The sequence below is a fragment of the Neptunitalea lumnitzerae genome, assembly GCF_027924185.1.
GTDB classification, from domain to species: Bacteria; Bacteroidota; Bacteroidia; order Flavobacteriales; family Flavobacteriaceae; genus Neptunitalea; species Neptunitalea lumnitzerae.
In genome coordinates, this window is record NZ_BRVO01000001.1 from 403,701 (window position 1) to 634,386 (window position 230,686).

A 230,686-nucleotide genomic window follows, 5' to 3' on the forward strand; every position below is an offset into this window, starting at 1 on the left:
GTACTTACTGAAAGTGCTTTTGATTTTGAAACCTACCCTACTATTAATGCTACTGTTTTAGTTGAAAACGGAACTGTTTCCGCTACGGGCACAGTTACCATTCACCTTAATGACATAGTAGAGCTTACCTTGCAAGAACGTTTGGATGCCGGCGAAACTCCTTGTGATATATACCAAAGCGATAACAGCTTACTAGAACAGTTATATGGTTTAACCTATGAGGGTGGATTGATATTTTATTTAGACACAACTACTTGTAACGGACTTGTTGCTGCCCCTAATGATCTTGAAAATGCTATTTGGGGTTGCTACCAAACCTACATTACAGGCGCTACTGATGCTAGTATTGGTACAGGCCTAGCCAATACCAATGCCATTATAGCTACATGCAATACCCCAGACACTGCAGCACAACTTTGTAGTGGGGCTACCATAAATAATTATACCGATTGGTACTTACCAAGCAAAGACGAACTAAATGCCATGTACACCAATTTACATTTAAATGGTTTTGGGAATTTTGTAGACGAGCCAACAAACTGTTGTAATGGTTGGTACTGGAGCTCTACCGATGGTGAAACCAATGGAGAAGCCGCTTGGGTGCAATCTTTCAAAACTGGATACAATGGATCTCAAGGCACATATGACACTGGTATTAAACACTTTGAAAACCACGTAAGAGCCATTAGAACCTTTTAAAAACAGCACGTGTATAACCAAACTTTACGCCTAAGTATTTAGGCGCAAAGTGTTATATTTTAAATTAAAGAATTCCTTACAAAAAATTGAAATACAGTAAATACATAGTATCACTTGTTATTACAGTTACCTGTATAGGTATACTAATAATAGTAAGTAAACAAACACCCTTGCTTAATGCTTCAAAAAATGAAGTTTCTCAGGTTATCATAGATACTATTTTAGAAAAGAACACCCCTGCAAACCTAGACCTCACTAAACATCAATTGTATATTGATACTACTCGAACATCTGAAAACTTTCAAAAACTGATAAACTGGAACCAGAGGTAGATTTAATAGCTAGCGTAGATAGCGTATCAAAAAATCAAATTTCATTAAACTTATATACATTAACAGCAAAAGGAACCTCTGACAAAGCTTATGTGACTATACAACCAACAGCCTATAAAAATGTTTACGTACTAGATTATAATTCCAGAAAATGGTTTGCAACTCCAACAGAAAAAGTGAGTAAATTTAATATGGTTATAAATCATTGCCCAACTGTAAAAATAGTTGAATTTACAGGCTTTGATAAAAATTAAAACACATGCATCAACACACTAAAGAACAATTAGCAGCCACCATAGCTAAACTTAGAATATTACTTATTGTATTAACTACACTAAAGGCAGCATATTTAACCATATTTTTTACCAATGTAAAACTATCTAACACTTTAGATATTAATTATCATGCCAATAAAATAATATGGTTATTAAACGTATTTACAGCTGCCACTTTTATTTGGTTTAACTGGAAAAAATTACCCATAGAAAAAAATAAAAAAACCAATAATACCTTAATGATTATATTTCTTGATGTTATAGGAATGTGGTTATTTCTACCCAATAAACGTGAGCTAGATAAAATGTAATTGTCTTATTTATTGAATTAAAACCTTTTGCTTTAGAAAAAGAATACAAAGTAGCCGCTAGAAACTATATTATTGAAGGTTGGATGCGGTAAGAACCTTTTGTTAAAAAAGGTGTATTCTTCAATATAAATAAGAATTATAGCCTATTTTAGAAGCATGATTCAATCAAATAACATGATGTACCGTATATTTTTCAGTTTACTACTCCTACTAGTAACCCACAGTTTATCTGCGCAACAAATAACCCTACCAGATACCATACCCTTAACCCTAAACCAACAAAATACCATGTATGTTAAGGCGGTTTTTAACCATAAAGACACCCTTAACCTAAACTTTGATACGGGTACTACAGAACTCATTTTAACCACCGAAACATTAGAGCATAAATTAAGTACACCACCAGCACTTTACAATACCTTTTACAACGTAAAAATTGGTAATACTACGTATAGGAGTAAAGTATATGATGCCGCACTGTCTGGGCACGATACCGATGGCAGGTTTGGATGGGACTTTTTTAAAAATAAGGTGGTAGAACTTAATTACAACACTAATATACTAGTGGTAAGTCCTAGCATACCCAAATATGTACAAGAAGATAATAGCTACACAACACTGAACATGATGCCTTTTAAAGATTTGTTGATGATAAAGGGCACTATAGCACAAAACAATATAAAGGTTAAAGACTCCTTTTTGTTTGATACCGGTTACCAAAGAACCGCCATGTTAGACCGCGAAGTGATGGATACTAAAGACTTCCCTTACCAAGAAATGGAAACCATTAAAAAAGTAATTATGAAAGGGGCTCAGGGAAACCAAATTCCGGTAATTACAGCCAATTTACAAAGTCTTACTTTGGGGGATTATGAACTAAACAATGTTCCAATTCAGCTATTAACTGCAAACAAACCAATGAAAGGCGTTGCTATACATATTTTGGGGAATGAAGTATTAAAGCGGTTTCATTTATTTCTTGATTTTAAAAACTACTTGGTGTACCTAAAGCCAAATAAGCTTTTTGAAGCACCCTATGCCGACCAAAAATCGTGAGATAAAACAATCTCTTAGGTGATACTTTTATTTTTTTTATAGGTAGCCGTACAATTTAAATGTGCCATAAAACGTTTTATTACTGTCTGTTATAAAACGGACAACTCATCAATTAAAACGCTGTTATGAAAAAATTCATTTTACTTGTTGTTATGGTTGTTCTGTATCAGGTAACCCAAGCACATACGTGCGACCCACGTATTGTTAGATGCCCTATAGATAATAAAAAGGTAGAGTTTTGTGTTACCATGAGCATGAGCACTTTTGGAAGTTATTACGATTTTCAAAAAACTGGTGCTATAGGAAATCATTATGAGCAATTGATAAACAGTTGCCCTAAATGCCATTTTTCAGGCTTTTTAAGTGACTTTGAAAAAGATTACTCCAATGCCGAGATGCATAAACTAACCACTTTTCTAGAAAAATACAAAAACATTGCTATTACCGATGCTAAGGAATGTGAAATAGCAGCCGAAATAAAAGCTTTTTTAAACGAGCCAAACGATGCTATTTCTAACTGCTACTTATTAGGCTCATACTTAGTAAGATCAGAGACCACTAAAACCGAGTATAGAATACTACTACAACAAAACACATGTACCTATTTACTAAAAGCCATAGATGCCAAAGAGTACGAAGATAAAAAAGTAGCTACCATTTACTATTTGATTGGGGAAATGTACCGAAGAACTGCCGATTTTGACAATGCTATTAACTATTACAACCAAGCCATTGCCAATGAAAATAAGCAAGAATGGATTGAACAAGTAGCCAACCAAATGAAGGATTTAGCACTTAAAAAAGATGCTGACAATAATATATAAATTACCTAAATGTAGGTTAACCATACAATAGAGTCCCCTATAGCTAGTTGAAATAAAAAACAAGATTATATAAGTTACAAAATGAAACCATAGGCAAACTCCCTACCATTAGCACTAATTAACAGTAAATAATACAGAAAGGGTGGTTTGGGATTCTGAGAGAGCTTATTAATCTTATACAAACCATAAACTTTTTGTGGTTATCCGTAAAAATATATATGCGTAAAGTGTTATATTTGGCAGAAGCAAATTTGCTCACAAAAGTTATATATACTTCATGATATATACGAGTTGGCAGCAATAAAAAAAACAGAATAATGGATAAAGACCAAAATCCAGACGAAGAACCTATAGATGGTCAAGAAGAGGAAACCTCCTCTGAAAAAGTCCATAATAGAAGAAAAGGAGCTTATCAAAAATTGAGAAGGGATTTAAGTGAGGAAGAGTTAAATAGCTCAGGAACACAGAAAATGCTTTTAAGCGACCTAGACAGACTTGAAGAAGAAGTAGTCAATCTCAGAAAGTTTAAAGATAAATTTCATGAAAAAGATAAAAATGAAGCTGTATTAGAAGAAAAGCTGAGTTCTTCTTTATCTAAGGAGATTTTATATTCAGTTGCCATATCACTAGGCGCAACTTTAATAGGTCTATCCAATTCCATTTGGGCAGCCGAAAATATTAACGGAGAAATAATTCTTGCTTGCGGAATTGTTCTAGTAATAGGTGGTTTAATATCTAAATTTTTCTGGAAATGAATATAGAAGTTGTAGATATTAAAGACCGAGGAAATAAAGTAAAAGAAAGAATTGTCCTAAAGGCTTTATCAAATTTAGACATAGGCTACTACATTGTATTTCTAACGACTAAGACAGGAGAAAATTCTTTTTCAAGTACACCTAAAAATATTTTTTGGTTTCCTGACAAAGACATTAATGAAGGCGACCTTGTTGTATTATACACCAAGTCTGGTAAGAACTCAATAAAGGATAATAAGTCTGGAAATAGGACTCACTTTTTCTATTGGGGCTTGACACCTCCGGTTTTCGAAAATAAGAACAAAATTGCAGTAGTAATTGAGTCAAGCGGGTGGACATAAAAAATACTGCTGCCAATCGAGTAGACGGCCGTGAACGATAAGTCTACGGTGCGCCTCTCACACCACCGTACGTAGGGGTCGTGTATACTTGCGGTTCATAAATTAAGATTAGGACAAGGCCATAGAGATTCCCATACCATAATCATTATGAGGAATTTCGACTCATATTATGGAAGGGTGAAGAAAAAGAGCTTTGGAGGTAACCAGATAGTTTTGAAGTCAGCTCAGAATAAGTAGCCATTTTGTTTCCTAAAAAGTACACCAATCGTTCCGAACGCCTTCTGCAGTTTATTCCTTTTTAAGGTACGAAATGCAACCATAGGCAAAGTAGTTACAATTAACGGTAACTCATACTAGAAAGGTTTGTTTGGGGTTCTGGAAACGTTTTATAATCTCATATAAAATACAAACTTTTTATGGTTATCCGTAAAAATATATATGCGTAAAGTGTTATATTTGGGAGGAATTGATTTGCTTACAAAAGTGATATATACGAGTTGGTGGTAATTATAAAAAAAACCGGAAAATTGACCTAAAAATGAAAAATTAATGAATGAGAAAAATTTACTTGCTTCCCTAGCAGTTTTTAGAGAATTATACGACAAAGAAACCGATATTTACAATATAATAGCTTCATTTGTGAATGATTTGATATTACAGGATAAAACTATCTCATTTACAATATCTGAAATATCAAAATCATTTAACAATAAGTATGAGTTCAATATTCCTTCGTCAGTTATAAAAACTTCATTGAAAAGACTAGATTATTTGACGAAAAGTGGAAATTCATACATTGTAAACATTAATCAATTAAACAATACCGATGTAATAGATAACAAAAAACTAATTGAAAACTCACATAATGAAATTTTCAATAAACTTACAGAATATGTTGAAGACAAGAAAAAATTAAAATTAAGTGAAAATGAAATAAACAAACTCCATCATAACTTTTGCAATTATTTATTAGATGAAAATAATGGAGACGATTATTTAGAATTTATTTCATCTTTTATTATTTCACATCAAAACGATAATGACATCCAAAAGAAAATCAATGTTATTCGTGAGGGTGTGATTTTATATTCCGGAATTAAATATACAAATGACTCTTATAATTATAACGACTTTGGTAATTGGAGGCATGAATTGAATATATTTTTAGATACGGAAATTATATTTCATTTACAAGGTTACAACGGTGAAGTGTATAAAGAAATAGCAGAAGATTTTTTAAAATTCACCAAAGAAATTAATTCAAAAAGTAAAAAAAACAAACTTATAAAACTTTATTATTTCCCCGAAGTTAAAAACGAAATTGATAAATTCTTCCATAAAGCAAAGTTTATCCTTGAAGGTAAAGTAAATCTAAACCCTAAAGTTACAGCAATGGTTGAAATTCTAAATGGATGCTCAACTAACAGTGATTTACAAAACAAAAAATCTGACTTGTATACTTTTCTATATCGAAATGGAATTGAAGAATTCACAAAGAATATTGATGTGACAGATTCTCAAAATCGCGAATTTAATATTATTAGCCAAGATGTTATAACCGAGGTTAATAGTTATTTAGGCATAGATAATTGTGAAAACTTATTAGATTTATTTAACAAAATTTCAATACTCAGACGGAATAACAATGAAGAAAACTTTGAAAACATAAGATACATTTTGCTATCAGGAAATAATAAAACGTTAAGTGCAGCATTCAATACTTCTGTTTACGAAAGGTTTAGGGTACCGTTAGCAACAAATTTAAACTTCATCATCAACAGATTTTGGTTCAAATTAAATAAGGGATTTTCTCAAAAAGACTTTCCTTCTTCGTTTAGTATTTTAACAAAATCTCAAATTGTTTTATCTAAAGTTCTTAATGATAATATTGGCGAAAAATTTGATGATTTAGAGCTAAAATATAATAAGGGAGAGATAACAAGAGACCAAGCTGTAAATAGACTTAAGGATTTAAGAGTTTCTACAAAAAAACCAGAAGAGATTAAACAAGAAATCACTGATGAAGTTTTGGATTTTATTACAGTAGATAGTCTTGAAGACTACATTGAAAAGCAAAACCATTTTAAAGCAAAAGCGAAAGATTACGAATTTGTGTCAAAAGAGTTAAAAAATGAAACAAATAAATCAATAGTTCTAAAAGAACAATTATTACAAAGTAAAAAAGCTAGGATTAATGAAAAGCAATTGATAATAGATGATTTTGACCTAAAATACAATGAGGCCAAACAATTCGCAAATACATCAGTTACTAAATTGAGAATACTAATTTTTGTATTCATTTTATTATTTTATGGTATAATTCTAGGTCTAATATTTTACAAAGGTTGGGATACTATGGAAAAATACACATATATAATAGGTGTTCCATTAACTATTTTTCTTTTAGGTACAATAATTTTTCAAAAACAAATAAAACTTGAAAATATCCTTAATTCGATTAAAACTTCTATTACAAACAAAAGAATCAAAAGAATTTCAAAATATTCATTAAATGAAATCGAAAACTTAAAATCTGAAATTAACAATCTTGAAACTGAAATAGAAGAAATAAAATAACTACCGCCAGCTGTAGTGTCCGTTGAACAACTCCTTAACAAACATAATACATAAACTAATTGATTCATCTTAGAGCTGCTCTATATATATTATAAAACAAAACACCATTTAGAAAAAACTAACCCTTAGACTTTCTCCCTTCCAAAAACTTTTTTAAGTTTTTGAACATCACCACTAAGTTTACAATACCCCCATAAAATAGTATATTTGGTAAAACGATTTTGCAATAAAAGTTTTTTTAAACATCAACACCAAATACATTGAATTATGGCAGAAGTAACGGCAGAAAAGAATGAGAAAATTGCGCAAATGAACTTCGGCTCCATTTATCCGCACTACTTAGCTAGAATAGAAAAGCACAACAGAACCAAAGAAGAGCTAGACAGGGTTATTTTATGGCTAACAGGGTACAACCAAAATACATTAGATTCGTTTATTGCGGGTAACGGAACTTTTGGTGATTTTTTTAATGGCGCCAAAATTCATCAAAACGCACACCTGATAAAAGGGGTAGTATGTGGCTACCGTATTGAAGAAATCCCAGAAGAGTTTTCTTTGTATAGAGATTGCAGACGAATGGAAAAACTAATTGACGAATTGGCTAAGGGTCGTAAAATGGAAAAAATACTACGAGAAGAAAAGAAATAAAGCTTATTACTACTCTCACTAGCATTATGCCAATACCCAGTTTAATTACAAATAGAGTTCCTTGTAAATATTCAAGAAAATGAAAATAAGATTTAAAAAAAAGCATTTAAAAACCTATATGATATTTGGTATACTATGGTTATCACTTGGCATAATAGCACTTTTTTTTTCATCAGGAACTATTTTAAAATATGGATATTTAGTTATGGGGGTACTCTACATAGCACTGTGCCTATTCCATTATAAAAAGCAGTATCTAAGTATAGAAAACGGAACCATCACAAAGCATGATTTAATATCGCAGAAAATGAATTTGAACGAAATAAAACACATGAAAAAATTTGCTGGAGATTACATTCTAAAATCAGACACAGCCGAATTAACCATTAACACCGAAGTAATTGAAGAAGATTCTCTTAAAGACTTAAGAGCACTACTTGACAATTTAGCTATAGAAGAGGTTTAGCGCCCTATAGTTAAATTATAAATGCAATAAAGTAATTCAATTCCTATGAAATGTTATGCCATACAAACCAATGAAGACACTGTAGGACGCATTCTGCACCATGGTAGACCTGGTGATGTATTAGATTCTAAGAATCTATATACAAAATTAAACCTTTAAGCTCTATGAGTTAAATATTATTGAAATGAAACACAAAGCAAACATTTGATGCAGCGCTTTCGCCAAAACCTCGGCAAAAAAGGAAATAAAAAATCCGTAATAGTTTACTTATAAACCAATTACGGATTTCTTTTGTACTCGAGGTGGGAATCGAACCCACACTCCCGAAAGAACTGGATTTTGAATCCAGCGCGTCTACCAATTCCGCCACTCGAGCGTTTTAGGACGGCAAAGATACTAATTTTTTAATATCCAAACCTAAAAATAAACACCTTACTCCTTCTTTTTTTGTAATCAGATAAATTTCTAGACGTTAAATTATCATTAGCTTAAAATCATTATAAAATAAATTCAACTTTTGTATTACTTATAGAAATTAATTTCTACCTTTGCACCTCATTTTGAAAAGCTATTTTAAGTAACTATTAAACAACATTTTAGCCATGGCATATGTAGCCCCAGAACCAAAAATTTTCGCTTGTAGACAAAGTGAAGCCCTGGCAGCAGACATTGCAAAAGCGTTTGGTGCAGAAATGGGTAAAGTTTCTTTCTCTACCTATAGCGACGGTGAATTTCAACCTTCTTTTGAAGAGTCAATTCGTGGAGCGCGTATTTTCATTATCGGTTCTACCCACCCAGGACCAGAACACTTAATGGAAATGTTACTTATGCTAGATGCGGCTAAAAGAGCATCGGCACGCCACATTACTGCTGTTATGCCGTATTTTGGTTGGGCACGTCAAGACAGAAAAGACAAACCTCGTGTGCCTATTGCTGCTAAAATGGTTGCTAAAATGCTTGAAACTGCAGGTGCTACCCGTATTATTACTATGGACTTGCACGCAGATCAAATTCAAGGGTTCTTTGAAAAACCAGTAGATCATTTATTTGCTTCTACTATATTTTTACCATATCTAAGAGACTTAGGGTTAGACAATCTAACCATGGCTTCGCCAGATATGGGTGGTTCTAAAAGAGCTTATGCATACTCTAAATACTTAAACAGTGATGTTGTTGTTTGTTACAAACAACGTAAACAAGCTAATGTTATTGAGTATATGGAGCTTATTGGAGATGTAAAAGGTAAAAACGTAATTTTAGTAGATGATATGGTAGATACTGCCGGTACTCTTACTAAAGCTGCAGACCTAATGATGGAAAGAGGAGCTATTAGTGTGCGCGCTATTGCTACACACGCTATATTAAGCGGAAATGCTTTTGAGCGTATTGAAAACTCTGCCTTATCAGAATTAATTATTACCGATTCTATTCCATTAAAACAAGAGAGCAGTAAAATTAAAGTATTGAGCAGCGCAAAATTATTTGCCGATGTAATGCACAGAGTACATCACAATACTTCTATCAGCTCTAAATTTTTAATGTAAAATTTATTATTTAATATTTATATAAAATGAAGTCAATTACAATTAAAGGATCAGAAAGAGAAAGCGTGGGTAAAGTAGCTACTAGAACCTTACGTAATGCTGGAAAGGTTCCTTGCGTATTATACGGAGGAGACAAACCTGTTCACTTTTCAGCAGATGCAATTGCATTTAAAGATTTAGTTTACACTCCGGATGCACATACGGCAGTGATTGATCTAGGTGGTACTACGTACAACGCTATCTTACAAGATATCCAATTTCACCCAGTAAGTGATGAGATTCTTCACATCGATTTCTATCAGTTACATGATGATAAAGAAGTAACTATTGAAATTCCAGTAAAAGTTACAGGAAAATCTCCAGGTGTTATGGCCGGTGGTGTTTTACGTTTAGTTAACCGTAAAATTAAAGTTAAAGCGCTTCCTGCTAACTTACCAGATTATATCTATGCTGATATTTCAGGTTTAGAAATGGGTAACAAATTATATGTTACTGCAGTTGCGTCTGAAGATTACAAAATTATGCACCCAGACAACACAGTTGTTTGCCAGGTAAGAATTTCTCGTGCGGCTATGAAAGCGGCTCAAGAAGCTGCCAAAGCAGAAAAAGCTGCTGGGAAGAAAAAATAAGGTTTTATAAACCTCATTTCCAAAAAGCACTCTATATAGAGTGCTTTTTTTATTTTTGTACCCCAAACAAGTACATACAAACCGCTACAACAGCGTAAAGTTATTTGAACAATGAAAAAGTTTTTAATTGCCGGCCTTGGTAATATTGGTGCAGAATACGATGAAACACGCCATAACATTGGTTTTAAAATATTAGATGCGTACGCCGCTAAGCACGAGCTTACTTTTGAAACCGCTAAACTTGGTAGCATAGCTACTCATAAGGTTAAAGGAAGAACTCTTATTTTACTTAAACCTAGTACATACATGAACCTTAGTGGTAAAGCCATACGCTATTGGATGGAAAAGGAAAAGATTGCTGTAGAGAATATTTTGGTAATTACAGACGACCTTAACTTGCCATTCGGTTCTATTAGATTAAAAGGCAAAGGAAGTGATGGTGGGCATAACGGACTTAAAGACATACAAGCTCAATTACAAACCACCAACTACCCTAGGTTTAGGTTTGGCATTAGCGATACTTTTAAAAAAGGTCAGCAGATTGATTATGTATTAGGCAAATGGAGTACAGAAGAGAATGACCAATTAAAAGAGCGTTTAGAAAAATCCATAGAGATCATTCCATCCTTTGCCCTTTCAGGATTAAATAACACCATGAATACCTTTAACGGCAAATAGGCATACTTTTTGTACTTTTAAGAAAAACAATGGTATGAAAAAGCTAATTTATATATTCGTTCTAGCAGGTGTACTTTCATGTGGAACTCACAAAAATGTAGGCTCTACTCAAAAAGCAGTTACCCAATGTAAAGAATGTACGGTAGAAGTATTACATAACAAAAATATAACTATTTTAGGCGACGCCAATACCGGAACTTACTATAACATAACGGACGATACCCAGAAAACGGTTATAAAGTACATATACGGCCAAAATACCAACACTCCCTATCAAGATTCAGGCTACACCGAAACATTACTGCTAACCCTTCCTAATGAGCTTAGCGAAGGTACCTTTAAAAACAAAGAGCTAAGTAAACTAAATGCTGCGTTAGATGTGCAGTGTTATTGCAAGGGCAAAGCAGGCGTTTATAAAATAAACGAGGGGGTTGTTTCTTTAGTAGACAAGGTTGTAACCGTAACTATACCATCTGTAGTAGACAACCAAAAACTTACCAGCTTTAGTTTTCAGTTAAAATAACTAAGCCAAGAGGTGTACGTGTAACGCTTAAATTCATTTATTTACAAAAAAAGAGGCCGCCCATAATAGGCAGCCCCTTTGCTTATATTAACTAAACTTAAATGAAACTCACGTTGGTTGCATCGCAATACACTTGTAGGGTGAGCATATATAAACTCAGTTGTAAGTATTATATTAGATGGTTTAACAAACATAACCATTTTATAACAATTCTTAAAAAAAATATTATTGTTTAATATTTTAACAGTGTTTCGTTATATAATTTAAAAATATTCCTATTTGTAGAACAAATTATCATCTATATAATTCCACACTTCAGCAGGTAATAATGGCTTTATATTTTTACCAATCTTTATTTCATCTCTTATAAAAGATGAAGATATTTCAATAATAGGCGCATGCACCATATGCACATTGCCATTTTCTGCCAAATCAGTACTTAACTGGCTATCTAATAAACGAGGGTACACGTAAATATGATGTCTACCCAAAATAACGTCACTATTTTTCCACTTATGAAAGGTATTTAAATTATCCTCTCCCATAATTAAAGAAAACTCATAATCAGGATATTTCTCCTGCAAGTAAACTAACGTATCCGAAGTATAGTTGGGTTGTGGTAAGCCAAACTCAATATCACTTGGCTTTAGGTTTTCATATCCTTCAGTGGCACGGTACACCATCTCTAACCGTTGGTAATTATCTAACAGTGTACTTTTTTTCTTAAACGGATTATGCGGTGTAACCACCATCCAAATTTCTTCTAAATCAGTATGTTCTGCAAAATGATTTGCAATAACCAAATGACCTATATGAATGGGATTAAAGGTACCAAAATACAACCCTATCTTTTTCATTACCCGCGGTACTTAAGAGTTTATAAAATTGGTTACCAATTCTTCTGCTTCTTTTAGCGCTACTTCTAACTCATAATTTTTGATAATAGTATCAAATTGAGGTGCTGTAGCCAACTCTACAGAAGCCTTGGCAATACGCATATTTATTTTGTCTTCACTCTCCGTTTTACGTTGCTTTAAACGTATTTTAAGCTCGTCTATACTAGGTGGTTTTACAAAAACCGCTAATGTTTGCTCAGGGAATTTTTTCTTTATACGCAACCCTCCGGCTACATCAATATCAAAAATAACATGTTTTCCTAACGCCCAAATGCGCTCTACCTCAGCCTTAAGCGTTCCGTAAAAATTATCACGGTATACCTCTTCCCACTCTAAGAAGTCGCCATCTTTAATATGTTGTTTAAAATCATGTAACGATAAAAAATAATAATCTTTACCATTTACCTCTTCCCCCCTAGGGGCTCTAGACGTACATGAGATAGAAAACTCTAAATTTAATTCTTCTTTACTTAATAAATGACGTACAATGGTAGTTTTACCACTACCAGAAGGTGCCGAAAACACAATTAACTTCCCCTGCTTCACGAATTAAAATACCTTTAAAATTATAAAACGTTTAAAATTTGTTCTTTTATTTTCTCTAGCTCATCTTTCATTTGCACCACAATTTTTTGCATAGGTGCGTAATTACTTTTAGAGCCCATAGTGTTTATTTCTCTACCAATTTCTTGGCAAATAAACCCAAGTTTACGTCCGTTAGAATCGGCTGTATTCAAGGTTTCAGTAAAGTAAGCCAAGTGGTTAGCTAAACGCACTTTTTCCTCGGTAATATCATACTTTTCTAGGTAGTAAATAAGCTCTTGCTCAAACCTATCTGGGTCTACTTTCTCTTTAATTTCAGAAACCGCTTTTTCCAATTTTTCACGTATCATAGTAGTGCGTTCTGGGTCAATAACCTTAACCTCTTCTAAAAGCTTTGCTATGTTGCTAATACGCAATTCAAACTCTTTTGTTAATGCCTTTCCTTCTTCAATTCTAAATTCCATTAAAGCTTTAATAGCTTCATCTAAAGCTAAGGCAACTTGGTCAAACTCTTCCTCGTTAATCTCTTCGCGCTCTGTTTTAAGTGCATCTGGCATACGCACAGCCATCTTTAACAACTCAACCGGCTCACCGTCTACAACATTTTTAAGTTGCTGTATATATTGTTTTACAATAGCCTCATTAACTTGCGTAGATGTCTCTTCGCCCGTAACCTCAACATACAAACCAAAATCTACTTTACCCCTATTTAAAGCATTTGCAATAGTGGCTCTCATACTTAATTCCTTTTCACGATACGCGCCTGGTATACGTGCATTAAGGTCAATACTTTTACTGTTAAGAGATTTTAATTCAACCGTAATCTTTTTGGTAGGAAGCTGTATAATATGCTTCCCAAAACCTGTCATAGATTGTATCATAAGAACATTTATAAGAACAGCAAAGGTAATAAAAACAAACTAGATGTACTGTACTGAAACACAGAAACAAAAAGTGCTCTGAAACACCTACCGCTGCATATTTTTAATTATATAAAAATTGTTTTAACTACAAACCTAATAAACATAAAAATCGCATATAGTTTAGATAGGTCGGTTAGGAATTTCAAACTATATGCGATTTTATAATTAAAACACGGGGGATATACTATAACGTACGTAAATACTCTGCAAGTGCTCTTGCATCTTCTTCACCAATACGTTGGTCAATCATTACTGCATTATTATATTGTTTTTGTAAAGCTTGCGCTATACTATCTTTTTTAAGCATTTCAATAGGGTTCATAATCATATTCATTACCCACTCTGGGCTTCTTTGTTTATACACTCCCTGCATTGGTGGCCCTACCAATTTTTTATTAGGTAAATGGCATGCCGTACATTTTTCCATAAACAGCACTTTCCCTTTATCTGCTAAATCAGTATCAATAGTTTCAGGGAAACTTAATTCCTTAATAGGCCCTACCCCTTTATTGTTTAAATCTACAGGAACCTCAATGGTCTCCTCTTTCTTTTCTTCTTTCTTTTTAGTACGCTCGTAACTAAACCCTTTCTTCTCTTCTTTTTTGTTTTCTCCACATCCTACAAAAACAAATACAAGTGCTAGTATCCAAACGTATTTCATAAAAAATTGCTTTTTCAATTTCATGGCTAAAGTATATTAAATGAATTATTTATAATATGATATTTTTCATAAAATGAACCGATCGTTTCTCACTGTAAGAAACCGATCCTGGTAAATAAAAACCAACATGCCCACCATACGCTGGCATTTCCAGGTATAACTGCTTATGCTCTGTTGCTACAGCAACCGGAAAACAAGTAGCTGATAAAAACGAATCGTTCTTAGCATTTAAAATTAAGGTTGGGTGCTGTATAGCCTGCAGATTAGGCAAAGCACTTGACTTTGCATAATAATCTAAAGCATCTTTAAAATCATGTGCCTTGGCTGTATAAATATCGTCAAAGTCTTTAAGTGTTTTTACAGCCTTAACCTCTTCTATAGTTAACATATCAGGAAACAAAGCTTGCTTTTGCTTTAACTTTAACAACAGGTCTTTCTTAAATTTTGTATGGTAAATAATATTCTCTTTTTTGTGCAGTTGCAGCATAGTACCATACAAATCACATGGAGCAGATACAGCTATAGCTCCTTTTATTTCTTTAGGAATATGAGTATGTGTACCAAGGTATTTAAGTATTACATTGGCTCCTAAGCTAAACCCTTTTAAAACAATAGAGTTATAAATTCCTTTAGCCAATACATATGCAATCACAGTGGCTAAATCTTCCGTTTTACCGCTATGGTAAGAGCTGAACAACTTATTAGTTTCACCACTACAGCTTCTAAAGTTTACTGCACAAGCATCTACATGGTTCTCATTAAAAATTTTAGCCGCTCCTTTAATATATGGGCGCTGAGCACTCCCCTCTAAACCGTGTAAAACTATTACTAGTGTATTGGTTTTCTCTTTAGCATAGCTCCAATCTAAATCTATAAAATCGCCATCGTCTAAGGTAATACGCTCCCTTGTTTGTGGGCAGGTTACCTTTCTAAAAACACTACAATAAATAGTAGAGAAATGTCCGTTTTTAAATATCCCAGGAGGGTTATATACAGCAGATATAAGCGGCATATGCACTAAAAATTTGTATAAAGATACCACTAGTTTTAAAAAAACAGTCTATTTTTATAATTATTATGCATGCATAGAAAAAATTAAAATACCTTATGTACTTAAAAGAATTTGAAATACGTTGGAGCGATACCGACGCCAACCGCCACTTGGCAAACTCTGCCTATATAAACTTTATGAGCCATACCAGAATGGCCTTTTTAATGGAGAATGGGTTTACTCAAAAAGAACTAGCAAAACACAATATTGGTCCTGTAGTTTTTTACGAACACATGTATTATTTTAAAGAAGCCTTTGCCGGAAAACCCGTAAAAGTATCTTTAGAAATTGCAGGGATGAGTGAAGACGCTATGTTTTTTGAATTTCATCATAACTTTTATGATCATTCAGGATTTAACTTTGCCCATTGCGAAATGATGGGTGCCTGGATTGATTTAAAAACAAGAAAACTGATTCCACTACCAGAAGCGTTAAAAAGCCTCCTAGGCGCCGAGTACAGAAGCGATACGTTTAAAATTTTAACAAAAGAAGATACCAGAAAATACAATAAGAAACCAAAACATTTATAAGATAAAAAATCCCTGATGTAACCTCCACATCAGGGATTTTTACTATTTACAACTAAATTAACTCAAAATTTTTACAACAATTCAAAGTCTACTTTTATATCAGTGTCCAATAATTTAGATATCGGACAGTTCTCTTCTGCGTGTTTTACTAACTCGGCAAATTTTTCTTCTGTCACACCGTCTACTTCAGCTTTAAGCGTAATATGAGAAGAGGTTATGGTTCCATCTTCCAAAGTAACTGTACAGTCAGAAGTTAAGCTTTTTGCAATAAAATTAGCCTCCGATAAATTTGCTGTCAACTGCATGGTAAAACAGCCTGCATGTGCTGCTGCAATTAACTCTTCAGGGTTAGTACCTTTTCCTTCTTCAAAACGTGATTTAAACGAGTACTGTGTTTTATCTAAAATAGTACTTTGAGTAGTTAAGTGTCCGTCTCCTTCTTTAATAGTACCGTTCCATACGGCTGTGGCTTTTCTTTTCATAGCTTTTTTTATTTTCTTTTTATAAAAGTACTAAGTACTGTATAGACAGCAGGTTAAAGGAATCTAAAAATAATGATAAAGTTTACGAGTATATTTACATACGTATAAACAGTCGTCCGAGAGTTAATTAAAAACCTTTTGACACTAACGTATTCATTGCAAGAGTTTAATGAAAAAGGTATAGTTTATAAATAATCATAAAACTATTCAGACAATGAAATAATTAAAATAAAGACATGATTAATAAAGAAAAAAGACTTGAAGAGCTTTTAATTAAGCTAAAAGATTATAACTATATTAAAGAAAAACTTTATGATGACCCCACGCTATTATCAAGTGAAGAGCAAGATGTTTTTATTGAAGAAAATAAGACACAAGTATTAGAAATGACAAAAATCATCAAAGAAATTAATAAATTAGAATGGGATATGATGACAAAAGAACAACAACAAAATTATTTAGATAAATATGCTGATGATTAATCCTGTATCTTCCTGATTTTTTTAAGCCCAATAAAGATAGCCCTTTTATATAACGTATATTTCCTGTGAAACTTCTACAAATGCTATTCTTTATTTACTGGGTGCTTCTTTTTTTGCGTTACCAAATACACCCCTGAAAATACTAATGCAGCTCCGGTAATTTTATCTAAAGATAAAGTGCCATATCCGGTAGATACCGCGTATACAATAGCTATTAAGGGCTGTAAGTATATAAATGCCCCAATAGTAGATGCAGCTAGCTGGCGCATTGCATACACATTTAACAGGTAAGTAAAGAATGTAGTACCAATAACCACAAAACAAATTTTCCACCAGCCTTCAAATGGCATGTTTTGCCAATCAATTTCTAGAAATTCGCCATAGGTAACAGGTAAATTAATAACAAACCCAATTAAAAACAGATACTTCATTAGAGTTATTGTACTATATTTTTGCGTAAGTGGTTTTACCAAAATCAAGTATACTCCAAAAATACAGGCATTAAAAATAAACAAAAGGTTTCCTAAAAAAATATTGGGTGCATCAGCTCTGGTCTCGTTCCCCATTAGTACAAGTACCAAGGCACCACCAAAGCCTAATAAAATGCCCAAGCCCTTTCGCAAGGTCATCTTCTCATCTATTAAAAACGAAGAAAGTATAAACACTAAAATAGGTGTAATGGTAGATAATACAGAACTATAAACTGGTGTAGAATAACTTAGCCCTTTAAAAAAGGCTAACATATTTAAACTCATACCGCCCACAGCACACCCGAGTAAACGCCACCAATCTGAACGCTGAATGCGCTCTTTTGGAGTAAACAAACTTACCAACCAAAACAAAATCATGGCGCCAGTAACCCTCAAAAATATAAATCCAAAAGGTTGCACATATTTAGGCATTACCCCTTTGGCTATAGTATGGTTAAGCCCATATATAACTGCTGCACCAGTTGCAGCAAGTATGGCAAGGGTTCTTTTATTCATGTAATGCTGCTTTGGCATTGGCTACTGTTGCTTTACTATTCCCCACAAATATACGATTCTCCAACACCAAAACGGGTCTTTTTAAAAAAGTATAATGTTCTAATAGCAAATCCTTTATATCGGTTTCAGTTAAATTTTGCTCTTTTAAATTACGTTGTTTATACAGTTGAGAACGCTTATTAAACAAAGCCTCATAAGAGCCTGAAAGCGCATACATAGCAGTAACATCTTCTTCATTCAGCGCCTCCTTTTTAATATCCTGTAACGTAACATCTTCTGGTATTGGCTCCCATTCTTTTAAAATTCGCTTACAAGTATCGCAAGTGCTTAAATAATAAATCTTTCTCATAGTAACGTTTATAGAGTTTTGTTGGGGATAAAGATAATTTTTAGAACTCATTACACAACCCTTAAATGTTAAAAAAACCTTAGAATTGATAAAAACCCTTGGGTTTAAATATTGATACCACTACATTCGAGTGTTAATTTTTTCATAAAATGAAATATCTATATATCGCATTCATTTGCACGTTGCTTCCTATGCTAACGCTGAATGCCCAACAATGCAATGGAAGTTTTGGAGACCCCGTGTTTGAAGAAACCTTTGGTAACAACGCCGCTACCGGAGCCACTTTTGCAGGAGCCTTACCTACGGGTACTACCAATTATATTTATAATAGTAACGGAAATACGCAAGATGGTTATTACACCGTAACTACCAACCCTAACGCAGCGCTAAACTCTTTATTTTCAACCACAGACCATACGGAAGATGAAAGCGGGCAGGGATATATGTTGGTAGTAAATGCTGATGAAAACACTACCGGTGAATTTTACAGGAAATCGGTAACCGGACTTTGTAACTCGTTAGTATATCAGTTCTCTGCTTATTTTCTAAATGCGTTGCCAGACAATGGTACCTGTAGCACCCCAATACCTTGCAACGTTAAATTTGTTATAGAAGACGATAATGGGAATGAACTAGGTAGTATTGAAACTGGCGACATACAATCTACCACTACTGTTCAGTGGGTTAATTATTCGTTTGAATTTGAAATGCCAGCAGGAAGTAATAGTGTTTCGGTAGTACTTATAAATAATGCCTTAGGCGGTTGCGGAAACGATTTAGCCATTGACGATATTACCTTTAGAGCCTGTGGTAGCCTAGCTACAGTGACTACTGATTTTGCAGATTTTGCAGATGGTGTATGCCCTAACGACCAAGTAACTTTTGAAGCTGATATAGATGAAACCGCCTATACTGATGTTGCTTACCAATGGCAAGTAAGTTATGATGATGGCACTACTTGGACAGATATTGCAGGAGCGACTACTAATAGCTACACAGCTACCAATTTTGATGAAGACCAACAATACCGATTTTTAGTTTTTGAGTCTCAAAACAGTAATAGTCCTAATTGCCAAATTGCCTCAGAAGCTATTGAAATTGATTTATTTGCTACACCAGCAGAAACCCCTAATAACTTGTTAGGATGTGACATTGATGGAACAGGAACCGGAACGTTTGACCTTGATCAGGTAATTACCACCGTACTGGATGGTGCAGATGCAACCGACTACACCGTTACCTTTTACAACTCACAAGCAAATGCAGATGCACCAACCAACCCTATTACAAATACCACATCGTATACGGGTACTGAAGGGGAAGAAATATTTATTAGGGTAGACGATCTTAACAGGGGATGTGCTAATACCACTTCCTTTTTCTTAACTATAGAAGACGCCCCTATTGTTAACACTCCAGTCACTTTACAACAGTGTGATACAGATACTGATGGTATTGCCGCTTTTAACCTAGAAGAGGCCATTGATCTCATTTCTACCGAAAACTATACATTCACATTTTACAGAACCTTGAGTGGAGCAGAAAACGAAGATATCTACGACAAAATAATAGATCCTACCTCTTTTACCAATGCGGTCTACAACCCTATTTATGTAACTGCTACCAATAGTGCAGGGTGTTCTTCCATTGCAGCGGTTAACTTAGTAGTTTCTACATCTCAAATACCTACCGACTTTACAACAACACTAGAAACCTGCGATACAGATGCCGATGGTGACAATACAAATGGTATAGCCACTTTTAATTTAGGAAGTGCTACTACCGAAATTTTAGATTTGTTTACCAATGCTTCTGATTTACAGATAACCTATTATACCTCTGAGGCCGATGCACTTTTAGAAACCAACCCTCTAACCAATAATTACACCAATACAGATGCTCCGCATGAGGACTGGTTGTATGTTAGAATAGATGACACTAGTAACAACTCCTGTTTTGGCATTTCAAAATGTGTTCATTTGGTGGTGAACAGTATTCCGCAGTTTTCTGTTAATACACCTCAAAATATATGTTTAAATGAGGTGCCTGTTACTCTAGAAGTACAAAACCCAACAGGCTTGTACAGCTATGAGTGGTATGATACTGATGGGCTACTAATTAGTACCACTTCTTCTGCAGAAGCCCTTACAGACGGTATATTTACCGTTACCGCTACTAACGCATCTGGCTGTAGTGTAACGCAAACCATTACGCTAATTGGATCGGACGTGGCTACTATCACAAACATAAATGTTTCAGATACACAACGCTATAATACAGTAACTATATTAGCAGAAGGCGTAGGCAATTATGAATATAGTATAGATGGTGTTACCTACCAAACTTCACCCCTATTTGAAAATTTAGAAGGTGGTTATTATACCGTTTATGTGAGAGACACCAACGGGTGTGGTGTAGTATCAGACAGTGTTTGTGTAATAGCTTTCCCAAATTACTTTACACCCAATGGAGACGGAGTTAATGATACTTGGAAAGCATTAGATGTACCTAACGACTGTGTTGCCGGTGCCTATATTACCATTTTTGACAGACAAGGTAAACTACTTACCCGCATTGCACTAGAAGATGGTTGGGATGGCAACTACAATGGTCACCTGATGCCATCATCTGATTATTGGTACACGGTATTTTTACCACAGCGCAACAATAAAACAATAAACGGACATTTTTCTTTAATTAGATAAATAGCTTACTTACTTTATAGCTAAGAGAGGTAATTGTATATTACAATAACCTCTCTTTCTATGCTTATACTATCAATTATCAGTAATTTCAAGCACTATATTTAGTACCTTTATAAAAAATATACATGTATGGAATTTACTTTTAAAAACACTGAAAATAACCGTATCATTTTTATAAAATTCTTAGAAGAGTTAAGCCTTAAAGAATTAAACACCATCCCTTCGGGATACAACAACAACGTTTTTTGGAACATAGCGCACGCCATGGTAACCTCACAATTATTATGCTATAAACTTTCAGGTTTACCATTTACTATAGATGCTGCTTGGGTAGAAGCATATAAAAAAGGTACTAAACCTGAAAAAGAAGTAACTAAAGAAGATGTTGATACTTTAAAAGAATTACTTACCAGCACGCTTAAGCAACTTAAAGCTGATTACGATGCGGGTAAATTTAACGGTTTTCAAACCTATACCGTAAGCACTAATAATAGCACCTTAAACAGTGTAGAAGATGCTTTAGAGTTTAATGAATACCATGAAGGTATGCACCTAGGTTATATATTAGCGCAACGCAAGGCACTATAAATACTGAAGCTTATCTTTCATAGTACTAAGAGGTAGCTTTATTTCAATAGGACCTTCAGAATAAGGCGTAATCTCATAAGGGTTATAAAACAAAATAATATCTGTTTTTGAAATACCTATATTTTCAGGTAATTGAAAAACATCATTTTCAAACCAATAGCCGGCATCTTTCAAAAGAACATTGTCGGCTAATTTTTCATGCTTTCTAAAAGCTTTCTCTGCATGTTTCTTAAAAGAAGCCACATCTTTAAACAGTGCTTCGTTTGCAATTACCGCCCCAGTGTTGCTATTAATATTAATATACTTGGTAGCCGTATACCCGTGTGCACCACCAGTATACATAAAGCTATTTAGCTTTACACTAATTAATGAATCAGACTGATACGAGATAATTCCTTTTACCTTTGCCTCAAAGCCAGCATCAGAATCCGGAAAATCTTTTCTAAGTGTTTCAAACTCCTTTTTAAAAGAAGCCACAGCATCATCTACAGACACACCTACCACCTCATCTTCAGGTGCCGATTTAATAATGGCTACTACCGCTTGCTCTATATGCTTATTAATTTCCTCTAAAGGAAAATCTGCCGTAGTTATTTGAGGGTACGAAATGTCTATTAAAGGACAATTAACTCCTTTACACTCCTTATTACTTTCTTTAGTGATATAATCAAAAGCTACTTCTTGCTTTTTCTCGGTTTCGCAGCTCAAAAACAGAGCCACCATTGCAGTTAGGGCTAGTATTTTTTTCATAACAAATTTTAAAGGAAGGTTAAAGATAGCAGGTTTATTGATATTGCCTTTAATATAAAGTACTTTTGCATAGATTTAACAGCAATTATAAATTCGTTTATATGAAATTCAATACAAAAACAATACACGGTGGTCAAGAGCATGATAAAGCTTATGGTGCCGTTATGCCTCCTATATACCAAACTTCTACCTATGCGCAAAGCACACCGGGCGGACATAAAGGTTTTGAATACTCTCGTTCTCAAAACCCTACCAGAACTGCTTTAGAAAATGCTTTTGCAAGTATAGAAAACGGAAACTACGGGTTAGCTTTTGGCAGCGGATTAGCAGCTATTGATGCCGTTATGAAATTGTTCCAACCAGGGGATGAAATTATTGCTACCAATGATTTATATGGTGGTACCTACCGTTTGTTTACCAAAATTTTTCAAAAACTTGGTATTACATTCCACTTTGTAGGTTTTCAGGAAGCCGATACTATTGCACAATATATTAATGATAATACCAAACTAATTTGGGTTGAAACACCAACCAACCCTATGATGAATATTATTGATATTGAAGCAGTAGCTAACATTGCAAAGGCTCATAACTTACTATTAGCCGTAGACAATACATTTGCTACACCTTACCTACAACAACCTTTAGATTTAGGTGCTGATATTGTAATGCACTCCGCTACCAAATACCTTGGTGGGCATAGTGATGTGGTAATGGGTGCTTTGGTTGTAAAAGACAAAGAATTAGCAGACCAATTATACTTTATACAAAATGCCAGTGGTGCTGTTTGTGGCCCTATGGATAGCTTTTTAGTGGTTAGAGGAATTAAAACATTGCACGTACGTATGCAACGCCATTGCGAAAATGGAAAAGCTGTGGCAGAATTCTTAGCGGCCCACCCTAAAGTAGAAAAGGTATATTGGCCAGGGTTTGAAACCCACCCAAACCATGCTGTTGCTAAAAAGCAAATGAAAGACTTTGGTGGTATGATTTCTTTTGTAACTAAAGGAAACAACTATGAAGAAGCTATTAAAATTGTAGAAAACTTAAAAGTATTTACATTGGCAGAATCATTAGGTGGTGTAGAAAGCTTAGCTGGGCACCCTGCTAGTATGACGCACGCTAGTATACCAAAAGAACAACGTGAAAAAAATGGTATTGTAGATAGCTTAATACGTTTAAGTGTAGGTATAGAAGACGCAGAAGATCTTATTGCCGATTTAAAACAAGCAATTGAAAAATAAACATAACAAAAGAGGTGCTTTATGCACCTCTTTTTTATTTTCCGTACCCTTCAAGAATACCATATATTTCCATAGCACTACCATCTGTAAGTAGTGATACAAATTGACATATTGAGAGCAATCCAGAATAAGTATCTTCTTTAATGCTTTTAAATTTTTCAGGTAACATTTCAAGCACCAACTTATCATAATTAGAGGCAGTGCCTTTTACATTATTCATATAAGCAGTACAAAACTTCCCTAATAAGGTTTGTAATACCCTATACCCCATTAATTCTTTTTCAATAACATCTCTACTGCGGTAAATACGCTCTACAGATATTTTAATAATATCGCTAATCTGAGCTTTAAACTTACTTTTCTCGGTTAACGCATAATGAAATTCACCTTGTAAAATAGCCTCCTCATTAGCTAAAAATACCGCTACAGCATCTTGTATCAATTGCCCTATTGCCAAAGCTCTTAGGTAACTAATACGTTCTTCTTTAGTAGTAAGTTCATAATACTTTTGGGTATTAATAGTATCTTTTACAATAGCTATTAAAAACTCCAATGCATAATCTTCGTCTATCAATCCTTTGTTTATACCATCTTCAAAATCAATAATAGTATAACATATATCATCTGCAGCTTCTACCAAAAATGCCAACGGATGGCGGTGATACGCCACGTCATCTCCTGGTTTTTTAATAAGACCTAACTCTTGTGCTACATCTTCAAACAAAAATGTATCGTGCTGAAAAAAACCATATTTCTTATCTGCAATTTGTGAGGTTGGCTTTTTAGGTAACGACTCCTTTGGGTACTTTGTAAAAGCCCCAAGCGTAGCATACGATATACGTAAACCCTCTTCTACTTTAAACAATGCATTGTTTAACACCGAAAATCCATTGGCATTTCCTTCAAAATCAATCAGGTCTTGCCATTGCTTATCGGTTAATTGGTTTTTGTACTGTTGCCCTTCTCCATTACTAAAAAACTCTCCAATAGCTTTTTCCCCACTATGTCCAAATGGTGGGTTTCCTATATCATGGGCTAAACAAGCCGCCGCTACAATAGCACCAAAATCAGTTATTTGATATCCTAAATCAGTTTTTAAGTGCGGGTATTTTTCTAAAATAGCCTTCCCTACTGTACGCCCCAAACTTCTACCTACTACCGATACTTCTAAGCTGTGCGTAAGTCTGGTATGTATAAAATCGGTTTTACTTAAGGGTACTACTTGTGTTTTATCTTGTAAACTTCTAAAAGCAGAAGAAAAAATTATTCTATCGTAATCTACTTCAAAACCTAGTCTGGTTTCATCTTGTTCTAAACGTACTCTTTTTTTTGTATCTCCGTATTTTTTCAGAGACAAAAGCTGTTCCCAATGCATATTATATGATCTTAAGTGCTGCAATATACAGCATAATTTTTTTGGAAAAATCTCAATACATTGAAAAACAAGCACCCTACAAAATTGCACTTTATTTTAGTTACAATTATTTAACACTCGATTAACCTGAACTTTACAGCAGGTCATGTTCTTTGCGGAAAATTCAACAACACTAGAATGAAGTATTTCTTAACAACTATTTTACTCATGTTCATTACCTTAGGTTTTGCACAAGAGAATGGTTCCATCGTAGGTACAATTACCGACAAAGACATGAACGATGAACCGCTTCCGTTTGCGAATGTTCAAATTAAAGGAACAGCTAAAGGAACAACAACAGATATGGACGGTTTATTTCAAATTCAGGATGTAACTCCTGGTACATATACCGTTGTAATTAGTTTTATTGGATATAAAACATTAGAAGTTCCTGATGTAAAAGTTGAAGCAGGAAAAGTTGCTAACTTAAATGCAAGTTTAAGTGCTGATAGTCAAATGCTAGAAGCAGTAACAGTAGAAACAACAACTAAAAAAGATTCTCAAGTAGCGCTGTTAATAGAACAGAAAAAAGCGGTTGAGATTAAAACTTCTATTGGAGCACAAGAACTTTCAAGAAAAGGTATTAGCGATGCTAGCCAAGGTGTAGTAGCTGCTGCTGGTATTACTAAAGTAGCCTCTAGAGGTATATTTATTAGAGGTCTTGATGACCGTTACAACTCATTATTAGTAAATGAGCTTCCTGTATCTGTAGTAGACTGGGAACAAAAAATTGTTCCACTTGAGTTATTTACCTCAGACATTTTAAGAAACATTGATATTAACAAAGTATACTACCCAAATCTATATGGAGATTTTGCAGGTGCTACTATTGATATTCACACAAAAGACATTCCTAACAGCCAAGTGGTAGAGGTAAGTTTTGGTGCTGGTGTTAACAGTAATGCTTTTAAAAGTGGTAACACATTTTTAATTGACAAAGAATCTTCTACTGAATATTTTGGTTTTGGTGGAGCAGATGCTAGAGAAATTCCAGCTGTTTTTAGTGAAAACACAATCTCTACAAACATCTCATTAACTCCATCTGAATCTGCTAACCTTTTTGAATCTGATTACAACTACGAAGAAGCAGGTACTCCTGTAAGTTTTGATTTTGGAGTTGTAGTAGGTGATAAAATAGATTTAAAAAATAGTGATGCAAGATTAGGTTACTATATTGGGTTAAGTTATTCTAACGACTATAACTGGCAATATGGTTCTGATTTACAATACGGAGGTAGTGGTACTGAAGTAAGAGGGTTCTCTAAAGATAACAGCTTTGAGTTTAGTACAACTTCTAACTTATTAATGTCTTTATTATACCAAAACCCTAGAACTAAGTTAGCATTAAACTACTTACAACCTAGAACTTCTAGCAACAACTTCCAAGATGCTCAAGGTTTTACCAGAGACGTTGATAACAAATTTGCTAGAAACAACAGATACAAAAACTCTGTTTTACACCAAATTCAGTTTATTGGTAGTTCTTACTTAGATGAGTCTAACACAAGCGGTGTTCGTTACCTTGGTACATATGGTATTGGTAAATTTAGCCAACCAGACCAAAAAGTATGGTCTTATGAAGATAACAACGAGGACGGCATTTACACTACTGAGTTTAGTAATGCAGATGACCTTATCTATAATAGATACTTTTTAAGCTCTGACAACTACAATATTGCTGGTAAATTAGAGTATTTCAGAAAAATGGGAGAAGTTTCAGATGAAAATGGAGATTTCTTTAAGCACACTGTAAAAGTAGGTGCCGATGCTAATATTGAAGAAGTAGATTTCTTCAACAGATTCCTTTTGGTTTCTAGATACACTACTACTGCAAATGCATTTATTGTAAACCCTGACAGACCAAATGATGTTATTGAAAATGGTTTTGCTAGTGGAGATTTAAGATACACTGAATCTGTAGGTGCACCAAAATCTTATGTTGGTAACAACAATATTTATGCGGGTTATGCTAGTTATGCATACAAACCTTCTCAAAAATTTGATGTTTCTGCAGGTACTCGTGTAGAATACATTAACAGAGAGTATACATTACAAAACTCTGGTATTTTAACTCAGTTTAATACTATAGAAATTGAAAGTGGAGCTAAGCTATTACCATTTGTTAATGCTAAGTATTCATTATCTGACAAAACAAACTTACGTTTTGCTGCTAGTAAAACGTATACACGTCCTAAAAACGTTGAAACGGCTCCTTTCTTAAGAATTGACTCTAAAGGAGATGAATTAGTAGGTAACCCTAATTTAGTTTTATCTGACAATTACAATGCAGATTTAAAATTTGAGTTATTCCCTAACTCAGGTGAATTACTTTCACTTAATGCTTTTGCTAAACACATAGAAAACCCAATTGAAACCATTCGTGTACAACAAGGGGGTACTTCTTTCAGAACTACTTTTGTAAACACTGAGAGCGCTTTTCTTTATGGTTTAGAACTTGAAGTAATTAAAAAGTTAGGTAACATTTTTGACAATGAAGCTTTAAACAATATTTACTTTGGTTTTAATGCTACGTACATGCAATCTAACGTAACATTAGACAGATCTGATGCTAATCAGGTAGGTTTAATTTCTGATGAAAGAAGTTTACAAGGTGCATCTGACTTCCTATTTAATGCAGACGCTAATTATGACTTTAGACTATCTGACAATTGGGAAAGTACGTTTACAGTGACATTCAATACCTTTAGCGAGAGAATATCTGCACTAGGTTCTGGTACTATCAACGACCAATACGAACAACCATTTAACGACTTAACATTTATCTGGAAAAACAAGTTAAATGAACACTTATCTGTTTCATTTAAAGCAAGTAACATATTAAATGACACTTCAGAAAGAATTGTAGATCAGTTAAACGTTCAGTCATATACAAACTATAAAAGAGGTACCGATTTTAGCGTAGGTGTTAATTATAGCTTTTAATAACAATTACTTAATAATTGGGTAATCATTACAATAAACGTATTAGGTTAATTTGCTCAAAATTCAAAAAAGCAATTTTCTAACAAAACACAATTATGAAAAAATTCATTTTAACTGGTTTCGCTCTTGCAGCATTATTTTTAACATCATGTGGTGATGACGACAACAATGGAGGCGGTTCTTCAGTTTCTTTCTTTGATGGTACAACTTTAAGAGGTACTGTTACTGAAAACTATGAGATCCCAGCTGGTAACTACATTTTACAAGGTGATGTTTATGTAGAGAGTGGTGTTACTTTAACTATAGCTCCTGGTACAACTTTTACTGCTAGTAGAGCTGATGGTATTGATACATTTATTGTAAAAAAAGACGCAACTATTATAGCAGAAGGAACAGCTGCACAACCAATTATTTTTACTGCTGACGTTCATGAAAAAGGACAATGGGGTGGAATCACTGTATGTGGTAATGCACCAGTAAACTTTGGTGTTGGTGAAGGTGCAGATTTCCAACAAATTTCTCCTGCAATTGCTGAGGTTCGTAACTTAGAATATGGTGGATCTCAATCTGGAGATTCTTCAGGAGCTTTAAAATATGTTGTTGTAGCTTACGGTGGAGCTCAGTTAACTCCAGAATCTGAATTCAACGGTTTCTCTTTCTACGGTGTAGGTAGTGGTACTGAAGTTGAAAACATTGTTTCTTACATGGGTAAAGATGACGGTATGGAGTTCTTTGGTGGTACTGTTGGTGCTACTAACTTACTTTCTTTATACTCTGGTGATGATTCAGTTGACTGGACAGAAGGATGGACAGGTACTGTATCTAACATCTACATCTCTATGGAAAGTGATGCAGATTCAGGATTTGAAGGTGACGGTAACGGTTTAAACAACGATGCTGACCCAGCTTCTAACCCACAATTATCTAACATCTCTATTATTGGTGGTGCTGGTAACGGTGAAGGTATGAACTTAAGAGAAGGTACTAACGTAAACATTAGTAATGTTTTCATGTCTGGTTTTGATGTTAGTGACGATATGAAATATATCGAAATTGATTCTGACAGATCTACTGCATTCATTACAGATGGTACATTCCAATTAACTAACATCGATTTCAATACTCCTACTGCAGGTCTTAAAATTGATTTTGATTCAGTTTATGATGATGTAGCTTTTGATGGTTCTTTATCTACTTTAGGTTTACCAGGTTTCACTGAAGGTACTTCAACTGGTGCTGGTGCTGGTGCTGATATGCCAGCTTGGGCTGATTGGTTTACTGCTTTAAGCTTATAAGAATTAGCTAAACATATATTACTAGATTTCTAGAAATCCTTAGTAATTGAAAACATAAACCCTTGTGATTTATTTCGCAAGGGTTGTTTTTATTTATACCATTGCTGTTTTGTATGCAACTACTCTGTTGTACTACATTTTAATATACCCTGCTTTTATTTTATTAGCGTTTTTATAATGCTTAATTTTACCAAAAAATTTCTGCATGCTAAACGTTGCTAACATCTCATTTTCTTATAACGAAAAACCTATTTTAAAAAATCTGTCATTTAACGTTCAGCAAGGAGAACATATAGCTGTAGTTGGCGAAAGCGGTTGTGGTAAAAGTACCTTGTTAAAGTGCTTATATGGGTTATTTGACTTAGATGCAGGGGAGATGTTCTACAATGAAACCCAAATACTAGGCCCGGCTTATCACTTAGTTCCTGGCATGGATTTCATGAAATATTTAGCACAAGATTTTGACTTAATGCCTTTTATTACGGTTGCAGAAAATATAGGTAAGTACCTTTCTAACTTTTATAAAGAGGAAAAACAGCAACGCATTAAAGAGCTTTTAGATATGGTAGAGATGACACCCTATGCCAATGTAAAAGCAAAATTGTTAAGTGGTGGGCAAATGCAACGTGTTGCGCTGGCTAGAGCTATTGCTCGTGAGCCTAAAGTATTGTTACTAGATGAGCCATTTAGCCATATAGACTCTTTTCAGAAAAACCGATTACGTAGAAATTTATTCCAACACCTAAAACAAGCTAACATAACCTGTATAGTTGCCACACACGACAAAGAAGAGTCTTTACCTTTTGCTGATAAGATTTTAGTTATGAAGGCCGGAGAGGCACTTTCTTTCAGCACACCTAAAGAAGTATACAACAACCCTAAAAATACGTATACAGCAGCGCTATTTGGCGATATCAACGTTTTAAACGGTAAAGACTTTGGTAAAACTGAGAAAGAAATTATTTGTTACCCTCATCAACTACACATAGTACCTGAAAATGGCACCCCTGCCATGGTAAAAGAATGTTACTACAGAGGCGCAGATTATCTAGTAATTGCCGAATTACAAAACGGACAACGCGTGTTTGTTGAGAGTAAAGAACCGTATACAACAGATGCTAACATAGCACTTAATTTACTAACTAAACAATAGCCTTTATAAGTATAGTTTTCCCCATAAAGGAAATCTCTTCTCCTACTCTTTTGCCGATTAAAGCAACGGCAATTGGAGACTTTAACGAAACAGCATATACAACAGCGTCCTCACATTTTACAACACCTTGCCCAACAGATAATAGATAGATACCATTACTGGTATTTACCATGCTACCCAATCTAACAACATCCTGTTGCTTAATGGTATCTGCCAATATTCTGTTTACAATTTGCAGCTCTTGTTGAATACTACCTATTTTGTGGCCCGTTTTTTCCATTTCAAGCTGAACCATGGCTCTACCGGTTTCATGTTTATCACCAGCAGTACTTTTAGTTTCTGAAAGTAATGATTCCTGTAAATCTTTAATAGTGATTTCTAATACGTGAAGTTTGTCTGTTAAGCTAACCTTACAGTGTTCTAACACCCTATTTTTTAGTTGTTGCATCCTTATCCTTGTACTTATCATAATTTAAACTACCCCCATGAAAACGCATTTGCTGTAAGGTCCAGGCAACTCTACCCTGTATATAAGGTGTAGGTGGGTTAGCTCTATATTTTCTAGGGTTAGGCAAAATAGCAGCTAGCGCTGCTGCATTGCTTTTGGTTAGTTTACTAGCAGGTTTGGTAAACCAGTATTGTGAAGCAGCCTCTACTCCAAATACGCCATTACCCATTTCAATACTATTTAGGTAAACCTCCATAATGCGCTCTTTAGGCCAAATAAGCTCTATCAAGAATGTAAAATATACTTCAAAGCCCTTACGTACCCAATTTCTTCCTTGCCACAAAAACACATTCTTAGCTGTTTGCTGACTAATGGTACTAGCACCTCTCACCTTTTTACTTTTCTTATTGTGCTCCATAGCCTTTTCTATGGCGCCAAAATCAAACCCATGATGTTTTAAAAAATTCTGATCTTCACTACACACAACAGCAAGCTCCATAGACGGTGCTATGTATTTTCGGGGTACCCAATCGTGTTTAATTTCAAACTGGTCATCGTCTTTATTTTCATAAGCCCTTATAGCCATTAAAGGCGTGTAAGGCACTGGTAAAAAACGATATGCCGTTACCCATAAAACGGTAATAACAATAAACCAAAAAATAATTTTAAGTATAAATCGGGTGAATTTTTTCATAATTTACGATGACGCTTCTAAAACTGCTAATTCTTTTCCTACCAAGGCACCTATGGCAATACCCATACCGCCCAAACGCACACCACAATACACATTGGTACTCAACGACTTTAATACGGGCCTTTTGGCTGCGCCTACTCCCATAATACCGCTCCATCTGTGTGCTATTTCAAAATCGGTATCTGGTAAAATAACCGTTTCTAATAATTCTTCTAACCGCTCTTGTATAAGTATAGTTTGTGCCATATTGGTTGTGGTTTCACCTGCAATATCTAAGTTTCTACCACCACCAAACAAAATGCGGTTATCAATATTTCTAAAATAATAATATCCTTCTTCTATATGAAATGTACCTTTTATAGCTAGATTAGGAATAGGTTCTGTTACCAAAACTTGTGCACGTGCAGGTTTAACATCGGTAATTCCTAAATCACCTGCATACCCATTGGTAGCTATAAACAAACGTTTCATTTTAAAATCAAATGCATTGGTAAACACTTCCACTCCATCGCCAAAATCATCAAACCCTTCTACAATAATGCTATTCAATATTTTAATACCTTTCATGTAGGCCAATTTTAGCAATTCAGCCATCATTTTACCAGTATCTAACTGCCCCTCTAAGGTGTTGCTAATATAGTAATCTTGTATTTTACCGAAACTAAAAATATTAGCTTCTTCCTGAAAAACATCTTGCTTAAAATAAGGCTTCAAAATTTGGTTTACCCGTTCACGCTGTTCCAAACAAGATTCATAAAACTCAGGGTCACCTTTCAAAAAAATCTCATGTCCTCCATAGTTTTTATAATCCATAGCCTTATCTCCAATAAGTGCTCTAAGCGCTTGTAAACCTTCCCATCTACTAGTAGCCAAGTGCACCATTTCCTCTTCACTATGAGTATTCATGTCATTCAGTAGTTCAGACAAACTACCAAAACAAGCAAATCCGGCATTTTTAGTACTTGCCCCCATAGGTAGCATCCCTTTCTCTAAGATAAGAATAGATGCATCAGGATATTTTTCTTGTAATGTTATAGCACAATTAAGTCCTACAATACCACTACCTACAATAGCAATATCTATGTCCTGTATCCAATTTTTTAATTCCCAATAGCTAAACATATGTATATTTTTCTATTAAAGATAACAAATAAAACAGGACGTTAACACACTTTAAATCACCTAATTAATAATTCTACGAAATTTGCTACCGAACCATTAAAGTTTAATTCACCATCAATAGTATATACAGCACCCGACGAATTCACCTGTAGTTCTAAATTCTGTAAGTCTTTCGCATAATCACTAAAAGCATTAAGTTCCTTATACTGAAACAATGTATTAAAGTTAACAAACAGATATAGTATACTATCATCTGGTAAGTTTAAATCTAAATCCCTACTTACATCAAAATTGGTGGTACACTTTAAAGAAGTAGTAGTGTTATTTACCAACAAGGTGTAAAGCGGAAATACTTCCTTATTCACTATACTATCTTTCACTATCTGCTGTGTTCTTAAATAATGCTCTAAATCTTCAACAGCATCACCTGCGTCTAATTGCATTTGAATGTTGGGAACCGTTACATTGTTATAGCTCACCACAGGTATCTTTTCGAAATCATCATTATACTCATAGGTAACAGCAGATTCTTGTTGGTTGGTAACACCTTTTACCTCTAGCCCAAAATTATTACTGTATTTTGCTATACTATCATAGGTTAATTGGTAGCCTCCTATATTAAAATTACCATTAGCCATATAAGGGGCTCCGTGCATCAAAAACTTGATAGCAACAGTAGTATCTCTTTTAAATGGCTTAATAACATCTGATTGTTTCCTCTTTCTAAATACTCCTTCCCAAACTCCATCTATTTCAATATGTGACCTACTTATATCAATTGCTATATGGTCAATAGCTGAGCTACCCAAAATGGTAACATCGTTATCAGCTTCTTTTATGCTATTAAAAAGGTATTCCTCTTCTGAAAGAAACAAATGATCTACCAATACCAAATGAAAGACATCTTGAACCTTTTCTTTACTAGCAGCATAGCAAATTACCATTTTATCATTAGTTAACGCTGCACTCCACTGGTAATCATTCTTCATTAAATAAGTATAGCCTAAAGAATCTGACATTTGTTGAAAATGGTATTTCTTTTTTAAAAAATTGCTAGCATCCAATGAGTCCCATATTGGTAATGTGGTAAAAATGGTAGTGCTTTTTTTGTTCTTAACAGTATATAACAACACATTTGCAGGCACGTAAATACCCGTATTTAAATGTTCTTTGTCTATATCATCAACACTCTCTACCTCTCCTTTTACCTTAGATAAAAAGTACTCTATAGCTAAATCATCTACCTTTACCTTTACAACCTTATCAACATTTGCTGGCAATACGTTTATATAAGATTTATACTCTCTATACCCTAATACTACATAAAAAATAAGGAGTAGCACCAATAAAATTGGTACTACTCCTTTAAAGATTTTTTTAAGTATCTTCATTTATCTTGGCATATTTTGAATCACATCAAAAAAGTATTTTAACCCATTTTCATGACCTGCAGGAATGGTCCATTTATAAGTACCCTCCATACGGTTCCCTTTAACTTTAGAAGTTTCTAAGCTAAGCTCTCCAAAATTTTCTAATAAGTACAATACCATTTTCATCTCACCAATACTCATATCTTCTACCGGTAATTCTTGCGACATTCTATCGGCGTTAAAATAGGCAGAAAACTTACTCTTAGTTAGCATATCTTTATGTGCATCTGAAACTTTTGCCACAAAATTACCAGACGTAATTTGCGACATACTCTCTGAAGAATTACCCATAAAAATAATTCCATTTTTTATAGTAAGGTATACATTAAAAGGCACATCAACTGGCGTATCAATTTCGTAATACCCACCCATATTTTCAATCACGTGCTTTTCAACACCATAAGCTATAAGTCTATTTAACAAAGAAGTATCATCTGAAGAAGCCATTACTAAAAAGTCTGGTACTTTCTCCATTTTGGTATCAGTTACCTCTACATAATTAAAGTCTTCATCATAGTCATACGTAGTATATGTTACCTCTTCTTCATATATACCATTAAATACAAATAGAGCATCTCCTTTCACAACATCTCCAATAGCCTCTTCATCTAATAATAATGAAAATAGGTCAGCAAAAATATCTACCACTTCAGTGTCTAACTGAGGTACATTTGGCATGTACTTAGTTAAAAGTTTAGGATATACTTTTAACGTTTCTTCCGTATTAATAGCAAATGCCATATAACCTATCGCTTTGTCCTCATTAATATAATTTAAAAAGTCTGAATTCAACTTTCTATCATATATCTTCTTATACATATCCGCCATTTCATCACTGAAATTAGAGGTCATTTTCACTGTAATATCCTTATCATTAATATAAAAATTGTTTGATAAAGAAAACTCCTTATACATATCGCTCATCATGGTTGCATCTAAATTAGCATACCCAGACAAACCACTAAAAAATGCCTCCATCATAGCAGACATATCTGCCATATACAATGAAAGTTCTGCTTTATCATCAATCTGCTTTCTATACTCTTTATTCTTTAAGATAGAAGATTTACCATCTGCTCTTAAATATTCCTTAGCTTTTGCAAAGCTCCAAGCAGCAGCAAGTTGTTTCTTAATTTTATCATTTTCAGAAGGCTCTGCCGGCTCATATTCATAATCGTAGTCATACTCATAATCGTACGCGGTAGAATCCTGAGGTATTGTTTCAATCACTTCTTCTTCAATTACCACTTCCTCCGCTACTTCCACGTCTTCTACACTTTCTATCTCCACCTCTTCTACTTCGGTGTCATCTGGGTAAACAGTAGTTTCCTCAGGCTCTTTTTCTGCATTCTCTGCCAACCATGCTTCGAGAGAAAACGGCTCTTCAACCTCTAATCCGTAACGTGCAGCTACTTCCTCTTTGTTCAGATAATCGTTATTTAAAACACCGTTCACAAAAGCTACATACTCCTTTGTCCATAACATTACAGGAGCCGTTTGCTCTCCTCCAAAAGTGTGAAATTCTTGTTCTTGCACAATCTCTGAACCTTCCATACCTGCAAAAAACACCTCTAACTTATCACTATTAGATACAGGTAAAATAACTACATGGTAGGTAATACTATCGGTAACCTGCATAAAGTACTGGGTAGAAGCATTTAAATTAATACCAGCATCTGCTAACGAGGTTGATGTTTCAGAAAAACGTTGAATCATAGGTATTAATGACTTTCCTAATAACGACTCATCTAATTCTACAACAGACATGAGCTCTAATAGGTTTTCACCATTAGCCGAAACAACGGCATTTGCATTTTGCGGAACCTTCTCTATAGTGTTCTGCGATTGCATTGAAAAGGTTGCACCTAACAAGGCACATAAAAGAAACTTTTTCATAGGTATTATTTGGTTAGTTGAATTGTATTTTCAATTGATGATTCTCCGTTAATAATATGGGTTATGGGCAAACGCATCATCATCGCCTTTTTTGACTTTGATAGTTTAGCCTGTTGGTTGCTATAGGTTGAAACTTCAGTATCAAACCTGTATATAACTGTATACGTAGCATTATTAAATACCGCTTTATCAGCGGATTTTAAGGTATTAAAATCTTTTTTTAGTTTGGGCGCATATGCAAAATGCCTCTTAAATAATTTGGAAGCCAAATTAAAATCGTACGATTTAAAGGTACCTTTCATACGCTGCTTATCCCAAAGACTTTGTGAAAAGCTATTGATATTATCTACTTGTTTAAAATTACAACCGAGTGTAATAATATAACTATCATAATCTACGGTATAGGTAACATTTGAAATGCCATTGGCTTTTTTAAGCTCTTTAACCAAATATGTAACCTCTTCGGTAATAGCTGCTTTAGAGGGCACTTTATAGCCTTGTACGCTATCTAAAAGCATCACAGAAGCCAATTTAGACTTGCTTTGACTAGCATTAAAGGTGAGTAAAATTTTACCCGATCCATTTTCATGCAGGGTTACCTCTTCTATAATCTCAAAACACGAGGTAAAGACTACGGAAATTAGTAGTATTAAGAAGATGCGCACGGTAAAATTTCTCATTATTTAACAGGTAGTTGTGCCAAATATAAAAATTTACCTGCAAACCATATAAAAAAAAGCTCCCGATATTGGGAGCTTTAAAGTATCTTATTCTTTTTCTTTCATTTCGAAAGTTTCCATGAACTTAGTGGTATAATTACCCGAAACATAAGCCGGATCATCCATTAATTGTCTATGGAAAGGAATGGTAGTTTTAATACCTTCAATTACAAACTCATCTAAAGCACGCTTCATTTTATTGATAGCCTCTTCTCTAGTTTGAGCAGTTGTAATCAATTTAGCAATCATAGAATCGTAATTAGGCGGAATTACATAATCACTATACACGTGTGTATCTAAACGTACACCATGACCTCCTGGTGCGTGTAATGTAGTAATTTTACCTGGTGACGGTCTAAAATCGTTATAAGGGTCTTCCGCATTAATTCTACATTCAATAGAATGTAATTTAGGGAAGTAGTTTTTACCAGAAATTGGCACACCAGAAGCCACTAAAATTTGCTCTCTGATTAAATCGTAGTCAATAACCTGCTCTGTAATCGGGTGCTCTACCTGAATACGAGTGTTCATTTCCATAAAATAGAAATTACGGTGTTTATCAACTAAGAATTCAATAGTACCAGCACCTTCATACTTAATAAACTCTGCTGCTTTTACAGCCGCCTCACCCATTTGCTGACGTAATTCGTCTGTCATAAAAGGTGAAGGAGTTTCTTCTGTAAGTTTTTGGTGTCTTCTTTGTACTGAACAGTCTCTTTCAGATAAGTGACAAGCTTTACCGTACTGGTCTCCAATAACCTGTATTTCTATATGGCGAGGCTCTTCAATAAGCTTCTCCATATACATACCATCGTTACCAAATGAAGCAGCAGCTTCTTGTCTAGCGCTTTCCCATGCTTTTTTAAGATCCTCTTTTTTCCACACGGCGCGCATACCTTTACCACCACCACCGGCAGTAGCTTTTAGCATTACCGGATATCCCATATCCGTTGCCAGTTGCTCAGCTACCTCATAAGAAGGTATAATACCATCAGAACCAGGTACCGTAGGTACACCAGCTTCCTTCATGGTAGCTTTTGCTGTAGCCTTATCACCCATTTGGTCAATCATTTCTGCAGAAGCACCAATGAATTTGATACCATGTTCAGCACAAATTCTAGAAAAATTGGCATTCTCAGAAAGGAAACCATATCCTGGGTGAATAGCATCTGCATTGGTAATTTCTGCAGCAGCTATAATATTAGGAATTTTCAAGTATGAATCTTTACTTGGAGCGGGTCCTATACAAACCGCTTCGTCTGCAAATCTAACATGAAGACTTTCTGCATCGGCAGTTGAATAAACTGCTACGGTTTTAATCCCCATTTCTCTACAGGTTCTTATAACACGTAGGGCAATCTCTCCTCTGTTAGCTATTAATACTTTTTTAAACATCTGTCGAATTCTTAAATGTGAATGTTACTTTTATCAAACTCTTACACCGGTATGTTGGTTACCGGCAGAACACAATCAATTTAAAATTCTTAAGACGGATCTACTAAGAATAAAGGCTGATCGAACTCTACAGGACTTGAATCATCTACCAAGACCTTCACAATTTTACCTGAAACTTCAGATTCAATTTCGTTGAAAAGTTTCATTGCTTCTATTACACAAAGCACATCTCCTTTAGAAATAGTACTACCTACTTCAACAAACGAAGGTTTGTCTGGTGATGGCTTTCTGTAGAAAGTTCCAATGATAGGAGATTTCACAGTTATATATTTCGAATTTTCATCTTCTTTAGTTTCTACTGCAGCAGCAGGTGTTGAAGGTGTTACTGGCTGCGGAGCCGGTGCTTGAGGTAATGCCTGCCCCATTGGAATTTGCTGTAGTACTCTAGTCTCTGTTTTAGACTCTTCTACACCAGTTTTAATGGTAATTTTAACATCCTCCATCTCCAGTTTTACTTCACTGGCGCCAGATTTGGCTACAAATTTAATCAGATTTTGAATATCTTTAATATCCATAATTTTAGGTTTTATTTTATGAATTATAAGCCCATTTGATATAAATGGACCCCCAAGTAAATCCTCCACCGAAAGCAGCGAAGACTAGGTTATCTCCTTTATGAAGCTGCTTCTCGTAATCGTTAAGTAATAAGGGTAACGTTGCAGAGGTTGTATTTCCGTATTTGTGTATATTAATCATTACCTTATCTTCAGCAACTCCCATACGTTGGGCAGTAGCATCGATAATTCGTTTGTTAGCCTGGTGTGGTACCAACCAGTTAACATCTTCATCAGAAAGTTCATTACGCATCATAATTTTCTCGGCAACATCTGCCATGTTAGAAACCGCATGTTTAAATACGTTTCTTCCATCTTGAAAAACATAATGCTGTTTGTTTTTCACAGTTTCTTCTGAAGCTGGTAATAAAGAACCACCTGCTTCAATTTTTAAAAACTCTCTTCCTATACCATCACTTCTAAGGTATTCATCTACAAAACCTAATCCTTCATTATTAGGTTCAAATAATACAGCTCCAGCACCGTCTCCAAAAATAATACAGGTTGCACGGTCAGTGTAATCTAAAATAGACGACATTTTATCTGCACCAATAAGCAATACCTTTTTATATCTTCCAGACTCTATATAGCTGGCCGCTGATGACATTCCGTATAAGAAACTAGAACAAGCTGCTTGCAAATCAAATGCAAAAGCATTGGTAGCCCCTATTTCAGATGCCACATAAGCAGCAGTTGCTGCAACAGGCATATCAGGTGTAGCTGTAGCTACAATAATTAAGTCAATCTCTTCTGCTTTAATACCTCTTTTTTCAAGTAGGTTCTCGGCAGCCTTAATGGCCATATAAGAAGTTCCCTTGTTTGGGTCTTTTAAAATTCTTCTTTCTTTAATACCTGTTCTAGTGGTAATCCATTCATCGTTTGTATCAACCATCGTTTCCAAAATGGCATTGGTTAATACAAAATCAGGCAGGTACGCTCCTACAGCGGTTATGGCTGCTGTTATATTTTCCATAAATACGTTTTTTCAAAAAAGCAAAACAGATGCAAAATTAAGTGAAAATAGTAAAAAAACACCATTTTTTTGAAAAAAAAGGATTTTTTAACCCCAAAATGCTCATATACAAAAAACTCTCACATATGTGAGAGTTTTTTAATGCCTTTCTAAAAATTAAGCTACTTCTTCCTCAGCGTTATCAATTAACACCTGACCTCTGTAGTATAATTTTCCTTCGTGCCAGTGAGCTCTGTGATAAAGGTGAGCCTCTCCTGTAGTAGGATCAACAGCTACTTGAGGAGCAGATGCTTTGTAGTGCGTTCTTCTCTTATCTCTTCTGGTTTTTGATACCTTTCTTTTAGGATGTGCCATCGTTCAATCTTATTTATCCGTTAATAGTTTTTTTAGCGTATTCCACCGAGGATCAATATCGTCCTCGTCATTCGTCTCTTGTTTTTCTTTAGGCTGAAGTTCCTCCAGCTTTTCTATAATATCCGATGATAGTGTTCCATCTTCTACCCCCGGGTGTATTCTTTTTGCAGGTACCGAAAGCACAATCATTTCATACATATATTGCGCTACATTTACTTGGTACTCTCCATGTGGTAAAATGAGTAATTCTTCATTATCATCATTAAACTCATCTCCAAATTTAACCACCATCATTAAAGTCCCTTTTACTGGTAAATCAAAAGGTTCACTGGAAACATCACAATCAACATTTACCGTTCCTTTCGATTTAAAATGCAACTCTAACATAGAAATTTTCTTATCTAAAATCACTTCTACATTAATAGACGCACTATTAAACTCAGTAAAACCAAACAACTCAAAGAACTCATTATCAATTGAGTACTGAAACTGGTGTTTCCCTTCCTTTAAACCTACAAAAGGAATATTGTATTCCTTAAACTTGTCCATCTTAACATCAGTTTAGAGCGTGCAAAGATATAAATTTTTATTTACGCTGATAATTTTATCAACATTTTTTTATATCAATTGTTAATTGTCAGATTTAACTAACGGGTTTGCACTTAGTAATTTATAATCTTCTCTATTATTAAATATCTTTATGGCAGCAAATACAGCTTCAATAAATGACGACTGATCTGCCTCTCCTTTTCCTGCAATTCCGTACGCAGTACCATGATCTGGTGAGGTACGCACCTTACTTAAACCAGCAGTATAATTAACCCCTTTACCAAACGACAAGGTTTTGAAAGGTATCAACCCTTGGTCATGATAAGCCGCAATTACAGCATCAAATTGCTTGTAAGAATCAGACCCAAAGAAACTATCTGCCGCATACGGACCAAATACCATCTTACCTTCTTCAAACAGTTTTTTAACCGTAGGCTTCATTACCGTGTCATCCTCATTTCCTATAACTCCATTATCTCCACTATGCGGATTAATACCCAACATAGCAATTTTTGGTTTCTGTATAGAAAAGTCCTCAATCAAACATTTCTCAACCGTAGCAATTTTTCTTTCAATTACTTCCGGTGTAATAGCACCAGCTACATCTTTCACCGCAACATGATCTGTCAATAATCCAATACGTAACGTATCAGATATCATAAACATTAAGCTATCACCTTCAAGCTCTGTTGCCAAATAATCGGTATGCCCAGGAAAATTAAACTCTTCGTTCTGTATGTTATACTTATTAATAGGTGCTGTAACCAACACATCTATCTCATCTGCTTTCAAAGCAGCCACCGCTGCCTTTAAAGATTGTAATGCAACATCTCCTGCAGCTTTGGTTTCTTTACCAAATTCTACATTAGGTATATCTTTAATAACATTTACCACGTTCATTTTACCATGAACAATCTCAGAAGCGTCAGAAATACCAACAAAATTGGTACTCAATTTAAAAACCTTCTTCTGAAACGAAAAAGTTTTTGTAGCACCAAAAACAACTGGAGTACAAAATTCCATCATTCTTGGGTCTTCAAAAGTTTTTAAAATTACCTCTATTCCTATACCGTTAAGATCTCCAATAGATATACCTACTCTAATCTTATTTTCTTTTTCACTCATATAAAATTCTCATTTCTTTTAATCAGCATCCATCCAACAGCATCAATTTACTATTTTTGATTTTTTAAATCTAATACAAAATTAACTAAATATATTTAGAATATGTTTACAGGCATCGTAGAAGAATTGGGGAAAGTTATTTCTTTAGAAAAAGAACAGGATAATTTACACATCACTGTTGCAGCCCAAATGACCAAAGAACTTAAAATAGACCAAAGTGTATCCCATAATGGGGTATGCTTAACTGTTGTTAACATAGACAAAGACAATTACACTGTTACAGCTATAAAAGAAACTCTAGACAAAACTAACTTAGGTACTTTAGAAGTTGGCGAACATATAAATTTAGAGCGTGCTATGATACTTGGCGCAAGATTAGACGGACACATAGTTCAAGGACATGTAGACCAAACCGGTACTTGTACAGCAATAGAATCTCAAAACGGAAGTACGCTTTTCACTTTTGAATATGCAGACACCTACAAAAACATTACTATAGAAAAAGGAAGTATTACAGTAAACGGCACTAGCTTAACCGTTATTAACGCAAGTAAAACCCAATTTAGTGTAGCAATAATACCCTATACTTATGAGCACACTTGCTTTAAAAACTTTAAAGTAGGATCTAAAGTAAACCTAGAATTTGATGTGGTGGGTAAATATATAGCGCAACTGAATGCGTATAAATATGTTTAAGCGATAGCTTTCGCCTTTTTTATATAGCGGTAACCTCCATACAGCATCCCCAAAAATAACATAGGCATAATCCATGCATCAATTGGTAAACCAACTGGTGGTGGTGGTGCTCCATTAGGCTGCGGTGCTGGGGGGTCAACTGCAAACATTGGCGCACTTAGTAGGCTAAGTAGTATAGCTAAGATTGTTTTATTCATATTTTTATAGTAACGAACCATGACAAAAGTATAAATAATTTGAAATAAAACTTAAAAAAATCGTTCAACATCCTTAAACTTTAGGTGAAGTTTAGGTAAAGAGCCACAGAATACCAACTTATACTTATATACGGAAAAACGAAGTGTAGGGTTCAAAAAAAGTCAATATTTTTTTTAATTCATAATTTTTACCCCTGTTTTTCTCATTCCTGACAAAATTAATTTGCCATTTTTTCATTTTATCAAAAATCACTTAGGATATTCAAATAAAACTTTTATATTTGTGTAATCGATTACATAAATACTATTTAACCATGACAACACACGAATTCAGATATGCATCTCACCCTGTAGATGCAAGGTCATACGGAACCGAAGAACTTAGAAATCACTTTTTAATAGAAACCTTATTTGAAGCAGACAATATAAAGCTTACCTATTCTATGTATGATAGATACATTGTTGGAGGAGCAATGCCTACCAATGAAGCTTTAAAATTAGAAACTATTCCATATCTAAAATCAGAAAACTTTCTTGATAGAAGAGAAATGGGAGTGATTAACGTTGGAGGTAAAGGAAAAATTACTGTAGATGGTGAAGTATTTGAACTATCTAAAAAAGAGGCCTTGTATATTGGTAAAGAATGTAAAGATGTAATTTTTGAAGCTGTAGATGGCGAACAACCATTATTTTATATCAACTCAGCACCTGCACATACGAAGTTCCCTAATAAAAAAGTTGGCAAAGAAGATGCAGAAGTTATTGAGCTTGGTGATGAAAAATATGCCAACAAACGTATCTTAAATAAACTACTTGTAAATAGTATTGTTAAAACATGCCAATTACAAATGGGGCTAACAGAATTACTTCCTGGAAATGTATGGAACACCATGCCAGCGCATACACACAGTAGAAGAATGGAAGCCTATTTTTACTTTGACCTTGAAGCAGGACAAACTATTAGTCACTTCATGGGTGAGCCAGAGCATACACGCCATATATTTTTACAAAGCAACCAAGCGGTGTTATCTCCTGAATGGTCTATCCACTCTGGGTCTGGTACATCAAACTACTCTTTTATTTGGGGTATGGCTGGGGAAAACCTAGATTATGGAGATATGGATTTCTGTGCTCCAGACGAATTAAAATAACCACTACCAAAACAAAGCATACTATATGAACTTATTTAACCTACAATCCAAAAAAGCACTTATTACAGGAGGCACACACGGTTTGGGTATGGCTATGGCAGAAGGACTTGCAGCTGCAGGTGCCGAGCTTATAATTACCAGTACCACACCTGAAAAACTAGAAAATGCCTTAGCGCATTATACCTCTAAAGGTTTTAAAGCTACTGGGTTTATTTTTGATGTAACCGACGAAAAGGTGGCTGCTGAAAAGGTAGCGGAAATAGAAGATACCGTTGGTGCTATTGATATTTTGATAAACAATGCAGGAATTATAAAAAGAGTACCGGCAGAAGAAATGGAAATTTCTGAGTTTAGAAGAGTTATAGATGTAGACTTAGTAGGTGCTTTTATTATGGCGCAATTAGTTGGTAGACGCATGATAGAACGTAAAGAAGGTAAAATTATAAATATCTGTTCTATGATGAGTGAGCTTGGTAGAAATACGGTTTCTGCTTATGCTGCGGCTAAAGGTGGCTTAAAAATGTTAACTAGAAATTTAGCCACAGAATGGGCTAAACACAACATACAAGTAAACGGTATTGGTCCGGGGTACTTTGCTACCTCACAAACCGAGCCCATAAGATATGATGGGCATCCGTTTAATGATTTTATTGTTTCAAGAACTCCTACAGGCAGATGGGGCGACCCTGAAGACCTACAAGGAACCACCGTTTTTCTTGCTTCTAAAGCAAGTGATTTTGTAAACGGACAAATAATTTATGTAGATGGTGGGATATTAGCTACCATCGGAAAACCTAGTAACGAAAAATAAACTTTGTTAAAATGAGTAAACCATTTATACATGATAATTTTTTGCTAGAAAACAGCTTTGCAGAAGAGCTGTACCACAACTATGCTAGCAAAATGCCGATTATAGATTACCACTGTCATTTAACACCAAATGACATTGCTAATAATACACAATTTGAGAACATCACTAAAGTATGGATCTATGGCGATCATTATAAATGGAGAGCCATGCGTACCTTAGGGGTTAACGAAAAATACATTACTGGTAACGCTACCGATAAAGAAAAGTTTGAACAATGGGCTAAAACGGTGCCATATACCATGCGTAACCCTTTATACCATTGGACACATTTAGAGTTGGCACGCTACTTTAATGTAACCGATTTACTAACCGAAAAAACTGCCGATAGTATTTATGCCACTACTGCAGAACAACTAAACCAGCCAGATAACAGCTGTTTAGGGTTATTAAATAAAATGAATGTAGAAACGGTGTGTACTACAGAAGACCCTACAGATACGTTACAGTACCATCAACAATTTGCAGCTAGCGAAAATCCTTCGCTGTACATGAGCACTTCTTTTAGACCAGATAAATCTATTCTAATTGATGCCGATACGTATACCGATTATTTAAAAGCTTTAGGTGAAGCTGCCGATATAGAAATTACAACGTTTGAGAGCTTAAAAAATGCACTACGCGCTCGTATAGAATATTTCCACAAGAATGGTTGTAAATTATCAGACCACGGTTTAAACTTTATTCCTTTTGAAAGTTTTACAGAGAGTGAAATAGAAGCTATTTTCTCTAAACGTTTGAGTGGTAAAGCACTTTTAACTGAGGAATCTCATAAATTCCAAACCGCTATTTTACTATTTTTAGCAGAAACCTATCATGAGTTTGGTTGGGTACAACAATTTCACCTTGGTGCCTTACGTAACAACAACAAACGAATGTTAAGTTTACTAGGCCCAGATACCGGATGGGATTCTATAGGAGATTATTCGCAAGCGGAAAACCTATCTAAGTTTTTAAATACATTAGATGGTAAAGACAAGCTTACAAAAACCATACTTTACAATCTTAACCCGGCAGATAATGAAGTATTAGCTACTATGATTGGTAACTTTAATGACGGTAGCGTAAAAGGTAAAGTACAGTTTGGATCTGGATGGTGGTTCTTAGACCAAAAAGATGGCATTATTAAGCAAGTAAATGCATTATCTAATATGGGACTTTTAAGCTGCTTTATTGGTATGCTTACCGATTCTAGAAGCTTCCTATCATTCCCAAGACATGAGTATTTCAGAAGAGTTATTTGTAACTTATTTGGAGACGAAATTAAAAGAGGCGAATTGCCTAACGATATAGAGTGGATAGGAAAAATTATTCAAGACATCTGTTATAACAATGCCAAAGAGTATTTTAACTTTCCGGTAAACGCAACAAAAGAGGTAGTAATTTAATTTCTTAATACGGTGAAAAAAATTGTAGCATTAGGCGAGCTGTTGTTAAGGTTATCTACTAAAGATTACCTTAAGTTTTCGCAAGTAAATGAGTTCAATGCAGATTTTGGAGGTAGTGAATTAAACGTACTTACCAGCATTGCAAAATTTGGGTTACCTGTTGAGTTTATTACCAGACTTCCTAAAAACGACATTGGGGAAAGTGCTCTAATGGAAATGAACAAATATAAAGTAGGTACTGGCCATATACCCATGGGTGGTGACCGCTTAGGTATTTATTTTCTAGAAAAAGGAGCATCTATTAGAGGTAGTAAAATTGTTTATGACCGCGCCCACTCTTCCTTCTCTACTATTCAAAAAGGGATGATAGATTGGAAAGAAGTTTTTAAAGATGCCAACTGGTTTCACTGGTCGGGTATTACACCAGGGGTTTCTCAAGAAGCTGCCGATGTTTGTATGGAGGCCATTGAAGTTGCCAATGAAATGGGCTTAACCGTTTCTACCGATTTTAATTACCGTGCCAACCTTTGGAAATATGGCAAAACTCCGCAAGAAATTATGGAGCCTATGGTTGCCAAATGCCATGTTGTTTTAGCAGGAGATTACGCCTCTAAACAATACTTCGACATAGACCCTGAAGGAACTACTGAAAAAGAATTACTAATCTCATTATGCGAAAAGCTAAGAAACAGATTTAGCAGTATTCAAAAAATAGCTATTACCAACCGTGGTAGCATTAGCGCATCTCACAATACTTGGTCGGCTGTTTTACATGATGGCACTACCTTGCACGAATCAGAATCTTATAACATAACCCATATTGTAGACCGCATAGGTGCGGGAGATAGCTTTATGGGAGCTTTAATTTACGGATTAAATACCTACGATGACGCTACAGCACTAAACTTTGCAGTAGCCGCTTCTTGCTTAAAACACACCATTTACGGCGATGCCAATTTGGTTTCTAAAGAAGAAGTAGAAAATCTTATGGGTGGTGATCAATCTGGTAGAGTACAACGATAAAACTAACAACTGATGAAAATATATTCACGAATAGAAGTTGCCTTACAAATGGAAAAAACAGGACTGGTTCCGTTGTTTTACCATGCCGATGTAGAGGTAATGCAAAAAGTAGTAAAAGCTTGCTACGATGGTGGTGCTTGTTTATTTGAGTTCACTTCTCGCGGTGCCTTTGCTCATGAAGTATTTGCCAGCTTAATTAAATACTGTTCAAAAGAATGCCCTGAAATGATTTTAGGTGTAGGCTCTGTTACAGATGCTGCTACTGCTTCTATGTACATGCAGTTAGGCGCAAGTTTTATTGTAACACCTGTATTTAGAGAAGATATTGCCATTGTATGTAACCGAAGAAAAGTTTTATGGTCACCTGGTTGTGCTACGCTAACAGAAATTGCCACAGCAGAAGAATTAGGTTGCGAAGTAGTGAAACTATTTCCGGGAGGTACTTATGGAGCTAATTTTGTAAAAGCCATTAAAGGGCCTTGCCCTTGGACTAAGATTATGCCTACCGGAGGTGTATCCCCTACCGTTGAGAGTATTTCTGAATGGTTTAATGCAGGTGTAACCTGTGTAGGTATAGGCTCTAAACTAATTAATAGCCAGGTAATAGCCAACAACGATTATAAAGGATTGGCAGATAAAGTAGCTGAAACATTGGCTATAATTAAGCAATATAAAAAGTAACCTAAGCCAAGGCTAACCCTTGTGTAATAGTTACAAATTAAGTTCTTATTTCGAGAGAAGCCTTACGGCATATAGGCTCGATTATAAAGTAAACTAACTAACAATAGTATGCTTAACCTCTTTATAGCCAGAGGCGCATACTAACATTTAAAAACTATAACGATTTCGTAACACAACAAGCTGACTAGCATAACATTAAAACAACCAATAATAGCGCATTAATCGTATTCAAGAAGTGTAATTAATGTGCATAAAACATCATTTTACTATGAAAGCAACAGCTAAAACAACTACTAATTTCCGATGGTTTATTTGTACCATGCTCTTCTTTGCTACTACAATTAATTACATGGACAGACAGGTTCTTTCGCTTACTTGGGCAAATAACATTGCACCTGAGTTTCATTGGACTAATAATGACTATGGAAACGTAACTGCTTTATTCTCTATATTCTATGCGATAAGCATGCTTATTGCCGGACCACTTATTGACTGGTTGGGCACTAAAAAAGGATTTTTATGGGCTATTGGTATATGGTCTTTAGGAGCCTGTTTACATGCTTTTTCAGGTATTTTTACCGCAGGGTATATTACAGGAGAATGGGTATTTAGTTTTAGTGGTGCTAAAGAAATTATTGAAGGGATAGGAGAAGTAGGTACTGTAGTATCTATTAGTGTAACGTTCTTTATTTTTTCAAGATTAGTATTAGCCTTTGGTGAAGCAGGTAACTTCCCGGCGGCTATTAAAACAACAGCAGAATATTTCCCTAAAAAAGATAGAGCTTTAGCTACTAGTATTTTTAACGCTGGGGCTACCGTTGGGGCACTTGGTGCCCCACTTACCATACCCTTTATAGCCAATGCTTACGGCTGGGAAATGGCATTTATACTTATTGGTGCTTTAGGATTTATTTGGATGGGTGTATGGATTTTTGTGTATGATAAACCAGAAACCCACAAAAGAGTATCTAAAGATGAGTTAGCATACATCCAACAAGATAATGATATGGATGAGCCTACAGCAGATGGTAAAAAACGCGGGGTGAACATTTTAAAATGTTTTAACCATAAACAAACCTGGGTATTTTTAGTAGGTAAATTTATGACCGATGGGGTTTGGTGGTTTTTCCTTTTCTGGACACCAGCTTATTTAAGCGCTATTTACGATATGAATGATACCGAAACAGCATTACCACTATTTATCTTATATGCTATTACATTACTAGCTATTATAGGTGGTTGGTTACCTAGTTATTTTGTAAATAAAGGAAAAGAACCTTATGATGCGCGTATGAAATCAATGTTCATATTTGCACTCTTCCCTTTATTAACATTGTTTGCACAACCTTTAGGGCAAATAACCTATTGGATACCTATTGTAATTATAGGTATTGCAGGTGCTGCCCACCAATCTTGGTCGGCTAACATATTCTCTGTAGTAGGAGATTTATTCCCAAGAAGAGCCATTGCAACCATTACAGGTATAGGAGGATTAGCTGGTGGTATAGGTTCTTTCTTTATCAATAAAGGATCGGGTATGTTATTTGATTATTCAAAAAATACCCAAATGACCTTCTTAGGCTTTAAAGGTGAAGAAGCAGGTTACTTTATCATATTTTGTGTATGTGCAGTAGCTTACATGATTGCTTGGGTTGTAATGAAATCACTTTTACCTAAGTACGAACCAGTTACCGATTTATAAATGAAAATATACTTTTAAATTATTACAGCGTAATTTAAATAGATAAAAAGCTTTAACTAATTTAGCATTAGCTAAAGAATAGGTAGTTTAATTTAGAAAGGCGTTGGAAAATGTACGTTTTCCAACGCTTATAAAAACAAAACCCATAAAACCTAAAACGTATGTCAGTAGAAAATAATACACGCTTACTAACCAGAGCAAATGTTGGCCTGGAAGCAAAATTACCTATCAAGGTAATACAATTTGGCGAAGGTAATTTTTTAAGAGCCTTTGTAGATTATGCTATTCAACAGCTTAATACAAAAGCTGGAAAATCTTTTGGGGTTTCAGTTGTGCAACCGATTGCACAAGGAATGGTGAATATGCTAGAAGAACAAGATGGACTATATACCCTATTTATGAAAGGGGTTAAAAAAGGAGAAGAAATTCAGGAAAAAGAATTAATCTCTAATATTGTTAGCACTATTAATCCATACACTGATTATAATGCTTATTTAGCACTAGCAAAAGAAGAAGGACTTGAGTTTATCATTTCTAACACTACAGAAGCAGGAATTGCGTATGTACCTTCTGACAAACCTGATATGCAACCACCGTCTTCATTCCCTGCTAAATTAACGTATTTGCTATACAAACGATTTGAGCATTTTAATGGAGCTGAAGATAAAGGAGTTACCATTATACCTTGTGAACTAATTAACTACAATGCAGACACCTTAAAAGATTACATTTTTAAGTATATAGATGATTGGAGTCTAGATGGTGAATTTAAAGTATGGTTAAACAATACTTGTACCTTTCATAATACATTGGTAGATAGAATTGTACCTGGATATCCGAAAGACCAAATTGAAGAGTACAACGCTCAATTAGACTATAAAGATAACCTTATTGTAACAGCAGAAGTTTTCTTCTTATGGGTTATAGAAGGTGATGAAAAATTAAAAGAGAAACTGCCATTTGACAAAACTGATTTGAATGTATTGGTAGTAGAAGATATGCAACCATACCGTACCCGTAAAGTACGTATTTTGAATGGTGCACATACCAGTATGGTACCATTTGGTTTATTATACGGTAAAACAACCGTTAAAGAAACGGTAGACGACGAGTTTACAGGAGACTTTATACAAAAAGCAGTGTTTAAAGAAATTATTGAAACACTGGATATGGAAAAAGAAGCACTAGATAAATTTGCCGAAGAGGTATTTGACCGTTTTAGAAATCCGTTTATTAAACATAATTTATCCAGTATTGCACTCAACTCTATTTCAAAATTTAAAGTACGTGTATTACCAAGTTTATTAGGCTATGTTGAAAAACATGAAAAGCTACCTGTTCATTTAACGTTTGCTTTTGCTTGTCTTATCCGTTTCTACAAAGGAGATTGGAATGGTAGTACAATGCCTATTAATGATGATGCTACAATTGTAGACTTTATACAAAAAGCTTGGGCTACCAATGAGTATGCAACCGTTACAGAAAAAGTATTAGGTAATAGCCTTTTCTGGGATAAAGACCTTACCAAAGTAGACGGGTTAAGCAAGGCAATTACATTAGCACTACAAGAACTAGATGCTAATGGTGTGAAAGTAGCCTACGGAAATTTTAGTCAACTATACGCATAACACCAAAACCATGCAAAAGAGATTAATTAAAGTACATAAAGATGACAATGTAGCGGTTGCCTTAACTAACTTAAAGGCAGGCGAAACCATTGTACTAGAAGACACCGAGTATACGGTACTAACCGATACCAAAGCAAAACACAAAATTGCTACTACTGATATGGCCGTTGGAGATGAAATAATCATGTACGGAGTATTGGTGGGTAAAGCAAGTGAGTTTATTGCTAAAGGAGGGGTACTTACTACAGAAAATGTAAAGCACCAAAGTGCAAAAGTATCAGGTAAAACCGCCGATTTTAATTGGACAGCTCCAGATGTTTCTAAATGGAATGATGCCACCTTTATGGGATATCACCGTGAAGATGGCCAAGTAGGCACTGCTAATGTATGGTTATTCTTTCCGTTAGTATTTTGTGAAAACAGAAACATTGAAGTGCTAAAAGAAATTTTTGAAAAAGAATTGTTGCACCAAGATGTTAGTAAACACAGACGTTTATTACGCTCGCTTATTAACAATACAGGAGACGACACTCCAGAAGTTGAAGAAAGTACCAGAGTTTTTGAAAATGTAGATGTAAAATTTATTACCCATCAAGGAGGTTGTGGCGGTATTAGACAAGACTCTGAAACACTTGCTAGATTACTTGCTGGTTACGTAAACAACCCAAATGTAGCCGGGGCTACAGTATTAAGTTTAGGGTGTCAAAACCTACAAATACAAATATTTAAAGATGCGTTAGCAGCTATTAGTCCAGATAGCTCTAAACCTGTACTTATTTACGAACAACAACAAATGGGTACGGTAGAAGAAATGCTAAACGTAATTATACAAGACTCTTTTGAGGCTATCAAAAAGGCCAATAATATAGAGCGTAAGCCTACTCCTATCTCTAAACTAAAAATAGGTTTAGAATGTGGCGGGTCAGACGGATTCTCAGGTATTTCAGCCAACCCAACCCTAGGTCATGTATCAGATATTATGGCGGCTGTAAAAGGTACAGCTATCTTATCGGAATTCCCTGAGCTTTGTGGTGTAGAACAAGAATTGGTTAACCGCTGTGTAGATACTGAGAAAGCTGATAAATTCTTAGAATTAATGAAAGCTTTTGAAGCTTCTGTAGTAGCTGCCGGTTCTGGTTTTGATATGAACCCATCACCAGGAAATATCAAAGATGGGCTTATTACCGATGCTATGAAATCAGCCGGTGCGGCTAAAAAAGGAGGTACTTCACCAGTAGAAGATATTTTAGATTATGGAGAGTATGTTACCAAATCAGGTCTTAACTTATTGTGTACACCGGGTAACGATGTTGAAAGTACAACTGCCATGGCAGGTTCTGGTGCAAACATTATTCTCTTTACTACAGGATTAGGCACCCCTACTGGGAACCCAATTACCCCAGTAATCAAGGTATCATCTAATTCAGAAATGGCTATTAAAATGCCTGATATAATTGATTTTGACTCGGGTGCTGTAGTACGCGGTGAAAAATCTATAGAAGAAATGGGTGATGAACTTATGGAGTTTATCATAAAAGTAGCTAGTGGCGATATAGAAACCAAAGCTGCTAAACTAAACCAAAGTGATTTTATTCCTTGGAAACGAGGAGTTTCGTTATAAGAAAATATTGAGTTATCGTTCTAACTCATATTTGTTTGTTGTTTGCTGTTAACTTTGAAGAGGACTTTCTCACGATTAATTCGGGGGAAAGTTCTACTTTTTTCATAATCTTTAAGTTAGGCTCTTTCATCTGTTCTAAAAATACGCGCGCTGCAGTTTTACCCATCTCTACCGGTGACTGATCTACTGTTGACATTGATAACTCCATAAACTGTGTAAACGGTTCATTACTAAAACCTACCACAGCAAAATCATCGGGCACTTTAATTCCTAAGACATTCAGTTGTTGTATGGCACCCAAGGCTGCATAATCACTAGCAGAAAATATAGCATCTGGGGCATTCTTAAGCTTAAGCAATTTTTTTATTGCCTTTTCCCCTGCGTCTATATCACTTTTCGTGGTAATTAAATAGTCATCATTATATGCAATATCATGATCTTCTAAAGCCTGCTTATAGCCCTCAAATCGATGTTTGTAAATAGGTAAAGCCAAATCAACAGTAGCGTGGGCAATACGTGTACAGCCCACATCAATTAAGTGTTTAGTAGCCATATACCCCCCTTGAAAATCGTTTATCGTAACGGTACTCACACCATCCATTTCTTTTATTCTATCAAAAAACACAAGCGGTGTGTTACTTTTAAGTATTTTTTTAAAATGACGCACTTGTTGCGTGGTCTTAGAAACCGACATTAAAATACCATCTACCTGTGCATTCAATAAATTCTGTACGGTTTCCTCTTCCTTTTTAGCATCTTCATGTGTCTGACAAATAATTACATGATAGCCCTTAGGGTATAACTCTTCTTCTATACCTCTAATAATAGATGAGAAAAAGTTTCTATTAATAAAAGGAACAATAACCCCTACATTATGACTTTTACCACTTTTTAAAGCTAATGCAAAACGGTTTTGTTCATAATTCATCTTCTTAGCTGTTTCCATAACCAAGGTTTTGGTGGCTTCGCTAATTTTAGGATTATTATTAAGTGCTCTAGAAACTGTTGCCGCGGTAATATTTAATGCCTTGGCAATATCATATATGGTAACTTTTTCTTTCATCAGAAGAACTTTAAATGGCGAATATAGATAAGTTTTGATTAAAGTTTGTGTAATCGATAACATTTACCTGAAACACAAATTACTAAAACGTTGTAATATACTATAAATTTCCCAATAAAAACAGGAGTTTTGACAATATGAAACTTATCATTGCTAAATTTTACCTATCAGTCATTTTTTTTATGTAAAAATTTGATTTTTCATATTATTTACTTAGATTCGTGCAATCGATTACATAATTCAGGTTTTTAACAATTAAAATCTTATGTTTAGAAAGATCTCAACCAACAGATTAACCAAGGTATTTACTGTACCATTATTGGCCCTTTTTGTAGCAAGTTGTGCAACAGACACTAAAAAGGATTCAAAAGAAAATGGTTCTTCCCCTATGGATACCGCATGGAAACAAGCAGAAAACATTATTAACACCGTTAAAGCACCTACTTTTAAAGATAAGGTATATAACATTACCGATTTTGGAGGGGTTGCTGATGGTACCACTAAAAATACAGAAGCTTTTAAAAAAGCTATTGAAACCTGCCATACCGAAGGAGGTGGGACTGTTTTAGTACCAGAAGGCACTTATTTAACAGGTGCAATTCACTTAAAAAGTAATGTAAACCTACATCTTAATAAAGGTGCAGAGGTATTATTTTCTAAAGATACTTTAGATTATTTACCTATGGTGCACACTTCTTATGAAGGGGTAGAATTAATGAACTACTCCCCTCTTATTTATGCCAAAGGAGCTAAAAACATTGGCGTAACTGGTGAAGGTACATTTAACGGCCAAGCTGATAATACCAATTGGTGGCCTTGGTGTGGTGCTGGGCATTACGGTTATGCAGAAGGCACACCAGCGCAACGTGCACCTCACAATTTACCGAGATTACGCACTATGAATGAGAATAACACTCCTGTAGAAGAGCGTACTTTTGGTCCCGGACATCAACTAAGACCATTATTTTTTCAAGTACTGGAGTGCGAAAACGTTATCGTGCAAGGGGTTACTTTTACAAACGCACCATTCTGGGTAATTCATCCATTAAAATCACAAAACATATTGGTAGACGGCGTTACCGTTAACAGTCACGGGCCAAATAACGATGGTTGCGACCCTGAATATTGTAAAAATGTAGTAATTCAAAATTGTACATTTAATACCGGTGATGACTGTATAGCCATTAAATCGGGTAGAAATAACGATGGTAGACGCGTAAACATACCTAGTGAAAATATAGTAGTTCAAAACTGTACCATGGCCGATGGGCACGGAGGTGTAGTTATGGGTAGCGAAATATCTGCTGGCGTACGCAATGTATACGTTAGAGACTGTAAAATGGATAGCCCTAACCTAGATAGAGCTATACGTATTAAAACAAACACCTTAAGAGGTGGCTTTGTGGAAGGCGTTTATGTAAAAGACCTTGAGGTTGGCCAAGTAAAAGAAGCAGTACTAAAAATAAACACCTTTTATGGTATTTATGAAAACCAAGAGGGTGAGTTTATGCCAACTATTAAAGACATCTATCTACAAAATGTAGCGGTTAAAAATGGTGGTAAATATGGTATCTTAATTAAAGGTAGACCACAAGCTCCTGCTAAAAACATTACGCTAGAAAATGTAACTATTGAAAAAGCTCAAAACGTTACTTCTATAGAAAATGCAGAAAATATAACATACATCAATACTCACATAAATCAACAGTTAATGAAATAAACCTAGTCAATTTAAATAATACTAATCCAAATATAAATTTTTTACATCATGAGATTTAATTCATTCAAGCTAGTAACCACCCGTAGGTTACTAACTATAATCTGCACATTTTGCCTAGTGCTACTCACAGGCACTATGTCTGCGCAAACTTCGCGCACTATTACAGGTACCATAGTTGAAGAGGGTACTAACATACCGCTTCCTGGGGTTAATGTAATAGAAAAAGGCACAAGTAACGGTACTTCAACAGACTTTGACGGAAACTTTTCGATTACCGTTTCTAGTAATGATGCTATTCTGGAGATTAGCTACATTGGGTTTACTCCACAAGAATATAGCACCGAAGGTATAACCACATTAGACATTGTTCTAGTACCTAATACCGAAGCATTAGACGAGGTAGTTGTTGTTGGGTATGGTACACAGAAAAAATCTGATTTAACCGGTGCTATTGGTAGTGTAGATGCCGAAGCAATTACCGAAAGAAACATGACCAACCCTTTAGAGGCTTTACAAGGTAACGTTGCCGGGGTTCAAATTAGCAACTCAACTGGTAGAATTGGTGATGGTTTTAATATTTCTATTCGTGGTAACGGATCGCTAGGTAATGGTAACTCACCATTATTTGTAGTAGATGGGGTGCCTACTGATAATATTGACTTCTTGAACCCACAGGATATTGCTCAGATGGATATTCTTAAAGATGCATCTTCTACTGCAATTTACGGTTCTAGAGGGGCTAATGGGGTAGTTATGATTACTACTAAAAACGGTACTCAAGCTAAAGGTGGTTTGTCGGTGTCTGTAGATAGTTATATTGGTTTTAAAGAAACTGCCAGACTTCCTGAAATGATGGACGGGCAAACATGGTGGAGATATCACCAATCTGCTTATTTAGCTACTGCCGCTACAGACCCTAACACAGGTACTGTTACAGAACAAACTTTATATGATGCTGTTATCAATACAAACAACTCAGAACTTTTAAGAAGAGCTACTGAAAATGAGTACTATGACTGGTACGACATTATGCTTAAATCTGGTTTTCAAAGTAATAACTTCGTAAATGTATCGGGTAGAGCTGATAATGGTTTAGGATATAACATTGGTTTAGGGTACCAAACAGAAACTGGTAACATAGAAAATGAATCGTTAGATAAATATACCTTCAATTTAGGTTTAGATCATCGTATTAACGAAAAACTTACCTTAGGAGCTAGCATGAAAGTTTCTTTAACTGATAACCAAAGAGGTAGTGACCAAGCAATGCGTGATGCTTTCCGTTTAAATCCGTTTTTAAGTCCTTATGGCTTAGATGGAGAGCTATATGAACTACCTGGTAAGCTTAGAGATGCCGACGGTAATTTTATCATCAACAAAACAAGTACTTATAACCCAGTACTTACCGTACAAAATACAACAGACGAAATTAGAAGATGGAGAGCTATTGGTAACGCTTTTATACAATACAAACCAATTGAATGGTTAACCTTAAAATCTAATTTCTCTTCATCAATGTCTAACTACAGAAGAGGACGTTATTGGGGACTACGCTCAGAAAGAGGTGCTTCTTTAGGCGAAGCTTCTGCTGATATTAATAAGAATGAGAACTTTAACTATACTTGGGATAACCAAGCTACAATTGACTATACTTTTGAAGATAAGCACGCCTTTAACTTCTTAATGTTACAGAGTATTTATGTAGACAGATCTGAGAATACTTCACAGTTTGCAAATGGTTTCCCTTTTGATACAGGATTCTATAACACAGGATCAGGAGCACAGAGTTCTTATAACATTGGATCTGGATACTCCAAAACACAACTTAGCTCATATGCACTACGTTTAAACTATGTGTACGATGACAAATACCTATTAACAGTTTCTACTAGATGGGATGGTTCTTCTTTATTCCCTGAAGAATATCGTTGGGATAGCTTCCCTTCTGCTGCTATCGGTTGGAGAATTAGTCAAGAAGAGTTTTTGAAAAACAACAAAACTATTTCTAACTTAAAACTTAGACTTAGTTACGGTTACAGTGGTAACAATGTAATAGACCCATACTCTACTGTAAATACTCTTGATGGCCAAACCTATTATGATTACAATGGAACTGCTGCAAACGGATGGATTCCTACAAGTTTATCTAACAGACGTTTAGCTTGGGAAAAAACAAGAGAATATAACTTAGGACTTGATTTTGGAATTTTTAAAAGTAGAATTTCTGGATCTGTTGAATTATACGATCGTTTATCAGAAGACATCTTAATGAGTCAAGATTTACCAAGTGAATCTGGTTGGCCAAGTATCAACTCAAATGTTGGTAAAGTGAGTAATAAAGGTATTGAAGTTGCCTTAAATACAAACATTATTAACTCTGGTAAACTAAGATGGGATGTAAACTTAACGTATACCAAAAACGTTAATGAGATTAAAGAACTATATGACCAAACAGAAGATGATGATATAGGTAACGGATGGTTTATTGGTGAAAACATAAACTCTTATTATAACTATGTTTTTGATGGGGTTTGGCAAGCAGACGAAGCAGCAGAAGCAGCTTCTTACAACCAATCTGAAGGACAAGCAAAAGTGAAAGATATCAACGGTGATGGGCAAATTACACCAGATGACCGTGTGATACTAGGTAACCCAGACCCTGATTGGGCAGGTAGTTTATTTACCAAATTAAGTTATGGTCAGTGGGATTTATCTGCTTCAATTATAACTAACCAAGGTAACTTTGTATATAGTAACTTCCACTCAAACTTTACAAATGTTAGAGATAGAGGTAGACAAAAACAAGACATTTACTGGTACATTCCAGAAAACGATGCAGGGTTACCAGCACAAGCTTCAAACAGTTATCCACAACCACGTAACGAAGGTACTTACTGGATAAATGATAATGTTGGTTACTACCGTGATGCTTCTTTTGTAAAAGTTAAAAATATTTCACTAGGATATAGAGTACCAAAATCAGCACTTGAAAAAGTTGGAAACATCAAATCGTTAAGACTTTACGCAAACGTTTTAAACCCGTTTGTATTTACAGATTATGACGGATACGATCCTGAATGGGCAGGCGCTAGTTTAGGTACAGGTAGAGTAAGTTTTGTGACTTACCAGTTTGGATTTAGTTTAAAATTTTAATGTGAAAACAAGATGAAGAAAATATATATAGCTATCGCTTTTTTAGGTCTTACATTTACTTCATGTAGTGACTTTTTAGAAGAGGAAAATCTTTCTAACACCACGGCAGAAGACTTTTATACCTCTGCTGTAGGATACGAAAATTTAGTGAATGCAAATTATTCTCAACTACGAGATATATACGGTGAAGAGCCTTGGTTATTCTGCGCCGGAACCGATATGTATGCTGAAGGAAGAAATGCAGAACCGCCAGGATTAAGTAGATATACTCAGTTAAACTCAACCTCAGATGGTGTTGCTTTGTTATACGATCAATGTTACGAGGCTATTCAGCTAGCTAATATGGCCATGTTTTATAGTGAAAGAACCGAGCAAACAGATGAACTATCTTCTCAAATAGGAGAAATTAAATATCTAAGAGCTAATGCATTCTTTTTATTAGTACAAACATATGGAGATGTTAGTTTGGTAACAGATTATATTCAAGAACCTCAACTACAATTCTCTAGAACTCCGGCAGAAGAGGTATACGGCTTTATAATATCTGAACTAGAAGAAGCATTAACCTTAGTAAATGATGGTGCTTTTGACGGTCATATAAAGAAAAGAGCTGTAGAGCATTTACTTGCTAAAGTATACTTAACAAGAGGATATGAAACTTTTGGCTCTACTAATGACTTTACTACTGCAGCATCATATGCAGATGCAGCTATTGACGGACAAAGCCTTACCATACCATTTAATGATTTATGGAGCCCTGATAACGAAATGAATGCAGAAACACTATTTTCTGTTCAATACGATAATAGTTCAGTTACCGTGAATCCTAGTAGTTATGGTAATCAGCAAGCCTATTTCTTTGGATCTTACCAAGGTGGGTCTGAAATAGCTGGTGATGCTCCTTATCGTTCTTACAACTTATGCCCTACTAAATATACGATAGATTTATTTGAGCAAGGTGACGAACGTTGGGAAGGTACTTTCATGGTAGAAATTTTTGACCGTTATTTTGATTACTTTGATGAAGAAGATCATACAACATTAAATGTTCACCACTACTTTGAACCAAAATGGTATGCCAACGATGCTACGTATATGGCAGATTATATTGCCAATCACCCAGGAGTAACATACCACGAGTATGATACCTACCATGCGGCAGTGAATCCGAACTTGGATAATGAAACTATAACCGTTAAAAAGTTTGACTCTCCAGATGTTCCATTTAGTGCAAGCTCTAGTGTAAGAGACATTGTATTATCTAGATTAGGAGAAACATATTTAATAGCTGCAGAAGCTTATTTACAAGCGGGTAACGCTACTACAGGGTTAGCTAGACTAAATGAAGTACGTCAACGTGCAGGTGTTGCAGACGCTACCCTTGCGGAATTTGACATTGACTATATTTTAGATGAAAGAGGTAGAGAACTAGTAGGTGAATACCACCGTTGGTTTGATCTTAAAAGAACAGGTACTTTAGTAGAAAGAGCTGCTATGTATCATTACTTAATTGAAGAAAGTAACTTCAATGGCTCTAACGGAGTTCAGAAAATTTTAAGACCTATCCCTCAAACTGCATTAGATTTAAATCAGAATCAGGATTTCCCACAAAATCCAGCTTACGAATAGTTTTCATATTTAATTTGAGTTAAACACTAAAGAAGCCTGTACATACTGCAGGCTTCTTTTCTAAAAACATAAACACAACTAAATCATGAAAAAAATTGTCTTTACTTTAATTAGTCTTACTACACTACTTATTGCTTGCAATGAGCAACCAAAAAAAGAAACTACTACAACCGAAAAACAACAAACAAACACAAAAAATTCCCCAACCTATGCAGAGCTATCTATTAGAGCTGGTAAAGATTGGGAACCTAAAAAATTTGGTGGTGGAGCCTTTAAAAATGTAGACAGTTTACAACTACCTGAAGGACACTCAGACCATGCTTATTACATTCGTTATGAAGGGCCAGGATGGGAAAATAGTCAAGTAGGCTATAGATTATACTTAGACTGGAGAAACGCCATCGATATTTTTGGTAAAAAAGTAGATAGTATTGTACTACCATATGTAGGGCAAGATGATTATGAAAGATATCACCACGAAGCTCCTTGGGGTCAAGATATATTAAAAGCAGGGAAATCTTTAGGAATTGGAAGCTTTGGCCGTTTTATGAATGATACTGTTGCGCATTTTAAAAATGTAGACAAAACCGTTTGTTACGTAAAAAATGATACTGGAAAATCTACTGTAAGCATTTCTTATACAGGATGGCATACCGGTGAGGTATCTACAGATTTAGAAGCTAATTTAACCATCTATCCTGAAGACCGTTTTACAAAGACAGAAATAACTTCATCAGAGGCTTTTGAAGGTTTCTGTACTGGTATTGTAAAGTTCAAAGACATCCCTTTAAAAGAAAAAAAGAGTGCTAAAGGTACTTGGGGTTATATAGCCACTTATGGCACACAAACTTTGGTTAGTGATACCGATAAACTAGGAATGGCAGTATTTTACAAAACTGCTGAAGTAGCTACAACTCAAGAAGGGCCACACGACCACTTAGTGATATTTAAACCCTTTACCAATACTATTACTTACTATTTTACAGCAGCTTGGGAACAAGAACTGAATGGTATTACAACAGAAGAAGATTTCTACGCGTATTTAGATAAAAAACTAGAAACTCTGGATGTTACCGGAGCTTTAAACAAATAAGATGATGAAAGCAATAAATCATATACTTAAAATATCATTACTAAGCCTAGTAACAGCATTTGCGGTTTCCTGCGATGTAAAAGAAAAAAAAGAAACCACCGACAAGGAAGTAACAACTAAAGATACTGCGGTACCAACAGATTTGAAATGGTCTGAACGTATGATGCTATCTGAAATACATAGATTTCCGGAAGCTTCAAAATTAGACTTTGTAGATGTACCGAGATGGAGTTATACCAATGGCTTGGTGCTTACTGCTACAGAACGCGTGTACAAAAAATACCCTAAAGAGGTGTACTACAACTATATTTATGAGTATGCTGATACCATGGTTACTAAAGATGGTACCATCCGTACCTATGATTTAGACAAGCAGAACTTGGACATGCTAAAGTCTGGTGACGTTCTATTGTATTTATACAACAAAACCAAAGAAGAACGTTTCTTAACAGCGCTACATACACTAAGAAGTCAAATTGATACACAACCAAGAACATCAGATGGAGGTTTTTGGCATAAGAAAAGATATACCAACCAAATGTGGTTAGATGGCTTGTATATGGCAGAGCCTTTCTATGCGCAATACACCAAACAATTTAGCAAAGGAGAAGAAGCTACTAAAGCCTTTGATGAGATTGTACTACAATTTGATTTAATTCAACAACATACATTAGACCCTACTACCAACCTTTTATACCATGGTTGGGATGAAAGTAAAGAACAGCAATGGGCTAATAAAGAAACGGGTACATCACCAAACTTTTGGTCTAGAGCAATGGGCTGGTATGGTATGGCAATGGTAGATGTATTAGATTTCTTGCCAGAAGATCATCCTGGTAGAGAACGCATCATAGAATACTTAAACCAATATGCAGAAGCTATTACGAAGGTACAAGATAGTAAAACCGGAGTATGGTACCAGGTACTAGACAAAGGTGCTGGAAATGGTAACTATTTAGAAGCTACTGGTAGTTGTATGTTTACTTATACTTTTACCAAAGGTGTTAAAAAGGGTTATTTACCAGAAAAATATTTAGATGTAGCTAAGAAAGCCTATGACGGAATATTAGAAAACTTCATTACTGTAGAAGAAAACGGGGTAGTAAACCTTAACAAATGTTGTGCAGTAGCAGGCTTAGGAGGTAACCCTTACAGAGATGGTACTTTTGAGTATTATGTAAATGAAAAAATTAGAGCCAACGACCCTAAAGGAACTGGGCCTTTTGTAATGGCTAGTTTAGCATTAGACAAATAATCAATTTTTAAAAGTATTGAAACATATAAAAACCTCGAGAATCGAGTAATGTATGAGAAATTTTTGGCTACATACCCTTATGGTTACAACCATAGTTTCACTATGTAGTTGCAAAAATTCATATAGCCAAGATGAGCATAAGGTACTGCCACCTTACAACATAGAGAGTACGTACCAAAAACTAAAAAATAAGTATCCATCTATTAGTCCTGTACATTTGATAGATACGACCCTTACTATTAAAAAGGATATTGTGTACCATAAGACATCCACCTCGAAGCTTTTTTTTGATGTGTATTTTCCTGAGATTACAAAAAAAACAGAAGTTTTTCCTGTTGTGTTATTAGTTCATGGAGGTGGATGGATTGTGGGTAGTAAAAAAAATCAGCACCCTATGGCGCAGCAACTAGCTTTAAATGGCTATGTTGCCATTCCAGTCTCCTATACACTAAGTGAAGAAGCTACCTACCCTGCTGCTGTTATAGATTTAAAGCATGCCATACAGTATATTAGAGAGCATGCTAGCAGTTTACATGCAGACCCTAATAGAATAGCAATTTTAGGAGCTTCTGCCGGTGCACAGCTAGCAACCTTAGTTGGGGTTACACCCAACAACACCATATACCGTACGCAAAGCAACACATCAGATGCTGTGCAGGCAATTGTTAATGTAGATGGTATTGTATCGTTTACTCACCCAGAGTCTGAAGAAGGTACTATTGCTGGGCAATGGCTTGGTGGCACCAAAAGTGAAAATATAAAAAATTGGGAAGAGGCTTCCCCGCTTAATTACGTGAGCAAAAGTACACCACCAATTCTTTTTCTTAATAGTAGTCGGCCTCGTTTTCATGCGGGCAGAGACGATATGATTACCCAAATGAATGCCTACGATATTTATAGCGAAGTGCATACCTTTTCAGATGCACCGCATTCCTTTTGGTTACTAAACCCTTGGTTTACCCCTACGGTATTTTATGTAATTAAATTTCTAGACAAAACACTAAAACATTCCTCATGAAAAATATACTTACCGTAATACTTTTAATAGTTGTTACATCGCTCCAAGCACAAACAAATACTCCCTACAGAAAAATTACAGTTGCTTTAGATGGTAGCGGTGAATTTACCTCTATACAAAAAGCAATAAACTCTACCAGAGACTTAGGTCCCGGAGAAGTTGCCATCTTTATTAAAAAAGGTACCTACCATGAAAAAGTAACCATACCTACATGGAAACATCAACTGACCCTTGTTGGTGAAGACAAAGATCAAACCATCATTACTAACAACGACTATTCTGGTAAAATAGACTCTATTACGCAAAAAGAGCATAGTACTTTTACGTCTTATACCTTACTGGTACAAGGAGATGATATACACCTTAAAAACCTAACCATTAAAAACAGCTCTTGCAACCAAGGGCAAGCAGTTGCATTACATGTAGAAGGTGACCGCTTTATGGCTAAGAATTGTAATCTGTTAGGTTGCCAAGACACGCTTTACACAGCAACAGAAGGAAGCAGACAATATTATGAAAACTGTTTTATAGAAGGTACTACCGACTTTATTTTTGGAGAAGCTACCGTAGTTTTTCAAAATTGCACTATCAATAGCCTAGTAAACTCGTACATTACGGCTGCCGCTACACCACAAAACCAAGAATTTGGGTATGTATTTTTTAATGCCCACTTAGTTGCAGAAGATGGTGTAGATAAAGTATATTTAGGAAGACCATGGCGCTCGTATGCTAAAACGGTATTTATACATACCACTATGGAAGAACATATTTTAAAAGAAGGCTGGAACCCTTGGACAGGGGATAAAATGTTTCCTGAAAAAGAAAAAACTACCTACTATGCAGAATATAAGAGCACAGGGGAAGGCGCATCTTCAGAAACCAGAGTACCCTGGTCACATCAATTAACTAAAAAAGAGGCTCAGGCTTATACCATTGAAGCTATTTTTAAAGGGTGTGATTCTTGGAACCCAAAAAACATACAACTATGAAAAAAATACTCATATTAGCTACCTTACTAATTGGCAACATAGTACTAGCACAAAATAAGCCAACGCTCTATCTAATTGGCGATTCTACCATGGCCAATAAAGAAAATCCAGAGGTAAACCCTGAGCATGGGTGGGGGCAAATGCTCCCTGTTTTAATGACCTCTGATATTAAGATAGAAAACCATGCAAAAAATGGTAGAAGCTCTAAAAGTTTTATTACTGAGGGCAGATGGGATAGTATTATGAAAACCCTTAAAAAAGGAGATTTTGTATTTATACAATTTGGGCATAACGACCAAAAGTATAAAGATAGCACACGTTATACCAACCCATATACTAGGTACCGCTACAACTTAGAGAGGTATGTAAAAGAAACCAGAGAAAAAGGTGCTTATCCCATTCTTATGAGTTCTATTGTGAGAAGAAACTTTAACGAGCACGGAACCTTGGTAGATACTCATGGTGCTTACCCACTTGTAGTACGAATGGTGGCTGATGACTTAAAAGTTCCTTTTGTAGACATGCAATGGCTTACAGAGCAATTAGAAATGCAATACGGACCAGAGGCTTCTAAAGCCCTTCATTTACACATAACTGAGGGCACCAATGATTATGTACCTAAAGGGAAAGAAGACAACACACACCTTTCTAAAAAAGGTGCAACATTAGTGGCTACTTTAGCACTTCAAGAAATAGCAAAGCAAAAACTACCACTTAAAAAATACATTAAGGCAACCGTACTAACCAACAAGATACTTCACTAATATGCCATATACCACCAATGTTTTCTTTAAAGAAAAAGCTACTGATTGGGAACCTGCCGGAGAGGGTATAACCAGACAATTTGTTGGTTATAACACTCAGTTAATGGTAGTAAAAGTAAAGTTTGAAAAAGGAGCCATTGGTGCCTTACATTCACATTTTCACACCCAAGGTACATATGTAGCCTCAGGAAAGTTTAAAATTACCATTAACGGAACTTCTGAAATATTAGAAACTGGTGACGGATTTTTTGTACCACCCAACGCAGTACATGGAGCAGAATGTCTGGAAGCAGGTATGCTTATAGACTCCTTTACTCCCATTAGAGAAGATTTTTTATAAGAAATTATGCTAAAAACAACTATCAAATACCTGTTTACTACCCTCTTTATACTTCTGGGCACATTGGCTTATGCTCAATTAAGTGAAACAGAAAGGTTACAGAAAATAAACGCTATTGTTAAGAGCATACAATTACCCAATATACCAGACTATACAATTTCAATAACCAGTTTTGGAGGTAACGGAAATGGGAGTTATAACAACAAAAAAGCCTTTGATAAAGCCATTAAAAAACTAGCAAAAAAAGATGGCGGTACGTTAACAGTTCCATCAGGCACGTATGTTATTAATGGACCCATTCATCTTATAAGTAATATGAACTTGCACTTAGAAGATGGTGCCGTTTTAAAATTTGGAAGTAATCCTACAGACTACCCACTGGTATATACCAGTTGGGAAGGTACATTTTTGTACAATCATAGTCCGTTAATTTATGGTAACAACTTACATGATGTTGCTATTACCGGGAAGGGTATTATTGATGGAGAAGCTGCAGATACATGGTTGCAATGGAAACCTAAAGAAAATGAAGACAAGCTAAAGAGCAGGGATATGAACCATGCCAGTACGCCAATTGAAGAGCGCATTTTTGGTAACGGGCATTACCTAAGACCTCAACTAGTGCAATTGGTAAACTCCGAGCGTATTTTAATAGAAGACATTACTTTGGAGGATGCTCCTTTTTGGTGTTTACACTTACTTAAATGTAACTCCGTAACCATTAAGGGTATTGCCTATGACGCCTATAACAAAAACAACGATGGTATAGACTTAGAGTATACTAGTAACGTACTCATAGAAAATGTAACGTTTAGCAACGGCGATGATAACATAGCCATTAAGGCAGGTAGAGATCATGAAGGGAGAGCAAATGCTGATACCCCATCTCAAAACATTGTGGTACGCAACTGTCTGTTTAAAGGACTACATGCCCTTGTGATTGGTAGTGAAATGTCTGCCGGAGTTAAAAATGTATTTGTAGACGATTGCAAAGCACATGGCTATTTAAAAAGAGGTATCTATTTTAAAACCAACAGAGACCGAGGTGGGTATATAAAAGACATTTACATTAATAACATTACCTTTGAGGATACTGAAGATTGCTTTTACATTACTGCCAACTACCATGGAGAAGGAAATGGATACAACTCTAAAATTAGCGATATTGTTATAAACAATGTGAGTTGCAAAAAGGCTAGCGGAACCGCAGTTGTAATTCAAGGATATAAAGACAGTAAAGTAGAAAATGTATACTTAACCAATATCACAGTAGCAAAAGCTACCAATGGTACTTCGGTTACCAATACCAAAAACGTGGTTATTGATAATTTAATTATTGGAGAGGAGGCAACAGTACCTACTTCTGTAAAATAAAAGCTATGAAATACTTCTACATACTTTCGGTATTATGTTTATTAAGTATAACGGCAACAGCTCAAGAATATATTACGCTGTGGGAAAAGGGTAAAATGCCCAATAGTAAAGGGCTTATCTTAGAACATATAGAAGCCAGAGAACGGGTTACCCAAGTAGCTACCCCGGGTATGTATGCTTTTTTTCCGCCTTTAGAAGAGCGTAACGGAACCAGTGTTCTTATTCCACCAGGAGGAGGTTACCATCACCTAACCTATAACTTAGGAGGTTTTCAGTTGGCTAAATGGCTGAACACACAAGGGATTACTGCCTTTGTTTTAATGTACCGATTACCAACATCACCAGACCTTATTAACCCTGCCGACGGACCCGTGCAAGACGGACAAAGAGCATTACAAATTATTAGACAACATGCCGAAGATTGGAAGCTAGACTCTACAAAAGTAGGTGTTTTAGGTACCTCTGCCGGAGGGCACTTAGCATCTTATCTGGGTACACATGATAAAGACATTACTGGAATGACCGATACCACAAGCACCTTTGGAGTACAGCCTAACTTTATGATTTTGGTATCTCCCGTAATTTCTATGGAGTCTGATACACACCAAGGAAGTGTGACTAATTTACTAGGGGAACATGCTACCGATGCTACCAAAAAAGCATATTCAACGCAGTATAGCATTAATGCTACTACACCTCCTACGTTTTTAGCACATGCTGAAAATGACCCTGCGGTACCGCCTTCTAATAGTTTACGTTTTTATACAGCGCTATTAAAAAACAATGTAAACGCCAGCTTACATATTTTTCCTAGAGGAAAACATGCCATAGGCATTTACAATGCCTCTGAACATACCAACCAGTGGAAAGCACTATGCATACAATGGTTAAAAGAGTTAGCATTCATTACAAGTCCGAAATAATTAAAGCTTATAAAAAAGCGAACGACCTTCCATTCGGTAAGGCCGTTCTAGGGTTCGGGGTTGGAAATCAATTTGGGGAAAAAAGCTTCCTAACCATTCTATAATGGTGTTACTATTTGGTAATGTATATTACCTGTAATTGGGTTGGGGTACTGTTTTTAAACTTGCGTTTAAAAAGGGTTATATAATACTTTGGGACAAAAAAAAGTGCGTTTTTATATTTCTTTAGTTTTAAGAGTTCAAATCGAACAAAGTTTCGTAACCTGCCAACAATATTCCATTTTCCAATACCATCAAACCTATAAAGCTCTCCACTACTATTTACAATATGTTTTTTGGAAAGTATAGTATCCAAATCATTTGTAAAATCAACTACTATATAGCCATTTATAGGCATTTCCTTTTTGTTGTACAGGTAACGAACCCCTGCTCTTACAGCTCCATCTCTACTCATATTTCTTTTTATATCTACAATACTAAAATCAAGATTCTTCAATAATTGAATATTCTGTAAAATCATCAGCGTGTTATCTCTGCTTCCGTTATTTACTAAACATACATGGTACTCGGTATTTGTTGTAACAAAATCAACAAAAGCCTTTACATTCAACTCATTACCCACATTATAACAGGGTATTATAATTCCCGTTTTCATAAATTATAAGGGTCTTTTTTAATAACACTTCAAAAATACGCTCTAAAAAAGCCTTTTAGTTGAAATTTCGCTGGTTGGGAATTATGTATCGACGAATGAAATCTTTTTACACATTAGTTAAATCTCTAACAATGGTAAACTTTAGTATATTTACGTAACTTAAGCATTTATGGGAGCGTTAGAAAAGTCGAATAAATATTTAATTGCCGCATTATTGATAGGGGTAGCCTTTAATGGTGCTTCCGTTTTCTTTACTATTGAAAACACTTATGATGCGTTAATTCATCTTTTCTTTGCAGACCATTATGCAAATAGCTGGTTTGAGCCTTGGAACTACGAGTGGTATACTGGCTTTACCGTAATGAGTTATCCGCCACTAGTGCACCAGTCTATAGGATTATTCTCTTATATAGGTGGACTAAAGTTTGGACTTTTTACGGTTGCTTTTATAGCTATCATACTATTTATAACAGGGGTATATAGGTTTGCTAAACTTATGACCAGTAACCGAACTGCGGCAGGGTATGCGGCTATTCTAGCAGCACTGTCTTCCTCATTTTTAGAAACATTACACATTTTTGGTCAGCTACCTAGTATTGTAGGTATTTCGGTATTAATGCATGCCTTACCCGAAATATACCTTTGGTTAAAAACAGGGCGCTACAGATACTTTTTTACATGCTTATCGCTTATATCTGTAACGGTAACCTCTCACCATGTAACGCCAATTTTTGGAATGGTATTTTTTATATTCCCACTTATAGGAATGGTGATTATGGATGCCTCAAGAGAACAGGTAAACAGTATGAAGGAAGTAACCTTTAAGGTATTTCTAAGAACTTTCTTTAAGCTGTTTAAACGTATAGTAATGTTTGGGTTTTCGTCTCTAATCATAATAGTTACATGTATTTTACCCTATTGGATTAACAGTAAAAAGAACCCCATTACCCAGGTACCTATACCACATGGTTCCAGAGATAATTTTTTAGAAGTAACCTCATCAGGGCTTGTATTCTTCTTAATTCCGTGGGGCGTATTGCTACTTATTCTACCGTACATATTCTACAGATATTATAGCAAACGCTACTTATTTTTTGGGTTATCAATCACCATACTTACCATATTAGGTACGGGAGGTACAACACCTATACCTATTAAAGTTTTAGGAGAAACTGCTTTTAATATACTTACCCTAGACCGTTTTACGCTTTGGGCATCCATCATGTCGTTACCCCTATTAGGTGAATTTGCCTATAGGTTTGTAGAGGGCGATTATAAAACCTACTTACAAAACCGGTTTGGTGCTATTTACCACCGCTTATTAGGCGGCTTTTTAGCAGTATTGTATTTGTTTATGATAGTGTTTACTATGAGTTTAGGGTATTTTAGACCCTCGCAACCTCAAAAAATAAAAATGTTGCCTATAGTAAACTTCCTGAACCAAGATCAGCACGACCATTGGCGCTTTCTTACCTTAGGGTTTGGAGACCAAATGGCATGGCTATCGGCACAAACCAATGCCCTTACGGTAGATGGTAACTACCATTCTGCCCGTAGGTTACCAGAACTTACTACCCGAGCTATAGAACGTTTAGAAAACTCTAAGTTTAGAGGGGTGGAAGGTATAGGATCATTACAACAGTTTTTAACCACCCCAGAAAAATACAACCTAAAATATATTTTTAGTAACGATAAATTTTATGATCCCATACTCTACTTCTGTGGTTGGCAACGACTCCGACAATTGGAAAATGGGATTATGGTATGGGAAAAACTAAATGTACCACCCTTATCATCTATTCTTCCTAAAGATGATGTTGCCACTTGGCAAAAAATTTTATGGGGTATTATGCCGGTTACTACAGTGATTATAGCTTTTTTACTAAACGTACAAATGCTGTTATACCGAAGTTTAAAAATGAAACCTAGTTTTGCTAGTTATCTTAAATTTCAGAATAACTATACTAAATTCTCTAAGGGTGTTTCTATTTCCATACACCTATGGAGTTTGGTAGTAATGGCATGTGTAGCATATGGCATGTATATTTTCTACATGAAAAATGTAAGTCAGATTTCGCCCGAAAATGCTATAAAAGCATACTATGACCACTTAGATTTTAAACGGTTTGAAGATGCCCATGCCCTTATTGACCCAAAAAGTGATATTGATATTGCGCAATACATGCTAGAGGTTTCCGTAACCGATGGTTTACTTAGTTCATACGCAAAAATGGATGCTATTAAAACTGAATTTATAGCTAGAGACGATTCTACTGCTACTGCTATAGTACATACCAAATGGATTACTCCTTTAGAGCGTGTAAATAAAGATTTTCATAAGCAATTGGTAAAACGTAAAGGTAAGTGGTACCTACTACCAGACGAGGTAAATGCCGATTTGCCTCCAGACCAGCTATACTCCGATAATGTTACGAGTTATTTTAACCAAGGCCGTAGACGTATCACCACCGAGCAAACCTATCACGAAGATATTTTAAAACAACCCGTACTAGAAATTATTACTGCTAAACTAGTAAAATATGATAACCACTATGCCATTATAGGCGAAATACAAAACGTAGATGATGTACCTGCAGATGTGGTTATTAAGGGTACTTTATACAATAACGACAACCGAGAGCTAGCTACCTTTAATGCCAAAGATGTACTAAAACATAAATTAATGCCTAAGGAGGTAACCAGTTTTAGAATTAATTTTGAAGGAATAGCCTGGACCAATGTAGAAGACACCATTCCAAAATCGTTTAACCCAGATGAGTTTACTCCTATTGAATTAGAAGAGCAACCTACTAAATTTAATTTACAAGCTGCTGGAAACGTATCATCTTCAGATTTATACAAGGATATTGTATTAAGTAAATTGGCTATTAATGATAGTGTTATAACGGGTAATTTATTTAACAGTGGTTTGGAAGAAATTACCATACCGCAACTAGTTATTAGTTACTATAACAGTGAAAAAGAATTGCTTTTTGTAGACCAAAAATATATTAAGGAAGGTATTAGACAAGAACGAAAACAGCCGTTTGAATATCCAATACCCCAACCCGAAATCATGCAGATAATTAGTAGTGATATGGATAATTGCTACGTAAACGGTTTACCTAATGAAGATATTTCTAACAAAATGGTACCTAACCGTATACCAAAACATTCCTACAATATGCTACAACCGCTAGAACATCCGTATTTTAGCTTTGTGAAAATGGAATTGAATAATTACATAGGAAACCCTAATTAATGCGTAACAAACTTACATATATACTAATGAGCCTGGTTATAGCCACTGCTGTTTCAGTAACTACTATGTATACAGCTGCGCCTATTAGTGTAAGTTTATTAACTACTGAAAAAACATATACAGCAGGAGACCGTATTACATTATCGTTTTCTAAGGTACCCAATAAAAAACCAAAACTATACATAGCCTCTTCCTATGGTACTACGCTATTAGATCCCGAGGTTACCGAAACCGCGTTCTTATATCATGTACCGTCATTAATAAGTAATAAAGCTTCTACGGTAAATTGGAAACTTATGCTAAAAGATAATTTCCTAACCGGTAACTTTACCATAACTCCCATTCTAGAAGTAAAAAGTATGGAATCGTACTTAGGTCCGCCAAGTATTAATGCTGGTGGAGATGACTATACTATGCTAACGGTTTTACCCACCGACAGTCTAGACAATGTATTACCAGATAGTACCAAAGTAGCCATTAAGCGCCAATTTAAGCGTACTTTTAAAACAGACACAGTACTTACCCATAACCTATATAGTTATAAGCTTATATACAGTACAAAGCAAGCCGGTAGAATATTTACAGCATCTAATTGCTTGGGTATTGACTCTAAAGAAAAGGACGTAAATGTAATGCCAGACACCCCTGTAAATTTCAAAATTGATGTAAACAGATTGCATGACTATGCTGATGGGAACCAAATTGCTGAAATGTATACCTCGCAAATAAAAGATGGGCACAATAACATTGTAAGCGATGGTACCTATGTTACCTTTTATATTACTAATAAAAAAGGGTATGTACTTAAAACCTCCGGTAATACAATAAACGGAAAAGCAACCGCAAGAATTATACATCCTGACTATGCAGAACATTGGCAAATAAAAGCCTATGTAGAAGGTATGGCAGAAAGCAATACCATAAGTATCGATTTTGAACAGGTAGTAGCAGACTTTGAAACGCAGTTTTCTAAAAACAACCGTGAAGTAACCATAGGCCCTATAAAAAGTTATATGGATCAAATGATTCCGGATGGTTTGATAATTGAATTGAAAATATATGATAACCAAACTTTAGTAAACACCTTTACCACTGCTACCCGTGACGGATATGCAGCCTTTACTTTAAAACAAGTAGACGTACCCAATAACACATATAATATAACTGTTGAACTTGCAGGCATCAACAAAACCTACACATCTAAAACCCTATGGTAACCCTTAATAAAAACATATTACGTGGTATTCTTATTCTATCATTTGTGGCCATAAATGCACTTATTATTTTTGGTATAAGTGCTCTGTTCACCTATTTAAATACCGGGGCAGATAGAAGTAAAATGCTTCATACCGAAATACAAAAAATTGATCAGTACCTGCCTACAATGGATTGGGCTCCTATGGCAAACGAGGGCAGACCAATGGACAAGCAAACCTTAGGGGAGTTAGAAAGCAATTATTTAGATGCTTGGTATGTAAAACACGTTGCTTATAATACCAACTTGCGAGAAGGTATTGAAGATTTCTATACGGAAAGCTCTAGAGAAAACATCTTCAATTTTATAGATCTAAACAAACAACAAGGCATTACCTTAGAAGAAACAACGCTAGAACATCATCCTAAACTTAACTTTTTTAGTGAAGACGGGCAATTAATAATGCTTACCGATAACAATGTAAAAGAATACAAGCGTGTATACCAAAACAAAAAGTTGGTAGAAGAAACCATTGAAACCGCCACGTATAAGGTGCTACTTCTTCTAGAAGATGGTTTTTGGAGGGTAAGACATATGGTTAAAACCGATGCTACCCCCAACCACAAATACCATAACAAGCAACACACCAAAACTGGTACTATACACGGTATTAATTATTACCCAAAAAATACACCTTGGGATATGTTTGGTGAAAATTTTGAAATAGATACCATTCAGCAAGACTTTAAGCTAATTCATGATGCAGGACTCAATACGGTGAGAATTTTTGTTCCGTATGAAGATTTTGGCAAAGCCAAAGTAAAGGATGAAAAGCTAGTAAAATTGAAAAAAGTACTAGATGCTGCAGCAAAAGAAAACATCAAGGTGCTTATAACGCTATTTGATTTTTACGGAGATTATTCTGTTTTAGATTGGACACTGAACCAACGCCATGCAGAAACTATTGTTAAAGCATGTAAAGACCATAGTGCGCTATTAGGCTGGGATTTAAAAAACGAACCCGACCTTGATTTTAAAAGCAGAGGTAAAAGTACTGTAGAAGCATGGCTACGCACCATGTTAGAACTAGTAAAAACAACAGACCCCAACCACCCTGTTACCATTGGATGGGCAAAGCCCGTTAGTGCCCCTCTATTAAAAGATGAAGTAGACTTTGTATCGTTTCACTACTATGAAGATCTTAACCAGTTTGAAAATACCTATACCCAACTTAAAAAAGAAATACCCAACAAACAATTAGTTGTGGGCGAGTTTGGTATGTCGTCTTACAGTGGACTATGGAAACCTTTTGGAAGCTCGGAAGAAGATCAGGCTAATTATCATAAAAACATCCAGAGCACATTCGAAAAATATAATATTTCGTATATATCCTGGACGTTATATGACTTTGAGAACATCCCGAAGGAAGTGGTAGGTAGTCTTCCTTGGAGAAAAAATGTTCAGAAAAAATTTGGGTTTATCGATAAGAATGGGGCAAAAAAAGCTTCTTTCGACTATATATCATCTTCAGGTACTACTGAAGAATAGTAACCTTTTTTGATTCTTTTACTTTAGGTTTGTCTTTCTTTTTTTCAGGATTCATAATCTTATAAAAAGTATCTAAATACATATCGGCAATTTTAGGCATAGGGAATGCTGTAGCTGCTTTGTAATTCACAGCACCTAAATACTTACGGTAGGTTTCGTTTACCAAAATTTTCTCTATAGCATCTGCCATACTATCAATACTAGTAGGTTCAAAAAACTCACCTTCGTAACCTTCGTGCTTTACTAATAATGCTAAATCCCCTAAATCTGGCATTACAACAGCCTTACCATAACTACCCGCCTGGTGTAATACGCCAGAACTTCCAGTTGTAGAGGTATACGGGAACACTACTACAGCACTATTGTTAAAAATTACAGGTACTTCATACTCCTCAACATATCCGGTAAACTTCAACTGTGGTACATGAGCATACCTTTCCTTTACATTTTCCAAATATCCCGGTACGTTAGGGTTATCAGTACCTGCAATTACAATCTCTACATTTAAATTCCTTCTACTTCTTATTTTTTCAACAGCCTCTATAAGCCCTTCTACTTTTTTGTAGGTACCAAACTTACCAAAGGTCATTACCTGTAGTGGGCCATCCGGTACTTCGTAGGATGGCTCCGCAGGTATTTCAAAGGTTCCGTGGGGTATAAAGGCCAAATTAGTTGCTTTATATTTCTCTTTATAAATATCTACATACTTCTGCATGGTTAAAGCCACAACATCTGCTTGTAAAATCATTCTGGTTAATACAGTACCAATAAAGCCATACATTTTTTGCATTAATTTGTTGGTAGTAAAACCTGCTTTGCCCAAATCTACCTGCTCTAAAATATTGTGCAACAGTACAATGTTAGGTATCTTTTTTAGTTTACAAACCAAGGGCAATAACAAGCCTAATGCAGCAGCTATCTTTTTGTCTCCAAACTTCATAAACTGCAAATTGAACAAGACAGCATCAGGCTTAGTTGAATTTATTGCCTTTGTAACAGTAAATAAATTTTTATAACTATTAAAAGACCAGCATTGCTTTACCGTAACCCAGCAACCTGCTGTAGAAAACGTAAGCTCTTTAGGCTCATCAGTAATGTCAGTTAACAGAATTAACTCAGTAATTTCTTCCTTCTGAGCAAAACTCTTAACCAAATGATAGGCATACTCGTTTAATGTAACTTTACTTGGGGGGAAAGCTGTAACGACTGCTAGTTTCATAACATAAAGATTTTTAGTAGGTTAATAATTATAGTACAAATTTGGTATAAAAAAACACTTCAAGATTTATATTTAGTCGGATGACAATTAGCTGTAGACGAATGGTACACCTCAACAGTTAATCTATAATAGTGCGCTTTTCTTTTCGGTTGCTAATTACAAAGAAGATCATTTGAATTATCAGTAACATGGCCATAGCCACTATTTGCATATGCACTACCTGAGCAAGGTTCTTGTGAAATACAGCTACCAAACCTACTTGTAACATCCCAAAAATAGCCGAGATAATAACTGGTACATATTTATCTAAAGACAAATAGTAGTACGCAAATATGTTAGAGATAGCAAACATAGCAGTAGCTACTGCATACTTCCATAACAAAGGTGCCATAGACAAATACTCACTACCAAATAAGATGGTAATAACTGTTTTTGGAAAAAGCACACAACCCAATACAATTACCAGAGCTATTGCTCCAATATATCCCACATATTTAAACAATACATGTGCGGTTGGTTTTCCCTCTTTTTTAAGGGCTACCACTGTTGGTAATAATAACATTACAAACATCCAGGCTACAAAGTATACAATACGCCCTATTAAAGCCAAAGAAGCATATAATCCGGCCTCGTAAGAGGCAAAGTAATGTTTTACCAATAAGATGTCACTGTTATTAATAATAATTTGTGTAAGCTCATAAAACGCAGTAAGCAAAAAGAAGTTTCTTACCTGTTTATTTTCTGCTTTACTAATAGCAATATGTTTAGACAAACTAATATTTTTATACTTAAAGGGAACAAGCCCTACTCCAAAAGAAATTAAGATCCCTAAAGAGATTACTACTGATGACTCTAAGCCCGATAAAAACAAAAGCGTAAAAGTAATTACCAATCTACTTAACATTTCTCCTTGGTAGGTTATAGATAAACTTTTAAACTCTTTTTTACCTTGAAATACACCTCTGTTTACACTCATTAAAAAGTATAACGGTACACCTATACCAAATACTTTAAACATTATTGCGGTAGAAGTATTAAATACTTGTTGTAACTGCGGTGCAAAAATAAAAATGGCAGCCCCCATAAACACACCAAATAAGGCTCCGTGCACATAGGTTCTTCCTATAAATCTTTTCAATGTTCCATTTTCAAAAAGTACCGAAAACTTAGCCGTTACCAATTGAAATGTCATTGCTATAAAAGACAACACTAATAAAAAAGTAATTAAAATTGCTGCATCGGCAAATTTTTCTGGCCCTAGTATTCTTCCCATTAAAAGGTTATACAAATAGTTTCCTCCGTTAACAACTAAAACACTTAACATGAAAAGCTGTTCGCCAGAAATACGTTTTGGTAAAATTTTAGAAATAGCTTGCATGAGTTTCAATTTGGTTATTTTATTAGTATCTTCATTTTCACATTACAAAGATGATAGTTACTTTTTATTTTTATGAGTTAGCTTCGGTTATTGGCAAATAACTGTAGACGAATGAAAATATATAGATGATTAATTCAAATCTAAACAGCATATAATGGCCTCAAAAAAATACCTACTTATTTTTTTACTTATTTGTTTTTCATTTGGTTACTCACAAGACATGAAAGAAGGTTTCACCTATTTAGAAACCGGACAGTATGCTCAAGCAGAAACCTTTTTTAGCAACATTTTAAAAGAATACCCAGATAACAAAACTGCCAGACTATGTTATGGGCGTGCTATTGGTTTAAATGGTAAAGAAGATGCTGCTATGGTTCTTTTTACCAATTTATTAGCCGACTATCCCAACGATTTTGAAATAAAGCTTAACTATGCTGAAGCTATGCTTTGGAATAAGAACTTTACCGATGCAAAAGGCTATTACGAAGGATTAATTGAAGAAGAATCCGAGAGTTTTCCGGCACTTTTAGGATATGCCAATACACTCTCTAACCTTAAAATATACGACCAAGCACTGGCCAATGTAAACAGAGCGTTGGAAGTTTCGCCAGGAAACCCTAATGCGTTGGTTTCAAAAAAATATATCCATTTAGGTTATGCTAACCAATATGTACAAAAACAAGATTATGAACCGGCAATTAGCTACTTAAAAACCAATTTAGAACTGTTTGAAGGTGATAGAGAAACCTTACTTAATTTAGCTAATGTATACATTATAGCCAATCAGTTAAGCAATGCTCAAGACACTTATAAGCAATTGGCTACCAACCAAAAAGACAGTATAACCGCTTTAAACGGTTTATCGTTGGTATCTCACTTGGGTCATAAGGAAAAGAAAGCACTTACCATAAGCAAACAAGCAAGAACCAAGGCTACTAAAGTAGCCGATACGCTATTAAAAAATCAAACCGAAGAACGCTACGTACAAGCCCTTATCTGGAATAAGCAATTTAAAGATGCCAAAAGCACCATTGATTCTTTAATAGAGGTACACCCTAACGAGAACTGGGTGCTAGCGCTACGTGCTACCTTAAACATCTATAAAAGTAATTTTAAGGAAAGTCTGGTAGATTATAGAGCTATTTTAGAAAACGATTCTACCTCTTTTGACGGAAACTTAGGGAAAGCAAATGTTTTAAAAGCCTTAGGCTTAAATAACGATGCCTACACAGCGGCATTTAAAACTCTAGATTTTTATGACAACCAAAAGGATGCGGTTAACTTTATTAACAACCTAGGAAAAAACTTTACACCCTATGCAGACACCAAAGCTAGTTATAGCTTTGATAACGGAGACAACCAAGCCTATGCTATACAAACACATATAGAGGTGCCTTTCTCTCTAAAATTTAAGCTTATGGGGCAATATGGGTACCGCACAACCGAAAATAAAATAACAGGCAACAAAGCCAATGGGCAAAACGCTCTTATAGGTGCGGGGTATCAAATTGCGCCAAGAATATTAGCTGAGGGTATGTTTGGGGTTACTTCTACAGATACCTACACCCGTTTTGTAACCGATCTGGTATTTAAAATGAAACCTCTAAAGCTACAAGTGCTAGATGTAGGATACAAAAGAGAGTTACAAAGTTTTAATGCAGATCTTTTACAAAGAGAAATTATACAAAACCACTATTACCTAAACCATAACATAAGCACCAACTTTAATTTAGGATGGTTTACACAATATTACTATACCTCACAAAACGACGATAATAGCAGACATTTAATATTCACCTCTTTGTATTATAATTTATTAAGCAGACCCTCACTAAAAACAGGGTTAAACTACCAATACATTACCTTTAAAAATCAGGTACCTAGTATATACTTTAGTCCAGAGAAATTTAATGCTGCCGAGGTTTTTGTAAACCTTATTAAAGATGAAGCTATTAGTAAACAAAACGAGTTTTATTATGAGCTTACTGCAGCTGCAGGCTATCAGTTTATAGAAGACGATCCTAAACAAGGAACCTACAGATTACAAGGTAAGTTTGGTTATGTACTATCTAACAGATTACTAGCAAACGTTTATGGCATTCACAGTAATATAGCCTCTGCTACCGCAGCAGGTTTTACGTATACCGAGTTCGGTTTACGAGTAAAATGGTACCTTACCAAACAACCTCTATATACAAAAAAGAAAGAGCAGAATTAAATTCTGCTCTTTACTAACTAAACTACAATTCAAATTATGAGGGTAAAACTTAGGAATTTTTTCCTCAAAAAAAATACTAACTAAAAATTCTTTTTCTTCTTGTTTAAAGGAAGAAGAAGGAGGCCCTTCACCCCTCCTTCTCTTCCACAAATAACCAATAAACTTGCTATGAAAAAATTTATTACTACTCTCTTAAATTAGTCGAAAACAGAGCTTTAAACTTACACCTTTGATTTTTCCTATTTTTTAAGGAGAAGGAGAATTTGTGCATCCCCTTCCTCTTAAATAACCAACTAAATTTGCTATGAAAAATCTACTACTCTATTTTCTGTTTCTTTCGAAGTTTTCTCTTGAATAATTGAAAATAAGGGAGCCGGAGTATGACTCCCTTATACCAAAATAATAACCAACTAAACTCAATATGAAAACTCTTTTATATTTTTAATATTCATTACAAGTATCATCTGCATTTTTGAAGAGAAAGGAGATGAAGTACACCTCCTTCCATCAAAATAACCAACTAAACTTGCTATGAAAAATCTACTACTCTATTTGTTGTTTTAAAGAGTTGCTGTTTACTAGGTTAAAAAAGTAAGGGAGCCGGAGTATGACCCCCTTACAACAAAATAATAACCAACTAAACTTGCTATGAAAAACTCTTCTATATTTTTAATATTCACTACAAGTACCATCTGGATTTTTGAAGAGAAAGGAGATGAAGTACACCTCCTTCCATCAAAATAACCAACTAAACTTGCTATGAAAAATCTACTACTCTATTTGTTGTTTTAAAGAGTTGCTGTTTACTAGGTTAAAAAAGTAAGGGAGCCGGAGTATGACTCCCTTACAACAAAATAATAACCAACTAAACTTGCTATGAAAAACTCTTCTATTTCTTTTGTTATGAATAAAAGTAAGCCGCTTTTTTTTGAAGAGGAATGGAGATGAGAAGCATCTCCTTTCCTCAACATAAACCAACTAAACTTGCTTATAAAAAAAAACTAAACTACTCTTACTCTTCTATATTTTTAAACCTGAACTCAAAGAACGTTTTGGGTATTGAGCAGGAGGAGTTTCCTCCTGCCTATAAATAATAACCAACTAAATAGCTTTTGAAAAAAACCAATCACTGCTATTTTACCATGAACGTGCCAGTGTATTCGGCATTTGTATCGTCTTTTATAATGTACTTGTACATTCCTCTTTTTAAGTGGTTAGCCTTGTAGGTAACCTCTTTGTTAAATACTTGCTTAATTGTTTGTACATCTACTGTTCTACCTAACATATCTACTACTTGAATATCAACTGATGCTGCTTGATTTACCAATCTTATCGTAGTACTACCCTTAAAAGGATTCGGATAATTAATTACTGATGGAACCTCTTCTACCGCAACTTCTTCTAACGCTAAGGCTACATTGTTTCCAAAAGCAACACTTTCAATACTCATATCATATGGTACATACGTGGTATAATTACCATTTATAGAGAATACTAATGTTTTTACATCGGTTATGTTAGCACTGTTTCCATTACCATCTACAAAATCGGTAAAAGCTATACCATAATCTGTAGCACTGGTAGTTGCAGGTATGGTGTATCTGTATCTATCATTCCAATCTGTTAAGCCTTCTTGCATTAAGATAACTTCAACAGGTGTGCTAGTTGTCATTGTAAATTGTATAGCGCTATAACCGCTTACATCTAAAGTTTGATCTCCTGGTAAGGTATGTCTAAACACATTCACCGTACCCATAGCCATACCACTTACCGTAGGTTCTCTTTCAATCTCATGAATTTGCGGATTGTAAGTTAACATTGGTGCTGCTATATCAAAGTAATCTAATGTAGCATTGTCACTCAAATAATCTACTCCCCATGGCCCATCTGCTAAGTATAAAGCATCTTGTTGCGTACACTCATTTACTGCTAATGAAAATCCTATATCAAATAAGGTTCCAGTAGTTATACTTACACTATCATACCAATTACCGGTTAAAGCTACCGACTGTGTTACTTGATAACTATCTGCTAATTCTGTATCAGCAATGTTACCTGTAAAACTCATAGCTGTAGATGCCGACTTATTAATAATATTTAAGTTTACCACTCCGTTTGCATAGAACCCAGATCTTACAAATACCGTTGGTACTCTATCGGTAACAGTAGTTCCGTTTAAAGGTTTCTCTGCAGTAAATGTATCTATTACATGGTTTGCTATAGAAAACACCTGCGAAAAAGATGATCCCCAAATCTGAAAGTTAAAATAATCTCCTGCAGGGTACTGATCTATGTTCCAGTAGCTATGAATTTCATTAGCTGATTGTCCTAATTTTACAGAAAAGCTCAACGTATACTCTACTTCGCCACCCGCTCTTAAGATCTTGGCACTAATTAATTCATATCCTCTAACCATTACCGTTCTAACATCTTCTAAACTACTGCTGTTTAATCTGTCACAAATCATTTTGGTATGGTCGTACACATTACCTGTAGATTCTGTTGCTAACACAGCAGAAACTCTATCTGCACCGCTATACATATCTAAAGAGAATACATCTACTGCATTTGTAATTCCTAATAAATCTGTTGGCGAAGAAACATACGCTGTTTCAGTACCATACATACCGGTACCTGGTAAATAATCTACAATAGATACATTGAACGGATTAGCAGCTGTATTAGAAGTCTTATAACTACTTGCTTTATCTTTATTAAAAATGGTTTGCGCACTCTTTTTATTAGCTGCATTAGCAAACTTGGTTCTGTTAAAATTTCTTTTAGCTACTAACGAAGCTAAATCTCCGTTACTTTCTAACCCACCATCATTAGCGGAAGTAATGTTGGCTGCGCTACTAACATCTGCATAGTTGGCAGTTCTCATAGCCGTGTAAGGGTTTGCTGTTACATAGAACAACGCATCGTTAAAGTCATTATCACAAGAACCATAATCACGTCTAATATCTTCAAAACCTAAAATAACTCTTTGGTTGGTAGGGTCATTCAATAATACGTTGTGGTATCTTAAATTAGGATCTGCTTCTGGATTAAAGTTAGGATTAGAGTATAACTGCCAGTGCCCTTGTGTAACACTACCATTCCATCCGTTAGCTAACAACACCCACCCGATACCAGTACCTGCCGGAAAATCGCCAAGTTTTACTTTATCTCCAGGACTCAAGCCGCCACCTGAACCTACATTTGATACATTTGGAAAAATAATGGTAATATCTTCTGGCTGAGGACCTGATGTTGGAGGGTTATTAACATCATATGTATAAAAACCTAAAACATTCTTATAACCAGCCCCCTCATTAACATAAGTTACAAACACCTCAGCAAACGCATCTATAATGATATCTGTATCATAACCCGATGATATATAATGTGGATTATAATCTGGCACCGGATACCCTTCTGGTAAAGATCTACTTACCAAATTTTGAGTATCTTGTGAAACAATATCTCCAGGGTTTTCTAAATATAAAGGAGTTCCATCTGCCGTATAATTCCCCAAAAAATTGTAATTCTGAGCTTGTAATGTACATATTGACATTACCGCTATAGCTACTATTGTGTAAAATTTCTTCATGATTCCTTTGTTAGAGTTTTAATACACTTCAAAAGTATCACGAAGTCAGGGGGTTTCGTGTCAAATTTCGATGGGCGCCTATTTACTGTAGACGAATGGAAACAACCACGGGATATACATTTATAACAAGTTTAAACGTTTCATTAATTCAGGCCTGTTAGATCTACTTACAGGTATCACATCTTTTTTAATAAGCACGCTATTATCCTCAATATCAATGATTTTATGAATGTTAATAATATACGATCTGTGTACTTTTAAAAAAGTATGAGCAGGTAATTTATCCTCTATTTTCTTTAAGGTAGAATGTACCGTGTAGTTTTTATCTTCGGTTTTAATCTGAATATAGTCACCCTTAGCTTCAATAAGGTAAATACTAGGCATATCTATCTTAATAAGTCTCCTGTCTATATTTATATACAGGTCGGTAGCCGAGTCTTCAGATGTTTTCTCCTTAGCAGGAGCATCTGCTTTAGGCTTAGCAGTAGCAACTGGTGCAGGTGCACCTTCCTTTTCTATCTGAAACACCTTAGCCTTTTGTATTGCCTTTTCAAATCTAGGCAAAGCAATAGGTTTCACTAAATAATCCACTATGCAATCATATTCAAAAGCTTCAATGGCAAAATTAGCATCAGAAGTTGTTAATATAATTCTAGGGGGGTTTTTTATAGTTTGGATAAAATCAAACCCAGTAAAATCGGGCATATGAATATCCAAAAATATAAGATCAACCTCGTTCTGATTTAAATATTTAATAGCCTGAATAGCATTGGGAAAATCTCCCATAACATTCAATTCAGTAACTTTTGTACATAATTGTAATAGGATGGCTCTGGCGGTTGCCTCGTCATCAATAATAATACAATTCATACAACAAATATAGTTTTAAAGTTCTTTTAAAAAGTCAGTCATTACTTGTAAAACCTCTTGAAACTCCTTTTGCAATGCGGTTTCCCCCATTTTTAAGTTGTTTTCATAGGTGTCTGCAAGTGTATAACTTTTTTCTAACCCTAAAATACTAATTTTATGTTTAATTTTATGTACAATTTCTGCTGCATCTGAAAAATTTTTTTCTGCTACAGCTTTAAAGTAAATTTCTTTCTCTTCCGGAAACTCTGCTTTTAAGATTTTAAGCAACTGTTGTTCAAAGTCTTTATCGCCTCCTGAAAGACTATGAATGTAGCTAAAATTTGGTAGTTCCATAACTTATTTTTTTAAAGTAAAATAAAATGTTGATCCAACTCCTACGCTAGATTTTAACCATATAGACCCCTTATACAAGTCTATAATTTTTTTGACTATTGCTAGCCCTATACCTGAAGAATCAGGGTTGTTATTCAGTTTTTCGAATGTTTTAAATATCTTTTCATGGTATTGTTCCTCTATACCAATACCATTGTCTTCAACAAAAAACTCCCAAAAGTTATTTTTATTAGCGCAGCCTATAATTATTTTAGCCTGCTCTTTATCATTATATTTTATGGCATTTCCTATGAGGTTTTGAAACAGCTGACGCAACCTCACCGTATCACCCTTTACCACAGGCAAATGATTTTTAATAGTTACCTTCACATGGTTGGGTATAAACATAGAGTTGATAATATCAGGCACTAAAAAATTAAGATCAACCTCATAGTATTCGGTATCTTCTTTATCTATGGTAGAGTATTCAAGAATACCACTAATCAAGGTTTCCATCTTTTGCACGTTGGTTCTTATCAGGTTTAATTTTTCCTTCCCGTTCTCATCAAGTTGGTCAAAATAATCTTCCTTTAACCACAAGGTAAGGGCGTCTATGCTACGTAAGGGCGATTTTAAATCGTGCGAAACCATGTGTGCATAATTACTAAGCTCATCATTTTGAGTTTCTAAACTTTGCAATAAGCGTTCTCTTTGCTTGTTGACCACTAAAATTTCTTTGGCTTGATTATTTATAAAATCAAGTAATTTTGAACCATCTACTGCAATATTTTCTTCATCTGACCCCACGGGCATCGCCGCTATTTTTAGGGTATCTATAATTTTTCTAAGCTTCTTAATTACTTTTTTTTGCGCTTCACTCTCTTTACGCAACTGGGCATTCACATTAAAAAGCTCTTCAGAGCTTAATTGCATGGCACGCTGAATCATAGCAGATTGCTCATCAAAATTATCGTATGACTTACTAATGGCACTTAAAAAGGTTTCTAAGGCCGGATCATCAACATATTCCGATGGTAAAAATTTACGTATCTGTCTTTTCAGCAATGAATTCATACCTCACTCATCAACGTAATGGTCATAGTTTGGTTATGCAGCCTGCACCCTTGCTCTCCGCTAAAAGGGGCTATTTCTCCGTACGAATAAAATCCGGTAAGGGTGGTTTCTGCACCAACCACTTCTAATACTTCCTCTACCTCTTCTTCTACCCGTTGATCTAATACCAGTTTTCTACCAATACAACTTACCAACATAGCTAATTCTGGCTTGTTTTTACATTGTTCCAATGCTTGCCTTGCCGCCCTCTCAGAGGCATTTGCAATGTTATCTACATTGGTCATCATTAGTTGTACTTTAGAGTTTACTGGTATATCACCAGCCAAAATAATGGCATTGGCTTCTTCATCTATATTTAAAATAGACCTAACAATAGCATGCTTACTGCCTTCTGCCACCACATTTAAAGGATATAATAAAGCTGAAGCAGGTAAATCTTTAGACTTTTCACCCAAGTAATTTTTATAAAGTTCTAAGGCAGGTAAACTATCTAACTCATACAAAACATTGCCCTCAGATTTAGTAACAATACGTTCCGGGCCAAAAGGAGTCCACCCCCCATATATTGAGGAGGTTACCTCTAACGCGGTTCCGTAAAAACCAACCGCTACTATTTCTCCTTCCTTTGGGTTTTCGTTATAGCTAGACAAGGTACGCTCAAAACGGGTATCATCTGCGCACATACCACCGGTAACTAAAATACGCTTTTTCATAGCGTTATTTAAGCCGCGTGTTAAGTTGCTTCCGTTAATATAGCTACCATCTGTTATAAGTAACATAAACTGTAAGTCTTCCTCCGGAAATTTATTCATTAAATTAGCTCCAGTTTGGTAATCGTCTCCGTTACCATTTAAAACGTTTTCTGTTTTAATTAGAACATTGGTTTTTTCAAATTCTATAGCGGTAATGGTTACACTTTCTTCATTAACCATATTAGAAGAAATATCTCCGCTAGTAGAACCAAATACAATTTCTCCGTCTGGGAACAATCCTTTTATCTCTTCATAGATAGAAGTATCTTCCAATAAAAATCGGTTACCAAAAACCAACACCAATGGCTTTGATAACACTAAGGCTTTACCAACATATTGCCAAGCCTCATTTTTTCCTCTCTTAAGCTGAACTGTTCTCATACTATATTATGCAATAATTTTTTTGCTAATGGTAAAGTAAAAAGTGGTGCCGTTGCCTACCGCACTTTCTACCCAAACATCTCCTCCGTAGAGTTTTACAATTTTTTTTACAATTGACAACCCAATACCGGTGGAGTCTTTACTTTTATTGAGGGAATGAAAAATTTCAAAAATCTTGTCATGGTATTTGGCATCTATACCCATACCATTATCTTTAACATAAAAGGTGTACTTATCCTTTCCATTTTCCATACCCACTTGTACATGCCCCTGTTCTTTATCTATAAACTTAATGGCATTGCTTATTAAGTTTTGAAATACTTGCTGTATTTTAGTTTTCTCTGCTTGTATTACCGGCATTTCAGTTTCTATATCAACCTTTACATGCTCTGGTATATACAATAGTTGCAGAATATCTTTTATTACCAAATCGGTGTTTACCGACTCTAGTTCTATGGTAGTAGAACCTGCACTAGAATAGTTTAAAATATCGGTAATTAATTGTTCCATTTTTTCTAGGGTAGACTCAATAAGTGCAAAGTTTTGCATACTTAACTCATCTAACTTATCTTGGTTATCTTCTTTTAACCAACTTACCAAGGCATAGATACTACGTAAAGGCGACTTCAAATCATGCGATACAATATGCGCATACTCTTGTAACTCTACATTACTTTTTTCCAACTTTTGCAAGAGCGCTTCTTTCTGAAACTCTAGGTTTTTAATATCGGTAATATCTAATACTACCCCAATAGAACCTATTAACTTACCCTCTAGCGTATAGTTAGGCCCACCACTAATTAACCAATAGCGTTTAGCTCCTTTTTTAGTGTAGGCAGTTACCTCATACGAGGTTGAAATACCAGAACTTCTATTGCTTCTTACCTCATTTAGCAACTCAGTATCGCCCTCTTTAAACACTAAATCAGTGCCAATTTTACCAATAAGCTCTTTCTCGGTATACCCTGTCATTTTACACAAACTTTGGTTTACCATTAGTATTCTATTATCAAGGTCAACCTCAACCAATCCAAGGTTCATGTTAGCTATAATGTTACTATACTTTTGCCTTTCTACTTCCAGGCTCTTTCTATATTTCTTTTTAAGCGTAATATCTGTAAAACTCCATAGGTGACCTCTAAATTTTGTACCTTCTAAAACGGGCATATAGTTTCTCTCTAGCACCATTCCATTTTTAAGTACTATTTCATCACCTAATACCTCTACTCTATTGGCTATAATTTCTTCATACCTAGCTCTAAATTCATCGGCGTCTTCAAACAGGCGTTCATCTATTATAAAGCTAGATACCTTTTCGGTATCGTTAAGGTCGGTAGTTTCAGGTAAATCAAAAAACTCATACATCTTTTTGTTTACCAAAATAGTATTGTTATGCTCATCTAACATGATTACTCCACTTTCTAAGTGTTGTACCAATAACGACAATCTGTTTTGAGAAGATTTTAATTTTTGTTCAGATTCACTCTGCTTGGTAATATCGGTAAAAATACCCTGTATGGCTACCGCCTTTTTATTTTCGTTGTGCAATAAACTAGCGTTTATGTGCAGTATTTTTTCTTCTGAATTTTTAGAAATTATATGAACCCTTAAATCCTTTAACTGCTCATTTTCTAACAGCATTTTAAACGCCTTGCTCATTTTTTCAGCATCCTCTTTCACTACAAGGCTCTGAATATTAAAGCTCTCTTTTACGCTATCATACCCTAAAAGATCTACTGCAGCATCGTTCATTTTTAAAACGTTACCCGATAAATCCATCATTAGATAGGCATCTACCAAGTTGGTAAAAACCCCTGTTAGCTCTGAGCGAGTGGCAATAAATAGTTTATGAAGTTTGTTGTTAGACTCTTGAAGTTGCTGTGTAAGCTTGTAAAGCTCGGCAGATTTTTGCTCTAAAATTTGCTCAGATTGTTTTCTGGCTTCTTTTTCTCTTTTTAAAGCTCGTTCTAATATCGCAACTCTATCTTGTTCCATCAGGTTTTATGAATGACAAATTTTACTTCTGTACCGTCTTCCTTCAATTTTTCTGTTAAAATGGTTGCCTGAGTATTAAAATGAGCAAAGGTGCTTTGCATTAATCCGAGTCCGAAACAGTGCATTGCTCTGCTCGATTTGTAAATCATTACCAACGAATCGTCTGTTTTTTCTAAAACATCAAAAGTTGGTAATTCAGCATCTGGGTAAATTTTTATAACCTCTACATGAATATGATTTTCTATAGAAGAAAGCATTTCAATAGGGTCTTTGTACATATCAAAAAAGCTGCTATAACTACGCTTTAATGCAGTAAAAAAATGCTCTGCATATACAAAAAGCAAATCGTCCGTAGCAATACCAGTATGCTTGCTTAAATTACCAAGCAGTTGTAACATTTCTGAGAAATTGTATGTACCTACAGAGGTATACACCCCACCCGAAGCCAACTTAGACTCTTCAATAATGGTATCCACCATTTCCAATCCAAACTTTTGCTCTACAAGTTCTAAAAACTCGGTAAATACAATCCCTTTCATCTTATCCCTTAATTAACTCGTTAATACTCCAATACTCTAATACTCTGGTAATTTTCTCAACGTAATCTTCGTACTTTAAGGGCTTAATAACGTATCCGGCAATTCCAATTTTGTAACATTCTAACAAATCTTTCTGATTGCTAGAAGTAGTTAACACAACAGTAGGAATGTACCTCAAGGTATCATTATTTTTTAAGATTGACAAAAATTCTATTCCATTTATTTTTGGCATATTCAAATCCAAAAGAATAACATCTGGCAATCTATCCTTATGCTCTAACACTTCTAGAGCTTCCTCTCCATTCTTTGCCTCTATAATAGATAGGTTCAGTTGCAACTTACTAACAGTTCGGTTAAACTTCATAACTTCTATCATGTCGTCTTCTATAAGAAGTACTTTTAGTGAATTTGTCATTTCTAGCTAATTTTTAACGATGTAAAAATAGGTAACATTAAACAAAAACTGAGCACCCTTACGCTACTTGGAATTTACTATAGTTGAACGGTAGTTAAGTGTAGACGAACGGAAAACCGTTTTTTAACCCATAGATTAACTACACCCCTATACTCTTATAATTTAGTAAGAAATTACCAATAAATGTAAGCTTTACACCATTAGATGTAGCGTTGCGTATTACAGTTTGTAAGACAAACATACATATTTTAACGCCATCTATAATGGCAAAATTTTGTTAAAAATCCGAAATTTAAGTTATGTACTTTGAAGAAATAACACCTTATAATAGTGCTTTAGACACCCTGTTAGCTGCTATTTTAGAAGCCCCAAAACCTAGCACTGTAATGGTAAGCATTACCACCACCATATCGGTTACTTTTGGTGCTACCGGGTAAGGCAACGATGGCGATATAAACACAAATGGCGAAACCTGCTGTACATATAGCAATACATAGGCAATACCCAAACCTAACAACCCACCTATTACCGTTATAAGCGCCCCCATTAAAAAGAAGATAAGGCGTAGTTGCTTTAGGGTAACCCCCATTGCATAGAGTGTTTTTAGGTTTTCTTTTTTATCAAGAATCATCATGGTAATAGCACCGGCAAGGTTAAACAGTGCTACAATAAGTACCAAGGTAAAAATAAGGTAAATAGCAATATTCTCGGTATTTAGCATACGGTACAAAGCATCATTTAATTGCTCTCTGTTTTTTACTACCACCTTATTGCTAAACAAGGTTTCTATAGCCGTACGCACCACCTCTGGGTTGGCACCCTCGGTAAGTTTTAGTTCTATAAACGATACTTGGTTAGCAGGTATAGAAGCCAGTTCGCGCGCCATACTTATGGGTGCAAACACATATTTTTTGTCTAGCTCTTCCGTTACTTGGTAAATACCTGTGGCAATTACAAAAGCCTCGTTAAAAGGTTTAGAGGTGCTGGTAATACTACCTTCCCCTGGTTTGGGCACTATAATCTGCAGGCGGTTGTTACGGTCAAAAATACCCATACCTAAGGTATTAGATATTCCGTTACCTATTACTACCGATTGCTTAGACAATACCCAACTACCATAGCCCAAAATACTATCTATAGCATTTACGTTACCGTAGTTTTCATCTACCCCTTTAATGTACGCAATGTGGTTTTTCTGTTTAAAATTTAAAAACACCCGCTCCTCTATAACCTTGGTATACTGCGCCACCCCTTCTATAGCACTTAACTGTTTAAGTAAGCTATCGGTAACGGTAATGGTTTTACCCGTAGCAGGGGTAACTTTAAGGTCAGGATCAAAAACTGAGGCAAAGGTTACACTAAACTTTTCTAACCCGGCAAACCCAGCCAATACAATAAACAATGCAGCAGCAGCTACTACCACCACAAACGCAGAAATGCCATTGATAATATTAATGGCATTTTGTTTACTTTTAGAAACAAGGTAACGTGCGGCTATGTAAAAAGGTACATTCAACAATAACCCTGCTTAAGATTTTTTACGCTTTTCTAACAAGTCCGGATTTTCAATAGGATTGTCTCCGCCTTTTAACGATTTGTCAATTTTATCTATATACTCTAAAGAGTCGTCTATAGCAAAATCTAGCTCTGGCATTCTGCGCAATTGGTTTCGCGTACGTTGTGCCAAATTGTGTTTTATGCTATGCTTGTTAGACTGTATACCTTCTAATAATTCACTTCCTTTATCACTCGGAAATATGCTTAAATACACCTTAGCCAACGATAAATCTACCGTTACATGTACTTTAGTTACCGAAATTAGTACGCCATGTAACCCACCTTCTCTTGCAGCGCCCTGTAAAATATCTACAAGATCGCGCTGTAATACACCTGCAATTTTTTTCTGTCTGTTACTTTCCATAGGGCAAAAATACGTAATTTAGTAGAGGTTACACACTTCTTATATAAAAGTAACCATTTACCAGATAAACACAAACAACAAACAAATGAAGTTATCATGAGAAAAATTGAACACATAGGCATTGCTGTAAAAGACATAGAAGCCTCTAACAGCGTGTTTGAAGCACTTTTTGGCGAAGCCGAGTATAAGACAGAAGCCGTGGAGAGCGAGGGCGTTAAAACCTCTTTTTTTAAGGTGGGGCCTAATAAAATAGAATTGTTAGAGGCTACCAACCCCGACAGCCCCATTGCCAAGTACATTGCCAAAAAGGGCGAAGGCATACACCACATTGCTTTTGATGTAGAAGATATTACCACCGAAATAGCAAGATTAAAAGAAAAAGGATTTGTAGTTTTAAACGAAATACCTAAAAAAGGTGCTGATAATAAGCTGGTTGCTTTTTTACACCCAAAAGGCACCAACGGTGTTTTAGTAGAATTGTGCCAAGAAATATCATAAAATGCTAATTTTGTTTGGTGCATTACTAAAATAATAGTAATATTGCATCCGCAAAACGCAGGTCCTATAGCTCAGCTGGTTAGAGCACCTGACTCATAATCAGGGGGTCCATGGTTCGAGCCCATGTGGGACCACTACTTAGCGTTACAAAACCCTTACAGGAAACTGTGAGGGTTTTTTGTTTGGGATTAACAAGAATAGGGTTAATGTTTTTACATTCCATAAAACCAAAAAAAATCTTCACAAAAACATTAACTTCCCATTGATTACTAATACCATACACCAAAAAAAAATCAGCTTACCAATATTCAAAGTTACAATCAACTTTAGCGAAACTTGAGCTAAGAGACACAGCACCTTTATGAACATAAGTCTTTTGCATTAAAATAACTAGATTAGGTAAACATATTCTTGTGGGATGAAGTAAAAAAAAAGACTGTATACAAATTTTTCTTAAATTTGCAATAATTAACCATCAAAATTTTTTGTCAGTGACAAAATAACCAAAATAAGCCAATATGACATAAAAGTCATATTTGGCATAAAAAGTGTATTTAATTAATTTCGATTAATCACTAACCTATGTTATTTCTGAGACTTACAATCTAAGATATAACACTTAACCATTAATCGGATTTTTGTAACATTTAAACCTTCTTTGTGGTAAAAGCAGGTGCAAATATTATAAAAAATATAATTAAAAACAAAGTATAATTTAAATTTTAAAACTGTAGAAGCTCATAAATTATTGACTTAGTGGATAGTGACTTTAAAAAATCACTACAATACCAAATGGTAAACTTATTTTTTATAATATAAATTTTTCGCAAATGAAATTAAACATTAGCACATATTTCAAGCTGAATTGTCGACAGCCTGAACTAGAATTTATCGACATTGATTTAAACAAAGACAACTTGCTTTTCGTAGACCCTAGACTTATTGAAATGGGTAACGACATATATTCTAAAAAGATGCAAAGGAATATTGAAGTATTTTGGGCAGAAATAATAAAAGCAGTAAAAAGAAATGATAAACGTGCAATTAGCTCCACACTTGATGGCCTAAAGGAGCCCAAAGAGACAAGATTAGGATACGCATCAAACACATGTGATGGTAATTCAATAGCTAGAAAACTTAAAAAGAAACTGATAGGCGCTATCATGAAAAATAAAGCTGTGCAGAGTGGACAACTAAGTCAATTTTGTGATTTTGAATTTTTCATAGACGATGTAAGTTCGGATAGAATATCAGATATGGTCACCAAAATAGTGAAAGATGTTCTGGTTGAATTTACCCAACACCAATGTCAAATTCATAAAATTCCAATGAAACTTTTCGTTCAAGATGATTTTCTAGATATCACAAAAGGAAATGTAAGTTGGATTAAGGAAATGAATGTTGAACTACCTTTTGACGAATATGGAGAACCTATCATATTCGTGCCAAAAAACATAGTTAGACTTCAAGGAGCTGCTGGTCAAAACTTGAGATGCTTATACCGATTCGCTATTCGTGAATTTGTTCAGAATGATAAAGAAATGCTAGAAGATGTTAGCCCTACAGGTAAAGATGGAAAAATTCTACTTCGAGATGTAAAAGTTAAACATCCTATCTCTAAGGAGTCATTAACTGCTTGGTACAATAAATACGGAAAACTCATAGTTGATTTCAAAACAGATGTCTTATCTGAAAGAATTCATCCGTTAAGTGATGAACAGATTATGAATGTAATATATGAGGAAGACATTCGGAATGCAAGTTAGTCATTAATAATAAAGAGTTTATAAACTCCTTACAACAAAGCAGAGCTATATAGCTCTGCTTTGTTAGTTAAGATTTAACAATCAGTAACTCAAGACCTATATAATTCATCGAAAATTATAATTAACCATATTACTACGGAAATTTAACAAAAAAATGATACAAGGTATTTTCTTCGTAAATTTGCACTACTTTCTAAAAGATAAACACTTATAAGCCGAAGAAATAAACTGTAACAATACTATCTTATTAATTACAGCAACTTAATTTGTTTACTTAAAAATAATACCTAAAGCATTTATTTTATATACTAAACATCTAAATACCCTAACAAGAATTTTATGATTCTAGAGTCCACATACTTTTCCATAACTTCTCTAATTAATTTATCGTCAAATTCACCTACCCTTGAATCGATTATGAATTGCCCTATAGCTTTATTTTTGTCATTGTAAAAACTTAACAACTCATATTCTACATTTGAATGATGAGATATGCTAAAATTCATTTCCTCATCTTGAAATAAAAATTTAACGTTTTTTAAATTAGCTTTAATTTTAACTTCATCATTTGTAAAGTATAAATTATCAACTATCTCAAAATCAAAATTAAAATCTTGGATTTCTATTCTCATTATTATTTTATCTTTAATTACACTTATATTTTTATCATCCAACCGTTTATACAACTTCAAAGTATAAAGGCATAAATCAATCATCTTAATATTTAAGTGTAGCCATTTTAAAAAAGGTTACAGTTATTTACTATAATGCACCCCTAAAATAGCTTTTAGTTTTCCTTCGTATAACTGTTTGTGGTATTGTTGTTTTAGGTCTTGCAGGCAATTGGCACACAGGCAATCGTCGTGTAGGTTTTTAATATATTGGCGTTCTTCTGCATTTAAGGGAACGGTTGCACATTGGCACAAGGTAATAGAACCTACTTTGCATTCAAATTCCGCCTGGCAGCGGGCACAATATTTTTGTTCGTGTTTGGGCACGGTACTTGTATTTTTCTTACAACTAAGATACAGAATAAATATGAGCTACCCTACTTATGGTAGCGGTAATGCCCAATAATTTTAAAATTAAAAAGGCAATCTTCCAGCACTTGTCCGCCACCTATATTATGCACCAACATATAACGGTTGGTATGCGGTGCTTTTTTGTTTACCACAATACCAATATGGGTAATGCCACCCCCTAAATTGTAACATACAATATCGCCGGGTTTATAATCATCGGAGTTTGTAGTTTTGGGCAACACAGTACCCTTGCGTTTAAAAAAGGTCATTAAATTAGGTACGCGCCTATGGTCTATATTGGTATCGGTAGTTTTTAAACCCCAGTTTTTAGGGTACTCGTTAAAATGGGCTTTCATATCTTGGTGCACCTCCTTTTGTAAATCAATCCCCAATTTGCGGTACGCCCGTATTACTACATCGGTACACACCCCTTTGTTTGCAGGTACATCGCCATTGGGGTAGTCTATAGAAAAATAAGAAGGATCATACGCAACCTCATCTTTGGTTAACGCTAAAGCCGCCTCCGAAAGTGTTTTTTGGGCTACAACGGTAGCTACTGTGGTTAACGACAGAAAGAAAAATAATAGTGTTGTTTTCATCAAATTATCTATTTAACAAGGTGTAATAGGTAAATAATTCTTTGGCTAGTCTAGCATTAGCTCCTTTGGTAAAAGCCATTATGGGTCCGTTGGTATTATATAGCAACAACAAACCGTACTCTGGGTTAAACGCTAAAGGTCCGGCACCATCTACAGCCCCCTCTACATCATCATATAATTTAAAAGGTTTATCAGAGAGCTCCGGTAAGGAAATTTCCACTCCCTCATTAGCTTTATAAAAACTACCTAACCAACTCAAGGCATCCTTTTCTTCGTTATACGAAAAAGAGATACCTCTATCAGCAAACTCTTTACAGGTGTACTTATATTGTAGCATATCTTCCTTTTCTGTTACCGTAAAGGTGTAGTGCAACTCTTTATACGTAGTAGCCGATGAAAAAACGTAGGTGTTACGCTTATAAGTTTTGGGGGTATGGGTAAGCTGGCAGCTACTAGCTACCAAAAGCAAGAGTAGTATTTTTTTCATTCTTCATGCAGTTGATTGTAGGTTGTTGAAACACAGAAACCATACCAAACTACACCGGTTGTATTTTAAATCTACAAGCATTTGTTTATTAGGTAGTAACGGCTACCTTTGTTGCATACAAAAATAATCTGTAATAATCATGAGGAAACCCTTACTACTCGCACTTTTTTTTGCACCCTTATTACTTATTGCTCAGATGCCTACGTACTATTCGGGTATCAATTTTAACGCTAGCAGTACTTCGGTAAAATCGCAATTGGCTAATTTAATTACTACCACCCATATTAACGACTTGCCTTACACTAGTGGAAGCTTAGATACTTGGGATGTAATTAGACTAACCGACGAAAACCCCGCTAACAGCAACGAGGTTTTATTATTTTATGGTTATGATAACAATGATGGCGACACCATGACCGATTATACCAGAGATTCCTCACTTTCTTGCCATACTTCTGGTTGTACGGGGCTATGGAATAGAGAACACGTATATGCAAAGTCTATTGCTACCCCTGCCTTAGAAACTGATAACCCGGGTTCTGGTACCGATGTGCACAACTTAAGGGCTTGTGACGGAAGTATGAACAGCTCTAGAAACAACCGTATTTATACGGCTGGCACAGGGAATTCGCATATTGTAAATAGTAATTTTTGGTATCCTGGTGATGAGTGGAAAGGCGATGTTGCACGTATTATTATGTATATGTATTTACGCTACCCTAGCCAGTGTGTTGCTAATAATATTGGTAATGGCCCAAACACCATCCATGCAGATATGCCCGATATATTTTTACAATGGAATGTAGAAGACCCGGTAAATGATTACGAATTGCAACGTAATGCTGTATTAGAAGGTATACAAGGTAACCGTAACCCGTTTATAGATAACCCATATATAGCTACCCTTATTTGGGGTGGTACCGATGCCGAAGATACTTGGGGTACTTTAGAGGTAGCCGCCGTAGCTTTAGACAACATACAGGTATACCCTACCAACGTACATACGCGTTTGTATATTACCAATGCTTCACACGCAGCATACACAGCAGCAGTGTACACTATGCAGGGGCAACAAACAAACTTACAATTGGTAAACGATAGCTATATAAATGTAAGCAACCTAGAAGATGGAATTTACATTTTACAATTACAAGATGCACAAGGCACCAATAAAACCTTTAAGTTTATTAAAAACTAGGTTGCTGTAATACAATTTGTTAAGAGCTTTTTAAATATAGCTTAAGAAAAATCTAAAGATTTAACTAACATCTATTTTTAAGGTAATTTTAATCGAAATGATTGTTGAACCTTAAAATGAAGTACGATGATAGGATCTGTTTTATTAGTTACGGCTATGTTTTTTGTGTTGTACAGCTTGTTTCATTTAATAGTTCAGCTAGTAGATGGAAAGTCTGACACACGTGATATGCTTTGGTTTTGGGTAATTATATTATTACCAGTGGTAGGTTCTGTTATCTATTTCAGTTACCGTACGGTAAACGCAAAATATAAAGTATTAGTAAAAGACAGCGATTTAAGCGCTGAGTAATTTTTAAAAAAACACCCTTATATAAAAAACCACCTTTTCAGGTGGTTTTTTTCTACACTTATTGCTACTTAGTTTAATGTCACAACCGGACAATTCACTGTAGCAACCCCCGTTGCCAATATATTGGAAGATTGAGCAGTGGTTAAATTACCTACCATATCAAAATCCATATTATCATATACATTTACCAACCATAATGGCGAATAATCATCGTCTGACGGAATGGTTGCAATTACATTGTGGGTTTGGTCGGTTCCCATTTCAGTTACAAAACCAGAAGCCGCACCACTATCAGGATTCATATCATCTGGGTTGATATTAAAACTCACATAAATAGGCGATAACGGAACCATATCTGTACTTCCTCCATCTAAAATTTTCTCAAAGAAAGAGAAGTAATACACCACCTGATCTTGGTACCAACCACGGTGCAGTTCGGTATCTTCGCTATTTACTCTTTTAGAGGCTATAGAACCATCGGGCACCACAGGACAATTTACCACAGTACTGGTTTTCATAATCTCTAATCCTGCACTTAATAACTCTGCCTCACTGGTTACTGTATTGGCAACAAAACCACTAGGCACCGTTACTTGGTATACTTGCCAAAAATCGTTATACCCTGTATCTCCTGGTATTACACCAACAATATTCAATTGATCTTCTACCGCAGTACCATCTTCATTAAAAAATAAATAAATAGGTGCCGGATCGGTTGGTTGCACATCAAAATTGTAATACTGTACTACCGCACCATCTGCGGTTAACCCTTGGGTAATAAAAGGTGCACCAGAATCAAAATCTATAGGCTCATTTGCTTGTGGCAATCCGTTGGAAGCTGTACGTACCATAAGCGTCCCTGCGGCTTCACTAAAACGGTCTATACTCACCTTAGGTGCCGTATCAGGGTTTAATGCGGTGTCCATTGTAGTGGTACCGGCATCATCATCGTTACAAGACATCATTAACATCCCTAACGCTACAAAACTTAACATTGCTTTCTTCATAACAGTTACTTTAAATAATTTTTTCAAAAGTACCTGCTACCGCTATCATAAAATGTTAGCCAGCTAACATAAACTATTATTTTAGTAACCAGATTTCGTTACGTTGAAAAGAAAGGTAGTTTTCTTCTTTTAATTCGTTCATCAATTGGTTTAATGTAGGTCTTGAAGCACCTATTAAACTGGCTATATCCTTTTGTGTGTAAGGGTGTCTTATAATCTTTTTACCAGTTATTTTACAACAGAAACCATAGTCTTCGTAAAGCTCTTCCAGAAATTCTATCAGTCGGGTTCTAGTATCTTTAAACAGTAATATTTGTAACCTGCGTTCTAATTTTTTAAACCTAAAGCCAATAAACTTATACACTTTTGTACTCAGCATTTTGTTTTCTTTCATCAGCTCTTGCAGTACATCTACTGTTACGGGGCAAACCGTGGTATTGGCTACCGCCATCGCAAAATCGGTTCGGGTATCTTCTCCTAAAATGGCTTTTTCTCCAAAAATTTCACCTTTGGTAAGTATGGCTTTTACCACTTCTCTACCGTCTTCTGTATAATATCCTATTTTTACTTTGCCGCTCTCTATAAGGTAAATGGAGTCTCCCTTATCTTCTTCAAAATAAATGTAGTTGTTTTTAGGATACTTATTGAATTGATGGCACTCTTTGTAGGCTTTAAACTTATGCGGACAAAGAATACCGAACATGTCTATTTCATCAAAAAACCAAAGCGATTTCATAATAATATTAAGTAAGGTTAGTAATCAAAATGTCGGTAATACCTACCTAACCTTACGTTTGTATACTAAAAAACCCCTGAAATTTCAGGGGTTTTATTAAATATGTGTAATGCTATTACTCTACTTCTTTATCGGTAATATGCAATTTCTGGTTCATTTTCATAGGAATACTCATTTCCTCTTCGTCTGCAGGAGACATTTTCACTTTCATATCCCCCTCTAAATCTTGCTCCATAGTAGCATCTATAATCCAACCTGTTTCTTTATCTAATTTTATTACAGAAGTATAGGTACCTTCAAGATTCAAATCGCCTGGTATACTATTTAATTTTGGCGCTTCATTAAAGTCTTCTGGTGTTAAAGTAGTTTCTCCTTTTAAAACTATATAATCACCTGCAATTTCCTCTATATGATAATCGGTACTTACCGATGTATTAATTGCTTTTAATTGTGTTTCTATAGTCCAAACATCGCCTTTACCAACAGTCTTCTCAGGAAAAATAGCTGAAAGCATTTCAAAATTTCCTTTTAAAGCGTCTTCACCATAACTAGCATTCATTTGTTGTTTTAGTTGCTCCTTTTGCATTTGCGGTACATTTGGGAACTCTCCTAAAACATTCTCAAACAACACATCTAGTCCTTTTACTTCTTTTACTTTTCCTGTTTTCTCTAAGATAATGGTAAATGAATCTGACTTTAACCCTTGCAACATTTTAGTCATCAATTCTGTCATAATATTGGTAGTATCTACCGTTTCAGAATCAAAAGTCATAGTACCCTGTGGTGATTTCATTTCTAATGATAAGAACTTATAGGTTACATCTACATCATACGCATCGCCTTCCATACCATTTACATGAAAATCTACATCACCCTTATAATTTACTTCTGTAGACATTTTTTGCCCCATAAACTCTTGTTCCATATCAACAGTAGCAGAAGTAGATTGTTTATACGTTTCTCCTTCTTTTAAGTGAAGTGCTAAATCTACCTTATCGTTTCCACAAGAGGTTAATAATAGTGCCCCGGCAAAGGCAAACATCCATAATTTTCTCATATTAAAAAGTTTAATCTTACTCTAGGGTGGCTAAGGTAAGCATCCTTTTTGGGCTATACATTTTATTTCTCATAAAATTTAAGTAACCCAAAATCAAAAGGTGTCCACAAACAAGCTTCTAGTTCAGCCTGTTTCAATGCTTCATTTGCCCATGTATTACAGGTATAGAATAAACTATAAGAACCATGGGCTTTATAAAAAGCATCATTGCTACCATAGCTTGCACCTGGTATTAATACTTTTAAGTTTTTGCCTGTAGTTACAAAACTACCTGCTATAAAGGTGTTCAATTGTTGTAATTGTTGTTCAGAAACTGGTACCTTACTCCAATGGGTGCGTTTATTTGCATAGGTAGTTACATGCATTAGGCTTTCACTTTTTAAAAAAAGTGCTGTAAAGGCGGTACTAAAAGTAAGATCACTCCATTGTGGCGTATGCAAATAAAAATTGGCATCGCCCCACCCAAAAGAAACATACTTGGCTTGTGTAACTCCTTTCAAATCTTTTAAAACATCTTCAGCTAAAAGTTCCTTCGGAATAATTACATCTAGATGCACCCCGTTACTGTGTATATAAACTTCAGTTACTTTATTACTCTCTAACTGATTAGAATGAACAGGAATATAGGTAGCACATAAAGCCACCACCATATAACCCACCGTAATGGATAAAAATACCGCTATAACTTTTAGTAATCTTTTTATATACTTCATCAAACTTTTTATAAAAACTAGCAAATTCAATAGCTAATACATTAGGAAGTTAGCTTTTTTTAAATATATTTGAACATAAGGATTATAGATTTAATTAAAAAGTACAAGCGTATTTTTGTAAAAGCCACACTTTGTGGCTTTTATCATTTCTCAACACTACGCCTATAAAACTAAACTTCTCTCAATTATATCCTGAAATTTTCAGCAAATTCAAAACATTTTAGAATAAAACACTTAAAAGGTTTCATTTCATTAACATTTATTTATAATTTTTTACTTTTGCAGCTATTATCATCCATAACTAATTATCCAACAATTAAATTACATGAAAAAAAAGTACTTTAACTTTCAACTTTTGGTAGTACTGCTTTTCACTGGTTTGTTTGCCAGTGCACAAAGTAATCAGTACCTACATTTTGACGGGTCCGATGACTATATTGCATTTGACGACGCTTCTTCGTACATCTACAACTCTAACACTATTACCATGGCAGGTTGGTTTTACACCGATGCATTGGTATACGGGCAAGGTATGATGAGTCTTAGAGGTGGTGGTACCGGAGACGGACAAATGTATGTGATACAATTAAACAATGGTTCTTTAGAATGCCGTGTTATTACGCAAACAGGCTTACACCAAGTTCAAGCACCAGATGGTACTATCGTAGCTGGGCAATGGCAGCATATTGCTTGGGTGTTTGATATGTTTACCGTAAAACTTTATGTAGACGGTAACCTTGTGGGTACTGGTTCTGCTTCTGGTACATACCAATCTAACGACAGACCTTTCTCGGTTGGTAAGTGTATCTTAAATGGTTATAACTTTATTTACGGTGGGCGTGCAGACGAGGTTTCTTTATGGAACAAAGCACTTACTCAAACCGAAATTCAGAACATGATGACTAATGAACTTACAGGATCTGAATCTGATTTAGTAGTTTATTATAAATTTGACCAAGGTACCCCAGGTGGAGACAACACCTCTATTAGCCAAGTAAATGCTTATGGTAGCGATACTAGTAAAAATGCCGATTTATACAATTTTGCATTAACTGGTACTACCTCTAATTTTAACGGTACGTTAGATGCAAGTTTCCAAACTATTGCTTTTAGTACTATCCCAAACAAAACAATTTACGATGCCCCTTTTGATATTACTGCTACAGCAAGCTCTGGTTTGCCTGTAACGTATACTATTGAAAGCGGACCTGCTACTATTAGTGGTAATACTATTACATTAACTGGTACTGCCGGAGATGTAGTTGTAAAAGCTAGCCAAGCAGGTGATGCTACTTACAACGCCGCAGAAGATGTATACACCACTTTTAGCGTTTTAGACCCTGCTGCAGTATTAGTTACTTCAGATATTTTACACCCATTAGCAGGTGATGTATATGCACCTAGTTTAATGCCTATAAAAGTGGCTGTGAAAAGTGAAATTCAGTATACTGACTTGTTTTCAGTAAGTACATTAAATGCTACTATAGATGGTAACGACGTTACTTTAACAGATCACGGAAACGGATTTTTTACGGGTTGGTGGACACCAACTTCTTACGGATCTCATACTTTAGAAGTTCAAGGAACTAATAACTTCGGAAACTCTTCTCAAGAAAGTATAACCTTTAACCTTACTTCTTCAGTTTCTGACCAAAATGTATACGGAACCAATAGTCTTTGGTTAAGCTCTGATGAACCATCTTTAACCGAAACTTCTGATTTACCTAGCCATATTGGAGCGTTTACTCAAATTACAGGTACGCTACATATTGATTGTCCAACAGGAGGATGCGACCCATGGGATAGAGTTTCTACTATTGAAGTACAAGGAAAAGATGGTGAATGGTACGAAATTATTCGTTATTTAACACCTTACGGTATTAGTTGCCAAAGTACTATTGATTTAACAGATTTTAAATCGTTACTAAGCGGTAGAACTACCTTTAGAGTTAACCTTACTACTTATGACAACGGATTTGAATACTCATTAGAATTAGATTATACTGCAGGTACAGACCCTGAACCTTACGGAAATGTTCAGAAATTATGGTACCAAACCTATCAGTTTGGTGACCCAGCTGATTTACAACCTACAGAAGACTTAACTATGGATTTTCCTACTAACAGTTCTTCTGCTAAAATTAAATTAGTTTCTACAGGTCACGGATGGAGCAGTAACGCCCCATACTACGATGCCAACACAAATAACGCTGCTGAGTTTTCAAATAACACACACCATATTTGGGTAAATGGATCGCAAACTTTTACACAAAACAACTGGGTAACTTGTTTACCAAACCCAGACGGATGTAATTTCCAAGCAGGTACTTACCAATACAACCGTGCAGGTTGGTGTCCTGGTAGTATTGCACAATTCTTTGATTATGACATGACTCCTTTTGTGGGTAACTCATCTGTAGCATTAGATTACGTTTTTGATGAAAGTTACATGGATTACTGCCACCCAAACAATCCTGATTGTATTTCGGGTGTTACTTGTAATGATTGTAACGATAGTTTTAACCCGCATTTAATTGTTTCTTCTTACTTGATTTCTTTTGGTGCTTCACCACTAGTTTCACTAGCTACAGAAGATGTATTGAATGTTAATAATGTAAGTATTTATCCTAACCCATCTGCTGGATTGTTTTATGTACAATCTTCTAAAACAGCGTTGAAGGAAATTACTATTCACGATATTCAAGGTAGAGTTATTAAAACGGTTGCAGCTGCAAACGGATTACAACCAACTACTATTAATATTAGAAACCAAGCTACTGGTATCTATTTAGCTACTATTACAGATGTAAATGGTACTTCTATTACAAAACGTATTGTTGTAGAATAAACTTTTATAAACATATAGTAAGTAACCCCCATGTGAATTAGTTTACATGGGGGTTTTCTTTTCCATTATTTAAAAACTCCCTCTGAGCATATCTGCTACCTAGCCACACTAGGCAACATTAACCACTCAACAGCTCTTAAAACGTATTAAAATTAGCTTTCACACAACCTAATGCATCCCTTAACAAAGAGTATTTAAGAAATTAGTTTGCTGGATAGGTATCAAAGTGATTTTCTTTTTGGTAAGCCTTCACCATGTTCCTGTAAAACAAAAAGTCCGATTCTAAATTAGAATCGGACTTTTAAAAAAAATATCTTATACTAGAAATCGGTATCAAAACCATCATCCTTAGGCATTTCTTCCGGAGGAGTATCTCCTTCTGGTACCGTTTCATCCGGTACACGCCCACCGCAGGTAAGGTCAATATTCATTTCTTCAGGCTTTTCAAAATCTTCTTTAGAAACTCCCAATTCTTCATTAGCATAACACTTTTTCATGTAAAGCCCCCAAATAGGTAGTGCCATTGCAGCACCTTGCCCATAGGTAATACTTCTAAAGTGAATCGAACGGTTTTCTCCTCCAACCCATACTCCGGTTACTAAGTTAGGCACAATACCCATAAACCATCCATCACTTTGATTTTGTGTAGTTCCTGTTTTACCGGCTATTGGGTTAGTAAATCCATAAGGATATCCCGTCATTACTTCTTTATAATCTTGACGATATCCCATAGTTGTATGGCGTAAACGACCACCAGAACCGTGTTTTACTACACCTTTCATCATCTCTAACATCGTATAAGCCACATCCGGACTCAATACATCTCTGGTGTTAGGCTTATATTCATATAAAACGGCTCCGTTTTTATCTTCTATACGGGTTACTACTACAGGCTCTACATACACACCTTTATTTGCAAAAGTACCATATGCACCCACCATTTCATAAACCGTAACATCGGGTGTACCTAACGCAATAGAAGGATATTCTGGTATTTCAGATGTAATACCCATTCGGTGCGCCAAATCTACTACAGGTCCTGGTCCAATTTGATCCATAAGTGTTGCCGTTACCGAGTTTACAGAATTTGCAAGCGCTGCACTCAAACTCATCATCTCTCCGCTAAATTCATTATTTGAGTTATCTGGGCACCATGCTTTTAAATTACCATATTTATTAGCAGGTATACAGTGTTGTACATCTGGCACCTCATAACATGGAGCATAATGCAACTGGTCAACCGCAGAGGCGTATACAAAAGGTTTAAATGTAGAACCTACTTGACGTGTACCTTGCTTTACCATGTCAAACTTAAAGTGCTTGTAGTTAATACCACCAACCCACGCTTTAACATGTCCGGTTTGTGGCTCCATAGACATCATACCGGTACGTAAAAACTTTTTATAGTAGCGTATGCTATCATATGGTGTCATAATGGTATCTATCTCACCATCCCAAGAGAACACAGTCATTTCCTTTTCTTTATGAAAAGATGCTTTAATCTCCTCCTTAGACTTCCCTAAATCATACATCATGTGGCGCCATCTTTCAGACCGTACCATAGCAACATTTAACGTATGAGTTACCTCATCTTTAGTTAATTTAAGAAAAGGTGTTGTTTTGTTTCTCTCAGGTGTATTTTGTACGTCAAACTCATTTTGTAAATCAATCATGTGATCCCTAACCGCTTCCTCGGCATAAGTTTGCATACGAGAATCAATAGTAGTATAAATTTTTAACCCATCAAGGTATAAGTCATACTTCTCTCCATCTTCCTTTGGATTATTTTTAATCCAATCTTTCATATACTGTTGTAAGTAACCTCTAAAATAGGTAGCTATACCATAATTATGAGATTCAGGGTTGTAGTTTAGTGTTACAGGTATGGCCTGTAATGAGTCTTTAACTTCTTTTGTTATAAACTCATTTTTGTACATCTGAAACAGTACAATATTTCTTCTGTTAGTAACTCCTTCTACATTTCTTCTAGGATTATACAATGAAGAGTTTTGAAACATACCTACCAACATGGCAGACTCTTCCATAGTTAAATCCTTCGGCTCTTTACCAAAATAAATTCTAGACGCCGATCTAATACCTACTGCTAAGTTTCCAAAGTCATAGGTATTAAAATACATGGTTACTATTTCTTCTTTGGTATAATTGCGCTCTAACCTAACGGCAATAACCCATTCTTTTATTTTTTGAGTAATGGCATCAAACTTATTGTTAGATCTTACCCCAACAAACAACTGTCTTGCCAACTGTTGTGTTATAGTAGAAGCCCCACCTTTACTACCCAAAAAGGCAAACGCACGTAAGGTTCCTCTACCATCTATACCTGAATGCTCATAAAAACGTTCATCCTCAGTAGCAATTAATGCATTTACCAGATTAGCAGGTAAATCTTCAAATTTAATAGGGGTACGGTTTTCTCTTAAATAAAACTTTCCAAGTGTTTTACCATCCGATGAAACAATTTCAGAAGCCTGATTGGTATCAGGGTCTTCTAACTGTCTTAAATCGGGCATTTTCCCAAAAGCTCCCCATGAAGCTAATAGAAAAACAAGCACAACACCTAAAACACCGGTTAAAAATAAGCCCCAAAACCAAAAAATATACTTCCTGAAGCCTTTAGATTGTTTTTTAGAGGTTTTCTTTTTAATAGCCATTATTTTTTAATTCGTTTGATTCGCTTTTTCAACTGAAACTCCTACGTCTGTAATTCCTTTTAAGTCTATAACGCCATTAATGCTACCATTATTTCTCATAGCATGTGTTACTTCTACTGTATAATCTCCTGATTGAGAAAAAGTAAAAGGTTCATCATATCCTTTATACCAAAGTTTACTTTCTTTAATAGAAGAAAAACCTTTTCCTAACCACTCTCCATTTGGCTTTGCCATCTCATACAACAACGTATCAGAGTCTACTTTACCATCAGGATAATTAAGCGCTACAATTAAATACAAATTACTATAGGCATACTCCTCATTATTTCTAAGGTTTACATACATATTGTATACCTCAGTAGTATCTGGAGCAGCAAAGTCAAAGGCCAAGGTATCTTGCTTATTCCAACTACCATCTACCGATGCAAACTCGGTGTAAATAGTGTTGCTATCGCAAGACATAAATAGTGCCAAACTACTAAAAGCAATAAGTAACCTACTAGTTATCTTTAGCATTATTGTTATTGTTGTTGCTGTTTTTATTATTACCAGGTTTTCTAGAACGTTTGTTTCTGTTATTAGGTTTTCTAGAAGCTCCCTGTGTATTATTGTTAGTATTCGGTTTATTCTCAGAAGCCGGACGATTCTTTTTCTGGTTGTTATTAGAACCTCCTTTATTACCTGAGTTACCTGTGTTATTATTATTGTTATTAGACTTTCTAGGTCTATTTTTATTAGAACGTGGCTTACCATCCTTAGCTGCCAGTTTAGCCTCTGCTGATCCAGCTGCCTTGCTATTACTATTAGCACCTCTAGGGGTTTTAGCCTTGGTTTTCTTTCTTCTACGTTTCTTAGGCTGGTCGAATCTGGTTAAACTATCTTGACCAACAACGTTCTCAAAGCTTGTTTTAGTATCCTCCTCTATCATTAATTCAGACTCAAACTCCTCTAAGCTAGATACTTTTTCACGTTGCTGATTGGCCGCAATAATTTCATTTACATGATCTAATGTAAGTTTATGCCAATTCATCGGATGATCTTCATAAGCATACCACATCAAGCCTTTAAAAATATCTATTTTTTGGCAAGCAGCTCTCCCCTTTTCAGTTTCAAGTTTCACCTCTGTTTTAGGGAAATTGTTTAACGCATCTAAATAGGTATCTAACTCATAATTTAAGCAACATTTTAACTTACCACATTGTCCCGCCAATTTTTGCGGGTTTAAAGACAACTGTTGAAAACGTGCTGCTGAAGTATTTACCGATCTGAAATCTGTTAACCAAGTAGAACAACAAAGCTCTCTACCGCATGACCCAATACCACCCAATCTAGAAGCTTCTTGACGGAAACCTATCTGGCGCATTTCAATACGAATGCTAAAGGCACGTGCCATGTCTTTAATTAACTGTCTAAAATCTACTCTATCTTCTGCAGTATAGAAGAAGGTAGCCTTAGACCCATCACCTTGAAATTCTACATCTGATATTTTCATTTGTAAATTCAAAGCAATAGCCAACTCTCTCGATTTTTTTTGAACATCGGCCTCTCTATCACGAGCTGTTAGCCAAATATCAATGTCTTTCTGAGAAGCTTTTCGATAAATTTTAGGTAATGTTTCATCATCCCAAGAAACTTTTTTCCTTTTCATTTGCACCTTTACCAGCTCTCCGGTAAGGGTTACAATACCCACATCGTGCCCTGGTGATGCCTCTGTAGCCACCACATCGCCAATGCTTAAAGTTAAATTTCCTGTATTTCTAAAAAACTCTTTTCTACTATTTTTAAAACGAACCTCAACACAATCAAAGGTGCTTTGTCCGTTAGGAAGCGACATATTTGAAAGCCAGTCAAAAACTGTTAATTTATTACAACCGTCAGTTCCGCATGTCCCATTATTTTTACAACCTCTCGGTTGTCCGTCCTTTCCACTTGAACAACTGGTACAACCCATCTTTCAATTTCTATATTTATTCGGTAAGCACAAAAAAGTAACCTCCGATACCGTTCATAAATTTGTTTGCAATATGTAAAGATACTATTATTTAATTGAATTCAATTTCATAATTCAATCTGTTCGCTAAAGACTTCAACCGATTCTTAGATCTAAAAACGTTGAAAAGCAAATCTTTACTCCAACCAATTCTTTTACAATAACTTTCAAAACTTTCTTCTTTCCAGTCAAAATCCTTCTTCCAGAAAAAGTTAGGAGAAATGTAACAAAACGTATAATCGTAAATAAAACTAGAGGTATTTATTTTATCCGATTTGTTGGCTTCTCCAATAGCGTCAGGGGCCAATAACAAAATGTTATGTTCAGTACATTTACTTTTAATAACACCAATAGTATCTTGATATGCTGTTTTTAACCCTGAAACATCAAAATTATTATATTCTGTATTCCCTATTTTTTGAATAGGTCTAATCTGTAAGATATCAAAACTGTTTCCATCAAAATGGTTAAAGATATCTTTTAGTTCTTCAAAGTTATCTTGGTTAAAGGTATAGTTTACCCTAACCTTAAAATTGTATTTACTTCTTAACGCGGCAAAAGCCTGCATAGCATTACAAAACTTCTCATAATCTCCACGCCCCATAAAATCTTCGTAAGTATGCTTGGTAACACCGTGTAACGATACCGTAAACTCGTCTAACCCCGCTTTTAAAAGTTCCTCTGCCTTTTCCAAAGTTAATAAATTGGCATTGGTAGTTATAGAAATATAAGGCACTTCATATTGTTTACCCAAGGCTACTAACTCTGGCAACTTTTTATAGAGTGTAGGCTCTGTACCGCACCCTATTTGCAATTTTAAAGCACGACCAAAAATTTGAGAGGCTATACGCTGCACCTCTTCATCTGTTAATTGGCCTTTCAGTTTCTTTACATAATCTTTATCTGTAAAATAGCACATCTTACAGCGTAGATTACAAGCCATTACCGGATCTAGATTTACAGCCACATATCGTTTTTTGAATATATGAAACACATACAAACCCAAAAACTTAACTCTATGACTTTTAATCTTCTTGTTTAACTGTAATAGCTTATAAATATTCATAAAAACTTACTCCTTTTTGGAAATATAAGGTAAATAATCTGCTCTACCTTTTTTAAAGATTTTATTACTGTTATTTTTACCTTTTCGAAGCTTTTTCTGCTCTTCGTAAGGTAATGCAATAATTTCTTTACACTCTTCAGAACAACAATGATTCATTTTCTCTGCGCATTCTTCACACTGAATAAATAACAAATGGCAACCTTCGTTAGCACAATTTACATGCGTATCTGCTGGTTTACCACATTGATGACAATGTGCAATTACATCATCAGAAATTTTTTCGGCTCTGCGCTCGTCAAAAACAAAGTTTTTACCAATAAACTTATTTTCAAGTCCTTCTTTTTCAACCTGTCTAAAGTAATTGATAATACCTCCCTCTAATTGGTATACCTGTTTAAAACCTTTATGCTTGTAATATGCACTAGCCTTTTCACATCTAATACCACCAGTACAGTACATTACCAATTTTTTATCTTCTTTATGCTCTTTCAGATCATCTTCAATAATATCTAAAGAATCTCTAAAGGTATCCACATCTGGTGTTACAGCACCTTTGAAATGACCAATTTCACTTTCGTAGTGGTTACGCATATCAACCAACACCGTATCTGGATCTTCTAAAATTTCATTAAACTTAATAGCATTTAGGTGCACCCCTTTATTGGTTACATCAAATGTATCATCGTTTAAACCATCGGCTACAATTTTAGAACGCACCTTCACTTTTAGTTTTAAAAACGAAAAATTATCTTGCTCAATAGCAATATTTAAACGTACATCTTTTAAAAAAGAAATGGTATCTAAATGGTCTTTAAACTGCTGAAAGTTTTCTGCCGGAACCGATAATTGGGCATTAATACCCTCAGTGGCAATATAAATTCTACCCAACACTTCAATGCTATCCCAAAACAGGAATAACGCATCTCTAAGTTCTTGCGGGTTTTCTATTTTAGCGTATTGATAGAAAGAGATTGTAAGTCGCTCTTTGCCGGCGGCTTCAATAAGTTCTGCTCTTTCTTTAGCGCTTAATGTATTGTACAGTTGCATGCTATACTAATTTTTAAGGTTAAAGAATATTGTAATATGTTAGTGCAAAGCTACACTTTTTTTGTAGTTATAATTTTAACGGGACATGCCTTTTGGGCATTCACGCATTCCTCATAAATACTATCGTCTGGTGTTTTAAGGGTGTGAAAGCCCTTTTTATCTGTAGCATGTAACAGCACACTCTTACCGTCTTTTTTAGACATTTGAAATTCAGCAGGTGCTAATTCTACACAGTAATTACACCCTATACATTTATCACGTTGCAGTGTAACTACTACCATTATTGCGGTACTATTTTATAAAGTTTATCAGACAAACGAATTCTAAAATCTAACGGAATGGTACAAGAATCTCCTTTTTTTGCTACCTCTAATTTTTCATCGTTCACCATCATTTCGGTTAACTCTAACTCTTTTACACCCGTTGTTGGCCCCGTAATTAACAGCGTATCTCCTATTTTAATATCGTAGGCTTCTATTTTAAATTCGGCAATATTAGACTTCGGGAAATAATGCATTCCCTTACCAATATATAATTTCTTCTGGGTTGCTTGAGACCCTGGTCCATCACTCCATTCACCTAACTTTTGCCCAAGGTAGTATCCATTCCAAAAACCACGGTTGTACACCTTTTCAAGTTCTTGCATCCAGTTAGCCACTTTTTCATCGTTATAGCTACCCTCGTAATACGCGTCTATAGCTTCTCTGTAGGTTTTAATAACCGTTGCAACATACTCAGGTGCTCTACCTCTACCTTCAATTTTAAGCACCATGGCACCCGCATCTATTACTTGGTCTAAAATATCTAAGGTACATAAGTCTTTAGGAGACATCATATACTCGTTATCTATTTCAATTTCAAAACCACTTTCTTGGTCTATAACCGTATATTTTTTACGACAATTTTGCTTGCAAGCCCCACGGTTAGCCGAAGAGTTATGCGAGTGTAAGCTAAGGTAACACTTACCAGAAACCGCCATACACAATGCACCATGACCAAAAATTTCTACCTCAACTAAATTACCAGAAGGTCCTTTAATTTGTTCTTTCTCTATTTGATCACAAATTTTCTTCACTTGGCGTAAGCTTAACTCTCTACTCATTACCATGGTATCTGCAAACATGGCATAAAACTTAACCGTTTCAATATTGGTAATATTAATTTGAGTAGATATATGCACCTCCATACCAATTTGGCGAGCATAAGCAATTACTGCCTGATCCATAATTATAACCGCAGTAATATCCGCAGCTTTGGCTGCATCTAAAACCGTTTTTATAATAGACAAATCATGATCGTAAACAATAGTATTTAAAGTAAGATAGGTACGTACATTTTTCTCTTTACAGCGTCTAGAGATTTCCTCTAAATCTGCAATGGTAAAGTTAATACTTGCACGAGCTCGCATATTTAATTGCTCCACTCCAAAATAAACAGAATCCGCTCCATTATCCAACGCTGCCTGTAAACTCTCAAAGTTTCCGGCAGGCGCCATCAATTCAATTTTTCCAGTAGGTGTCATACTATTTCCAATTTCAGGGCGCAAAGATACAAATTAGAATGTTAAAATTGTATATATCTTATTTTCAAGCACTCAGCAACATAATTAAGCTAACCCACAGAGTGTTAATTTATTAGATTCATTCTCTATAAAAACCAAAAAGCGCTACCAAAAAAATTTCAGTAGCGCTTTTCGCAGCTAATTCGTTAATACTAAATTCATATATCTGAATATTATTAACGAATAGCTATCCTCCATCTAACTTACAGCTTATAACCATATAAACTGTAAGAAATCCGTTTCCGGATAACATTTTTCTTCTTAAATACCTCATACTTCTCACTCCATTTACTCTATAGATGCGTAAAATACCAAAAGGTTGCGTACCTATTATTGTATTCTGATAAAAGAAATAGTATTTTAGCCAGCATAAAAAGGACAATATGAGCTCAGAAAAAGACGCTAAATTAAAAGCATTAAAACTAACTTTAGATAAATTAGATAAAACTTACGGAAAGGGTACCGTAATGAAAATGGGCGATAGCGCTGTAGACCAAATAGAAGTGATACCTACCGGATCTATTGGTTTAGATATTGCTTTAGGTGTTGGTGGTTACCCTAAAGGTAGAGTTATTGAAATTTTTGGACCTGAATCTTCTGGTAAAACAACCCTTACCTTACATGCTATTGCAGAAGCGCAAAAAGCAGGAGGTATTGCAGCATTTATTGATGCAGAACACGCATTTGATAGATTTTATGCTCAAAAACTTGGTGTTGATATTGATAACCTGATTATTTCGCAACCAGACCATGGTGAACAAGCACTTGAAATTGCTGATAACTTAATTAGATCTGGTGCTATTGATATTGTTATTGTTGACTCGGTAGCAGCACTTACTCCTAAAAGTGAAATTGAAGGAGAAATGGGAGACTCTAAAATGGGACTTCATGCACGTTTAATGTCTCAGGCATTACGAAAACTTACGGCTTCTATTAGCAAAACACATTGTACCGTTATATTTATTAACCAGTTACGTGAAAAGATTGGAGTTATGTTTGGTAACCCAGAAACAACCACTGGTGGTAACGCATTAAAATTTTATGCTTCGGTACGTTTAGATATTAGACGATCTACACAAATTAAAAGCTCTGAAGGTGATGTGGCTGGTAACAAAACCCGTGTAAAAGTGGTTAAAAACAAAGTGGCACCACCATTTAAGTCTGCAGAGTTTGACATTATGTATGGGGAAGGTATTTCTAAAGTTGGAGAAATTCTAGACATTGGTGTAGAATATGAAATAATTAAGAAAAGTGGTTCGTGGTTTAGTTATGGCGATAGCAAACTAGGCCAAGGTAGAGATGCTGTTAAAAGTCTCTTACAAGACAATCCGGAACTATTAGAAGAACTGGAAGCAAAAATAAAAGAAGCCCTTCAAACGGTTAACTCATAATATTTTACAAATCCCGAAATAAATATTTCGGGATTTTTTTTACCTCATACGCAACCTTTCCCTAATTTGTGTATCTACAAGAAAATAGAATAATATTAATTGATAGTTTTAATGAAAAAGTTTTTTAAACCCATGAAGAAGTTTCTAGTTTTATTTGTTGCTGCGTTACTTACTTTTTCCTGTTCTTTGGATGATGATGACACGGTAGACTACCATTTTGAATTTATTGGAGCTGATTATGTTGAATTTCCAGCAGAAGACATGCACGTAAACAGTAGTTACCCTGTTACTCTTTATTACACGCTTCCGAATACATGTTATTACATTAACGGAATAGATTATAATTATACCAGTGATTTTGAAAGAGTAGTTTCTTTAGTAGCTACTGTATACAACAATAACAATTGTGAACCTACAGATGGCTCAACACTAAACGATTCTTTCACATTTAGACCACTTTACGCAGGTACATACACCTTTAATTTTATAAGCGGTATAGATGAATCTACCGGTGAATATACCTACCTAACATACGAGGTAGAAGTTTTAGAATAAACATTACACAGTAACCTGCTAACCTTAAACACCAAAACTATTGAGTTTAGAACAACTCATTACAGCTTGTAAAAAGGGCGAGAGAAAAGCCCAACACCAGCTTTACCAATTATTTGGTAGCAGGCTGTATTCGGTTTGTTTAAAGTATTCAAGAAATAAAGAGGAAGCAGAGGACAACTTACAAGACAGTTTTTTGGTGATTTTTAAAAAAATAGATCAATACAAAAGCAAAGGTGCTTTTGAAGGTTGGCTGAAAAGAATCACCATTAATACTTGCTTGCAGAAGTATAGAAATCAGGGCGTTTTTGATATTATCCCTAATAGAGATATTGAAGACGAAGATATTTCAATTGATTTTGATGACGAGTCAAGATTTAGTCTTGAATATCTATTACAACTAATTCAAGAGTTACCTAACCGTTACAGATTAGTATTTAACTTGTATGTATTAGACGGATATTCACACAAAGAAATTGCCGATACGCTTCAAATTTCTGAAGGTACTTCTAAGTCTAATTTAGCACGCGCTAGAATGGCTTTGAAACAACGTATTGAAGAAGATGAATTGGTAAAAAAAAAGAGTAATACACTGTAATGGAGAATGATGAAAAAAACATAGACAGACTCTTTCAGGAACGCTTCAAAGATTTTGAAGCCTTTCCAGAAGAAGCTGTTTGGGATAATATTCAGGCAAAGCTTGATGAAGAGGACGACTCCAAAAAAACTCCTTTGATTCCGTGGTGGCTAGGCAGATCTGCTGCAATAGCGTTGCTACTTATTGGCCTTGGATTAATGACCTACTTTTTACCCTCGGTAAATACACAGGATATTGAAGTTGTTGATACCCCTACTAATTCTAAAATGGATATCAACACTTCTACAAACAAAAATATTGATTCTACTACAGAAGATGCTGTAGTAACTTCTAACACAGAAGAAACTACTAATAATATACCAGAATCAATAAATAGTAAGGTAGGCAGTATTGAAGGCGCAACCACCAATGCAACGGTTAGTAAGCAAAATGAAGAGGTTGTTTACACAGACAAAAACACCTTTAATACTGGCAAAAATGCGAGTAGAAAATACACGTTTCAGAAGAATAATTATAGTGCTAAATACAGTGATGATAAAGCATTTAAAACAAAACAACCTTTTGACTATCCTACAAACACTAACACCGATAATGAAGAGGTAATAGCTACCATTACAACTACCGAAAACACTAAAAACAAAGAATCTCAGAAAGCCCCTATTGTAACCAACGAAGAGCTTCTGAATAATAATTTTGTGATAGACACTAATCAGGTTGTTAAAACCAATTCGGCTATTGCACTGGCTACTGTAGACTCTATCATAGCTGCCGAAGATGAAGAAGAGGCGTTAACCCTTGAGGAAGCTATTAAGTTACAAGAAGATAAATACAAAGATGAGGACGAAGAAGAGGAAGAGGATGATGTTGCTGGAATGAAAAAATGGAGTGTAAACCCTAATGTAGCGCCTGTGTATTTTAATTCATTCTCTAACGGATCGCCTATTAGTTCTGAGTTTGCCGGCAACACCAAAAATGGTAACTTAAACATGAGTTATGGTGTAAACGTAGGGCTGCAAGTAAACAAAAAATTGAAGATACGATCTGGTATTAACAAGGTAGAATACGGATACACTACTGATGATATTTATTTCACTAATAGTGTGACCAACTCAAAATCTGTAAGCTCTATTAATTACTCTAATTCTGGAGCAACAGTTTTACTTACTAACAATTCTACCAACTACAGTGCTAGTCCTAACCCAAATGGCGGACTTATAGATGTATCTGAATCAAGTGCTTCTGTAGAAAAATCTAGAGGTTCTTTAATACAAAATATGAACTACTTAGAGTTCCCAGTTGAATTAGAATATAGCATTGTAAATAAAAAATTAGGGATTAACGTTATTGGTGGAGTAAGTACCTTACTATTAAGTAACGATGAAATACTATTAGAGTCTGACGGACTTGTTACCAATATTGGAAACGCTAATAATATAAACGACCTTAATTTTAGTACAAATATTGGGCTTGGTATTGACTATAAGTTCACAGACCAGTTGCTTTTTAACATAGAGCCCATGTTTAAATATCAATTAAATACATTTTCTGATGATAACGGGTTTAACCCATATTCATTAGGATTATATACCGGTTTTAGTTTTAGGTTTTAGTTAGGTTAGGTTAGATTATTCGTAAAAAGTGATGATGACCTAAATATGCCTCTGAGTTCTTCAGGGGCATTTTTTTTGCGTCATAACCATTACAACCTAAAATAATAGCATTTACAAGCCTTCTACTATCCATTTACTTATTTTACTAGAAAGAACAGCTAGCTACTTCATTAGTTTTTCTAAGGTCTCTAAAATTACTTCATAGGTACTACGCTTTAAAGTTTCCTTATCCTCTTTAGTAGCACCGCTAGTTTCTATAAAAGGAAGCACCTGCGCTCTACAAATACCAGGAGACCCCTTAAAAAACACATAAGGAAAACGCTTTTTATTATCAGGAAAAGCAATAGGCACTATAGGTATTTGGTACTCTATAGCAAGTCTAAAAGCACCATCTTTAAAACTATCTAATACTACATCATAATCGTCGGGAACGCCTCCTTCTGGGAAAATACATATACTCAACCCACTATTTAAACGTTCTTTTGCCTTTTTATAAACAGCAGACCTGCTACCAGCGCTACTTCTGTCTACCAAAATACATACACGCTTATAAAAGAAACCAAACACAGGTATTTTAGCTAATTCTTGCTTACCCACAAATACAAAAGGACTTTTAGACACCTTCAGCATTAGCATAATATCTAACATACTGGTATGGTTAGCAACAAGCATGTAGCTTTTACCACTTTCAAGTGATTGATTATAACGTATTCTTTGGTAACAACCCATTCCATAAATAATAATATTTGCCCATATATTACGTGCAATCCAAAAGAAAGCAGGGTACCACTTTTCTTTAGAACTAAGCACCAATAATATTGGAAAAAAGATAAGAATAGGAACTGCCACTAACGTATAAAACCATATACGCCACAACAAAATACCAAAAGCTTTTATGAGTTTAACCATAAAAGCAAATGTAATAAAACCATTACAGGTAGAACTAATTTATTTGTTCTACCGTAAAATAGGTATCTTGTATGCTATTACTAATAGTTGCAGAACCACCAATACCAAGTGATAACGTGGTGCCATAATAAAAAGAAATCTCATCGCCAGGGCTAAGCTCTACCATAGTAGTAGCCACCATATATTCATTCAAACTTAAAACGGGAGAGCTTGTAGCAATTGCTACTCCATTTTTTCTAATAGCTATATAAGGTATTAAGGAAATAGAAAGTCCGCTTGTAACATATTTATATTGTAAATAAATCTTATATATACCTGCTTTATCTATATCAAAAACATGATTTACAGTGTCGTACTGACCTTTAGTATCAAAAACAATATTGGTAAACTGTAACTTTTTCCACGTAAGCACACTAGCATTTACCAAAGCTAAAGAACTAGTTAAACCACCTTTAGCAGCTGTACGCACAGAACTATAATACACATCTTCTGCACTTACTCTTTTTACAAAACCATTTCCATTAACCACTAAAATAGAATCCGCAGCAGCAGCTGTTGAACCCTGTGGTGTATCTACAATTCTTAAATCTCCATTAACATCTAAAGTTGCTAACGGATCTGTTGTGTCAATCCCTACCTGTGCTGTTACTGTTAAACAAGTAGTGATAAATAAACCTATACAAGTAATAATTTTTTTCATATCGCAATTAATAAGGGTTAAAAAACTCTAGCGGGGGAATGAAAAAATCAATAAATCAGGGGGTGTTAACATCCTTAATAAATTAAGGTACACATCTCTTATTGGTGGGAATAGGTGTTTAAGATTTTAATTGCTTGTTACAAACAATTGACCGTCTTTTTAGAGGGAAAAAACTTTAAAAGTGTAAAAACTAACATTTTTTACTTTTGAAGTCTTGTTACTAAAATAGTAAAAAAAATCATATAAAACTTACGTTTAGAAATTTTTTTGCCGTTTTTTTGTAGTTAAAATAAAAGATCTAGATTATGTCAAGGATTTTAACGGGTATTCAGAGTACAGGAGTACCTCATTTAGGAAACATTTTAGGAGCTATTTTACCGGCTATTGAAATGTCTAAAAAACCTGAGAATGACTCATTTCTGTTTATTGCAGATTTACACTCACTTACTCAGATTAAAGATGGTGAAACTTTAAGAGCAAACACTTATAGTGTTGCTGCAACTTGGCTTGCATTTGGTTTAGATGTAGAAAAAGTAGTTTTCTACCGCCAAAGCGATGTACCACAAGTAACAGAACTATCGTGGTATTTAAGTTGCTTTTTTCCTTATCAACGTTTAACATTAGCACACTCTTTTAAAGATAAGGCCGATAGATTAGCTGATGTTAATGCAGGGTTATTTACCTACCCAATGCTTATGGCTGCCGATATTTTATTATATGATGCAGAATTTGTACCTGTTGGTAAAGACCAATTACAACATATAGAAATTACCCGTGATGTAGCTTCTAGGTTTAATAACCAATTAGGAGAAACATTTGTTTTACCAGAAGGTACCGTACATAAAGAAACACAATATGTACCTGGTACTAACGGAGGTAAAATGAGTAAATCTGCCAATAACTTCATCAATATATTTTTACCAGACAAGAAGTTACGTAAGCAGGTTATGGGTATTGAAACCGATAGCACCCCTTTAGAAGAACCTAAAAACCCAGATACATGTAACGTATTTGCTATTTATAGCATTTTAGGAACCGAGGAACAAGTAGCCGCTATGCGTGCCAATTATGAAGGTGGTAACTATGGGTACGGACATGCAAAACAAGCTTTGTTTGAGTTGATTTGCGAAAAATTTAAAGAACCTAGAGAAAAGTTTGCCTACTACATGGAAAACTTAGACGAGGTAGACAGATTGCTAAAAGTAGGTGCAGAAAAAGCATCTGGAATAGCAAACGACGTTCTAAAGAGAGTTCGTGAAAAATTAGGATACTAAATCTACTATACAAAGAGGAGCCCAAAAGCTCCTCTTTTTTATAGGGCTTCAAATAATTTGCCTGGTAACGGACGTATAAGTCCCTTCATTTCTAAATTAAGTAACGTAGCAGATACTTTAAATATAGGCAAAGCACATTCTAAGGCTATAACATCTAAAAGTTGCTTCCCCTTATCTTTTAAAAAAGTATAAATAACATTCTCATCTCCTTCTAATTCAACAAAAAGTTGCTTTTGAATTGGTTTTGCCGTTTCCTTTTCTAAGCTCCATCCTAAACTATAAATTAAGTCTGCCGCACTAGTAAGCATTTGTGCCTTTTGTTGTTTAATTAGGTTGTTACACCCTACGCTATAAGTATCGCCCACCCTGCCAGGTACCGCAAAAACATCCCGATTATAAGAGTAAGCAATATCAGCAGTTACAAGGCTTCCTCCTCTATCAGCAGATTCTATTACTACCGTAGCATCTGCCAAACCTGCTATAATACGGTTCCTCCGTAAAAAGTTATTCCTATCAAACTTATCAGTACTTTTAAAATCAGTTACAAACCCACCATTAACCTCCATCTCTTTCATATACTTGGCATGTACCTTAGGATATATTTGGTTTAAACCGTGCGCTAAACAACCAATGGTTTGCAAATTATTCTTCATAGCGGCTTTGTGCGCACAAATATCTACCCCATAGGCAAAGCCACTTACAATTACAACATCTAAAGCTGCCAACTCCGCTACCAACTGTTCGCAAAACGAAGTTCCGTAAGAGGTAATACGCCTAGTACCCACAATACTTACCAAGCGTTTCCCCTGTAAATTAATATTCCCACGCTGAAACAATACAACTGGGGCATCTATACAATGTTTCAACTTCTCTGGGTACAACGCATCTTTATAATAGACTGGTGTAATACACTCTTGCTCTATAAATCGTAGTTCCGCTTCGGCACCAGAAACATAATCTTTTTCAAAAAGCTTTTTAATCATCAATTCACCAATTCCGTCAATTTTGGTTAAGTGGTGTTTCTTTTCGTTAAAAACAGCTTTTGCACTACCGCAATGATTGATTAATTTTTTGGCATTAATGTCCCCGATTTTAGGAACACTTTGCAGCGCCAAAACCCATAGCAAATCTTCTTGGTTCATTCTCAGAAATTTAGCTAAAGGTAGCTAAACTTATTAACAAACACCTATTGAATATAAAAAATTACTAGCTTTGTAATTATGAAGTTGGAACATTACATAAGCGAATTATTATACAGATACGAGTGTGTTACCGTACCTGGTTTTGGTGCATTCTTAACAAGTACACAAGGTGCCAGAATACAGGAAGCTACCGGTGCTTTTTATCCACCAACCAAGAAGTTATCTTTCAACAAACAGATTACTTCTAATGATGGGTTATTGGCCAATTACATTGCTACTGTAGAAAAGCTTACGTATGAAATTGCCATGCTTAAAATTGAAACCAGTGTTTTTGAATGGGAACATACCCTTAAAACTCACAGTGAATTAGCACTTAAAAATATTGGTGACTTATGGCTTAACAATGAAAGTTCTATTCAATTTACACCTACAGAGCAAGTAAATTATTTAGCAAGTTCTTTTGGACTTACCACCTTTGTTTCTCCTGAAATTAAAAGAGAACAACTTCATAAACAAGTACGTACTTTAGAAGAAAAAGTACCTGTTACCGTAACTCCTGAAGCTAGAAAATCTCCTGCATACTTAAAATACGCAGCAATTTTTGTATTAGGCTTATCAGTTGCCGGGTATCTTGGGTATAACTATAACAACACCCAACAACAAGAGCAATTACTAGTAGAACAAAATGCTCAGGAACAAGTATCAAAAGAAATTCAGCAAGCTACTTTCTTTGAAGAAATTCCTTTAGAACTTACACCGGTTAAAATTAACTTAACCAAAGAAACACCTAGCTACAAATACCACATTGTGGGTGGCGCTTTTAGAGAAAAAGAAAATGCCAACACCAAAGTAAACGAACTAAAAACTAACGGTTTTGAAAATGCTGTTATTTTAGGAGAAAACAAATTTGGGTTATGGCAAGTATCTTTACAAGGCTTTAATGACCATAGAGAAGCAGAGCGTTTTCTGTTTAAAAACAGAAAAAACATAGAAGGTATTTGGTTGTTTATTGCTGAATAAATTCAACTTTTCATAGTAGCCCATTCATTTTCTTGTTCTTTTAACAAGAACTAAGCTTGTATTTAAGTTTTTTTTAAACGTTTTACTTCTTTTTTTGGCAATTTGTTGAATAACAGCTCGAAAGTTGTTTTCTTATATTTGCAAAAAACCAAATACGAAGATATGCAAGCTAAAACCCCGAGTGAATCTAAAACCATTATGACCGACCTGGTGTTACCAAGTGAAACCAACCCTTTAAACAATCTTTTTGGGGGCGATTTGTTAGCACGTATGGACAGAGCAGCTAGTATTGCTGCCAGAAGACACTCGCGCCGTGTAGTGGTTACAGCTTCTGTAAACCACGTAGCTTTTAACCGTTCTATTCCGTTAGGGAGTGTGGTAACTGTTGAAGCATGTGTTTCTAGGGCTTTTAAGACCTCTATGGAGACCGTAATAGATGTTTGGATAGAAGACCGTGAAAGCGGCCATAGAACAAAGGCAAATGAGGCTATTTACACCTTTGTTGCCGTAGATGATATGGGGCGCCCTACACCCATCCCCGCACTGCAACCTGAAACCGATTTAGAAAAAGAACGTTTTGAGGCCGCTTTGCGTAGAAAACAGTTAAGTTTAGTACTTGCCGGTAAAATGAAACCTAGTGAAGCCACTGAATTAAAGGCTATCTTTACAGAAAAATAGAAACTATGAAAGCTTTCAAATTTGTACTTACTGTATGTGCCGTTTTTGTAACCACCTTGTGTGTTGCTCAAACCACGTATACGCTTGAGAAAAATATAGCTTACAAATCGGGAGACGATTTAACAGCATATGAAAAAGAACGTTGCAAACTTGACATTTACTACCCTACTAATGTAACCAATGCACCTACTATTGTATGGTTTCATGGTGGCGGATTAACGGGAGGAGAAAAATCAATACCTGAAGAACTGAAAAATCAAGGCGCCATAATAGTAGCTCCAAATTACAGACTGTCTCCTAAGGTAAAATCTACCGAATGTATTGAGGATGCTGTAGCGGCCACAGCATGGATTATGCAAAATATTGAGAAATACCATGGCGACCCAAAGAAAATAGTAATGAGCGGCCATTCTGCTGGAGGATATTTAAGCATGATGGTAATTATGAACCGAATTTATTTGGCTAAATTAGGTATTAATGCCAACCAAGTGGCAGCTTTGGTGCCGTTTAGCGGACACACCATAACCCACTTTACTACTAGACAAGAACGTGGTATACCAGGCACACAACCTGTAATTGATAAATATGCACCCTTATACTACGTACGTAAAGATACACCTCCTGTACTTTTAATTACCGGAGACAGAGAAAAGGAAATGTTAGGCCGATACGAAGAAAATGCCTACTTCTACAGAATGCTAAAAGTAACTGGCAATACCGATGTAGAGATAAAAGAACTGAAAGGAGAAGATCATGGTAGTATGGTTGCTCCGGGATGTAAAGTGCTACTAGCATATATGAAAGAAAAAGGTCTGTTATAAAACAGACCTTTTTCTTTTTACATTTTATACACCCAAAGTTCTGGGTTTAACTTATCTGTATTCTTGTAAATAAGAAACTTCAATTCGGTTTTACCAGTGTGTTTATTGGTAAATATTTTACCCAAAGGTTGCTTGGCAATTACCCTATCCCCCTTCTTCACGTATAACTCTGCAAGGTTACAATAGGTAGTTATATAATTACCGTGTTTTACATACACAATAGCCTTTCCTAAGGTAATGGTAATATTTATCACCTCTCCTTCAAATACGGCACGTGCCTCTTCCCCTTCAGGAGCAATTATGTTCACCCCACTATTATCTTGTACCAGCCCCGGATACACAGGATCTGAGTACTTACCAAAACCTATTGAAACCACACCTCGTTCAACAGGCCATATGAGTTTACCCTTGTTTGCCGAAAAGTTATTGGCTATCATTTTCTCTTCTGGAGTTAAGGCAAAAGTGTTAGAAGCACTACTAACGGTACTACCGTTTGCAGCAGCCTTTCTTCTACTCTCTGCAATAGCTTCTTTAATAAGTCGGTCTATTTCTTTCTCAAGGCGCTCTGCTTCTTTCTTCTTCTCGTTAATTTGCGCTAGGTAACCACCCTCTTTCTGCTTAATAGCAGCAATTAACTCTTGTTGCTCTGTCTTCTCAGACTCTAATTTAGCCCTAATACCACGGTTCTCCTCAATTAAATCTTGCTTCTCGGCACGTTGTGCTAACAACGATTGATTAAGCTCTTGTAGCTCCTTTGTTTTATCTTGTATGACCGCTCCTTGTTTTTTAAGATGCGACCTAAACTGGCGCATATATTCCATACGTTTATAGGCCTGAAAGAAGGTTTCAGAAGCCAATACAAACATTAAACGGTTTTGTTGTGATTTGTTCTTATAAGACTTACGAATCATTTCAGCATAATTCTCTTTCAAAACCTTAAGCTCATTTTCTAGCTCTTTTATATTCTTTTCGTTCTTTTTAATCTCAGAACTTAAAAGATTTATTTGCTGGTTGGTTACTTTATTTAGCTGCTCACGCACCAATATTTTCTTATTGACACCCTCCATTTGGGTAACCAACGATTTTCTTTGAGAACCTTGCTGACTAAGTAATTGCTGTATCTGATTTATTTCTCTTAATAGCTCCGTTCTTTTTCGCTGTAATGCTTCTTGCTCTTTAGACTGTGCAAAACCACCCCATGCGCTACAAAAGCACACAAAGAAAAACAGAACCCACTTAGCACTTACTTGCTTCATTTACTTCTCTAACGTAATTTGTTTGTAACCATTAGGCACGTTGTATGGAAAGGTTACCTTTTTATTAAACTCAATGTTTTTGTACTCAATTTCTATATCACTCTTTCCTTCTGGGCCATCTACACTTACCGCTATTTCATCTGGAAAAGCTTGTCCATCTATATTTTGATAAGATGTATAAGAAATGCTAGATACTCTATTTTCAGAAGGTTGAGACACCTCTTGTAAGCTCATTTTATAATAAATAGGCTCTAGCTGAAACAACAATTTAAAAGGCCCCATCGGATCTTCAGGTTTTAATTGATATCTGTTTTCTACTACCGAATTATTATACTTTTCTTGTTTAAGATCTACTATCGCTTGCCCTAACAATACATTCTGTAATTTTTCAAAATCAATTTCGGTACCTAGTAAATCACTTATATACGCAAAATCACCTTCAAAGTAAGTACCTTCTAATTTGTTATAAAAAGATACACCCTCAGGAGTAATATACGCTTTTACCACCCCAAAAAAGGCGCTTAACCAAATAGCCTTATCCTTTTCCATTCGAAGGTTTAACGAAAAAGAGTTAGAAGCATGCTCATCTTTATACTTTACATCTACTTTACCCTTTATGGTAGTAAACTCAAGCTCATTAATATAATGATTTTTAATGATTTTTTTTGCTGCATAACCCGTGTTAGCAGTACCTTCTCCAATCACTTTCTTAGAAGCACAAGACGCTACAACAACCGTCATTACTGCTATTAATATTCCTTTGTATAGTAACTTCATAGTAATTTTTATATACTTTTTGCTTTATGAAGGTATTCTTGCTCTTTTTGAATATTCCCCAATTGTTTATGGCAAGCCGCCAGCTCGGTATAAATTCGTTTTTCCAACACCACATCATCTATTAAAAAACTCAACGCCATGTCTAACGATTCTATTGCTACATCATACTGTTTGAGTTCCTTATTAGCTACCCCATGCATATAATAAATAAAAGGCTGTGTTGGGTAACTCGCCAAGGCCTCTTCTGCTAGCTCTAAAACTTTGGTGTATTGCTTAGCATCGTTCAACCTCATTAAGTCTAACTCTAGCTTTTCTATAGCATCAATAGCTTCCTCCTCACCGGTATCAACCTCTGTAGCTTCCAATTCTTCAACATCCTCCTCAATTTGCGTTTTGCGTTTTTGCATCGCTTTTAAATTCACACGCAATTGCTCTCTATCATCAGAATGCCCATATAACTGGTCTAGTGTATCTAACTGTGCAAGAGCCTTTTCATAGTCGCTATTTTTACTGTACAGATATACCAAACTCTCTTTAAAAGCATCCTTCGTTTTAGCTAATTTTTCAGCTGTATAAATAGCCTCATCCGTTTTATTCTGTGCTTTGTACACTTTAAAAAGCGCCTCAGAATACCATCGATTTTCCGGCTCTTTCTCTACTGCTGCCAACAAATAGTTTTCAGCATCTTCAAACAATCCGGCAGATAAGTAGTTAATACCTAACTCATAATCTACAGCTCCATTGTCTGCATCTAGCATTTTACACTCTAACAAATGATCTATAGCCTTTCCGTAATTTTCAATAGCACGCTCTTTTAAAGCTTCAAAAAAATGCTGTTGAAAATCGCTTTCAACCGTTTCAGAAGTAACCGCAGCATCATCTTCCTCTTTTTGGGCCATTACAGGTAAGAGCCCTAAAAAGAAAAATAACACCATATATGTAATACCCCTGAATATTTTCATGTATGTTTTAAATCAATTCTGAATAATCGCCAATACTAATACTGGTAAAATTACCATCAAACTTAGCATGGTTACCTATCATAGCATTATCTAAGGTAGCATTTTTAATGCTAGCATGGTTTTGCACCAAGCTATTTTTTACAACAGAATTTTCTACCACACAACCATCACCTAAAGAAACATTAGGCCCTAAGGTTACGTTGCGCAATACTACATTGTCTCCAATATAGCAAGGTGGTATAATTTCTGAGTTTTCCACAGTTACCGATTCTGCTACTAATGAATGACCATCTTCATATAAAAACTGCAACATACGCTTATTAGTATCTACAGTAATGTTTTTATTTCCGCAGTCCATCCATTCATCTACTTTACCAGGTACAAATTTCATACCCTTTTGCATCATAGCTTTAATACCATCGTTAATTTGGTACTCACCACCATGAATAATATTATTATCTAATACCTTTTGTAGTTCTTGCTTTAATACCTCTCCTTGTTTAAAGTAGTAAATACCAATAACTGCTAAATCTGAAACAAACTCGGCTGGTTTTTCTACCAATCCTGTAATGTTATGGTCATCATTTAATTCTACCACACCATATGCCTGCGGATTAGCCACCTTTTTAACCCAGATTACACTATCTGCAGAAGCATCTAAATTAAAATCGGCTTTAAACAGCGTATCAGCATACGCAATTACACAAGGCCCCTCTAAAGATTCCTTTGCACACATAATAGCGTGCCCAGTACCTAAAGGTTTATCTTGATAATAAATAGTGCCTTTAGCCCCCACACTATCCGCTACCTCTAGCAAATGATTTTCAATAGCATCACCAAAATCATCTTTAATTACAAAAGCAACCTCTTCAATGGGTTGTTTTATCACTTTTGCAATATCTTCTACCAAGCGTTGCACAATAGGCTTACCTGCAATTGGTATTAATGGTTTTGGCACTGTTAAGGTGTGCGGTCTAAGTCGGGATCCTCTCCCGGCCATAGGTACTATAATTTTCATAATTCTTTTTTGTATTAGGGGTGAGGGAAATGTTATTTTTATTTAGTTCCGGTACTACCAAAACCACCTGCTCCACGTGCTGTAGAAGAAAGTTCTTCTACACTAGCCCATTCAGCTCTTTCATGTTTGGCTATGACCATTTGTGCCACACGCTCTCCATCTTCAATTACAAAATCTTCGGTAGACAAGTTAATCAAAATAACCCCCACTTCACCTCTGTAATCTGCATCTACAGTTCCTGGTGCGTTTAAAACGGTAATTCCTTTTTTTGCAGCCAACCCACTTCTTGGTCTTACCTGTGCTTCATACCCAACAGGCAATTCTATAAAAAGACCTGTTTTTACAATGGTTCTTTCCATAGGTTTTAAGGTTATAGGAGCATCAAGATTGGCTCTTAAATCCATTCCTGCAGAGGCACCCGTTTCATAACTTGGCAATTCGTGTTTAGAGTTATTGATAACTTTAATTGTCATTTTTCTTAAGTGTTTTTTTGAGAGCTTTACCCTCTAATGAATAGATCATTAACAAAAATAAAAAAACAAATAGGGTTCCCACATATAAGTTTCTGTTAAAAACATAGAACGATAGTATGGCGTAAACAACGCACGTACCCATATACAACCCTATTTTTTTTACATTGTATGGTATTTTATAGTTTTTCTGTCCGAAATAGTAAGAGATAAACATCATACCACTATACGCCGCCAAAGTAGCTATAGCCGCCCCTTTATAACTCATAGTTGGTATTAATATAAAGTTTAAACTTAAGGTAATTACGGCACCTACCAAAGAAATAGCAGCACCATACCAAGTTTTATCGGTTACCTTGTACCAAACGGAAAGATTATGGTAAATACCTAAACATAAATTTGCCATTAAAATAAAAGGCACTACCCATAGCGCCTCCCAATAGGCTTGTTCTGGTATAAGTATTCGTTTTAAAATATCTGCATACACTACTACAAACAACACTATGAACGACCCAAAAATAGAGAAGTACAACGTAATGTTGGCGTAGGTTTGCTTAGCATCTTTTTTATTAGCATGACTAAAAAAGAAGGGTTCTACCCCTAATTTAAAAGCAGTTACAAACAACGTCATAAATACACCCAGTTTGTAACACGCTGCATAGATACCTACCACATCATCGGCAATACTTTTAGGCAGCATATAACGCAATATAAGCTTGTCAAAACCTTCGTTAATAGAATATGCAATACCAGCAATTAATACCGGAAAAGCGTAGGCAAACATTTTTTTAAATAGCACCTTATCAAAGCTAAAACCAATACGTTTATACAAAGGCAACACCATTAACAATGTAACTCCACTAGCCATTAAATTGGCTAAGAAGATATAATGCACCTTATCTGCAAAAACAAAATTTGCCATAAACCCCTGTGGCTGGTCTCCAAAAAAACGAGGAAAACCAACAAAAAACAGAATATTCAACAATAGGTTTATAAGTACATTACTAATTTTAACAAAGGAGTATTTAATAGGCATTTCTTGATTACGAAACCAAGCAAACGGTATTACTACCAAAGCATCTAGACTTAAAATACCCACAGCATACCCAATAAAGGTAGGTTGATAATCTAACCAAACAGCAATAGTGTTTCTTAATAAAAAGCCTATTACTAAAAAAAGCACTGATGAAATAGACAATGCTGTTAATGCAGTAGATTGCACTTCTGCCTTACGCTCACTTTTATTCATGAACCTAAAAAAAGCAGTTTCCATACCATAAGACAACAAAACATTACCTAATATAAGGTACACCATTAACGATGAGTACACACCATAATCTGCCTTAGCAGGTAATTCATGGATGTAGAATGGCGTAAGTATGAGTCCTAAAATACGAGGAAGTACGGTTGCCAAACCGTAAATAAATGTAGTTTTAAAAAGTTTTTGTAGTGCGCTCAAATTCTGTAACAACATTTAACCTGCGCTAATGTATTGAATTATATACAGCACTACAATTTTATTACTCTATTTTTGAAAAGAGAACGTTTTAGCTATACTAAGATGTTCTTTTATAATTTTACGTGAGCGAAGAATTGATAGCTATTACACAAAACAACCCTTTACGAAATAGCTTTTTTAAGCCCTTTACAGAGCCGAACGTTCTTTCAAGATATTCTCTAACGCATCAGGTGTATTACTAACAATACACACCCTTAATTTACCGGTAAAGGTATTAAAACATACAGCCTTCCCAGGTTTGGTGTTATAAACCAACCTACCACCTGGTGCTAACCGAATACCTAACCCAATCCATCCTGGTATTTTTTCTTGTGTTATGGTTTGTGCAGTAATATTTTTAAGAGGATATTTTACTTTAATAAGCCCTATCCCAAAACTCAGTGTTAAAAATGCCTCATCTATCTTAATCGTAAAATTAAAGAACAATGCTATAATACCCACAAATAACACTATTACACCCAACAACGAATTAAAAGAAACATAGGTACCCGTACCAAAATTAAGTAGCGCCACAAAACCAGCTAAAAAAGCCATCATAAAAATAATAAGAATATGGAAGATCTGAGTCTCTTTGTACACTAAAGGAGTATTCATAATTTAAAAGTAATTCATAAATGAATGAAATGAAAAAACCCTGTCTTAAAAAAGACAGGGTTTAACATATAAAAGAGTGTTTTGTTTATCCGTTTAAAGCTTCTGCTCCACCAACAATCTCTAAAATTTCATTGGTAATAGCTGCCTGACGTGCTTTGTTATACGTAAGTTTTAATTGGTTACGTAATTCGGTAGCATTATCAGTTGCTTTGTGCATAGCTGTCATACGTGCTCCGTGCTCTGAAGCAAAAGAGTCTCTAACAGCTTTATACAATTGTGTTTTTAAAGACTTAGGAATTAATGTCTCAACGATTTCTTTTTTAGATGGCTCAAAAATATAATCAGTTGCTGGTCCATTACTTTCAGTAGTCTCTTGTTGAACAATTGGTAAAAATTGCTCTTGTAACACAACTTGGTTTGCAGCATTTTTAAAGTGGTTGTAGATAAGTACTATCTTATCATACGTACCCTCTGCATACAACTCCATTAACTTATCTGCCAATGCAGCAACATTATCAAAGGTAAGATTATCATAAATCTCATTATGGTTTTCTACAACCTCTTGAGATTTCTTAATAATATCATTTCCCTTTTTACCAATGGTAAAAAAGTAAACCTCTTTACTGCTATAGGCTTGAGCTGCAGCTAACGAAGCTTTTATAATATTAGCGTTAAAACCACCACATAAACCTCTATTAGAAGTCATGGGTACAAATAACACCTTTTTTACTTCTCTTTCCGTAGCATAAACGCTTCCGCTATCCCCTTCTAAAGATGCACTTAAGCTTTGTAACAATTCTGTTAACTTACTAGCATAAGGCCTCATTGCGGTAATAGCATCCTGAGCCTTCTTCAATTTAGCAGCCGATACCATTTTCATGGCACTAGTAATCTGCATGGTTGAGCTCACCGAAGCAATTCTGTTACGTATTTCTTTTAAGTTAGCCATAGTTTTAATTATGGATTATGAATTCAGAGTTATGGATTAGTAAGTACTAATCCATAATTCCGTATTCTAAATTATCTAGCGTATTTAGGAGCAATTTCTTTTGCTACAGCCGTTAAAACGTCTGTTTGAGCATCTGTATATTTACCAGCTTTTAACTCGTCTAGAGTAGCTCTGTGTTTAGCATTTAAGAAATCGATATACTCTTTCTCAAATTCTTTCACTCTATCTACAGGAACTTCTTTCAATAAGTTCTTAGAACCAGCAAAAATAATAGCAATCTGATCTTCTACAGTATACGGATCGTTTTGAGCTTGTTTTAAGATCTCAACGTTACGTTGTCCTTTAGAAATTACGTTCATAGTAGCCGCATCAAGATCAGAACCAAATTTAGCAAACGCTTCTAATTCACGGTACTGAGCCTGGTCTAATTTTAAGGTACCTGCTACCTTTTTCATAGATTTAATTTGCGCTGAACCACCCACACGAGATACAGAGATACCTACGTTAATTGCAGGACGTACACCAGAGTTAAATAAATCTGACTCTAAGAATATCTGACCATCTGTAATAGAAATTACGTTGGTTGGGATATATGCAGAAACGTCACCCGCTTGTGTTTCAATAATTGGTAAAGCTGTTAATGAACCTCCACCTTTAACAACTGGTTTTAAAGATTCAGGAAGGTCGTTCATGTTCTTAGCAATCTCATCATCGGCAATTACTTTAGCAGCACGCTCTAATAAACGAGAGTGTAAGAAGAAAACGTCTCCAGGGTAAGCCTCACGTCCTGGTGGTCTTCTTAATAATAAAGACACCTCACGGTATGCCACAGCTTGCTTAGATAAATCATCATAAACAATTAAAGCCGGACGACCCGTATCACGGAAGTACTCACCAATTGCAGCTCCTGTAAAAGGAGCATATACCTGCATAGGAGCAGGATCTGATGCATTAGCCGCAACAATAGTAGTATATGCTAAAGCACCTTTTTCTTCTAAAGTTTTAGCAATACCAGCAACTGTAGAAGCTTTTTGCCCTACAGCAACATATATACAATATACAGGTTGCCCTGCATCGTAAAATTCTTTCTGATTAATAATGGTATCAATACACACTGTAGTTTTACCAGTCTGACGGTCACCAATAACCAACTCACGTTGACCACGACCTACAGGAATCATAGCATCTACAGATTTAATACCAGTTTGTAATGGCTCATTTACCGGCTGACGGTAAATTACACCAGGAGCTTTACGCTCTAATGGCATTTCGTAAGTTTTTCCTTCAATAGGACCCTTACCATCAATTGGGTTACCTAAGGTATCCACAACTCTACCAACTACACCTTCTCCAACTTTAACAGAAGCAATACGTTGTGTACGTTTTACAGTAGCGCCTTCTTTAATGTCTTTAGAAGCCCCTAAGATTACAACACCAACGTTGTCTTCTTCAAGGTTAAGTACCATTCCTTCTAGACCACTTTCAAACTCTACTAATTCACCGTATTGAGCATTTGATAAGCCGTATACACGTGCAATACCATCTCCTACTGTTAATACTGTACCTACTTCGTCTAATGAAGCCGAGGCTTCAAAACCTGATAGTTGTTTTTTTAATATTGCTGATACCTCAGCAGCTTTTACTTCAGCCATCTTACTTTAGTATTTAAAACCGTTTCGGGTTTATTTATAAATTAAAGTTGTGAAACGTATAAATTGTTATTAAACTCTCTTTCTAATTTTCTAAACTTGGCAGCCACACTTGCATCGTATTGCTTATCGCCAATTCTTAAAACAAAACCACCAATAATTGTAGGATCTACTTTGTTTTCTAAAGTAATCTTCTTGTTGGTTAATTGGTTTATTTTAGCCAATACCTTTGTTTCTAACTCAGCAGTTAAAGGAACTGCAGTAGTAACTACAGCCGTTTGTTCACCTTTGTAAGCGTGGTATTGAATTATATATTTTTCCGCTACAGCTTGCAACAAGTTAATACGCTTGTTTTCTTCTAGCACCGAAAAAAGTCCTTTAGTAACCTCAGTTACGTCCGCAAAAATTTCTTTTAACGAAGCTATTTTCACCTCTGCCTTCACAATAGGACTCTCAATCATTAATCGAAGGTCTTTACTGCCGTTAATGGTGTTTTTAATAAGCTTCATGTCAGCATCTACCTTATCTGCTATATTTTGATCTATAGCTAAAGATAGCATTGCTTTTGCGTAACGTATTGCTGCTCTAGTACTTACCATTTTTTCTTAGTTTAAAGTAACTTCATCAAGCATTTTTTCAACTTGCTTCATTTGCTTAGCATTGTCAGACAACTCGTCTTTAACAACCTTCTGTGCAATTTCTAAAGAAAGACTTGCTACTTGAGTTTTAAGTTCTGCTAAAGCAGATCTCTTTTCTGATTCAATTTCAGCTTTTGCTTGCTCTAAAATAGCAGCACCTTGAGCACTTGCAGCTTCTTTAGCATCAGCAATCATTTTATCTTTAATCTCACGAGCTTCTTTCAACATTACATCTCTTTCAGCACGTGCTTCAGCCAACATTTTTTCATTATCAGCTTGAAGATTTTCCATTTCTTCTCTAGCCTTCTTAGCAGCCTCTAATGCATCTTTAATACCTTCTTCTCTATCATCTAGAGATTTTAAGATAGGCTTCCATGCAAATTTTCCCAAAAGAAAAATAAGAATCAAAAGTATGATTGCTTGCATGAAAAACAATCCCGGTGAAAAATCATTTAATAACTGATCCATGATGTCAAATTAATTTATTCTTGTTGTATTACTGTTTCCTCTTTAAATTTTAATTATTTCCTGCAACCAACCGTTACAGGAAATAATTTTAAAAAAGCTTTTTGTTATGCACCTAAAATTAATGCACCGAAAGCCAAACCTTCTAATAAAGCCCCGATGATAATCATCGCAGTTTGGATTTTACCAGCAGCTTCTGGTTGACGAGCGATAGCTTCCATAGCGCTACCACCAATTTTACCAAGACCTAAACCGGCTCCAATTACGATAAGACCAGCACCTACTAAATTTGGAATAGTTCCCATAATACTAAATTATAAAGTTAATTAATTAAGTTCTTAATGATGATCATGTTCTTCTACAGCAGCTCCAATAAAAAGTGCTGACAACATGGTAAAAATAAACGCCTGTAAAAAGGCTACTAATATTTCGATAACAGAAATAAACAATGCCAAAATTAAAGAAATTGAAGTAGAACCTACAGCTCCAAATTGATTCTTCAATAAAATCATTAAAGCAATTAAACTCATTACAACAAAGTGTCCTGCAGTCATGTTTGCAAATAAACGAATCATTAACGAGAATGGTTTCGTAAACATACCCAATACTTCAATAGGCGCTAAAATAATTTTCATTGGCCATGGCACACCTGGCATCCAGAAAATGTGTTTCCAATAATCTTTATTACCTACAAATTGAGTAATAAAGAATGTAAACAATGCCAAACAGAAAGTAACTGCAATTTGCCCAGTAACATTAAAACCTAAAGGTGTTAAACCAACTAAATTTAAAATCCAGATAAAGAAAAACACAGTTAATAGATAAGGCATAAATCTTTTATATTTCTTTTCACCTATATTAGGACGTGCAATTTCATCTCTAACATAGATAACCAATGGCTCAAGTACTCTTGCAAAACCCGTTGGTATTGGACCTTTTTTATATCCTTTAGCTAAAGCTCCAAAGCCTAAGAAAAGTAATATTGCAGCAAGCAACATACCCACAACACTTTTGGTAATTGAAAAATCTAAAACCGTATGCGCATTATGAGGATGATGTTCTTCATTAAATTCCACCTCAGACGCACCTTCTTCAAGCTCGTAAATTTTACCATGAATCATAGCTAATTTAACATCGCCTTTTTCTACGATAACTTCTCCATTTTCGTCGTGATGAAATTCTGAAGCCATAAATGTTTTTAATCCATTACTAGTCCATATAATAACTGGCAATGCAAAACCATAATGATGATCTCCTGAACTGTAAAATGTAAAATAGTGAGAATCTTTCAAGTGATGCTTGATATACTCATTAACTTCCACAGGATCGTCAATTGCTCCATTGTCTTCTTTAGAATGATGCCCTGTTTCTTCATTTGACCAACCTAAAAAGGCTGTAGAGAACGCTATCAGCATAATAAAAAACCTGATAGTTTTTTTTACTCCTACCATAACTTGTTAAGATGAATTGTGCTTCAAAATTTTGTGCAAATTTACACTATAAATTAACATTTGCTTGTTAATCAAGGATTTTTTTTTCGGAAGTATGCAAAATTGTGATATATAGCAGGTTTGCTATATTTTTTTATCCAAAAGGAGTTTAGTAAAATACACTTCAAATGTTAAAAAAACGAAGTAAGGTATAGCAAAAAGAATCAATTCATCCTTTGAATAAGTTACTTTATGAGTGATGTGAGGAGCCAAGTAAAAACCAATGAGCACTAACTTAAAAGTTATCATCCCTAAAAAGATAAACCCCAAATGTTCAGAAAACTTAAGGTTAAATAGGTATAACTGTACTAAAATTAACACTGTAACTCCAAAATGAAACAAAAGTATACTATTAACAGTTTTATGTATAGTATCAACAAGAACGGTCTTGTTTAACCCTAAGACAACTAAAAAACAAAATAAACTTGCTATTAAAAAATGCAACAAAAACTTCCCTAAAACTCTACTCATCTTTACCTAACTTAATAGCCTCTTTAACTATTATATAAATAGACAAAAACACCCCAACCAAAGTTAGAATGTTCGTATATAATTTACCTGAATGGTATTTTCCATCTAACCATTCGCCCATTAAAAAAAAGACATAGATAATGGCACCAATCTGAAAACCAGCGCCAATAAATCTAATGTATTTACGATGCTGATTTTTTTGACTCGCCACCACCTAAAGATTTCAGGTTATTTGCACCCATGTTACAAGTTGCATTGAAGACAGCACCTGCATCTATATCTAATTTAGCAGCTACAATTTCGCCTTCTACTTTTGCCGTAGATTTTAATGAAAGTAATCCCGATACAATTAAAGTTCCTGTATAGGTTCCTTCAATATCGGCATTTTCACATTCCGACTTTCCGTCAATAACACCAGTTTTTCCAATTACAAGTTTTCCAGAGGTTTTTACGGTTCCAACTAATTTACCATCAATTCTAAAATCAGAATCAGAAGTTACATCTCCTTTAATTACTGTGTTTGGTAAAATACGGTTAGACATTCCGTTAGACTCTCCTTTGGTTTTCACTGGTTTTTTTTCGTTAAACATAATTAGTAGTGTTGTTTAAGGTAAATTTGGTTCTTTGTATTCTTTTAAATTCTTATGAATCTGCAATATAGTATAATTACCCGATGTAATGAAAAAACTATGATCAGGTATTTGTAAATCTTTGGCATCGGTAAGCAGTTTCTTGAACAACTTAATCTCTGCCTTGCTTCTTAAGCCGTGTATCACAAAAAAGCCAGTGTATTCGTCATACACATCATAAGAGAATGTGATGTTAGCATACAACTCAGGTTTCTCTGCATTCTTAATTGTTTCTTCTACCGCAGCTTTAAAAGCTTCTACATTTCCACGTCCTGCACTATCATAGGTAAACACCCATTTCCATGGAGTTACTTCCCCTTCTTTATCGGGAGTGTCCTCAGCAAACTTTTGCTGCTCTAAAGTTCTAATGATTCCTTGCAATAAGGTTAACGCTTGTTTACCTTCTTCGCTAGCAGGGTAATTTAAAGCTACATAATTAAGCGCTTCTTTATATGCTGCCAAACCTCTTAACCTACCAATGGTAGACGCCTTCATCATTTCTAATTTAGACATTATTGGCTCTCCACTAAAGGCAGCAATATCTTCATCTATTTGCTCTAAAATTAACCAATAGGCCTCATCATCAAATAACCGAACATAAAAATCCATTACCTGATCAGGGCTATTAGCATCATCTTTAATCTCTGCGTATGGGTTTTGCAATAGCAATGCATATCTAGAGTTAGGATGCTCACTAATAATTTTATTCTTTATTTGCTCTGCTTTGTAAGGTACAATCTCTAAGTAAATTTTATACAGGTTGTACTCTGCTGGTAATATTAAGTTTTCATCTGGGTTACTAGCCAACATCTCCTCTAAACGTTTAGAAGCCAATCTGTACTCTTTAAATTTAGCATAGTAAATTAACCCCAATTGGTAGTACGCATAATTTCTAGCATGTCCAATACTATCTATCACCAAGCTATCTGAAGGCACCTGATTAAAATAATAATCTAAGGTGAGTATATCTTCGGTTCCTGCAACATCTGTATCCTCTTGTTGCTTTTTAAGTTCTTCTTCAGAAATGGTATTCTTGTTAGAAAGTCGCCATTCATCTTCTAACTGGCGCTCTCCCCATTTACGTTGAAACTCATTTACCCCAAACAATACTGTAGACTCATTATAGAAATAGAAACTACTAGACTTTCCTTTAGACTTTGCATCGTTCGCTAACTTAAGAGCTTCTAATCTACGTTTTTCTTCATCTGCTGCACGTTGCGCTTCAATATCATCAATAATACGTTGGAAGTAGGTAGTTTTCTCGTCATCGTTCATGGCTACCACAGCCAAAATACTATCATTAACCCTCGCTACATCTTCAAAATAAATAACATCATCAAGATTATCGCGCTTCTTTTTTATAGAACGGTATAATTTAGTGTTTTCATTTAAGTTAATCAGGGTACTATCGTAATATTTACCGGCTTGTTTATAGGCAACATCATTAAACTGCATTTCTGCTAAGCGCATATAGTTTTGCGCATTTAAAAAACGATCGGCACCCTTATTTGCCAATGACATATTATAAAAATCGGCAGCTACGTTAATGTTATCTGTATTCAAATACCAGTTTCCAAGCTCGTGATAAATTAAATCTAGATACGGTCGGTTCTCACGGTTTTTGGCAAGTTTTTCTAACATACCAAGCAACGCATTTCTATCTCCGCGGTTCCAATCAAAATTTCGTGCTTTTTGTATATACGCATTAATCATATACACACGTGGCGATTTTCGGTTAAGCCCAATCACCTTGTCAAAAGTAGCATTAGCCTTAGCTGTTTTACCCAACTTATTGTATAGCTGACCTAAGATAAAAAGATACCTTCCTCTTTCTTCATTCTTCTTGGTAAGATCGGCTGCCATGCTTAATGCCGTAACGGCGCTATCGTAATACCTAAGGTTTATGTAAGCTTCCGCCATCATTGCACGCGCATCTGCATGCTCTTGTTCTTCTACAGTATTACGTTTAAATATTTTTTTTAAGTTGGTTAGTGCCAACTCGTTATTATCTAAACGAATATTTACTTTTTCTCTCCAAATTTTGGCATCTACAATATCACTTCCGGTAGGGTATTTTTTAAGCACGTAGTTAAACGCTTCCATAGCCGGTATCATACGTTGGTCGTAATAACGTGCTTTACCCAATAGTAAAAAAGCTTCGTCAATTTGACTATTCTTTTCCCTACCACCAATATTCATAGAGTGTTTTTGAATGGCTTTTGTAGCTTTTTCTTCAGCCTTCTCAAAATTTGCGTTTTTTTGCTGTCCAGGTAATAACACAGCATCTTTTTCTTGCATGCGCTCTACCGGCAAAATTTCCCAATAATTATCTTGGTAAGTTGTCTCAAGCTCTAATTTACCAGCCTCTAATGCCAAATACCCATTATACAAAATGTTGTATTTAGTAGTTAACGCATGAAAATTTCTGTTGATAAACTTATCCTTTTTACGAGAACAGCCAATTACTGATAACAGTACCACTAGCCCAGCAAAATATATGTATCTACCCGTATTCAAATCGTTGTATAAAAATGTACTATTAGTAACTAAAATTTATGCATTTTAGTATAAACAGCGGTAAAAATACACTTCTTTTTTTAGAAAATGAAAAAGGCTTTTATTAAACTACGGTTAGCCTTTTTATGTAATACATGTATTTAACCTGCAAAAAAGGCTTCCAACTCCTTTAATGTAGCCTCAGAAGTAGCTAAATCTTTTACAACCTGTCCTTTATTTAGCACCACAATACGTTCACAAACTTCTGTTACATGCAATAAATCATGACTAGAAACTAACACGGTAACCTCACGATTTTCGGAAAGCTCTTTAATAATTTTCTTTAAACGTATTTGAGTTGTTGGGTCTAAATTGGCAAAAGGCTCATCTAAAATAATCACTTTAGGGTCTCCTATAAAAGAAGCTACAATACCAGCCTTTTTCTGATTCCCTTTACTCATATCTCGCAAATACTTTTTCTGACCTAAAATCTCATCGTGAAAAAAGTCAGAAAACTGAGCTAACAAAGCATCTACATCTGCTTTGTTACACCCTCGTAATTCTCCTATAAAATAAAAATACTCTTCCGCAGTTAGGTACCCAATTAAAAAAGACTCATCTATAAAGGCCGATGTGAAAGGTTTCCATTCTTCACTCTCACTTACCGTAATATCATTACTTTTTATAACTCCAGTAGATGGACTAATAAGATCTAATAATAAACTGAATAATGTAGTTTTACCAGCACCGTTGTTACCAACCAGGCCGAAACTCTGACCTTTAGGAATTTCAATAGTATCAATATTTAATACTGTAGTGCCGTTATATGTTTTTGAAAGATTTTGTATAGAAATCATAGCATTTCAATAAGTTAGTTTTTAGTATTATAGGCTGCAATTGTTTTGTATTTTTCCTTTTGGTACATTTTTTCAATAAATTTAAAAATCTGATTTCTAAAAATGACACCTAGTAAACCGGCAACACCAAGGCTTACCACTCCAATATTTACACTACCAGATATAACATAAGGAATGTAGAATATAATAATTGGCAAGAGCATTTTAGGCAATGCAATTATTAACATGGTTGCACTAAAGGCTTGGGTATTGCTAAATGCTTTAGCTTTATCGTTTAATTTAATAGGAGTTTTATTAAATACCCCCCCTAACAAAACTACAAAAGCATTAAGCCCCATATTAAACAACCCGGCACCAAGCACAATCAAAAGAATCTCTTTACCAAAATATATATAAGGTAAACTTAACAACATTGCTATGGCCGTTGCTACCACCATAAGTAACCATTTACTTTCTAAATAGGTACGGTACTTAATATTCTGACTCATCATTAGTTTATAATACTCACTATCCCATGATGGAACATTTTGACCAAACGTCATTAAAAAACCACCCGTAATAAACATCCCCACAAAAGGTTTTATCCAATACTGCTCTTCGTAAACACTGTTTGTAAAAAAGAACAAGCCATAGCCTACAAAAAACAATGAAAAAAACACCACTTGCTTTGGTCGCTTGTTTCTCCAAATCATTTTAAGATCGTTTTTAAGAAACGGTGCCATTGCCCCAAAACGATTTAAAAATGATAAATCTGTGCTCTGCACTTCCTTCACTTTTTTGCTAATGGCTCCATCTAAATAAAAATTAGCCATTAAATACTTGTAGTTTAAATAGTAGAACAACCCAAACAACAGCAACGGAATTAATGCATAGTAATACGTAGTATAAATACCATACAAAAAAGACCCAACATACGGACTTACATCAAAAACCCTAAAATATGCCAGCAACACAAATGTTGCCAACACCCCAAGTATAAGAGCAAAATAGGTATTATTTTTATTTATAAGGAAGTTCACAAAATTAGTACTACACGTTATTAATAACATGGCTACAAACCAAAGTAATGTACCAGAAACATCATATCCATTAATTAACAACACTATGGTAAAAGGAACATAGAAAAATAAAGGCAACACATTGAAAAACGAAAACAACCCTTTTGCCAATAAAAAGTTTACAGATATTCTTTTCTTTATAGGCAAAATAAGCAAAGGCTTAATATCTAACACAGGTAATTGTTGCATAAAAAACCGAAGCACCAAATCTACCAATACCCAATACACTAAAACATTGTTTACACTTATAAACGGATCCATGTCTGGGCTAACTTTTTTTATTCCATAAAATGCACCAATGCCCATTAGCGTAAATACACCAATAAAATATAATGCGATTAACCCAATAAAAATTTTAGCAATTAATTTTTGCTGAAAAGCAGCAGACCTTGAAAATTGCCGCCACTGCAAAGACAAGAATTTTTTTACCATACGGTTATGTCTTTAACGTTAGATTTAAAAAGTTAGTAGTCTTTTTGTATAAAAGTTACAAAAGATAATTTTATTCTATCACAAACTACTGATATACAAAATATTAAATTTTAAAAAACCTACTATACTGTAGTACAATTCTATTAAAATAGATGTATTTTCTGTTTTTTAGAAACAGATTCATCTTAAAAAAAGCAATAAAACCTATGTTATCAACAGTAAAATGTTAAAAACTTCGGTTCTAAACCCTTCAAATTTTGTTATTTATATAAAATTAGAGATTCTTTATTATTATTTTATTATTTCTTTAACTGCTTCAGTAAGAAAACTTGTAAGCCTTAATGTTTATATGTAATATTACAACCGTAATGCCTACAAACAACCATTAACAATTAATTGATCAATTTTTTTTCATGAAAACAAAAAAAGTCCTCAATCTTTTACTTATGATGTTTCTATTTACCGGCGTTATGTTTGGACAGAAATCAAAACTATCTAAATTCGCCCCAGAAAATAGTACTGCAGCAGTAATGCCAGGCGGCAATGGCTATTCTAAATTTCAATATGAAAGTGTTGAAATTGGTGCTCAATTTGGCTTACCCCTTGATGTATACGACTATGCCTTAGGAGGTGATGTTAAACTTAATTTTAGCATAGGTGAAGAAATGCTTTTAACAGCTGATCTTCAGTATACAAATTTCTCACAAAAGAATGGCAGCGATGGTAGCTTTCTACCCATAAGATTAGGTGCTAAACATTTCTTTTTAGACGATTTTTATGGTGGCGCCCAATTAGGTTCTGTAATTGCTTTTTCAGGTGGAGAAGGCGCTCAGCTTGCTTACGGTTTAGGAGCCGGAGTTAGAGTTGATGAGTTTGATATTAGTATTAACTACGACAACTTTACAGGGTTTACCGGAAGTCAATTGGCTTTCAGATTTGCTTACGTTATCAAGTAAAATAAATCTCATGTTTTAATCTAGCAGCTTTATTGCTACTTTTACAAAAAAAAGTAAATGAGCAATTTTTATAAGCTAACAGTTAAAACTATACAACATAATACTCCCAATTCGGTAGTAATAACTTTTGATTTGCCCCGAGAACTTAAAAACACCTTTAAGTTTTTACCGGGGCAATATCTTACTATAGAAAAACAACTTAATGGAGTTACCCTAAGAAGAGCTTACTCCATTTGCTCCGACCCAACATCTAGAGAACTTTCCATTGGTGTAAAGCGTATGGATGAAGGCAGTTTTTCTAAATATGCCAACGAAGTTTTACAAGAAGGTGACGAACTTATGGTGCATCCACCACAAGGACGCTTTGTATACAAACCTGTAAATACAGGCGATACCATAATGGCATTTGCTGCAGGTAGTGGTATTACACCAATTATGAGTATTTTAAAAGCTGTTATTTACAAAACAAACAACCCTTTTGTTTTGGTATATGGCAACAAGTCTATCGAAGAAACCATGTTCTATGATGAATTAATGGATTTGGCAACTAAATTCGCAAACCGCATTAAAATTCACTTTGTATTTTCTAAACAGCAAGAAGCCAATGCTCTTTACGGACGCATAGAAAGTAGCACCGTAGCAACATTACTTAGTGAATCTTACCAGAAAGATGATTTGGAAGGCTTCTATATATGTGGACCAGAGGCCATGACAGAGACTATTCATGGTGCTTTAGAAGAAAATGGAATAGATACCCATAAAATACACAAAGAACTCTTTACAACGGATCCTATGACCCCAGTTTCAGAAACATCTGTACAAGAAGGCGATTGTAAAGTAACCGTAACGGTTGATGACGATACTAGTACCTTAATTATGCAGAAAAAAGAAAGGGTTTTAACTGCGGTACTAAAAAACGGTATAGATGCACCATACTCTTGCCAAGGTGGTATATGCAGTAGTTGTATTGCACGCGTTACCGAAGGTAAAGTAACCATGGTTAAAAATCAGATTTTAACCGATGAAGAAATTGAAGAAGGATTAGTGTTAACCTGCCAATCTATACCCGAAACAGATACTTTAGTAATAGATTATGATGATGTATAGTTGTCATGTGTCACTTTTTCTAATAACAACAACTTACTAAGTTTTTTAATTACCTCTTTGGGTTTTATGGTTCGCATAGCATCTGCACATTCTGGCACATCTTTGTTACCATAAACCGAAGTAGGTAACTGTGGGTATTTTTCTCTATCAGATAAAATAGCATTTTCCATAGGCTGATTAAACGGCATAAACCCAGCATACGGATGTGTTGCACCCCATAAAGTAACTACTTTTACTCCAAACATTGCCGCTATATGAGCATTCCCACTATCCATTGACATCAATACATCTAAATGGCCTATAAGCAGTAGTTCTTCTTGAAAACTCATAGTTCCAGGAATAATTTTAACATTACCAAAGCCTTGTTGTAAAACTTCTAGCTTGGATTTTTCAGATTTAGAACCGAATAAGAATACGGTAACATCTTGTTTAGCAGCTATACCCTTAATCACTTCCTTCATTAAATCTTCTGGGTATATTTTACTATCGTACTGAGCATAAGGAGCAATACCTAACCACTTTCCTTGCTTACTACCTACAACTTGCTTTACATGCGCTGATAACGGCTGTATGGCAGGAAAATCTATCTGAGATAAATCGATAGGATAACCAAGTTCAGCAAAAGTATCTGCATGCCTCTGAAACATGGTTTCTAACTGTTTAAAGTCTTTATTAAAAGGTCTGGTAAGTGCTTTTTTTCCGTCTCTACCTTTGTCTGTATGTGCCACCTTTTTACCCCAAAGTCTAAACAAATTTCTAATAATTTTAGACCTTAAAACATTATGTAAATCGGCTACAACATCTACATTGAGCTTTTTAAGATCGGTAAAAATCTTAAAAATACCATCAAACCCCTTATGTCTGTTACCCAAATCTACCCCATAGAAATTTACATCGGGTATGGTATCAAACAAAGGCTTAAAAAACTGATGGGAAACGGCCGTTATCTTTACTTCCGGGTGTTGCTGCCTAAATGCCCTTAAAACAGGGATTGTCATAGCCACATCACCCATAGCAGATAAACGTATTACCAAAATGTGTTTAGGTGCAACCATCAAAAGAGGTGCTTTAGTTCTTGTTCTGGTATAACACTGGGTTTAATTCCTCATCGTTATACATCTTCATTTGCTTGTATACTTTCATATACTTATCTCCGTTCTCAATATCTGTTAGCAAAGTATCTATTGCTGAAGACAAATCTTCCTTCTGCTCTAGTAAAACCGCTAGTTTTTCAGCACATTTTGCTTTGTGCTCTGCAGAAGCACCTTCTCTTTCAACCTCTTCACGCATATGGTAAATCTTAAGCGCAAGAATAGAAAGTCTATCAATAGCCCAAGCTGGACTTTCAGAATTAATGGTAGCACCACTCTTAGGGGTTACCTCATTATATTTCTGAAGAAAATAACTATCAATATATTCTACAGTATCTGTTCTGTCTTGGTTAGAAGCATCAATTTTACGTTTTAAATCTAATGCATCTACAGGCGCAATATTTGGGTCTCTTACAATATCTTCATAATGCCACTGAACCGTGTCAATCCAATTTTTTCTATACAACAAATGCTCTAAACTATCTGATGGATATGGATTTTCGAAAGGTTGATATACATCATCTATAACATGATATTTCTGAATACTTTCTTCAAATATCTTAAAAGCTGCCTCACTAAACATAAACAATATCTTAAATTTACAATTAAGAAAAAGTTCCTTTTTCTAATGCTGCAAATATACTTTAAATAATTACTTTTGAGTAATAATACGTTAGAGAAATGAAAGTACATCATCTATCATCAGAAAATTCAATCATTCATAAATTTGTAAATCAATTAAGAGATAGCTCGGTTCAAACTGACGCTATGCGATTTAGAAAAAACATTTACCGTATAGGGGAAGTTTTGGCTTATGAGATAAGCAAAAACTTATCGTTTAAAGAAGTTACACTGCAAACGCCTTTAGCACCTTACAACGGACAAGAAATTGAAGATGATGTGGTAATTTGTTCTATTTTAAGAGCCGGATTACCATTGCATGAAGGGTTACTTTCGTTTTTTGATGACGCCGAAAACACTTTTATTTCTGCTTACAGACACCACACAGGTTCTGAAAACGATTTTGAAATTGTAGTGGAATATTTAGCATCCCCATCTTTAGAAGGGAAAACGGTAATTTTAGCAGACCCTATGTTGGCAACAGGCCAATCTCTAGTAGCGGTAAAAAAAGCTTTAGAAAAGATGGGAACTCCTAAACAAATACATATTGCTGCAGTAATTGGCGCTACTGAGGGTATCAATTTTATAAACAATCACTTTAGCGAAGACACCCACTTATGGATTGCAGCTGTTGATGAAAAACTTAATGAAAAGGGGTACATTGTACCTGGTTTAGGTGATGCTGGTGATTTGGCTTATGGTAGCAAACTACAACACTAACATAACTACCCCAAGAATTAGAAAAAGGCCTATTACTATTTCTTTCATATATTGTTTAGAAAGTTTTTCTAAAAACACTGAAATAAAAACAGATAACGGAAAAAAAGAAAATATAACTACCGTTGAACGCTCATGTGAAAACAATAGCATTGCCAACGTAGCCACTAGTATAAGCATTAATAACCAATATGGTTTTTGTAACGATATAGATTTACTTTGAAACGACCCTAAAAAGTTCATTACCGCAAACAGACCTACTAAGAATAAATACCCGAAAGGAATATAGAATGTAGCACTGGTTAAATCGGTAATTCCAAAATGCTCAAGTGATAAATCGTCTGGTAACGCAAGTGCAATACAATTTTTGTCTATATACAACATATACAGTACATAACCTACCCACAATACCCCAGCTGAAACAAAAGGCACTAACCAGTTTCTAACATCTCTATGCTCAAAAAATAGGATAGCTGCCAATGCAACTGGTATTAATAATACCACCCAACTGTACAAAAAGCAGGCAATTCCTATAAACAGAAAACTATCAAACAATTTTGCTTTTACCGCTCGTTGTGTTTGCAAAGAAAGTAACCTTCTCATTGCCAATACAGCAAGTAGATTGGCTAAAATCATAGTACGGTCTGTAAAAATTACCGGAAAACAAGCTAAAAAGAGCACATATAGCGCTACAGCATAAGTGTTAAGCGTACTAATTTTATTTTTATAAACTATAAATGCAACCAACAATATGGTAACTAATAACAACCCAAAATTAATGGCTACATCTAGAAAAGTAACCGAATTAAAGGCTGTATTAGCACTAAAGCCTTTGTTTAGAAAAACGCTTAACAGTAATAAAAATATTACCGCAATGTAATTTATTGGTTTTGTTTTCCTAAAAATGCTTGAAATCATTGGATCTTTTTATATTTTTGTGTAGTAAATATAATTCAACTTTTACTCATGAAAGATTTATTCGAAGGAATTGCGAACTTATTCACAGATGTTTTATTCATCCCATTAGATTACTTAAGAAGTCTTGAGTTAGAAAACTGGTGGGCAGCTAGTACATTAAGCTGGATTTTCATCATTATCGGCTTTGTTGCATTTGTATATTGGATGCGTGAGCTATCTAAATACAACAAAACCGAACCTGAAGACAAATCTGTATCTGCGCATTCTTTCATCTAATTAAAGATCGAATCCGATATCTTTACGATAATAAATCTTATCAAAATCTAGCAACGCTATATTTTGATAAGATTTTTTTAGCGCTTCTTTAAAATCATTACCAAAAGCGGTTACAGCAATAACTCTACCTCCGCTTGTTACAGTTTTACCATCTTTTATAGTAGTTCCTGCATGAAACACTATAGCATCTGTATCTGTAATATTTTCTTCTCCTGTAATTTCTTTACCTTTTTCATAGGCTTCCGGATATCCTCCTGAAACCGCCATAACTGTAGTAGCAGTTCTTTCATCTAACTCTAAAGTAACTTCGTTTAACGTTTGAGAACCAACCGCCTCTAGTAAAGTTACCATATCTGTTTTAATTCTTGGCAGTACAACCTCTGTTTCAGGGTCTCCCATACGCACATTATATTCAATTACATACGGATCGTTAGCCACCTTAATTAAACCAATAAATATAAAGCCTTTATAAGGTATGTTATCTTTTTGAAGTCCTTCTACTGTAGGTTTTACAATACGGTCTTCTATTTTCTGCATAAATTCGTCATCTGCAAATGGCACCGGAGAAACAGCTCCCATTCCACCTGTATTTAAACCAGCATCTCCTTCTCCAATTCTCTTATAATCTTTAGCAGTAGGCAATACTTTGTAGTTTTTACCATCGGTAAGTACAAAAACACTTAGCTCAATACCACTTAAAAACTCTTCAATAACCACTTTTGTACTAGCATCACCAAACTTAGCATCTACTAGCATATTCTCTAATTCAGCTTTCGCCTCATCAATATTTTCAATAATTAGCACACCTTTACCAGCCGCTAAACCATCTGCCTTTAGTACGTAAGGAGGCAACAATGTTTCTAAAAACTCACATCCCTCTTTAACGGTATCTTTCGTAAAACTTTTATAAGCTGCTGTTGGTATGTTATGACGGTCCATAAACTCTTTAGCAAACTCTTTACTACCTTCCAACGTTGCTCCTAACTTTTCTGGCCCTATCACAGGTATGTCTTTTAAAGCCTCGTCTTGTAAAAAGAAATCGTGTACACCTCTCACTAACGGATCTTCTGGCCCAACAACTACCAAGGTTATGTTTTCGTCTATTACCAATTGTTTTACGGCTTCAAAATCTGTTGCGCTAATAGCAACATTAGTAGCTATTTTATGAGTACCGGCATTTCCCGGTGCTACAAATAGCTTATTCACCTTACTACTTTGTGCAATTTTCCATGCAAAAGTGTGTTCTCTACCTCCTGATCCTAAAATAAGAATGTTCATGAATGTTTTTTAGTTTGCTTAGATTTTACAAAAAAATGCTCTATTAAAAACCGCGATAAATATGTTCCCGACTTTAAAATGCCAAAGTTAAGTGCCTTTCGGTAAAAAATATAATTATGTTTTAATAAATTGAATTTATTTGAAGAAATTGAGTTTTTTCTGATTCTGTAATAAGCCAAAACCTCTGGTATTCCATATGCTTTTCCGCTTTTTTTGATACACGACAACCATAACCCCCAATCTTGGCGTTTTCTAATAAGTGGCATGTATATTTTCCCTAACTCCTTGGCATTGTACATACCCGTTAAATTACCTACGTAATTACTCTTTAGCATTTTACCTAAACTAACCTCTGGTAATGCCTCTATAGTAACCCCCATCAATTCACCTTGCTCATCCATTAGTTGGTAGCTAGAAAAAGATACTAGCGCATCTTTATGAGATTCCATAAACTTTACCTGTACCTTCAGTTTTTCTGGTAACCATATATCATCTGCATCTAGAAAAGCTATATAATGTCCTTTTGCCATATTTATAGCCTTGTTACGGGCATAACCGGCACCTTTGTTAGTTGGCAACGCTACAAACTTAATTCGAGCGTCCTGACGCTTATAATTACTTATAATTGCAGTGGTAGTATCTGTAGATGCATCATCTACAATTAGCATTTCCCAATAGGGATAGGTTTGCTTTTGAACTGATGCAATAGTAGCCTCTATAAATTGCTCAGAGTTGTAGGTTGGTGTTATGATGGAAACTAATGGTTTTGCCAAAATTACTAGCTTAAAGGTTGATATTCGGTTAAAGCATTCATTAATGCTTCTTTAATCTTCTGGGGTGAATGAATATGCGTTATTAAATCTTCTAGTTGTTCGTAAATCTGATGTATATTATGGGTTAATTTAAATTCGTTTAAAGCTATAATTTTATCATGAGAAGTGGTTTTTACCTCAGCATTTCTTTCGTGTAAAGCTTCCTTCAACTTTTCGCCAGATTGTAACCCGGTTTCAATAATACTCACAGGAGTAACCCCCAATTGAGTAATTAACTTCTGCAAAATGCTTTCTATTTTTAAAGGAGCTCCCATGTTAAAAGTATACAACACCTCATCTTCAGAAAAACACAAACATTGTAAAATTAAATTACAAGCGTTTGATATGGTTAAAAAATAGCGTTCTACCTCTTTATGAGTTAATGTAACTGGCTTCTGATGTAATAATTGATTGGTAAACTTTTCTATAACCGAACCATTAGAATTAAATACATTACCAAACCTAACAATACTTAAAGATGTATTTTTAGCATGTTTATGCCTTTCTAATACGTATTGTTCTGCTAGCTGTTTTGTAGCTCCCAAAACACTTACAGGACTTACTGCCTTATCAGTAGAAATAAGCATACACTTTTCACAGTTTTTCTCAATGGAAAGGTCTACCACATTTTTAGTACCAATAGCATTTACACTAATAGCCTCAGCCGGATTTTCCTCTGTAAGCCATACGTGTTTATAGGCTGCTACATGAATTACAATTGCTGGTTGTGCTGTTTCAAAAATATACGTTAACCTATTGGTATTTCTTATATCTGCTAAGTAAGCACTATGGGTAATATTATGCTCTTTTAAGTATAAACTAATTGTGTGCAGTGGTGTTTCTGCAATGTCAACTAAAATTATAGCACTAGGTGAAAAAGATGCAATTTTTTTTACCAAATGGCTTCCTATACTACCTCCTGCCCCTGTAACCAAAATATTTTTACCTGATACAATAGCCTCTATAGCCTCATTATCAACATTGTAATTCACATCAGGTATAATATCTGATTCTTTCATTCTAAATTTTTTACCTAAAATACAAAAAAGAAATTTTGCCTATTGCTCTAAATAGGTTTTAATACAATTTTCAAGATATGCTAAATCTTGTTCTTCTAATACGGGAGAAGACGGTAAACACAAGCCCATATTAAAAACAGTTTCAGAAACACCGGTACTAAAAAATTTACAATGCTGGTATACTGGTTGCAAATGCATTGGTTTCCAAAGGTACCTTGTTTCTATATTCTTTTTCTCTAAAAAAGCCTTTAACCCATGATTAGATTTATTGAAATTGTTTGGTTTTATAATCACGCACGTTAACCAATAATTGGTACTATAAACCTCATCTGGCGCTTGCATAACCTCAACAAAATCATACGTTTTAAAAAGATTACTATAAAAAGTATGTATTACAGCTCTTTTAGAAAGAAACGCTGGCAATTTAGTTAGTTGAGCACGACCAATAGCAGCAAGTATATTACTTTGTGCATAATTATACCCTACATTCTTATGCTCGTAATACGGTGTAGCCTCTTTCGCTTGGTTGGCTAAATACCGTACTTGTGTGGCTTGTTCTTCCGTTTTACACAACACCAATCCTCCGCTAGTCATGGTAATCATTTTATTACCATTAAAAGAAAAGATACCCATATCTGCTAACGTACCACAATAAGCCCCTTTATAGCTACTTCCTAAAGCCTCTGCACTATCTTCTACAACAGGTATATGATACGCTTTACTAATCTCTAATATACGCTTGTAGTTACAAGGCATACCATATAAATCTACGGTAATAATTGCTTTAGGCGTTTGGTTCTTGCTAACAAAATATTTAATAGCTTTTTCAAGCTGATCCGGGCACATATTCCAAGTAGAATTTTCAGAATCTATAAGTACTGGAATGGCCCCTACATAAGTAATAGGATTTACCGAAGCCGCAAATGTAAAATTTTGTACTAAAACAATATCACCTGCACCCACCCCTAAGGTTTTTAAAGCTAAGTGTATGGCGGCTGTTCCAGAAGATACTAAAACCGGTATATAACTTGTTTTTAAATACTGCTGAAGTTCTGCCTCAAACTTAGTACATTGAGGCCCTTGCGGTGCCATCCAATGGTCTAAAAGACTTTCAGAAATATATTGTTGCTCCAGCTCGTTAGTACAAGCAGGAGATAATAATATTTTCTTACGCTCTGTCAAATAGAAAGTTTTAGAACAATTAATATGCTTTTTCTTCACCCTTTACAGCATTGTAAACAGTAAGAAATATAATTTTTAAATCTAGAAGTATAGACCAGTTTTCAATATAGAAAATATCGTATTTAACTCTATTAATAATATCGTTATCAGTTTCTACCTCTCCTCTATACCCACGTACTTGAGCCAAACCGGTAATACCAGGCTTTATAAAGTGGCGTACCATAAACTTATCAATACGCTTTGCAAAATTCTCTGTATGTGATATCATGTGAGGTCTTGGCCCAACAACCGACATATCTCCTAACAATACATTATAAAACTGAGGAAGTTCATCGATACTGGTTTTACGCAATATTCTACCCACTTTTGTAATTCTAGCATCTCCTTTAGTAGCCTGCTGCTTATTGGCATTTTTATTAGGCGTCATAGATCTGAATTTAAAACATTCAAATTCATGGTACCCTACACCGCTCCTTTTTTGTTTAAAGAAAACAGGACCTCTAGACTCTAACTTTATCAATAACGCCACTAACGGTGTTAACCATGATAAAACCAAAATAATAACCAAAGAAGAAAACAAAATATCAAATCCTCTTTTCACTATTTTATTAATTGGTTCATCTACCAAAATACTTCTTAAAGATAATATTGGGGTATAACCGTAATACTCATATTTAAGCTGCTTACTAAAAATAGCCTTATTATCTGGCATAAACTTAATAAGCTTTAAATTGTTATCTGCAAAGGCTATAAACTCAGCTATATCATCATCATTCATTTCCGCTAAAGAGCAGTATATTTCATCAATGTTATTGTCTATAATAAAATTGAAACATCCTTCTAAAGATGAAAACGTAGCATTGTGACCTACCGAAACAAAACTCACAAAATGAAAACCTAACTCTGGATTCTTCTCAAAGAAATCCTTTAACATTATGGTATTCTTGTTTTGACCAATAATGATGATTCTCTTTTGACTACCCCCCAAAACTCTACGATACCTTTTCATGAAAAAGAAAATGGTAATACGTACGGTACCCATAAAAGCAAGAATAAGAATAGCATAAGCCAATATTTGCGTTGGGTGGATTGGATATTTATAGTAAAAACCAAAATAGGTAAATGTGAATAATAAGGTAACAAAACTTTGCTTAAAAGTTTTAGAAGCAATGCTAATGAGATTGGTATACCTATGTATTTCGTAAAAGTTTTGCTGTAAAGAAGTAAAAAACCAAACTACTGAGGTAAAAATGTAGAAACTTAGTTCAAATGAGCCATTGAATAGAAAAAAGTGACCTAGGATGTTTAAAATAAGAATATCTATCACAAACGACATAGGCCTTATAAGACCAGTCGATTTACGTTTCTTCACTATACTCATAATTGGTTAGTTATCTAAAAAAAAATTTATGGAGTATAAAACTAATAAATATATCTATATCTAAAACAAAATTTAAAACAATATTGCATTAAATATTACACCAAAAAATTCATTTTTTATACAAAAACTAAACCTTAAGTTATTAGATTAATAATCTGAATATCTTGAATATATACTTTCTAAGATGGGTATATTTTTTTCAAGATTAAAAATTTCGTCAAAAACCATGTGAGAATTACTTTCAAAACGAGCTCTTAATTTCTCTTCGTGATACAATTTATCAATACGTTTTACCATAGTAGGCACATCATCTTGCTTTACTATGTACCCATTAAATCCGTCTTCAATTAAGTCTACATTACCATCACATTCAGTAACCACACACGCCTTAGATAATGCCAAACTTTCAATAATAGAATACGGCAATCCTTCATAACGCGAAGTAGATATATACAACCAAGATTCTTTTATAATGGTAAAAATCTTCTCTCTTTCAATCCACTCAATTAACGACACATTCTTTTGAAGTCCTAAATCATCAATCATTTTCACAATCGAATCTTTATTTGGGCTATACTCCCCCACTCCCATCACTACTAAATGAATATTAGGTATAGCAATTTTTAATTGTGCTATTACCTTAATCATCATTTCAATATTTTTTTGATAAGATGGTCTACCAACGGTACAGATATAGTTAGGTTTTAAATTAAACTCTTCAAAAACCTTAGCTGTATCTGGGGTGTTTTTAATAGGTAGTACAGAATTTTTAAATACAATTACTCGTTTCTTTCTATAACCTACTTCCTTTAAACCTCTATTCATTTCAGAATCTGAAGTAGCCAACAAATAAGAATTGAAACGTCTGAAGATTTTCTCTATGGTAAGATATACTGTTTTAGCTAATGGAGAACTTGCACTTAAGTAAGAATACGCATGAGGAGTGTGTAATACAGGAACTTTATAAAATAACGAAGCTAACCTACCAATAATACCACCTTTGGCACTATGGGCATGTATAAGATCTGGTTTTTCTTTTCTTAGTATTTTAACGGTCTCATATACACATTTCAGATCTTTAACAATACTAATTTCTCTTTGAATAGGTATCTTATATTCTAACAGTTGTTCTCCTTTGTTATTCTTATACCTCCTTTTCTTCTCATCTTTCTGATGAATAACTATATTCTCAAACTTATCAGAATTAATATTCTCAGAAATCAATCTCAAATATATCTCTAGTCCACCAACTGAGTGTGTAACATGCGCTATCTTAATCTTTCTCAACGTATCCTGTTATTTTTGTATTATAAAAATACTGATTGGCAAATATAGCAAACCATAAAGCACTAAAGGTAATACCATCATACCTAATTAAAAAATCGTCTGTAAGATTAGAAATAAAAAATAATAAACAAAACGATATTACGACCGGATGCTTCATTTGCCAGCCCAAGTAACCCATACCAAACATAAAACAAATAACGCCTATAAAACCAAGCACTCCAAATTTGAGTAAAAAGTCTATGTATTGGTTGTGCGTGGGAAATTCATATTTAGCTAAAAACTGCTGGTCCGTTTCTTTATAATAGTTTACCAATTCATTTCGGGCATCAGAAGCACCATACCCAATAATCCAATTATCTTCTGCAAGTTCTAATGCCGATTTCCAGATAGAAACTCGTGTAACTAACTTATTAAAAAATCGAATTTCAGGATGTTCCACAGCATCCAAATTCCCAACATACTCCATATCTGAAAAACTACCTTTTGTATATTTCTCAACGGAATACGGAAAAACTTTTACAAATACAACCATGATAAGAATCACCGAACTGAAGAGTAATGCTGATATTTTAACTGCCTTATAAATATTTTTGTTTTTGAAAAGTTCAAAAAAACAAACTACACCATACCCCAATAAAGTTATTACCACAGCAACCCTAGTATTTATATACATTACTATAACCAAAGATAGTAACAAAAATAGTCCACTAATTAGCTTACTCTGCAACCGCTTCCCTGCAGCAAACAAAAGATATAAACATGAAATACTTACAAAAGACATATGTAAGTTAAATGCTGGAGCATGAATACCTACAAAATTGGCAAAATGATATCCCATTTCCCAAAGGTGTTTACCATGATAGTATTTAATAACATGTTCAGGATAATTATAAGCATAGGCTCCATAAGCCATAAATACTATTACCACCATAATGTAGCCATACAATTTTAAAAACCATTTAAAATTGATAGCTTTATAATAACCGAGCAAGAACGTTGGAAAAATAATAAAAGATAAACGCTTTTCTGCCGATTTTAATCCAGCCCCCAAACTATCATTATTCCATAAGAATAGTACATCTAGTAAAAACGGAATTGCTACTATAACCCACCAAATAAGCTTTTTCCTATCATATTTTAACCTATTAAAAGTTAATAGATTAAATGCTACAAATATCAGAATACAAATAGTACTAAATTTTCTGAAAATTAACGTAGAAGCAATTAACAACAGAAAACTAAAGAAAATCTTATCGTAGTTTCTTTCTAAAATCTTCATAATAAAATAGATAATATAACAACGGAAAAATACCTGCCTTATGACGCGTAGCAGATCCCAAATCAGGTTCAAAAATACCTTGCACCACAAAGAATGAAAATAAGATGAAAAATAACCATAATTCTTCATTCTTATACCTCCCCTTATCAAGGCATCTTCCAAATCTTTTAAATAAAATGAAAAAAACCAGAAATTGCCACACAATAAATACCATTATGTGTGGAGATTTTAAGTACTTTAATCCATTAAACGGAAGATTTACTGATAAAAAACCATAGACAATACCAATAGACTCACCGTACCAAGTATCTGGCTTTACAGGCGATAAAATCATGGAGTTGGCATTCTCTGACCCTAAACGCTCTGAATTTACATAATATCTTGTTTTCTCTGATAAAAACACCCCTTTTAAGGCTCCGTAACTAAGTGAAATAAAAATTAAAACAATAAGAGAGGTTGAGATAGCTAAAACTCTTTTGTTTTCTATTCTCAATCTACTAACGTAATACATAACCACTATTAAAACGGATATAAATGCATAATAAGGCCTAAAAAAGAACGCGTATGTAACTAACATAAGTATTGCTATAGTAACTTTTTTAGATAGCTTATACGAAGCATTTTTAAAAAGAAATACCAAAGCAGCTATAAATAAATAATTTATAAACTCTTTAGAGGGCATTGATATATAAATGGCTATAACGGCAAACATAAAGTAGATTAAGACATTCTTTATGTTTATGATATGAAAACGTTCTGGTATACCTATTTTGTAAAGCACAATCATAAAAATACTGTACTGTAAAAAACCTATAAAAGCAAAATGTACGTACCGTAAACCCGTAATTTTATAAAACAAAATTGTTAAGGGGTAACTACCCACAAATCCTATTTCATTGTACCTATCTAAAATAAGGATGTTTGTATCTAAGAAAAATCGGTGAGGCAAAAATAACGTTGTGGTACTAGCAATAAGCAAACCTGCTAACGCTAATACAAAAAAGGTTAATTTATTTAGCTTTAAAACTCTACCCCCCATTAACTTCGTTATAAATATGTTCTAATTTCTCAATGTAAATATCTGGACTAAAACAATCGTTAAATAATTCAATTCCTTTAGCACTAAACTGAGCTCTTAGATTTTTATTGTAGTATAAATGTTCTATTTTTTCTGCTAAATCATCAGGATTATTCTTTTCGAATAAAAAACCATTATCCCCAGATTTAATAAGCTCCGATGGACCTTCTATATCCGACGCTATGATGGGTAACCCATATTTAAGCGCTTCTAACAAAACTAATGGCAAACCTTCAAAAATAGAAGGTAGCACAAATATATCTGAATTCTTAAAGTATCCTGGCGTATTAGCACTAATCCCTTCAAAAAATACTTTATCAGCAATTTCTAAACGATCGCTCTCCGCTAGTAAATCCGCTTTTAAATCTCCATCTCCTACTATAACGGCTATTGTATGCTCTTTTACCTCAGCTTTAAGCACTGCAATAGCTTGTAAAAGATTATGAACTGCTTTTTGCTTAGAAAGCCTCCCTATAAATAATATTTTAAACTTAGCTGCCTGCTTTTCAAAAATTTCTGGAACCACTTCATTACTAACTACTCTTGATTCTTGTTTTGTTTCTGCTACTGTATTATGCAGCAGCTTAATTCTTTTAGCGGGAACTTTAAAAACCTTTGCTATTAGTATTTCTAGCTGATTAGAAATGGCTATAACACGTGTTTTAGGGGCTATTACATTAAACAATAAGATGTATAGCATATAGTACCCATAATCTAGTATGTTATGCCTGTACTTAGTGTTATGAATTGTTGTAAATGTTCTTACATTTTTTAACCCCTTAGCCGCTAACAACCCAAATAAATCGGCATGTGTAAGGTGGGTATGCACAATAGTTGGTTTAATTTCCTTTAGCCTAGATTTAAGTACCGACACTATATTTTTTTGAAGCGGCACCTGTATTACCGTTACCTCATCTGTAAACTCTTCTACTAAATCATCTACCTTAAAGTAAATTACGGTTACATTGTACTTGGCGGCTTGCCTATTTGCTACAGTTACTAACATTTTCTCGGCACCTCCAACCCCTAATGAAGTTATGATATGTACAATATTCATGATTTACTATTTCCAGTCTATTAACTCTTTATTTAAAAGCTTTTCTAGTTGTGCAATATCCTCTTTAAAAATAGGTTGTAACAAAGCTATATCGTCCTCTGTAATTCTAAAACTTTTTAAATTCTTAGCAACAAAATAATCCTTTAAACCCTGAGGTATTAGCTTTTTAATAGACGCAACTACGGGGCCTTTGTTTACTATTAATCTTTGCAACGTCTTATTTTTTGCTTCTCCAGATGGGTTTAATATTTTCTCTGTATTTATATATTCCACATCAAGTTCTAAAAACTCAAAGATACCTTTCATACCTTGCTCCGTATCCTTTACAAAATCCTCGTAAATACTAATGTAAATCTTATCAGCATCATAATGCTCTAAAAAATATTGCACTTGCTTACAGTACAAACTAGCCGCTGTATACTGCCACACCCATTCCCAGTGAGCCTCTTCTCTTTCCTTTTCGGCCGCTATGGCATCTGGTAAACTCAATGTTTCTCTAAGATCTCTTTTTAAGTGTGCATACATAGAGAAGGTTCTATTTACCGGATTGCGTAACGATATGATAAGCTTTGGTAATTTATCTTTAGGGTAATATTTATAAATATTAGCAATGGTATTCTTATAGTAATACAAATAATCTACAGAAGCATCTCCTAAAAACTTCTGCTCTTGACCACTAAATTGGTTTACATAGTCTCCTATTTCTGTAATCATTTCCTGATTCACAACATAATCTCCAGGACCTTTAAAATCAGGTGTCATACCCGAGAAAAATCTACATTCCTTAATTTTAGGAATAAATACTTTAGAATGTTGCGCTAAGTAATCTGCCATAGAAGTGGTACCACATTTGGCCGCCCCTATTATTAAAAAGTCGGGTAATATATATTGCTGGGTACCAACATTACTTATCATAGGAATGAATTTGTATTAGCGAATGCGTTTTACCAAATCTATATAGTAATTGTAAAAATTAGACTCACTAAAGTTATTTTTAACAATCTCAAAATTCTCTTTAGCAAGAGTATCTCTTTGCTGTTCAATGGTTTCAAATTGAGCTGCAAATTGCTCCTTTTCATCAATCAGTACTCCATTATTCCATTGAATCATTTCTTTATTACCACCAACATTGGTTAGCAAAGGTATACATCCATGTAACATGGCTTCAAGGGTAGAAAAATCAAAAATAGAAAATCTGTGCATACACATGTAATAATGAGAATTGGTTAAATACTCCATTACGGTAGCATGCGGTAATCTATCTTTAATCCAGGTTATGTGATTTTGCAAACTGTATTTCTCAATTTCTTGTTCTAGAATATCAGCTAAAGGTCCTTGCCCCAAAAGCGTCCAATGGAAATTTATGTTACGCTCTTTAAGTTGGTTTAAATACTCAGGAACCCTATCTATACCTTTTGCCATATTAATTTTTGAAACGGTAATAATTTGCAAAGGTTTATCTGGTTTTTCTATTTGAAATTGTTCATTTTTAATAGGCACACCATTATACAAAACAGCCACAGGTTTTTGCTCTAAAATTCCTTTAATTTGTGGGTGGGTTTGCATTAATGCCTCTCTAGCTCCCATGGAAGGGAAACCAGTAATTTCAGCATTTTTATAAATGGTTTTTTCCATATGGTTTAAAAACCATTTCAGTAAAAAACTTTTCTTATAGCCATGTAAATCTGTATACTCTGTATATAAAGAGCCTTGACTATGTTGCACCGTTACCAAACGTATATTTTTAAAAAACTTAGTAATCACATAACTATCTATATAATCATGTGATATTATAACCTCGTGGTCTAGCGTTTTAATATGCTTATAGCTTGCTCTCATTAACCTAGAGAATGCCATTATGAGCCCTAAAGAGGTTTTTTTAATAGCCATTAACAACCCGTATTTCTTCAGGTTTTCAATGTTATCATTTTTCTTCGGAATTAAATAAAAAGCTACATCCTTTTGAAGTTCAGTAGATAGGTATAATTTCTTAACTACCGTGTGTTGCCCACCTTTATTGTACTCAAGACTATCAATAACAGGCAACATCCCTATTTTTTTCATATACTTTTAGCTTTTTTTAATGCACTACCAATAACCTGGTGCATATCGTAGTATTTATATTCTGCTAATCTTCCTCCAAAGATAATATCTTTTTCATTATCGGCTAGCGCCTTATATTTTCTAAACATTTCAGAGTTTATGGCATCGTTTACAGGGTAATAAGGTTCTTTACTTTCATCCCATTCCTGCGGATATTCTCTAGTAATAACGGTTTTCTCCTGCGTACCAAACTCAAAATGCTTGTGTTCTATAATTCTTGTAAAAGGAGTTTCTCTATCTGTATAATTTACTACAGCATTCCCTTGATAATTAGCTGTATCTTTCACTTCTGTTTTAAACTCTAACGATCTATAAGCCAGTTTTCCAAACTGAAAATTATAATACTCATCTATCTTTCCTGTAAAAACAATTTTATCTGCTATGCTTTCAAAGTATGCCTTCTCTTTGAAAAAGTCTACCTCTGTTTTCACCTCAATTCCATCTAACAAGCCATCTATTAGCTTATTGTAGCCACCTATTGGTATGCCTTGATACTTATCTTTAAAATAATTATTATCAAACGTAAAACGCACCGGAAGCCTTTTAATAATAAAAGCAGGCAATTCAGTTGCCTTTCTACCCCATTGTTTTTCTGTATACCCTTTAATCAGTTTTTCATATACATCTACCCCGACCAAAGACAGTGCTTGTTCTTCTAAATTCTGAGGATTTGTAATGTTCAAATCCTTTATCTGCTCATCAATTTTAGCCTTTGCCTCATCAGGTGTTTTTACCCCCCACAATTGATAAAAGGTGTTCATGTTAAAAGGTAAATTATAAAGCTTACCATTGTAATTTGCTATGGGTGCATTGGTAAACCTATTAAACTCCACAAATGAGTTTACATAATCCCAAATTTCTCTATCATTGGTATGAAAAATATGTGCTCCGTATTTATGCACATTAATACCTTCTACATTTTCACAATAAATATTACCTCCAATATGAGAACGCTTATCTATTACTAAGCATTTTTTACCTTTTTTATATGCTTCATGTGCAAACACACAACCAAAAAGTCCAGATCCTACTATAAGGTAATCGTATTTTAAATCCATATCTTATTTTTCAATACCGTGTTAGAAGTATTTTTCTTTAACCCACCAAATAAACGAAATTTAAGAGGCATTTAAAATCATAACCTCGTAAAATTATCTTGATACATTAAGTAATTAACAACGTAACAATGTTAGAAGCAGTATAGGAGAGAAATCTAAACCGATAACTTTTTGGGTTTCCACAAACCGTTTTTAACGCAGAACCAATAAGTACCTGCGGTAACAAAGGTTTCTGTTGTTATGGTTACATAAGCTACATTGAGTAACGTAAAACTAACAAACTTCCATATTATAAACATCTGTACTGCATAAAATAGTCCAGAAGCCACTATAATACGGCTAAATACTTTATTAAAACCAAACGGAATTAATAAGTATAAACCAAACACATTACTCATAGCTATAATAGGTACTGTAACGGTAAGAATATCAATCACTTTTTTTGAAGGTAACATTTCCTTTCCTCCTAAAAATACCACTACATGCTCAGACAATACAACCATACATAAGCTTAAAAGCACGTTAACAACAAGAATTAGTTTGAATGCTTTTTTGATAAAACCTATATTTTTATCTCTGCTTATTCTAGGAAATATCGACTGATTAATCATGTTCTGCGGTACTTTTAACATGTTAATAATCTTTTCAGCCAAATCATAATATGCCACATCAACCATTCCTAAAAATGCACCAATGATAACCTTGTTACTACTTACGTACAGTTTCATAGAAAGTTGCGAAACAAAAATGGGTAATGCCTCTTTAAAGTAAAACTTTAAGGCTTGAAAAGTAGGTATAACAAATGCTACTTTATGCTTTTTAAATACGATATAAAGAGCAATAACACCTCCTACTATAACTCCTATACCATTTAAAATAGGCACGTATAAATAATCGCTTTCCTCTTTAATAAACAAAAAGATAAGACCAAAGAAAACCACCTTGGTTAAAACTGTAATATAGGTGATGTACTTCATCTCCTCTATTCCTTGAAAGTACCATATCGGAAAAATAATGTCGTTCAGGCAGAGCCAAAGACTTAAATAAAATAGTAATTTATAATTGCCACCCTCTGGTAAAAAGAACAAAACTATTGCCAAAATAAGAACCGATGCTACAAATAATACACCCTTCAGCAAAAAGATACTGCTTACAATCTCTCCTAGTTTCTTCTTATCATCTCTATGAATACTTACCTCTTTGGTTGCTGCAATGTTAAACCCAAAACCCACTAAAATTACTAAGTATCCTATAATAGCCTCAGCAAAAACAACCAGTCCGTATTTTTCGCCCCCTAAAACTTTAATCAAATATGGGTAAACAACCAACGGAAGCAACAAATTAATAACTCTTATAATACTTAAATAAGAGAAATTTTTAAGTAACACCCTATTGTTAGCAACTAAGCTGGCTATTCGTTCTTTCATACATTATAACGTAGCTAAAAACCATTGTACCGTTTGTTGTAAGCCTTGCTCAAACTTTACGGTAGGTGCATACCCCAACAATTGTTCTGCTTTTTCTATAGATGCCAATGAATGTTTTACATCTCCTTTTCTCTCAGGCCCGTATATAGGCTCTTCAGGAGCATTATAACCATTAAAAACCAACGCTTCTTTTATAGCAAAAAACAATTCGTTTAAATTGGTATTCTCTCCACAAGCCACATTGTACACCGTGTTTATAGCGTCTGGATTATCAGTTAAAGCTGCTAACTGATTCATCTGAACCACATTATCTATATACGTAAAATCTCGGCTATGCTCCCCTGTACCATTTATGACAGGTTGCTCTCCTTCCCTCATCAGGTTAATAAACTTAGGTATAACCGCAGCATATGCTCCGTTAGGGTCTTGCTTAGGGCCAAATACATTAAAGTAACGTAAACCAATAGTTTCTATACCATAGGTGGTAGCAAACACTTTTGCATATAACTCGTTTACATATTTGGTAACCGCGTATGGCGACAGAGGATTTCCTATAATATCTTCTTGCTTAGGTAAATCTGGGTGATCTCCGTAAGTAGAAGAACTGGCAGCATACACAAAACGCTTTACATTGTTTTCTTTTACTGCCCACAACATATTTAAAAACCCAGAAATGTTTACTGCATTACTTGTAATAGGATCGTTAATAGAACGTGGTACCGAACCTAAAGCTGCCTGATGCAATACTATATCTACCCCTAGGGTAGCTTTTTTACAAGTCTCTAAGTCTCTAATATCTCCTTCAATAAATGTAAAATTAGACTTCTCTAAATGCGCTTCAATATTCTTTAAATGCCCTGTAGCCAGGTTGTCTAAACAAACTACGGTATTATTTTGCTTTAGTAAAACCTCTATCAGATTAGAACCAATAAATCCGGCTCCACCAGTTACTAAAACTTTCTTATTTTCAATAATTCTGTTACTCATAAATACTTTTTAAGGCAGTTTTGTAAACTTGTTTTCCAATCGGGAATATCTACTTTAAATTGCGCTATAGTGTTAGAAGTATCTAAAACACTATATTCAGGTCTTTTTGCTGGTGTAGGATACTCGGTAGTCGGAATAGCATGTACAACAACATCTTTCTGTGCATACTCAAATATAGCACTTGCAAATGTGTGCCAGCTAATACTACCTTTATTAGAGTAGTGATAAATACCATAATTAGTTGACTTACTACTTACTATTTCCACTAAAAATTTTGCCAAATCCATAGCATAGGTAGGGGCGCCAATTTGGTCAGCCACCACATTCAATTCGTTTTTGGTTTCAGCCAACCTAAGCATCGTCTTCATAAAATTTCCTCCAAACTCAGAATATACCCATGAAGTTCTAATTATAAAATATGTATCTAGTATCTCTTGAACATAGGTTTCTCCTTTTAACTTTGAAGCTCCATAAACTCCCAAAGGGTTTGTAGCATCTGTTATTTTGTAAGGCTCTTTAGCTGTACCGTCAAAAACAAAATCGGTTGAAATATGTACAAGAACAGCATTATGAAATTTACATTGTTCCGACAGTATTCTTACTGCTTCTGCATTTACGTTATACACTGTTTCAGCATGATTCTCTGCCTTATCTACCGCGGTATAAGCTGCACAGTTGATAACCGTATCTGGTTGGTGTTCAGAAAAAAAATCTGAAACCTCTTCAACATCTGTTATATCAAGATCTATGGATGATGCAAAAATCCATTCAAGATTCTCATATTCAGCAGCTACCTCCTGAATACATGTACCTAATTGTCCGCTTGCTCCGGTAACTAATATTTTCATTATCTATTATAGTGAGTCTGTTGCCAATCCTTTCTTCAAAATACTTTTTACATCAAAGATGATAGTATCTTTTGCAATTGCTTCCCAGTCGTAAGTCAAAAATTCTGAATGCCCAACAGCTACAATAATCCCTTGGTAAGTATTTATATCGTTAGAAGTAACTTTTATACCGTATTCATGTTCAATTTCTTCTTTTACAGCAATAGGGTCATAAATATCTGCCTCTATTCCATATTCCTGTAATTCTTGGTATATGTCTATTACTCGTGTATTTCTAATATCTGGACAATTCTCTTTAAACGTAAAACCTAAAATAAGCGTTTTTGTGCCATTAACGGTCTTCTTAGCATTCAGTAGATGCTTTACATATTTTTTTACTACCTGAGCGCCCATATTATCGTTTATACGCCTTCCAGCAAGTATTACTTCTGGGTTGTGCCCTAAACTTTGTGCTTTATACGTTAGGTAGTATGGGTCTACCCCTATACAGTGCCCACCAACTAAACCAGGTCTAAAAGGTAAAAAGTTCCATTTGGTACCAGCTGCTTCCAACACTTCAAGTGTATTGATATTCATTTTATCAAAAATCATTGAAAGCTCATTCACAAAAGCAATATTCAAATCTCTCTGAGAATTCTCTATTACCTTGGCGGCTTCTGCTACTTTTATAGAGGATGCCTTATGAGTACCCACAGTTACAATAGACCCATATAAGTCATCTATATAATTGGCTATTTCTGGTGTACTGCCTGAGGTTACTTTTACAATATTGTGTACCCTTCTTTCCTTATCTCCAGGGTTAATACGTTCTGGTGAATATCCACAGTAAAAATCCTCATTGAATTTTAATCCACTAATTTCTTCTAATAAAGGCACGCACACTTCTTCTGTACAGCCAGGAAAAACAGTAGATTCATAAATAACAATATCTCCCTTATCTATCCATTTTGCCACTTCCTTAGAAGCCGAAATAATTGGGGTTAAATCTGGTTTTTTATAGTTGTCTATAGGGGTTGGTACAGTTACAATATATACAGACGCTTTTTTAAGATCTAGCGGAGTAGCTGTATAGGTGATTGTTTTTGCTTCAAGAAGTTCTTCTTCGCTTACTTCTAGCGTGCTATCTATTCCATTCTTCAGATCATCAATACGCTTCTGTTGAATGTCAAACCCAATAACTTCGTAGTTATTTTTAGCAAACTCTACCGCTAATGGTAAGCCTACATATCCTAAACCAATAATAGCTATAACACTCATAATATCAATTACAATTTGGCATTTTCAAAAGTAGGTAAATAAAGATCTTTCTCAGAAACAATTACTTCATCTTCGTTTAAATGCCAATCTATTCCTAAAAACGGATCGTTATAAATAATACCTCCTTCAGAGGCTTTGTTATAATAGTTATCACATTTATATGAAAACTCAGCAGTTTCTGAAATTACAGAAAATCCATGTCCGAAACCTCTTGGTATATAAAGCTGTTTTTTATTTTCAGCTGATAATACAATAGAAAAATGCTTCCCAAAGGTTGGTGAATCTTTACGTAAATCTACGGCTACATCTAAAACCTTACCACTTAATACACGCACCAATTTAGATTGTGCCCACTCACCACATTGATAATGGATACCTCTTACAACCCCTTTTTGAGATTGACTCTGATTATCTTGCACAAATGGAATAGAAACGCCGGTAGCATCTTCAAACTTTTTATGATTAAAGCTTTCAAAAAAGTAGCCTCTATCATCTTCAAAAACGGCAGGTTCTATAATATAACAACCCGATAAAGGGGTTTCTTCAACTTTCATGTAGTGAAATTTATCCTTTTAGTATTTCAATAATATTTTTACCATACCCACTTTTCAACAGACCTTTGGTAATTTCTTCTAATTGCAGTTTATTTATAAAGCCCATTTTATAGGCAACTTCCTCAATAGCACCCACTTTAAGCCCCTGACGTTCTTCTATAACCTGAACAAATTGTCCGGCTTGCATCAACGATTTAAAAGTACCGGTATCTAACCAAGCCGTTCCTCTATCTAAAATACTAACACGTAATTTACCTTGTTCTAAATACACTTTATTTACATCAGTTATCTCTAGTTCACCTCTAGCACTTGGCTCAATATTTTTAGCAATCTCTACAACCGTATTATCATAAAAATAAATACCAGGTACAGCATAATGAGACTTCGGTACCGCTGGCTTTTCTTCTATAGAAATAGCATTACCATCATCATCAAAATCTACTACGCCATAACGCTCTGGATCATGCACGTGGTATGCATAGATAATACCACCTTCTGGGTTTACATTTGACTGTAATAGAGTAGCCAATCCTGTACCGTAAAATATATTATCTCCTAAAATGAGTGCTACACTATCATCCCCTATAAAATCTTCACCAATAATAAAGGCTTCTGCCAAACCATTGGGCAATTCTTGCGTAGCATACTCAAACCTACACCCTACAGCACTACCATCTCCTAACAGCTTTTGAAAAAGTGGTTTATCTTGAGGGGTAGAAATAATTAAAATTTCTCTAATACCCGCAGACATCAATGTAGAAACCGGATAGTATATCATCGGTTTATCATAAATGGGCATTAACTGCTTACTAACGGCTATCGTTAGCGGATATAAACGCGTTCCAGATCCTCCGGCAAGCACAATTCCTTTCATTATGAATCTATTTTATACATATTTTGGTAATAATCTCTATAGTTACCCGAGGTAACATTTTCTAACCACTCTTTATTATCTAAATACCAATCAATGGTTTTAGCCAACCCTTCTTCAAAAGTTACAGAAGGTTTCCAACCCAATTCAGTATTTATTTTTGTGGCGTCAATAGCATATCTTCTATCATGCCCTGGTCGGTCAGTGATGTACGTAATTAAAGCTTCAGAAGTACCTGCTTCCTGCCCTAATTTTTCATCCATTATTTTGCATAATAGCTTAATAAGGTCAATATTTTGCCATTCATTAAAACCTCCAATATTATAAGTTTCCTTTTCAAGCCCCTTATGAAAAACCAAATCAATAGCTGCTGCATGATCTTCTACAAATAACCAATCTCTAGTAAACTTACCATCACCATACACTGGTAAAGGTTTTTTGTTTACAATGTTATTTATAAATAATGGAATCAGCTTTTCAGGAAACTGATTTGGCCCATAGTTATTAGAACAATTAGTAACAATATACGGTAACTTATACGTTTCTCCGTAAGCCCTAACAAAATGATCTGACCCTGCTTTTGAAGCTGAGTAAGGTGAGTTAGGATCGTATGAGGTTGTTTCTGTAAACAATCCGGTTTCTCCCAACGTTCCGTACACCTCATCTGTACTTATATGGTAAAATAAATGTTTCTTAGAACTGTCTTTCCAATACTTTACACTAGCGTTTAAAAGATTTACAGTACCAATAATATTAGTTCTCACAAACGCCAACGGATCGCTAATAGACCTGTCTACGTGTGATTCTGCTGCCAAATGTATTACAGCATCAAAATCATATTTTTTAAATAAGGAATCTATTAAATCTGCATCATTAATATCCCCTTTCAAAAACGTATAATTATCACAGTCTTCTACATCTTTAATATTTTCAAGATTACCTGCATAGGTTAATGCATCTAGGTTATAGATGTGATAATTAGCATATTTATTTACAAACGTTCTAACAACGTGAGATCCAATAAACCCAGCACCGCCGGTTATAAGAATTTTCATTTATTATAAGTTTTTAAGTAGGTATTTAATTTACCCAATAGCAACACAACAAATACTACAATAATTAAGAAAATGGGTAAAACTACCTTCATACTTTTTCTTAACTTTTGCACTTTCAAGCCTTTATCAGGAAATTCAGAAATTATATTTAGAGTAGCTTGTTCTGTTGCTTTTTCAATATTCAAATCAACCAAGTTGCGCTTAATTTCATTGATATACTTAAACAACTCTGTTTCGTCTATTTTACTTGATTTATTATCTAAAGAAATACTTGTTGATGCACTACCCGTGTTACTAGCTGCAGCAATCATAGCCTTCCTATAGGTGTCTTGTAAAGAGTCTATATCTCTTAATTGCTTTCTCAATATAGTATCTTGTAAAGCTCTGTTTAAGTTACTCGTTAATTCCTGTCCTTTAAAATAAGGTGTTTCAGATACCGATGCTACAATAGGTTTCTCAATGCTTTTAGCAATATTATTGTCTTTAGCACGTACCGAAATGATATGATAAGCAGCATCTAAATCATTAAAGCTATTAGAATACATTTCGTAATCAAAACTATTACGGGTTAAAGTATCTAACTCTTTAATAAACTCATCATACAAAAATAATTTTTGCTTTTCTGTAATGTATGGTTCAATTTCAACACCAACAATTTTACCCGCCTGTTTAGCATCTATTTTTAACTCTTTAGCAAGCGCTACAGAATCTTTAGAAATAGCCAACTCATTAAAAAATGCCACCTGATTATACAACTGTTGTGCACTGTTATAATTAGGCTCAACTACCATTTGAGAAACATACACAGGTTTTCTCATATAATCTAAACTAAACCCTGCTACTAAACCAACTACAAGTGCAGCAATAAAGTACACTAAATTGGTTCTTATAAGAATTAATAACAGAATAAATACATGAAAAATCCACTGAAAAAAATTTCCTATTGCTTTAAAGAAGTTTTTAATACCTCTTCCCAAATAAGAAAAAAACTGAATAATATCTATTTCATCAGCGTTGTGGTTTTGCTTGTTGGTTTGGTCACTCATAGTGTAATAATGGTTAGTTAAGTATCTGTTCCAGTATTTTAATAGTTATTAAATAGGTAGGTTTTACCCCTGTAATACCCAATCCGCCTGATGCTAATGTACTACCAGTTTCTAAAGGATTATCAGAAGCATAGTAGGCATAACGTACCTTCACATCTTTTCGTATGCTTTTTCTAATTTTTGAAGCCGATTGAATAGCCTTTTGGTAATGTACTCCTTCCATCTCTAACCCTATTACATTCCAAGTAGATTCGTAGAAAAACTTAAGTACATCTTTGTTTTGTAATGAAGTACCTAACACGGTAATCATAGAGCCTTCAAAAACTTTTAAATCACAATTTTCAAAATCTGATGCGCACAACTCGTTTTCAAACGGGTAGTTATCTGCCGTACCTTCAAATATATGAGCATTCGGAATCATTAAATCTCCCTTACCTCCTTCAAGAATACCAGCTTTACCCATTATAGAAACCGAATCAACCGTCATAAATACAGGCTCTTCATCCTCTTCTTTAAATGGTTTTAAAAACTCATCAATAGTTTCATAGGCTTGCTCACCAAAAGCATAATCCATCACAAACAACACAGGTTTCTCATCATCTGGCATAGAAGTGTCTGGCTTAAATAAACTTTTAGAGAAATCTATTTTAGCAGTGTCAAAAACCTGAACATCAATATTAGTTCCTGAGGTATCATCTATAGAAATCATTCCGTTTTTAAGGGCAAATTCTTTTACCTTATTACGTAACTGATTATTCAACGGATCGCTCAACGCCTCAAATACATCAAAAGACTTTTTGTCTTTATATTCTTTACCCAATACTTGGTGGGCATAAATACTATTCATTACACTGTGCATATTAGCACTTATAATGTGTAATGGTCTGTGTAAAAGGTTATGATCTTTTAATACACTTTTTATGTTATTAGCCCAAACTTCACCATGAATATGGTGCCCTAAACGTTCTCTTAAAACAGAACTGAAGGTAATCGTACGCTTATTGTTATGTACAATCTCGTCAAGAGCAAGTTTACCCATCCAGTAAATCACATGCAGAAAACGTTCTGGCTGTTTTTTAGTAGTAAAGGTATTATGTGCTTTTAGTACTTCTTCAAAAGTTCTACCCAATACATTTCCTAAATGCATAAAAGCAACTTCTCTTTCTGCCTGGTTCAGCTTACCTTTTTGTACCGCTGCTTCCAGTTTTTCCCAGTCTCTGGTTGTTTTACCATCTTCACCAACTAAAACTTTGTTGGCAATTTTGTGAGACTCAATAAACATAAAGGTTAAATGCGTAAGAATATCGTAAATATCAGATCTACCTCTGGTTATTTCAATATTCATTTGCTCATCATCTATTCTGTAGCAATTACGTCTACGTTTGGGTGGTATAATAGGCTCAAAATGAGATTTATCGTACCCTTCATTAGAAGTTAAATTAATAAACCTACATTCCTCTATACCGTCAGGCAAACGCTCAAGTATATAAATAAGTCCGTTTATTTCTGCTTTTTCATCGGCTATAGTACCATATATTTCTGGTCTTAAAAGTAATAATGACTCCCTAAGGGTTTCTCCAGAAATACCCATTGGTTTATAAAAACCTCTGTTAAACAAATGTCGCATGGTAATGTACAAACGTTCAATAGCTGCTGTAGATTCCTGTGCTCTGGTCTGTTTTATAGTGCTTGTAGTTGTCATAAGCGTTTTTAAGTTACAAAAGTACGTCTTAATTTTTAATTCAATTATATTTTATAATCCGACAATTTATTTGCCATATCTCTATCATTAGACAAGCGTTGCACTTTATTCTGCCCTCCTAACTTACCTAATGATTTCATATAAGAAGTAAATGCATTTTTTTGCAGCATTGTAATTTTTAACGGTTGTAAAACCTTACCGGTAATCAAATCGTCATAATAGGTATTCTGCTCCTGCATCTCTTTATCTATAGTAGCTGCAAAAGTTTCTAAGTCTTTAGGTGCATTCTCAAATTCTATAAACCACTCATGGTAAGGTAAACCTTCTTTTGGTGTTATTTGTGGTGCCACCGTAAATTCATTAATACTAATATCAGTATTCTTTAATGCGGCTTGCATAGCCTGCTCTACTTCTTTAGCAATTACATGCTCACCAAAGGCAGATATGTAATGCTTTATTCTTCCGGATACAATAACTCTATAAGGGCTTAAAGAAGTAAACTGAACCGTATCACCCACATTATAAGACCATAAACCTGCATTAGAGCTTATAATAAGTACATAATTAACTCCTAGTTCTACTTCCCCAATGGTTAGTCTGTTTGAGTTTTCTTCAAAAAACTCATCAGACTTTATAAACTCATAAAAAATACCTGAATTTAAAAGTAACAACATACCTTTTGCTGTCTGAGAATCTTGGTAAGCAAAAAAGCCTTCACTAGCCGGAAAAAGTTCTATACTTGGTACGGTTCTGCCTATCAGCTCATTGAATTTTGCTCTGTAGGGTTCAAAATTAACCCCGCCGTAAATAAACAATTTAAAATTAGGGAAAATAGTACCTACCTTTTTACCTGTTTTTTGCTCTAAACGTTCAAAATACATTTGTACCCATGAAGGTATTCCGCTAATTACAGACATATCCTCTTTCAAGGTTTCATCTACAATGGTATCTACCTTGGTTTCCCAATCTTCTATACAATTGGTTTCCCAACTAGGCATTCTGTTTTTTTGTAAATACCCTGGCACATAATGGGCTACAATACCAGAGAGCCTACCCAGCTTAACTCCATTTTTCTCTTTTAAAATTGGGCTTCCTTGTAAAAATATCATCTTACCATCTACAAAAGCCGCATTTCCTGTTTCTGCTATATAAAATAAAATAGCATTACGTGCCGCTTCTATATGACTAGGCATAGAGTCTTTGGTAATAGGAATATATTTTACACCACTAGTGGTACCAGATGTTTTAGCAAAATAAATAGGTTTTCCGGGCCACAATATATCTTCTTTCCCTTCTACAACTTCTTCTACATAATGTTTTAACCCTTCATAATCTCTAACGGGTACCCTTGCTTTATAATCTTCATAAGAAGTGATATTGTTAAAATCGTGATCTTTCCCAAATTTAGTAGCACTTGCATTGCTCACTAATTGGTTAAACACACGTTGTTGGGTCTCTACCGGATTTTCAATCCATTGCTGAGATTTCTTAACTACTTGTTTTGCAAATATTTTAGCTGCAAAAGACTTTAAAGACATACGTTCTTAATTAAAATCTATAAATGTTGTTGGGTCTATAGCGTAACCGTTGTTCCACAATTCAAAATGTAAATGTGGCCCAGTGGTTAACTCACCAGTATTTCCAACAGTACCAATTACTTCTCCTGTTTTTACAAAATCTCCCTGCGTTTTGGTTAAAGATTTATTGTGTTTGTATACCGAGATAAGTCCGTTTAAGTGTTCAATAAGCATTACATATCCAGTTTCTACCGTCCACTCTGCAAAAATTACTCTACCATCTGCCACAGCTTTTACCGGTGCATTTGCTGTAGCCACAATATCTACCGCATAATGTTTATCTTTAGGATTAAACTCACTTGAAATACTACCCGTAACTGGTGAAAAAAGCACAAAATTCATAGTATTCTCTGCGGCTCCCGAAAAATTATAACGGTCTTCCTGGGCTACCTCAACTCTTAACAATGAATCTGCTTTGTTGGTTTCAAAATCAAAATTCACATCATTTATACCCGTATTACTTTCAAGAGAATCTTTATTAAGATCGTAAGGTTTTATATCTCCTGTTAATACCTTTTTAACCGATGCCATATAGGCATCATTAGCTTTTAATACTGCTACAAGAGAATCTGTTCTTTCGGTAAGTTCTGTTGCTTCCCTTTTTAATTTCACAGAAGAATACCCAGGTATGTACTCACGTAATGGAGTAAACGCTATAATCACCGTAGTTACTGCAATTAAAAATACAGATAAAAGCGACCCTACTACAAACACATTCAACCTGTTAAGCTTAAAAGAAAGATGTTCCTCAAACGTATCTTCATTTAAAACTACCAAGCGGTATTTGTAGATCCATTTTCTATGTAATTTCTTCCTTCTGGATGATTTTTCTTTCTTCATAAAACAAATATACGTATTGAAATTTTTCTCAATATGTTAAATTCAAAAATATCATAATTAACGTTGTTTTTAAACATTTCTTTTTACCTTTGCCCTATAAATTTTAATTATCATGGAATTATCTATTTTATTAGGAATGGTAGGGCCTTGGCAAATAGCAGTAGTAGCCATATTGGTTTTATTATTATTTGGAGGTAAAAAAATACCTGAAATGATGCGTGGGCTAGGTAGCGGAATTAAAGAATTCAAAGATGCTTCCAAAGGTGAAGAGGAAAAAGAAACTCCTCGTAGTAACAAAGAATAATCATTATTTTTATTGAAAATACTTATAAACCACATTGTAAAAATGTGGTTTTCTTTTTTATAGCCTTTCTACTTTTTCGTAACTAGAATAGATATTCTGTACAAGTACTGCTGTTATGAAAAAATGGTCTAAAAGTACCTTTAGGGCACTTCAACATCCTAACTTCAGAATTTTTATTACCGGGCAAGCCATTTCTAGAATTGGTACCTGGATGGAGCGCACCGCGGTTAGCTGGGTTGTTTATGATGTTACCGACTCTAATTTTATGTTAGGTCTGGCAGCTTTTTGCTCTCAATTTCCCATGTTTATATTTTCCTTATACGGAGGTATTTTATCTGATAGGTATAACCAGCATACCATAGTACTTATTACACAAATTGCCTCTTTGCTACAGGCTACTTTATTAGCCGTTTTAATATATACAAACAACTACCATATTTGGCATATTCTAGCATTGGTAACCCTTTTGGGAATTATTAATGCATTTGATGTACCCGCAAGGCAATCTTTAATGAACCGTTTGGTAACCAGCACTACCGACTTGCAAAACGCAGTAGCGCTCAATTCATCTATTGTAAATATTGCTCGTTTGGTAGGCCCTGCACTGGCTGGTATTATACTAAGTAAATTAGGGGCTAGCATTTGTTTTACCTTAAACGCGGTAAGTTATTTAGCCGTAATTATTTCTTTGTTTTTATTAAAACTGACACCTCATAAAATAAAAACCAAAACCCGAAGTAATTTAGATGAAATTAAAGATGGTATTAACTATTTAAAACTCAACAAACAATTAGGAATACTAACCATATACATTGGGTTTATAGCCTTATTGGTATCACCCTACATTACACTATTACCCGATTTTGCTAAAGATATGTTCCACGGAGATGCAGAAACCTTTGGGTATATTACCAGCTGTATCGGGTTTGGTGCCTTTTTAGGGTCGTTATTTTTAGCTGCACAAAAAGAAACCAACAGGTTAACGCGTGTTTTACTTGTCAATGCAGTTTTATTAGGCATTTCTTTAATGTTATTTGCTTACATGACCTATTTACCCATCGCATTATTATTAACCATCATAACTGGTTTTTCAGGGCTTACCCAATCTACCATTTGCCTTACTATAATACAAACAAAATCGGCCCCTGAAATGAGAGGCCGAATGATTAGTTTATTTGCTATGTCTTTATTTGGAATGCTACCCTTGGGTGGTTTACTAGTAGGGCTAGTATCGCATGCTATAGGTAGTTCTCTAACGGTATTTTTAGAAGGTATTTCAGCCGTATTAATTGCAGCAATCTTTTATTTTATAAGAACAAAAAATAACACCCTTAGTCAATCATAGAAAGTTGAATACGTTTTCTAGCCAAATCAACTTCAGTAATAGTTACCATCACATGCTGGTGTAATTGCACTACTGAGTTTACATCTGAAATAAACTCAGTAGCCAGTTTAGAAATATGTACCAAACCACTTTCTTTAATACCTATATCTACAAAACACCCAAAATTGGTAATGTTATTTACAATACCTGGTACTTTCATTCCTGCTTTCAGGTCATTAATAGTTTTAATATTCTTATCAAACTCAAAAACCTTAGCCTTTTTTCTAGGGTCTAAGCCTGGTTTTTCTAATTCTGAGGCAATATCTGTTAAGGTTGGTAGTCCAACCTCATCAGTACAGTATTTGTTTAAATTAAGCTGTTTAATAAGCTCTTTATTCCCTATCAATTGCAATACCGATACTTTATGGTCTTTCGCCATTTTCTCTACCAGATTATAACGCTCAGGGTGTACCGCAGAATTATCTAACGGATGCTCAGGGTTTGTAATACGCAAAAAGGCCGCACTCTGTTCAAACGCTTTAGCTCCTAACCTACTTACCTTTAGTAACTCTTTCCTCGATTTTATACCGTTATTTTCAGTCCGATATTTTACAATATTTTCAGCTAACGAATTACCAATACCAGACACATAACTAAGCAATGGTGCACTGGCTGTATTTACATTAACCCCTACGGTATTTACACAGCTCATTACTACAGTATCTAATTCATCTTTTAGTTTGCTTTGGTCTACATCGTGCTGGTATTGCCCTACTCCAATAGACTTAGGGTCTATTTTTACCAATTCAGCCAATGGGTCTGCTAATCTTCTACCAATAGATACCGCACCACGTACCGTAACATCATAACTAGGAAATTCTGCTCTCGCAATTTTAGATGCCGAATATACCGAAGCACCACTTTCATTAACTACAAATACCTGAAGGTCTCTATCAAAAGCAATTTTTTTAATAAATGCTTCCGTTTCTCTAGAAGCTGTACCATTACCAATGGCAATAGCTTCAATATCGTATGCATTTACCAAGCTTTTTATTTTTTTAATAGCCATAGCTGTCTCGCGCTGTGGCGGATGCGGATATATATTTTCGTTGTGTTTTAAATCGCCATTTTCATCTAAACACACCACTTTACAACCACTCTTATATCCAGGGTCTAACGCTAAAATTCGTTTTTCACCTAATGGTGCCCCTAACAGTAATTGACGTAAGTTAGAAGAAAACACCTTTATGGCAGCAGCATCTGCAATTTCTTTAGCTTCCTTTAAAACCTCATTAGAAATTGCAGGTTGCAACAGTCTTTTATAAGCATCTTCTATAGCTATAAAAACCTGGTTGGTACTACTCTCAACATCTGTTTTAATAACTATATCATCAATAATATCTAGCGCTTCCTCTTTTTCTACATCTACCTTAAGTTTTACATAGCCTTCATTTACCGCTCTAAGCATTGCCAACAAACGGTGTGAAGGTGCTTTGTGCAAAGGCTCATCCCAATCAAAATACTGTTGGTATTTCTGTGCCTCTTCTTCGTCTTTCTTAGCTTTAACTACCTTGGCACTAATACTGGCTTTTCTACTAAACAGATTACGCACACGCTTTCTTACGTGCTCATTTTCATTAATCCATTCTGCCATAATATCTCTAGCCCCCTTTAAAGCTTCATCTACCGACGTTACTTCATCTGTAAGGTACTTTTCTGCAATAAAGTCTACATTATTCTCTTGCTGCTTCATAATAGCCTTAGCCAAGGGTTCTAAGCCTTTTTTCTTAGCTATAGCAGCACGGGTAGTACGTTGTTTCTTGTAGGGTAGGTATAAATCTTCTAATTGTATAAGCGTAGTAGCTTGTTCTATTTTCTTCTTTAGCTCTGGGGTTAGTGCTTCTTGCTCTTCAATAGCTTTTAGTATGGTCTCTTTCCTTTTTTCAAGCTCTTCAAAAGCAGCTTTATATTTTGCAATATCGCCAATGGCAACCTCATCTAAATTACCTGTCATTTCTTTACGGTATCTAGAAATAAAAGGAATTGTACAATCTTCATTTAATAATTTCAGGGTATTGGTAACTCCTCTTTCTGGTAAATTAGTGTGTTGTAAAATATAAGATAAAATGGTCATCTGCTTCTAATAATTTATTTTTTCAAAAGTAACTTTTTAGTTGGTATCCATAAAAAAATCCCACCAAAATGGCAGGATTTTTATTGTTCTTATATAGCTGAACTTATTTCTTATCTAACCCATATTTTTTAAGGTCAAAATCGGCATCTTCTTTAAACTTAATAGATTTCACGATGGCTTCTAATTCAAACATATAATCGCGCTTGTCTATAGAAGGTGCAAAAACAAAACCATCTATAACAATATAACGGTTGTTAGCTTCGTCTGCAATCATATAGTTTACATACGGGCCACCCATAATAAAGTTCTTCATTTCCCATAACCCTCTGCTTTCAACCGCTTCTCTACCATCTATGGTAAGTGTTTTAATACTAGGGGCAAAACCTTTCTCTGTAATCATATACATAGTTTCAGGGTTTCTACCTGGCACATGTGCCTTCCCAATAGAATCTCTCATACTTACAATAAAATCAGATAACTGACCGTCTACCGGTGTTGGTAAAGAATCTGCAATCATTTTACTTTTTACTGCTTCACCTTTTGGTACACTATCAAACGGTACTTCATATACCAACAGTCCGCCTTCATATTTCTGAATTTGTCTTCTTATCCAGAAAAACTTATCCTTTTGTGTTGTAATGATGTAGGTTGTTGGCAATTTTAAGGTTATTCCAAACTCATTTAATAATGCCTTTTCTTTAGATTCTGAAGTAATCATACGCTCTTGAGCTTCTAAAACTTCATGATCTCTAAAGTTTTCAATCATTTTAGGAGCGTTGATATCTAAAAGTTCTAATATCTTTTCTTCTGAATTTCCTTTAATAATAGCCACTTGCTGTGGTTCTGCATATAAATCTTCTGAGATACCTGCAGCATCTTCATCTGCTTTCTGAATAATCAATAGATTTCTACTGTACTTTGTATCTGCAAAAATAGAAGGTGGTATTTGTTTGATAGAAAACATAGGCTCTTCTACAGATAAGCCTTCAACCGGTGCAGCAAAGTAAGACCTAATCTTATCGCCCACTTTACCATTCCACATATCGTTACTCACCACAACATACAACGAGTTAACGGCCCCTGTAGATGCTCTTTTATAATCTTCTTCTTTGGTAGTTTTACAAGCTTGCAAAACCATCATTGCAACAACGAAAAAAAAGATTTTTTTCATCTCTTTAGTTTAAATTTTTAGTCTAACAATCGCACAATTTCAATTTTGTGCCTAATTTTAAATTAGTACTGCTAATATCGTTCCAAAGTTTAATTTGTTCTATAGTAATTCCAGGATATTTTTTTGAAATGCTCCAAAGGGAATCTCCTTCTTGAACTATATGGTACTTTGCATTAGCAGTATTTGTTGTGTTCTGCTTTTTTGTTTTGGTTGTTTTACTAGCGGTTTTCTTAGGTATACTTCTAGGGTATATAACAAGCTTTTGGCCTATTCTAATATTATTATTTCGTAAGCCATTCCATCTTTTAATACTACTAACCCTAACTTTATAACGTTGTGCAATTTTACCCAATACATCGCCAGAACGCACTCTGTATACAATTTTGGTATCGTTATTAAAAAACTGTGGTAACGGCTTTTCTCTTTTAGCTTCTTCTGCTTTTACATACGCATATATACTATCCTCGTTAGCTACAAATAAGCCTATTTTATCTTTAGGTAGGCGTAGCGTATAGTTTTTATCTTTTATAAACGGAATGATATCTAGCTTATAGGCAGGGTTAAAAAACTGTATCTCTTCCATTTCAATGCCTGTTAGTTCAGAAATCTGATCAAAACTAATAGTATTCTTTACATGAATAGTATCTGTTTGAAAATATGGAAAAACAGTTCTTTTAGGTTTAAAACCATGTTCTTCAGCATATTCAAAAACATACATAGTAGCTAAGAATAAAGGAACATACCCAGCTGTTTCACGTGGAAGATAAGGTCTTAAATTCCAATAATTTTGGTACCCTCCAGATCTTCTAATGGCTTTGGTTACATTACCCGGACCTGAATTATACGCTGCTAGTGCTAAATCCCAATCACCAAAAATAGCGTATAATCTAGCTAAAAACTGTGATGCTGCTTCAGTAGAACGCATTGGGTCTGAACGCTCATCTACATAACTACTAACATCTAAGTTATACATTTTTCCTGTTTGGTACATAAACTGCCACAAACCTGTTGCCCCTACTCTAGATTTTGCCTTCGGATTAAAAGCTGATTCTACAATAGCAAGGTATTTTATCTCTAAAGGTAAATCGTATTTATCTAATTTCTCTTCAAATATAGGAAAGTAGTAATCGCTCATACTCATTAAGCGGGTTAAGCTTTCTCTTCTATTTTTAAGAAACGAGTTAATTATGCGCTCCAGCTCTTGATTGTATGAAATATTGAAAGGTGTTCTTTGGTTAAGTGCTGCCAATCTAGCTTTCAACGTATCCGTATTGATTTCCTTATATTCTAACTCCTCTTCTAATGTTCCTTCTGTTACGTCGGCATACATTTCGTTATACAAATCAGAATTGTATAACTCTTTCATCCATAAGGTATCTAACTGGTAAGCAATTTCAATATCTTCTAAATTATATTTTCCGTTAATTCTCGGAAAAAAATCGGTTTTCTTTTTATCAAGGGTATCTATTTCTACAGACATTCCTGCCTCCTTTTCAAGAATAATTATAGAATCTGCCTTGCTTTCGCTCCTTTTATCAGCATCTTGAGCATACATTGCAACCGACAAAAAAATCATACTAAACGCACAAAAAACTTTCATATATCCACTAATTTTTCAGGATGATTTCTATTCAATTTTCCAAAAATCGTATTTTTTCGTTACAATTTTAACTCTAAGCTGTTAAAAATGAAAAAACCTTGCTATTCGCAAGGTTTTTCATATTCTATTTTATGTATTTAAATACAGCTTACGCTAAGATAGCAGCAATACCAGGTAATGTTTTACCCTCTAAGCTTTCTAACATTGCTCCACCACCAGTAGATACATAACTTACTTTATCTTCAAATCCAAACTGTTTTACAGCAGCAACAGAATCTCCACCACCAACTAAAGAGAAAGCACCTCCTTTAGTAGCTTCGTCAATAAAGTTACCTACAGCAATAGTACCTTTTGCAAAAGTTTCCATTTCAAAAACTCCTACAGGTCCATTCCATAAAATAGTTTTAGACTCTAAAATTACTTTTTTGAAAATCTCTAAAGTTTCTGGTCCTGCATCTAAACCTTCCCATCCATCAGGAATTGCATTTACAGGTGATACTTGTGTATTGGCATCATTTTTAAAATCGTCTGCAGCTACAACATCAACAGGAATATATACTTTAACTCCTTTAGCTTCTGCTTGTTTTAAAATATCTAAAGCAAGTTCTTGCTTATCATCTTCACAGATAGAATTACCAACACTACCACCTTGTGCTTTCACAAATGTGTAGGTCATACCTCCACCAATAATTAAGTTATCTACTTTATCTAAAATATTTTCGATAATGGTAATTTTAGAAGATACTTTAGAACCACCTAAGATAGCTGTAACAGGTTTTTCACCGCTAGCCATTACCTTATCAATAGCTTCAATTTCTTTTGCTAATAAATACCCAAAACATTTGCTTTCTGGGAAAAACTTAGCAACAATAGTAGTAGATGCGTGTGCTCTGTGTGCAGTACCAAAAGCATCGTTTACATAGATATCACCTAATTTCGATAATTTTTCAGCAAAATCTTCGTCTCCTTTAGTTTCTTCACCATAATAACGAAGGTTTTCAAGTAATAAAACTTCTCCCGCTTTTAAATCGGCAACAGCAGCTTCTACTTTTTCACCCACACAATCTGCTACAAACTTCACTTCTACTCCTAAAATTTCTGAAGCTTTTGCTACAATATGCTTTAAAGAAAATTCATCCTGAAATCCTTTTGGTCTTCCTAAGTGACTCATTAAAACAGCACTACCACCATCTTCTAATATTTTTACAATAGTTGGTTTAGCAGCTTCAATACGCGTAGTATCCGTTACATTAAAATCTGCATCTAACGGTACGTTAAAGTCAACTCTAATTAATGCTTTTTTATTCTCAAAATTAAAATCGTCGATTGTTTTCATATTATGGATGTTATCTCGTAGTTAATATAAACAAAAGTAACTAATATTAATTAGCCTTTACATGATATAGAGCAGAAATTATTAAAAACTTACTATTTTAAAACAACTATCTTTGTGCATGCTTTTTTCAAGAATATTAGGTCAGCAACATATCAAAAATCACTTAACCGTAAGTGCCGATAGCGGAAGAATACCTCATGCTCAATTATTTGTAGGCCCAGAAGGTTCTGGTACCTTACCCATGGCTATTGCTTATGCGCAATACATACTTTGCAAAAATACTGATGGTGAAAATACGGGTGGTAACGAAAGTTGTAATATTAAGTTTGAACATTTATCGCATCCCGATTTACATTTTGCTTTTCCGGTTGCTACTAACGACAAGGTGAAGAAACACCCTGTGAGTAGTCATTTTATGGAAGAATGGAGAACCTTTATAAATGAGCAAGCTTACGGAAATGCGTTTGACTGGTTTCAGTTATTGGGTATTGAAAACAAACAAGGTCTTATAGGGGTTGATGAAGCTACAGATATTGTAAAATCTTTAAGCTTAAAATCTTACGAAGGAGGCTATAAGATTATGATTATTTGGATGGCCGACCGTATGAACACTGCCGCCGCTAATAAACTGCTGAAATTAATAGAAGAGCCCCCTCAAAAAACTATCTTTTTATTAGTTGCTGAAAAAGAAGAACAAATTATACAAACCATACGTTCCAGATGCCAAATTTTACACTTTCCTCCGTTAACGGAAGAGGTGGTTAAACAAGGGCTAGTTTCACGTGGAATTTTAGCAGCCGATGCTGCTAAAATTGCGCACCAAGCTCAAGGAAATTATAACAAAGCAATTGATTTATCATTAAAAGATTCTGAAGATATTGTTTTTGAAAGATGGTTTGTTTTTTGGGTACGAAGTGCCTTTAAGGCCAAAGGGAATAAAGCTGTGATTAACGACCTTATTATGTGGAGTGAAGAAATTGCCGCTACGGGAAGAGAAACCCAAAAGCAATTTTTAAACTTTTGTATGGAAGTTTTTAGGCAGGCATTATTACTGAATTACCAAACCCAAGAGTTGGTGTATTTAGATATGAAGGTAGAAGGTTTTCATTTAGAAAAATTTGCACCTTTTGTACATAGTGGCAACATTATGGAAATTACAAAAGAGTTAGAAGATGCCTTGTACCACGTAGAAAGAAATGGAAATGCAAAGATTATTTTTACCGATTTATCTATAAAACTAACGCGTTACTTACACAAAAAAGAAGCTTAAAAAAAGCCGTCTACATTTAATAGACGGCCATATATTTTTAAAGCACTGTATAGGTTATTTTATGTACTTGGGTAGTTCTAAAATATCCGTAGGCATCTTTACCACCAGATATATTTTTGCAATTACCCTGTAATGCCACTGGAATAGAAGCAAACGGATTGCCGGTAGCCTCAGATTGGTTTAAGAGAATCATCATGTAATTAAAGTAATTCTCTGTAATACTATACAAATATATATCTACTACATCACCCGGTTGCAGCGGTTCTATATCATCATCATCGTCATCACTAATTTCATAAAAATCATTTATTAGATTTCCATTTACAAACTCATCAGAAAAAGTTTCTATACTATTTAATAAATCACCATGGCGATAGAACTTTTCCAGATAAAAGTTTTCTAGTGTAGCATCATCCTGAATGTAAAAATTAATCTCTATCAAATCCGAATCAAAACCACCCATAGTAGACTGCCCGTAATATTCAATTAAACTTCCTGGTAAAAATGTATCGCTACCCTCATAAGTTTCTCCATCATATTCCACGTGAAGCGTAAAGGTTTGGTTTTCTACCGGTTCAAAAGTATTGGTATAATAGGTTCCATCATTTTGGTCTTGAAAAATATAGGTTTCTCCTGTACTATCATTAGTTACTACTACAGAAGCTCCGGTTACGTTAGTTACTTCATCTTGAGAAAAATACGGAGTAGACATACTCAAAGTAATGGTTTGTTCACTTCCATCTAAGGTGCCGTTTTCATCAATAGACCAATCTAACGATCCTTCAATTACCAAATTAGGTGTTTCATCTTCTAGTTCTACATCTACAACATCGGTACAAGAACTCACTAATACCATTGCAAATACAGTATATAACCAAGGTTTTATATATAAATTTTTCATAGCCTTCATTAAAATTTAAAATTATAAGATACAGACGGTACTGCACCAAAAATACTGGTTCTTACAGCCTCATTAACACCGGTTGCCTGATTTTGACCAAAGGTTATAGAAGCCGCATTATAGCGATTGTAGACATTGTAAATACTAAATACCCATTCTCCTTTCCAACGTGCATCTGGCTTTCTGTTTGGGGTATAAGTAGCAGACAAATCTATTCTGTGATAAGCTGGTAATCTATTCTCATTTCTACCAGCATAATTAGCTACCGAAATACCCTCATATTGGTACTGTCCGTTAGGGTATGTTACAGGTCTTCCCGTTTGAAATATAAGGTTAGCCCCTAAACTCCATTTTTTACTTAAATAATAACTACCCGTAACAGATAAATCATGGGTACGGTCATAAGAAGTGTTGTACCAATTTCCGTTATTAATACCCAAACCACCTGAAGCACCACCTGGAGTTCTTTGTTCAGATTTTGATAACGTATAAGCTATCCAACCCGTTAAATTACCTTTGTTCTTTTTAAGTAAAACCTCTAAACCATACGCTCTGGCTTCTCCACTTAAAATTTCCGTTTCAATAGTATTATTCCCTATCAAATCAGATCCGTCTACGTAGTCTATTCTATTATCAACTGTCTTATAAAAACTCTCTACTTCCAATGAGTATTTGTTACCTGCAAAATTTCTAAAGTACCCGGCAGAAAACTGATCTGATAATTGAGGTTTTATGAATTTTCCACTAGGTGCCCATACATCAACCGGAGTAACCGCTTGGGTATTCGATAGTAAATGTAAATATTGAGCCGTACGGCTGTAACCTACTTTTACAGAAGTATCATCATTTAGCTGATAAGAAAGCCCTAAACGTGGTTCAAAATTGTTGTAAGATTCAATTGTTTCTCCCCTATCATAATACGTTTCAGAAAGCACTTCTCCCTCTTCATATACTCCTAAAGTTTCATTATACACCACTGGTAAATCGTTCGCATAATTATTCAAATTCTGACCGCCTAATCTGCTAAACAGACTAAAACGTAACCCGTACAATGCCGTTAACTTATCGGTTAATTTATGCTCAGCACTTATATAAGCCCCATGTTCTAAAGCTCGTTTTTCATCCAATTGCAAATAATTTACAGCAGAACTTTCTGAAGTTGGCATTACCTCACCCGGATTAAAATTGTAGTAAATACTACTAATACCTGCATTTAACTTTAGGTTTTGGTTGGCATAATACTTTAAATCATACTTAAAATTATAGTTGTCGATAGAAGCTATCCAATCTAACTCTACAAAATCTATAATTACCTGATAATCATATTTGCTATAAATTAAAGATGCATTAGAAAACAGTTTGTCATTAAACACGTGGTTCCAACGTAAGTTACCAGAAATGTTTCCGTAATTGTTTTCAAAAATACCGTCAATCTTCATCACATCTCTACCATAGTAACCAGATAAATATAGCTTATCTCTATCTCCTAACTGATAATTTACTTTTCCGTTTACATCATAGAAATAAGCGGTATTAGGTTCATCTGCTATTTTTAAAAATAAATGAGCATAAGAACCACGCCCTGCTAATAAAAATGAACTTTTATCTTTTACTAGCGGACCCTCTGCCGCTAAACGACTAGATACTACCCCAATACCACCCGTAAGGTTAAAATTCTTATTGTTCCCATCTTTTTGGCGTACATCTAAAACAGAAGAAACTCTACCCCCAAATTGTGCAGGTATAGCACCTTTGTACAGTTCTAAGTCTTTAATAGCATCGGCATTAAAAACTGAGAAAAACCCGAATAAATGCGAAGTATTATAAATAATAGCCTCATCTAACAAAACCAAATTTTGGTCGGCAGCACCACCTCTTACATTAAATCCGCCGGCGCCCTCACCAGCATTAGATACCCCTGGCAATAACTGAATAGATTTAATAATATCTACTTCTCCTAAAACCACCGGTATTTTTTTTATAGTTTCCGTTTTAAGCGTGGTCACACTCATTTGCGGAGTTTTAATATTTGTTGCCTCATTTTCATCAGCTGTAAGTACCACTTCTTCTAATGCCATAGAGGATTCTTGAATCTCAAAATTTAGTTTTGTATCTGCAGTTAGTACTATTTCTTGAGACACCTGCTCATACCCTATATAAGAAATTACTAATTTATAGGTGCCCTCAGGGGCGGTTAGTGAGTAAAAACCATACGTATTGGTAGTTACCCCATAAGTTGTACCCTCTAAATAAATAGAGGCTCCGTACACTGTTTCTCCATTACTGGCATCGGTTATGGAACCGCTAATGGTATACGATTCTTGCCCATAGACCAGCACCGTTAGGAGGCAACATGTAACAAAAAGTAATTTTTTCATAGTTCTTTTTAATAGTTTAGTTTATGTATTTACAATTCATAATTTTTCAATATAACTCAGCGAATAAGGGTATCTTAATTTTAAAAATGTGAACATGTAAAAACCAAGAGTGAACGCACTTTCTATACACTTAAAATTATCTGATTAATACTAAATAGGCATTATTCCTTAAGTAGGTTTCACGTGAAAACAGTACAAATTTTCTTTAAAAAACCCATTCTTTCTAATTTTAGTATTGGTTTGGAGTGAATTTATCATTTTTGGAGTGAAATGTTATTTTACAAGTATAGTTTGTTATAGTACTTTTTTTATTTGCTCTAAGTATGATTTAGAAACGGGGGCTCTTAAATATTCATCTTGGTAAAAGGCTAAGAAATTTTTCCCCTGATTCTTATCTAAATGCGACACATTTATAAGATTTACAGCATACGATCTGTGACACTGATAAATACTACTATCAGTACACGCTAACAAAAAATTTTTCAGTCGGTTTCTTACAATCTCCTTTTTAATTTTTCCTTTTTCCAAATAGTAAACAATGATGTATTGATTGCCAGCTTCCGCCATTAAAAAATTCTTTAAGTACAACTCTAATGATACATTTTCATTTTCATCTTTTACTATTAATAACTCTTCTGGATGTGCCTTTTCAAAAGCTTGCTGGTAATGTGACAGTTGCACTGAAAGCTCTTTTATTTCACCATTTAATTTTTGAATAAATTCATATACGATAACCCCAAAAAATGGGAATAATAAAATGATAAACGCTCTAAAATAATTGGTAACCTGAAACCCAATGTTAAGTTCTAATTCAAAATCATTTCCCAAATCAGGTATAACAAGTGAAAATAAAAAGGATATAAAGGTGATAATAAATGTTTCTATGCAAAACCAAAGTGCGTACTTTTTAATACTTACCTCTTGAAATTTTAAAAGTGGACGTAAAACTAATTGAGACAAACTCAAGGCTGCAAAAGAACTAACCGTTATAGAAAGAAAAAAAAGAAACTTATGAAACAATGGATTTATTGGGTTTCTCATTTCTTCATAAATACCATAGGGCTGAAATACAACTAAAAAAATATGTGCAAAAACGGTAGCACCAATAATATAGAGCCACTTTTCTCTAGCGCTGTGAAGATATTTAAAACGTAATTTTAAAAAGCTATGTATTTGCATTTGTATAGATTAAACTACCTACTTTTCCTAAACGATTTACATTAGCATTTGTTACTATTAAACTTTCAATGTTACAACTATAAAGTTTTTTTAATGTTAAGCTTATGTATATAAACACTTATTTTATAGATAATTATACACATATAAAGCCACTATATAGGTTACAAATAAACCCTCAAGCCTGTTTAATAAAAATTATTTTAAGCATAGAAATATTAAAATACAGCTTAGACAATTGGTACCTTTGTTAAAAACAAAAACAAGATGTTTCTATCTCAAAACATAACGGAAGTATTATTACTTGTATTGCTAATTATAACCTTTGGTTACAGCGCCTTTGAAAAGATTTCAGATTTTAAAGGACAAGTATTCTGGTTGACAGATTACTTTAAAAATACGTTTATGGCCAGGTTTATAAAAATAGCTTTAATAAAAGTACTCGTATTAGAGGTTATAGCTACTCTTTTATGTATTGTAGGCTCCTTTTACCTTATAACAGAGAACATGCCGCAAATAGCCTTATATGGATGTATATTGTGTGTTCTGGTGCTATTTTCTTTTGTGATAGGGCAACGTATTGTTAAAGACTATGATGGTGCTAGAAATACAGTGATATACCTTATACCGGCTTTTGCATTGGTGTACCTACTCTCCCATTTATAAAACAGACTTTTTAAGGCCGTCTTGTATACATAACCAAAAATAGTTGAAAAACGATTTATACTTAGTACGGTCTACAGCGATCTCTTGCTGCTTAAATTTCTCCTTATCCTTTTTAACAAAAATATTGGCAATGGCCGATAGTACTTTATTCTTCTTACGCTTGTTATTCTTATTTAAAACAGCAACTTCTAAATTGTTATAAGTAATTGAAAAAGCTCCTTTGGCACTGCTGTCTGTACCATAAAAATTGAATAACACATCGTCTACTTTGCCATCCAATTCAATTCGCATATTAGGTTTTAAAAAGTTATTAAGCTCTTTTACCGATACCGTACCCAGCGATCCTTGTATTTCAAAATAATCTTGCTCATTGTGAATATCAAACATCCAATCAATGTGTAATGGAGCTTCTTTAAGGAATTTACTATCAATATTAATACGAGTTTTCTTTCCTTTGTTTATGTTGTCAATGTTTGCTATGGCAATATGTAAATCGTCAAAAGTCAATTTACCAGCTTCATCTCGTTCCGGTAATTTCTCTTCGTACACAATAGTACTATTGGCTATATCAATACTATCCACTTTTAAGTCCGCATTTAAATCACGTAACATTTTACTGTAAAGTGGTTTAAAGCTAAACTCTCGCTGCACCTTCTTATCTCTATATAATTGAAAATTGGCACCATCAATATTTATTTCAGGAATTATCACCTCAGGTTTCTCCTTGAGCAAATCAAAAGAATAATCGTTTACCACAACAGATTGTATTTGTAAATCCATCCAATCTGTTTGATATGGTATATGATTTACATATTCCTTTTTAGAATATTTGGGCTCTAATGCCAATCCCCCAACCTCAATTTTAGAATGTTCCACGTGGAAACTTTGCACTCTAAGTTCCTGAATATCATTAATATCCTTATAAATTTCTGAGAGTCTAACCGATTTCAAGGTATACTGAAAGGGTATTTTTTTGGTGATTGTTTCTTTAGAAACTAGAAGATCCTCTAGCAAAACTTCAATGTTTTTTGCAGTAGTATCTAAACTATCAGCAATATTGTACATGGCTATACTACCATTTTTTACCGTTAAATTTTTGATTTCAAAAGACTTTTTAAAATCTGAAGTAGGCTGCTTTTCTGTAGTACTATCTACTTTTGCTTTATAAATCTCTACACTAGGATGCTCTAACCGAATCTCTGATATCTTAATATCATCTGAGCATAGTACATTGAATAAACTAGAAAAATTTATATTGACAGACTTTAACTGTACATGAATACTATCCTTATCACGGTTTTTACTAGAAAGTTGTATGCTGTCTATAAACGCTGTAGTATTCAGCAAATTAATGTCTACATCGGCAATATTCACCTTAAAATTTTTGGATAATTCTTGCTCTATTTTATCCTTGGCAATATCCGCAATAAAAAAAGCACCAACCACACCTACTAAAAGTGTTATTAGTACTATAAATGCAACAACTTTAAATCCTTTAGATAGTTTCACCCTATTTTTTAAGGGATATTACAAAAAAAAGCGCTGTAGTACAGCGCTTTTAATTTTTATTTATGCTTTTTTTAACCAATTAGTTTCTAGCATATTCATCGTTTAATGCTTTTAAAACATCCTCTGTTATATCTTTAGACTCTTCGCCGTACATAACGCTACCAGCATCGTTAGAACCTAAAATATAAGTGTATTTGTGCTCTTTACCGTAAGTACCAATAAATTTCTTCACCTTTTTCAACAACGTATCAATCTCTTTCTGGCTATCTTGACCAATCATGTACTCTTGGTTTTGAAATTGCTCTGTCCAATACTGTTGTTTTTGCATTAACCCATTATACTTCTCTTGAGCTTTAGCTTGAGACATACTTTTAGCCTGATCTTGAAAATCTTTAGCTTCTATTTGAAGTGCTTTACTAACACTATCCTTTTTAATATCTAATTTCTCAAATTTATCTTTGTACTTAGTTTCAATATCTTTTCTTCCTTGATATTCTTTCAATAACTCTGTTCTATCTACAAAAACAATTCTTTCTTGTTCTCCACAAGAAACTAATCCTACTAGCGCAATAATTGCAACAACTAATTTTTTCATCTCTATTTGTTTAATCTATAAATTGATTCATTGTTCATGTTGAAATTTAAACGCTAAAAATCAACGAAAGCAAAAATAATAAAGTGGCGCTTATATTAAAGCATTGCCAGTATCATTTTTAAGTAAATTCCTTGTATAAGGAATTTCAATACTAAAATTTATTAATTATAAGAAATTCTTATAAAAATCGGCTCATTTTAAGCCGATTTAAGACACTTTTAAAAAAAGGTAATATAATTTAACCTTACCTAGTCTTAAATAAGCTAAAAATAGCTTTAAAATGTATTTTTTACTTTTTTAGCACATAAATTAGAGAAGAATAGGCACCAGAACGCTTCGCTTTCCAATTTGAGCGCCAACCAATCCAAAAGGCTTTAAAAAAATTCATTTTTCCGCTTTTATATTTTTCAGATAATAACGACACATAAAATGCATCAAAAACCATAGGTAGTACTTTCACCAAATTAAAACCCTGTTTACCGAAAACATTTTTTATAGCCGTTTTAGAAAAATGCCACAAATGTCTTGGTACATCAAATGCTGCCCAAAACTGTTTATAATAGGCAGCATCATAACTTTCATAATTTGGAACTGCAATTACCAAAACACCGTTCGGTTTTAAGAAACTACTAATCTGCTCAATTTGTTTTTCTAGGTTTGGTAAATGTTCTAACACATGCCATAGGGTAATAACATCAAATTTTTGGTTAGGCAACTTATCTAATGAAGAAAACAAATTAACTCCCTTGTTAGCAGCATTCGTAATAGCAGCATCATTAGGTTCTACTCCACACACCTTCCATCCTTTATTTTTTGCAGCCAACAAAAAATCTCCGGTACCTGCCCCTACATCTAACAAATTTTTCTCAGTAGTTTGAAAAGAATCAATAAGTGCTACCTTTTTTGCTAAGGCATATTTTTTAACAATATGATATACTTTTTCAAAAACAGAACGCTTTGCATCTGTATGCGAAATATAATCTTCACTTTCGTAATAAGCAGGTAACGCCTCTTCTGATGGTTGTGGTGTTGTCTTTAACATTTTCAACTCCGCATCTAAAACCAACTTAAAAGTTTCCTTTGAAACGGAATGATCCTTGACCTCTAAAAATATGTGTTCTCTATCCATTATAAATAAGAATTCCTGCCCAAAGGCAGGAATTATTTTTAATATTGTTTCACGTGGAACTGCATTATCGTCCCATATAAACCAGCATAATACTAATATCACTAGGAGAAACCCCACTAATACGAGAAGCTTGCGAAAGCGTTGCTGGTTTAATCTTCTTTAATTTTTCTCTTGCCTCAAAAGATACAGAAGTTAATTTATCGTAATTAAAATTGGCAGGAATTCTAATATCCTCTAACCTATTTAGTTTATCTGCATTATTCTTCTCTTTTGCTATATAACCCGAGTATTTAATTTCTATCTCTGTTTGCTCTAACACCTCGGTATCTAAATCATGTTCTTTAATATACTCGGCAACCTCTGCAAACTGCTTCATATGATCCATAGTAACCTTTGGTCTAGAAAATACTTTATACATTTTATCAGACTGTTTCATAGGAGCCGAATTCAAATCATCTAAAACAGGATTAGCATCTTCAGGTTTTAAACTCGTTTCTTTGAAAAAGTTAATAAAGGCATTAGCCTTTTGTTGCTTTTCTTCCATACGAATCATACGAGATTCTTTTGCCAAACCAATATCGTACCCTCTTGGTGTTAATCTAATATCAGCATTATCTTGACGTAACAAAGTTCTATACTCTGCTCTAGAGGTAAACATACGGTATGGCTCCTCAGTACCCTTGGTAATAAGGTCATCTATTAACACCCCTATATACGCTTCGTTTCTTTTCAAAATAAACTCCTCTCTACCCTGTACCTTTAATGCAGCATTAATACCCGCCATTAAACCTTGAGAAGCCGCTTCTTCATATCCGGTAGTACCATTAATCTGACCCGCAAAATACAACCCAGAAACTAATTTAGTTTCTAATGTATGTCTTAACTGAGTTGGTGGAAAATAATCATACTCTATAGCATAACCAGGTCTAAAGAATTTTACATTTTCAAAACCAACTACAGAACGCAGTGCTTTAAATTGTACATCCTCTGGTAACGAAGTAGAAAAACCATTAACATAATACTCCACCGTATTCCAACCTTCTGGCTCTACAAACATCTGATGACGATCCTTATCTGCAAAACGATTAATCTTATCCTCAATCGATGGGCAATATCTCGGGCCTACACTTTTTATAGAACCATTAAACATAGGTGATCTGTCAAAACCAGAACGCAATACATCATGTACTGCTTCACTAGTATACGTCATATGACAATCTCTCTGTTTTGTCAAAGGCTTTGTAACATCTGAATACGAAAATTTCTCAGGATTTTCATCACCCGGCTGCGCTAGCATTTTATCAAAATTCAAAGAACGACCGTCCACTCTTGGAGGTGTTCCTGTTTTCATTCTACCAGCTTCAAAACCTATATTCACCAAATCTTCTGTAATACCAGTAGCAGCTCTTTCACCTGCTCTACCACCTCCAAATTGTTTCTCACCAATATGAATTAAACCATTCAAAAAGGTACCATTGGTAAGTACAACAGATTTAGCATATACCTCAATTCCCAGAGATGTTTTCACCCCCTTTATAACTCCATCCTTAATAATAAGTCCGGACACCATTTCTTGATAAAAATCTAAATTAGGTGTATTTTCAAGCATGGTTCTCCACTCTTCAGCAAACCTCATACGGTCACTTTGAGCACGTGGTGACCACATAGCAGGACCTTTTGACTTATTCAACATTTTAAATTGAATAGCCGTTTTATCTGTTACAATTCCACTATAACCACCCAGTGCATCTATCTCTCTAACTATCTGCCCCTTTGCAATACCACCCATAGCCGGATTACAAGACATCTGCGCAATGTTTTGCAGATTCATTGTAATAAGCAACGTACTAGCTCCCATATTCGCGGCCGCTGCCGCGGCCTCAGAACCAGCATGCCCTGCACCCACTACTATAACATCATATTCTCTATCAAACATACATTTTTTATCTTATCGTTCCACGTGGAACACCATTTTAAAACATCCTAGAAAATGTTTCACGTGGAACTTAAATTCTTAATTTAGATGCTTACTGTTCCACGTGAAACATAGCAATTTTTTCCTCTTCTTTACTACGCATCAAAGCTGATGCCTCGTCATCTTTATCTTTATAGCCACAATAGTGTAACACACCATGCGCCATTACGCGTAATAATTCTGTATCAAATTCAACCTCAAAATCCTTTGCATTATCTTCCACTCTTTCCACCGATATAAATATATCCCCAGAGATAATATCACCCTCTGTATAATCAAAACTTATGATATCTGTTAAGGTATCGTGGTCCAAATATTCCACATTAATTTTATGCAAATATTCATCATCACAAAAGATATAATTCACCTCTCCTAACAACTTATCCTCACTAGCTATAATAGCTTCTATCCATTTAAAATAAGTGTCTTCATTACTTATTTTAAAACTACATTCAGAATGAAAATTAATCATTTGACTTAATATATTGATTTACTTTTTCTTTATAAAATTGGCGCAAAGGTAATACTTGTCTATTTAATATTTCAACCTGCTCAAAATATTCTTTTAAGCGTTCAATATTTTCATTGTTCCCATTATAATCACGGGTATTCGTATTGCTCTCACGTTCCTCTTTTTGTCCCTGCTCAAAGGCAGCGTTTTCTAATTTTATTAACTGCTGCTCTATCATCTTCATCTTCTTAAAGACCGATTCAGTAATACCTCTGGTTAACAACTCCTCTTCTACATTCTCCATTTGTCTAATAGTATTCTGAGTATTCTTTCGTTGTTCTTGCGTAAGCTTGCCTTCTAACTGCTTTTCAAGTTCCTGACGTAACAATTGCTGTTGCTTGTATATTTCATATACCTGTTCCGGGCTCATCTCTCCACCACCATTACCTCCATTACCGTTTTCACCAGAAGCACCAGGCTTACCTTCTTTACCAGGTTTCTCACCATTTTTACCTTTACCATCTTTCTTCTCTCCTTCTCCTTCTTTCTGTTCACCTTTACCTTTTCCTTCTCCATCTTTACCACCCATTTGTCCCTGCATTTTGGCATTCATTTCTTGCTGAGACATAATCATATCTTGCAACTGTTGCCCAGGTGATGGCATATTCCCTTGCCCCGAACCACTAGCTTGCATCTGCATCATCATTTGCATATTGTTTAAAGCATCACTTAGCAAATCGGCTAAGTTATTAATGTGTGTTAACGAATACTGTTGACTACTTAATCCTTGATATATATTATTTTCTGCTAAGGTTTCTAAACTCTTATCCATATTGAAATAGACCTCTTCAATCTCATCATTTATCTTAACAGATATCATAGGCTGTCTACTAGCTAAGGCAAATAAACTATCATCAACATGTTCAAACATAACTTTTAGTTCCTGTTGTCTTATCAAATGTTTAGAGAACCCGCCCGATGTAGTTGCATACTTAGATAATTGAGCTTCTATATACTCTTGCTCTTCACTCACAAATAATAAATTATCTAATATCTGTCTAAGCATTTCTATATCTTCCTGCATCTGCTCTCCACCAGGGCTAGATAATGAACCTTGCATAGCACTACTCATTTTTTTCATTTTCTGGGCAGCACTTTTTTGTTTCTTCTGAGCACTCTTACTAGCACCATCCTGCTTTTCAGTATTAGGATCAGATTCTGACTTTTCAAGATTTTCTGTAGCCTCTTGTTGATCTTTTTTTACTTCATCACTGTCTTTTTTATCTACCGGGATATCCATAGGTTTTTTTAAACCTTCATTCTCTTTTTTAAGTTCGTCAAGTTCTTTACTTAATTTATCGAACTCCTCATTAATCTCCTGTTGTTTTTCAATAGTATTTTCATCCTTACTTTTCTCAGATAAGGCTTCTTGTTTTTTGCTTAATTCTTCCAACTCCTTACCTAGCATATCGGTTTTTTGCGCTACATAATAACGCTTTACTAACTCAAGCATTTGCTTGGTATCTCTGCTAGCTTTATTTTTCTCTTTTTTGAACTCTTCAAGTTTTTTAGACATTTCTTCATTACTCAACTCATCTAAGTATTTCTCCATTTCTTCAAGCATCTTCTGCTCCTCTTCCATTTTCTTTTGCAAGCGTTCTAAACGCTCTTCTAAATACTTATCAGTTTCTTTGTCTAAGTTATTTTCCTGCTTAAATTTTTCAAGATTTTCCTTTAACTCTTGCGTTAATTTTTCAAAATCTTTAGCCTCTTGCTGTTCTTTTTGTAAATAATTTTGAACCTTTTCTTTATCACTATAACTAAGCTGTTTCTTCTCTTTTTGCAATTGAGAAATTTGATCTAACTCTTTAGAATTTTCCTTAGACTTTTCAACTTTAGCATCTAGACTTTTAATATTACTTTCCTGTTTCTTTAATAACTCATTACTAATTTGATTATCTGAAAGTGCATCATATGATAGAACTTTAGAAGTAGCTCTTTTGTGTCCATGAAACGGATCGTTATCATATGTTTCATAATAAAACTCATAACTAGTACCCTGACTTAATTTTATAGTATCAGGAAAAACGGAAACAAATTCTGTAACATTACCAACATTACCGGATAATTGTACTCTATGAACATCATCAGGATTATTGACATTATAATACACCAAATTGGTTTTACTAATACCATAATCATCTGTAACACTTCCTTTGACAACGTAGGTTGGTACCACCGCACTATCTTTCACATACTCTATTCTTATACTAGGATTTTCATCTTTTAAAACATTCAAACTATAATTAAAGCTTTCATATGTTTTTACTGCTTCATTATTTGTAGACAGCTCATACCTGCTATCCTGAAATAATTGTTTCTGAAACTGAAATGATGTACCATCCTTTTCAAATGAAATTACTGTATCCGTATCCTTATACAAAACCTCATCAGTAGCGGTAGTTTCTAATTTCCAAGAAACCTTTGTACCTTCAGGTATTAATGCATTACCCGTAGATTTAATTACCTCATCTTCCTTACCCGTATAACTTGGATAATCTAAACTCATAGAAAAATTTAGAACCACTGGTACTGCTACTACATGCAATTTGTATTCACGTGAAACAACAGCATTAGATTCTAAATAGAAATTAGTATCCTTCTTTAATCCAGTAAAAGTATACTCATACATATCTACCGAAGTACGCTTCATAAAATACTCTTGTCCCTCATAATTCACTATTACATTATCTGGCAACACATCCCCAATCAATTTTACGGATAACATATAGGGTTTACCCTCCTCAACATTCATTGTTTTATTCAAAATATTGAAGGAATATGGTGCTGGTGGTTCATAATACGTAGAATAATTAACTACCCTAGTATAACTATCTGTAAACCAATTAAATGAACCAATTGAAACTATAATTAAAATAATAATTGCCGGAATGAGTAAATATTTAGCATATTTAAAACTCGATTTAAAATTAATAGCACTCTGAAAAGGTATGGGAGATAACTCCATACTCTTCTGATCTATACTTGCTAATAATAACTCAGAAGTATTTTTATCTTCAGCCAATTGTACTAAGTTCACCAACTTATCATCTACTTCAGTAAAATGGGCACCTATTAATTTAGAGGCTTGGTTATTATCAATTCCTCTTTTAAGCTTTAACAAATAAGCAATTGGAATACCAATAAACTTAACAAACAAAAATAATTCTACACCAATAAACACCCAGAACAAGATCATTCTTACGGTAGAAGATAACCACAAGAAATGCTCTACTAATAGGGTGAAAATAAAATAACACAACCCAATAGCTAAAAACAATATAATTCCCTTGATCAGCTCATTCATATAAAATTTTTGAATGAATTGATTTAGCTTATTCTTAATTGTATTGTAACTTGAGTATTCCATGTATCTAATTTAATCTAAAAACAATAGGGTATGAAAAAGTTACTTTCTCAGATTCATTACGTAGCGTAAAAGGTTTATACTTAAACAAACGTATGATACGTTTTGCTTCTTCTTCAAAACCAGGATGAGCATCTGACGTAGCATCAAGTACTTCCACAGTACCATCAGGATAAATTGTAAAATTCACATAAGTTCTAGAAGACAAATTAGCGTTTCTTAAGAAATCAGGATATGCAAATGTATTTTTCACATGCTCGTCAAGTGCACTTTTAAAATCCTTTTTATCTATTTCTATAGGCGATTTATAACTACTCCCCTTTTCATCAAAACCTTCACTTCTAATTAACTTATCATTTTCATCATGGTAATAAATCCAACTTACAGCACCACTATCATAATAAAATTTTTCCTTGTACGTGTTGTTAAAACCATCTACCCTAACAAACTGAATTTCTCCAACATTTTTGAAAAATACAATTGAATCTCTAGTTTCATCTAAATGATACACTTTTTTAGAAGGATCCCCATTTTCCAAAAAAGCACTCATTTGCTTCACAAATTTGTCTTCTTTCATCACATAAGTTCCAGAAACCAAACCATTCTCATGATAACTGGTAAACGTACCCTCTTTCTGGTCATCTACATAAAAGCCAACTTTTTTTAAAGGACCCTCTTCATAAAATTGTTCATACCTTCCTTGTTTCATACCAGACTCATAAAAAATCCATTCTTTTAAATTACCATTTCGGTAATAGGTTTTTAATGTATCTATATAACGTCCACGCTTATCAACAGTACCTTCACATTCTAAATAATCATTACCTATAGCTATGTAAAAATCTTTAAAAGTTACCGTTTTATTCACTGCTTTATCAGCAAAAACTCTTTTGTAAATGGGTAATTTAGTTGTTTCTTGGTTCTTATCCATCTTCAAATACTGTACCTCACCTACAAACTTTTGTGAAAAACTTTCAAATCCTGTTAATAGCATGCATAAATACACGCATAAACTAATGTGTTTCATTCTTACTTATTGGTTTTTATAACTTATAAAATTACAATATATTATTATATAAACAGGTTGTTAACATCTAAACTTAAAATCTTTGTACTTTTGTGCCTTTAAAAATATTCACAATGACTAAACCCGTAAGAGTACGTTTTGCACCTAGCCCAACAGGGCCATTACACATTGGTGGTGTACGTACAGCATTATTCAACTATTTATTTGCTAAAAAAAATAACGGTACATTTTACGTAAGAATAGAAGATACCGACCAAAACCGATTTGTTGAAGGTGCTGAAGCATATATTTTTGAGGCTTTAGAATGGTTAGGAATTGCACCTGACGAAACCGTAGGAGTTAACGAAAAATTTGGTCCTTACAGACAAAGTGAACGTAAAGATGTATACAAACAATATGCAGATGAATTAGTAGCTGCTGGTAAAGCCTACTATGCCTTTGATTCTGCTGAAGACTTAGATAAACAACGTGCTACAGCTGAAGCAGCAGGGAAAACGTTTATCTACAACTGGGAAAATCGTGGAACATTAGATACTTCTATCAACTTAACCGAAGAAGAATTGAATACGCGACTAGCAAAAGGAGACCCATTTGTAATCCGTTTTAAAATGTATGATGCAACTACGGATGCTGAAACCATAGAAGCTACAGATTTAATACGTGGTAATGTTAGTTTTAAAAGAGCCTTATTAGATGATAAGGTGTTATTTAAACAAGACGGATTACCTACCTATCACCTAGCAAATATTGTAGACGATCATTTAATGGAAACCTCTCATGTGATACGTGGCGAAGAGTGGTTACCTTCTTTACCGTTACACATTGCTTTATATGAAGCATTTGGTTGGGATGCACCAGAATTTGCACATTTACCATTGATAATGAAACCTGTAGGAAAAGGTAAATTAAGTAAACGTGACGGTGATAAATTAGGTTTCCCTGTATTTCCTTTAGATTGGAAAACTGCAGATAGTTTTTCTATGGGATATAGAGAACAAGGGTATTTTCCAGAAGCTGTTGTAAATTTCTTAGCCCTTTTAGGTTGGAATGATGGTACCGATAAAGAACTATTTTCATTAGAAGAATTAATAGCTGCTTTTGATTTGTCTAGAGTGAATAAATCTGGAGCTAAATTTGACCCGGAAAAGAACAAATGGTTCAACCATCAATATTTACAGGAGAAAGATGATGCTGAAATAGCAACCTTGTTTTTACCAATAGTACAATCACATACAACTAGTAACTTAGAAACTGTAACCAAAGTAGTTAGCTTAGTGAAAGAACGTGCTAATTTTATAACAGATCTTTGGGAACTGTCTGATTACTTTTTTGTTACGCCTACTGAATATGATGCTAAAGCTTCTAAAAAACAATGGAAGGAACAAACTCCTGAAATTATGAAAGAGCTTATAGCCATTGTAAGCGGTATAGAAGAGTTTACTTCTACAAATACAGAAACCGTTGTTAAGAACTGGTTACAAGAAAAAGGGTACGGATTTGGACAAGTGATGCCTCCGCTACGCTTATCATTAGTAGGTGCTATGAAAGGTCCTCATGTATTTGATATTGTAGAGCTATTAGGAAAAGAAGAAACCTTATTACGCATACAAAAAGCAATAGACACTTTATAATTTTAAAAGCCACTTACTTAAGTGGCTTTTTTTATACTGTAACATTATGTATAAATTACGACTAATATTGTATAACTTCGTTTCATTCGATTATTCAATTTAATCATAACTCAATAAATACATACATAATGGCATTTTTTCCTTTTCTTTTAATTGGTATTGCATTACTAATTGCATTTGGTGCATTCTTTACCGTGAAACAACAAACTGCAGTAATTGTAGAAACATTTGGTAAATTCAGTAGCATAAGACATTCTGGTTTACAATTTAAAATACCCATTTTTCAGCGTATTGCAGGTAGAGTAAGTTTAAAAATTCAACAACTTGATGTTATTGTAGAAACAAAAACATTAGATGACGTATTTGTACGTTTAAAAGTATCTGTACAATATGTGGTTATTAAAGAAAAAGTATACGAGGCTTTTTACAAATTAGAGTATCCGCATGACCAAATTACATCGTACGTATTTGACGTTGTACGTGCAGAAGTACCTAAAATGAAATTAGACAACGTGTTTGTTAAAAAAGATGATATTGCTATTGCAGTAAAAGCTGAATTACAAGATGCAATGATAGAATACGGTTTTGACATCATTAAAACGCTTGTAACGGACATTGACCCTGACTCTCAGGTGAAGGAGGCTATGAACAGAATTAATGCCGCAGAACGCCAAAAAACAGCTGCACAGTTTGAAGGAGATGCTCAACGTATCTTAATTGTTGAAAAAGCAAGAGCAGAAGCAGAAAGCAAACGCTTACAAGGACAAGGTATAGCAGACCAACGTAGAGAAATTGCTCGTGGGTTAGAAGAATCTGTAGAAGTACTAAACCGTGTTGGTATAAGCTCTCAAGAAGCTTCAGCTTTAATTGTAGTTACCCAACATTACGATACCTTACAAGCTATTGGTGAAGAAACTAACAGTAACCTTATCTTATTACCTAACAGCCCGCAAGCTGGTAGTGATATGCTAAACAACATGGTAGCCTCTTTTACAGCAAGTAACCAAATGAGCGAAGCTATGAAACAACAACAAATAGCTAAAGACGCTTCTAAAAATGATACTAAATAACTAGTAAAATAGTTCGTAATACTATCAAACAAAAAACCCTTAACATGCAATGCATCGTTAAGGGTTTTTTAATTTAAACTAACCAATTTATTTACTCAAACTAAACTATTTTGTGTACTCTTATAATATTTTTTTAATTAATAACGATATCAAAAACTTCTTAATTATACCAGGAATACCACCTAGTAAATTAATAGGATGAAATTGATCCTTAGCTTTTGTAACATTCAGTTTTATCTTTTCATAAGCTATATCTTTCTCAAGTTTACGTATAGCTAAATCATTGTCTATTTCTTCAAAACTCTTATAAACTCTCATAGGCACAGGGTATTTATTTTTCATCCATATCTTTTAATTCATCAAAAAAGTTAGCTGAAAATTCTTCCAGTATCTTTCTTTCCATGAATTTCTTATTGTAGTGGAATATTAACGCCACTATGATGTAAAACACACCTACAATTAAAAATCCTAAGAATTCATTGTCTAATAAACTACCAATACCCTTAGAAACCGCAAATGAAATAAATATAATACCTATAACCAGTATAAAACCAGTTACTAGTAGTTTAGATAATGAGGTAATACTTAATGTTAATAGCTTAAATGCTTTTAACTTATAATAAGCTATACTCGCATTCATATACTTTTGAGTATTCTCATTTACCTCATTAACATTATCTTTTAATTCGTCAATCATTTTGGTTGGTTACCTAACTTATACATTTACATTAGCTTCTACTTCTACTGGTGCTGCATGATGCCCTTTTTGAAGTTTAGCATTTTTTTCTTTTAACGCTTCTAATTTCTTTTCCATAGCATTAATTACATCCTCAGCTTTATAACTCATATTAGAAACAACATCTTCTAATTTTGTTTCAAAGTCTTGTTTTTTGGCATCAGCTGTATGCGATAATTCTTCTGCAAGTTTAGAAACCTTTAAAGCAATATCATCTTTCGTTTCAAGAGCTTTATCTTTAATTAATTTTCTTGTTTTATCTCCTTTATCAGGTGCAAATAAAATTCCGAATGTGGCTCCTAATGCTGCCCCAGCAGCTAATGCAACTATAGTACTTCCTGTCTTATTCATAACAATTTTTTTTTTGGTTTATTAATTTTCTTTTGACTAAAATTAGTTTTTTTAATAGGAAAATACTGTTAATAACCAGTTAATTGATAATACATTAACAAATAAAAAAAGCACCCATTTTGGGTGCTTTTGATTTATTTTGATTGAAAAAATACTATTTATCTGCCAATTTTGCCCAAGTATCACGCAAACCAACAGTTTTATTAAATACCAAATTATCAGCATTAGAATCTCTGTCTACACAGAAATACCCTAAACGTTGAAATTGGAAAGTCTCGCCTTCCTTAGCATCTTTTAAGCTAGGTTCTACATAACCAGTAACTACTTTTAAAGAATCAGGATTTATAAACTCTAAGAAATCCTTCTCTTTATGAGAATCTGGTGCCTCATTTGTAAACAATCTATCATAAATTCTTACTTCAGATTCAACAGCATGGTTTATAGAAACCCAATGTAGTGTTCCTTTAACTTTACGCATACTAGCCTCAGTACCACTACCACTTCTACTATCTTCATCATACGTACAATGAATTTCGGTAATATTACCCTCTTCATCTTTAACACAGCTTTCTGCTTTAATTATATAGGCATTCTTAAGTCTTACTTCACCACCTAACTTTAATCTAAAGAACTTACGGTTAGCTTCTTCTCTAAAATCTTCTCTTTCAATATAAATTTCACGAGAGAAAGGAACCTTTCTATAGGTCATTACTTCTTCCTCAGGGTTATTCTCTGCATCTAACCATTCTTCTTGACCCTCCGGATAATTAGTAATAACCACTTTAACCGGATCTAAAACACCCATAACACGGTGTGCCGATTTATTTAAATCTTCACGAACACAGTATTCTAATAAAGAAACATCAATTAAATTTTCTCTTTTAGCAATACCAATAGTATCTGCAAAATTTCTAATAGATGTAGGGGTATAACCACGTCTTCTCAATCCTGAAATAGTAGGCATTCTAGGATCATCCCAAGCAGTTACATGTCCTTCTTGTACAAGCTTTAATAACTTACGCTTACTTACAATAGTATGGCTTAAATTACGTCTGGCAAACTCACGCTGTTTAGGGCGTACTTTATCTGAATCTCTTACCTGGTCTAAAAACCAATCATACAACTCTCTGTGCATAGCAAACTCAAGTGTACAGAAAGAGTGCGATACTTGCTCTATATAATCACTTTCCCCATGTGCCCAATCATACATTGGGTAAATACACCAATTATTAGCAGTTCTATGGTGGTACTTATGCATAATTCTATACATAATAGGGTCTCTCATTAACATATTTGAAGAAGCCATATCTATTTTAGCTCTTAATACATGCGTACCAGCTTCAAAATCGCCATTCTTCATGCGTTCAAATAGTTCAAGATTCTCCTCTACACTTCTATTTCTATACGGGCTATCTGTACCAGGTACGGTAGGTGTACCTTTCTGTTCTGCCATTTGTTCAGAAGACTGAGAATCTACATAGGCTTTCCCCTGCTTAATAAATTCTATTGCCCATAAATACAATTGTGGGAAATAATCAGAGGCATAGCATTCATGGTTCCATTCAAAACCAAGCCAAGCTACATCACGTTTAATAGCATCTACAAATTCTTGTTCTTCTTTCTCCGGGTTGGTATCATCAAAACGTAAATTTACAGGAGCTTTATAACGCAAACCTAATCCAAAATTTAAACAGATGGAACTAGCATGACCAATATGTAAATATCCATTTGGTTCTGGAGGAAAACGGAAACGTAATTCCTCATTGTTAAATCCATTTCTTAAATCCTCTTCTATAATATGCTCTATAAAATTGAGCGACTTCTTTTCTTCTGACATACGTATTTACAATGAATTACATTATAGCTACAAAAATAGAAATTACTAATAACAAACAATCAAACAATGCACTTATAATTACGTAATATGTACATTTGCATTTTTACAAACACTATTATGGGAATTATAAGGGTTACCAATATAAAATTATATGCCTACCATGGCTGCTTAACAGAGGAAAGTAAAATAGGTAGTAACTACCGTGTAGATGTTACTGTTAAAGCTAATTTACAACCCTCTGCAGATTCAGATGAATTAGCAGATACGGTAGATTATGTACATATAAACAAAATAGTTAAAGAAGAAATGATGGTGCGGTCTAAACTATTAGAGCATGTTGCTAAGCGTATTATAAACCGAATATTTGACGAAATTGCTATTGCTGAAGAAGCTACCGTTGCAGTATCTAAAATAAACCCTCCAATTGGCGGAAATGTAGAAATGGTAACTATTGAGATGAGTTTACAACGTACTTAGTAGCAAACTGCTTCTTTAACTTATTACGTTAGATGGTTAATAATCAAAGTTATTGCTACTAGAAATGTAAACAAACAAGTAAAATGAACATTTTTATAAACTGAATATACTTGTTAATAAAAAATAATTTAGTAGATTTGCGCTCCTGAAAGGGCATCGTGGCCGAGTGGCTAGGCAGTGGTCTGCAAAACCATGTACAGCGGTTCGAATCCGCTCGATGCCTCAAAAAGAAAAAGCGTTGATTAATTTCAACGCTTTTTTTTTATTATAAATAATAACTAATTATTTATTCTGCTTCTCGTAATTCCGGTTGTACATCTTCTTTTGTACCTTGATGAAACTCTAACTTCTTTTCTAAGTATTTCTTTTCATTTGGAAAAATACCTTGAAACATTAAAAAACATCCGCATACCACTATAATTACACTAATAATACGCTTTAGTTTATGTATTAAGCTTGGAGTAAGTTTGTTTTTTAATTGTTTAGCTAGTATAATTTTAATAGCATCTGTTACCAAATAAGTAATAATAATAGTAGCAAAAAAGATAAGTATTCTATTGGGCTGCATATCTAACTTAGGACCAAAAGAAAGTATAATTACCAACCAAAATCCTAACACCCCAATATTTATGAAATTAAGTAAAAACCCTTTGAAAAAGAAAGCTAAATAATTACTTCTTGGTAAATCTCCAACTTCATATTCTTCGTCTAACTTTTTATTATAATCTCTTTTCTCTTTTATATAACTAAAAACACCGTAGCACATCATAATCAGACCACCAAATATAAATAGAAATGGATCGTCTTTAATTCTCTCTAATAATTTTGAAGTACTAAAATAGGCCACTAAAATAAAAAATACATCTCCTGTAGCAGCTCCTAAGTCAAGCGTCATGGCAGCTCTAAAACCTTTACTAACACTGGTTTCTATTACTAGAAAAAAAATAGGTCCAATTGTAAAAGCAAGTAACCACCCTAAAGGAATAGCCGCAAAAACATCCTGTAACATTCTCTCAATTTATCAAATTATGAGCCTTACAACTCTTTTATCACTTCAAAAATAACGAATAAAGAAAAAAAAGCATTACAATTTTAAAATTATAATGCTTTCATGTTGCTATTAACTGTAAATTAATAAATGTATTTCATATTAATATTCTTTAATTCGTCCTCCTAAAAACGTCTTTTTATCAATCACTTTCGGATCACCGTACACATCAATATCACCACCGGCTCTAACTTCAGCTTCAACATACTCAGTAGCATAAATAACAGCCTCTCCACCAGCACTAACACTCACATAACTTTGTTTAGTATTTAAATCTTTACCATCGTACTCACCTCCGGTATTTATGGTAACATCTTGTGTATTAGCAGTACCTCTAGTTTCAATATTACCACCAGTAACGGCCTTAATTTCTACACGCTCTACATTTAAATACACACTAATTTCACCACCTTCTTGAGCTCTTAATATAATCTCAGTAACCTCCGAAGGATCTACATTTTCAATAAACGCTTGTTCATTAGCATCTATCAAATAAATTGGAGAACTATGGTAAAGCTCTACAAAAGTGTTATACCCATCAAAGGCTTCACTAATATCCATACGTACTTTTAGCTTACCATTTTTATTAACAATTTCTACATCGTTTTTATTTTTTCCTTTAATAATGGCCTTGTTCTCGGTACTATTAATCAACTTTACAGAAATTCCATCAAAGGCTTTTACTTCTGAAAATTCTCCTAATTCTTTTGTAATATCATTCTGGGCAAAACCTACCGCAGCTAACATTACTATAAAAAGTGTTACAATTGTATTTCTCATAATTTAACAACATTGGTTACAGGTATAAAGATGGCAATTTTTAAAAAATGTTACAGTTAAGTACCCCTTAAAGGATAGTTAAAAACTATAAAACATTTCAAATCAACCTAATACCTGTTCCTTACTTCCTATTAAATCAAAGTCTAAATGGCGTTTCATTAAATCGGTAGATTTCACTTTAACAACCACTTCATCTCCTAACTGATAAACATTTTTTGTTACTTCGCCTACAATAGCAAATTGTTTCTCATCAAAGGTATAGTAATCATCATCTATATCTCTAATACGAATCATCCCTTCACACTTATTCTCAATAATTTCTACATAAATACCCCATTCTGTAACGCCCGATATAACACCTAAGAACTGCTGATCTTTATGATCTTCCATAAACTTAATCTGCATATACTTAATGGAATCTCTTTCGGCATTAGCAGCTAAACTTTCCATATCAGAAGAATGCCTACACTTATCTTCATATTCCTCTTCTTTTGCTGAAGCACCTCCATCTAAATACAATTGTAATAAACGGTGTGCCATCACATCTGGGTAACGTCTAATAGGCGATGTAAAATGACTGTAATAATCAAATGCTAACCCATAATGCCCAATATTATCGGTAGTATATTTTGCCTTACTCATACTTCTAATAGCCATAGTATCTACAAGGTTTTGTTCTTTTTTACCTTGTACATCATGTAACAAACTATTTAAAGATGAAGTAATGGTTTTTCTATTTTTCATGTTCAAGCTATAACCAAATCTTGAGATAACACCTTGTAAAAGCATTAGCTTCTCATCATCTGGTTCATCATGTACACGATACACAAACGTTTTTTCTTGTTTAGAAACAAATTCTGCCACTTTTCTATTAGCAAGTAACATGAACTCCTCAATTAACTTGTTAGCGTCTTTAGCCTCTTTAAAATACACTCCTACGGGCTCGCTTTCTTCATTCAAGTTAAACTTTACCTCTACTTTATCAAAAGAAATAGCACCATGACTCATACGTTTGGTTCTCATTTTTTTGGCTAAAGCATCTAAGGTTAAAATAGCTTCTACAATAGGGGCTTCTACCTCATAAGCTTCTCCGGTTAAAGAAAGCTGTTCAGGTATTATATGTTCCTTAGTTTCTATAATGTGTTGTGCTTCTTCATACGCAAAGCGTCTGTCTGAATAAGTAGCCGTTCTACCAAACCACTGACTTACCACTTCTGCTTTCTCATTTAGTTCAAACACAGCAGAAAAAGTATACTTTTCTTCATGTGGGCGTAACGAACATGCATTGTTAGATAACACTTCTGGTAACATAGGCACTACCCTATCTACTAAATATACCGATGTAGCTCGGTTATAAGCTTCATCATCTAAAATGGTTCCGGGTTGTACATAATGCGAAACATCTGCAATATGAATACCTACTTCAAAATGTCCATTCTCTAATTTTTCAAAAGATAAGGCATCATCAAAGTCTTTGGCATCTTTAGGATCTATGGTAAACGTAAGTGTTTTACGCATATCTCTACGTTTCGCAATTTCTTCTTCTTTAATACTGGTATCTAACTGGTTAGCATAATGTTCTACCTCTAAAGGAAAATCATAAGGTAACCCATATTCTGCTAAAATAGCATGCATTTCGGTATTATGTTCGCCTGGTTTACCCAGTACTTCAATTACCTTACCGTATGGTGAATCAGCTTTTTCTGGCCAATCATTAATTTCTACAATAACTTTATCACCATTTTCTGCAGTACCTAATTTATTCTTGGTAACAAAAATATCGGTATACATTCTAAAGTCTGTTGGCACCACAAAAGCAAAGTTTGGATGCATTTGTACAATACCTACAAAATGTATTTTCTTACGCTGAATAATTTTAGTAATCTCACCTTCAAGCTTTTTACTATTTCTTCTTTTAGGGAATACATATACCTCTACTTCATCGCCATGCAATGCTTTGTTCAACATATTGGCAGGTATAAATACATCCTGTTCTAAATCATCACAAATAACATAAGCATTACCTTTTCCAGTAACATCTACAATACCTGTAAAATAATTTAAGTTAGGAATGGCTCTATATTTACCACGTTCTGGTTCTTCAATACGCTTACTTTCTTTCAGCTGAACCAATTTTTTAATCAATAAATTTCTTCCTGAAGTATCTGTAATATCTAGCTTAGCAGCTATCTGTTTGTAGTTAAACAGTTGATTAGGATTCTTTTCTAAAACGGTAAATATGCCTTTAGTAATTTCATTCTTCTTATGCTTCTCCGCTCTTTTTTTCTTTCTTGACATAAACAATTTTCTAATTGGCTATAATGTACAAATATTTTAATCGATAATTGATATTAAATAATTTAAGCCTGTTTTAAATTTTAATTAGGTAACCAACAAAAATCTATTACAAAGTAAACCTTTGAAACACCTTTTACCAACCTAAAAAAAATAAAAGTTAAAATTTTATTAAAAAAAATGTAATAATAAGAAAGTTTTAACGTCTATTAAGTATATGAGAAAAATTTACATAGTCATAGTATTCTTTATAGGTCTGTTTTTAACAGGTCTTATATACTTTGTTATTACCATAGATAAATCTTTTCAACAGCAAGAAAAGGTAATGATCAAAATAAAACATACTCCTAAGGCTACTTCCTTCCAATACTACATACAAGAAGATACACTTTCTGTATAACATACATTTCAATTACAAAATTATCATTCTTTCATAGCATATCAATTTCTAATCAAAACTATTTTCATTTTCTTAAACACATTTGTTATCAACATATATTATATATCTCTTTTTTTCTTTCTTTAAAATTTTAAAAATAATTGTGATTATAATGGTGTGTTAATAGCGGTATATTTTTTTTAATAAATGTTTTTTTTTTCTGTTATTAAAAGTACTTCTACAGTAATTAACATTAAATTTACATTCTAAACGTTTAATTTTCAATTGCTTTTTAACCTTTATCAACAACTGTTTATAATTATTAACAGGGCTAAATTTTTAATATTTTTAGGTGTTGATAGCTGTTAATAATGGTTGTTGACATTGATGATAACTTTGGATAAATATTTAAAAAATTTACTTGACAAATTCAAAATAGTTTACAATAGGAATATATTCAGTTAACATCAAAATAATTTTAGTAGTTTTTTACAACTAGTTTTCAACAATTCATGTAAAGTTATAACTAATTGAATTTTAAGTAATTGTAAAAAGAAATTTTATCAGTTGTTTATAACCATTTAATTGGTTGATTTATAAAGTGCTAAACTGTGTATAACTACATTTTAATGTGGTTCAATATAAATATAAGCCCAAGGTATTTTGTAAATTTGTATCGGTACTAATCAATTTAAATATAAATATTATGAAAATTGCTATAGGTAATGATCATGCAGGTCCTGAATATAAGAAGGCAATTGTTGATTATCTTACATCTGAGAACATTGAGGTTACTAATTACGGAACCGATACTGCTGATAGTGTGGACTATGCAGATTTTGGTCATCCTGTTGCTACCGATGTGGAAACAGGTGCTGTAGATTTTGGTATTGTAATTTGTGGTAGTGGTAATGGTATTTCTATGACTGTTAATAAACATGCTGGGATACGTGCTGCTTTGTGTTGGACCAAAGAGATTGCCGAGCTGGCACGCCAACATAACGATGCCAACATATTAAGCATACCAGCACGTTATACCTCTATACAACAAGCAGTTGAAATGGTTAAGACCTTTTTAAATACTGAGTTTGAAGGTGGCAGACATGCTACTAGAATTGCTAAAATACCTTGTTAATAAATGGCTTTACAGAAAGAAGAACTTTTTCTAAAAAATAAGAACATAAAACCTACTGCAATGCGTTTACTCGTGTTGCAGTATTTGTTTTCATGTGAAGAGGCTGTTTCTTTAAATCAGGTTGAAGAGGCGCTACCTAACGCCGATAAATCTACCATTTTCAGAAGCTTAAAAACGTTTGAAGAGTTTGGTGTAGTACATAGTATAAGGGAGGCTACCCTTACTAAATATGCATTGTGCAAAACTTGTACTGCAGAGGTTCATACAGATAAACATCCTCATTTTCATTGTAATAAGTGCGATAGTACCATTTGTTTAAGCCATATTTTATTACCTCAAATTCAACTTCCGGAACATTTTAAATTGCAAGAACAAGAATATCTTATTCATGGTATTTGTGATAAATGCAATGCAATTGCATAACCTTTGATGTACCTTTGTAACGTTAATGCTTTTGGTTAGTACCTTAAGCAAGCTATAATAAAGAAAAGGTTACATAGTATGTCTCATAATCACCACCACCACGGTATAGGTCATCATCATCATCATGAGCATGATCTTCATGGAAAAAATTTAATGATTTCTATTTTATTAAACATACTTATTACAGTATCTCAAGTAATAGGTGGGTTAATATCTGGTAGTTTATCGTTAATTTCAGATGCGTTGCACAACTTTAGTGATGTAGTATCATTAATTATCAGTTATGTAGCTAGAAGATTGTCTAAACGGAAAGCCTCTAATAACCGTACTTTTGGTTATAAGAGAGCTGAAATAATGGCGGCTTTTGTAAATGCTGCTACCTTAATTTTAGTGGCTATTTATTTGGTAAAGGAAGCTATAGAACGTTTTGTAGAACCAGTACCTATTAAATCTGGTATTGTAATATGGATGGCAGTTTTAGGAATTGCCGCAAATGGCTTTAGTGTACTGTTATTAAAAGAATCTTCTAAAGGTAATATGAATATGAAGTCGGCTTATATTCATTTATTAACAGATATGCTTGCTAGTGTAGCAGTACTTATTGGTGGCTTGGTAATGAAGTATTTTGAAGTATATTGGATAGATAGCGTATTAACTTTTGCCATAGCCATATACTTAATTTTTGTAGGATGGGATTTATTAAAAAATGCTACCAAAATTTTAATGCTCTTTACTCCAGATGAAATAGATATTAAAGAATTGGTACGTGAAGTACATAAAATAGAAGGTGTTAAAAAGTTACATCATATTCATGTATGGCATTTGAATGAAGATGAATTACACCTAGAAGCTCATTTAGATTGTGATGAGAATATAACACTATTAGAATTTGATACCTTACTTCATAAAATAGAAGCTGTTTTAGATGATAAGTTTGGTATTAACCATATTAATATTCAACCAGAGTATAAAAAGGAAGATATCAAAGATTTTATTGTACAAGATTAAGTATTTTAGCCCTAAATAAGAGTTATGAACATCTATATTAAATCTTTTGAAGAGCTTACAATTCATGAGCTTTATGACCTTTTAAGACTGCGTAGCGAAGTTTTTGTAGTAGAGCAAGATTGTGTGTATCAAGATATAGACGAAAAGGATCAAAAGGCTTTTCACTTACTAGGTGTTAAAGAAGGTAAAGTGATTGCCTATACACGAATATTTAAACCTGGCGATTATTTTGAAAATGCTAGTATTGGTAGAGTTGTAGTACAACAAAACCAACGTACTTATGGGTACGGACACGATATTATGAAAGCGTCACTAACGTTTATTTTAAACTCGTTACACGAGAAAAAAGTAAAAATTTCTGCCCAAGAATATTTAAAAAAATTCTACCAATCTCATGGCTTTACCCAAGTAGGAGAAGGTTATTTAGAAGATGGAATTCCGCATATAGGAATGATATATGAGCCATAAGTATCACTATAAAAGTAACTCACTTACTATATACTACCTTTAAACCTAACATTTATCATACCCACCATTATTGTATTGGTATAAACTGTAACATTTCATAATTTTCTCAATCTTTAAAAGAAAGAAAATTACTATGAAAAAAATTTATATCTTACTCTTTTTATTTGTAAGTACTACAGTTATATATGGTCAAAAATCAGTTCTGAAAGGTACCATATTAGCCAAACAAACCAATGAAACTATACCCTATGCAGAGATAGCTCTGTTAAAAATTTCTACCGCTGATACGTTAAACTTAGGAACCATTACAGATGATAACGGATTTTTTGTTTTAGAGAGTGTACCATATGGTACCTACCAATTAACTGCTAATTTTATGGGCTTTAGTAGTTTACAAAAGGAGGTAGTAGTTAATAGTAAGCAGACAGATTTAGGAATATTGTATTTAGAAGAACGTTTAGAAAATTTAGAAGAAGTAGTTGTAACATCTTCTAAAGCAGCTATAGAATATAAGGTAGACAGACAGGTTATTAATGCTTCTAGTTTTCCGCAGGCCAGCATAGCGGTAGATTTACTTAAAAATGTACCTTCTATTCAAATAGATATTAACGGAGAAGTAACTTACCGCGGAGATGGTACTTTTAAGGTTTACATAAATGGGCATCCAGTGCCTAATGGCACGCAAAAGTTGCAACAAATTCCTGCCGATCAAATAGATAAAATAGAGATAATTACTAATCCGTCTGCTGAATTTAGTGCAGAAGGTACTGCAGGTATTATTCAAATTATATTAAAAAAAACAAGGCTAGAAGGGTATGCTATTAATGTTACAGGTAGCACTTCTACCCTAGGTTCTTATTTTGGTTTTGCTTCTATAGATAAGAAAACTGAAAAAAGTGGGTGGTATATAAATATTAATGGCGGAAAAAGATATTGGAATAAGATTGACTATACCATAGACCAGCAAACCCAAGATAACGGATTGATGTACCAAACCAATCTTGAAGAATCTCAAGATAACGGTTTTAAACGGTTAGTGGTAGAAGCAGGTTTTAATTATGATATAACCCCGAATGATTATATAGATGTGGCCTTAAATTATGAGCCTATTAAAAATCAGAATTTTAATTTAAGTGATGGTTGGGTACAGTCAAATACGTACGATGCAGCACATAATCTTGTAGATGAAGAGTATTATGATTTGGTTAGTAGATATAAAAATAAGTATGGTTATTACGGTGCTGAGGTAGCATATAATCACTTTTTTAACGAGGATAAAAGCCATAAATTAACCTTTAATACCGATTTTTCTAATTATGTAAGACCGTACGAAGAGCAATCTGTTGATAGTAAAATATATGCAAATGAAACCGTAAACTTAGGTTCTACTAATTATGAGGATAATGAAGTATTATTGGGCGGTAAATTAATTTATGAAGTACCTTTTTCTGAAAATTCTATTTTTAATATTGGTGCCGAGGTTAATTTAGATGATATACCTGCCATAGGTACAGAAAACGGAACCTATGATGAAAACGGAGCGCTAGTTCCCTTTTCTGATCAGAGATCTGAACAAGTAATTGACTTTTCAAGAGTAGTGTACGCTGGTTTTTCAAACTTTAGCAGTAAGTTTCATAAGTTTGAATATAAGTTAGGTTTACGATTAGAAAATGAGCATACCACTTCAAATTACGCTTATATAGATAATACTAATACAGCACAGTATATACCTGCATCTTATACACGCACAAAGCTTTTTCCTAACATGCATGTGCTTTATAATATGAATGATAAAACTCAATTAACGGCTAGTTATAGCCGTAGAATTAGAAGACCTAACTATTTTAGTTTGGTTCCAGTAATTCAGTACAATAGTGTTACCTCTTATTACCAAGGCAATGCTAATATAAAACCTACCTATGTAAATGCTTACGAGCTTGCTTATAAAAGAAACTGGACAGATACAGATTACTTAAGTGTACAATTGTACCATAGAATGAGTGAAGGTTTACAAAGTTCTTATAATTACAATTTTGGTGATGGTATATTAATAAGTACTCCTGAAAATGTAGGTAATGCATATAGCACAGGTGTAGAATTTATGGGAAATATAGCACCTACTAAATGGTGGAAAACTAACCTTAGTATAACGTTGTATAATTATAAATTAAAGGTAGCTTTTAATGATCTAGATTATATACAAGAATTTTTTAACTATACCCTTTCTTGGAACAATACATTTACTATAAACGATACGTTTAGTGTACAATCTAATTCTTATTTCTATGGTGATTATAAAGATGCACAAAGTACTTCTAAGGCTTCTTGGTACACTTCAATAGGCATCAATAAATCGTTTTTAGATGATACTTGGAGTATAAACCTATCTGGAGACAATATTTTTAATACTAGAGTGTTTAGAACCGTTACTACAGGTACAGATTTTACCAATTATAGTAAAATGGATTTTAGTCCGTATGTAACCCTAAAAGTGAGTTATACTTTTGATAATCAGCATTAAAAATAAAAAAACACCTGAGCAAAGCCCAGGTGTTAACCCTAATTTTTAGTTAGATAAAAGATTTTTTAACCCCATAAAAAACCCAATCGTATAGCAAATATATTTGTTTCATAAATACCATCAAATACTCAATTTGAGTATTTTTACTCGATAATCGAGATTAAACACTGCTATAGTGGTCTTTTAACTGAGTATATAGTTTATAGCAAAAAGTTGTCTTTAAAGTATTGAATGGTTTCACCAGTAGACTTAAAATTCATCTTTTTTAAGAGGTTTCTGCGGTGTTTATCAACCGTATGTGAGCTTATAAATAAAGTATCTCCAATTTCTTTACTTGTTTTACCCAGCGCTAACTGTCTTATAATATCAATTTCTCTATTAGTCAGTTTATTTTCAATAGATTTTGATGAGAAATTTTTATAAAATAGTGTTTCGTATCCGTTCTTTTCGTTCAGGTATTTTACAGAACCTATAATAGGGTATTCATGCTCAGAACCATTTAAGGTATAGAAAGCAGTGCCTACTATAGGTACATTGTTTTCATCAAATAGTAAAGGCGAAATATGTTCTAGTATATTTACATAAGTTCCATTTTTCTTCATAATTCTAAAGTTGTAAGAAATAGATATTTTACTTCTTTTCTCTACCGGAACTTTAGTAATTATAAACTGCATTAGTTCTTCTGCCGCTTTTAACCAAATAGGAGCATCTGCTAAATGCATTTTAGATAATAGGAATAATATGCTACCATTATCATGCAATTCTTTAAGGGAGTATCCTAAATTGTGCTCAAAATTTTTACTCATAAATTCAAATTTATGAGCAGGTAAATTCACTAAGGCAAAAAACGATTCTATTGGAGGAACCATCTGATCTATTTGCTTCATCCGTTCTACGGATTCGCGAATTTTATCATTAGGTTTAACATCGTATTTTTGAAATAGTTTTGAATAACTATCTATTAATTCTTTGGTATTCATTAACTAAGTAAGCTTTTTTCCATAACAAAATCTTCCATTAGATACCCGTTACCTATATTAATATCCTCTTGCTTAGTTACTTTAAAAGATAATTTTTCATAGGCTGCTATAGCAGCAGTGTTGTACCTGTTTACATTTAATGACAACGTTGTACAAACATTATCTTTAGCAATTTTTTCTATTTCTTTTATAAGCAGTTTTCCAAATCCAGAACGCTGATATTGTGTTAAAATGTAAATTTTATGAAGTTTAGTACAGTTTGGGTTATTCATATAACCTACCTCAAAAGATGCAAAGCCAACATTTTTTTGTTGCTGTTGTGCTACCAGAAATCTGCAATTATTTTTAAGCTGATTTTTTAACGCTTCTATGCTGTACATCATGTTCATCATATATGCTATTTGTTCATTGCTTAAAATGTTCTTAAACGTTTCTGGCCAAACTTCATGTGCCATTTCGTGTATTAGAGATATGTTATCTTCTAATACTTCTTCAATTTCAATATTCATTAGATGTTACTGAAGAATAGAATTATATTTAGGGGAATCTTTCAAAAGTTTCGTAGCTATAACTACAGACTCATCATGAGTTAAGTTATAGGTATACAGACCTTCTTTATAGAAATAATGTTTAATAATATCATTTTCTATAGCATGTCTTATTTCCGTTTTATAAGTGTCTAATGCTTGTTCTTTATTATTTTCTAACGTAGAAAGAAGGTTCTGGTAAGATATTTTAACATCGTTTCCTAACGCTTCTAGCTCATTCTTAGTAAGTAAGTTTTTAAGCTTTTTCTCCGTTTCTGTTTCAAAGTTAAAATCACTTTTCAATACAAACCTTTTAAATCTATTATAGTCGCCATCAGAAAATTCAAAGTCGGCAGCACTTTTTACAGTATTGTTGTAGTAATAGTCATTCACATAGTCAAATATCACATAATCGTTGATTAAAGACTTAGTGAAGTCACTATTTTTCGCTGATGCTACCTGAATATCGGGCATAATACCACCACCATCATAAACAGTTCTGCCATTTTTGGTTTGAAAAGCATTAAAGTCTTTTTCCTGCGTTCTTACAGCGTTATTGTTGGCATCTCTATGCCAGTAGTCTAATGCTTGTATACAACGTCCGCTAGGCGTGTAATAACGAGATATGGTTACTTTTAATTGGGTACCGTAAGATAACTTTAAGGGGCGTTGTACTAAACCTTTACCAAAACTTCTGTCGCCTATAACCACTGCCCTATCTAAATCTTGTAATGCACCCGATACAATTTCACTAGCCGATGCACTGCGCCCATTTACTAAAACCACCAACGGAATTTCGGTATCTACAGGTTTTTTCTTGGTCTTATAGGTTTGATTGAACTTTTTAACTTTAGATTGTGTGGTTACAATAACCTCGTCTTTATCTACAAACAAATTACAAATATCAATGGCTTCTCTTAGTAAACCACCAGGGTTGTTACGTAGGTCTAAAACTAGTTTATTAACCCCCTGCCCTTTTAAATCTTCTAAGGCTTCTTTTACTTGTTTAGAGGCTTTGTTATTAAAACGTTCTAAAACAATATAACCGGTGGTTTCATCTATTTTTCCGTAAAACGGTACGGCATCAATTTCAATTCCTTGTCGCTTAACCTCGGTAGTAAATTGTTCTCCTTGTCTTTTATAAGTTATTTGTATGGTAGAGTTGGGAGCTCCTTTAAGTAAGTCACCAGCATTATCATTAAAATCTTTAATTACTATGTCATCAATTTTAACAATTTCATCTCCTGCTTTTAGCCCTGCTACATCTGCCGGATAGCCTTTATAAGGCTCAATAATAATTAATTTATTCTCAAATGTACGAATACTAGCACCTATTCCGCTGTATTCTCCACTTTGGTTAATGCGGTAATTGGCAACATCTTGTTCATTTAAAAAGTTGGTATAAGGGTCAAGATCTTCCAACATACTTTTAATGGCGGTATCCATTAATTCGCCAGGGTTGGTATCATCTACATAGTTCATATTCAGTTCTTTGAACAGTGTAGTGAAGATCTCAATCTGTTTAGAGATTTCAAAAAAATCGTTTTTAAAAGAGGTACCTACAAATAATAAAACTACAGCCGCACAGCAGATGATAATCTTCTTCTTCATACAATTTGGTTTTAGATGTGGGTTCGCTAGCTAATTTATAAAAACTTTCGGTTTATAATAAGCTTAACGCGTAATAAGTTCATTTTGTATAAACTTTTCAAGTAAACCTTGCATTTTATTTTGAATTAAAACAAAATCAGGAATATCTTTTCCTGTATAAATAAACATAAATGCATAGGTGGTACCTAGCTGTTCTACCAACATAGGTTTTTGCAACCTGTACGCTTCTCTCATGAGTCTTTTAATACGGTTTCTTGTTACCGCCTTTTTAAAAAATCTTTTTGGAACCGAAACAGCTGCTTGAACTGGTACATCTTTGGTAAGTGAAGTAGAAACGTACACAAGCTTTAGCGGATACTTAGATACAGATTTTCCTTCAGAAAATAATTTCTGAATGAGAATTTTACTTTTAAGCTTTTCTTCTTTTGGAAAACTGAAATTCATAAATATCATTGAGTATGGCAAAAGTAATGAAATACTGCTACCCTACACAACTCTTTTATTCTTTAAGATCATCTATTATAGCTCTTATTTCTTTGGCATATTTACCATAAAAGGCATGTACCCACCATTCTAAAATAACTCCCATTAATATTATGGTAGAAGCTACTACAATAAACATGATAGTAATATGAAGTTGTGATAGCTGATGGAGGTCTAAAACAGTTAACCCAAAAACATTTTTATAAAAATGGCCTAGTAAAAACAGAATTAAAAAAGGAGTTAATGCAAACCCAAAGGTTTTATATAGTTCCATATTTAATCTAACATCGTAATAGGTATCATACAAGTTATCACGGGTGTTTAAGGTTACACTGTTTAAGCGTTTTAGAAATATGTGTAGTTTTGTTAAGTAGTAAATACTAATACCGGTAAACAAACTGTACATAAGGTAAAATACGTTTGTTAATGTGTTTTCATATCGGTAAATAACGGGTATAAATCCCAAGACTAAAATAGATAGTACCTGAAACCAAAGTTCTTTTTTAAGGTTTCTTTTAATTTTATCTAATGGTGTATTTGCCGATTGAATTTTGTCTAAGTTTTTGGGTAGTTCTACATTCTTTGTATCATCCTTATCCCAAGCCGATTGTATATCTTTAAAATCCATACCCTTGATTTCTTATAAGTTCTTTTAATTTATCTTTTGCTCTTTTCAATTTAACTCTAGCATTACCCTCAGAAATCCCAAGGTTTAAACCAATCTCTTTATGAGAGAACCCTTCTAATTGATAAAAAATAATGGCTTTGTCAATTTTATTTAATTGGTGTACAGCTTTATAAAAATGAGTTAGCTGAAGTTCTTTTTCTTCAGTGTTTTCTGTGGTGTCTTTTACTTCTGGGGTTGTTATTTGCGAGGTAGTTACTTTCCGTTTTTCCTTTTTTAAATATAGAATAGAAGTATTGACGGCAACCCTGTACATCCAAGTAGAAAACTGACTTTCACCTCTAAATGAATCGTATGACTTCCAAAGCTGTAATACAATTTCCTGAAATAAATCTTCCTGATCTTCGGCATTGTCCATATAAATCTTAGAAACCTTGTATAAGATTCCTTTGTGGTTTTCAATTTTTGCCAAAAATGCTGCTTCAGATTTCTGAGCCATTCGTTTTTTTGAGTTATTACTTATCTTCCTTTTATCTAGTAGGTAAAGAGAAATTAAAAACGTTACAAAAAAAAGGGATTCTAAAAAATTAGAATCCCTTTTTCTATGGTTTTAAAATATTGTACAGTGTTATTTATTCTGCACTATAATCATTATTTTCTCTGTTTACATCGGCCATAAGTTCAGACGGATCTATGTGTATCGCTTTTATCTGAGCTTTTGGTTTTTGTAATGTAACATCATATGTTGGGTATGCCCAAGGCCAATCTGTTAACGTTGTTTTTTTAAAGTCATACGGATTTGTTTTTCCGGCTCTCATCATACGTAACGGAATGTAGAAATATTCAGAAGTACCATCTGTATATTCAACTACTAGATCTATAGGCATTGGCATTAACCCAATTCTTTCTAAAGTTACTACGGTACTATTAGCATCTTCTGTAGCGGTAACTTCTTTAATACCATAATCAATGGTGTTGTTGGTTTCAATCCAATCTGTTAAATACCAATGAAGTTGTGCCCCACTAACTTTTTCTGCAGTTCTAATAAAGTCGTTTGGTGTAGGGTGCTTAAATTTAAAGTCTTCATAGTATTTTTTAAGAGTTTCTAATAGTTTATCCTCTCCTATAACATATTCTAATTGCGATAAGAATATTTTACCTTTTACATACGCATTAATAGAATATGCAAAGTTATACTCATATCTATCGGCATGTGTAGCAGCCGTTTGTGCTTTACCAGATTGTACTAAGTAGTAGTATGCTCTGTACGATCCTTTAAAAGGTGTTTTACTGTTTTTACCACTTACTTCATTTTCTGCTAATGCAGAGATAAAAGAAGTAAATCCTTCATCCATCCAAGGGTGTTCAGCTTCGTTAGTAGCTAAGATATGCTGAAACCACGAGTGCGCCATTTCATGGGCAGTAGTACCAAATAAACCATCGTAATTTTCACCACCAGTAATTAAGGTACACATAGCATACTCCATACCACCGTCTCCACCTTGAATAATAGAATATTGTTTCCAAGGGTACGGTCCTACGTGTTTGCTGTAATACTCCATTAGCTTAGCAGCTTCTGGCTGTACTTTGGTCCAAGCATCTTTTACTTTTTCATCATCTTTAAATAAAAAGTGCATGGTAACTCCGTTTTCTGTAACTAAGGAGTTATGGATATATTCAGGGTCTGCAGCCCATGTAAAATCATGTACATTAGGTGCTTTAAAATGCCAAGTATTTGTTTTACCTCTTCTTTTAACTTTGGTACCAGGTTTTTCATAACCATAACCAATTTCATCACCGTTTTGTAAATAACCAGTACCTCCTAAAATATAGTCTTTGTCAATGGTAATTTTAACATCAAAATCTCCCCAAACACCATGAAATTCTCTTGCAATGTATGGGTCTGCATGCCACCCTTCAAAGTCGTATTCTGCCATTTTTGGGTACCATTGCGTCATAGAAAGTGCTACACCATCTTTGTTATTTCTACCTGAGCGTCTTATTTGTACAGGTACTTGTCCGTCAAAATCCATTTCAAAAGTTGCAGTAGCCCCTGGTTGTAATGGTTTAGCAAGCGTAACCTCTAAAATAGTACCTGATACTTTATACGAAACAGCTTTACCATCTTGCTTTAAAGCATTTACTTTAATGTATCCTATTTCTTCAGGAGTTAATTTAGCAATTCTACTTTCGTATACAGGGTTCTCTTTAGTACCTAAGTTATTCACCATTCTAGAATCTGGATCTGCAATGTTTTGCAAGCGCACATCCATTTCACTACCCGGTTGAAACGCATTAAAGTATAAGTGATAGAATACTTTATTTAATACATCTGGAGAGTTGTTGGTGTATTTTAAGGTTTGTGTACCCTCATACTGATAGTTTTCTACATCCATTTTTATATCCATGGAGTAGTCTACATGCTGTTGCCAATAGGTACTACTCTGTGCAAAAACGCCAAAGGTAATAAGCCCTATTAGGCAACTAAGACCAAAGCTTAATTTCTTCATATAATTAATTTAGTTTGTGTTAAATAAAAAAAACCGCTTTTAAAAATATAAAAGCGGTTTTAAGATTGCAAGATTTTCTTGCATTATAGTTTTACTTTACCTGCATCTACTTGTGCAGCTAAAATAAGTGCGTTATAAGCATTTACCATTTTACCACTCTTAGATAGGTCGGCAAAATTAGCAGTATTTTCAGCATCACCACCAATGTAAACTTTCATATTTGGTGCTAAACCAGACTGCATTAAAATTTGTTTTACTTGTGCAGCAGTTAATTTAGGGAAATAAGATCTTACTAAAGCAGCTACCCCAGCAGAAGCAGGAGACGCCATAGAAGTACCTTGTAAATATTTATACTTGTTACCAGGAATGGTAGCATAAATTTTTACCCCAGGAGAAAATACATCTACATTTGATTTACCGTAGTTAGAAAAAACCGCTACTAACTCAGGACCATACTCATAGTTTAACGCCCCAATGGTAATAAAATTGTCAGACATTTCAGGTCCGGTACCTATTGCATCTTGCGGATAAACAGTTACCTCATCAAGGTTATAAGTATCGTTACCAGCAGCATTTACAATTAACACATCGTGCTCACCAGCATATTTAATAGCATCGTAAACCCATTCTGCATGCGGAGAAAATGCTTTACCAAAACTGGTATTAATTACTTTAGCACCATTGTCTACAGCATATCTAATACCTAAGGCAATATCTTTATCGTACTCATCACCGTTTGGTACGGCTCTAACTGCCATAATTTCTACATTACTAGCAACACCGTTCATACCAATACCATTGTTTCTTTCAGCAGCAATAATACCAGCAACGTGTGTACCGTGTAAAGCTTCATCTGGCTCTGGACCAACTACATTGTTGTTACCATATTTGTTATCTGCAATATCATCTGGGTTATCCCCTAATATTTGTCTTGCATCAAAATCAACGTTTAAGTTATACTCAAGTTGATCAGCATAATGATCTACTCCACCTTTTACGTCTTCAATTAAGTCAGGAATATTATCAGAATAAGCGAACATTTGACCTAGAATGTTTACACTCTGTTTTACTTCAGGTGCTTCATCTTCTACCGCCATTACTTCTTCTTTGGTATAATCTTCTTTACCTAATTTTTCAGATATAATAGCGTGTGCATTTTTAACAGCCGCTAAAAGACCTTCGTAGCGTTCTTTACTATTAACTGCATTTTCGTAATCAGCATCAAATGCTTTTTTAGCAGCTTTGTATTGTGCAGACCCGTCATCACCAGCCTTTACAATACGTGTCATTTCTAGATTTTCATTAACAATATCTCCTAAGAAATTCCATCCGTGAACATCATCAATAAATCCGTTTTTATCATCGTCAATTCCGTTACCAGGAATTTCGTCTTCATTAGTCCAAACAACATTTTTCAGATCTTCATGCTCAATATCAACACCAGAGTCTACAACCCCAACAATTACTTTAGTTGGCTTTAAATCTTTTAATAATTCATAAGCTTTATCAACGCTCATACCAGGAATGGTATCAGTAACCAAATCAAGGTGCATCCAATTTTCAAGTTGATCTTCAGTTAAATCAGCTTTCTTAGCAGAAACAGATGTAATATCACTAATTGGAGTGCTTGTAATTTTAGGTGCCCCACAGCTAGCAAGAATTAAAGCTGCTGTTGCAGTTAAAGCAATTGGTTTTATTATTCTCATTACGTAATGTTAATTAAAAATTTCCTCAAATGTATGAATATCCTTTAATCTTACACCCTTTTCAGTGTGTTTTAATGTGCAAATTTCGTTAAAAGCATCGTGTTCTAATAAAATATAATACTCATTATCAACGGCTTTGTTCAAAAAATCAGCTTTTTCGTCCATAGTAAGTAAGGGTCTGGTGTCATAGCCCATTACATACGGTAAAGGTATGTGCCCTACAGTAGGTAATAAATCGGCAGCAAAAACCAAGGTTTTTCCTTTATACTGAATATGCGGAATCATTTGTTTATCGGTATGCCCATTTGCAAACAGGATATCAAAACCAAGTTCACTGTTTTTTAAAAAATCATTTTCGGGCATCGTAATATAGTTCAATTGTCCGCTTTCTTCCATAGGCATAATATTTTCTTTTAAGAAAGAAGCCTTTTCACGTGGGTTTGGTTTTACGGCCCATTCCCAATGGTCTTTATTGGTCCAGAATTTTGCATTTTTAAATGCAGGCTCATATCCGGTGCGGTCTTTATTCCATTGTATGCAGCCCCCGCAATGGTCAAAATGCAGGTGTGTCATAAATACATCGGTAATATCATCTCTGTGGAAACCATGTTTTTGTAAAGAACCATCTAAGGTATGGTCTCCCCACATATAATAATAACCAAAAAACTTATCACTTTGTTTGTTTCCCATTCCGGTGTCGATAAGAATAAGTCGGTCACCGTCTTCTATTAATAAACAACGTGCTGCCATATCAATCATGTTGTTGGCATCTGCAGGGTTAGTTCTGTTCCATATCGATTTTGGAACTACCCCAAACATAGCACCTCCGTCTAACTTAAAGTTTCCGGATTCTATGGTATATAATTTCATAAGAAATAACTGATTTAAGTATAATGAAGAAAATTTAATTTCTAATTAAATTAGTAAATGCAAAGTATGAAATACCTAATAAAAATTACCTGATTTTAAGATTTTATTAAGAATAGACCTGATAATTTTCTATACCTGATTTTCAGTTGAATATACTTTAGATGAGGTTTCTATGCATACTTTTAAGCGTTTACCATAATCTAGCAAGGCTTTCAATTCTTTTACACCTGCAAGGCGTTCTTTTTTAAATATTAAAATACCTTTACCATTAGACTCAATATGGTAGTAGGGATTGCTTTCAAAAAAATGAACCAAATCATCTGTAAAGAATTCTTGAATTTCTAATTCGTTTTCACCTTTTAAGTAAAAACGTTTAGAAAAATCTGTATGATCTTCAATAGGTATATCTTTAAACCCGGCAAAGGCATATACTTTTTCTATAAAACCTTCTTTATCTAAAGTAAATGTAGGTATGTTGCACTGCGGTTTAATATGCAGCATAGTAGAGCGTATTACCTCTTTAGCAATAAATTCTCCTTCAGAGTATTCTACATCAAATACATGTATACCCGTTTCTATATTAGATAGTTGGTTACAAATATGATGTACTTGTTTGGTAGTAAAGTAATTAAAATGCTCTAAGAATTCTACTTCTTTACGTTTACGTGAATAATAATTAAGTAAATACTGAGCGGCAATTTCTTTTAGAAGCTTTTGTCTTTTGGTAAAATTAGGATCGCGCAACATTTTGGCAACCGGTAATACTCTGCGTAATGCAAAGGGGTGTACAGAATCTGTGTTGTGCATGTCTAAGCCAGTAATATCAAAATTACCTCCTTTTTTAGAAAATAGGTCTTGATAATTATTAAGACTCTCCATGGTAGTGTGGTCTACAAATTCACACATAGAAAAATCTAAAATTACATCGGCTGTTTCAGGTATGGCCTCTAGCTTGTTTTTTAATTTGTAGTAATTTAAAAAGGTGCAGAAGTGTTTTACACTTATAAAATAGCTATCCTCTTTGTCTTCTTCTTCTTTAAACATCAGTACATTAGGTACAAACAAATACCTAAAAAAGAAACCAAAATTTCTTTTAATAAACATATGTATTATAAGCGTTACCAACACACCCATAAGAATGCCCGATATTAACCCAACTGTTAGGGTTACACTTAAAGTAACAAGAAAAATAATAAACTGTTCTTTTCCTATTAAGAGAATTTCTTTTGCGTTTAAGGGCGATGCTAATTTATACCCGGTAAATACCAAAATAGCCATTAAAGCAGGTAGGGGTATACGGGTTAGTTGGGTACTAAACAATACAATAAATACCACCAAAAAGAAGGCATGGAAAAAGTTAGCCGACCGATTGCTACCACCGTTGTTTACATTTACCGAACTACGCGCAATAACCGTAACCACATTTAACCCACCTAAAAAACCACTGGCAATGGTAGCCAAGCCCAAAGCTTTAATATCTTTATTTACATTAGAACGCCTTTTTAATGGGTCTAATTTATCTACTGCTTTGATACTCAATAACGATTCAATGCTGGCGATAAGGGCAAGTGATACTACACTATCCCAAAACAGAAAACCGCTAATACCTGAAAAATCTGGTAAGTGAATATCGGCTATAATTTGGTTTACTTTGGGTATGTCATGAATCATATAATCTGGATGTATAAGATTATGAACACCTAAAACTAATTCGCAGTAATAACTAAAGCCTATAGAAAGTAAAACAATCCACATAGGGGCGGGTATCATTTGCAAATACTTATTTCTAAGCTTAGGATAGATAATCATAATACCTAAACTAGCAACCCCTGCAATAGCTGCATAGGTTAAGCTAACATCTGTATGATGAAAACTTTGGTAAATAGTATGTGGTATTTCTAGTAAATACGCGAGGTTATTATCTCTAACAATTTTGTGCCCTAGCATAATATGAAACTGCTTACCAAGAATAATAAGTCCAATAGCGGCAAGCATACCTTGAATGGCAGAAGAAGGGAAGAAGTCTGAAATTCTACCCAAACGTAAAAACCCTAGTGCCATAAGCATTACCCCCGATACAACAATAGCTGCATACGTACCACTTAAACCTAAGGTGGTAATAGCAACAATTAGCACCCCAACCAAACCATTACCTGGCCCGGTTATGGTAACATTACTACCTCCAAATATAGATACTATTATACCTCCAACCACGGCGGTAATAATACCAGCAATAGGTGGGGCATCACTTGCCATGGCTAAGCCTAAACCTAATGGCAATGCAATTAAGCTAACTACAAAACCAGAAAATATATTTTGCGGTAGGCTTTTTAAAAATGGTTGTATTTGTTTTTCTTTTGGGCTCATTGGTATTATATAACTAGTACATCGGTTGGTAATTCTCTTAATATATACTCTAGGTCATGGGTAAAAAACCGATCCCAGAAGGTGTGTTTATCACTTCCATTCATTACTAATAAATCGGCTCGCATTAATTGCGCATAATGACCTATAGAATACCCGCTTTTACCAAATATAGATTGCGTTTTAATTTGTACGTTTTCTTTATAGGGTGCTGGTATGTCTTCTAATATTTGTTTTACGCGGTAGTCTTCTCGCAAACGTATTCGTTCTTTAACAATAGTAGCCTTTCTTAAGGTTTTATCGTCGTCTACTTTTACTTGTACCTGTTGTTGACTAATTTCTTCTACGATGGTAATTTTTTCTGCTTCTAAGGTATGCGATACATAAAAAGAGGCAGCAACAGTAGCACTGGTTTTGGGGCTACTTAAACCATTTACTACCACATGCTTACAAGGTACCCTGTGCACAGAGGGTTTTATAAGTAAAAGTACAGAACAGTTGGCTTGTCTGGTAATTTTACGGGCTATAGAACCTACATAAAACTTTACTAGCTTTTCCCGCTTTAAGGCACCTAATACCAATAAATCTATTTTTTGTTGCTTAATGGTATCTAAAATAACTTCTACTGGGTTTCCTAATTCATACAAAACTTTGTAGTGAAGCTGTTCTTGTTTAAAGGGAGCTAAAATGCTTTTTAAAGTTTCTTCTTTTTGGGTAGTGCGCTTACCTACGTGCACTAAAATTAATTTGGCATTAAAGCGCAGCGCCAACCGTGAAGCCTCATAAATATTGGCCTTTAGATTTGGAGAAAAGGCAATTCCAATACCTATAGTATTAAAGTTAGTAGGTGTCAATTTTTGCTTTTATTGTTAGTTAGTTGGTAATATAGTTAAAATTTCTAAAAAATGACTATATTAAGAGATTCAGGTGTGCAGTATAATTATATATTTTTTAACAAAAATGTAATTGTAAGCACCTATTTTAGTAGACTTAATCCAAAAAATACCTATGTTAGTTTTAGCCGGAATTGTAATACTTGGAATTTTAGCACAATGGGTGGCATGGCGCCTAAAATTACCTGCTATTTTACCTTTAATTCTTATTGGGTTGGCTGTAGGGCCTTTATCTACCTTTTTCACCCCAGATGGAGAAAAATGGTTAGAGCCTATGTGGAATGGAAGGGACGGTCTTTTCCCAGGGGAACGCTTGTTTAATTTTGTATCACTTGCTATTAGTGTTATTTTATTTGAAGGTGGACTTACTCTTAAACGTTCAGAAATTTTAAATGTTGGCCCTGTAATTATTAAACTAATTACTATTGGTAGTATTATTACTTTTTTTGGTGCAGGTATCGCATCGCATTTTATTTTTGGTTTAAGTTGGCCTATTGCCTTCTTATTTGCATCACTAATTATTGTAACGGGTCCAACGGTAATTACGCCTATTTTGCGAAACATACCACTAAAGAAAGATGTATCTGCCGTGTTAAAATGGGAAGGTATTTTAATTGACCCTATTGGTGCTTTGGTAGCCGTATTGGTATATGAATTTATTAGTGTAGATGCAGGAGGGGAGTTTACCCAAAAAGCCTTAGAAGAATTTGGTAAAATTGTTGTAATTGGTGGGTCTTTCGGATTTTCTGCGGCGTACTTATTGTATTTATTTATAAAGAAAAACTGGATACCACACTACTTAATGAATGTGGTTACGCTATCTTCTGTACTTGGGGTGTTTGTGCTTTCAGATCAGTTTGCACATGAGTCTGGTTTATTGGCTGTAGTGGTTATGGGTATGGTTTTGGGTAATATTAACTTACCCAACCTAAAAGACATACTTTACTTTAAAGAGTCTTTAAGTGTGCTGCTTATATCTATACTGTTTATACTGTTGGCAGCTAACATAAATATGGAAGATTTATACCTTATTTATAATTGGAATACCGTTATATTATTTGCTGTAATAGTATTTGCCATAAGGCCTATAGGGGTATTTTTAAGTACCATAGGTTCTAACCTTAAAACCAACGAAAAAATGTTTATTGGTTGGGTGGGTCCGCGTGGTATTGTAGCTGCTGGTATTGCATCGTTATTTGGTTTAAAATTAATGATGCAAGAAGAACCTGATGCCGAATACATTACTCCATTGGTATTTGTAATTGTATTGGGTACGGTATTGTTAAATGCAACTACTGCACGTTTATTTGCAAGAGTTTCGGGTGTGTTCTTAAAGAACTCTAATGGTATTGTTATTGTTGGGGCATCGCATGTATGCAGATTAATAGCTAAGTATTTAATTAAAAATGGTAGACATGTAGTGTTGGTAGATAGTAACCCAGATAATGTAGAGCGTGCCAATGAAATGGGAATAGATTCTACAGAGGTAAATATATTTACAGACGATCTTACTGCTAATATTGAGTTTAACAATATTGGATATTTATTGGCTTTAACAGCTAGTGATGAGGTAAACAAGTATGCACTTAATAAGTTTCATAAACATTTAGGAGAAAACGGGTCGTTCCGTTTAATTTCTTCAGAAGAAATAGGGCAGGAGGATTTACCTAAAGAACAAATATTTTCTCAGCACGATGATTATATTAATTTAAGTGAGGTAGCCAGAGATTTCCCGAATATTATAGAATTGAATTTAGAGTCTAAAGAGCATTACATTAAAGAGGTTACCCGATTGAATAAGGAGATTAAAACCATTCCGTTATTTATAAAAGACGATGAGGGTACATTGCATATTATAGCCGCGTTAGATGCTAACTTTAAAATAGAAGAGGGGTACCAATTAGTGTACTTAGGAAAACCTATGGAACTTCTAAACCCAGATAGTTAATTTATATTTTAACAAACTAAATATAAAATGAAAGCGCCTCTAAGAGTACTATACTTTTAGAGGCGCTTTACAATTACCAAATTAAAAAAACATAAATTGTTATATAAGCTCTTTTAGATATTTCATATTTGATTTAGCCGATTCTATTACCTCAGCAGTATCTCCGCTTAGCATTAGTTTACCCATACTTTCCGCAAAGCCTTTCATTTGTTCAAATGTTACTTTAGGAGGCATAGCCAAGGCATTTGGGTCGGTAAAAATATTTACCACCGCAGGCCCGTCATGTACAAACGCCATTTTTAGGGTATTTTCTACATCTTTAGGTTCGTGTGCGGTAAAGCTTTGAATATTCATAGCTTCGGCAACTTTGGCAAAATCTGGGTTTACCATGTCGGTTTGCCAATCGGGTATACCAGCAACTTCCATTTCTAGTTTTACCATACCTAAGGTACGGTTGTTGAAAATGATAATTTTTACAGGTATGTTATATTGGCTAATAGTCATAAGATCGCCTAACAGCATGGTAATACCACCATCACCACAAAGCGCCACTACTTGTCGTTCTGGGTGCGATAGCCCTGCACCAATAGCCATAGGCATTGCATTAGCCATAGACCCGTGATTGAATGAACCGGTTAAATAACGGTTTGTTTTTCCTTTTAAATAACGTGCTGCCCATACAGCAGACATACCCGTATCTACAGTAAAAATAGCATCGTCACTAGCTAAGTTATCAATTAACGAAGCTACATATTCTGGGTGTATTTTTTCTTCTTTTCCTTTACCTTCTACATAACTCTGGTACTTCTCATTAATTTGGTTATGTAATTTCAACATATCATCTAAATAGTCACTTTCTTTTTTCTGATCTATTAGTGGCAGCAATACTTCCAATGTGTTTTTAATATCTCCACAATAACCATAATCTACTTTGGCACGTCTACCAATATTTTCTGGTTTAATATCTATTTGAACAATGGTATTTTTTTCTGGCAGAAAATCGGAGTAGGGGAAGTCAGTTCCTAGTAATACTAAAAGGTCTGCCTCGTGCATGGCTTTAAAACCCGATTTATTTCCTAACAATCCATTAAGTCCAACTGCATATGGGTTGGTATCTTTATCATAGAAAATTTTACCTCTAAAGCTATAACCAATTGGAGCGTTTAATAAGTGAGCTAATTTTAAAACCTCATCATAGGCATCTTTAGCGCCATACCCACAATATAGCATTACCTTTTTATTACTGTTTATTACTTCTGCTAACTCTTTTAACTGGTCTGCTTTTGGTGTAATTAAGGCGGTGTTATAATAGTTTTTAGTAGAAGTAACAATATCTTCTGCTTTGGCAGAAGCCACATCGCCTGGGAGTCCAACAACTGCTACCCCTTTAAGTTGAATTGCATGTTGAATAGCAGCTTGAACCCCTGTAACGGCCTGTTTGGGAGTGTTGGCCATAAAACAGTATTTGCTACAATCGTCAAACAGCTTTGTAACATTGGTTTCTTGAAAATTATCGGTTCCTAATTTGTGTGTAGCTACTGTAGAAGCAATGGCAATTACCGGGTTGCCCGAGCGGTTAGCATCATACAACCCATTAATTAAGTGTACGTGCCCTGGGCCACTACTACCCATACAGCAACCAATACCGTTAAGTTCGGCATCCATAGAAGCAGCATAAGCACCGGCTTCTTCATGCCTTACGTGTATCCATTGGATAGAGCCCTCTCTTCTTACCGCATCATTTACAGGGTTTAAACTATCGCCGGTTACTGCATAAATTCTTTTTATTCCGGCATCTACTAACATTTCTACTAGTTTGTCTGCTACACTTTTCATGTTTCTTTATTTTTTATTTAGTACCCTAGATGCCTACGGAAGCAGGCAACTAGAAATTCAAATTTTATGTATATAAGTACTTCATCATATCCTGATGAAAAATCCTATATAAAGGTACCCAATAGGTATGGTAGTTGCTGTTAACAGACTGGTAATACTTACCTTATAAGTGCTAAGGTTATTATAAAATTATGCGTGTAATTTGTTCCGTAAGGTAATTACCTCTTTTTGCAGGCTGTCTATTTGTTTAAGTAAATGCTGTATAGCATCTATACCCTCCATGTTAATGTTGAGGTCGTAGTGCAAGCGCATCATACGTTCTACATCTTGCAAGTGTTTTTCGGCTATAAAAGCCTCATTGTTTTTATTAATAATAATTTCTACAAAATCATATTTAGCCAAGCTGTGTATAAATGTAGGCTCTATACAATGCGATTTACAAAAAGTAGTAACCGATATTAACTGTTCTGTTTTCATGCTCTTAGTTTTTGTAGTTGGGCAAATAGTTCTTTTTCTTCATGGGTAAGGTTTTGTGGCATTTGTACTTTAAAGGTCACGTACAAGTCGCCAAACTTACCTTCTTGCTTGTATACAGGGAAACCCTTACCTTTTAGTTTTACCTTGGTATCGTTTTGGGTTTCGGGTTGTAAGGTTAGCTTGGCTTTACCATCAAAAGTATCAATAGTAATGCTACCTCCTAATAACGCCGTGTACAGGTCTACGGGTACGGTAGTGTACAAATCGTTTCCGTCTCTTTTAAACTGGGTAGGGTTGGTAATATCAAAGGTTATGTACAAATCTCCCTTAGGGCCACCATTCGCACTTTCTCCGCCATGTCCTTTAATTTTAATGGTTTGTCCGTTTTCAACTCCAGCCGGAATGGTTAACCGTATATTTTTACCATTTACGGTAAGGGTACGCTTATGGGTGGTATATACATCGTGCAAACTAAGTTGTAGGGTAGCGTTAAAGTCTTGCCCACGGTAGCGCTGTTGTTGTCGGCTACTGCGTCTATTACCAAATACCTGTTCAAAGAAATCAGAAAAATCATCATCGTTACCAGAGGTATAGGTGTATTGCTGGTGTGCGCCACCGCCAAAACCACCAAAGCCACCAAAATCTTGCTGTGATTGTTGCTGACGCTGTTGTTGGCGTTGCGCTTCTTCATAGGCTTCGGCATGCTCCCAATGCTCACCATACTGATCGTATTTTTTACGTTTTTCAGGGTCACTAAGTACTTCATTGGCTTCATTAAGTTGTTGAAATTTTTTATGAGCCTCCGAATCATTAGGATTCAAATCTGGGTGGTATTTACGAGCTAGCTTACGGTATGCTTTTTTAATCTCGTCGGCAGAAGCCCCTTTTTGTAACCCGAGCGTTTGATAGTAGTCTATAAATTCCATAACTCCTCAAGTTTTTATTTCTAAGTTACGGAGATTTCAGGGTTTTGTTACCTAAAGAAATATTAAAATGTGGGGAGGGGTTTTTATGGGAGATAGTTAAATATTGATTATTTTTATCCTGTAAAGGGTATACTATGAAATCTGAATTAAAATATATTGAGCTTAAAAGTGGATATGGTGATTGCGGACCTGCCTGGATTGGTATGGTAACTTTTTCTAAATCGGGTAAAACAGTTTACTTTAACGGAAAGGCTTTGAAAAGCTTGAATGGTATGGGAATATCGGGTAATTATTATGATATAGAAACAAGGGAAGAATACTGGGTTTCTGGAGTTAAGAAGGATGGGTCTGATAGACATTGGGCCGGAGGTGGAAGCATATTTATTGATAAGGAAGT

211 protein-coding genes and 3 tRNA genes (2 of these 214 only partly in view) are annotated in these 230,686 nt (G+C 34.5%); 79 read left to right on the plus strand and 135 right to left on the minus strand.

Annotated features, from left to right (window positions below):
* The 9 genes from Y10_RS01785 to Y10_RS01825 form a co-directional block, all read left to right on the plus strand.
* On the plus strand, window positions 1-699 hold the 3' portion of the coding sequence (locus tag Y10_RS01785; protein ID WP_281763648.1) for a cadherin domain-containing protein. It extends 555 nt beyond the left edge of the window; the window shows 699 of its 1,254 coding nt (coding positions 556-1,254); its start codon lies off the left edge, out of view; it ends in the stop codon at window positions 697-699.
* 591 nt (window positions 700-1,290) lie between these two features.
* On the plus strand, window positions 1,291-1,617 hold the full coding sequence (locus Y10_RS01790) for a hypothetical protein (protein ID WP_281763649.1): 327 nt from the start codon (window positions 1,291-1,293) through the stop codon (window positions 1,615-1,617).
* A gap of 156 nt (window positions 1,618-1,773) precedes the next feature.
* Window positions 1,774-2,673, plus strand: coding sequence for a pepsin/retropepsin-like aspartic protease family protein (locus Y10_RS01795; RefSeq protein ID WP_281763650.1), 900 nt, complete (start codon window positions 1,774-1,776; stop codon window positions 2,671-2,673).
* Window positions 2,674-2,798: 125 nt separating this feature from the next.
* Window positions 2,799-3,497, plus strand: coding sequence for a DUF2225 domain-containing protein (locus Y10_RS01800; RefSeq protein WP_281763651.1), 699 nt, complete (start codon window positions 2,799-2,801; stop codon window positions 3,495-3,497).
* Window positions 3,498-3,814: 317 nt separating this feature from the next.
* Window positions 3,815-4,252, plus strand: a complete 438-nt coding sequence (locus Y10_RS01805) for a hypothetical protein (RefSeq protein WP_281763652.1) — start codon at window positions 3,815-3,817, stop codon at window positions 4,250-4,252.
* Window positions 4,249-4,593, plus strand: coding sequence for a hypothetical protein (locus Y10_RS01810; protein WP_281763653.1), 345 nt, complete (start codon window positions 4,249-4,251; stop codon window positions 4,591-4,593). Before Y10_RS01805 ends, Y10_RS01810 begins: the two co-directional genes overlap by 4 nt.
* A gap of 549 nt (window positions 4,594-5,142) precedes the next feature.
* Window positions 5,143-7,170, plus strand: a complete 2,028-nt coding sequence (locus tag Y10_RS01815; protein ID WP_281763654.1) for a hypothetical protein — start codon at window positions 5,143-5,145, stop codon at window positions 7,168-7,170.
* Window positions 7,171-7,437: 267 nt separating this feature from the next.
* Window positions 7,438-7,818 carry a DUF2200 domain-containing protein gene (locus Y10_RS01820; protein ID WP_281763655.1) on the plus strand — a complete coding sequence of 127 codons (381 nt, stop codon included), beginning with the start codon at window positions 7,438-7,440 and terminating at the stop codon, window positions 7,816-7,818.
* A 79-nt stretch (window positions 7,819-7,897) separates the two neighbouring features.
* Window positions 7,898-8,284 carry a hypothetical protein gene (locus tag Y10_RS01825; RefSeq protein ID WP_281763656.1) on the plus strand — a complete coding sequence of 129 codons (387 nt, stop codon included), beginning with the start codon at window positions 7,898-7,900 and terminating at the stop codon, window positions 8,282-8,284.
* A 294-nt stretch (window positions 8,285-8,578) separates the two neighbouring features.
* On the opposite strand, the gene Y10_RS01830 is transcribed toward Y10_RS01825, so the two are convergent.
* Window positions 8,579-8,660 (minus strand) — tRNA-Leu (locus Y10_RS01830).
* Window positions 8,661-8,886: 226 nt separating this feature from the next.
* On the opposite strand from Y10_RS01830, the gene Y10_RS01835 reads away from it, so the two are divergent.
* From Y10_RS01835 to Y10_RS01850, 4 genes are all read left to right on the plus strand, one after another.
* A complete protein-coding gene (locus tag Y10_RS01835; RefSeq protein WP_281763657.1) occupies window positions 8,887-9,828 on the plus strand; it encodes a ribose-phosphate pyrophosphokinase in 942 nt (313 codons plus the stop codon).
* A gap of 26 nt (window positions 9,829-9,854) precedes the next feature.
* Window positions 9,855-10,457, plus strand: coding sequence for a 50S ribosomal protein L25/general stress protein Ctc (locus Y10_RS01840; protein WP_281763658.1), 603 nt, complete (start codon window positions 9,855-9,857; stop codon window positions 10,455-10,457).
* Window positions 10,458-10,568: 111 nt separating this feature from the next.
* Window positions 10,569-11,135 (plus strand): aminoacyl-tRNA hydrolase, encoded by a 567-nt coding sequence (gene pth, locus Y10_RS01845; protein ID WP_281763659.1) that lies wholly within the window; start codon window positions 10,569-10,571, stop codon window positions 11,133-11,135.
* Window positions 11,136-11,169: 34 nt separating this feature from the next.
* Window positions 11,170-11,658: a hypothetical protein gene (locus Y10_RS01850; RefSeq protein WP_281763660.1), complete on the plus strand. Its 489-nt coding sequence runs from the start codon at window positions 11,170-11,172 to the stop codon at window positions 11,656-11,658.
* Between the two features lie 275 nt (window positions 11,659-11,933).
* Here Y10_RS01850 and nadD read toward each other — a convergent pair whose 3' ends face one another.
* The 5 genes from nadD to Y10_RS01875 all read right to left on the minus strand — a co-directional run bounded on the left by nadD (window position 11,934) and on the right by Y10_RS01875 (window position 15,693).
* The gene (nadD, locus tag Y10_RS01855) at window positions 11,934-12,515 is read right to left on the minus strand and encodes a nicotinate (nicotinamide) nucleotide adenylyltransferase (RefSeq protein WP_281763661.1); all 582 of its coding nucleotides are present in this window, start codon (window positions 12,513-12,515) and stop codon (window positions 11,934-11,936) included.
* 12 nt (window positions 12,516-12,527) lie between these two features.
* Window positions 12,528-13,100, minus strand: a complete 573-nt coding sequence (gene gmk / locus Y10_RS01860; RefSeq protein WP_281763662.1) for a guanylate kinase — start codon at window positions 13,098-13,100, stop codon at window positions 12,528-12,530.
* Between the two features lie 20 nt (window positions 13,101-13,120).
* Window positions 13,121-13,978, minus strand: a complete 858-nt coding sequence (locus tag Y10_RS01865) for a YicC/YloC family endoribonuclease (protein WP_281763663.1) — start codon at window positions 13,976-13,978, stop codon at window positions 13,121-13,123.
* Window positions 13,979-14,204: 226 nt separating this feature from the next.
* Window positions 14,205-14,681: a c-type cytochrome gene (locus Y10_RS01870; protein ID WP_281763664.1), complete on the minus strand. Its 477-nt coding sequence runs from the start codon at window positions 14,679-14,681 to the stop codon at window positions 14,205-14,207.
* Between the two features lie 49 nt (window positions 14,682-14,730).
* A complete protein-coding gene (locus Y10_RS01875; protein WP_281763665.1) occupies window positions 14,731-15,693 on the minus strand; it encodes a YheT family hydrolase in 963 nt (320 codons plus the stop codon).
* Between the two features lie 95 nt (window positions 15,694-15,788).
* Between Y10_RS01875 and Y10_RS01880 the strand changes: the two genes are divergently transcribed.
* Window positions 15,789-16,262, plus strand: coding sequence for an acyl-CoA thioesterase (locus tag Y10_RS01880; protein WP_281763666.1), 474 nt, complete (start codon window positions 15,789-15,791; stop codon window positions 16,260-16,262).
* 71 nt (window positions 16,263-16,333) lie between these two features.
* Here Y10_RS01880 and Y10_RS01885 read toward each other — a convergent pair whose 3' ends face one another.
* The gene (locus Y10_RS01885; protein ID WP_281763667.1) at window positions 16,334-16,744 is read right to left on the minus strand and encodes an OsmC family protein; all 411 of its coding nucleotides are present in this window, start codon (window positions 16,742-16,744) and stop codon (window positions 16,334-16,336) included.
* Between the two features lie 236 nt (window positions 16,745-16,980).
* On the opposite strand from Y10_RS01885, the gene Y10_RS01890 reads away from it, so the two are divergent.
* The gene (locus Y10_RS01890) at window positions 16,981-17,226 is read left to right on the plus strand and encodes a hypothetical protein (protein ID WP_281763668.1); all 246 of its coding nucleotides are present in this window, start codon (window positions 16,981-16,983) and stop codon (window positions 17,224-17,226) included.
* A gap of 83 nt (window positions 17,227-17,309) precedes the next feature.
* On the opposite strand, the gene Y10_RS01895 is transcribed toward Y10_RS01890, so the two are convergent.
* Window positions 17,310-18,212: a DMT family transporter gene (locus tag Y10_RS01895; protein WP_281763669.1), complete on the minus strand. Its 903-nt coding sequence runs from the start codon at window positions 18,210-18,212 to the stop codon at window positions 17,310-17,312.
* Window positions 18,205-18,561 (minus strand): arsenate reductase family protein, encoded by a 357-nt coding sequence (locus Y10_RS01900; protein ID WP_281763670.1) that lies wholly within the window; start codon window positions 18,559-18,561, stop codon window positions 18,205-18,207. The genes Y10_RS01895 and Y10_RS01900 overlap by 8 nt, the downstream gene beginning before the upstream one ends.
* Before the next feature lie 149 nt (window positions 18,562-18,710).
* Between Y10_RS01900 and Y10_RS01905 the strand changes: the two genes are divergently transcribed.
* Window positions 18,711-21,266 (plus strand): T9SS type B sorting domain-containing protein, encoded by a 2,556-nt coding sequence (locus tag Y10_RS01905; RefSeq protein ID WP_281763671.1) that lies wholly within the window; start codon window positions 18,711-18,713, stop codon window positions 21,264-21,266.
* 129 nt (window positions 21,267-21,395) lie between these two features.
* Window positions 21,396-21,854 (plus strand): DinB family protein, encoded by a 459-nt coding sequence (locus Y10_RS01910; protein ID WP_281763672.1) that lies wholly within the window; start codon window positions 21,396-21,398, stop codon window positions 21,852-21,854.
* Here Y10_RS01910 and Y10_RS01915 read toward each other — a convergent pair.
* Window positions 21,849-22,604 (minus strand): DUF3298 and DUF4163 domain-containing protein, encoded by a 756-nt coding sequence (locus tag Y10_RS01915; protein WP_281763673.1) that lies wholly within the window; start codon window positions 22,602-22,604, stop codon window positions 21,849-21,851. The genes Y10_RS01910 and Y10_RS01915 overlap by 6 nt on opposite strands.
* 101 nt (window positions 22,605-22,705) lie before the next feature.
* On the opposite strand from Y10_RS01915, the gene Y10_RS01920 reads away from it, so the two are divergent.
* Entirely contained in the window at window positions 22,706-23,848 is a 1,143-nt protein-coding gene (locus Y10_RS01920; RefSeq protein ID WP_281763674.1) for a cystathionine gamma-synthase, read from the plus strand.
* Between the two features lie 34 nt (window positions 23,849-23,882).
* Here Y10_RS01920 and Y10_RS01925 read toward each other — a convergent pair whose 3' ends face one another.
* A complete protein-coding gene (locus Y10_RS01925) occupies window positions 23,883-25,223 on the minus strand; it encodes a deoxyguanosinetriphosphate triphosphohydrolase (protein ID WP_281763675.1) in 1,341 nt (446 codons plus the stop codon).
* 177 nt (window positions 25,224-25,400) lie between these two features.
* Between Y10_RS01925 and Y10_RS01930 the strand changes: the two genes are divergently transcribed.
* From Y10_RS01930 to Y10_RS01940, 3 genes are all read left to right on the plus strand, one after another.
* Window positions 25,401-28,205, plus strand: coding sequence for a TonB-dependent receptor (locus Y10_RS01930; protein WP_281763676.1), 2,805 nt, complete (start codon window positions 25,401-25,403; stop codon window positions 28,203-28,205).
* Between the two features lie 95 nt (window positions 28,206-28,300).
* Window positions 28,301-29,500: a hypothetical protein gene (locus Y10_RS01935; protein WP_281763677.1), complete on the plus strand. Its 1,200-nt coding sequence runs from the start codon at window positions 28,301-28,303 to the stop codon at window positions 29,498-29,500.
* Between the two features lie 205 nt (window positions 29,501-29,705).
* Complete coding sequence (locus tag Y10_RS01940) at window positions 29,706-30,653, plus strand: ABC transporter ATP-binding protein (protein ID WP_281763678.1); 948 nt, start codon at window positions 29,706-29,708, stop codon at window positions 30,651-30,653.
* Here Y10_RS01940 and Y10_RS01945 read toward each other — a convergent pair.
* From Y10_RS01945 to pdxA, 12 genes are all read right to left on the minus strand, one after another.
* Complete coding sequence (locus Y10_RS01945) at window positions 30,643-31,101, minus strand: 3-oxoacyl-ACP synthase (RefSeq protein WP_281763679.1); 459 nt, start codon at window positions 31,099-31,101, stop codon at window positions 30,643-30,645. The two genes, Y10_RS01940 and Y10_RS01945, sit on opposite strands and share 11 nt — an antisense overlap.
* The gene (gene mtgA, locus Y10_RS01950) at window positions 31,082-31,795 is read right to left on the minus strand and encodes a monofunctional biosynthetic peptidoglycan transglycosylase (RefSeq protein ID WP_281763680.1); all 714 of its coding nucleotides are present in this window, start codon (window positions 31,793-31,795) and stop codon (window positions 31,082-31,084) included. Before mtgA ends, Y10_RS01945 begins: the two co-directional genes overlap by 20 nt.
* 3 nt (window positions 31,796-31,798) lie before the next feature.
* A complete protein-coding gene (locus tag Y10_RS01955; protein ID WP_281763681.1) occupies window positions 31,799-32,917 on the minus strand; it encodes an NAD(P)/FAD-dependent oxidoreductase in 1,119 nt (372 codons plus the stop codon).
* A gap of 56 nt (window positions 32,918-32,973) precedes the next feature.
* The gene (locus Y10_RS01960) at window positions 32,974-34,308 is read right to left on the minus strand and encodes a hypothetical protein (RefSeq protein WP_281763682.1); all 1,335 of its coding nucleotides are present in this window, start codon (window positions 34,306-34,308) and stop codon (window positions 32,974-32,976) included.
* Window positions 34,309-36,243 (minus strand): hypothetical protein, encoded by a 1,935-nt coding sequence (locus tag Y10_RS01965; protein WP_281763683.1) that lies wholly within the window; start codon window positions 36,241-36,243, stop codon window positions 34,309-34,311. It lies immediately after the preceding gene.
* Between the two features lie 5 nt (window positions 36,244-36,248).
* A complete protein-coding gene (locus Y10_RS01970; protein WP_281763684.1) occupies window positions 36,249-36,923 on the minus strand; it encodes a hypothetical protein in 675 nt (224 codons plus the stop codon).
* An 87-nt stretch (window positions 36,924-37,010) separates the two neighbouring features.
* The gene (gene accC, locus Y10_RS01975) at window positions 37,011-38,357 is read right to left on the minus strand and encodes an acetyl-CoA carboxylase biotin carboxylase subunit (protein ID WP_281763685.1); all 1,347 of its coding nucleotides are present in this window, start codon (window positions 38,355-38,357) and stop codon (window positions 37,011-37,013) included.
* A gap of 89 nt (window positions 38,358-38,446) precedes the next feature.
* Complete coding sequence (gene accB, locus Y10_RS01980; protein ID WP_281763686.1) at window positions 38,447-38,932, minus strand: acetyl-CoA carboxylase biotin carboxyl carrier protein; 486 nt, start codon at window positions 38,930-38,932, stop codon at window positions 38,447-38,449.
* A gap of 16 nt (window positions 38,933-38,948) precedes the next feature.
* Complete coding sequence (locus Y10_RS01985; RefSeq protein WP_281763687.1) at window positions 38,949-39,944, minus strand: beta-ketoacyl-ACP synthase III; 996 nt, start codon at window positions 39,942-39,944, stop codon at window positions 38,949-38,951.
* A gap of 156 nt (window positions 39,945-40,100) precedes the next feature.
* A complete protein-coding gene (rpmF, locus tag Y10_RS01990; protein WP_281763688.1) occupies window positions 40,101-40,298 on the minus strand; it encodes a 50S ribosomal protein L32 in 198 nt (65 codons plus the stop codon).
* A gap of 9 nt (window positions 40,299-40,307) precedes the next feature.
* Window positions 40,308-40,847 carry a YceD family protein gene (locus Y10_RS01995; RefSeq protein WP_281763689.1) on the minus strand — a complete coding sequence of 180 codons (540 nt, stop codon included), beginning with the start codon at window positions 40,845-40,847 and terminating at the stop codon, window positions 40,308-40,310.
* An 81-nt stretch (window positions 40,848-40,928) separates the two neighbouring features.
* Window positions 40,929-41,972 carry a 4-hydroxythreonine-4-phosphate dehydrogenase PdxA gene (pdxA, locus tag Y10_RS02000; RefSeq protein ID WP_281763690.1) on the minus strand — a complete coding sequence of 348 codons (1,044 nt, stop codon included), beginning with the start codon at window positions 41,970-41,972 and terminating at the stop codon, window positions 40,929-40,931.
* 102 nt (window positions 41,973-42,074) lie between these two features.
* On the opposite strand from pdxA, the gene Y10_RS02005 reads away from it, so the two are divergent.
* Window positions 42,075-42,668, plus strand: coding sequence for a riboflavin synthase (locus Y10_RS02005; protein ID WP_281763691.1), 594 nt, complete (start codon window positions 42,075-42,077; stop codon window positions 42,666-42,668).
* Here Y10_RS02005 and Y10_RS02010 read toward each other — a convergent pair.
* Window positions 42,665-42,865: a hypothetical protein gene (locus Y10_RS02010; RefSeq protein WP_281763692.1), complete on the minus strand. Its 201-nt coding sequence runs from the start codon at window positions 42,863-42,865 to the stop codon at window positions 42,665-42,667. The two genes, Y10_RS02005 and Y10_RS02010, sit on opposite strands and share 4 nt — an antisense overlap.
* A 314-nt stretch (window positions 42,866-43,179) precedes the next feature.
* On the opposite strand from Y10_RS02010, the gene kduI reads away from it, so the two are divergent.
* From kduI to Y10_RS02050, 8 genes are all read left to right on the plus strand, one after another.
* Complete coding sequence (gene kduI / locus Y10_RS02015) at window positions 43,180-44,016, plus strand: 5-dehydro-4-deoxy-D-glucuronate isomerase (protein WP_281763693.1); 837 nt, start codon at window positions 43,180-43,182, stop codon at window positions 44,014-44,016.
* A gap of 25 nt (window positions 44,017-44,041) precedes the next feature.
* Window positions 44,042-44,827 (plus strand): gluconate 5-dehydrogenase, encoded by a 786-nt coding sequence (locus Y10_RS02020; RefSeq protein ID WP_281763694.1) that lies wholly within the window; start codon window positions 44,042-44,044, stop codon window positions 44,825-44,827.
* A gap of 11 nt (window positions 44,828-44,838) precedes the next feature.
* A complete protein-coding gene (gene uxaC / locus Y10_RS02025) occupies window positions 44,839-46,272 on the plus strand; it encodes a glucuronate isomerase (RefSeq protein ID WP_281763695.1) in 1,434 nt (477 codons plus the stop codon).
* A 12-nt stretch (window positions 46,273-46,284) separates the two neighbouring features.
* The gene (locus Y10_RS02030) at window positions 46,285-47,295 is read left to right on the plus strand and encodes a sugar kinase (protein ID WP_281763696.1); all 1,011 of its coding nucleotides are present in this window, start codon (window positions 46,285-46,287) and stop codon (window positions 47,293-47,295) included.
* Between the two features lie 12 nt (window positions 47,296-47,307).
* Complete coding sequence (locus Y10_RS02035) at window positions 47,308-47,976, plus strand: bifunctional 4-hydroxy-2-oxoglutarate aldolase/2-dehydro-3-deoxy-phosphogluconate aldolase (RefSeq protein WP_281763697.1); 669 nt, start codon at window positions 47,308-47,310, stop codon at window positions 47,974-47,976.
* Window positions 47,977-48,244: 268 nt separating this feature from the next.
* Complete coding sequence (locus Y10_RS02040; protein ID WP_281763698.1) at window positions 48,245-49,678, plus strand: MFS transporter; 1,434 nt, start codon at window positions 48,245-48,247, stop codon at window positions 49,676-49,678.
* A gap of 161 nt (window positions 49,679-49,839) precedes the next feature.
* Window positions 49,840-51,306: a tagaturonate reductase gene (locus tag Y10_RS02045; protein WP_281763699.1), complete on the plus strand. Its 1,467-nt coding sequence runs from the start codon at window positions 49,840-49,842 to the stop codon at window positions 51,304-51,306.
* 10 nt (window positions 51,307-51,316) lie between these two features.
* The gene (locus Y10_RS02050) at window positions 51,317-52,927 is read left to right on the plus strand and encodes a UxaA family hydrolase (RefSeq protein WP_281763700.1); all 1,611 of its coding nucleotides are present in this window, start codon (window positions 51,317-51,319) and stop codon (window positions 52,925-52,927) included.
* A gap of 25 nt (window positions 52,928-52,952) precedes the next feature.
* Here Y10_RS02050 and Y10_RS02055 read toward each other — a convergent pair whose 3' ends face one another.
* Window positions 52,953-53,990 (minus strand): LacI family DNA-binding transcriptional regulator, encoded by a 1,038-nt coding sequence (locus Y10_RS02055; RefSeq protein WP_281763701.1) that lies wholly within the window; start codon window positions 53,988-53,990, stop codon window positions 52,953-52,955.
* A 265-nt stretch (window positions 53,991-54,255) separates the two neighbouring features.
* Here Y10_RS02055 and Y10_RS02060 point away from each other — a divergent pair, with 265 nt between their 5' ends.
* From Y10_RS02060 to Y10_RS02110, 11 genes are all read left to right on the plus strand, one after another.
* Window positions 54,256-55,710: a glycoside hydrolase family 28 protein gene (locus Y10_RS02060; RefSeq protein WP_281763702.1), complete on the plus strand. Its 1,455-nt coding sequence runs from the start codon at window positions 54,256-54,258 to the stop codon at window positions 55,708-55,710.
* Between the two features lie 135 nt (window positions 55,711-55,845).
* Window positions 55,846-58,863, plus strand: a complete 3,018-nt coding sequence (locus Y10_RS02065) for a SusC/RagA family TonB-linked outer membrane protein (RefSeq protein ID WP_281763703.1) — start codon at window positions 55,846-55,848, stop codon at window positions 58,861-58,863.
* Window positions 58,864-58,875: 12 nt separating this feature from the next.
* Window positions 58,876-60,492, plus strand: coding sequence for a RagB/SusD family nutrient uptake outer membrane protein (locus tag Y10_RS02070; protein ID WP_281763704.1), 1,617 nt, complete (start codon window positions 58,876-58,878; stop codon window positions 60,490-60,492).
* Window positions 60,493-60,577: 85 nt separating this feature from the next.
* Window positions 60,578-61,585, plus strand: coding sequence for a DUF4861 family protein (locus tag Y10_RS02075; RefSeq protein WP_281763705.1), 1,008 nt, complete (start codon window positions 60,578-60,580; stop codon window positions 61,583-61,585).
* A 1-nt stretch (window position 61,586) separates the two neighbouring features.
* Entirely contained in the window at window positions 61,587-62,840 is a 1,254-nt protein-coding gene (locus Y10_RS02080) for a glycoside hydrolase family 88/105 protein (RefSeq protein WP_281763706.1), read from the plus strand.
* A 52-nt stretch (window positions 62,841-62,892) separates the two neighbouring features.
* Window positions 62,893-63,858, plus strand: a complete 966-nt coding sequence (locus tag Y10_RS02085; RefSeq protein ID WP_281763707.1) for an alpha/beta hydrolase — start codon at window positions 62,893-62,895, stop codon at window positions 63,856-63,858.
* Window positions 63,855-64,847, plus strand: coding sequence for a pectinesterase family protein (locus tag Y10_RS02090; protein WP_281763708.1), 993 nt, complete (start codon window positions 63,855-63,857; stop codon window positions 64,845-64,847). Before Y10_RS02085 ends, Y10_RS02090 begins: the two co-directional genes overlap by 4 nt.
* Window positions 64,844-65,611, plus strand: a complete 768-nt coding sequence (locus Y10_RS02095) for a rhamnogalacturonan acetylesterase (RefSeq protein WP_281763709.1) — start codon at window positions 64,844-64,846, stop codon at window positions 65,609-65,611. The genes Y10_RS02090 and Y10_RS02095 overlap by 4 nt, the downstream gene beginning before the upstream one ends.
* Window position 65,612: 1 nt before the next feature.
* Window positions 65,613-65,951, plus strand: a complete 339-nt coding sequence (locus tag Y10_RS02100) for a cupin domain-containing protein (RefSeq protein WP_281763710.1) — start codon at window positions 65,613-65,615, stop codon at window positions 65,949-65,951.
* A gap of 6 nt (window positions 65,952-65,957) precedes the next feature.
* Complete coding sequence (locus tag Y10_RS02105) at window positions 65,958-67,325, plus strand: glycoside hydrolase family 28 protein (protein ID WP_281763711.1); 1,368 nt, start codon at window positions 65,958-65,960, stop codon at window positions 67,323-67,325.
* Window positions 67,326-67,330: 5 nt separating this feature from the next.
* On the plus strand, window positions 67,331-68,248 hold the full coding sequence (locus Y10_RS02110) for an alpha/beta hydrolase (protein WP_281763712.1): 918 nt from the start codon (window positions 67,331-67,333) through the stop codon (window positions 68,246-68,248).
* 112 nt (window positions 68,249-68,360) lie between these two features.
* Here Y10_RS02110 and Y10_RS02115 read toward each other — a convergent pair whose 3' ends face one another.
* On the minus strand, window positions 68,361-68,903 hold the full coding sequence (locus tag Y10_RS02115; RefSeq protein WP_281763713.1) for a glycosyltransferase: 543 nt from the start codon (window positions 68,901-68,903) through the stop codon (window positions 68,361-68,363).
* Between the two features lie 169 nt (window positions 68,904-69,072).
* Between Y10_RS02115 and Y10_RS02120 the strand changes: the two genes are divergently transcribed.
* Genes Y10_RS02120 through Y10_RS02130 form a run of 3 tightly spaced genes read left to right on the plus strand, consistent with a single transcriptional unit; the run spans window position 69,073 to window position 74,908 of the window.
* A complete protein-coding gene (locus tag Y10_RS02120; RefSeq protein ID WP_281763714.1) occupies window positions 69,073-72,165 on the plus strand; it encodes a hypothetical protein in 3,093 nt (1,030 codons plus the stop codon).
* 26 nt (window positions 72,166-72,191) lie between these two features.
* Window positions 72,192-73,382, plus strand: a complete 1,191-nt coding sequence (locus Y10_RS02125) for a hypothetical protein (protein ID WP_281763715.1) — start codon at window positions 72,192-72,194, stop codon at window positions 73,380-73,382.
* Entirely contained in the window at window positions 73,376-74,908 is a 1,533-nt protein-coding gene (locus tag Y10_RS02130) for a cellulase family glycosylhydrolase (RefSeq protein WP_281763716.1), read from the plus strand. The genes Y10_RS02125 and Y10_RS02130 overlap by 7 nt, the downstream gene beginning before the upstream one ends.
* Here Y10_RS02130 and Y10_RS02135 read toward each other — a convergent pair.
* Together Y10_RS02135 and Y10_RS02140 are read right to left on the minus strand one after the other, a co-directional pair.
* Window positions 74,895-76,127 (minus strand): glycosyltransferase, encoded by a 1,233-nt coding sequence (locus Y10_RS02135; RefSeq protein ID WP_281763717.1) that lies wholly within the window; start codon window positions 76,125-76,127, stop codon window positions 74,895-74,897. The genes Y10_RS02130 and Y10_RS02135 overlap by 14 nt on opposite strands.
* A 118-nt stretch (window positions 76,128-76,245) precedes the next feature.
* Complete coding sequence (locus Y10_RS02140) at window positions 76,246-77,505, minus strand: oligosaccharide flippase family protein (protein WP_281764755.1); 1,260 nt, start codon at window positions 77,503-77,505, stop codon at window positions 76,246-76,248.
* Between the two features lie 220 nt (window positions 77,506-77,725).
* Between Y10_RS02140 and Y10_RS02145 the strand changes: the two genes are divergently transcribed.
* Window positions 77,726-79,723, plus strand: a complete 1,998-nt coding sequence (locus Y10_RS02145; protein ID WP_281763718.1) for a tetratricopeptide repeat protein — start codon at window positions 77,726-77,728, stop codon at window positions 79,721-79,723.
* 1,132 nt (window positions 79,724-80,855) lie between these two features.
* Here the strand turns inward: Y10_RS02145 and Y10_RS02150 are convergent.
* The 10 genes from Y10_RS02150 to rbfA all read right to left on the minus strand — a co-directional run bounded on the left by Y10_RS02150 (window position 80,856) and on the right by rbfA (window position 91,574).
* On the minus strand, window positions 80,856-83,315 hold the full coding sequence (locus Y10_RS02150) for a DUF4114 domain-containing protein (RefSeq protein ID WP_281763719.1): 2,460 nt from the start codon (window positions 83,313-83,315) through the stop codon (window positions 80,856-80,858).
* 120 nt (window positions 83,316-83,435) lie between these two features.
* The gene (locus Y10_RS02155) at window positions 83,436-84,185 is read right to left on the minus strand and encodes a LytR/AlgR family response regulator transcription factor (protein ID WP_281763720.1); all 750 of its coding nucleotides are present in this window, start codon (window positions 84,183-84,185) and stop codon (window positions 83,436-83,438) included.
* Between the two features lie 15 nt (window positions 84,186-84,200).
* Window positions 84,201-84,518 (minus strand): Hpt domain-containing protein, encoded by a 318-nt coding sequence (locus tag Y10_RS02160; RefSeq protein WP_281763721.1) that lies wholly within the window; start codon window positions 84,516-84,518, stop codon window positions 84,201-84,203.
* A gap of 3 nt (window positions 84,519-84,521) precedes the next feature.
* Window positions 84,522-85,571 (minus strand): sensor histidine kinase, encoded by a 1,050-nt coding sequence (locus Y10_RS02165; RefSeq protein WP_281763722.1) that lies wholly within the window; start codon window positions 85,569-85,571, stop codon window positions 84,522-84,524.
* The gene (locus Y10_RS02170; protein WP_281763723.1) at window positions 85,568-86,704 is read right to left on the minus strand and encodes an FIST signal transduction protein; all 1,137 of its coding nucleotides are present in this window, start codon (window positions 86,702-86,704) and stop codon (window positions 85,568-85,570) included. Before Y10_RS02170 ends, Y10_RS02165 begins: the two co-directional genes overlap by 4 nt.
* Before the next feature lie 6 nt (window positions 86,705-86,710).
* Window positions 86,711-88,699 carry a PAS domain-containing sensor histidine kinase gene (locus Y10_RS02175; RefSeq protein WP_281763724.1) on the minus strand — a complete coding sequence of 663 codons (1,989 nt, stop codon included), beginning with the start codon at window positions 88,697-88,699 and terminating at the stop codon, window positions 86,711-86,713.
* Complete coding sequence (locus Y10_RS02180; protein WP_281763725.1) at window positions 88,699-89,238, minus strand: heme NO-binding domain-containing protein; 540 nt, start codon at window positions 89,236-89,238, stop codon at window positions 88,699-88,701. Before Y10_RS02180 ends, Y10_RS02175 begins: the two co-directional genes overlap by 1 nt.
* Before the next feature lies 1 nt (window position 89,239).
* The gene (locus Y10_RS02185; RefSeq protein WP_281763726.1) at window positions 89,240-89,653 is read right to left on the minus strand and encodes a response regulator; all 414 of its coding nucleotides are present in this window, start codon (window positions 89,651-89,653) and stop codon (window positions 89,240-89,242) included.
* A 322-nt stretch (window positions 89,654-89,975) separates the two neighbouring features.
* Complete coding sequence (locus Y10_RS02190) at window positions 89,976-91,169, minus strand: ABC transporter permease (protein ID WP_281763727.1); 1,194 nt, start codon at window positions 91,167-91,169, stop codon at window positions 89,976-89,978.
* Window positions 91,170-91,181: 12 nt separating this feature from the next.
* Window positions 91,182-91,574, minus strand: coding sequence for a 30S ribosome-binding factor RbfA (gene rbfA / locus Y10_RS02195; protein ID WP_281763728.1), 393 nt, complete (start codon window positions 91,572-91,574; stop codon window positions 91,182-91,184).
* A gap of 96 nt (window positions 91,575-91,670) precedes the next feature.
* Here rbfA and mce point away from each other — a divergent pair, with 96 nt between their 5' ends.
* From mce to Y10_RS02210, 3 genes are all read left to right on the plus strand, one after another.
* Window positions 91,671-92,072, plus strand: a complete 402-nt coding sequence (gene mce / locus Y10_RS02200) for a methylmalonyl-CoA epimerase (protein ID WP_281763729.1) — start codon at window positions 91,671-91,673, stop codon at window positions 92,070-92,072.
* 60 nt (window positions 92,073-92,132) lie between these two features.
* Window positions 92,133-92,206, plus strand: a tRNA-Ile gene (locus tag Y10_RS02205).
* A 696-nt stretch (window positions 92,207-92,902) separates the two neighbouring features.
* Window positions 92,903-93,838, plus strand: a complete 936-nt coding sequence (locus tag Y10_RS02210; RefSeq protein ID WP_281763730.1) for a hypothetical protein — start codon at window positions 92,903-92,905, stop codon at window positions 93,836-93,838.
* Window positions 93,839-94,146: 308 nt separating this feature from the next.
* On the opposite strand, the gene Y10_RS02215 is transcribed toward Y10_RS02210, so the two are convergent.
* The 4 genes from Y10_RS02215 to Y10_RS02230 all read right to left on the minus strand — a co-directional run bounded on the left by Y10_RS02215 (window position 94,147) and on the right by Y10_RS02230 (window position 95,946).
* On the minus strand, window positions 94,147-94,470 hold the full coding sequence (locus Y10_RS02215; RefSeq protein ID WP_281763731.1) for a hypothetical protein: 324 nt from the start codon (window positions 94,468-94,470) through the stop codon (window positions 94,147-94,149).
* A gap of 123 nt (window positions 94,471-94,593) precedes the next feature.
* A complete protein-coding gene (locus tag Y10_RS02220) occupies window positions 94,594-94,836 on the minus strand; it encodes a cysteine-rich CWC family protein (protein WP_281763732.1) in 243 nt (80 codons plus the stop codon).
* Between the two features lie 50 nt (window positions 94,837-94,886).
* Window positions 94,887-95,459 (minus strand): DUF1287 domain-containing protein, encoded by a 573-nt coding sequence (locus Y10_RS02225; protein WP_281763733.1) that lies wholly within the window; start codon window positions 95,457-95,459, stop codon window positions 94,887-94,889.
* Between the two features lie 4 nt (window positions 95,460-95,463).
* Entirely contained in the window at window positions 95,464-95,946 is a 483-nt protein-coding gene (locus Y10_RS02230) for a hypothetical protein (RefSeq protein WP_281763734.1), read from the minus strand.
* A 196-nt stretch (window positions 95,947-96,142) separates the two neighbouring features.
* Between Y10_RS02230 and Y10_RS02235 the strand changes: the two genes are divergently transcribed.
* Together Y10_RS02235 and Y10_RS02240 are read left to right on the plus strand one after the other, a co-directional pair.
* Window positions 96,143-97,144 carry an endonuclease gene (locus Y10_RS02235; protein WP_281763735.1) on the plus strand — a complete coding sequence of 334 codons (1,002 nt, stop codon included), beginning with the start codon at window positions 96,143-96,145 and terminating at the stop codon, window positions 97,142-97,144.
* Between the two features lie 126 nt (window positions 97,145-97,270).
* Window positions 97,271-97,495, plus strand: coding sequence for a PLDc N-terminal domain-containing protein (locus tag Y10_RS02240; RefSeq protein ID WP_281763736.1), 225 nt, complete (start codon window positions 97,271-97,273; stop codon window positions 97,493-97,495).
* A gap of 68 nt (window positions 97,496-97,563) precedes the next feature.
* On the opposite strand, the gene Y10_RS02245 is transcribed toward Y10_RS02240, so the two are convergent.
* From Y10_RS02245 to Y10_RS02260, 4 genes are all read right to left on the minus strand, one after another.
* Window positions 97,564-98,502 (minus strand): hypothetical protein, encoded by a 939-nt coding sequence (locus Y10_RS02245; protein WP_281763737.1) that lies wholly within the window; start codon window positions 98,500-98,502, stop codon window positions 97,564-97,566.
* A gap of 76 nt (window positions 98,503-98,578) precedes the next feature.
* Entirely contained in the window at window positions 98,579-99,238 is a 660-nt protein-coding gene (locus Y10_RS02250) for a Crp/Fnr family transcriptional regulator (protein WP_281763738.1), read from the minus strand.
* Window positions 99,239-99,353: 115 nt separating this feature from the next.
* Window positions 99,354-100,295, minus strand: coding sequence for a DUF6263 family protein (locus Y10_RS02255; protein WP_281763739.1), 942 nt, complete (start codon window positions 100,293-100,295; stop codon window positions 99,354-99,356).
* A 62-nt stretch (window positions 100,296-100,357) separates the two neighbouring features.
* Window positions 100,358-101,008, minus strand: a complete 651-nt coding sequence (locus tag Y10_RS02260) for a TIGR02117 family protein (RefSeq protein ID WP_281763740.1) — start codon at window positions 101,006-101,008, stop codon at window positions 100,358-100,360.
* Between the two features lie 325 nt (window positions 101,009-101,333).
* Here Y10_RS02260 and Y10_RS02265 point away from each other — a divergent pair, with 325 nt between their 5' ends.
* Window positions 101,334-103,856, plus strand: coding sequence for a LamG-like jellyroll fold domain-containing protein (locus tag Y10_RS02265; RefSeq protein ID WP_281763741.1), 2,523 nt, complete (start codon window positions 101,334-101,336; stop codon window positions 103,854-103,856).
* 320 nt (window positions 103,857-104,176) lie between these two features.
* Here the strand turns inward: Y10_RS02265 and Y10_RS02270 are convergent, their stop codons facing one another.
* From Y10_RS02270 to Y10_RS02300, 7 genes are all read right to left on the minus strand, one after another.
* Complete coding sequence (locus tag Y10_RS02270) at window positions 104,177-106,528, minus strand: penicillin-binding protein 1A (RefSeq protein ID WP_281763742.1); 2,352 nt, start codon at window positions 106,526-106,528, stop codon at window positions 104,177-104,179.
* Between the two features lie 6 nt (window positions 106,529-106,534).
* Window positions 106,535-107,044: a gliding motility lipoprotein GldH gene (locus Y10_RS02275; RefSeq protein WP_281763743.1), complete on the minus strand. Its 510-nt coding sequence runs from the start codon at window positions 107,042-107,044 to the stop codon at window positions 106,535-106,537.
* Window positions 107,028-108,479, minus strand: a complete 1,452-nt coding sequence (locus tag Y10_RS02280) for a PSP1 domain-containing protein (protein WP_281763744.1) — start codon at window positions 108,477-108,479, stop codon at window positions 107,028-107,030. The genes Y10_RS02275 and Y10_RS02280 overlap by 17 nt, the downstream gene beginning before the upstream one ends.
* 91 nt (window positions 108,480-108,570) lie before the next feature.
* Window positions 108,571-109,485, minus strand: a complete 915-nt coding sequence (locus tag Y10_RS02285) for a radical SAM protein (RefSeq protein ID WP_281763745.1) — start codon at window positions 109,483-109,485, stop codon at window positions 108,571-108,573.
* 105 nt (window positions 109,486-109,590) lie between these two features.
* Window positions 109,591-110,631 (minus strand): oxygen-dependent tRNA uridine(34) hydroxylase TrhO, encoded by a 1,041-nt coding sequence (gene trhO / locus Y10_RS02290; protein ID WP_281763746.1) that lies wholly within the window; start codon window positions 110,629-110,631, stop codon window positions 109,591-109,593.
* 50 nt (window positions 110,632-110,681) lie between these two features.
* A complete protein-coding gene (locus Y10_RS02295) occupies window positions 110,682-110,912 on the minus strand; it encodes a ferredoxin (protein WP_281763747.1) in 231 nt (76 codons plus the stop codon).
* Window positions 110,912-112,153 carry a peptidase U32 family protein gene (locus Y10_RS02300; protein WP_281764756.1) on the minus strand — a complete coding sequence of 414 codons (1,242 nt, stop codon included), beginning with the start codon at window positions 112,151-112,153 and terminating at the stop codon, window positions 110,912-110,914. Before Y10_RS02300 ends, Y10_RS02295 begins: the two co-directional genes overlap by 1 nt.
* A 422-nt stretch (window positions 112,154-112,575) precedes the next feature.
* Between Y10_RS02300 and recA the strand changes: the two genes are divergently transcribed.
* The 4 genes from recA to Y10_RS02320 all read left to right on the plus strand — a co-directional run bounded on the left by recA (window position 112,576) and on the right by Y10_RS02320 (window position 116,343).
* A complete protein-coding gene (gene recA, locus Y10_RS02305) occupies window positions 112,576-113,583 on the plus strand; it encodes a recombinase RecA (protein WP_281763748.1) in 1,008 nt (335 codons plus the stop codon).
* Window positions 113,584-113,715: 132 nt separating this feature from the next.
* Window positions 113,716-114,138, plus strand: a complete 423-nt coding sequence (locus tag Y10_RS02310; protein WP_281763749.1) for a hypothetical protein — start codon at window positions 113,716-113,718, stop codon at window positions 114,136-114,138.
* Window positions 114,139-114,178: 40 nt separating this feature from the next.
* Window positions 114,179-114,733 (plus strand): RNA polymerase sigma factor, encoded by a 555-nt coding sequence (locus Y10_RS02315; protein WP_281763750.1) that lies wholly within the window; start codon window positions 114,179-114,181, stop codon window positions 114,731-114,733.
* On the plus strand, window positions 114,733-116,343 hold the full coding sequence (locus Y10_RS02320) for a hypothetical protein (protein ID WP_281763751.1): 1,611 nt from the start codon (window positions 114,733-114,735) through the stop codon (window positions 116,341-116,343). Before Y10_RS02315 ends, Y10_RS02320 begins: the two co-directional genes overlap by 1 nt.
* A 162-nt stretch (window positions 116,344-116,505) precedes the next feature.
* Here Y10_RS02320 and Y10_RS02325 read toward each other — a convergent pair whose 3' ends face one another.
* Window positions 116,506-117,252 (minus strand): lysophospholipid acyltransferase family protein, encoded by a 747-nt coding sequence (locus Y10_RS02325; RefSeq protein ID WP_281763752.1) that lies wholly within the window; start codon window positions 117,250-117,252, stop codon window positions 116,506-116,508.
* A gap of 34 nt (window positions 117,253-117,286) precedes the next feature.
* Window positions 117,287-117,952 carry a hypothetical protein gene (locus Y10_RS02330; RefSeq protein ID WP_281763753.1) on the minus strand — a complete coding sequence of 222 codons (666 nt, stop codon included), beginning with the start codon at window positions 117,950-117,952 and terminating at the stop codon, window positions 117,287-117,289.
* Between the two features lie 305 nt (window positions 117,953-118,257).
* Here Y10_RS02330 and trpS point away from each other — a divergent pair, with 305 nt between their 5' ends.
* The gene (gene trpS / locus Y10_RS02335; RefSeq protein ID WP_281763754.1) at window positions 118,258-119,226 is read left to right on the plus strand and encodes a tryptophan--tRNA ligase; all 969 of its coding nucleotides are present in this window, start codon (window positions 118,258-118,260) and stop codon (window positions 119,224-119,226) included.
* Window positions 119,227-119,264: 38 nt separating this feature from the next.
* On the opposite strand, the gene dprA is transcribed toward trpS, so the two are convergent.
* A complete protein-coding gene (dprA, locus tag Y10_RS02340) occupies window positions 119,265-120,368 on the minus strand; it encodes a DNA-processing protein DprA (protein ID WP_281763755.1) in 1,104 nt (367 codons plus the stop codon).
* A 78-nt stretch (window positions 120,369-120,446) separates the two neighbouring features.
* Between dprA and Y10_RS02345 the strand changes: the two genes are divergently transcribed.
* From Y10_RS02345 to Y10_RS02355, 3 genes are all read left to right on the plus strand, one after another.
* On the plus strand, window positions 120,447-121,388 hold the full coding sequence (locus tag Y10_RS02345; RefSeq protein ID WP_281763756.1) for an HU domain-containing protein: 942 nt from the start codon (window positions 120,447-120,449) through the stop codon (window positions 121,386-121,388).
* 162 nt (window positions 121,389-121,550) lie between these two features.
* Window positions 121,551-122,066 (plus strand): acyl-CoA thioesterase, encoded by a 516-nt coding sequence (locus Y10_RS02350; RefSeq protein ID WP_281763757.1) that lies wholly within the window; start codon window positions 121,551-121,553, stop codon window positions 122,064-122,066.
* A 5-nt stretch (window positions 122,067-122,071) separates the two neighbouring features.
* Window positions 122,072-122,887 (plus strand): alpha/beta hydrolase, encoded by an 816-nt coding sequence (locus Y10_RS02355; RefSeq protein ID WP_281763758.1) that lies wholly within the window; start codon window positions 122,072-122,074, stop codon window positions 122,885-122,887.
* A gap of 17 nt (window positions 122,888-122,904) precedes the next feature.
* On the opposite strand, the gene Y10_RS02360 is transcribed toward Y10_RS02355, so the two are convergent.
* The 18 genes from Y10_RS02360 to Y10_RS02440 form a co-directional block, all read right to left on the minus strand.
* A complete protein-coding gene (locus tag Y10_RS02360; protein WP_281763759.1) occupies window positions 122,905-124,143 on the minus strand; it encodes a murein hydrolase activator EnvC family protein in 1,239 nt (412 codons plus the stop codon).
* Window positions 124,144-124,920 carry a DUF4292 domain-containing protein gene (locus tag Y10_RS02365; RefSeq protein ID WP_281763760.1) on the minus strand — a complete coding sequence of 259 codons (777 nt, stop codon included), beginning with the start codon at window positions 124,918-124,920 and terminating at the stop codon, window positions 124,144-124,146. It lies immediately after the preceding gene.
* Window positions 124,921-124,928: 8 nt separating this feature from the next.
* Window positions 124,929-125,882 carry a tetratricopeptide repeat protein gene (locus Y10_RS02370; RefSeq protein WP_281763761.1) on the minus strand — a complete coding sequence of 318 codons (954 nt, stop codon included), beginning with the start codon at window positions 125,880-125,882 and terminating at the stop codon, window positions 124,929-124,931.
* A 7-nt stretch (window positions 125,883-125,889) separates the two neighbouring features.
* The gene (locus Y10_RS02375) at window positions 125,890-126,900 is read right to left on the minus strand and encodes a sugar phosphate nucleotidyltransferase (protein WP_281763762.1); all 1,011 of its coding nucleotides are present in this window, start codon (window positions 126,898-126,900) and stop codon (window positions 125,890-125,892) included.
* Window positions 126,901-126,938: 38 nt separating this feature from the next.
* Window positions 126,939-127,373, minus strand: coding sequence for a dUTP diphosphatase (gene dut, locus Y10_RS02380; RefSeq protein WP_281763763.1), 435 nt, complete (start codon window positions 127,371-127,373; stop codon window positions 126,939-126,941).
* On the minus strand, window positions 127,363-128,829 hold the full coding sequence (locus tag Y10_RS02385) for an oligosaccharide flippase family protein (protein ID WP_281763764.1): 1,467 nt from the start codon (window positions 128,827-128,829) through the stop codon (window positions 127,363-127,365). Before Y10_RS02385 ends, dut begins: the two co-directional genes overlap by 11 nt.
* Window positions 128,830-129,015: 186 nt before the next feature.
* Window positions 129,016-129,483: a hypothetical protein gene (locus tag Y10_RS02390; protein ID WP_281763765.1), complete on the minus strand. Its 468-nt coding sequence runs from the start codon at window positions 129,481-129,483 to the stop codon at window positions 129,016-129,018.
* A gap of 85 nt (window positions 129,484-129,568) precedes the next feature.
* Window positions 129,569-130,432 (minus strand): ATP synthase F1 subunit gamma, encoded by an 864-nt coding sequence (gene atpG, locus Y10_RS02395; RefSeq protein ID WP_281763766.1) that lies wholly within the window; start codon window positions 130,430-130,432, stop codon window positions 129,569-129,571.
* A 71-nt stretch (window positions 130,433-130,503) separates the two neighbouring features.
* The gene (gene atpA, locus Y10_RS02400; protein ID WP_281763767.1) at window positions 130,504-132,084 is read right to left on the minus strand and encodes a F0F1 ATP synthase subunit alpha; all 1,581 of its coding nucleotides are present in this window, start codon (window positions 132,082-132,084) and stop codon (window positions 130,504-130,506) included.
* 41 nt (window positions 132,085-132,125) lie between these two features.
* Window positions 132,126-132,680 carry an ATP synthase F1 subunit delta gene (atpH, locus tag Y10_RS02405; protein WP_281763768.1) on the minus strand — a complete coding sequence of 185 codons (555 nt, stop codon included), beginning with the start codon at window positions 132,678-132,680 and terminating at the stop codon, window positions 132,126-132,128.
* A gap of 6 nt (window positions 132,681-132,686) precedes the next feature.
* Window positions 132,687-133,187: a F0F1 ATP synthase subunit B gene (locus Y10_RS02410; RefSeq protein ID WP_281763769.1), complete on the minus strand. Its 501-nt coding sequence runs from the start codon at window positions 133,185-133,187 to the stop codon at window positions 132,687-132,689.
* A gap of 104 nt (window positions 133,188-133,291) precedes the next feature.
* Window positions 133,292-133,489, minus strand: coding sequence for an ATP synthase F0 subunit C (atpE, locus tag Y10_RS02415; protein ID WP_093021610.1), 198 nt, complete (start codon window positions 133,487-133,489; stop codon window positions 133,292-133,294).
* Window positions 133,490-133,522: 33 nt separating this feature from the next.
* The gene (gene atpB, locus Y10_RS02420) at window positions 133,523-134,635 is read right to left on the minus strand and encodes a F0F1 ATP synthase subunit A (RefSeq protein WP_281763770.1); all 1,113 of its coding nucleotides are present in this window, start codon (window positions 134,633-134,635) and stop codon (window positions 133,523-133,525) included.
* Window positions 134,636-135,137: 502 nt separating this feature from the next.
* Window positions 135,138-135,359 (minus strand): AtpZ/AtpI family protein, encoded by a 222-nt coding sequence (locus tag Y10_RS16945; protein ID WP_408733603.1) that lies wholly within the window; start codon window positions 135,357-135,359, stop codon window positions 135,138-135,140.
* Window positions 135,328-135,735, minus strand: a complete 408-nt coding sequence (locus Y10_RS02425; RefSeq protein WP_281763771.1) for a bactofilin family protein — start codon at window positions 135,733-135,735, stop codon at window positions 135,328-135,330. The genes Y10_RS16945 and Y10_RS02425 overlap by 32 nt, the downstream gene beginning before the upstream one ends.
* Before the next feature lie 15 nt (window positions 135,736-135,750).
* Entirely contained in the window at window positions 135,751-138,291 is a 2,541-nt protein-coding gene (porW, locus tag Y10_RS02430) for a type IX secretion system periplasmic lipoprotein PorW/SprE (protein WP_281763772.1), read from the minus strand.
* A gap of 140 nt (window positions 138,292-138,431) precedes the next feature.
* Window positions 138,432-139,127, minus strand: coding sequence for an ABC transporter ATP-binding protein (locus tag Y10_RS02435; protein WP_281763773.1), 696 nt, complete (start codon window positions 139,125-139,127; stop codon window positions 138,432-138,434).
* 14 nt (window positions 139,128-139,141) lie between these two features.
* Window positions 139,142-140,617 carry a DUF5687 family protein gene (locus Y10_RS02440; protein ID WP_281763774.1) on the minus strand — a complete coding sequence of 492 codons (1,476 nt, stop codon included), beginning with the start codon at window positions 140,615-140,617 and terminating at the stop codon, window positions 139,142-139,144.
* A gap of 446 nt (window positions 140,618-141,063) precedes the next feature.
* Here Y10_RS02440 and Y10_RS02445 point away from each other — a divergent pair, with 446 nt between their 5' ends.
* Both Y10_RS02445 and Y10_RS02450 read left to right on the plus strand, forming a co-directional pair.
* Window positions 141,064-141,573, plus strand: a complete 510-nt coding sequence (locus tag Y10_RS02445) for a hypothetical protein (RefSeq protein ID WP_281763775.1) — start codon at window positions 141,064-141,066, stop codon at window positions 141,571-141,573.
* Between the two features lie 57 nt (window positions 141,574-141,630).
* Complete coding sequence (locus Y10_RS02450) at window positions 141,631-142,680, plus strand: ferredoxin--NADP reductase (RefSeq protein ID WP_281763776.1); 1,050 nt, start codon at window positions 141,631-141,633, stop codon at window positions 142,678-142,680.
* On the opposite strand, the gene Y10_RS02455 is transcribed toward Y10_RS02450, so the two are convergent.
* Together Y10_RS02455 and Y10_RS02460 are read right to left on the minus strand one after the other, a co-directional pair.
* The gene (locus Y10_RS02455) at window positions 142,665-143,735 is read right to left on the minus strand and encodes a glycosyltransferase family 9 protein (protein WP_281763777.1); all 1,071 of its coding nucleotides are present in this window, start codon (window positions 143,733-143,735) and stop codon (window positions 142,665-142,667) included. The two genes, Y10_RS02450 and Y10_RS02455, sit on opposite strands and share 16 nt — an antisense overlap.
* A gap of 13 nt (window positions 143,736-143,748) precedes the next feature.
* Complete coding sequence (locus Y10_RS02460; protein ID WP_281763778.1) at window positions 143,749-144,354, minus strand: DUF4254 domain-containing protein; 606 nt, start codon at window positions 144,352-144,354, stop codon at window positions 143,749-143,751.
* Window positions 144,355-144,452: 98 nt separating this feature from the next.
* Between Y10_RS02460 and upp the strand changes: the two genes are divergently transcribed.
* The gene (gene upp, locus Y10_RS02465; protein ID WP_281763779.1) at window positions 144,453-145,112 is read left to right on the plus strand and encodes a uracil phosphoribosyltransferase; all 660 of its coding nucleotides are present in this window, start codon (window positions 144,453-144,455) and stop codon (window positions 145,110-145,112) included.
* Here the strand turns inward: upp and Y10_RS02470 are convergent.
* Entirely contained in the window at window positions 145,101-146,027 is a 927-nt protein-coding gene (locus tag Y10_RS02470; RefSeq protein WP_281763780.1) for a DUF6427 family protein, read from the minus strand. The two genes, upp and Y10_RS02470, sit on opposite strands and share 12 nt — an antisense overlap.
* Before the next feature lie 48 nt (window positions 146,028-146,075).
* Between Y10_RS02470 and Y10_RS02475 the strand changes: the two genes are divergently transcribed.
* Window positions 146,076-146,303, plus strand: coding sequence for a DUF6341 family protein (locus tag Y10_RS02475; RefSeq protein ID WP_281763781.1), 228 nt, complete (start codon window positions 146,076-146,078; stop codon window positions 146,301-146,303).
* Here the strand turns inward: Y10_RS02475 and purD are convergent, their stop codons facing one another.
* The 23 genes from purD to Y10_RS02590 all read right to left on the minus strand — a co-directional run bounded on the left by purD (window position 146,304) and on the right by Y10_RS02590 (window position 172,001).
* Complete coding sequence (purD, locus tag Y10_RS02480) at window positions 146,304-147,581, minus strand: phosphoribosylamine--glycine ligase (RefSeq protein WP_281763782.1); 1,278 nt, start codon at window positions 147,579-147,581, stop codon at window positions 146,304-146,306.
* A complete protein-coding gene (locus Y10_RS02485; RefSeq protein ID WP_281763783.1) occupies window positions 147,578-148,354 on the minus strand; it encodes a glycosyltransferase family 2 protein in 777 nt (258 codons plus the stop codon). The genes purD and Y10_RS02485 overlap by 4 nt, the downstream gene beginning before the upstream one ends.
* Window positions 148,355-148,359: 5 nt before the next feature.
* Window positions 148,360-149,412: a polysaccharide biosynthesis protein gene (locus tag Y10_RS02490; RefSeq protein ID WP_281763784.1), complete on the minus strand. Its 1,053-nt coding sequence runs from the start codon at window positions 149,410-149,412 to the stop codon at window positions 148,360-148,362.
* A 39-nt stretch (window positions 149,413-149,451) separates the two neighbouring features.
* Window positions 149,452-150,594 carry a DegT/DnrJ/EryC1/StrS family aminotransferase gene (locus Y10_RS02495; RefSeq protein WP_281763785.1) on the minus strand — a complete coding sequence of 381 codons (1,143 nt, stop codon included), beginning with the start codon at window positions 150,592-150,594 and terminating at the stop codon, window positions 149,452-149,454.
* A 19-nt stretch (window positions 150,595-150,613) separates the two neighbouring features.
* Complete coding sequence (locus tag Y10_RS02500; RefSeq protein WP_281763786.1) at window positions 150,614-151,975, minus strand: undecaprenyl-phosphate glucose phosphotransferase; 1,362 nt, start codon at window positions 151,973-151,975, stop codon at window positions 150,614-150,616.
* Window positions 151,976-152,122: 147 nt separating this feature from the next.
* Window positions 152,123-153,262 (minus strand): glycosyltransferase, encoded by a 1,140-nt coding sequence (locus tag Y10_RS02505; protein WP_281763787.1) that lies wholly within the window; start codon window positions 153,260-153,262, stop codon window positions 152,123-152,125.
* Window positions 153,249-154,541 carry an O-antigen ligase family protein gene (locus Y10_RS02510; RefSeq protein WP_281763788.1) on the minus strand — a complete coding sequence of 431 codons (1,293 nt, stop codon included), beginning with the start codon at window positions 154,539-154,541 and terminating at the stop codon, window positions 153,249-153,251. Before Y10_RS02510 ends, Y10_RS02505 begins: the two co-directional genes overlap by 14 nt.
* On the minus strand, window positions 154,513-155,580 hold the full coding sequence (locus tag Y10_RS02515; protein WP_281763789.1) for a hypothetical protein: 1,068 nt from the start codon (window positions 155,578-155,580) through the stop codon (window positions 154,513-154,515). Before Y10_RS02515 ends, Y10_RS02510 begins: the two co-directional genes overlap by 29 nt.
* Window positions 155,570-156,676, minus strand: a complete 1,107-nt coding sequence (locus Y10_RS02520; protein ID WP_281763790.1) for a glycosyltransferase — start codon at window positions 156,674-156,676, stop codon at window positions 155,570-155,572. Before Y10_RS02520 ends, Y10_RS02515 begins: the two co-directional genes overlap by 11 nt.
* A 6-nt stretch (window positions 156,677-156,682) precedes the next feature.
* Window positions 156,683-157,591 (minus strand): sulfotransferase family protein, encoded by a 909-nt coding sequence (locus Y10_RS02525; RefSeq protein ID WP_281763791.1) that lies wholly within the window; start codon window positions 157,589-157,591, stop codon window positions 156,683-156,685.
* Window positions 157,592-157,606: 15 nt separating this feature from the next.
* The gene (locus Y10_RS02530; protein WP_281763792.1) at window positions 157,607-158,740 is read right to left on the minus strand and encodes a glycosyltransferase family 4 protein; all 1,134 of its coding nucleotides are present in this window, start codon (window positions 158,738-158,740) and stop codon (window positions 157,607-157,609) included.
* The gene (glf, locus tag Y10_RS02535; RefSeq protein ID WP_281763793.1) at window positions 158,737-159,837 is read right to left on the minus strand and encodes a UDP-galactopyranose mutase; all 1,101 of its coding nucleotides are present in this window, start codon (window positions 159,835-159,837) and stop codon (window positions 158,737-158,739) included. Before glf ends, Y10_RS02530 begins: the two co-directional genes overlap by 4 nt.
* 155 nt (window positions 159,838-159,992) lie before the next feature.
* A complete protein-coding gene (locus tag Y10_RS02540) occupies window positions 159,993-161,264 on the minus strand; it encodes a flippase (RefSeq protein WP_281763794.1) in 1,272 nt (423 codons plus the stop codon).
* Between the two features lie 3 nt (window positions 161,265-161,267).
* Window positions 161,268-162,251: an SDR family oxidoreductase gene (locus tag Y10_RS02545; protein ID WP_281763795.1), complete on the minus strand. Its 984-nt coding sequence runs from the start codon at window positions 162,249-162,251 to the stop codon at window positions 161,268-161,270.
* Window positions 162,248-163,099 (minus strand): dTDP-4-dehydrorhamnose reductase, encoded by an 852-nt coding sequence (gene rfbD / locus Y10_RS02550; RefSeq protein ID WP_281763796.1) that lies wholly within the window; start codon window positions 163,097-163,099, stop codon window positions 162,248-162,250. Before rfbD ends, Y10_RS02545 begins: the two co-directional genes overlap by 4 nt.
* A gap of 6 nt (window positions 163,100-163,105) precedes the next feature.
* Window positions 163,106-164,356 (minus strand): nucleotide sugar dehydrogenase, encoded by a 1,251-nt coding sequence (locus tag Y10_RS02555; protein WP_281763797.1) that lies wholly within the window; start codon window positions 164,354-164,356, stop codon window positions 163,106-163,108.
* An 8-nt stretch (window positions 164,357-164,364) separates the two neighbouring features.
* A complete protein-coding gene (rfbC, locus tag Y10_RS02560) occupies window positions 164,365-164,910 on the minus strand; it encodes a dTDP-4-dehydrorhamnose 3,5-epimerase (RefSeq protein ID WP_281763798.1) in 546 nt (181 codons plus the stop codon).
* Between the two features lie 10 nt (window positions 164,911-164,920).
* A complete protein-coding gene (gene rfbA / locus Y10_RS02565; RefSeq protein WP_281763799.1) occupies window positions 164,921-165,784 on the minus strand; it encodes a glucose-1-phosphate thymidylyltransferase RfbA in 864 nt (287 codons plus the stop codon).
* Window positions 165,784-166,836: a dTDP-glucose 4,6-dehydratase gene (gene rfbB / locus Y10_RS02570; RefSeq protein ID WP_281763800.1), complete on the minus strand. Its 1,053-nt coding sequence runs from the start codon at window positions 166,834-166,836 to the stop codon at window positions 165,784-165,786. The genes rfbA and rfbB overlap by 1 nt, the downstream gene beginning before the upstream one ends.
* Window positions 166,833-167,882 (minus strand): hypothetical protein, encoded by a 1,050-nt coding sequence (locus tag Y10_RS02575; RefSeq protein WP_281763801.1) that lies wholly within the window; start codon window positions 167,880-167,882, stop codon window positions 166,833-166,835. Before Y10_RS02575 ends, rfbB begins: the two co-directional genes overlap by 4 nt.
* Window positions 167,883-167,895: 13 nt before the next feature.
* Window positions 167,896-169,584, minus strand: coding sequence for a DUF6909 family protein (locus Y10_RS02580; RefSeq protein ID WP_281763802.1), 1,689 nt, complete (start codon window positions 169,582-169,584; stop codon window positions 167,896-167,898).
* Window positions 169,585-169,628: 44 nt separating this feature from the next.
* Window positions 169,629-171,122, minus strand: a complete 1,494-nt coding sequence (locus tag Y10_RS02585; protein WP_281763803.1) for a GH3 auxin-responsive promoter family protein — start codon at window positions 171,120-171,122, stop codon at window positions 169,629-169,631.
* A 6-nt stretch (window positions 171,123-171,128) separates the two neighbouring features.
* Window positions 171,129-172,001: a M23 family metallopeptidase gene (locus Y10_RS02590; protein ID WP_281763804.1), complete on the minus strand. Its 873-nt coding sequence runs from the start codon at window positions 171,999-172,001 to the stop codon at window positions 171,129-171,131.
* A 109-nt stretch (window positions 172,002-172,110) separates the two neighbouring features.
* On the opposite strand from Y10_RS02590, the gene tatA reads away from it, so the two are divergent.
* On the plus strand, window positions 172,111-172,305 hold the full coding sequence (gene tatA, locus Y10_RS02595; protein ID WP_281764757.1) for a twin-arginine translocase TatA/TatE family subunit: 195 nt from the start codon (window positions 172,111-172,113) through the stop codon (window positions 172,303-172,305).
* Between the two features lie 115 nt (window positions 172,306-172,420).
* On the plus strand, window positions 172,421-173,650 hold the full coding sequence (locus Y10_RS02600; protein WP_281763805.1) for an MFS transporter: 1,230 nt from the start codon (window positions 172,421-172,423) through the stop codon (window positions 173,648-173,650).
* Here the strand turns inward: Y10_RS02600 and Y10_RS02605 are convergent.
* The 4 genes from Y10_RS02605 to Y10_RS02620 form a co-directional block, all read right to left on the minus strand.
* Window positions 173,637-175,763, minus strand: coding sequence for a Tex family protein (locus Y10_RS02605; RefSeq protein ID WP_281763806.1), 2,127 nt, complete (start codon window positions 175,761-175,763; stop codon window positions 173,637-173,639). The two genes, Y10_RS02600 and Y10_RS02605, sit on opposite strands and share 14 nt — an antisense overlap.
* A 103-nt stretch (window positions 175,764-175,866) precedes the next feature.
* Window positions 175,867-176,934, minus strand: coding sequence for a DUF4837 family protein (locus Y10_RS02610; RefSeq protein ID WP_281763807.1), 1,068 nt, complete (start codon window positions 176,932-176,934; stop codon window positions 175,867-175,869).
* A gap of 22 nt (window positions 176,935-176,956) precedes the next feature.
* Window positions 176,957-178,534, minus strand: a complete 1,578-nt coding sequence (locus Y10_RS02615; RefSeq protein ID WP_281763808.1) for a LysM peptidoglycan-binding domain-containing protein — start codon at window positions 178,532-178,534, stop codon at window positions 176,957-176,959.
* Window positions 178,535-178,682: 148 nt separating this feature from the next.
* Window positions 178,683-179,870, minus strand: a complete 1,188-nt coding sequence (locus tag Y10_RS02620; protein WP_281763809.1) for a phosphoglycerate kinase — start codon at window positions 179,868-179,870, stop codon at window positions 178,683-178,685.
* A gap of 118 nt (window positions 179,871-179,988) precedes the next feature.
* Here Y10_RS02620 and Y10_RS02625 point away from each other — a divergent pair, with 118 nt between their 5' ends.
* Window positions 179,989-181,140 (plus strand): DNA polymerase III subunit, encoded by a 1,152-nt coding sequence (locus Y10_RS02625; RefSeq protein ID WP_281763810.1) that lies wholly within the window; start codon window positions 179,989-179,991, stop codon window positions 181,138-181,140.
* Between the two features lie 37 nt (window positions 181,141-181,177).
* Here the strand turns inward: Y10_RS02625 and Y10_RS02630 are convergent, their stop codons facing one another.
* The 3 genes from Y10_RS02630 to Y10_RS02640 form a co-directional block, all read right to left on the minus strand.
* Window positions 181,178-182,041: a DUF4249 domain-containing protein gene (locus Y10_RS02630; protein WP_281763811.1), complete on the minus strand. Its 864-nt coding sequence runs from the start codon at window positions 182,039-182,041 to the stop codon at window positions 181,178-181,180.
* An 8-nt stretch (window positions 182,042-182,049) separates the two neighbouring features.
* Window positions 182,050-184,419 carry a TonB-dependent receptor gene (locus Y10_RS02635; RefSeq protein ID WP_281763812.1) on the minus strand — a complete coding sequence of 790 codons (2,370 nt, stop codon included), beginning with the start codon at window positions 184,417-184,419 and terminating at the stop codon, window positions 182,050-182,052.
* Between the two features lie 294 nt (window positions 184,420-184,713).
* A complete protein-coding gene (locus Y10_RS02640) occupies window positions 184,714-185,598 on the minus strand; it encodes a LytTR family DNA-binding domain-containing protein (protein ID WP_281763813.1) in 885 nt (294 codons plus the stop codon).
* Window positions 185,599-185,862: 264 nt separating this feature from the next.
* On the opposite strand from Y10_RS02640, the gene Y10_RS02645 reads away from it, so the two are divergent.
* A complete protein-coding gene (locus tag Y10_RS02645) occupies window positions 185,863-186,261 on the plus strand; it encodes a DoxX family protein (RefSeq protein ID WP_281763814.1) in 399 nt (132 codons plus the stop codon).
* Here the strand turns inward: Y10_RS02645 and Y10_RS02650 are convergent.
* The 7 genes from Y10_RS02650 to Y10_RS02680 all read right to left on the minus strand — a co-directional run bounded on the left by Y10_RS02650 (window position 186,256) and on the right by Y10_RS02680 (window position 196,374).
* Complete coding sequence (locus tag Y10_RS02650) at window positions 186,256-187,770, minus strand: AsmA family protein (RefSeq protein WP_281763815.1); 1,515 nt, start codon at window positions 187,768-187,770, stop codon at window positions 186,256-186,258. The genes Y10_RS02645 and Y10_RS02650 overlap by 6 nt on opposite strands.
* Before the next feature lie 79 nt (window positions 187,771-187,849).
* Complete coding sequence (locus Y10_RS02655) at window positions 187,850-188,365, minus strand: OmpH family outer membrane protein (RefSeq protein ID WP_281763816.1); 516 nt, start codon at window positions 188,363-188,365, stop codon at window positions 187,850-187,852.
* A gap of 289 nt (window positions 188,366-188,654) precedes the next feature.
* Window positions 188,655-189,494: a class I SAM-dependent methyltransferase gene (locus tag Y10_RS02660; RefSeq protein ID WP_281763817.1), complete on the minus strand. Its 840-nt coding sequence runs from the start codon at window positions 189,492-189,494 to the stop codon at window positions 188,655-188,657.
* 64 nt (window positions 189,495-189,558) lie between these two features.
* On the minus strand, window positions 189,559-191,430 hold the full coding sequence (gene mnmG / locus Y10_RS02665; protein ID WP_281763818.1) for a tRNA uridine-5-carboxymethylaminomethyl(34) synthesis enzyme MnmG: 1,872 nt from the start codon (window positions 191,428-191,430) through the stop codon (window positions 189,559-189,561).
* A gap of 91 nt (window positions 191,431-191,521) precedes the next feature.
* The gene (ybeY, locus tag Y10_RS02670; RefSeq protein ID WP_281763819.1) at window positions 191,522-191,941 is read right to left on the minus strand and encodes an rRNA maturation RNase YbeY; all 420 of its coding nucleotides are present in this window, start codon (window positions 191,939-191,941) and stop codon (window positions 191,522-191,524) included.
* Window positions 191,934-195,287, minus strand: coding sequence for a DUF4175 family protein (locus tag Y10_RS02675; protein WP_281763820.1), 3,354 nt, complete (start codon window positions 195,285-195,287; stop codon window positions 191,934-191,936). Before Y10_RS02675 ends, ybeY begins: the two co-directional genes overlap by 8 nt.
* A gap of 67 nt (window positions 195,288-195,354) precedes the next feature.
* Entirely contained in the window at window positions 195,355-196,374 is a 1,020-nt protein-coding gene (locus Y10_RS02680; protein ID WP_281763821.1) for an energy transducer TonB, read from the minus strand.
* Between the two features lie 113 nt (window positions 196,375-196,487).
* Between Y10_RS02680 and gltX the strand changes: the two genes are divergently transcribed.
* A complete protein-coding gene (gene gltX, locus Y10_RS02685; RefSeq protein WP_281763822.1) occupies window positions 196,488-198,005 on the plus strand; it encodes a glutamate--tRNA ligase in 1,518 nt (505 codons plus the stop codon).
* A 128-nt stretch (window positions 198,006-198,133) separates the two neighbouring features.
* On the plus strand, window positions 198,134-199,075 hold the full coding sequence (locus Y10_RS02690) for an SPFH domain-containing protein (RefSeq protein WP_281763823.1): 942 nt from the start codon (window positions 198,134-198,136) through the stop codon (window positions 199,073-199,075).
* A 120-nt stretch (window positions 199,076-199,195) separates the two neighbouring features.
* Here the strand turns inward: Y10_RS02690 and Y10_RS02695 are convergent, their stop codons facing one another.
* The 4 genes from Y10_RS02695 to Y10_RS02710 all read right to left on the minus strand — a co-directional run bounded on the left by Y10_RS02695 (window position 199,196) and on the right by Y10_RS02710 (window position 201,999).
* A complete protein-coding gene (locus Y10_RS02695) occupies window positions 199,196-199,393 on the minus strand; it encodes a DUF6327 family protein (protein ID WP_281763824.1) in 198 nt (65 codons plus the stop codon).
* Between the two features lie 13 nt (window positions 199,394-199,406).
* On the minus strand, window positions 199,407-199,772 hold the full coding sequence (locus Y10_RS02700) for a phage holin family protein (RefSeq protein ID WP_281763825.1): 366 nt from the start codon (window positions 199,770-199,772) through the stop codon (window positions 199,407-199,409).
* Between the two features lie 18 nt (window positions 199,773-199,790).
* Window positions 199,791-200,162 carry a YtxH domain-containing protein gene (locus Y10_RS02705; protein ID WP_281763826.1) on the minus strand — a complete coding sequence of 124 codons (372 nt, stop codon included), beginning with the start codon at window positions 200,160-200,162 and terminating at the stop codon, window positions 199,791-199,793.
* A gap of 154 nt (window positions 200,163-200,316) precedes the next feature.
* Window positions 200,317-201,999, minus strand: coding sequence for a glutamine--tRNA ligase/YqeY domain fusion protein (locus tag Y10_RS02710; protein WP_281763827.1), 1,683 nt, complete (start codon window positions 201,997-201,999; stop codon window positions 200,317-200,319).
* A gap of 117 nt (window positions 202,000-202,116) precedes the next feature.
* On the opposite strand from Y10_RS02710, the gene folB reads away from it, so the two are divergent.
* Together folB and Y10_RS02720 are read left to right on the plus strand one after the other, a co-directional pair.
* Window positions 202,117-202,476 (plus strand): dihydroneopterin aldolase, encoded by a 360-nt coding sequence (gene folB, locus Y10_RS02715; protein ID WP_281763828.1) that lies wholly within the window; start codon window positions 202,117-202,119, stop codon window positions 202,474-202,476.
* Window positions 202,477-202,628: 152 nt separating this feature from the next.
* Window positions 202,629-202,699: transfer RNA gene (locus tag Y10_RS02720), tRNA-Cys, on the plus strand.
* Window positions 202,700-202,762: 63 nt separating this feature from the next.
* Here the strand turns inward: Y10_RS02720 and Y10_RS02725 are convergent.
* The 3 genes from Y10_RS02725 to rnr all read right to left on the minus strand — a co-directional run bounded on the left by Y10_RS02725 (window position 202,763) and on the right by rnr (window position 206,602).
* Window positions 202,763-203,485, minus strand: a complete 723-nt coding sequence (locus tag Y10_RS02725) for a LysE family translocator (RefSeq protein WP_281763829.1) — start codon at window positions 203,483-203,485, stop codon at window positions 202,763-202,765.
* Window positions 203,486-203,626: 141 nt separating this feature from the next.
* Window positions 203,627-204,304, minus strand: a complete 678-nt coding sequence (locus Y10_RS02730) for a head GIN domain-containing protein (RefSeq protein WP_281763830.1) — start codon at window positions 204,302-204,304, stop codon at window positions 203,627-203,629.
* 102 nt (window positions 204,305-204,406) lie between these two features.
* The gene (rnr, locus tag Y10_RS02735; protein WP_281763831.1) at window positions 204,407-206,602 is read right to left on the minus strand and encodes a ribonuclease R; all 2,196 of its coding nucleotides are present in this window, start codon (window positions 206,600-206,602) and stop codon (window positions 204,407-204,409) included.
* Between the two features lie 214 nt (window positions 206,603-206,816).
* Here rnr and Y10_RS02740 point away from each other — a divergent pair, with 214 nt between their 5' ends.
* From Y10_RS02740 to Y10_RS02765, 6 genes are all read left to right on the plus strand, one after another.
* Window positions 206,817-206,999, plus strand: coding sequence for a hypothetical protein (locus Y10_RS02740; protein ID WP_281763832.1), 183 nt, complete (start codon window positions 206,817-206,819; stop codon window positions 206,997-206,999).
* A 685-nt stretch (window positions 207,000-207,684) separates the two neighbouring features.
* Complete coding sequence (gene rpiB, locus Y10_RS02745) at window positions 207,685-208,113, plus strand: ribose 5-phosphate isomerase B (protein WP_281763833.1); 429 nt, start codon at window positions 207,685-207,687, stop codon at window positions 208,111-208,113.
* Window positions 208,114-208,116: 3 nt separating this feature from the next.
* Window positions 208,117-208,536, plus strand: coding sequence for a Fur family transcriptional regulator (locus Y10_RS02750; protein WP_281763834.1), 420 nt, complete (start codon window positions 208,117-208,119; stop codon window positions 208,534-208,536).
* A 78-nt stretch (window positions 208,537-208,614) separates the two neighbouring features.
* Complete coding sequence (locus Y10_RS02755; protein ID WP_281763835.1) at window positions 208,615-209,544, plus strand: cation diffusion facilitator family transporter; 930 nt, start codon at window positions 208,615-208,617, stop codon at window positions 209,542-209,544.
* A 24-nt stretch (window positions 209,545-209,568) separates the two neighbouring features.
* Window positions 209,569-210,012 (plus strand): GNAT family N-acetyltransferase, encoded by a 444-nt coding sequence (locus tag Y10_RS02760; protein ID WP_281763836.1) that lies wholly within the window; start codon window positions 209,569-209,571, stop codon window positions 210,010-210,012.
* A 133-nt stretch (window positions 210,013-210,145) separates the two neighbouring features.
* Window positions 210,146-212,533: an outer membrane beta-barrel family protein gene (locus Y10_RS02765; protein ID WP_281763837.1), complete on the plus strand. Its 2,388-nt coding sequence runs from the start codon at window positions 210,146-210,148 to the stop codon at window positions 212,531-212,533.
* Between the two features lie 200 nt (window positions 212,534-212,733).
* On the opposite strand, the gene Y10_RS02770 is transcribed toward Y10_RS02765, so the two are convergent.
* From Y10_RS02770 to Y10_RS02820, 11 genes are all read right to left on the minus strand, one after another.
* Window positions 212,734-213,513: a LuxR C-terminal-related transcriptional regulator gene (locus tag Y10_RS02770; RefSeq protein ID WP_281763838.1), complete on the minus strand. Its 780-nt coding sequence runs from the start codon at window positions 213,511-213,513 to the stop codon at window positions 212,734-212,736.
* Entirely contained in the window at window positions 213,513-214,022 is a 510-nt protein-coding gene (locus tag Y10_RS02775) for a GNAT family N-acetyltransferase (RefSeq protein WP_281763839.1), read from the minus strand. Before Y10_RS02775 ends, Y10_RS02770 begins: the two co-directional genes overlap by 1 nt.
* A gap of 6 nt (window positions 214,023-214,028) precedes the next feature.
* On the minus strand, window positions 214,029-215,651 hold the full coding sequence (locus tag Y10_RS02780; protein WP_281763840.1) for a S41 family peptidase: 1,623 nt from the start codon (window positions 215,649-215,651) through the stop codon (window positions 214,029-214,031).
* Window positions 215,652-215,714: 63 nt separating this feature from the next.
* On the minus strand, window positions 215,715-216,095 hold the full coding sequence (rnpA, locus tag Y10_RS02785) for a ribonuclease P protein component (protein WP_281763841.1): 381 nt from the start codon (window positions 216,093-216,095) through the stop codon (window positions 215,715-215,717).
* A 55-nt stretch (window positions 216,096-216,150) separates the two neighbouring features.
* Window positions 216,151-216,762, minus strand: a complete 612-nt coding sequence (locus Y10_RS02790) for a hypothetical protein (RefSeq protein ID WP_281763842.1) — start codon at window positions 216,760-216,762, stop codon at window positions 216,151-216,153.
* On the minus strand, window positions 216,752-217,258 hold the full coding sequence (locus Y10_RS02795; protein ID WP_281763843.1) for an RNA polymerase sigma factor: 507 nt from the start codon (window positions 217,256-217,258) through the stop codon (window positions 216,752-216,754). Before Y10_RS02795 ends, Y10_RS02790 begins: the two co-directional genes overlap by 11 nt.
* A 133-nt stretch (window positions 217,259-217,391) precedes the next feature.
* The gene (locus Y10_RS02800; RefSeq protein WP_281763844.1) at window positions 217,392-219,269 is read right to left on the minus strand and encodes a M1 family metallopeptidase; all 1,878 of its coding nucleotides are present in this window, start codon (window positions 219,267-219,269) and stop codon (window positions 217,392-217,394) included.
* A gap of 83 nt (window positions 219,270-219,352) precedes the next feature.
* Window positions 219,353-220,975: a S8 family peptidase gene (locus tag Y10_RS02805; protein ID WP_281763845.1), complete on the minus strand. Its 1,623-nt coding sequence runs from the start codon at window positions 220,973-220,975 to the stop codon at window positions 219,353-219,355.
* A 9-nt stretch (window positions 220,976-220,984) separates the two neighbouring features.
* Window positions 220,985-221,845: an MBL fold metallo-hydrolase gene (locus tag Y10_RS02810; RefSeq protein ID WP_281763846.1), complete on the minus strand. Its 861-nt coding sequence runs from the start codon at window positions 221,843-221,845 to the stop codon at window positions 220,985-220,987.
* Window positions 221,846-221,974: 129 nt separating this feature from the next.
* Complete coding sequence (locus tag Y10_RS02815; protein ID WP_281763847.1) at window positions 221,975-224,212, minus strand: SulP family inorganic anion transporter; 2,238 nt, start codon at window positions 224,210-224,212, stop codon at window positions 221,975-221,977.
* A gap of 5 nt (window positions 224,213-224,217) precedes the next feature.
* Window positions 224,218-225,063: a universal stress protein gene (locus Y10_RS02820; protein WP_281763848.1), complete on the minus strand. Its 846-nt coding sequence runs from the start codon at window positions 225,061-225,063 to the stop codon at window positions 224,218-224,220.
* A 154-nt stretch (window positions 225,064-225,217) separates the two neighbouring features.
* Between Y10_RS02820 and Y10_RS02825 the strand changes: the two genes are divergently transcribed.
* On the plus strand, window positions 225,218-227,050 hold the full coding sequence (locus Y10_RS02825; protein ID WP_281763849.1) for a cation:proton antiporter: 1,833 nt from the start codon (window positions 225,218-225,220) through the stop codon (window positions 227,048-227,050).
* Window positions 227,051-227,149: 99 nt separating this feature from the next.
* Here Y10_RS02825 and Y10_RS02830 read toward each other — a convergent pair whose 3' ends face one another.
* The 3 genes from Y10_RS02830 to Y10_RS02840 form a co-directional block, all read right to left on the minus strand.
* Window positions 227,150-228,886: a thiamine pyrophosphate-dependent enzyme gene (locus Y10_RS02830; RefSeq protein ID WP_281763850.1), complete on the minus strand. Its 1,737-nt coding sequence runs from the start codon at window positions 228,884-228,886 to the stop codon at window positions 227,150-227,152.
* Between the two features lie 189 nt (window positions 228,887-229,075).
* On the minus strand, window positions 229,076-229,363 hold the full coding sequence (locus Y10_RS02835) for a chaperone modulator CbpM (protein WP_281763851.1): 288 nt from the start codon (window positions 229,361-229,363) through the stop codon (window positions 229,076-229,078).
* Window positions 229,360-230,289, minus strand: coding sequence for a J domain-containing protein (locus tag Y10_RS02840; RefSeq protein ID WP_281763852.1), 930 nt, complete (start codon window positions 230,287-230,289; stop codon window positions 229,360-229,362). The genes Y10_RS02835 and Y10_RS02840 overlap by 4 nt, the downstream gene beginning before the upstream one ends.
* Window positions 230,290-230,423: 134 nt before the next feature.
* On the opposite strand from Y10_RS02840, the gene Y10_RS02845 reads away from it, so the two are divergent.
* A protein-coding gene (locus tag Y10_RS02845; protein WP_281763853.1) for a hypothetical protein crosses the window boundary here: on the plus strand, window positions 230,424-230,686 show its 5' portion. Its footprint extends 121 nt past the window's final position; only the first 263 of its 384 coding nucleotides appear in the window; it begins with the start codon at window positions 230,424-230,426; its stop codon lies beyond the right edge, outside the window.

What these genes read in the sequence shown, in the direction of transcription:
- Y10_RS01790 (WP_281763649.1), top strand. Translation starts at nt 1,291, where the DNA reads ATGCATCAACACACTAAAGAACAATTAGCAGCCACCATAGCTAAACTT.
- Y10_RS01795 (WP_281763650.1), top strand. Translation starts at nt 1,774, where the DNA reads ATGATTCAATCAAATAACATGATGTACCGTATATTTTTCAGTTTACTA.
- Y10_RS01800 (WP_281763651.1), top strand. Translation starts at nt 2,799, where the DNA reads ATGAAAAAATTCATTTTACTTGTTGTTATGGTTGTTCTGTATCAGGTA.
- Y10_RS01805 (WP_281763652.1), top strand. Translation starts at nt 3,815, where the DNA reads ATGGATAAAGACCAAAATCCAGACGAAGAACCTATAGATGGTCAAGAA.
- Y10_RS01810 (WP_281763653.1), top strand. Translation starts at nt 4,249, where the DNA reads ATGAATATAGAAGTTGTAGATATTAAAGACCGAGGAAATAAAGTAAAA.
- Y10_RS01815 (WP_281763654.1), top strand. Translation starts at nt 5,143, where the DNA reads ATGAATGAGAAAAATTTACTTGCTTCCCTAGCAGTTTTTAGAGAATTA.
- Y10_RS01820 (WP_281763655.1), top strand. Translation starts at nt 7,438, where the DNA reads ATGGCAGAAGTAACGGCAGAAAAGAATGAGAAAATTGCGCAAATGAAC.
- Y10_RS01825 (WP_281763656.1), top strand. Translation starts at nt 7,898, where the DNA reads ATGAAAATAAGATTTAAAAAAAAGCATTTAAAAACCTATATGATATTT.
- Y10_RS01835 (WP_281763657.1), top strand. Translation starts at nt 8,887, where the DNA reads ATGGCATATGTAGCCCCAGAACCAAAAATTTTCGCTTGTAGACAAAGT.
- Y10_RS01840 (WP_281763658.1), top strand. Translation starts at nt 9,855, where the DNA reads ATGAAGTCAATTACAATTAAAGGATCAGAAAGAGAAAGCGTGGGTAAA.
- pth (WP_281763659.1), top strand. Translation starts at nt 10,569, where the DNA reads ATGAAAAAGTTTTTAATTGCCGGCCTTGGTAATATTGGTGCAGAATAC.
- Y10_RS01850 (WP_281763660.1), top strand. Translation starts at nt 11,170, where the DNA reads ATGAAAAAGCTAATTTATATATTCGTTCTAGCAGGTGTACTTTCATGT.
- nadD (WP_281763661.1), bottom strand. Translation starts at nt 12,515, where the DNA reads ATGAAAAAGATAGGGTTGTATTTTGGTACCTTTAATCCCATTCATATA.
- Y10_RS01865 (WP_281763663.1), bottom strand. Translation starts at nt 13,978, where the DNA reads ATGATACAATCTATGACAGGTTTTGGGAAGCATATTATACAGCTTCCT.
- Y10_RS01870 (WP_281763664.1), bottom strand. Translation starts at nt 14,681, where the DNA reads ATGAAATACGTTTGGATACTAGCACTTGTATTTGTTTTTGTAGGATGT.
- Y10_RS01875 (WP_281763665.1), bottom strand. Translation starts at nt 15,693, where the DNA reads ATGCCGCTTATATCTGCTGTATATAACCCTCCTGGGATATTTAAAAAC.
- Y10_RS01880 (WP_281763666.1), top strand. Translation starts at nt 15,789, where the DNA reads ATGTACTTAAAAGAATTTGAAATACGTTGGAGCGATACCGACGCCAAC.
- Y10_RS01885 (WP_281763667.1), bottom strand. Translation starts at nt 16,744, where the DNA reads ATGAAAAGAAAAGCCACAGCCGTATGGAACGGTACTATTAAAGAAGGA.
- Y10_RS01890 (WP_281763668.1), top strand. Translation starts at nt 16,981, where the DNA reads ATGATTAATAAAGAAAAAAGACTTGAAGAGCTTTTAATTAAGCTAAAA.
- Y10_RS01895 (WP_281763669.1), bottom strand. Translation starts at nt 18,212, where the DNA reads ATGAATAAAAGAACCCTTGCCATACTTGCTGCAACTGGTGCAGCAGTT.
- Y10_RS01900 (WP_281763670.1), bottom strand. Translation starts at nt 18,561, where the DNA reads ATGAGAAAGATTTATTATTTAAGCACTTGCGATACTTGTAAGCGAATT.
- Y10_RS01905 (WP_281763671.1), top strand. Translation starts at nt 18,711, where the DNA reads ATGAAATATCTATATATCGCATTCATTTGCACGTTGCTTCCTATGCTA.
- Y10_RS01910 (WP_281763672.1), top strand. Translation starts at nt 21,396, where the DNA reads ATGGAATTTACTTTTAAAAACACTGAAAATAACCGTATCATTTTTATA.
- Y10_RS01915 (WP_281763673.1), bottom strand. Translation starts at nt 22,604, where the DNA reads ATGAAAAAAATACTAGCCCTAACTGCAATGGTGGCTCTGTTTTTGAGC.
- Y10_RS01920 (WP_281763674.1), top strand. Translation starts at nt 22,706, where the DNA reads ATGAAATTCAATACAAAAACAATACACGGTGGTCAAGAGCATGATAAA.
- Y10_RS01925 (WP_281763675.1), bottom strand. Translation starts at nt 25,223, where the DNA reads ATGCATTGGGAACAGCTTTTGTCTCTGAAAAAATACGGAGATACAAAA.
- Y10_RS01930 (WP_281763676.1), top strand. Translation starts at nt 25,401, where the DNA reads ATGAAGTATTTCTTAACAACTATTTTACTCATGTTCATTACCTTAGGT.
- Y10_RS01935 (WP_281763677.1), top strand. Translation starts at nt 28,301, where the DNA reads ATGAAAAAATTCATTTTAACTGGTTTCGCTCTTGCAGCATTATTTTTA.
- Y10_RS01940 (WP_281763678.1), top strand. Translation starts at nt 29,706, where the DNA reads ATGCTAAACGTTGCTAACATCTCATTTTCTTATAACGAAAAACCTATT.
- Y10_RS01945 (WP_281763679.1), bottom strand. Translation starts at nt 31,101, where the DNA reads ATGCAACAACTAAAAAATAGGGTGTTAGAACACTGTAAGGTTAGCTTA.
- mtgA (WP_281763680.1), bottom strand. Translation starts at nt 31,795, where the DNA reads ATGAAAAAATTCACCCGATTTATACTTAAAATTATTTTTTGGTTTATT.
- Y10_RS01955 (WP_281763681.1), bottom strand. Translation starts at nt 32,917, where the DNA reads ATGTTTAGCTATTGGGAATTAAAAAATTGGATACAGGACATAGATATT.
- Y10_RS01960 (WP_281763682.1), bottom strand. Translation starts at nt 34,308, where the DNA reads ATGAAGATACTTAAAAAAATCTTTAAAGGAGTAGTACCAATTTTATTG.
- Y10_RS01965 (WP_281763683.1), bottom strand. Translation starts at nt 36,243, where the DNA reads ATGAAAAAGTTTCTTTTATGTGCCTTGTTAGGTGCAACCTTTTCAATG.
- Y10_RS01970 (WP_281763684.1), bottom strand. Translation starts at nt 36,923, where the DNA reads ATGAGAAATTTTACCGTGCGCATCTTCTTAATACTACTAATTTCCGTA.
- accC (WP_281763685.1), bottom strand. Translation starts at nt 38,357, where the DNA reads ATGTTTAAAAAAGTATTAATAGCTAACAGAGGAGAGATTGCCCTACGT.
- accB (WP_281763686.1), bottom strand. Translation starts at nt 38,932, where the DNA reads ATGGATATTAAAGATATTCAAAATCTGATTAAATTTGTAGCCAAATCT.
- Y10_RS01985 (WP_281763687.1), bottom strand. Translation starts at nt 39,944, where the DNA reads ATGGAAAATATAACAGCAGCCATAACCGCTGTAGGAGCGTACCTGCCT.
- rpmF (WP_281763688.1), bottom strand. Translation starts at nt 40,298, where the DNA reads ATGGCACATCCTAAAAGAAAGGTATCAAAAACCAGAAGAGATAAGAGA.
- Y10_RS01995 (WP_281763689.1), bottom strand. Translation starts at nt 40,847, where the DNA reads ATGGACAAGTTTAAGGAATACAATATTCCTTTTGTAGGTTTAAAGGAA.
- pdxA (WP_281763690.1), bottom strand. Translation starts at nt 41,972, where the DNA reads ATGAGTGAAAAAGAAAATAAGATTAGAGTAGGTATATCTATTGGAGAT.
- Y10_RS02005 (WP_281763691.1), top strand. Translation starts at nt 42,075, where the DNA reads ATGTTTACAGGCATCGTAGAAGAATTGGGGAAAGTTATTTCTTTAGAA.
- Y10_RS02010 (WP_281763692.1), bottom strand. Translation starts at nt 42,865, where the DNA reads ATGAATAAAACAATCTTAGCTATACTACTTAGCCTACTAAGTGCGCCA.
- kduI (WP_281763693.1), top strand. Translation starts at nt 43,180, where the DNA reads ATGACAACACACGAATTCAGATATGCATCTCACCCTGTAGATGCAAGG.
- Y10_RS02020 (WP_281763694.1), top strand. Translation starts at nt 44,042, where the DNA reads ATGAACTTATTTAACCTACAATCCAAAAAAGCACTTATTACAGGAGGC.
- uxaC (WP_281763695.1), top strand. Translation starts at nt 44,839, where the DNA reads ATGAGTAAACCATTTATACATGATAATTTTTTGCTAGAAAACAGCTTT.
- Y10_RS02035 (WP_281763697.1), top strand. Translation starts at nt 47,308, where the DNA reads ATGAAAATATATTCACGAATAGAAGTTGCCTTACAAATGGAAAAAACA.
- Y10_RS02040 (WP_281763698.1), top strand. Translation starts at nt 48,245, where the DNA reads ATGAAAGCAACAGCTAAAACAACTACTAATTTCCGATGGTTTATTTGT.
- Y10_RS02045 (WP_281763699.1), top strand. Translation starts at nt 49,840, where the DNA reads ATGTCAGTAGAAAATAATACACGCTTACTAACCAGAGCAAATGTTGGC.
- Y10_RS02050 (WP_281763700.1), top strand. Translation starts at nt 51,317, where the DNA reads ATGCAAAAGAGATTAATTAAAGTACATAAAGATGACAATGTAGCGGTT.
- Y10_RS02055 (WP_281763701.1), bottom strand. Translation starts at nt 53,990, where the DNA reads ATGAAAGAAAAAGTTACCATATATGATATTGCCAAGGCATTAAATATT.
- Y10_RS02060 (WP_281763702.1), top strand. Translation starts at nt 54,256, where the DNA reads ATGTTTAGAAAGATCTCAACCAACAGATTAACCAAGGTATTTACTGTA.
- Y10_RS02065 (WP_281763703.1), top strand. Translation starts at nt 55,846, where the DNA reads ATGTCTGCGCAAACTTCGCGCACTATTACAGGTACCATAGTTGAAGAG.
- Y10_RS02070 (WP_281763704.1), top strand. Translation starts at nt 58,876, where the DNA reads ATGAAGAAAATATATATAGCTATCGCTTTTTTAGGTCTTACATTTACT.
- Y10_RS02075 (WP_281763705.1), top strand. Translation starts at nt 60,578, where the DNA reads ATGAAAAAAATTGTCTTTACTTTAATTAGTCTTACTACACTACTTATT.
- Y10_RS02080 (WP_281763706.1), top strand. Translation starts at nt 61,587, where the DNA reads ATGATGAAAGCAATAAATCATATACTTAAAATATCATTACTAAGCCTA.
- Y10_RS02085 (WP_281763707.1), top strand. Translation starts at nt 62,893, where the DNA reads ATGAGAAATTTTTGGCTACATACCCTTATGGTTACAACCATAGTTTCA.
- Y10_RS02090 (WP_281763708.1), top strand. Translation starts at nt 63,855, where the DNA reads ATGAAAAATATACTTACCGTAATACTTTTAATAGTTGTTACATCGCTC.
- Y10_RS02095 (WP_281763709.1), top strand. Translation starts at nt 64,844, where the DNA reads ATGAAAAAAATACTCATATTAGCTACCTTACTAATTGGCAACATAGTA.
- Y10_RS02100 (WP_281763710.1), top strand. Translation starts at nt 65,613, where the DNA reads ATGCCATATACCACCAATGTTTTCTTTAAAGAAAAAGCTACTGATTGG.
- Y10_RS02105 (WP_281763711.1), top strand. Translation starts at nt 65,958, where the DNA reads ATGCTAAAAACAACTATCAAATACCTGTTTACTACCCTCTTTATACTT.
- Y10_RS02110 (WP_281763712.1), top strand. Translation starts at nt 67,331, where the DNA reads ATGAAATACTTCTACATACTTTCGGTATTATGTTTATTAAGTATAACG.
- Y10_RS02115 (WP_281763713.1), bottom strand. Translation starts at nt 68,903, where the DNA reads ATGAAAACGGGAATTATAATACCCTGTTATAATGTGGGTAATGAGTTG.
- Y10_RS02120 (WP_281763714.1), top strand. Translation starts at nt 69,073, where the DNA reads ATGGGAGCGTTAGAAAAGTCGAATAAATATTTAATTGCCGCATTATTG.
- Y10_RS02125 (WP_281763715.1), top strand. Translation starts at nt 72,192, where the DNA reads ATGAGCCTGGTTATAGCCACTGCTGTTTCAGTAACTACTATGTATACA.
- Y10_RS02130 (WP_281763716.1), top strand. Translation starts at nt 73,376, where the DNA reads ATGGTAACCCTTAATAAAAACATATTACGTGGTATTCTTATTCTATCA.
- Y10_RS02135 (WP_281763717.1), bottom strand. Translation starts at nt 76,127, where the DNA reads ATGAAACTAGCAGTCGTTACAGCTTTCCCCCCAAGTAAAGTTACATTA.
- Y10_RS02140 (WP_281764755.1), bottom strand. Translation starts at nt 77,505, where the DNA reads ATGCAAGCTATTTCTAAAATTTTACCAAAACGTATTTCTGGCGAACAG.
- Y10_RS02145 (WP_281763718.1), top strand. Translation starts at nt 77,726, where the DNA reads ATGAAAGAAGGTTTCACCTATTTAGAAACCGGACAGTATGCTCAAGCA.
- Y10_RS02150 (WP_281763719.1), bottom strand. Translation starts at nt 83,315, where the DNA reads ATGAAGAAATTTTACACAATAGTAGCTATAGCGGTAATGTCAATATGT.
- Y10_RS02155 (WP_281763720.1), bottom strand. Translation starts at nt 84,185, where the DNA reads ATGAATTGTATTATTATTGATGACGAGGCAACCGCCAGAGCCATCCTA.
- Y10_RS02160 (WP_281763721.1), bottom strand. Translation starts at nt 84,518, where the DNA reads ATGGAACTACCAAATTTTAGCTACATTCATAGTCTTTCAGGAGGCGAT.
- Y10_RS02165 (WP_281763722.1), bottom strand. Translation starts at nt 85,571, where the DNA reads ATGAATTCATTGCTGAAAAGACAGATACGTAAATTTTTACCATCGGAA.
- Y10_RS02170 (WP_281763723.1), bottom strand. Translation starts at nt 86,704, where the DNA reads ATGAGAACAGTTCAGCTTAAGAGAGGAAAAAATGAGGCTTGGCAATAT.
- Y10_RS02175 (WP_281763724.1), bottom strand. Translation starts at nt 88,699, where the DNA reads ATGGAACAAGATAGAGTTGCGATATTAGAACGAGCTTTAAAAAGAGAA.
- Y10_RS02180 (WP_281763725.1), bottom strand. Translation starts at nt 89,238, where the DNA reads ATGAAAGGGATTGTATTTACCGAGTTTTTAGAACTTGTAGAGCAAAAG.
- Y10_RS02185 (WP_281763726.1), bottom strand. Translation starts at nt 89,653, where the DNA reads ATGACAAATTCACTAAAAGTACTTCTTATAGAAGACGACATGATAGAA.
- rbfA (WP_281763728.1), bottom strand. Translation starts at nt 91,574, where the DNA reads ATGGAAAGTAACAGACAGAAAAAAATTGCAGGTGTATTACAGCGCGAT.
- mce (WP_281763729.1), top strand. Translation starts at nt 91,671, where the DNA reads ATGAGAAAAATTGAACACATAGGCATTGCTGTAAAAGACATAGAAGCC.
- Y10_RS02210 (WP_281763730.1), top strand. Translation starts at nt 92,903, where the DNA reads ATGAAATTAAACATTAGCACATATTTCAAGCTGAATTGTCGACAGCCT.
- Y10_RS02215 (WP_281763731.1), bottom strand. Translation starts at nt 94,470, where the DNA reads ATGAGAATAGAAATCCAAGATTTTAATTTTGATTTTGAGATAGTTGAT.
- Y10_RS02225 (WP_281763733.1), bottom strand. Translation starts at nt 95,459, where the DNA reads ATGAAAACAACACTATTATTTTTCTTTCTGTCGTTAACCACAGTAGCT.
- Y10_RS02230 (WP_281763734.1), bottom strand. Translation starts at nt 95,946, where the DNA reads ATGAAAAAAATACTACTCTTGCTTTTGGTAGCTAGTAGCTGCCAGCTT.
- Y10_RS02235 (WP_281763735.1), top strand. Translation starts at nt 96,143, where the DNA reads ATGCCTACGTACTATTCGGGTATCAATTTTAACGCTAGCAGTACTTCG.
- Y10_RS02240 (WP_281763736.1), top strand. Translation starts at nt 97,271, where the DNA reads ATGATAGGATCTGTTTTATTAGTTACGGCTATGTTTTTTGTGTTGTAC.
- Y10_RS02245 (WP_281763737.1), bottom strand. Translation starts at nt 98,502, where the DNA reads ATGAAGAAAGCAATGTTAAGTTTTGTAGCGTTAGGGATGTTAATGATG.
- Y10_RS02250 (WP_281763738.1), bottom strand. Translation starts at nt 99,238, where the DNA reads ATGAAATCGCTTTGGTTTTTTGATGAAATAGACATGTTCGGTATTCTT.
- Y10_RS02255 (WP_281763739.1), bottom strand. Translation starts at nt 100,295, where the DNA reads ATGAGAAAATTATGGATGTTTGCCTTTGCCGGGGCACTATTATTAACC.
- Y10_RS02260 (WP_281763740.1), bottom strand. Translation starts at nt 101,008, where the DNA reads ATGAAGTATATAAAAAGATTACTAAAAGTTATAGCGGTATTTTTATCC.
- Y10_RS02265 (WP_281763741.1), top strand. Translation starts at nt 101,334, where the DNA reads ATGAAAAAAAAGTACTTTAACTTTCAACTTTTGGTAGTACTGCTTTTC.
- Y10_RS02270 (WP_281763742.1), bottom strand. Translation starts at nt 106,528, where the DNA reads ATGGCTATTAAAAAGAAAACCTCTAAAAAACAATCTAAAGGCTTCAGG.
- Y10_RS02275 (WP_281763743.1), bottom strand. Translation starts at nt 107,044, where the DNA reads ATGCTAAAGATAACTAGTAGGTTACTTATTGCTTTTAGTAGTTTGGCA.
- Y10_RS02280 (WP_281763744.1), bottom strand. Translation starts at nt 108,479, where the DNA reads ATGGGTTGTACCAGTTGTTCAAGTGGAAAGGACGGACAACCGAGAGGT.
- trhO (WP_281763746.1), bottom strand. Translation starts at nt 110,631, where the DNA reads ATGCAACTGTACAATACATTAAGCGCTAAAGAAAGAGCAGAACTTATT.
- Y10_RS02295 (WP_281763747.1), bottom strand. Translation starts at nt 110,912, where the DNA reads ATGGTAGTAGTTACACTGCAACGTGATAAATGTATAGGGTGTAATTAC.
- Y10_RS02300 (WP_281764756.1), bottom strand. Translation starts at nt 112,153, where the DNA reads ATGACACCTACTGGAAAAATTGAATTGATGGCGCCTGCCGGAAACTTT.
- recA (WP_281763748.1), top strand. Translation starts at nt 112,576, where the DNA reads ATGAGCTCAGAAAAAGACGCTAAATTAAAAGCATTAAAACTAACTTTA.
- Y10_RS02310 (WP_281763749.1), top strand. Translation starts at nt 113,716, where the DNA reads ATGAAGAAGTTTCTAGTTTTATTTGTTGCTGCGTTACTTACTTTTTCC.
- Y10_RS02320 (WP_281763751.1), top strand. Translation starts at nt 114,733, where the DNA reads ATGGAGAATGATGAAAAAAACATAGACAGACTCTTTCAGGAACGCTTC.
- Y10_RS02325 (WP_281763752.1), bottom strand. Translation starts at nt 117,252, where the DNA reads ATGGTTAAACTCATAAAAGCTTTTGGTATTTTGTTGTGGCGTATATGG.
- Y10_RS02330 (WP_281763753.1), bottom strand. Translation starts at nt 117,952, where the DNA reads ATGAAAAAAATTATTACTTGTATAGGTTTATTTATCACTACTTGTTTA.
- trpS (WP_281763754.1), top strand. Translation starts at nt 118,258, where the DNA reads ATGTCAAGGATTTTAACGGGTATTCAGAGTACAGGAGTACCTCATTTA.
- dprA (WP_281763755.1), bottom strand. Translation starts at nt 120,368, where the DNA reads ATGAACCAAGAAGATTTGCTATGGGTTTTGGCGCTGCAAAGTGTTCCT.
- Y10_RS02345 (WP_281763756.1), top strand. Translation starts at nt 120,447, where the DNA reads ATGAAGTTGGAACATTACATAAGCGAATTATTATACAGATACGAGTGT.
- Y10_RS02350 (WP_281763757.1), top strand. Translation starts at nt 121,551, where the DNA reads ATGCAAGCTAAAACCCCGAGTGAATCTAAAACCATTATGACCGACCTG.
- Y10_RS02355 (WP_281763758.1), top strand. Translation starts at nt 122,072, where the DNA reads ATGAAAGCTTTCAAATTTGTACTTACTGTATGTGCCGTTTTTGTAACC.
- Y10_RS02360 (WP_281763759.1), bottom strand. Translation starts at nt 124,143, where the DNA reads ATGAAGCAAGTAAGTGCTAAGTGGGTTCTGTTTTTCTTTGTGTGCTTT.
- Y10_RS02365 (WP_281763760.1), bottom strand. Translation starts at nt 124,920, where the DNA reads ATGAAGTTACTATACAAAGGAATATTAATAGCAGTAATGACGGTTGTT.
- Y10_RS02370 (WP_281763761.1), bottom strand. Translation starts at nt 125,882, where the DNA reads ATGAAAATATTCAGGGGTATTACATATATGGTGTTATTTTTCTTTTTA.
- Y10_RS02375 (WP_281763762.1), bottom strand. Translation starts at nt 126,900, where the DNA reads ATGAAAATTATAGTACCTATGGCCGGGAGAGGATCCCGACTTAGACCG.
- dut (WP_281763763.1), bottom strand. Translation starts at nt 127,373, where the DNA reads ATGACAATTAAAGTTATCAATAACTCTAAACACGAATTGCCAAGTTAT.
- Y10_RS02390 (WP_281763765.1), bottom strand. Translation starts at nt 129,483, where the DNA reads ATGAATACTCCTTTAGTGTACAAAGAGACTCAGATCTTCCATATTCTT.
- atpG (WP_281763766.1), bottom strand. Translation starts at nt 130,432, where the DNA reads ATGGCTAACTTAAAAGAAATACGTAACAGAATTGCTTCGGTGAGCTCA.
- atpA (WP_281763767.1), bottom strand. Translation starts at nt 132,084, where the DNA reads ATGGCTGAAGTAAAAGCTGCTGAGGTATCAGCAATATTAAAAAAACAA.
- atpH (WP_281763768.1), bottom strand. Translation starts at nt 132,680, where the DNA reads ATGGTAAGTACTAGAGCAGCAATACGTTACGCAAAAGCAATGCTATCT.
- Y10_RS02410 (WP_281763769.1), bottom strand. Translation starts at nt 133,187, where the DNA reads ATGGATCAGTTATTAAATGATTTTTCACCGGGATTGTTTTTCATGCAA.
- atpE (WP_093021610.1), bottom strand. Translation starts at nt 133,489, where the DNA reads ATGGGAACTATTCCAAATTTAGTAGGTGCTGGTCTTATCGTAATTGGA.
- atpB (WP_281763770.1), bottom strand. Translation starts at nt 134,635, where the DNA reads ATGGTAGGAGTAAAAAAAACTATCAGGTTTTTTATTATGCTGATAGCG.
- Y10_RS02425 (WP_281763771.1), bottom strand. Translation starts at nt 135,735, where the DNA reads ATGTTTAACGAAAAAAAACCAGTGAAAACCAAAGGAGAGTCTAACGGA.
- Y10_RS02435 (WP_281763773.1), bottom strand. Translation starts at nt 139,127, where the DNA reads ATGATTTCTATACAAAATCTTTCAAAAACATATAACGGCACTACAGTA.
- Y10_RS02440 (WP_281763774.1), bottom strand. Translation starts at nt 140,617, where the DNA reads ATGGTAAAAAAATTCTTGTCTTTGCAGTGGCGGCAATTTTCAAGGTCT.
- Y10_RS02445 (WP_281763775.1), top strand. Translation starts at nt 141,064, where the DNA reads ATGATGTTTCTATTTACCGGCGTTATGTTTGGACAGAAATCAAAACTA.
- Y10_RS02450 (WP_281763776.1), top strand. Translation starts at nt 141,631, where the DNA reads ATGAGCAATTTTTATAAGCTAACAGTTAAAACTATACAACATAATACT.
- Y10_RS02455 (WP_281763777.1), bottom strand. Translation starts at nt 143,735, where the DNA reads ATGGTTGCACCTAAACACATTTTGGTAATACGTTTATCTGCTATGGGT.
- Y10_RS02460 (WP_281763778.1), bottom strand. Translation starts at nt 144,354, where the DNA reads ATGTTTAGTGAGGCAGCTTTTAAGATATTTGAAGAAAGTATTCAGAAA.
- upp (WP_281763779.1), top strand. Translation starts at nt 144,453, where the DNA reads ATGAAAGTACATCATCTATCATCAGAAAATTCAATCATTCATAAATTT.
- Y10_RS02470 (WP_281763780.1), bottom strand. Translation starts at nt 146,027, where the DNA reads ATGATTTCAAGCATTTTTAGGAAAACAAAACCAATAAATTACATTGCG.
- Y10_RS02475 (WP_281763781.1), top strand. Translation starts at nt 146,076, where the DNA reads ATGAAAGATTTATTCGAAGGAATTGCGAACTTATTCACAGATGTTTTA.
- purD (WP_281763782.1), bottom strand. Translation starts at nt 147,581, where the DNA reads ATGAACATTCTTATTTTAGGATCAGGAGGTAGAGAACACACTTTTGCA.
- Y10_RS02490 (WP_281763784.1), bottom strand. Translation starts at nt 149,412, where the DNA reads ATGAAAGAATCAGATATTATACCTGATGTGAATTACAATGTTGATAAT.
- Y10_RS02500 (WP_281763786.1), bottom strand. Translation starts at nt 151,975, where the DNA reads ATGAGTATAGTGAAGAAACGTAAATCGACTGGTCTTATAAGGCCTATG.
- Y10_RS02510 (WP_281763788.1), bottom strand. Translation starts at nt 154,541, where the DNA reads ATGAAGATTTTAGAAAGAAACTACGATAAGATTTTCTTTAGTTTTCTG.
- Y10_RS02515 (WP_281763789.1), bottom strand. Translation starts at nt 155,580, where the DNA reads ATGGGGGGTAGAGTTTTAAAGCTAAATAAATTAACCTTTTTTGTATTA.
- Y10_RS02520 (WP_281763790.1), bottom strand. Translation starts at nt 156,676, where the DNA reads ATGAATATTGTACATATCATAACTTCATTAGGGGTTGGAGGTGCCGAG.
- Y10_RS02525 (WP_281763791.1), bottom strand. Translation starts at nt 157,591, where the DNA reads ATGATAAGTAATGTTGGTACCCAGCAATATATATTACCCGACTTTTTA.
- Y10_RS02530 (WP_281763792.1), bottom strand. Translation starts at nt 158,740, where the DNA reads ATGAAAAAAATAGGGATGTTGCCTGTTATTGATAGTCTTGAGTACAAT.
- glf (WP_281763793.1), bottom strand. Translation starts at nt 159,837, where the DNA reads ATGGATTTAAAATACGATTACCTTATAGTAGGATCTGGACTTTTTGGT.
- Y10_RS02540 (WP_281763794.1), bottom strand. Translation starts at nt 161,264, where the DNA reads ATGAAAGAACGAATAGCCAGCTTAGTTGCTAACAATAGGGTGTTACTT.
- Y10_RS02545 (WP_281763795.1), bottom strand. Translation starts at nt 162,251, where the DNA reads ATGAGTAACAGAATTATTGAAAATAAGAAAGTTTTAGTAACTGGTGGA.
- rfbD (WP_281763796.1), bottom strand. Translation starts at nt 163,099, where the DNA reads ATGAAAATATTAGTTACCGGAGCAAGCGGACAATTAGGTACATGTATT.
- Y10_RS02555 (WP_281763797.1), bottom strand. Translation starts at nt 164,356, where the DNA reads ATGAGTGTTATAGCTATTATTGGTTTAGGATATGTAGGCTTACCATTA.
- rfbC (WP_281763798.1), bottom strand. Translation starts at nt 164,910, where the DNA reads ATGAAAGTTGAAGAAACCCCTTTATCGGGTTGTTATATTATAGAACCT.
- rfbA (WP_281763799.1), bottom strand. Translation starts at nt 165,784, where the DNA reads ATGAAAGGAATTGTGCTTGCCGGAGGATCTGGAACGCGTTTATATCCG.
- rfbB (WP_281763800.1), bottom strand. Translation starts at nt 166,836, where the DNA reads ATGAAAATTCTTATAACCGGCGGTGCTGGGTTTATTGGATCTCACGTT.
- Y10_RS02575 (WP_281763801.1), bottom strand. Translation starts at nt 167,882, where the DNA reads ATGAGTGACCAAACCAACAAGCAAAACCACAACGCTGATGAAATAGAT.
- Y10_RS02580 (WP_281763802.1), bottom strand. Translation starts at nt 169,584, where the DNA reads ATGACAACTACAAGCACTATAAAACAGACCAGAGCACAGGAATCTACA.
- Y10_RS02585 (WP_281763803.1), bottom strand. Translation starts at nt 171,122, where the DNA reads ATGTCTTTAAAGTCTTTTGCAGCTAAAATATTTGCAAAACAAGTAGTT.
- Y10_RS02590 (WP_281763804.1), bottom strand. Translation starts at nt 172,001, where the DNA reads ATGAAGAAAGAAAAATCATCCAGAAGGAAGAAATTACATAGAAAATGG.
- Y10_RS02600 (WP_281763805.1), top strand. Translation starts at nt 172,421, where the DNA reads ATGAAAAAATGGTCTAAAAGTACCTTTAGGGCACTTCAACATCCTAAC.
- Y10_RS02605 (WP_281763806.1), bottom strand. Translation starts at nt 175,763, where the DNA reads ATGACCATTTTATCTTATATTTTACAACACACTAATTTACCAGAAAGA.
- Y10_RS02610 (WP_281763807.1), bottom strand. Translation starts at nt 176,934, where the DNA reads ATGAAAAAAATCTTTTTTTTCGTTGTTGCAATGATGGTTTTGCAAGCT.
- Y10_RS02615 (WP_281763808.1), bottom strand. Translation starts at nt 178,534, where the DNA reads ATGAAAGTTTTTTGTGCGTTTAGTATGATTTTTTTGTCGGTTGCAATG.
- Y10_RS02620 (WP_281763809.1), bottom strand. Translation starts at nt 179,870, where the DNA reads ATGAAAACAATCGACGATTTTAATTTTGAGAATAAAAAAGCATTAATT.
- Y10_RS02625 (WP_281763810.1), top strand. Translation starts at nt 179,989, where the DNA reads ATGCTTTTTTCAAGAATATTAGGTCAGCAACATATCAAAAATCACTTA.
- Y10_RS02630 (WP_281763811.1), bottom strand. Translation starts at nt 182,041, where the DNA reads ATGAAAAATTTATATATAAAACCTTGGTTATATACTGTATTTGCAATG.
- Y10_RS02635 (WP_281763812.1), bottom strand. Translation starts at nt 184,419, where the DNA reads ATGAAAAAATTACTTTTTGTTACATGTTGCCTCCTAACGGTGCTGGTC.
- Y10_RS02640 (WP_281763813.1), bottom strand. Translation starts at nt 185,598, where the DNA reads ATGCAAATACATAGCTTTTTAAAATTACGTTTTAAATATCTTCACAGC.
- Y10_RS02645 (WP_281763814.1), top strand. Translation starts at nt 185,863, where the DNA reads ATGTTTCTATCTCAAAACATAACGGAAGTATTATTACTTGTATTGCTA.
- Y10_RS02655 (WP_281763816.1), bottom strand. Translation starts at nt 188,365, where the DNA reads ATGAAAAAATTAGTTGTTGCAATTATTGCGCTAGTAGGATTAGTTTCT.
- Y10_RS02660 (WP_281763817.1), bottom strand. Translation starts at nt 189,494, where the DNA reads ATGGATAGAGAACACATATTTTTAGAGGTCAAGGATCATTCCGTTTCA.
- mnmG (WP_281763818.1), bottom strand. Translation starts at nt 191,430, where the DNA reads ATGTTTGATAGAGAATATGATGTTATAGTAGTGGGTGCAGGGCATGCT.
- ybeY (WP_281763819.1), bottom strand. Translation starts at nt 191,941, where the DNA reads ATGATTAATTTTCATTCTGAATGTAGTTTTAAAATAAGTAATGAAGAC.
- Y10_RS02675 (WP_281763820.1), bottom strand. Translation starts at nt 195,287, where the DNA reads ATGAATGAGCTGATCAAGGGAATTATATTGTTTTTAGCTATTGGGTTG.
- Y10_RS02680 (WP_281763821.1), bottom strand. Translation starts at nt 196,374, where the DNA reads ATGAAACACATTAGTTTATGCGTGTATTTATGCATGCTATTAACAGGA.
- gltX (WP_281763822.1), top strand. Translation starts at nt 196,488, where the DNA reads ATGACTAAACCCGTAAGAGTACGTTTTGCACCTAGCCCAACAGGGCCA.
- Y10_RS02690 (WP_281763823.1), top strand. Translation starts at nt 198,134, where the DNA reads ATGGCATTTTTTCCTTTTCTTTTAATTGGTATTGCATTACTAATTGCA.
- Y10_RS02695 (WP_281763824.1), bottom strand. Translation starts at nt 199,393, where the DNA reads ATGAGAGTTTATAAGAGTTTTGAAGAAATAGACAATGATTTAGCTATA.
- Y10_RS02700 (WP_281763825.1), bottom strand. Translation starts at nt 199,772, where the DNA reads ATGATTGACGAATTAAAAGATAATGTTAATGAGGTAAATGAGAATACT.
- Y10_RS02705 (WP_281763826.1), bottom strand. Translation starts at nt 200,162, where the DNA reads ATGAATAAGACAGGAAGTACTATAGTTGCATTAGCTGCTGGGGCAGCA.
- Y10_RS02710 (WP_281763827.1), bottom strand. Translation starts at nt 201,999, where the DNA reads ATGTCAGAAGAAAAGAAGTCGCTCAATTTTATAGAGCATATTATAGAA.
- folB (WP_281763828.1), top strand. Translation starts at nt 202,117, where the DNA reads ATGGGAATTATAAGGGTTACCAATATAAAATTATATGCCTACCATGGC.
- Y10_RS02725 (WP_281763829.1), bottom strand. Translation starts at nt 203,485, where the DNA reads ATGTTACAGGATGTTTTTGCGGCTATTCCTTTAGGGTGGTTACTTGCT.
- Y10_RS02730 (WP_281763830.1), bottom strand. Translation starts at nt 204,304, where the DNA reads ATGAGAAATACAATTGTAACACTTTTTATAGTAATGTTAGCTGCGGTA.
- rnr (WP_281763831.1), bottom strand. Translation starts at nt 206,602, where the DNA reads ATGTCAAGAAAGAAAAAAAGAGCGGAGAAGCATAAGAAGAATGAAATT.
- Y10_RS02740 (WP_281763832.1), top strand. Translation starts at nt 206,817, where the DNA reads ATGAGAAAAATTTACATAGTCATAGTATTCTTTATAGGTCTGTTTTTA.
- rpiB (WP_281763833.1), top strand. Translation starts at nt 207,685, where the DNA reads ATGAAAATTGCTATAGGTAATGATCATGCAGGTCCTGAATATAAGAAG.
- Y10_RS02750 (WP_281763834.1), top strand. Translation starts at nt 208,117, where the DNA reads ATGGCTTTACAGAAAGAAGAACTTTTTCTAAAAAATAAGAACATAAAA.
- Y10_RS02755 (WP_281763835.1), top strand. Translation starts at nt 208,615, where the DNA reads ATGTCTCATAATCACCACCACCACGGTATAGGTCATCATCATCATCAT.
- Y10_RS02760 (WP_281763836.1), top strand. Translation starts at nt 209,569, where the DNA reads ATGAACATCTATATTAAATCTTTTGAAGAGCTTACAATTCATGAGCTT.
- Y10_RS02765 (WP_281763837.1), top strand. Translation starts at nt 210,146, where the DNA reads ATGAAAAAAATTTATATCTTACTCTTTTTATTTGTAAGTACTACAGTT.
- Y10_RS02770 (WP_281763838.1), bottom strand. Translation starts at nt 213,513, where the DNA reads ATGAATACCAAAGAATTAATAGATAGTTATTCAAAACTATTTCAAAAA.
- Y10_RS02775 (WP_281763839.1), bottom strand. Translation starts at nt 214,022, where the DNA reads ATGAATATTGAAATTGAAGAAGTATTAGAAGATAACATATCTCTAATA.
- Y10_RS02780 (WP_281763840.1), bottom strand. Translation starts at nt 215,651, where the DNA reads ATGAAGAAGAAGATTATCATCTGCTGTGCGGCTGTAGTTTTATTATTT.
- rnpA (WP_281763841.1), bottom strand. Translation starts at nt 216,095, where the DNA reads ATGAATTTCAGTTTTCCAAAAGAAGAAAAGCTTAAAAGTAAAATTCTC.
- Y10_RS02790 (WP_281763842.1), bottom strand. Translation starts at nt 216,762, where the DNA reads ATGGATTTTAAAGATATACAATCGGCTTGGGATAAGGATGATACAAAG.
- Y10_RS02795 (WP_281763843.1), bottom strand. Translation starts at nt 217,258, where the DNA reads ATGGCTCAGAAATCTGAAGCAGCATTTTTGGCAAAAATTGAAAACCAC.
- Y10_RS02800 (WP_281763844.1), bottom strand. Translation starts at nt 219,269, where the DNA reads ATGAAGAAATTAAGCTTTGGTCTTAGTTGCCTAATAGGGCTTATTACC.
- Y10_RS02805 (WP_281763845.1), bottom strand. Translation starts at nt 220,975, where the DNA reads ATGAGAATAATAAAACCAATTGCTTTAACTGCAACAGCAGCTTTAATT.
- Y10_RS02810 (WP_281763846.1), bottom strand. Translation starts at nt 221,845, where the DNA reads ATGAAATTATATACCATAGAATCCGGAAACTTTAAGTTAGACGGAGGT.
- Y10_RS02815 (WP_281763847.1), bottom strand. Translation starts at nt 224,212, where the DNA reads ATGAGCCCAAAAGAAAAACAAATACAACCATTTTTAAAAAGCCTACCG.
- Y10_RS02825 (WP_281763849.1), top strand. Translation starts at nt 225,218, where the DNA reads ATGTTAGTTTTAGCCGGAATTGTAATACTTGGAATTTTAGCACAATGG.
- Y10_RS02830 (WP_281763850.1), bottom strand. Translation starts at nt 228,886, where the DNA reads ATGAAAAGTGTAGCAGACAAACTAGTAGAAATGTTAGTAGATGCCGGA.
- Y10_RS02835 (WP_281763851.1), bottom strand. Translation starts at nt 229,363, where the DNA reads ATGAAAACAGAACAGTTAATATCGGTTACTACTTTTTGTAAATCGCAT.
- Y10_RS02840 (WP_281763852.1), bottom strand. Translation starts at nt 230,289, where the DNA reads ATGGAATTTATAGACTACTATCAAACGCTCGGGTTACAAAAAGGGGCT.